Below are 227,574 nucleotides of genomic sequence, written 5' to 3'. Positions count from 1 at the left end.
GGGCTGGCGTCGTGGACCTCGACGTACAAGCCGTCGACTCCGACGGAGGCGCACACCTCCATGGGCGTGCCGCTGTGCACGAGCGCGTTGGTCACCAGCTCGGTGACCAGCAGCTCGGCGGCGTCGCGCAGGTCCTCACGACCGGCGCGCGCCAGCTCCTCGCGCACCAGCCGCCGGGCGCCGGCGGCGCTCGACGGGCGCGCGTCGAAGCCGCGGTGCACCCCCCTGGCGCAACCTTCCATGCACAGAGTTGTACCCCATGCCGCGCCAGGTACGCCTCGGGTGCGCCTCCGGTACGCCTCGCGTCTTTCGCGCCCGTGAGCGTCACCTGCCGTTCACCTGCCGGGGCCACACTGGGCCGATGAGTCCCGAGACGGTCCCGAGCGTCGCCCAGCCGGTCGAGGAGCGCGGCGGCCACGAGACCTTCGACGTGGAGCCGCCGTACTTCCCCGACGACGCCGAGCTGGCCGCGGTCGAGAAGTATGACGACCGGTTCCTGGACCGGGAGCTGTCCTGGCTGCACTTCAACCAGCGGGTCCTCGAGCTGGCCGAGGACCCGGAGCTGCCGCTGCTGGAGCGGGTCCGGTTCCTGGCGATCTTCACCAGCAACCTCGACGAGTTCTTCATGGTCCGGGTGGCCGGCCTGAAGCGCCGGATCGCCGCCGGCGTCGCCGTCCGCGCCGCCTCGGGGCTGCTGCCGCGCGAGGTGCTGGAGCAGATCTGGACGGTCTCTCGGGAGCTGATGAAGCGGCACGCCCACTGCTTCCGCGAGGAGATCGTCCCGGCGCTGCGGGACGCGGGCATCTCGCTGGTGCGCTGGGAGGAGCTGGACCGCGACGAGCAGAAGTACTGCAAGCGGCTGTTCCGCGACCGGGTCTTCCCCGTGCTGACCCCGCTGGCGGTCGACCCTGCGCACCCTTTCCCCTACATCTCGGGGCTCTCGCTGAACCTCGCGGTGCTCGTGCGCAACCCCAAGACCGGCAAGGAGCACTTCGCCCGGGTCAAGGTGCCGCCGATCTTCGCCCGCTTCGTGCCGCTGGGCAACCAGCGGTTCGTGCCGCTGGAGGACGTGATCCGCGAGCATCTGCGGCGGCTTTTCCCGGGCATGGAGGTGCTCGAGGTGCACAGCTTCCGGGTGACCCGCAACGAGGACCTCGAGGTCGAGGAGGACGACGCCGAGAACCTGCTCGCGGCGCTGGAGAAGGAGCTGCTGCGCCGCCGGTTCGGCCCACCGGTGCGGCTGGAGGTGGAGGAGTCGATCTCCCCCGCGGTGCTGGAGCTGCTGGCCTCCGAGCTCGGCATCTCCACCGACGAGGTCTTCCACCTGGCCGGCCCGCTGGACCTGCGCGGGCTGCACGACATCGCCGACCTGCCGCGCGAGGAGCTGAAATTCCCAGCGTTCGTGCCCACCACGCACCCGCGGCTCGCCGAGGTCGAGTCGGCCGCCCCGGTCGACGTGTTCAAGGCGGCCCGGCGCCACGACGTGCTGCTGCACCACCCCTACGACTCCTTCGCCACCTCGGTGCAGCGGTTCATCGAGCAGGCCGCCGCCGACCCGCACGTGCTGGCGATCAAGCAGACGCTCTACCGCACCTCCGGCGACTCCCCGATCATCGACGCCCTGATCGACGCCGCCGAGTCCGGCAAGCAGGTGCTGGTGATCGTCGAGATCAAGGCCCGCTTCGACGAGCAGGCCAACATCGGCTGGGCGCGCAAGCTGGAGCAGGCCGGCTGCCACGTCGTCTACGGCCTGGTCGGCCTCAAGACCCACTGCAAGCTGTGCCTGGTGGTGCGCGACGAGCCCGACGGGATCCGCCGCTACGCCCACATCGGCACCGGCAACTACAACGGCAAGACCGCCCGGATGTACGAGGACCTCGGGCTGATCACCACCGACGCCCGGATCACCGAGGACGTCGCCCACCTGTTCAACAACCTCTCCGGGTGGTCGCGCAACGCGATCTACAGCGGGCTGCTGGTCGCGCCGGACTCGGTGCGCACCGGGCTGGTCGAGCAGATCCACCGGGAGATCCACCACCACCAGGCCGGGCGGCCGGCCCGGATCCGGTTCAAGGCCAACTCGATCGTCGACGAAGCGGTGATCGACGCGCTCTACCTCGCCTCCCAGGCCGGGGTGCCCATCCAGCTGCTGGTGCGGGGCATCTGCGCGTTGCGGCCCGGCGTACCCGGGCTGTCGGAGTCGATCGAGGTGCGCTCGGTGCTCGGCCGGTTCCTCGAGCACAGCCGGGTCTACTGGTTCGAGAACGGCGGGGAGCCGACCGCGCTGATCGGCTCGGCGGACATGATGCACCGCAACCTCGACCGGCGGGTGGAGGTGCTGGTGGAGCTGCCGGGCGAGGAGGAGCGCGACGCCGTGGCGGGCATGCTGGCACTGGCGTTCGACCCCGAGACCGACGCCTGGCAGCTCGGCAGCGATGGCAGCTGGGCCCGCAGCCGGGGTCCGGTGCATCTGCAGGAGGCCCTGATCGAGCGGCAGCGGCGGCGGCGTACCGGCGCTTGACACGGCCCTGACTTGTGGATCTGCGCGACCGACCCCCTAGCATGAGTGCCGTTCTTCTCCTCCTCACCAGGAGTACTCCGTGGGTTTGCGATTCCGCCCTGTCGACAGCACCTTCTACGACCTGTTCACCGAGTCGGCCCAGCACCTCGTGACCGGGGCCGGACTGCTCGCCGAGATGCTCAGCGACACCTCGGACCGTGAGGACGTCGCCCGCCGGATGCGGGAGGCGGAGCACGCCGCGGACGAGACCACGCACGCGATCGTGCGCCGGGTCAACAGCACCTTCGTCACGCCGTTCGACCGCGAGGACATCTACTCGCTCGCCTCGGGGCTCGACGACGTCATGGACATGATGGACGAGGTCGTCGACCAGATCCTGCTCTACGAGGTCAAGGACCTGCCCACGGACCTGTCCGCGCAGGTCGAGGTGATCCAGCGGTGCGCCGAGGTGACCGCCGCGGCGATGCCGCAGCTGCAGTCGATGCAGAGCCTCGAGGAGTACTGGATCGAGATCAACCGGCTCGAGAACGCCGGCGACAAGAACCACCGTCGTACGCTCGCCAACCTGTTCTCCGGCGAGTACAAGGCGATGGAGGTGCTCAAGCTCAAGGACATCGTCGAGTCGCTCGAAGGTGCGATCGACGCCTTCGAGAAGGTCGCCAACACGGTGGAGCAGATCGCGGTCAAGGAGTCCTGAGCGCATGACACTCGCGATCATCATCGCGGTGGTCGTCGTCGCCCTCGTCTTCGACTACACCAACGGCTTCCACGACGCCGCCAACGCCATCGCGACCTCGGTCTCGACGCGCGCGCTGACCCCCCGCATCGCGCTGCTGCTCGCCGCGGTCATGAACTTCGTCGGCGCGTTCCTCGGCCAGGAGGTGGCCAACACCGTCGGCAGCGTGATCAGCCCACCCCCCGGCACCCACGGCCTGATCGTGGTCATGGGCGGCCTGTTCGGCGCCATCGTCTGGAACCTGATCACCTGGTACTTCGGGCTGCCCTCGTCCTCCTCGCACGCCCTGATCGGGGGCCTGATCGGCGCCGCGCTGGTCTCGGGCACCACCGTGAAGTGGTCGGTGATCACCGACAAGGTGATCATCCCGATGGTGGTCTCGCCGATCGTCGGCTTCCTGCTCGCGTTCCTGCTGATGCTGGGCATCTTGTGGGTGTTCCGGAAGCGGAACCCGCACCGCATCGGCCGCGGCTTCCGCGCCGCGCAGACCGTCTCGGCGGCCGGCATGGCGCTCGGCCACGGCCTGCAGGACGCGCAGAAGACGATGGGCGTGATCTTCCTGGCCCTGGTCACCGGCGGCTACGTCTCGGCCGACGACGGCCTGCCCGTCTGGGTCATCTGCTCCGCGGCCGCGGCGATCTCGCTGGGGACCTGGTCGGGCGGCTGGCGGGTGATGCGGACCCTGGGTCGCCGGATCATCCACCTGGACCCCGCGCGCGGCTTCTCCGCCGAGGCGGTCGCCTCCGCGGTGCTCTACACCACCGCCTTCGCCTACCAGGCCCCGATCTCCACCACCCACGTGATCACCTCCTCGGTGATGGGCGCCGGCGCCACCAAGCGCTTCTCCGCGGTCCGGTGGGGCGTCGCCAAGTCGATCGTCATCGCCTGGGTGCTCACCGTCCCGGCGGCCGGCATCGCCGCCGCGATCGTCTACGGCGTGCTGCACCTGCTGATCCCGGCCTGAGTCGCCGGGCTTTCGGGTCGTCCGGGTCGTCCGGGTAGTCCGTGACGTTTTGGCCCTCCTACCGGCCGGTAGGGGGCCCGAGCGTCACGGACTACCCCCTGACCCACCAGCTCAAGCCGCTCGATACCGCAGCAACCGCGCACGCTCCCACTCCGGCAGCGTCCGGCGGGAGTGCACGGTCGAGGTGTCGGTCCACCAGGGCGGGGGCTGCATCCGCCATCGCCGGTCCTCCGGAGGGATCCACTGCGAGCGGGCGTACGCCTCCTGGAGCCGGCGGATGAAGTCGGAGGGGCTGGCGCAATCGCCGGCCAGCATGGTGACGTACTCCAGGCCCAGCCCGCGGAACAGCCCCTCCCGGCGCACGTCACGCGAGCGCTGGGCACCCTCGAGGTGCAGCTTGCCCTCGTACTCCCCGACCACCCCTGCGACCGGATCGATCAGGTCGGGGGTGCCGATGTGTCGCCCGTTCTCGTCGAAGACCGGGCGGTTGCACAGCGGCCGGGGCATGCCGGCGTCGACCGTCCACACGCGCCGCATGAACACCTCCTGGGGCGACCATGCGTTCTCGTCGGCCAACGGGATCGCCTCGCGAAAGCGTGGGATGCCGGTCCAGCCGTTGAGCTTCGCCGCATACTGCGCGCACTCCTCGAGCGAGACGAGATCCGAGTAGGCGGCCATGTCGATGCACTCCACCGCGGCCCCCAACGAGCGCGCGTAGCGGGCCTCGAACGCCACGGCACGGGCAGGGATGGTCACCCGAAGTCCCTGGACCACGACGATCTCGCGCGGGTCCAGGCGCTCGGCCGAGATGGTGATACCCGCCTGGCTGCGCACGTCCTGGCAGCTGGTCACGAGAGTGACAGGTCGGCGGCTCGCGCCACCGGGGTGCAGCCCGTCGAACCACCGCCCTCCGCACCAGGCGAGCGCCGCCCAGCCGGCGACCCCGCCGTACGACGGCAGGACGGCCGCCGCCTCCACGATCCGCTGGCGCAGGTCACTTCCATCGACCTCGGCCGGCACGTAGAGCCCCCGGCTCGTCCTGCGCCAGCCCGGGCCGCGGGCCTGCTTGCGCGTGGGGCCGACCTTGCCCGCGGGGTCGACACGCACCGGCGGGACCAGCCCGGGCCACGGATCGTCGAGGGGAGGGATGAACGGCACCCCTCGATGCTGGCGCCGAACGCGCCGCGGTGCTGCGCGTCATCCACAGGCCCGGTGGGCGACGTCGGGCTGGAGCTCCCGCGGGTAGTCCGTGACGTTCGGGCCCCTCCGGGGGCTCCTCCGGGGCCGGAACGTCACGGACTACCCGAAGCGATCAGCCGAACCGGCCGGAGATGTAGGCCTCGGTGGACTCGTTGTCGGGGTTGGTGAACATCTTCTTGGTGGGGTTGAACTCCACCAGGTGGCCGGGCTCGCCGGTGGCCTTGAGGTTGAAGAAGCCGGTCTCGTCGGAGACCCGGGCGGCCTGCTGCATGTTGTGGGTGACGATCACGATCGTGTAATCGGACTTCAGCTCGTGGATCAGGTCCTCGATCGCGGAGGTGGAGATCGGGTCGAGGGCCGAGCAGGGCTCGTCCATCAGCAGCACCTGCGGCTCGACGGCGATCGCGCGGGCGATGCACAGCCGCTGCTGCTGGCCGCCGGAGAGGCCCATGCCGGGCTTGTTCAGCCGGTCCTTGACCTCGTTCCACAGGTTGGCGTGGCGCAGCGAGCGCTCGACCACGTCGTCGGCCTCGGCCTTCTTCAGCTTCCGGGCGTTGAGCCGGTTGCCGGCCAGGACGTTCTCGTAGACCGACATCGTCGGGAACGGGTTGGGGCGCTGGAAGACCATGCCGATCTGGCGGCGCACCTCGACCGGGTCGATCGCGGGGTCGTAGAGCGACTGCCCGTCCACGGTGATCTTGCCCTCGACCCGGGCCCCGGGGATCACCTCGTGCATCCGGTTCAGCGAGCGCAGCATGGTCGACTTGCCGCACCCCGACGGGCCGATGAACGCGGTGACCGACCGCGCCTTGATGGTCATGTTCACGCCCTGCACGGCGAGGAAGTCGCCGTAGTAGATGTCCAGGTCGGAGACGTCGATGCTCTTGGCCATGGTGGGTTCCTTTGTCTGGTGAAGAAGCGGGCCCGGGGTCGCCGGGGGTCAGCCCTTCTTGGGGGCGAGCAGCCGGCCGATGACCCGCGCGAGCAGGTTCAGCAGCATGACGATCACGATCAGCACCAGCGCGGCGCCCCAGGCGCGCGGGATCCCCGGCGCCACGGTGCTGCCGACCGGCGCGACGCCCGGCTGGGTGAAGGAGTAGTAGATGTAGACCGGCAGCGTGGTCATCCGCTCGTTGAACAGGTTCCAGTTCACCGAGTCGGTCTTGCCGGCGATGACCAGCAGCGGGGCGGTCTCGCCGATCACCCGGGCGATCGCGAGGGTCACCCCCGTGATGATGCCCCCGATCGAGGTCGGGAGCACCACCTTAGAGATCGTGCGCCACTTCGGCACGCCCAGGGCGTACGACGCCTCCCGGAGGTGGCCGGGCACCAGCCGCAGCATCTCCTCGGTCGAGCGCACCACGATCGGGATCATCAGCAGCGACAGCGCGATCGAGCCGCCGAAGCCCATCCGGGTCTCGGGGCCGAGCAGCAGCACGATCAGCGACAGCGCGAACAGGCCGGCCACGATCGAGGGGATGCCGGTCATCACGTCGACCAGGAACGTGATCCAGCGGCCGATGCGCGAGCCGGCGGCGTACTCCACGAGATAGATCGCGGCGAAGATGCCCACCGGCACCGAGATCACCGCGGCGGCCAGCGTGACCAGCAGCGTGCCGATCAGCGCATGGAAGATGCCGCCGCCGGCGCCGGTGATGTTGCGCATCGAGTAGGTGAGGAACTCGCCGTCGACCACCGGCGCGCCCTTGCTGACCACGGTCCAGATCAGCCAGGCCAGCGGGAGCACCGCGAGGCCGAAGGCGGACCAGATCAGCGAGGTCATCAGCCGGTCGACCGCCGCGCGGCGGTTCTCCACCGCCCACGACCACGCCGGCAGCGCGACCAGGAACGCCACCCAGGCCAGCGCCAGCCAGCCGATCAGCGACCAGCCCAGCAGCAGCGCCGGCAGCCCGGCGGCTGCCAGCACGAGTACGCCGGCCAGCGCCGGCGCCCAGCGGGGCAGCCGGGGGCGGGCGAGCCGCATCGGGACGGCCAGGTCCCGCGCGGGCAGGTCCCGGGTGCCGAGGTCGGCGGTCATCGGGCCATCCTCCGTTCGTTCCGGCTGACGACCCACCGGGCCGCGAAGTTCACCAGGAACGTCACCGCGAACAGCACCAGGCCGGTCGCGATCAGCACGTGCAGCTTGGCCGGGGTGGCCTCGGCGAAGCTCGAGGCGATGTTCGAGGCCACGGTGGCGGGGTTGGTGCTGGAGATCAGGTTGAGCGTCACCACCGGCGAGGCGGAGAGCACCATCGCGACCGCCATCGTCTCGCCCAGGGCCCGGCCCAGGCCCAGCATCACGGCCGAGACCATGCCGGAGCGGGCGTAGGGGAACACCGAGAGGCGGATCGCCTCCCAGCGGGTCGCACCCAGCGCCAGCGCGGCCTCCTGGTCCAGTCGCGGGGTCTGGGCGAACACCTCCCGCGAGATCGCGGTGGTGATCGGCAGGATCATCACCGCCAGCACCAGCGCGGCGGTGAAGACCGTGCGGCCGGTCACCGAGGCCGGGCCGGCGAAGAACGGCAGCCAGCCGGCGTGGTGGTCCAGCCACTGCTGCGCCGGCACCAGCCAGACCGCCAGCGCCCGGGCGCCCCACAGGCCGAAGACGACCGAGGGCACCGCGGCGAGCAGGTCGATGACGAAGGCGACCGGAACCGCGAGCCGGCGGGGCGCGTAGTGGGAGATGAACAGTGCGATCCCGAAGGCCAGCGGGACCGCGACCGCCAGGGCCAGCACCGAGGAGAGCACCGTGCCGTAGACGAGCGGCCACACGTACGACAAGAAGTCGTGGTTGGGCGCGTAGGTGTCCCGGGCCGCGCTCAGGCCGGGCCAGCCCTCGATCGCGAGGAAGACGAAGACGCCGGCCAGGGCCAAGAGGATGAACAGGCCGGCCGCGCGGGAGACACCGGCGAAGAGCCGGTCCCCCCTGCTGCGGGGTGGCTTCGCCGCCCTGGTGGTCTCCGGCGCGTCCTGCTCCGGTGAGGTGGTGACGGACACGATGCTCCTTGCTGGGTGCGGCTGCTCGGTTCTGCTCGGGACCTGGTCGGATCTGCTCCGGTCAGCCCCCCGGGCGGCCGGCCCCGAGTGGCCGACGGTGATGCGGGTGGGAACGCCCGTGTGCGGCGGGCCGGTCGGACCGGCCCGCCGCACGCGGTTGACGCTGTTGACGCTGTATGGCTACTTCCCGGAGATCTGGTCGATGATCGAGGAGGCCTCGCTCGCCAGCTTGGGGTCCAGCGGCGCCGAGCCCGCCTGCTCCGCCGCGGCCTTCTGACCGGCGTCGGAGACGATGTAGGACATGAAGCCCTTGACCAGCGCGGCGTCGTTGGCGTTGTCGTAGGTCGGGCAGGCGATGAGGTACGACGTCAGCATGATCGGGTAGGCGCCCGGCTCCGTCGTGGTGCGGTCGACCGCGATCGCCATGTCGTTCTTGCCCCGGCCGGGGACCTTCGGGGAGACCGCGAGCACCTTCGCGGCGCCCTCGGCGCTCGGCTTGTTGTACGACGAGCCGACCTTGATCGCGGCCTGGCCGAGGTCACCGGCCTGGCTCTCGTCGGCGTAGCCGATGGTGCCCTGGCCGGCCTTGACCGCGGCCACCAGGCCGGAGGTGCCCTCGCCGGACTCGCCGCCCTTGATCGGCCACACGCCGTCCTTCTCCCACTTCCAGTGCCCGTTGGACGCCTGGTTGAGGTAGTCGGTGAAGTTCTCGGTGGTGCCGGAGTCGTCCGCGCGGTGCACGGGGGTGATCCGGGTCGAGGGCAGCTGGGCGTCCGGATTGTCCTTGGCGATCGCCGGGTCGTCCCACGTGGTGATCTTGCCGGCGAAGATGTCGGCGAGGGTCTCCGGCGACAGCTGCAGGTTGTCGACACCGTCGAGGTGGTAGATGACCGCGATCGGGCTCACGTAGTCCGGGACCTCGATGACGTCGCCGCCGCAGCGCTGCTTGGCCTTGTCCAGCTCACCGGCGTCGGTGCTCAGCGCGGCGTCGGAGCCGGCGAACATGTAGGCGCCGGAGATGAAGTTCGCCCGGCCGGTGCCCGAGCCGACGGGGTCGTAGTTGACGGTGACGCCGTCACCGTTCTGGCTCTGGAAGCCGGCGCGCCAGGCGCTCATGGCGGACTCCTGGGCCGACGAGCCGCCGCCGTTGAGCGTGCCGCTCAGGCTGCCGCTGGCGCTGCCGGAGTTGCTGGTCTCGTTGCCCGCGGCGCAGGCGGAGACGGAGACCGCCAGGCCCAGGACGGCAATGCCGGGCAGGGCGGCGCGGCGGATGGAAGTGCGCTTCACTTCGGATCTCCTGATGTCTTTCTCGGGGATGACACCAGTGAAGGTAGGGAGCCGAGGTGACGGGTTCCGTGGCCGTCGGTGAACGAGGGGTGAACGTCACCGACCGGTTGGACGACATCGGGCCGGGCCTGGGACGAGCGTCACGTGCACCGGCCTGCCCGCGGGTGGCATTCAGCGGGGCTGCTGCACCTCGGTGGCCACCACCCGCCCCTTGCGGACGTGGGCGACCAGCATCCCGGCGGGGTCGAGCTGCGGGTCCTCGACCCCGAGCGCGTCGAAGACCGCGGGCAGCACCGGGCGGTGGGTGCAGATCACCGCGCCGTCGTCACCCGCGAGCAGGCCGTCGACCACGGCCAGCACCGACCCGGCGGTCGCCCCCTCCTCGGTCAGCCCGTCCTCGGACTCGACCTTCCAGCCGCTCGCGTCGGCGTACGGCGCCACCGTCGCCACGCACCGGGTGCTGCTCGAGGAGACCACCCGGCTCACGTCGTACGCCCCGAGCAGCGGCACCAGCGCGCGGGCCTGCTCCTGACCGGCGTGCACCAGCGGGCGGATCCGGTCGTCGTGCCGCCAGGCCTTGCGCGAGCGGGCGGCGCCGTGGCGCAGCACCACCAGCGCCCGGGTCTTCGTGGGCAGCTCGCGGGCCCGGCGCAGGGTGTCGCGGTCGTGAGGGTAGGTCAGCCGCCGCTCGGCCTCGTCGCGGTCGACCCACTCCACGGCGTCGATCTCGTCGTTGGGGAGGTAGCCGCTCACGTCCTCGCCGTCCACGGCCCGGCCGGTCCAGTAGTAGACGGTCTTCATCCGGTCCCCGCCGTTGCGGTAGCGCAGCGACGGCAGCGGCAGGCCCAGCCGGACCCGCAGGCCGGTCTCCTCGGCGACCTCGCGGACGGCCGCGGTGACCGGGTGCTCGCCCGGGTCGAGCTTGCCCTTGGGGAACGACCAGTCGTCGTACCGCGGCCGGTGCACCAGCAGCACCGTGCGTCCCCGCCCGAAGACCACGGCACCGGCGGCGAGCACGTCCCTGGAGGCCATGGCGTTAGTCTCACACCTGCCCGCCCCCGGACAGGAGACCACGTGCGCAAGCGACCGCTCGCCGTCGTCCTGGCCGCGTTGCTGGTCGTGCTCCTCGCCGTCGCGGGCGGCGGCGCCTGGTGGTGGCACCAGCACGACCGGACCACGCTGCAGCGCGCGGTCGCGCTCGCGCCCCCGGACGCCGAGCGGCTGTCCTGGACCGACTGGGCGGCGGTCCGCCACGAGCTGGGCGCGTCGCTGTCGGCGTCGTCGCCGGTGGGCCGGTTGCGGCACTTCCTCGGCCGGGGGTACGACGCCGACCTGACCTCCAGCTCGGCCCTGGTGCAGTCCGCGCCGGTGCTGCAGACGACGTACGGCTTCTCCCCCGCGACCGCGGACTGGGAGCTGTTCAGCCAGTCCACCCGGGGCGCGGTGGTGATCCTGCACCTGCCCGACGGCACCGACTTCGACCGGATCGGCACCGACCTCGAGGAGGCCGGCTACACCCGCCCCTCGACCGACACCGGCGTGTGGGACGGCGGCGAGGACCTGCTGGGCACGATCGGCCCGGACCTGACCCCCGAGCTGCAGTACGTCGCGCTGGACGCCGCCGACCACCTGGTGCTGACCAGCGACAACGCCTCCTACCTGCGACGGGCCGTGGGGGCCGCCGGCTCCGGCGACGGGCCCTCGGAGCAGCTCACCCACGTCGCCGACGCCAGCGGCTCCCCGCTGAGCGCGGCGATCTATGACGGCGACTACACCTGCTCCGCGCTCGCGATGGGCCACGCCGACGCCGCGGACCAGGCCGCCGGCGCCCAGCTGCTGCGCGCGGCCGGCCAGGTGAACCCGGTCGAGGGGTTCGCGATGTCGGTGCAGCCGGACCGGCACGTGCGGGTCGTGATGTCCTTCGACGGCGCGGACCAGGCCCGGACCAACGCCGACACCCGGGCCGCCCTGGTCCGCGGCCCGGCCCCCGGCCAGGGTGGTGACTTCGGCGACCGGTTCTCGGTGCGCTCGGTCACCGCCGACGGGGACCTGGTGCTGATGGAGCTGGTGCCCCGGCCGGGGGCGTACGTGCTCTCCGACCTCAGCTCCGGGCCGGTGCTGTTCGCGACCTGCTGAGGCCGGCCGTCCCCGGGGGCCGGGGGGCCGGCAACCCCGGGGGTAGTCCGTGACGTTCGGGCCCCGTACCGGCCAGTAGGAGGGCCAGATCGTCACGGACTACCCCGGCAGACTCACCGGAAGCGCCGCAGCCGCAGGCTGTTGGTGACGACGAAGACCGAGGAGAACGCCATGGCGGCGCCGGCGATCATCGGGTTGAGCAGGCCGGCGGCGGCCAGGGGCAGCGCGGCGACGTTGTAGGCGAACGCCCAGAACAGGTTGCCGCGGATCGTGGCGAGGGTACGCCGGGAGAGGCGGACAGCGTCCGCGGCGACCCGGAGGTCCCCGCGCACCAGGGTCAGGTCACTGGCCTCGATGGCGACGTCGGTGCCGGTACCCATCGCGAGCCCGAGGTCGGCCTGGGCCAGCGCGGCGGCGTCGTTGACGCCGTCGCCGACCATGGCCACGACCCGGCCGGAGTCCTGGAGCCGCTTGACGACGTCGACCTTGTCGGCGGGCAGCACGTCGGCGACCACCTCGGTGATGCCGACCTCGGCGGCCACCGCGCGGGCCACCCGCTCGTGGTCGCCGGTGAGCAGCACCGGCGCCAGCCCGAGGTCGCGGAGCCGGGCCACCGCCTCGGCGGAGGTCGGCTTCACGGTGTCGGCCACGACCAGCACGCCGCGGGCGCGGCCGTCCCAGCCGACCGCCACCGCGGTCCGGCCGCGGGCCTGGGCCTCCTCCACGGCCGCGGCCAGCTCCGGCGGGAGCGGCAGGCCGCGCTCGGCGAGCAGCCCCGGCCGCCCCGCGAGTACGACGTGGTCCGCGACGCGGCCCTGGACGCCGAGCCCCTCGAGGTTCGCGAAGTCGGTGACCGGGGGCAGCGCGGGGTCGTCGAGGTACGGCCCGACGATCGCGCGGGCCACCGGGTGCTCCGACCCGGCCTCGAGCGCGGCCGCGGTCCGGCGTACCTGCTCGGTGGCCTCGCCGTCCGCGGCGACCACCGAGACCAGCGCCATCCGGCCGGTGGTGACGGTCCCGGTCTTGTCGAGCACGACCGTGTCGACGCGGCGGGTGGACTCCAGCACCTCCGGGCCGCGGATCAGGATCCCGAGCTGGGCGCCGCGGCCGGTGCCGACCAGCAGCGCGGTCGGGGTGGCCAGGCCCAGCGCGCAGGGGCAGGCGATGATCAGCACCGCGACCGCGGCCGTGAACGCCGCCGAGGCGGCCGCGCCGGCGAGCAGCCAGCCGGCCAGGGTGAGCAGCGACAGGCCGATCACGATCGGCACGAAGACCCCCGAGACCCGGTCGGCGAGGCGCTGGACCGGCGCCTTGCCGGTCTGCGCCTGCTCCACCAGCCGCGCCATCCGGGACAGCTGGGTGTCGGCGCCGACCCGGGTCGCGCGCACCACCAGCCGGCCACCCGCGTTGACGGTGGCGCCGACCACGGCGGCGCCCGGGCCGACCTCGACCGGCACCGACTCCCCGGTGACCATCGAGGCGTCGACCGCGGAGGTGCCGTCCTCGACGACGCCGTCGGTGGCGACCTTCTCGCCCGGGCGGACCACGAACCGGTCGCCCACCGCGAGCGCCTCGACCGGCACCCGCACCTCAACGCCGTCGCGCAGCACCGCCACCTCGTGGGCGCCCAGCGACATCAGCGCGCGCAGCGCGTCGCCGGCGCGGCGCTTGGAGCGCCCCTCGAACCACCGGCCGGCGAGCAGGAACGTCGTGACCACCGCGGCGGCCTCGAGGTAGAGGTCGCCGCCGGTGAACAGCGCGACCAGCGACCACAGCCAGGAGGCGGTGACGCCGAGCGAGACCAGCGTGTCCATCGTGGTGCTGCCGTGACGGGCGTTGATCGCCGCGGCCCGGTGGAACGGCCAGCCGGCCCACCACACCACCGGGGTGGCGAGCGCCAGCGAGATCCAGCCCTCCCCCGGCACCGCCACGCCCGGCACCATGCCGAGCACGAGGACCGGGACGCTGAGCACCACGGCCACCGCCAGGCGCAGGCCGAGCCGGCGCTGGTCGATGTCCCCGAGGTCCCCCGTGTCCCCCGCGTCCCCCGCGCCGGGCTGCGGCGTGCCGGCGGCGCCCGCGGACGGGCGGGGCGCGGGCAGCCGGGCGTGGTAGCCGGCCGCCTCCACGGTGGCCAGCAGGTCGTCGGTGGACACCGCGACCGGGAAGCTCACCCAGGCCTTCTCGGTCGCGTAGTTGACGCTGGCCTCGACGCCCTCGAGCTTGTTCAGCTTCCGCTCGATGCGGTTCGCGCAGGACGCGCAGGTCATCCCGTCGATCAGCAGCTCGACGTCGTGCCCCTCGGTGGTGCTCGTCATGGCGTGCCTCGTCAGACCTGTCAGACCAGCGCGTACCCGGCCTCGGTGACGGCGGCGTCCACGTCGGCCCGCTCCAGCGGGCCGGCGCTGGTCACCGTGACCGTGCCGGAGTCCAGCTCGACCGCGACGTCCTCGACGCCGTCGATCTCCGCGATCTCCTCCGAGACCGAGGCGACGCAGTGGCCGCAGGTCATCCCGGAGACCGTCCAGGTGCTCAGGTTGCTCATGGGGTGCTCCTCACGCATTTGTCGAACCAGGGACAGGGTCGAGGCCGGGTTCAGGGGGGCCGGGCTCAGGACCGGACCAGCCGGGCGATCGCGTCGACGGCCTCGGCGACCTTCTCGCGCGCCTGGTCGTCACCGGCCCGGGCGGCGTCGACCACGCAGTGGTTCATGTGCTCCTCGAGCAGCCCGATCGAGACCGCGTGGAGGGCCTTGGTCATCGCGGAGACCTGGGTGAGGATGTCGATGCAGTACTGCTCCTCCTCGACCATCCGCTGCAGGCCGCGGGCCTGGCCCTCGATCCGCCGCAGCCGCTTGAGGTAGTCGTCCTTGCGGTGGATGTAGCCGTGTTGGTGCTCCGCCATGGCTCGACCATACCCCTGCGGGGTATGGGATCCAAGGGGTGCGCGACGCAGGCCGGCCCGGGGGCAGGGGTACGCCGGCGGCCGGCGTACCCGAGGGGCGCGCACGCCACCCGGCGTGCGGCTCGCGCCGCGTGCGGGCGGCCGCCCTCAGTCGGCGTGCGGGGGGACGCCGAGGATCTGGTCGATCTGCTCGCCCGAGAGATGCTCGTCGGCCTCGGTGGCCGCGATGATCAGGTTGGTGGTCAGCTCCACCTCACCGAGCAGGTCGGCGTCCTCGAGCGTGACGTCGAACTGGTCGTGCTGCACAGGGGCTCCCTAGGTCAGGGCGGGGTCGGGAACGGCCGCGGGGGTTCACAGAAGGCTCAGTCCAATGGTGCCCGAGGGGCCCCGCGGCCAAACCAGGGGTCCGGAATCTGACCTGTTCGGGGGACGGCCCGGAAATGGCACGAGGCCCCACCCGACGGGTGGGGCCTCGCACTGGAAGCGTCGGACAGGTGCTGTCCGGAGCTACTTTGCGCAGATCGGAATCAGATCGCGCGGACGTTCTCCGCCTGGGGGCCCTTGGGGCCCTGGGTGACGTCGAACTCGACCTTCTGGTTCTCGTCGAGGGACTTGTAGCCCTGCGACTGGATCGCCGAGTAGTGCACGAAGACGTCGTCGCCGCCGTCCTCCTGCGCAATGAAGCCGAAACCCTTCTCGGCGTTGAACCACTTCACGGTGCCCTGAGCCATTTGCTCGTTACTCCTTCATCGGGGCGAGAGCCGTCACTTCGACGGCCCGCATCAGATGCGGTGACACGTCGCTCCGACTTGCGTGATTGAGGCACACGAAGAAGAAACGCCGTTGGATCACAAACTCCGCGGGCGTCAGACCTGCTGGAACTTGCACCTGTTGCACCACAGACCCTACCAACGTCCGGCCCTGGGTCCAGCTTTCAGGACCGGGTTTCTGCTCAGCGGGCCGAATCTCGGGTGGCCGAGCGGCTCCCCAGCGCCGGCCGAGGGGCCCTGGGGCGGCCTCCCGAGGGGTCGCACGGACGGGCGGATCCGGGCACTCCGGGGGTTAGCGGGACAGCCGCCACCCGGCTGCCCCACAATGGGGCCCACGGCACGCAGGTACGCCGTACGCCGGACCGTCTCGGGGCCGGACCCGACGTGAGAGGATCGACGCGTGGCGCCCGTACCCGTGGCCAGCACCTCGGCGTGGCTCCCGTCGCGTCGACTCCTGGACGGCCTGTCGGTGGCCGCCGTCGCGGTCGACGCTGCGGGGACGGTCATCTACTGCAACGACGCCTCGGTCAGCCTGTTCGGGTCGAGCGAGTCCGAGCTGCGCGGCGCACCGCTCGCCACCACGCTGTTCGCCGACACCGACCGGGACGCCGCCCAGCAGGTGCTGACGCGGGCGCTCACCGGCGCGGCGTGGAACGGCGACCTGCGGCTCACGGTCGCCGGCGGCCGCGCCCGCGAGATGTCCACATCCTGGTCGCCGGTCAACGACGGGCTGCGCACGACCGGGGTGCTGCTGCTCGCCGAGGACACCCACGCCGGGGAGCCCGACGAAGGCACCTCCCCGACGGCGTACGCCCGGCTGCTCACCCGCCGCCTGAACCGGCTGGCGGCGGTCACCGCCGACCTGCTGGCCGCGACCAGCGTCGAGGGCGTCGCGCGGGTGGTCACCGACCACATGACCGATGCCGCCGGCGCGACCGTCGGCTCGATCTCGCTGCTCGTCGACGACGACACCCTGGCGCTGATCGGCGTCCGGGGCGTCACCGACGCGGTCGCGTCGCGCTGGTCGACGTTCCCGGTCACCGACTCGAACCCCGCCAGCGAGGCGGTCCGCACCGGCAAGCCGGTCATCGTGGAGGGCCGGGCCGAGATGACGGCCCGCTTCCCCGACCTGGCCGGCGGCAGCAGCGAGGTGTCCACCGCCTGTCTGCCGCTGCTGGTGGCCGGCCGGCCGCTCGGCGCGGTCACCCTGGCGTTCCCCGGCCGGCGCCGGGTCGACGGCCCGGAGCTGTTGTTCCTGCGCCTGCTCGCCGACATCTGCGCCCACGCCATCGACCGGATCCGGGCCCAGGAGGAGGCCGCGGACCGCGAGGCCAAGCTGGCGTTCCTCGCCGACGCGAGCGCGCGGCTGGCCAGCGACCTCGACTACGAGAGCACGCTGGTCGCGGTCGCGGAGGCCGCCGTGCCGTGGTTCGCCGACTGGTGCGCGATCGCGCTGGAGGACGACGGCCGGCTGCGCAACCTCTCGGTCGCGCACGCCCAGCCCGACAGCGCGCCGCTGGTCGCCGAGCTGGAGGAGAAGTACCCCGCCGACCCGGAGTCCGGGCAGGGTGGCTACCAGGTGCTGCGCACCGGGCAGAGCCTGCTGGTGCCCGAGGTCACCGACGAGATGCTGGTGCTGGCGGCCCGCGACGAGGCGCACCTGCGCCTGGTGCGCAAGCTCAACCTGCGCAGCGTCCTGTCGTGTCCGCTGAAGGTGCACGACCGGGTCCTCGGTGTGGTGACCTGGGTTGCCGGGGAGAGCGGCCGGCGGTTCAGCGCCGACGACCTGGCGTTCGGCGAGGACCTCGCCCACCGCGCGGCGGTCGCGATCGACAACGCCCAGCTGCACTCCCAGGTGCGCGACGTGGCGCTGCAGCTGCAGCGCGCGGTGCTGCCCGAGCGGCTCCCCGAGACCCCGGGCTGGGGCACCGCGGTCGCCTACCTGCCGGCCGGCCGCACCGACGCCGGTGGCGACTTCTACGACGTGGTGCCGCTCGCCGGCGACCGGCTGGCGCTGTTCGTCGGCGACGTGATGGGGCGGGGGGTGCAGGCGGCCTCGGTGATGGCCCAGATGCGCTCGGCGATCCGCACCCTGGTCGCCATCGACCCCGACCCCGCCACCGTGATGAGCCGCCTGGACGACGTCTTCGAGCGGCTGGACCTCGAGCACCTGGTGACGCTCGCGTACGCCGTCGCCGACCGCGGACGCGGCACCCTCGACGTGATCAACGCCGGCCACCCCGCCCCGCTGCTGCTGCGGCCCGGCTCGGAGGTCGCGATCGTGCGCGCCGACGAGACGATGCTGCTGGGGGCCGGCCGCGGCACCCGCGGCGTGGTCACGCTCCCCTACGCGCCGGGCGACGCGGTGCTGCTCTACACCGACGGGCTGATCGAGCGCCGCGGTGAGGACACCGACACCGGGATGGACCGGCTGATCGCCGCCGCGCGCGGCCTGGGCCGGTCCGAGGACCTAACCGCGGCGCTGGCCGCGGTGGTCGAGGAGGTCCGCGACCCCACCCGGGACGACGACGTCGCGGCCCTCGTCGTACGCCGCGAGGCCTGACCCCGCGCCCCCGTCCGGCGACGCCGCGGGGCCGAAATCCGGGATTCCCCCGTGGGCCCGCCGGGGCGGCCGAGCCGCCCGGCACGTCCTTCCTCGGCACCTCCACCGCGGACAACGGGCCCGGCACGCTTCGGCAGGCGCTGCTCGACGCCGACGGGATCGGCGCCCGGGCCACGATCACCGGCAGCCGCGCCTTCCGGGGACTCGTGATCTCGGGGGTCAGGCGCGCACGGCCTCCGGCTCGGCTCCCGCGCGTGGCAGGATGCGCACCGCGGGGACGGCGTACGTCGCCAGGCAGACCACGAGGTAGAGCACGCCGCTGGCCACCAGGACGGAGCGGTAGCCCAGCCAGTCCCCGAGCGGGCCGTAGAGCAGCTGCCCGACGGGCATCGCGACGAACGAGCCGAGCATGTCGTACGACGAGGCCCGGGACAGCAGCTCCTCGGGGATGTTCTCCTGCATGGCGAGGTTCCACCCCAGCTCGAAGACCTCCGTGCCGGCCCCGGCGATCAGCATCGCCAGCACCAAGGGGGTGGTCTCCGGCGCGAGGCCGAGCACCAGCATCGGGGCGGCCAGCGCGGTGATCCCGAGCATGCCGGCCCGCAGCGGGAACCGGAGCCGGACCCGGAGCAGCACCACGGTCGTCAGCAGCAGGCCGACCGCCTCCGCCGACATCGCCAGCCCCCACCCCGGGACGCCGAAGGTGCGCTTGGCGACGACCGGACCCAGCGTGAGGAGTGCCCCGCTGTGCATGGCGTTGAGCACGCCGAACGCGAGCACGACGACCCAGAGCCAGGTCGTGCTCCGGAACAGCGTCCAGCCCTCGCGGAGCTCTCGCCACATCCCGCCGGCGGGTTCGGCGCCGCGGGCCCGAGACGGGGTCCGCACCGGCACCAGCAGGACCGCGGCCGCCAGCCAGCTCGCCGCGTCCGCCGCGACCGCCCACCCCGGCCCGACCGTCACGACCAGCGCGGCGGCCACGGAGGGTCCGACGACGGTCAGCGCCCCGCGCGACATCGAGAGCAGCACGTTGGCCGGCTGCAGCTGGTCGCGAGGCACCAGCTGGGGCAGCAGGCCCTGCATCGCGGGCATGCTCGCCGCCGAGACGGTGCCGTTGAGCCCCTCCAGGACCACCAGCTGCCAGATCTCGGCGCGGCCGGAGATGACGAGGTAGGCCACGACCGCCTGGGTCACGAACGACAGCAGGTTCGACGCCTGGATCACCAGCACCCGCGGGAGCCGGTCAGCCAGCACGCCACCCACCAGCAGGAAGACCACGAGCGGGATCGTGCGGGCGGCCAGGACCTGGCCGAGCGCGTTGGCCGAGTCGCTCACGTCCAGCACCGCGAACGCGACCGCGACGCTGGCCATCGTGCTGCCGGCGAGGTTGACCAGCCGGGAGAGGAAGAACCAGCGGAACCGGCGGTTGGCCAGGACGCCGGACCCGGCGGGTCCCGGACCGGCCCTCACCGCGGGTCCCCGTCCGGGCCCGGCCGCATCTCGAACGCGAAGGCGGACAGGTTCACGTGGAGCGTGCCGGGGGTCCGCGGCGGCCGGGCGTGGTCGTGCACCAGGTCACCCGCGTCCTTCAACAGCTGCACCACGCGAGCCCACACCTCGGCGTCGAGCCAGACCTCCGCATCGGCGGAGTAGCCGCGAGGTCGCGGCGTCTCCCCCGGCGGGGTGGCGCGCGCCTCCTCGCGGACGGCGAGGCCTCCGCGGCGTACCAGCTCCTCGGCCGCGGCCCGCAGGAACATGGCCTCCTCCCCCACCGAGGGTGGACCGTCCGGGCTGAGGTCCTCCTCGCGCCACGGGTGCCGGTAGCGCTTCGCCACCCCGCCGCGCACCTTCTCCTCGCCCGCGACCACGAGCAGCCCGGCAGCGGCGAGCTGCCGCAGGTGGTAGGAGGCGTTCGCATGGGTGAGGTCGAGCTCGCGGGCGACCTCGGCGGCCGAGAGCTCGGCGCCGGTCAGCAACGAGAGGATCCGTAGTCGGACCGGGTGCGCGGCGGCCCGCAGCCGACTCGTCGGTGTCCGGCCCACCACTGCCTCCCCCGAGACTCGTTCGGCGGTCATTGTGCGCGCAAGGGCAGCAGACTGTCAAACATCTCTTGGGGGGTGCTGTGCCCGCGCCGCGCGCCCCCCACTCAGGAGTCAGCGAAGCGCAGCCACGTGGGCAGGTCGGCACAAAACGCCCGGCCGACGATGCCGTGGGTGCTGGTCCAGTCGACGATCCCGCCGATCTCAGGCTCCTGCTTGCGCCACTCGAACCAGTTCACCATCTTCACCCAGGGCAGGCGCTGGGCATGGTCGGCCGCGAAGACCTGCCGCCACCACGCCTGCTTGATGGCCAACTCGTCGGCCCCCCCGCGTCCGGGTGCGTAGAGCGCACCGGTCTCGGTGACGGCGACGGGGAGGCGCTGACGCTCGCCGTACACGGCGTAGAAGTCCGGCACTGCTCGCTCGTCACCGGCGGCGCCGTCGTAGGTCCCCCGCAGGAGGTCGGTGAACTTGCCGGGTTCGGGGATCTCGTTCTCGCCCCACGGATAGGCGGCACCCCAGTGATAGATCGACATACCCACCCAGTCGACGTAGCGACGACCCGGCCAGTACGGCGCATACGGATCGTCGGACTGGGTGACCCGCCCGTCACCGTCGGTGTCGAGCGCCCGCGCGGCGGCCGAGCCAGGAGTGGCCGCGTACCGACCGCCGGCGAAGGGGTAGCCGCCGCCGTAGTTGGGCGCCCAGACCATGGCCGTCCCGGGGGCCCAGCGGTGCACGGCGTCGGCGACCCGGCGGAAGGCTGACACGTAGGCCTGCGGCTGCTGGCCCCATGGGTACCAGGAGCCGTTCATCTCGTGGGCGAACCGTAAGAAGACCGGCGTGCCCTGGCGGTTGTAGCCGTCGAGGAGGCGGGCCAGGTCCTCCACCACCGGCTGGGTGACCTTCCCGAGTCCCGCTCGGGGCTCCAGGGTCACCAGCAGCATGGTGCCGGCCGCCCGGGCCTGCGTGACCGCCTGGTCGAGCCAGGTGCGGTCCCGCTTCCTCATCGGCAACTGGTAGAAGCCGACCGCGACGGCCGGCGTGCGCCCGAGCCGGTCGGCGTAGGCGGCCAGCGAGTCCCGTGACCAGTCGATCGACGCCCCGAACCACGCCTCGCCCCGAGGCGGCACCAGCTCCGCGGCCGGGCGCAGCACCGAGGCCGGCGCGATCGACGAACCGGCGCCGCGAGCCTCGCGGGCGGTGGGCACGTCACTCCCCGAGCTCGAGCCGGCGTCGCACCCGACCAAGGCCAGCAGCGCACACACCAGCCACGGCACGAGCACCCGAGACGCCATGCCCGCAGTGTAGGGGCGCCGCCGCGGCTTCGTCGCTGAACCGCAGCGGGCCGCGGGGCGTACTCCCATTCGTCAGGGATGTTCCACCGATCCGAGGAGGCGGACATGATCCGTCGATCAGCACTCACAGCCCTGGGGACACCCGTCCTCGCGCTACTCATCGCGACGCCGGCGGCCGGCAGCATGGCGGCCACCGGCTCCGGCCCGGCCATCACCCGAGTCGACCAGGTCTCGAACCACCACGGGGTGGCCCTGCGCACCGACCGCAAGCTGGTCAACGCCTGGGGGCTGGCACGCTCGCCGTCCGGCCCGTTGTGGGTGGCCAACAACGGCACGAGCACCGCCACGATCTACCGCGGCGGGGTCGGCGGTGCCCCGGTGACCAAGGTCCCGCGCACCGTCAGGATCGCGGGCGGCGCGCCGACCGGCCAGGTCTTCAACGACACGCACGGCTTCACCCTGCGCACCACGAGCGGCAGGGTGCCGGCGACCTTCATCTTCGCCAGCGAGAGCGGTGACCTCACGGCCTGGGCCGCCAAGGCCCCCGGCGCCGCGGCCGTGGTGAAGGCGCACGTGCGCGGCGCGGTGTTCAAGGGGCTCGCCCTGTGGCACAGCGGGCGCGGCAACCTCCTGCTCGCAACGGACTTCGCCAACGGGCGGATCCGGGCGTTCGACAGCCACTTCCACCAGGTCAGGCTCCCGGCGGCGGTCCTCCGCGACCCGCGACTGCCGCGCGGGTACGCCCCGTTCAACGTGATGACCCGCGGCGGGACCGTCTACGTGGCGTACGCCAAGCAGGTGCCCGGCTCGGAGGACGAGGCGCACGGCCACGGACTGGGCTTCGTCGACAGGTTCACCAACTCCGGGAGGACCGTCGAGCGGATCGCCAGCCACGGCCCGCTGAACGCGCCGTGGGGCCTGGCGACGGCCCCCCGCGCCTGGGGTCACCTCGCCGGTGACCTGCTCGTCGGCAACTTCGGCAGTGGCCGGATCGACGTGTACCGCCACGGCCACTTCGTCGGCCCGCTCCGGAACGCGGCGCACCACCCGATCACCATCGACGGGCTCTGGGCGCTGCAGCGGGGCACGGCCGGCACCGGCGGCGTCGGCTCGGTCTGGTTCAGCTCGGGGCCCAACGACGAGAAGGACGGTCTGGTCGGTCAGCTCCTCCCGAGGAGCTGACCCCGAGCAGCCGCCCCGAGCAAGCTGACCCGAGCAGCTGACCCCGACGTCGGACCACCGCGCGCGTCGGGGCCAGCTGGTCGAGTCAGGCCAGCGGCGGGAAGTCGTACAGCCGCGCCGGGTTGTCGACCAGGACGCGACGGAGCAAGTCCTCGTCCGGCGCCCACGACGCGAGCAGGTTCCGCAGCCGGCCCGTGTCCGGCATCCCGTGTGGCACGGCCACGTGCGGCCAGTCGCTGCCGTAGACGACGCGGTCCGGTGCCGCCTCGAGGACGGCCTCCGCGAGGGCACGGGCGTCGGGGTAGTCGGGCGCACCCGCGTCGAGCCGGTAGGCCCCCGACAGCTTGACCCAGGCGTCATGGTCCGTGAGGAGCGACAGCAGGGCCCGGAAGCCCTGGCTGTCGGGGCCGCCCGAGGCCGGCAGGTGCCCGAGATGGTCCACCACCACCGGGACCGGCAGGGCGCTGATCCGGGGCAGCAGCCCGGGCAGCTCGCGCACGTCCATCAGCAGCTGGAGGTGCCACCCCAGCCCGGCGATCCTGGCGGCGAGCGTCTCCATGACCTGCCAGCCCACGCCACCGCCGAAGAGCACGTTGATCCGCAGGCCGCGCACGCCCGCCCGGTGCATCTCGAGCAGCGTCTCGTCGTCGACGGAGGGGTCGACCACCGCGACGCCCCGCAGCTTCTCGGGGTGCCGCGCGAGCACCTCCAGCAGGTAGCGGTTGTCGGTGCCGTAGACGCTGATCTGGACGAGGACGCCGCGGCTCATCCCGGTGCCCTCGAGCATCCGGAGGTAGTCCGCTTCCGGGGCGGGCGGCGGGGTGTAGCTCCGGCCCTCGACCAGCGGGTGCCGCGGTTCCCCGCTCACCACATGCGCGTGGCTGTCGCAGGCACCGGCCGGAACCACGAAGGCGGCCGGCTCGTAGCTCGGGTTCGGCGCCGCGCACAACGGCGCGGGTGGCCGCACCCCGTTCGGGGTGCGGCCACCTCGGCCCTCGGCCGGACTGCCGGGCACGGACGTCACGCGACGGCACGCTCCTCGACGCCATCGCGCTTGCGGATGATGACGTCGCGAGTCTCCGGCCCCATGGCGGCCCCGACGCTGATCAGGATCCCTCCGAACACCAGCAGGACCAGCGCCGTGTACTCGGCCGGCATGATGTTGGACAGCCACGCCTGGTAGAAGGCGTAGAAGGACGGGATGATCACGGCGAGGCTGTAGCCGAGGCCGTAGCCGGAGGCGCGCACGCCGGTGTGGAAGGCCTCGTTGATGTACGTCGTGACGACGCCCCAGCACGCGACCACCAGCAGGTTCGCCAGGATGGTGAGCAGCATCACCAGGCCGAAGCTCGCTTCGGTCAGGTTCACGATGAGTGCGTAGACCAGGCTGCCGAAGATGGCGGCCACCGCACCGGCGCCGATGAAGAACGGACGGCGACCCGTGCGCTGGCTGAGGACGCCCGCGGCGACGTAGCCACCGGCGAGGACCAGGTTGGCGACGAGGACGACGAAGGTCTTCTGGCTGGCACTGAGCCCGACGATCGTGGTCAGCTGGCCCGGCAGGACCGCGGAGACCATGTACAGGGTGAACCAGATGCCGGTCATCATCAGGAAGACCTGGCCGAGGACCCGCACGTTCTGCCCGCTGAACAGCTCACGCATCGGCGACTTGGTGCGCGGGCCGCCCTCCCAGACGTCCGACTCGGGGACGTACTTGCGGTAGAAGAGGACGAACGCGAACGCCAGGAGGGCGCCGGCGAAGAACGGGATCCTCCAACCCCACTGGACGTAGGCGCTGTCAAGGCCGGCGGCGGGCGCGATCTGCAGGACGAGCAGGGTCACCAGCGAGATGACGACGTACGCGATCGGGAAGCCGGTCATGATCAGGCCGCCGTAGTAACCCCGCTTGTCGTGCGGGCTGTACTCCATGGCCAGCGGGCTGGCCGCGGTGTACTCGCCACCGAGGAAGATGCCGTCCAGCAGTCGGAGGGCGATCAGCAGGATCACCGCGGTGACCCCGATCTGGTGGTAGCCCGGCAGGCAGGCGATGGCCAGCGTGACGATGCCGAACCCGGACACGGAGACCATGGCGGTCTTGCGGCGCCCGATCTTGTCTCCGAAGTGGCCGAAGATCGCGGCGCCGATCGGGCGCCCGATCAGCGCGGCCACGAAGACCATGGCCGACAGGATCGCCGAGGTGCTCGCGGAGGCGCCGGTGGCCTCGAAGTACGCGGCCGCCGGAGCCAGCGCGATGATCGGGAGGTAGACGTCGAACATGTCGACGAAGAACCCCGCGAACGCGCCGCCGACCGCGCGCCGGGCACGCTTGTCGGACTCCGCGATGGATGTCTGCGCAATGGACGCCATGAGGTTTTTTCCTCTGTGAGGGGTGGGTGTGCCTTGACTCACACCATAATGTCCAACTTTTACATGGGGTGTCAATGGAGGACCTGTCGGCTACGGACAGTTCATCCGGTACTGCCGACGCGTGGTACTACCGACGTGGCCCCGGACGGGTCGGGCGAACGTCACCGCGCCCCGGCGGGGGGCACCGGGGCGCGGCTGCTGTGGGGGGCGCGTGGCTCAGGTGAATCGGGGGTCGCGCCGCTCGAGGAACGCGCTCATGCCCTCCTGGGCGTCCTCGGAGAAGAACGTGAGCATCTCCAGGCCCAGCGACGCCTCGAAGGTGGGCATCGCGAGCCGCAGCCAGTTGTTCAGGGCGTGCTTGGTCCACTGCAGCGCATACTGCGGCCCGCGCGCGAGGCCGTCGGCGACCGCGAGCGCCTCCTCGAGGACGCGCTCGGTGGGCACCGCCTTGCTCACGAGCCCGATCCGCTCGGCCTCGCGGCCGTCCACCCGGTCGGCGGTGAGCAGCAGGTACTTGGCCTTGGCCATGCCGCAGAGCAGCGGCCAGATGATCGCGGCGTGGTCGCCGGCGGCCAGGCCGATGCGCACGTGGCCGTCGGTGAACTTCACGTCCTCGCCGATGATGCTGATGTCGGCGAGCAGGGCGATCGCGAGGCCGGCTCCGGCCGCCGGGCCGTTGATCGCGGAGATCACCGGCTTCTGGCACTCGATCATGTTGACGACCAGTCCCCTGGCCTCCGCCATCACCTTCACGACGGAGGGGAAGTCGTCGAGCTTCTGCCGCTCCTCGTTCAGGTCACCCCCGGCGGAGAACGCCCGGCCGCGACCGGTGATCACGGCCACCCGGGTCTGGTCGTCCTCCTGGATGGCCCGCCACACGGACGTGAACTCGCTCAGCATCCGGGCGTCGGCGGCGTTGTGCTTCTCGGGGCGGTCGATCGTGACGAGCAGGACGCCGTTCTCCCTGCGCTCGAAGGCCAGCCGCTCGTACTTCTCGAAGTTCACGTGGATTCCTCTCTCAGTTGCGCCGGCTCGGTGCGGCGAGGTGGGGCCCGGGGCGGAGCGGCCGGTCGCTGCGCCGGCCGGCTCCTCACCAGGGGTAGAACCCTCGCCCGGTCTTGCGGCCGAGGTCGCCGGCCGCGACCTTCTCGCGCAGGATGGCGGGGGGCTCGAAGCGGTCCCCCAGTTCGCGGGCGAGGTGCTCGGCGATGGCGAGCCGGACGTCCAGCCCGACCACGTCGGTGGTGCGCAGCGGGCCCATGGGGTGCTTGTAGCCCAGGGTCATGGCGGTGTCGATGTCCTCGGCGCCGGCGACCCCCTCCTCCAGCATCCGCATCGCCTCCAGCGCGAGCGCCACGCCCAGCCGGCTGCTGGCGAAGCCCGGGGAGTCGGTCACGGTGACCGCGGTCTTGCCCAGCGCCGACACCCACCGCTGGGCGGCGGTCACGAGCTCCGGAGCGGTGCGCTCGGCGACCACGATCTCGACCAGGTCGCTGGCCGGGACGGGGTTGAAGAAGTGCAGGCCGACCAACCGCTCGGCCGAGGACAGGGTGGCGGCGAGGCCGCCGACCGAGAGGCTGGAGGTGTTGGTGGCCAGCCAGGCCGCCGGGGCGGCGTCCTCGATCGCGGCCAGCACCTGCCGCTTCATCGCCGCGTCCTCGGGCACCGCCTCGACGACGAGCCCGCAGTCGCCCAGGTCGTCGGCCCGGGTCGTGAGCGCGAGCCGGCCGAGCAGCGCCTCCGGGGACTCCACGAGGGTGCCGCGCTGCTGGGCGGTGCGCACGCTCCGCTCCACCCGGGACCGGGCGGCGTCGGCCGTCTCGGCGGTCGACTCCACCACGGTCACCCGGGACCCGGCGACCAGGAACGCGTGCGCGATCCCGGCGCCCATGCGCCCGCCGCCGTAGACGCCGACGTGGGTCGGCAGCGCCGACGCGGGTGGGGCGGCCGCTGCGGGCGCCGGTGCGGACGCCGCTGCGGGGGCCGCGCCGGGCAGGGGGGATCCGTCCATCGTCCTCAGCCCCGCCCGGTGGTGAGGACGGCCTTGCCGCGGACCTTGCCGTCCTTGACGTACTGCAAGGCCTCGGCCGCGTCCTCCAGCGGGAAGGTGGCGTCGACGGCGCCGTGGATCAGGCCCTGCTCGAACAGCGCGAACATCTCGGCCATCGTCGAGCGCATCATCGCCGGCATCCGGTCGCGGTAGTCGCTGCTCTGCAGGCCCAGCACCGCGATGTTCTTGACGAGCAGGTGCCCCGGCTTGATGGGGTTCTGGCCGCCCGAGGCGAAGCCGACGATCACGATCCGGCCCTCCCAGGCGGTGGCCCGGATGATCTGGGTGAGGAAGTCGCCGCCGAGCATCTCCAGGACCACGTCGACCCCCTTGCCGTCGGTGGCGGCGAGCAGGTCGTCGCGCAGCGTCTCGGGCGTGGAGGTCAGCACCACATCGGCGCCCTGGGCGCGGGCCACCTCACCCTTGCGGTCGTCCTGGGCGAGCGCGACCACCCGGGCGCCGAGCGCCTTGGCGAGCTGGACCCCGGCGGAGCCCACGCCGCCGCCGGCGCCGGTGACGAGCACGGTCTCCCCCGGCTGCAGCCGGCCGCGCCGGACCAGGCCGAAGTACGCGGTGGAGGCGACGAGGCCGAACGCGGCCGCCTCCTCGTAGCTCATCGCGTCCGGGAGCTCCATGACCAGGTCCGCGGCGACGCGGAGCTGCTCGGCGTAGCCGCCGTACTCCACCAGCGCGAGCACCCGCTGCCCGACGACCAGGCGCTGCACGCCCTCGCCGACCGCGAGGACCCGGCCGGCGGCCTCCTTGCCGGGGCTGAACGGCCGCGGGGGCAGGTTCTGGTAGCTGCCCTCGACGACGAGGATGTCGGGGAAGTTGATGCTGACCGCCGCCACCTCGATGACGACCTCGCCGGGCCCGGGCTCGAGGTCGGGCACCTCCTCGACCACGAGACTCGAGGGCGGCCCGAACTCCTTGACGAGCGCTGCGCGCATGGGGAACTCCTTTCTCGGGCGCTCAGGCCCACGGGGACGCGTCGCCGAGGTCGGCGAGCGAGGGGTAACGCCGGGTGTCCGGCTCGTGCCGCAGGGCGGCCGAGATCGGGCTGGGCAGGGCCGGGAAGGACCGGTCGCCCGAGGGGGTGGCCACCCGCTCGGGGGCGTCGATGTCGACGAGCCCGGCGGCCACCGCCTCGTCCCAGGTGGCCACGACGACCGTGCAGACGTCCTCGCCGTCGAGGACCGACCGCCAGTGCTCGGCGGTCTCGGCGGCGAACCGGTCCCCGAGCGCGTCGATGACCGCCTGCTCCTGGCCGGCGTCGTCGCGCAGCTCCGGGTCGAGCCCGACCAGCTCCACGAGCCGGTCCCAGAACCTCTGCTCGAGGGCGGCGCAGGCGACGTGGCGGCCGTCGGCGGTCGGGTACACCCGGTAGCGCGGGCTGCCGCCGGTGAGCAGCTCGGCGCCGGGGCGCGGCCAGCCGCCGCCCGCCTGGTGGGTGGCGAAGTACCCGTAGGCGAGCACCTGGAGGTTGCCGGCCATCGACACCTGCAGGTGGGTCCCCTCGCCGGTGTTGTCCCGCAGCCGCAGCGCGAGCAGGATGTTCACGACGGCCGGGTAGGTCCCGCCGGCGATGTCGGCGAGGACCGAGACCGGGAGGCTGGGCGCGCCGGTGCTGTCGGTCACCACTCCCAGCAGGCCGGTCTCGGCGAGGTAGTTCAGGTCGTGCCCGGCCCGCTGCGCGTGCGGGCCGTCCGGGCCGTAGCCGGTGATCGAGCAGTAGATGACGTCCGGGTTGACGGTCCGCACCTGCTGGTAGCCGAGCCCGAGCCGATCGGCCACCCCGGGCCGGAACTGCTCCACCACCACGTCGGCCTCGGCCGCGAGGGCGAGGACGCGGTCGCGCTGCGCGGGGTCCTTGAAGTCCACGGCGTAGGCGCGCTTGCCCCGGTTCAGCACCGCGTAGTTCGCGCTCGCCTCGCCGAACCGCGGTTCGTAGGAGCGCATCTCGTCACCTCGCCCCGGCCGCTCGAGCTTGACCACGTCGGCGCCGGCCTCGGCCAGCATCAGCGTCGCGAGCGGTCCGGGCAGCAGCGTCGAGAGGTCGAGGACCTTGAGCCCGGCCAGCGGCAGCGCGCTCATGCGAGCATCTCCCGGAGCCGGAACTTCTGGATCTTGCCGCTGGGCGTCATGGGCAGCTCCGGGAGGTTGATCACCCGCTCGGGCAGGTAGTGCTTGGACAGCCCCCGGGCCAGCAGGTAGTCGCAGAGGCTCTCCTTGGTGAGCTCGGCGCGACCGGCCTTGCTCACCACCACCGCGCAGATCCGCTCGCCGAGCCGGTCGTCGGGCATCCCGATGACCGCGACGTTCACGACGTCGGGGTGGTCGAAGACCAGCGTCTCCACGTCGGTCACGGGGATGTTCTCGCCGCCGCGGATGATGATGTCCTTGCTGCGCCCGCGCAGCGAGACCCAGCCGTGCTCGTCGACGCTGGCCCGGTCGCCGGTCCGGAACCACCGGTCGGGCAGGAACGCGTCGCGGGTGGCGTCCGGTCGGTCGAAGTAGCCGTAGAAGACGGCCGGCCCGCGGATCAGCAGCTCGCCGATCTCCCCCGGCGTCACGTCGGCGCCGCGCTCGTCGACGATCCGGACCTCGGAGCCGGCGAAGACCGAGCCGTCGGTGCGCTGGATCGCGGGCGGCTGGTCGGGCGTGCAGGACATGATGATGCTGCACTCCGTCATGCCCCATGCCGGGCAGATGTAGGCGCCCAGTGCCGCCTCGGCCTGCTCGGGGAGGTTGCGGGGGACGGGCGCCCCCGCGATCACCAGGCACCTCAGCGGGTTCTCGGACCCGGCGAGGTCGGTCCGCATCATGTCCTGCAGGAAGGTCGGCGCCCCGAAGAAGGTCGTCACGCCCTCCTCGCGGATCACCTCGACGCCCCAGGCCGGGTCCCACCGGTCGACGTGGACGGCGGTGCCGGCCAGCAGCACCGTGAACACGATCCCCCAGACGAAGCCGGTGTGGTGCCCGACCGGGGAGGCGACCAGGTGCACCATCGGGTCACCGAACAGCCGCGGCCCGACGTGCTCCGCCTGGAGTCGTGCCGAGTAGACCAGGCTGTCGTGGCCGTGCATGGCGCCCTTGGGCTCGCCGGTGGTGCCGGAGGTGAACCCGAGGTAGCAGACCTGGGACGGGTCCGGCGCGGGGAGGTCGTGGGGCGGTGCGCCGTCGTGGTCGCGCCACAGGCTCTCGCCCTCGCGCAGCCCGGCGCCGTCCTCATCGAGCACCACGACGTGCTCGAGCGTGGGGATCTCGGCGCGCAGCCGGCGGGACAGCTCCAGGTGCTCGGCGCTGCGCCACCGGCGCGGGATCACCAGGACCTTGGCCTTGCTGCGGCGGAGGATCGCGGCCGCCTCCCGCTCGCCGTAGGCCACCGGGATCGCGGCGTAGATCGCGCCGAGCTCGTTGATGCCGAAGACCAGCTCCGGATACTCGATCCAGTTCGGCAGCATCACCACCACGGCGTCGCCGGCGGCGACACCGAGCGAGGCGAGGACGTTCGCGGCGTGGTGGGCGCCGGCGTCGAACTCGGCGTAGGTGCGACTGACCCGGCCCCCGCCGCTGCGCCGTCCGACGAGCGCGACCCGGTCGGGATGGGCGTGGGCGGCGTCGGTGAGCAGGGAGCGCACCGTCCGCCCCTCCCACCAGCCGGCGGTGCGCCACGCCGCGACGGTCTCGTCGTCGAGCGGGGTGTACTGGCCGTCGAGCAGCGTGGCCAGCGGGGCGTGGTCCCGGGTGGGGCTCATGTGACCTCCTCGGTGAGCACCTCGGCGGGCGCGAGGCCGACCAGGGTGCGGGCGGTGGCGACCGTCGCCCCGGGCAGGGCGGCAGCGGCGCGCAGAGAGACGGCGTCTCGCAGATGACGTTCGGCGGGGTACTCCGCCAGGTAGCCGTAGCCGCCGTGGGACTGCAGCGCGGCCGCGGCGACCTCGAGGGCGCCGTCGCAGGCTTCCCGCACGGTCGCGAGGCTCCGCACCGGGTCTGCGTCCCGGCCGGCGAGCACCGTGTCGAGGATGACCGCGGTGCGCGAGGCCTGGGCGAGCAGCGACTGCCGCACGGTCGGGATGGCGGTCAGGGCGTCACCGAACTGGTGCCGTCCGGCGGCGTAGGCGGCGGCGTCGTCGGCGGCCGCGGCGGCGATGCCCGCGGCGGCCGCGGCGATGCCGACGCGCAGCTCGGCCCGCGCCGCGGGCACGTCCACGCCGGTGAGCACCACGAGCGCGTCGGCGGCGGCATCGGCGTCGACCTCGACTGACCGGGTCAGGGCACCGCCGAGGCCGGTCCGCCGGACCGGGCTGAACCGGCAGGCCGCCGGGTCGACCAGCAGCGCCGTGTCGTCCCCGGCGAGCACCAGGACGTACGGCGCCTCCGCGGCGGCGTCGACGCGGTCGATCGAGCCGCGGAGCCGGTCCGGGGTCCGGTGGAGACGCACGTGCGCGGAGCCCGCGTCCACCACCGCGACCGCGGCGCCGCCGGCGTGCAGTCGCCCGAGCAGCTCGGCACACCGTTCGTCGCCGCCGAGCAGCCCGGCCGCGGCGTGCGCCTGCGCGGCGGCCAGGGCCAGTGCCGGCCAGCAGCGGCCGAGCTGGACGAGCGCCACCGCGGTGGTGGTCCGGTCGGCGCCGCCGCCGCCGTGCTCCTCGGCCACCCCCAGCGTCCAGACCCCGAGCTCGGCGAGCGCGGCCACGAGGCCCCCGACCGTGTCGGGGTCGTCGGCGAGGACGACGTCGTGGTCGGCCGCGAAGCCGCCCAGCATCGCCTGCAGGTCGCGCTGGTCCTCGGTCAGGGCCGGGCCGCGCCAGGTCACGACGGGGCCTCCTCACCGATGCGGAAGCCGTGGCCGCTCTTGGCGCCGAGGCGCCCGGCGGCGACCATCTGGCGCAGCAGCGGCGGCGGGGCGTACCGGTCGTCGAGGGTGGCGGCGTACGCGCTCTCGGTGGCGTGCAGGTGCACGTCGAGACCGATCAGGTCGAGCAGCTCCAGCGGGCCGGTCCGGTACCCCAGCCCCAGCTTGAGCGCGACGTCGATGTCCTCCGCGGTGGCCAGCCCGCTGTCCAGCTCGGAGATGACGTCGTTGAGGTAAGGGAGCAGGAGCGCGTTGACCAGGAACCCGGGCCGGTCCTTGACCACCACCGGGACCTTGCCGTCGAGGGTCTCGACGAGCTCGACGAGCCGGTCGATCAGCCCGGGCTCGGTCTGCAGCGCGCCGACGACCTCGACGGTGCGCATCGCCGGCGCGGGGTTGAAGAAGTGCAGGCCCGCCACCCGGGCCGGGTTGGGCAGCGCCGCGGCGAGCTCGGTCACGGACAGGGCGGAGGTGTTGGTGAGGATCGGCACCTGCCCACCCACCACCGCGGCCACCCGGCCGAGCACGGCCGACTTGACGTCGACGTCCTCGCTGACCGACTCGATCACCAGGTCCACGGCGGCCAGGTCGGTGACGTCGGTCGTGCCGGTGAGGCGGGCGAGCGCGGCCGCCCTGTCGTCCGGCGTCGCCTTGCCGCGGCGGACCGCGCCGTCCAGCGACCCGGCGACCGCGGCCAGGCCGGCGGCGACCCGGCTGTCGTCGGATTCGAGCACGACCACATCGCGGCCGGAGGCCGCGAACACGTGCGCGATGCCGGAGCCCATGGTGCCGCAGCCGAGCAGGCCGATCTTCTGAAAGTCGTTCATCTCTACCTCCGTCAGGACCCGAAGAGCCGGGTGTCCTCGTACTCGTAGAAGCCGCGGCCGGTCTTCCGGCCGAGGTCGCCCGCCGCGACCATCCGCTCGACCATGGGCGGGGGAAAGAACCGCGGGTCGCGCAATTGCTCGTAGAGCCGGGTCGCGACCTGCTGGTGGATGTCGAGCCCGACGATGTCGAGCAACCGGAAGGGGCCCATCGGGTGCCCGAGCGCGCCGAGCACGGCCGCGTCGATCGACTCCCGGGTGCCGAGCCCGGACTCCAGCGCCGCGATGCAGGAGTTCTCCCACGGGATCAGGAAGCGGTTCACGATGAAGCCCGGCCGGTCCTGGGTCACCACGCTGGTCTTGCCGAGCGTGCCGAGGAACTCGACGGTCGCCTTGTGCGCCCAGTCGGCGGTGTGCCGGCCGTCGGCGACCTCGACCAGCTTCATCAGCGGGGCCGGGTTGCAGTAGTGGGTTCCGACGACGCGCTCGGGTCGCCGCGAGCCGGAGGCGATGCCGGTCACCGACAGCGTCGAGGTGTTGGTGTGCAGCAGCGTCGAGTCGGAGACGATCTCGTCGAGGCGGCCGAAGGTGTCCTTCTTCAGCTGCAGGTCCTCGAAGATCGCCTCGACGACGACGTCGCACGAGGCGAGGTCGGCCAGGTCCACGCTGCCGACCAGGGCGGCCTTCGCGGCCTCCCCCGCCTCGGCGTCGAGCTTGCCGATCCGGACGCTCTTGTCGAAGAACCCGTGCACGGTGTCGATGCCGCGCTTGAGGTTCGCCTCGTCGACGTCGAACAAGATGGTGCGGTGCCCGGCGCGGGCCATCACGGTGGCGATGCCCGAGCCCATGGTGCCGGCGCCGAGGACGGCGACGGTCTTGGTCTGGTTGCTCAATGGTTCTCCCTGGTGTGCGAGATCGGGCGGGGGCGTCAGCGAACCGACTGGCCGCCGTCGATGACGATGACCTCGCCGGTCATGAAGTCCGAGGCGCTGCCCGCGAGCAGCAGCAGCCACGGCTCGAGCTCCTCCGGCTGGCCCATGCGGCGGGCCGGGATGGCGCGCACCACCTTGGCCGTGGCCTCGGCGTCCTCCCGGAGCGCGGCGTTGAGCGGGGTGGCGAAGTAGCCGGGCGCGATCGCGTTGACCTGGACGCCGCTGCGGGCCCACTCGATCGCCATCGACCGGGTGAAGGCGATGACGCCGGCCTTGGAGGCGGAGTACGCCGCATGGTTCGCCACCCCCTGCAGGGCGAAGTTCGAGGCGACGTTGATGACCTTGCCCGAGCCCTGGGCCACCAGGTGGCGCCCGGCGGCCCGGGTGGCCAGGTAGGTGCCGCGCAGGTTGGTGCTCACCACCCGGTCCCACTCCGCGGCCGGCTGGTCGAGCAGCGGGGTGCTCGCCACGATCCCGGAGTTGTTGACCAGGATGTCGACGCGGCCGAAGGTCTCCATCGTCGATCGGACCATCTGCTCGACCGCGGCCTCGTCCGTGACGTCGGTCGGGCAGGCCAGCGCCTGCCCTCCGGCGGCGGTGGCCTCGGCGACGAACGTGTCGAGCTCCGCGCCGGTGCGGGCCGCCACGGTCACCGCGGCCCCGGCCCGGACCAACGCCGCAGCCATCGACCGGCCCAGTCCTCGTCCGGCGCCGGTCACGATCGCGACCTTGCCGCTCAGCTCCGTCATGTCAGCTCTCCCATCGCGCGGGTGATCTCGCGGCCGATGAGCAGCCGCTGGATCTCGTTGGTGCCGTCGTAGATCTGGGTGACCTTCGCGTCGCGCAGGCACCGCTCGACGCCGAGCACGGCGAGGTCGCCGTGCGGGCCCAGGATGCGGGTCGCCTCGACGGCGGCGGCGAACCCGAGGTCGGTGCAGGCCTGCTTCATCATCCCGATCTGCCCGCTGGGGATGTCGGTGGAGCCGTCCACCTGGCGGGCGACCGCGTGCAGCAACAGCCGTCCCTGCAGGATCCGGCCACGCAGCTCGGCGAGCGCGAACGTCTGCTCGTCGGGCAGCCGGGTCCCGTGCAACCGGGTCAACGTCGCCAGGGTCCGGGCGTAGGCGGCGCGGGCGAGGCCGACGCCCTGGGCGGCCGCGCTGATGCGGGACTTGACCACCGAGCTCATCACCACCGACCAGCCCCCACGCTCCTCGCCGAGGAGATGGTCGGCGGGGACCTGCACGTCGTCGAAGAACAGCTCCGCGGTGCTGGATCCGTGCATGCCCATCTTGTCGAAGGGCTGCCCGTGGCCCACGCCCGGCCAGCCGCCGTCGACCACGAACGCGGTCACGCCGCGCCGGCCCAGGCTCCTGTCCACGGTGGCGAAGCAGACGATGACGCCGGCCCGGTCGCCGGTGGTGATGAACGTCTTCGACCCGTTGAGGACGTAGCCCTCCCCGGTCGGTCGGGCCGTCGTCTGCAGGCTCGAGACGTCGCTGCCGGCGTTCGGCTCGGTGATCCCGAGCGAGCCGTAGACCGAGCCGTCCAGCAGGCCCGGGATGTAGCGCCGCGCGAGCTCCTCGGAGCCCGCGAGCAGGATCGGGTAGGCGGCGTGCATCTGGGTCATGAAGACCAGCGAGGTGGCCGCGCAGCCGGCCGTGACCTCCTCCATCGCGACCGCGTAGGCGACGTTGGTGTCGCCGCTGCCGCCGAGGTGCTCCGGGAACACCAGTCCCATCAGTCCCGCCCGGGCCAGCGCCTGCACGCTGTCGCCGGCGAAGGTGTGGTCGGCGTCCAGCCGGGCCGCCCGGGGGGCCACCTCGTGGGCGACCACGCGGCGGGCCGTCTCCCGGACCTCGCGCTCCCGGTCGGTGAGCCCGGCGTCGGCCGCCGGCTCGTCGAGCAGGTCGTGCAGCGCCAGGTAGGCCTCGGGATCGGTGTCGAGCTCGAGCGGTTCGACGCTCACTGGGGCTCCTCGCCGGCGGTGTCGGGGTCGGTGAACGCGGGCGCGCGGCGCTCGAGGAAGGCGGCGATGCCCTCGTCGGACTCGGCCCCGGCGACGGCCAGGGCGGCGAGCCCGGTCTCGAGCTGAAGGCCCGCGTCCAGGGTGGCGTCACGTCCGGCCTCGAGGGCGGCCAGGATCGACCGCACCGCGGTCGGTCCCTGGGCGGCGACCCGGTCGGCGAGGGCGGTCGCGGTCGCCGTCAGCTCCTCGGGGGCGACCGGCGGGACCGGGGTGAGCCCGAGCCGGTGGGCGCGCTCGGCGTCCAGGCGGGCGCCGGTGAGCATCAGGTGGGCGGCCACCTGCTGGCCGACCACCCGCGGCAGCCGCTGGGTCCCGCCGTACCCGGGGATCAGGCCGAGGCCCGCCTCCGGGAGACCGAGCGAGGCGCGGGTCGAGAGGACGGGGAAGGTGCACGCGAGCACGAGCTCGAACCCGCCGCCGAGGGCGACCCCGTTGACGGCGGCGATGACCGGGACGCCCGCCCGCTCGATCTCGCGCAGCACCTGCTGCCCGCGGCACATCACCTCGTGCGCCCGGTCCGCGCCCATGCCCTGGAGCTCCTTGAGGTCGGCGCCGGCGCTGAACGCCTTCTCGCCGCAGCCGGTGAGCACCACCACCCGGGTGGACGGGTCCGCGGCGGCGGCCAGCACCTCGCGGTGGAGCGCCCCGAGCACCTCCTGGTCGAGGGCGTTGAAGACCTCCGGCCGGTTGATGGTCAGGGTCGTGACGTGCCGTCGGCGCTCGACGAGCACCACGTCGGCCGTGCTCACCGCGAGACCTCCTCGGCGGCCAGGCCGACCGCGCCGGAAGCCACGAGGGCGTCGATCTGGTACTCCGTGTAGCCGATGCGGGTCAGGATCCGGCGGGTGTCGGCACCCAGGTCCGGGAACCGCTCGTTGCGCGGGGCCGCCTGCGACCCGAGCCGGAAGGGGCTGTGGACGCTCACCAGGTCCCGGGCACCGGGCACCGGGAGCACCGCGGTGCGGGCGACCACCTGCGGGTCCTTGACGACCTCGGACAGCGACTGGACCAGCGCGGCCGGCACCTGGGCCTCGGCGAAGATCCGCAGCCACTCCGTGGCCGGCCTCTCCGCCAGCCGCGCCGCGACCAGCGCGATGACCCGCTCCCGGTCCGCGCGGCGGCCGGCGTTGTCGGCGAGCGCCGGGTCCGCGCCGAGCTCGGGCAGCTCCGCGGCCACGCAGAAGCGCTGCCAGATCACGTCGTTGCCGATCGCCAGCACCAGGGTGCGGTCGGCGGTCTCGAACGGCTGGTAGACCGAGAGCACGGAGTCCGTCCCGCCGCTGGGCGCCGGCTCCGGCTCGCCCGCGCAGTACGCGGCGATCCGGGGAGCCATCAGCGCCAGGTCGGTGTCCAGGAGGGAGACGTCGATGGTCTCGCCCACGCCGGTGCGGGCCTGCCGCACGAGCGCCGCGTTGATCGCGATGGCCGCCGCCATCCCCGTCCCGATGTCGGAGAGCGCGGTCGAGACCCGCTGCGGGGCGCCGCCGCTCTCGCCGGTCACCGACATCAGCCCGGAGCGCGCCTGGGCGACGAGGTCGTAACCGGCCAGCGCGCTGTCGGGCCCGTCGAGCCCGAAGCCCGACATGGCGCAGTAGACGAGGCGCGGGTTGCGGGCCCGCAGGCTCTCGCCGTCGATGCCCATGCGGACGAGCTTGGCGGGGTTCATGTTCTGCAGGAAGACGTCCGCGTCGTCCAGCAGCCGCAGCAGCGCGTCCAGCCCCTCCGGGGTGCGGAGGTTGACCGCGAACGACAGCTTGTTGCGGTTGGCGGACGCGAACCACGCCGAGACGCCGTCCACGAACGGCGGCCCCCAGCTGCGGGCGTCGTCCCCGCGCCCGGGGCGCTCGACCTTGATCACGGTGGCGCCGAGGTCGGCCAGATACATCGACGCGGTGGGCCCGGCGTACGAGGTGGTCATGTCCACCACCCGCACACCGGCCAGGGGTGCCTCCGTCCGAGGCGCTGCCATGGAAGTCACATCTGGATAATGTCCAACATTTGCACGACGGTCAACCGGAGTCCGTCATCGAGCCGGAGCGGGCCCGCCGAGGACATGCATGGGGAAGTACGAACACCCGGGAAACTGCGAGGTAACCTGCTGGGACCGCAACGACGAAGGTCAGACATTTACCATCGTCGACCACTCGCCGCCATTGAGGACGGACATGAAACCGTACGAGTCCAACGGAGCCACCAAGGTGATCGGGCGCACGGTGCTGCGGCCCCGGGAGCAGGTCGAGGAGACCATCCGGGCCGCCATCTTGTCCGGCGAGCTCAAGTCCGGAGAGATGCTGCCCCCCGAGGCCGAGCTCGCGCGCCAGTTCAACGTCAGCCGGACCACGCTGCGCGAGGCCCTGCGCGTGCTCACCTCCCAGCGGCTGATCACGAAGGTGCCCGGGGCGCGCGGCGGCAACTTCGTCCAGTCGGTCGACTACCACTCCCTCGGTGCGGTCATGAGCGAGTCGGTGGAGAACCTGCTGGCCCTCGGCACGATCCACTTCGACGAGGTCGCGGACGTCCGGCAGCTGCTGGAGGTGCCGTCGGTCCGCCTGGCCGCCGTCAACCGCGACGCCGAGGAGCTCGCCCGGCTCGCGGAGATCGTCGGGCAGCAGAAGACCGCCTCGGTCGACGACCCGCACATCCCCGAGCTGGACCGCGAGTTCCACACGCTGATCGCACGGGCCTCCGGCAACCGGGTGCTGGCGAGCTTCGTCGCCGCGCTGCACCACGCGACGGAGCCCGTGCACTACCTCGACCTGTCCCCCGAGGTCGGCCGGGACACCGTCAAGCAGCACCAGCGGATCCTGCGCGCGATCGAGCAGCAGGACGCCGCCGCCGGCGAGGAGGCGATCATCGAGCACCTCACCTACCTGCAGCGCCACATCAGCGCGCACCGCTCGAACTGATCCGGCCGCCGCCCTCTGCCGGCCCCCGTCACGCAGCGGCCCGGCGCCTCACCTAGTGACCCGCAGGCCGGGACGAGCGCGTCTTCGTACCGTCGCCCTCGCGGCTAGTGGCGTAGTTCGATCGCGGGCGAGGGTGTGGCCGGGCGAGCCCACAGATTCAACGTCTCGCGCAGCACATCGAAGTCGACCGGCTTCGAGAGATAGGCGTCCATGCCTGCCGCGTGGCAGCGTTCCTGCTCCGCGACCGTCACGGCTGCGGTCATGGCGATGATGGGAAGGCGATCGTTCGCCGATTCGGCCGCTCGGATCGCCGCTGTCGCGGTGTAGCCGTCCATGAAGGGCATGTGGCAGTCCATGAGGACGGCCACATAGGCGCTGTCAGCCACAGCGCTCAGGGCTTCCAGGCCGTTGCCGGCGACGTCGACCTCGTACCCAAGCTTTACGAGCAGGCCCTCGGCGATCATCTGGTTGATCTCGTCATCTTCGACCACAAGCACCCGACCCAGGTCCGGTGCAGGCGGTGCCGACTCCGGCGGGGTCGTCGCCGGTAGCGAGGATGCAGCGACGAGGGACGACATGCGCTGGAGAAGCTCTGAACCGAGGAGAGGTCTGCGAAGCAGCTCCTGCGGCTCGAGTCCACCGGGGTTCGTGGGGTCGAGGTCCAGCGTTGGTGACAGCATCAGCACGTGGGCGTCTGCCAGGCTCGGGTCCGCAGCGATGTCTTCGGCCATGTGCGACCCGTCGATCCCGGCCACACCCATGTCGAGGAGGGCGAAGCGGTAAGGGTCGTCCTCGGCCACGGCTGCTCGCAACCGGGACATGACGTCCCCGGCATGCTCGAGGCTCTCGGGCCGCATGCCCCAATCCCCGAGGCGCAACTCGAGGAAGTGTCGGCTGCGCTCGTTCTTCTCGACGATCAGGACTCGCTGGTTCACCAACAGTTCGCGGCCCGGCGTCTGGGGCGGGACGCGCTCGGCCACCCCGAGAGGCACTTCGAACCAGAACGTGCTGCCTGCCCCCTCCGTACTGTTCACGCCCATCGACCCGCCCATGGCCTCGCACAGCCCCCGGGCGATGGCCAGGCCGAGGCCGGATCCACCGAACTTCCGTGTCGTGGAGGCGTCGGCCTGGGTGAAGGAGTCGAACAGGGTTCGCTGAGCGTCCTCGGAGATGCCCATGCCGGAGTCGGTCACCTCGAACCGCACGCGGACCTGGTCGGCGTCCACGGCCGAGACGACGTGCGACTTCAGGACGACCTCTCCCTGATCGGTGAACTTCACAGCATTGGAGGCCAGGTTGAGCAGGATCTGCCCCAGCCGTGCCTCGTCACCCTTCAGAAGCGACGGCAGCGCGGGCGCGCAGTAGACGATCAGTTCGACGTGCTTGTGCGCGGCCGGCACCGCCATCAGGCTGGCGGTCCTCTCAAGCAGGAGGCGGGGGTCGAAGTTGGCGACTTCGAGGACCACCTTGCCCGCCTCGAGCTTTGAGAAGTCGAGGGTGTCGTTGATGACGGAGAGCAACGCGGTGCCAGCCTTCCGCAATCCGTCAACGTAGTGCACTTGGGCTCCGACCAGGTCCGTCTCGCCGAGCAGCCTGGCCAAGCCGATCACGCCGTTCATCGGCGTCCGGATCTCATGGCTCATGGCTGCGAGGAATTCCGACTTGGCACGCGTGGCTGCCAGAGCCTCTGCCTCGGCCGCCTCGAGCTCAGCGGCTCGACGCTCCAGTTTCTCCCGCAGCTCGGCGGCACTCTTCAGAGCCGCCTTCAACTCGCTGATGTCGGTGCAGGTCCCGAACCACTTCACGATCTCGCCGGCCGTGTTGCGCAGCGGCATGGCGCGACCCAACATCCAGCGGTAGACCCCGTCGTGGCGCCGCAGCCGGTACTCGATCTCATACGGCTCACCGGTCCGCGTGGCCTCGTCCCACAGCCGGCGGGCAAGGGCGCGCTCGGCGGGGTGGAACGGCGGGTTCCACCCGTCACCCAGGCTTTCCTCGAGCGACAGCCCCGTGAAGTCCATCCACTGCTGGTTGAAGTACACGTGGTAGCCGTCGGGCCGGGTGATCCACACGATGTGGGGGAGCGTCTCGACCACGTCACGCCACTCTGTCCCGCTCGCCCGCATGCCCTCGGGCTCGGCCTGGAGCCGGTCGATCTGGGACGGGTCGCCGGCGTTGACGTTCGCGACCGCCTCCGGGTCGGATGGGTCATCGCGCGTCAGGAGGGGCATACCCGCCTACTCTGCCCTGTGCAAGGCCGACTAGGCGACTTTCAGCAATACCTACCGGGCTGACCCGAGAGGGGTCAGCTGCCGAGGCGGAGCGGCCCGCTCACGCAGCTCGTCGGGTTACTTCCTGGGTGCTGCCACGACTCTCAACCTCCATGGATCGAGAGTCTCCGTCAGATCCGGGGCGATTCGCCGGGCGAAGGTCAGGCTTGACTAGGCTGCTCCCCCGTATGGGTTGCTCCTAGGGTTGTTCTCTTCGCTGTCCCCTTGGTTGGTCCCATACGCCGGGCCCCTAGCTCAATTGGCAGAGCAGGAGACTTTTAATCTCTTGGTTGTGGGTTCGAGTCCCACGGGGCCTACCGATCCCTGCACCCGCTCGACCCCGAAGGAGATCTTGAGCCACGGGGCGACCCGAGATCTCCTCTGACCTCCGAGACCCGTCCGCCGAGCCCTCCTCGCGCTCCGCTGTGGCCCGCTCGACCCGCCGTCGGCGGCGTGGTGCTTGTGGCCCGGGTCACACCCGACGTAGGTTCGCCCCAGACCCACCGGCGCCCCTCGTGCCGGCGGGAGGCCTGCCCGGAGGTGGTGATGGTGCTCGAGCGGCGCCCCGACGACGTACGTCGTCGCGTCCACTGCACCGCCTGGACCCGCGGCCGGGTGGCCCACGGCCACCGACCCTGCTGACCCGCGACGCCGCCAGCCCGGCGCCGCGACCGCCGGCGACCCCGCGACCCGCGGGGCGCCCCACCGCGAGCAGGGAACGGATCCATGGACACACCCACCGCCACCGTCAACGGCACGGACCGGCCGCTGGCCGGGACCCCGGCGTACACCTCCGCGCTGACCTGGCTGCGCGCCCTCGGCCTGACCGGTGCCAAGGAGGGCTGCAACGAGGGTGAGTGCGGCGCCTGCTCGGTGCTGCTCGCCCGTCCCGCCCCGACCGGCGACCTCGCCGGCGACGGCGCCGACCTCGCCGGCGGCGGCGCCGGGACCGAGTGGACCGCGGTCAACGCATGCCTGCTGCCGGCCGCCGCGCTCGCCGGCCAGGAGGTCGTGACCGCCGAGGGGCTGGGCACCAGCCGCGACCTGCACCCGGTGCAGCGCGAGCTCGCGCACCGCGGCGGGTCGCAGTGCGGCTACTGCACGCCGGGGTTCGTGTGCAGCATGGCCGCGGAGTACTACCGCCCCGGCCGGACGGCGAACGGGACCGCCGACCCCGAGCACGGGCCGAACGGCTTCGACCTGCACGCCCTGAGCGGCAACCTGTGCCGCTGCACCGGCTACCGGCCGATCCGCGACGCCGCGTTCGCGCTGGCGGCGCAAGCGCCCGCCGACGACCCGCTGGCCGTCCGACGGGCCGGGCCCGCGCCGCGGCCCTCCCCCGGCCGCAACGATGCCGAGGGCGCCGCGTTCGTCCGGCCGGCGACCCTGGCCGACGCCCTCGCGGTGCTCGCCGAGCACCCGGCCGCGGTCGTGGTCGCCGGCTCCACCGACTGGGGCGTCGAGGTCAACCTGCGCGCCGCCCGCGCGCCGCTGACCGTGGCCGTCGACCGGCTGCCCGAGCTGCGCGGCTTCGCCGTCGACGCGGACCGGATCGAGCTCGGCGCCGCCCTCACGCTGACCGAGGTGGAGCGGGCGCTCGACGGCCGGGTGCCGCTGCTGGCCGCGGCCTTCCCGCTCTTCGCCTCCCGGCTGATCCGCAACGCCGCCACGCTCGGCGGCAACCTCGCCACCGCCTCCCCCATCGGCGACACCCCGCCGGCGCTGCTCGCGCTCGACGCGACGGTCCTGCTCGCGGCGGCCGACGGGGAGCGGGAGGTGCCGCTGGCGGAGTTCTTCACCGGCTACCGGCAGACCGTCCGGCGTCCCGACGAGCTGATCCGGGCGGTGCGGATCCCGCTGCCGCTGGCGCCGCTGACCGGCTTCCACAAGATCGCCAAGCGGCGGTTCGACGACATCTCCAGCGTCGCGGTCGGCTTCGCGCTCGACGTCGCCGACGGCGTCGTACGCCGGGCCCGGATCGGCCTCGGCGGGGTGGCCGCCACCCCGGTCCGCGCGCTGCGCACCGAGGAGGCGCTGACCGGCCGGCCCTGGACCGAGGGGACCGTCCGGGCGGCCGCGGAGGTGATGGCGGCCGAGGGCACCCCGATGGACGACCACCGGGCGAGCGCGGCCTACCGCTCGGCGATGCTCGGGCAGGCCCTGCTGAAGCTGTGGGCGCGCACCGACGAGGCGCAACTGGATCTGGGGGGCCGGGCATGAGCGTCGGAGAGGCGTTGCCGCACGAGAGCGCGGAGCTGCACGTCACCGGTGAGGCGCTCTACACCGAGGACCTCGGCGCCCGGGCCACCGGCCTGCTGCACGCCTGGCCGGTCCAGGCACCGCACGCCCACGCCCGGGTGACGGCGCTGCGACCGGCCCCGGCGTACGACGTGCCGGGGGTGGTCCGGGTGCTCACCGGCGCGGACGTGCCCGGCGTCAACGACTCCGGCGTCAAGGGCGACGAGCCGCTGTTCCCCGACGAGGTGATGTTCCACGGCCAGGCGGTCTGCTGGGTGCTCGGCGAGACCCCCGAGGCGGCGCGCCTGGGCGCGGCCGCGGTCGAGGTCGACTACGAGCCGCTGCCGGCGCTGCTGACCGTCCGCGAGGCGATCGCGGCCGGCAGCTTCCAGGGCGGTCGGCCGACGATGGCGCGCGGCGACGTCGAGGCCGGGCTGGCGGCCTCGGCCCACGTGTTCAGCGGGGAGCTCGACCTCGCCGGGCAGGAGCACTTCTACCTCGAGACCCACAACTCGCTGGCGACCGTCGACGAGTCCGGCCAGGTCTTCGTGCAGGCCAGCACCCAGCACCCCACCGAGACCCAGGAGATCGTCGCCCACGTGCTCGGCCTGGCCAGCCACGACGTGGTGGTGCAGTGCCTGCGGATGGGTGGCGGTTTCGGCGGCAAGGAGATGCAGCCGCACGGGTACGCCGCGGTCGCGGCGCTCGGGTCGGTGCTGACCGGGCGGCCGGTCCGGTTGCGGCTGAACCGCACCCAGGACCTGACCATGTCCGGCAAGCGGCACGGGTTCCACGCCCAGTGGCGGGTCGGGTTCGACGACGACGGCCGGCTGCAGGCGCTCGAGGCGACGCTGACCTCCGACGGCGGCTGGAGCCTGGACCTCTCCGAGCCGGTGCTGGCCCGGGCGCTGTGCCACGTCGAGAACGCCTACTGGATCCCGCACGTGCTGGTGCACGGCCGGGTCGCCCGCACCCACAAGACCTCGCAGACCGCGTTCCGCGGCTTCGGCGGGCCGCAGGGCATGCTCGTGATCGAGGACGTGCTGGGCCGGTGCGCCCCGCTGCTCGGCCTGGACCCGGCCGAGCTGCGCCGCCGCAACTTCTACGCGCCCGGCCAGGCCACGCCGTACGGCCAGGAGGTGCGCCACGCCGACCGGCTTGAGCGGGTCTGGGAACAATTGCTCGCGTTTTCGGGCTTCGAGGACCGCCGGGCGGAGGTGGCCGCGTTCAATTGCTCGCATCCGCACGCCCGGCGGGCCCTGGCGATCACGCCGGTGAAGTTCGGCATCTCGTTCAACTTCACCGCCTTCAACCAGGCCGGCGCGCTCGTGCACGTCTACAAGGACGGCTCGGTGCTGATCAACCACGGCGGCACCGAGATGGGCCAGGGCCTGCACACCAAGATGCGGCAGGTCGCGGCCGCCGAGCTCGGCGTACCCCTCGAGCTGGTGCGGCTCTCGCCCACCCGCACCGACAAGGTGCCGAACACCTCCGCCACCGCGGCCAGCTCCGGCGCCGACCTCAACGGGGCCGCGGTCGCGGACGCCTGCCGGCAGATCCTGGCGCGGCTGCGGCCGGTGGCCGACCGGCTCGACGCGGGGACGCCGTGGGCGGAGGTCGTGCGCACGGCGTACTTCGACCGGGTGCAGCTGTGGGCCGCCGGCTTCTACCGGACCGAGGGCCTGCACTGGGACTCGACCACGATGACCGGGCAGCCGTTCAAGTACTTCGCGTACGGCGCCGCCGCGGCCGAGGTCGAGGTCGACGGGTTCACCGGCGGCTACACGCTGCGCCGCGTCGACATCGTGCACGACGTCGGCGACAGCCTCTCCCCGCTCGTCGACCTCGGCCAGATCGAGGGCGGGTTCGTGCAGGGCGCCGGGTGGCTGACGCTGGAGGACCTGCGCTGGGACGAGTCCGACGGGCCCGGCCGCGGCCGGCTGCTCACCCAGGCCGCCAGCACCTACAAGCTGCCGAGCCTCTCGGAGATGCCGGTCGACTTCAACGTCGCGCTGCTGGAGGACGCCACGGAGGACGGCGTGGTGCACGGCTCGAAGGCCGTGGGCGAGCCGCCGCTGATGCTGGCGTTCTGCGTGCGCGAGGCGCTGCGGCAGGCCGCGGCGGCGTTCGGGCCGCCCGGGACCAGCGTCGACCTGGCCTCGCCGGCGATCCCCGAGGCGGTCTTCTGGGCACTGCAGTCCGCCCGCTGCGGCGGTCGCCCGCCGGCGCGGGACGGGGCCGCGGTCGAGCCCGAGGCCGTGGACGGGCCGCCGCTGCGGCCGGCCTCCGAACGCGCCACCGCCCGGCTCGAGGTGCCCGTCGTGGACGGGGTGTGAGCGGCATGGACTGGCTGGGGGCGCTCGCCCGGCTCCGTGAGACGCGTACGCCGGGGGTGCTGGTCACCGTCGCGGGCGTGCGCGGCCACGCGCCGCGGCAGGCCGGCGCGAAGATGGTCGTCTCCGCGTCGGCGACGTGGGGCTCGGTCGGTGGCGGCAACCTCGAGGCGGTCGCGGTCGAGCGGGCCCGGGCGATGCTCGCGGCGTCCTCCGCGTCGGGGACCTCGGGGACCTCGGGGTCGTCGGGGTCGTCGGGCTCGTCGAGCGGGGCGTCCCCCGAGCTGCTCGAGGTCGGGCTGTCGGACCGGGCGGCCTACCAGCACGGCGTGCAGTGCTGCGGCGGCGAGGTGACGCTGCTGCTCGAGCCGCTCGCGGTGGTGCCCGCGGTGGCCGTCTTCGGGATGGGACACGTGGGCTGGGAGCTGGCCCGGATCCTGGCCCGGCACGAGCTCGACCTGCACCTGGTCGACTCGCGACCCGACCAGCTCTCCCCGGCGCGGCTGTCGGTGCTCGACGACGCGGTGGCCCGCGTGCACGTGCACCCCGTTCCGGTGCTGCCCGAGCTGGTGCTCGGCGGCCTGCCGAGGGGCAGCCACGTGCTGGTGATGACCCACGACCACGCGGAGGACGCCGCGCTCTGCGACGCGGCGCTGCGGCTGGTCGACGGCGATCCCGACCGCCTGGGGACCCTCGGGCTGATCGGGTCGAGCGCGAAGTGGGCGCGGTTCCGGAGCAAGCTGCTCGCCGAGGGACATCCCGCGGCCGCGCTCGACCGGGTCACCACCCCGATCGGGCTGCCGGAGCTGGCCGGCAAGGACCCCGCCACGATCGCGGTCGGCGTGGCCGCGACGCTGCTGCGGTCGTTCGCCCCGTCGGACGAGCCGGTACGGGACGAGCCAGGGCCGGACGAGCCGGGGCCGGACCCGTCGTACGGGTTTGCGCAGGGCCGGGACGCGGCCCGGTGACGCTGTTCCGCGGGACGGTGCTGGACACCCCCGACGACCCGTTCCTCGGCGCGCCGATGCGGGCGGAGGCCGACGTGGCGCTGCTGGTCCGGGCCGGGGTGATCGAGGACCGCGGGCCGTGGGCGGCGTTGCGGGCCCGGCACCCCGACGAGGAGGTGGTGGACCTCTCCGACGGGCTGGTGCTGCCCGGCTTCGTCGACACCCACGTGCACTTCCCGCAGGTGCGGGTGATCGGCGGGTTGGGGATGCCGCTGCTGGACTGGCTCGAGCAGTGCGCGCTGCCCGAGGAGGCCAGGCTGGCGGACCCGTCGTACGCCGGCTCCGTAGCCGAGGACTTCGTCGGCGCGCTCGCCCGGGCCGGCACCACCACCGCGCTGGTCTTCGGCGCCCACTACGCCCCCGCGGTCGACCGGCTCTTCGCCGCGGCCGCGCGTGTGGGGCTGCGGATCACCAGCGGGCTGGTGGTCAGCGACCGGCTGCTGCGCCCCGCCCTGCTGACGACGCCGGCGCGCGGCCACGAGGAGGGGCTGGCGCTGGCCGAGCGGTGGCACGACCGCGGGCGGAACCGGTACGCCGTGATCCCGCGGTTCTCGCTCTCCTGCAGCGACGAGATGCTCGCGGCGTGCCGGGCGCTGCTCGACGACGTGCCGGGGGCCTACTTCACCTCCCACCTCAACGAGAACCTCGAGGAGATCCTGCACGTCGAGCGGCTCTTCGACTGCTCCTACACCCAGAGCTACGACCGGCACGGGCTGCTGGGTCCGCGCAGCGTGCTCGCGCACGACGTCCACCCAGCCGAGGCGGACGTCAAGCTGCTCGCCGCGCGGGAGGCGAGCGTCGCGCACTGCCCCACGAGCAACGCCGCGCTGGCGTCGGGGGCGTTCCCGCTGGCGCGCCACGTCGACGCCGGCGTACGGGTCGCGCTCGGGTCGGACGTCGGTGCCGGCACCGGTTTCTCGATGCTCAAGGAGGGGCTGCAGGCCTACTTCACCCAGCAGCAGCTCGGCGCGGCCGGCTACCCGTTGACCCCGGCGCACCTGCTGCACCTGGCCACGTCGGCCGGCGCTGCCGCGCTCGGCCTGTCCTCGCTGGTAGGCGACCTGTCGGTGGGCAAGCGGTTCGACGCGGTGTGGCTGCGGCCGGCCGGCGGCTCGACCCTCGACGTCGCGCTGCGGCACGCCTCCTCCCCCGAGGCCGCGCTGGCCCGGGCGTTCGCGCTCGGCACCGATGCCGACGTGGCCGGCGTCTGGGTCGACGGCGACCCACTCCCCCGAGTCGGCGCTCGTTGACGGGTTGACGGGCTGAGCTGGGACTCGCCGAGTCGGCGCTCGTTGACGGGCTGGGACTCGCCGAGTCGGCGCTCGTTGACGCGCGCTCCGACGTACGCCGGGCGGCGCGGCCAGGGCGCGCGCCGGTGGCTCAGCCACCCCCGGGGTGCACGGAGACGGTGGCTGACTCACCGCCCGTTCCCGGATCCGCCGCTCGGCGGTGGTTCGCCCGGGCGCGCTGCCGTGTCAACGAGCGCCGACTCGGTGTACCGGGGGTGTCAACGAGCGCCGACTCGGGGGGCTTGCATGCCCCTGCGCAACGGCTTCCCCTAAATGGGCGACGGGCCCCGCGACGCGCCGGGCGGATGTTTGTCGGTCCAGACCGGGGGTACCGCCTCGGGATCAGAGGGAGGACCCACCCCGCGTGTGTTCAGCGCGGCTCACGGAACGAGGGAGCATGTCAGCAACGACGAAGATCGCCGTCGGGGTCGCCGGAGGCTATCTGCTCGGCCGGACGAAGAAGATGAGGCTCGCCATCACCTTGGGCAGCATGCTGGCCGGCCAGCGCATCGCCACCAACCCCCAGGCCCTGATGTCCCAGGGCAGCAAGCTCATCGACTCCAACCCCGAGCTGAAGAAGCTCCAGGACGACGTCCGCGGTCGGCTGCTCGAGGCCGTGAAGGCCGCCGCCCTGACCACCGCGACCTCGCGGCTGGAGTCGATCACCGAGCAGCTGCGCTCCGTCCCGGAGCTCTCGTCCTCGGAGGACGAGGGCGAGGAGTCCGACGAGGAGCCTGAGGACGAGTACGAGGGCGAGGAGTCCGACGAGGAGCCTGAGGACGAGTACGAGGGCGAGGAGTCCGACGAGGAGCCTGAGGACGAGTACGAGGGCGAGGAGTCCGACGAGGAGCCTGAGGACGAGTACGAAGACGGGGGCGAAGGCCAAGAGTCCGAGGAGCAGCCCGAGGACGAGTACGACGAGGGCGAGGAGCCAGAGGACGAGGCCTCCGAGGAGGAGCCCGAGGACGAGACGTCCGAGGAGGAGCCCCAGGACGAGGAGGAGGCCGAAGAGGAGCCCGCCCCGCGTCGGCGCAGCAGCTCCCGCGCGAGCTCGGCCCGCAAGAGCGCGGCGAAGAAGGCCCCCGCCAAGAAGTCCGCCGCCAAGAAGGCTCCGGCCAAGAAGGCGCCCGCGAAGAAGACCGCCGCCAAGAAGGCCCCTGCCAAGAAGGCGCCGGCCCAGAAGACCGCCGCCAAGAAGGCTCCGGCGAAGAAGGCTCCGGCCAAGAAGTCCGGCAGCAGCAGCCGCTCGAGCGCGAAGAAGTCGTCCTCGCGCTCCTCGAGCCGGTCGGGGCGGTGATCTGAGTGGCGAGCAACGAAGCAGCCAGCAAGCTCAAGACCGCCGGGACCGATCTGCTGAAGGCGGCCGGTGAGAAGGCGGTGAAGTCCGCCTCCGACCGGGTCGGCGGGCTGACCGAGCGGTTCGAGGGCATCGCCGACGGCGGTCCGATCAGCAATGCCGTGGTCAAGGGCGGTGAGGCCAAGGCCAAGGGCGAGAGCCCGGTCATGGGCGCGGTCAAGGGCATGGCGTCCGGCGTCAAGGACAAGATCACCGGCGGAGGCGGCAAGGGCGACAAGAGTCCCAAGGCCACGAAGTCGACGAACATCATCGAGTCCATCGACGTGGGTGTGCCGCTCCGCACGGCGTACAACCAGTGGACCGAGTTCGGCGAGTTCCCGAACTTCATGAAGAAGGTCGAGAAGGTCGAGGCCGTCGAGGACAACAAGCTCGCGTTCAAGGCCAAGATCGTCTGGTCCCACCGCACGTGGGAGGCGACGATCCTCGAGCAGGTGCCCGACGAGCGGATCGTGTGGCGCTCCAAGGGCGAGAAGGGCCACGTCGACGGCGCGGTCACCTTCCACGAGGTCGCGCCGAACCTCACCCGGATCCTGCTGGTCCTGGAGTACTACCCGCAGGGTCTCTTCGAGAAGACCGGCAACATCTGGCGCGCCCAGGGCCGTCGGGCGCGAGCGGAGTTCAAGCACTTCCGCCGCCACGTGATGACCCGGACCATCCTCGACCAGGACGAGGTCGAGGGCTGGCGCGGGACGATCGAGGACGGCGAGGTCGTCCAGACCCACGAGGAGGCGCTCGAGGAGGAGCAGCAGTCCTCGGAGGAGGAGTCCGACCAGGAGTCGGGCCAGGACTACGACGAGGGCGAGGAGTCCGAGGAGGAGCCCGAGGACGAGTACGAGGGCGAGGAGTCCGACGAGGACGCCGAGGACGAGTACGAGGGCGAGGAGTCCGAGGAGGGCGAGGACCAGCCCGAGGACGAGTACGAGGACGAGGAGTCCGACGAGGAGTCCGACGAGGACGCCGAGGAGGACGCCGAGGAGGAGCCCGAGGACGAGTCCCAGGAAGACGAGTACGACGAAGAGGACGGGGAAGAAGAGGAGCCTGAGGACGAGTACGACGAGGAGGAGGACGAGCAGGAGGAGCGCCGGCCGCGCCGCCGCGCGAGCTGACCTCAGCCCCTCGCCCACAGTCACCGAGGCACCACTCCACCCCCGCCGGCCCATCCCGGCCGCATCCACCCAGGAGGACGTCCCATGACCGTTCAGCAGGCCCGCCGCGGAGGCGGCGGCTACCTCGACCGCCCCGCCCCGAGCGGGCTCGCCGACGTCGTCGAGGTCATCCTCGACAAGGGCATCGTCATCGACGCCTACATCCGGGTCTCGCTCGTGGGCATCGAGCTGCTCACGATCGACGCCCGCATCGTGATCGCCAGCGTCGACACCTACCTGCGCTTCGCCGAGGCCACCAACCGGCTCGACCTGGTCGAGAACGGCGGCGGCAAGCCGCTCGACGAGTTCATCGGCAGCATGCAGGAGGGCGGTGCGGCCAAGAAGGTCGGCGGGGCGGTGCGGGGCGCCAAGGGCGCCCTCACCGGCGGTGGCGACGACGACGACCGTGGGCGCCGGCCCGCGAAGAAGTCCTCGTCGCGCCGCCGTGAGGAGTCGCGATGACCGCCACGGCGACGTCCGTGGAGCTCCAGCCCGCGCCCGGCCACGGCTGGTTCGTGTACGGCGTGGTCGAGGCCGGCAGCCGGCTGCCCGAGGGGCTGACCGGTGTGGAGGACTCGCCGGTGCACCTCGTGCCGCACGGCCCGCTCGCGGCCGTCGTCGGCGAGATCGACCTGGACCGGACCTCGGGTCGCCGGGGCGACCTGCTCGCCTACACCGAGGTGCTCAACGCGCTGGCCGGGCAGATGCCGGTCGCGCCGGTCCAGTTCGGGTCGGTGCTGCTCGACACCGAGAGCGTCGTCGCGGACCTGCTCGACCCGCGCGAGGAGGAGCTCTCCGGGCTGCTCACCGACCTCGCGGGTCGCGCGCAGTTCACGCTGCGGGCGAGCTTCCACGAGCCCGTCGTGCTGGCCGAGGTGGTTGCCGAGGACCCCGAGGTCCGGCGCCTGCACGAGCACACCCGCGACCTGCCCGAGGACGCGGCGTACCCCGAGCGCGTGCGCCTCGGCGAGCTGGTCGCACGGGCCATGGAGGCCAAGCGCGAGGCCGAGGCCGAGGCGCTGCTCGAAGCGGTGCTGCCGTACGCCGCGGCGTACTCGCAGCGCTCCGGCGGCGGCCTGGACCACGTCGTGGACGTGGCCCTGCTGGTCGACGACGACCGCCGCGCGGACTTCGAGCGCTTCCTGGAGGAGCTCGCGGAGGCCGTCCACGAGCGGGTGCGGCTGCGGCTGGTCGGCCCGGTCGCGGCCTACGACTTCGTCGGGAGCGAGGGATGGGCCTGATCTCCGGGGTGCTCGGCCTGCCGCTGGCGCCGCTGGCCGGCACCATCGCGGTCGCCGACCAGGTGCTCAAGCAGGCCCAGGACGCCTACTACGACCCCGCCGCCATCCGCGCCCAGCTCGAGGACGTCGATCGGCGGCGGCGGTCCGGCGAGCTCGACGAGGAGCAGGCCACGGCATGGGAGGACATGCTGGTCGACCGACTCATGGAGGGCCAGCAGCGACGGCGGGAGGGGCAGCGATGACCCAGGCACCGAGGCGGACCGGGAGCGGATCGGGCAGCACGCCCAACAAGGCCACCGGCAAGACCACCGGCAAGACCACCGGCAAGACCACCAGCAAGACCACCAGCAGGTCGGCCGGCAGGCCCGCCAGCAGGTCGGACGGGGACGAGTCCGGGGCCAGGCGGCCGGCCGCCGCCCGGTCCGAACCGCGCCGGCGGCCGAGCGGCCGGCAGGTCGCGGCGGAGGCCTCCCGTCAGCTCGTCGAGCTGACCGGCAAGGAGCCCGAGGGCATCATCGGCCTCGAGCGCACCGAGGACGGCTGGACCGTCGAGGTCGAGGTCCTCGAGCTGCGCCGGGTGCCCAACACCACCGACGTGCTGGCCAGCTACGCCGTGACGATGGACGAGCACGGAGAGCTCGAGGGCTACCAGCGTCGTGCCCGCTACGTGCGCGGCGCCGCGGGAGAGGACTGAGATGACCGAGCCGACCGAGTCCCGGCCGGCACCCCGGCCGTACTACCAGCCGCCGTCCCAGGGCGGCCGCCCCCAGCCGGCCAACCTCGCCGACATCCTCGAGCGGGTGCTCGACAAGGGCATCGTGATCGCCGGCGACATCCGGGTGAACCTGCTCGACATCGAGCTGCTCACCATCAAGATCCGGCTGCTCGTCGCCTCGGTCGACAAGGCCGCCGAGATGGGCATCGACTGGTGGCGCCACGACCCCATGCTCAACGGGTCCGAGCGCACGCTCGCCGACGAGAACCGCGAGCTGCGGCAGCGCATCGAGGCGCTGGAGTCCGGCCGGGGGGCGGACGGTCGGGAGCCGGAGGAGAGCGATGGCTGACCCGGGACGCTACGTGTACGCCGTGGTTCGCGGCCTCGCCCCGGACGCGCTCGACGGCGCCACCGGGCTCGACGGCGGCCGCCTGGAGCTGGTCTCGCACCGCGGCCTGACCGCGGTCGTGAGCAGCGTCGACCTCGAGGAGTACGGCGAGGCCGGGCTGCGGGCCAACCTCGAGGACCTCGGTTGGCTGGAGCGGGTGGCCCGCGGGCACGACGCGGTGGTCCAGGCGGCCGCCGCGGGCGCGCCCACCGCCCCGCTGCGGCTGGCGACCATCTGCCTCGACGACGCCGGGGTGGTCGAGCGGCTGGACGCCTGGCACGACGAGCTCGAGGAGGTGCTCGACCGGGTCGCCGATCGGGTCGAGTGGAGCGTGAAGGTCTACGCCGCCCGCCGGCCCGACGCGCCCCCGTCGGGCTCGGCGCCCGCCGGCAGCGGGGCGGCGTACCTCCAGCGCAAGCAGGCCGAGGCCCGGGCCGCCCGGGCCGAGGAGACCACCTCGCTGCTGCTGGCCGACGAGGTCCACCAGCGGCTGGTCGGGGTGTCGGTCGCGAGCCGGCGGCTCGCGGCGCAGGACCCACGGCTGACCGGACGCGCCGAGCGGATGCTGCACAACGGCGCCTACCTGGTCGCCGCCGACGACAGCGACCGCTTCGCGGCCGCCATCGACGAGATCGTGGCCGGGAACCCCGACGTGATCGTGGAGCACGAGGGTCCCTGGCCGCCCTACTCCTTCGCGACGCTGGAGCAGTCGTGACCTCGACGCTCGAGCCGACCGGGCCCGCCGGCGGGACTCCCGGCGGCCGGCAGATCGCGCTCGTCGACCTGCTCGACCGGCTGCTGGGCACCGGGGTCGTGCTCGCCGGCGACGTGGTGATCTCGCTGGCGGGTGTCGACCTGGTGCAGGTGCGGCTGCACGCCCTGGTCACCTCGGTGCGGGCCGAGATGGCCGCGAGTGCGGGCGAGGTGGGGGCGCCGTGAGCGAGCTGTACCGGCTCCCCCAGCGTCTCGAGACCGACGCCGAGGGCGTGGAGCGCGACCTGTTCAAGCTGGTGCTGACCATCGTCGAGCTGGTCCGCCAGCTGATGGAGAAGCAGGCGCTGCGCCGGGTCGAGGAGGGCGACCTCACCGACGAGCAGATCGAGGGGCTCGGCACCGGCCTGATGCACCTCGAGCAGGCGATGGAGGACCTCAAGAGCCGCTTCGGGCTCACCTCCGCCGACCTGAACCTCGACCTCGGCCCGCTCGGCACCCTGCTCGGCGAACCCTGACCACCCCCGCGAGCGGGCAATCCCCGGCAGTCTCACGGGCGCGAGAGGGCGATCTCCGGCAGTCTCACGGGCGCGAGAGGGCGATCCCCGGCACTTATCCGGTGGCCGGGCCCGGTCATTGCTGGTCGAATCGCCCCCATGACCGAGCTGGTGACTCCCGACGTCCGCTGGTACGACTCCTGGGAAGCGACGCTGAAGGAGTTCGGCGACGACTTCCCGCACGGGTCCGGCATCGGTCCGGAGGACCGGTTCGTCGGCCGCGATGCGTGCCAGGCGTTCGTCGCCGACCGGCTGCGCTTCGCCGACCCCGCAGCGGAGCTCCCCGCGGACCGGGTGCCCTGCGACTACTTCTGGATCGTCGACGAGGGCGAGATGATCGGCTTTCTCGCGCTGCGGCACCGGCTCAACGACTACCTGCTCGAGGTGGGTGGGCACATCGGCTACTCGGTGCGCCCCTCCCGCCGCCGCCACGGCCACGCGTCCCGCGCGCTCGGCCTGAGCCTGGCGCGGGCCGCCGAGCTCGGCCTGGACCGGGTGCTGGTGACCTGCGACGAGGACAACGTGGCCTCGCGCCGCACGATCGAGGGCGCCGGCGGCCGGCTCGAGGACGTGCGGGCCGGGAAGCGCCGCTACTGGATCACCGTCCAACCGCTGCCCGACCGCCGCGTCGGCGCTCGTTGACGCCCGCGCCCGTCAACATGCGCCGACTCGGCGTACCAAGCACCTCGAGTCGGCGCTCGTTGATCCCCGCACCCGTCAACATGCGCCGACTCGGCGTGCGGAGGGTCAGGAGGCGGAGCGGCCGACCTTGATGCCGCGCTCGTGCTGGTCGGTGAGCCGCGCCTCCTCGGCGGCGATCGCCTCGAGCTCGGCGCGGCGGGTGGTCTCCAGCAGCGACCGGGCCGCGTCGTACGCCCCCGGCTCGGAGACCAGGTCGGCGGCGCCGCCCTTGAGCCGGGCGAGCGCGGTGCGGGCGAAGATCTGCTGCTCGGTGGTGGTCCGCTCGGACCGGCCGCGGCCGAGGAAGGAGACGAACCAGTGCAGCACCGCGGTGATCCGGTTCTTGAACCCGGTGATGTAGAAGAGGTGGACCGCCAGCCACATCAGCCAGGCGATCACGCCGGTCAACCGCAGCTTGCCGACCATCGCGACCGCCCGGAAGCGGCTGATGATCGCCATCGAGCCCTTGTCGAAGTACTTGAACGGGCCCTGCGACGGCTTGCCCTTCAGCCGCCGGTCGATCTCCTCCGCGGCGTACTTCGCGCCCTGGATGGCCACCTGCGCGACGCCAGGCAGGTTGTCCAGCGAGATCATGTCGCCGACCACGAACACCTCGGGGTGCCCGGGCAGCGTGAGATCGGGGTTGACGCTGATCCGGCCGGCCCGGTCCAGCGGCGCGCCGGTCTGCTCCGAGAGCGTCCGACCCAGCGGGCTGGCCTGGACGCCGGCGGCCCAGATCTTGGTGACGGTGTCGATGCGCTCGACCCGGCCGTCCTTGAACTTCATCTCGATGCCGCGCTCGTCGACGTCGGTGACCATCGCGCCGAGGATCACCTCGACGCCGAGCCGCTCCAGCTCGGTCTTGGTCGCGGCGCCGAGCTTCTGGCCGAACGGCGGCAGCACCTGCGGCGCGGCGTCGACCAGCACCACCCGCGCGCTGCGGGTGTTGATCGAGCGGAAGTCGCGCTTGAGCGTGCGGTGGGCGAGCTCGGCGATCTGGCCGGCCATCTCCACCCCGGTGGGGCCGGCACCGACCACGATGAACGTGAGCAGGTGGTCGACGTTGTCGCCGCGCTTGGCGCCGAGCTCGGCGAGCTCGAACGCACCGAAGATCCGGCCGCGCAGCTCCAGCGCGTCGTCGATGCTCTTCATGCCGGGGGCGAACTCGGCGAACTGGTCGTTGCCGAAGTAGGACTGGCCCGCGCCGGCGGCCACGATCAGGGAGTCGTACGACGAGACCGTCTCGCGGCCGAGCACCTGCGAGGTGACCGTGCGCCGCTCCAGGTCGATGGCGCTGACCTCGCCGAGCAGCACCTGGGCGTTGTCCTGCCCGCTGAGCACCTCCCGGGTGGGCGGCGCGATCTCGCCCTCGGAGAGGATGCCGGTGGCCACCTGGTAGAGCAGCGGCTGGAACAGGTGGTGGGTGGTCTTCGCGACCATGGTCACGTCGACGTCGGAGCGCCGCAGCGCCTTGGTGCCGAAGAGGCCCCCGAACCCGGAGCCGATCACCACCACCTGGTGGCGGGTTTCCCCGCTGCGCGAGGTGGCGTGGTCCTGCTCGGTCTGCATGCCTGCCATGCCGGTCCTTTCCTGCGGCGACGTCGGTCGTCGTACCCGACGGCCCTCTGCTCCACTCCACATTGTCCCGCCGTAGGGCAACGCTTGACCAATCGGGTGGCATTCCCGCCGCGCGCCCCGTGGACCACTGCAGAAACTTTGCACCCAGGCATGTTTCGCTACCGATCTTCCGGGGTAGGCGGCAGGACAATGACGTGATCGACCCTCGCAGACGAAAGTCCACACGTGCCTCTCAACAGGCCGGCCCTGTCCCTGGGCTCAGGTCCCCGGGGCGTGCAGAACGCACGCCGCTGGGTGGTTGAGACCTGCCGTGACATCGATCGCCCGGACCTCGTGGAGTGCGCGGAGCTCGGGGTCTCCGAGCTGGTCACCAACGCGCTGCTGCACGCCGTGCCCCCGATCTCGGTCCGGGTCCGGGGCACTCGCGAGCACCCGCGGGTGGAGGTGCGCGACGGCTCGGTGGAGCCGCCCGCGCTGCCCGAGGCACTGCCCACCGACAGCGACGAGCTGCTGCTGACCTTCGGTCGCGGCCTGGGCATCGTGGCCCGCTGCGCCGACGCCTGGGGCGCGGAGATCGAGGACGACGGCAAGGTGGTGTGGTTCGCGCCCAGCGACCACGTCCTCGAGCAGCTGACCGAGGGCCTGATCACCGGGGTCACCGACCGCACCCCGCGCGAGCCGCACGAGGACGACGTCACGGTGGCCATCCTCGGGGTGCCGCTGCGCACCCACCTGCTCTTCCAGCACCACTACCGCGAGCTGCGCCGCGAGGTGCGGCTGCTCGCGCTCGCGCACGAGTCGGACTACCCGCTGGCCAAGAGCCTCTCCGACGTGTTCGGCTCGCTGGACCGCGAGCTGCGCGAGAACATGGGCGCGGAGCAGATCGACGCGGCGCTGCTGACCGGCCGCGAGCACACCGACCTGCACCTGCGCGTACGCCGGGAGACCGCCGGGCAGATCGGCCGGTTCCTGGAGCTGCTCGAGCTCGCCGACGACTTCTGCCGCCAGCAGCGGCTGCTGTCGCTGGCCCGCAGCCCCGAGCAGCAGCAGTTCCAGCGCTGGTTCCTCGGCGAGTTCGTCCGGCAGGGCGCCGATGCCGCGCCCGTGCCCTGGGAGGCCCACTCCGGGGTCGGCTCCTGACGGTCCCGGCTCCGGACGGTCCAGGGCTCCTGCCGACGGGGTCGGCTAGCCGTAGCCGAGCTCGTGCAGCCGGGCGTCGTCGAGGCCGAAGTGGTGGGCGATCTCGTGCACCACGGTGATGCGGACCTCCTCCTCCAACTCCGCCTCGGTGGCGCACAGGTCGAGCAGCGGGCCGCGGAAGACCAGGATGCGGTCGGGGAGCTCCCCCGGCGGGCTGCCCCAGCGCTCGGTCAGCGCGACCCCGTCGTACAACCCGAGCAGGTCGGGGGGCTCTCCCTCCGGCGGCTCGTCCTCGACGAGCACCACGACGTTGTGCACCAGCGCGGCGATCCCGTCGGGGATCTCGTCGAGCGCCCGGTCCACGAGCGCGTCGAAGGCCCCGGGGTCCATGTCGATCGGCACGCGTCCATTGTCGCGCCACGACGACGGCGGCAGTGCGCGGTGTCAGTGCGCGGTGTCAGTGCAAGAGGGAAATGCACGAGCGCTCCGGACCAGGTGGTCCGGAGCGCTCCTCTGCGACCCCGACGGGACTCGAACCCGCGGCCTCCGCCGTGACAGGGCGGCGCGCTAACCAACTGCGCTACGGGGCCAGTGCCTCGATGGCGAGGCGGGTGAAACCATAACCCATCGGTGCGGCTCTCTCCCAATCGAGCCCGCTCCGGCCGGCTCGGGAGCCGCACCACCTCCGGATCGCACCCCCAACCGGATTCGAACCGGCGCTACCGCCGTGAAAGGGCGGGGTCCTGGGCCGCTAGACGATGGGGGCCGGGACTGCTCCGAGCAGCATAGGGGCGGCCCGCGCACCCCTCCAAACGCCCCGGACGGGGGCCCGCGCGGGCCCCCGTCCGGGGTTGCGACGGCGTCCGGCCCGCGGCCGCCGCCCTGCCGGTCACCGGGTGACGAACAGGTCCTTGTAGTCGGGCGCCCCCATCTGGCCGTCGCCGGCGGGGTTGCCGAGCTTGGAGCCGAAGGCGAACAGCTGGTTCTGGAACGCGGTCGGGATGAACGGGAACCACGTGGTCTCGACCTTCTGGTCCAACGCACCCCAGGCGTCGGCCTGCTGGTCCAGCGGCATCCCGGTGATCTCCGACATCCGCTGGTCCACGGACTTCTCCGAGAAGTGCGCGGTGTTGTAGACCGCGCTCGTGTGCAGCAGCGGCGGCATCATCGTCAGCCCCGAGGGCCAGTCGGAGCACCAGTTCACGCCCCGCAGGTTCAGCGACCGGTTGAGCTTGTCGTCGGGGTTGGTCCAGGTGTTGTACGGCGACTCCTGCACCGGGATGCCCTTGACGGTGATGCCGGCCTCGGCCATGCCCTTCACCAGCACCTTCTGGCCGGCCACCGCGAGCGGGTCGGGCTCGTAGTAGACCATCCTCACGGTGAGCTCCCCGGGCTGGTAGCCCGCCTTGGCCAGCAGCTCCTTGGCCTTCTCGGGGTCGTAGGTGAACTGCTCGCCGTCGACGAAGTAGTCGTGCTTGCCCGCCATGCCCGGCGGCATCATCGAGTTCGCCGGGACCCGGGTCACGCCCGGGACCTCCCCGGTCGCCAGCCACATGTCCTGGTAGGGGTAGGCGTAGGCGATCGCCTTGCGGACGTCGACGTCGGTCGAGTCGAAGTCGGGCGCCAGGAACGACGTGCACTGCGAGGACTGCTGGACCAGCCGGTCACCGAGTTGGGCGTTGGCCTTCTCGTAGTTGTTCGAGCCGAGCTGGGTCGCCAGCGCGGTCTGCGACTCGGTGTTGTCGCTGAGCATGATCTGGTCGACCTTGGCCTGGTCCTGGTTGAACTTGAAGACCCACTTGTCGACGTACTGGTGGCGAGCCGGGTCCGAGGCGGGGTCCCACTGGTCGTTGCGGACCAGGGTGAGCTCCTCGTTGGGGCGGAAGGACTCCACCTTGTACGGGCCGTCGGACATGATGTGCTTGCCGTAGTCCGGGGGCTGGCTGGCCTTCCCGAGCGGCACCGCGCCCATCGCCTCGAAGGCGCCCCAGTAGTCCATGTCCGGGAACGGCCGGGCCATGTGCAGCGTGACGTCCTGGCCGTGGACCGTGACGCCGTTCCAGGTGGCCTTCGGGTCGGAGTAGGGCCCCCGGTAGGAGCCCGCACCCTCGAAGTAGGTCTGGGAGTACTCCGTCCCGGGGCCCGCCGGGAACGTGTCGGAGTCCATCGAGCGCTGGATGCCCCAGGCGATCTGCTCCGGGGTGACCGGCGAGCCGTCCTCCCAGGTCACGTCGTCGCGGATCGTGAAGGTCCACTCGGTGAAGTCGTCGTTGTGGTGGCCCAGGTCGGTGGCCAGGTCCGGGACCAGCACCATCTCGCCGGACTCCGGGTCGCGCGCGTACTGGGTCAGCGAGCGGCTGGTCAGCGCCTGCTGGATCGAGTTGCCGGTCACCGACCAGCCGTCGGTCGGGTCCATCGAGGCCGGGCCGGGGTCACCGGGCAGGTAGACCGTGACCGTGCCGCCGGCGGTCGCGCCGGCGACGTCCGGGGCCGGCCCCTGGCGCGCGGCGTCCTTGGTCACGCCGCCCTGCTCGCGGAACGCCTTGTCCGGCTTGTCCGCCGTGCTGCCCTCGTTGCCGCCGCAGGCCGCCAGCGTGACCAGCGCGGCCCCCGTGGCCAGCGCCAGCGCGCCGCGCCGCCGCGACCGCGCCGGTCCCGCCGGTCCCGATCCTGCCGGCCCCGGTCCTGCCTGCCCCGGTCCTGCCTGCCGCGGCACTGCCCACCGCGTCCCTCTCTGCCGTGTCGGCGATCCCTGACTCATCTGCGACCTCTCCTCCGTCGTGATGCCCCGGCGGCGCCCCTCCGGCCGCGAGCCCGGATGGGGACCTGCCCTGGCCGGTCCCCCCTGGTCGGGGGACGCCGCCATGCTGGGCCGGCCCGCTGGGGTGGCGCTGGGGCCGGGCTGGGGCGGGTCCGGTCCCACCCCGTGACCCGCCCCGTGACCCGCCCCGTGACCTGCCCCGTGACCTGGCCCAGACGGAGCCGGGACCGGGTCAGCCGCGGACCGCGGCCTGCCGGGCGCGGTAGGCCCGGGCCTTCATGACGTCGCCGCAGGGGTCGCTGCTGCACCAGCGGCCGGAGCGGTTCTTGGTGCTGTCGTAGTAGACCCACTGGCACTCGGCGCGGTCGCACACCCGCAACCGGGCGATCCGGCCGTCGTCCAGGGCGGCCCGGACGGCGCCGAGCAGGGTGGCCGCGATCGCGGCCTCCGGGCGGTTGCCGGCGGGCACCAGCCGGGCGACCGGCCGGTCGCCCCGGGTCTCGACGGCGAGCCGGACGGGATGCCGGGCGGCGACCCGGCTGAGCCGCTCCGCGGCGCCGGGCTCGCGGCAGACCAGCGCCCGGATCGCGTCTCGCAGCTCGGCGAGCCGGCGCCAGCCCTCCTCGTCGACGCCCGTGACGTCGAAGGCGGGCAGCCACCGCGCCCAGAACAGCGGCCGCCGTTCGGTGTCGTCGAGCGCGTCGAACCCGTAGTAGCGGTTGTCGGTGTTGAGGAAGGTCCGCAGGTCCTCGAGGTCCGGCGGCGCGGACTTGGGGTCGGTCGGCAGACGCGTCGTGTCGGAATCGTGACCTCGCGCCATGGCCCCACCGTAATACGTTACGACCTAAACACGTTAGCAGGTGACGTTGGGTGAGCGTCCCGGGGGGTGTCATGCACGAGGTTCGGGTGGGGATCCTGGGGCCCGCGGTCGTGGTGGAACGCGGCAGGACCAGGGCGCTGGGCGCGACCCGGCACCGGGCCCTGCTCACGGTGCTCGCGCTGCACCGGGGCGCCCGGGTGAGCACCGCCGCCCTGGGCGAGGCGCTGTGGGGCGACGCGCCGCCGGCGGCCGCCGCGACCACGCTACAGGGCTACGTCGCCGACCTGCGCCGGGTGCTCGAGCCGCGGCGGGCCCCGCGGACGCCCGCGACCGTGCTGGTGACCGAGCCCGGCGGCTACGCCCTCCGCCTCGAGGCGGACGCCGTGGACGCCGCGCGGTTCGAGGCCGTCGTACGCCGGGCCGCGCAGGCCCTGCCCGCGCTCCTCCCCGGGCCGTTGCACCTCGCCGACCCGGCCGACCGCCGACCGGTCCTGGCCGACTGGCGCGACGAGCTCGAGGCGGCACTCGGGTTGTGGCGCGGCGACCCGCTCTGCGACCTCTGCAGCGAGCAGGACGTGGGGCCGGGCGTCGGGCCCGGGGCGGGCCGGCGCGTGCACCTGGAGGCCGACCTGGAGCGGGACCGGCTGCACGCGCTGCGGCTCGACGCCGAGGTGCTGCGGCTGACCGCGGCGCTGGCGCTGGGCAGCCACGCGTCGGCCACCGACCTCGCCCGGCTGGCCGGCCAGAACCCCTGGGACGAGCGGATCTGGGCGCTGTGGGCCACCGCGCTGGCGCGGACCGGCCGACAGGCGGAGGCGCTCGCCCGGTTGCGCGAGCTGCGCGCCGCGCTCGCCGACGAGCTGGGCCTCGACCCGGGGCCCGACGTGGGCGTGCTGGAGACCGCGATCGTGCGGCACCAGGTCCTCGCGCCCGCCCCGGACCACCGGCCGGCGGACCATCGGCCGGGGACGCTCCTCGAGACGTCCTCGCCGGACGCGGCCCGGCTCGCCGGCGGGGAGCCGGCCCTGGTCGGCCGCCACGAGGAGCGGGCGCTGCTGCGCCGGCTGGTCGACCGCGCCACGGGCGGACCGGAGCTCTTGCACCTGACCGGCGAGCACGGGCTCGGCAAGTCCCGGCTGGCCCGGGAGGCCGAGCGGTACGCCGGGCTGCGCGGCTTCGCGGTCGTCAGCGTGGGTTGCGCGCGGGCCGCCGTACGCGACGAGCTGTGGGCGTGGCGCCGCCTGGCCAGCGGCCTGCGCGAGGCCGACGACCGGCCGGCCATCGCCGAGCCGCACCGTCCCGTCCCGCCGTCCCCGGTGGCGGCGGCGGAGGAGGTCGTCGACCTGGTCGCGAGCCTCACCGCCCGCCGGCCGCTGCTGCTGGTGCTCGAGGACCTCCAGTGGGCGGACCGGGCCACCCTGGTCGGCCTGGCCCACCTGGTGGAGACCTGCCCGCCGGTGCCCCTGCTGCTGCTCACCTCGCGGCTGGCCCCGGTGGCGGCCTCCGGCGCCATGGCCGGCCTGCTCGGCGCGCTCGGGAGGGCGCAGGCCGTGCACCATTCGCTGGGCGGGCTCGCCCCCGAGGAGGTCGACGAGCTGCTCGCGGCCGTTCACCCCGGGCCGCTGGGGCCGGGCCGGGTCGCGGACGTCGCGCGACGCAGCGAGGGGAACCCGTTCGTGGTGGTCGAGCTCGCCCGCCACGGTCGGCTGCCGGGCGGGCCGCTGCCGGCGACGGTGCGCGCCGTGGTCACCTCCGCGCTGGGCGCGCTCCCGCGCCGCACGCTCGACCTGCTCGCCGGCGCGAGCCTGCTCGACCCGACCTTCGACGCCGCGCTGCTCGCCGAGGCCGCCGGCCTGGAGCCGACCGCGGTCTTCGACGCGCTGGGACCGGCGGTGGCGGCCGGGGTGGTGCGCGAGGAGCCGCGCTACCGCTACTCCTTCGAGGTCGGCGTGGTCCGTGAGGCGCTCGCGGAGTCGCTCACCCCCATCCCGCGCGCCCGATGGCAGGCCGACCTCGCCGCGGGGGCGGCCCGGCGCCGGGAGCGTGCGCAGGACGTGCCCGCGCTGCTGCCCTGCCCGCCACCGGGGGCCACCTCCCCGGGCACCCGATCCCGATATGACCGCCCGCCGGCGCGCATGTATCCTTCCTGAGGTCCGTCACCCCGGTCGGCCCTGTCGCCCGGGACCGGATGGTTGGGCAGGTAGCTCAGTTGGTACGAGCGTCCGCCTGAAAAGTGGAAGGTCGGCGGTTCGACCCCGCCCCTGCCCACCACCGCGAGAGCCGCAGGTCATCGACCTGCGGCTCTCGTCGTTCTCCGGGACCGCGAGCCGGTCTCCCCGTCAGGACGGGCTCGCGGTGGGCGAGGCCGAGGTGGTGCTGCCGCTGGGGGTCGGCGAGGCCGCGGTGCTGCTCGGGGACGGGGACGTCGAGGGGCTGACGCCCGGCGAGGCGCTGGTCGAGCCCGTGGGGTCCGGCACGCCCGACGGCGATCCGCTCGCCGTCGCGCCCGAGGTGGCTGGGACCGTCGCCGTCGGGGAGGCCGAGCCCGAGGGGTCGGCCGAGGACGAGGGGTCCGCCGAGGGGCTGGTCGACGGCGACGCCGACGCGGATGCCGACGGGTCGGTCGCGGTGCCGGGGTCGGTCACCGTCGGCTGGTCCTCCTCGATGATGGCGAGGATCTGCGTCTCGAAGTCGGTCAGCTGGGCGCGGATCTCCGACAGCGGCACGTCCTCGACGTGGTCACCGAACCGGGCGATCTGCTGCCACAGGTCGTCGAGCTTCGCGTTGGCCCCGTCGCTCAGCGGCCCGTCCAGCGTCACGAACAGCTGGACGGCGAGCGCGTAGGACAGGCAGCCCACGCAGCCGTCAGTGGCGGACACCGACAGGTTCTGCGGCACCGCCACGTCGGCCTGCCCGGTGACCAGCACCACCTGGAACGAGACCGCCACCGCGGCGCAGTCACGACAGCTCGCCAGCGCGAAGGCCTCGTTGGTGTTGTCCACCGGCGTGTTCGGGTCGGCCCAGACGAGCGCGAAGGCGGTGTCGTAGACCGTGGTGCCGTCGGTGGTGTTGACCGCCACGGCCTGGGTGTCGCCCTCGCCGGGGGCCGCGGGCGGCTCGATGGGGAAGACCCAGGTGCCCGGAGCCACGGACGACGCACCCGCGTCCGCCGCGCCGGCCCCGTCGGGGAGGCCGGCGGTCTGGCCGGACGCCGGGCCGTCGTGCGGCACCAGCACCACGGCGAGCATCGGGTGCTCCCGGGTCGGCGGCGCCTGTCCCGGGCGCAGGTAGACCGCCGCTCGGCCCTCGGTGCCGGCCCCGAACCCGGTCGCGGGCCGCGCGAGCGCCAGCGCGTCGCCCAGGGTGCCGCCCTCGTAGGCCTGCACCGGCCGGTAGCGCTCGGGCGAGGGCCACCACGACCACACCAGCCCGGCGGCCAGGGCGGCCGCCACCAGCAGCGCCAGGCCCCGTCGTACGGGGTGGCCGGCGGTGCGCGTCCACACCGCCCTGGCGAGCCGGCGTCCCACCCGGAACAGGGCGACCGCCATCGCCAGCGGCGGGAGCAGCACCACCAGGGCGGCCACGGCGTGTGCGGCGACCGCAAGCAGGTCACCGTCCCCGAAGGCCGCCTGCAGCGTGCCCCACTGCAACCGGCTGCTGGCCAGCGCGCTCCCCACGATGCGCGGGAAGGTCGTCACCAGCACCAGCAGCGTCAGCGCCAGCACCGGCACCACGACGAGCACCCAGGCCGACACGACCGCCCGCGCCCAGGGCTTGAGCATCCGCGCCTGTGGGTCGCGCCGACGCCAGGGCAGCAGTCCGCGCAGGGTGGGCCCGATCCGTTGGAACAGGTCCGGGACGCCGGTCACGTCGGCGAGCACGTGGTAGCCGTCGAACCGGACCAGCGGCAGCAACTGGTGGAGCATCTGCAGCACCTGCGTCGCCACCAGCAGGAGGATCGCGTCGTCGCGGCTCACCCACCACACCGCGGCGGTGCCGACCACCACCAGGGCGTTGAAGTAGAGACCCCCCAGGTCGGTCCGGAGCCGGCCCCCGCGGCCCAACCGGTAGGAGTCGGTGACGTCGGTGTAGAACGCCGGCCAGATGAGGTAGAGCCCGACCCCCATCACCCCGGGCGTCGCGCCCCCGCGCCGCGCGGCCGCGGCGTGGCCGAACTCGTGGAAGCCCGCGGAGAGCACGGTGACGGCGAGCACCACCAGCAGCAGGCCGGGGCGAGCGAAGGCGTCGTGGGTGGCGCTGGCGAGGCCGCGGTCGAACAGCACCCACCAACTGATCCACGCGAAGACCGCGAGCACGAGGGCGACCAGCAGCGGGTGGAACAGCCGCGCGAACGGCGCGGTCAGGCGACGGGTCCGCTCCGGGTCGGAGACCACCGCCTTGAACCGCAGCGCCAGCAACGGGTTGCTGCGCCTCAGCTCCGGCGGGCTGCCGTCGGGCGAGGCCGCGAGGCCGAGCGAGCGGAGCTTGGTGGTGAGCTGCGCGACGTTGGCGCCCGACACCCCCCGGCCGGTGGCCTTGGACAGGTGGGCCGCGAGCTCGTCGTGGCCTCGGCGACCGTCGAGCGCGGAGAGCAGCAGGTAGAGCAGCGGCGTGAGCTGGACGACCTGCCCGTCGGCGCGGCGGGCCAGCGCCGGCGGCGTCCGGTAGCCCGAGCCGGGCATCTCGCCCATGAGCTGTACGCCGTCCGCCCGGGCCGGGGGACGCTCCGCGTCGTCCCCCGGTCCGGGCGCAGCGCCGGGTCCGGGCTCGACGAGGTCGCCGCGCCCCCCGGTCGTGGTCACGGCTGGGTGATGTCGGAGGTCTGGTCGGAGCTCGCGGTCGCGGAGCCGTCGATGTCCTGGTTGATGACGGCGTCCTGCTGGGCGACCGAGACGGCGTCGCTGTCGATCGAGCCGACGTTCGCCGCGACCGAGGCGTCGATCGGGGCGGCGACGTTGGCGTTGGCGGCCACCGCGCCGTTGATCGGGGCCGCGATGTTGGCGTCGCCGTCGAGGTTGACGTCGACGTTGAGCAGGTTGCCGTCCGCGAGGCTGCCGGCGGTGGAGCCCGCGCCGCCCACGGCAGCGCCCGGGTCGGCGGTGCTGCCGTCGGTCGGCAGCGAGGTGCCGGCGTCGGCCGTGGTGCCGTCCGTGGTGCCGCCGGCGGTGGTGCCATCGGCGGTGGTGTCGGTGCCGTCGGGGGCGGCCCCCTGCTCCAGGCTGCTGTCCTGGGCCGCGTTGGCGGTGGCGTCGGCGTGGATGCCCTGGTTGATCAGGGCGCCCTGGTCCGACAGCGCCTGGGCCGTGGAGCCGGCGGAGAGGACGTTGGCGCCGACCGAGGCGTCGATCGGCGCGGCGACGTTCGCGTTCGCGGCCACCCCGAGGTCGATCGGCGCCGCCGCGTCGATGGCCAGGTCGAGGTCGGCGTTCAGGTCGAGGATCGACACGACCTCCTTGTCGGGCAGCGCGACGCCCTCCTCGGCCGCGAGCTCGGCCTCCGAGAGGCCCCGGACGTCGTTGTGGTCGGTCATGGCGATCCCCCATGGTTGATGAGACGTTTTGGTGCGGGCCACGTACCCGTGCCCCGCTGCCACCAAACCGGGGTGGGGAGGCCCGAACGACCCCGGACGCACCGGACCGCGCGATCAACCGTCCGGAAGGTACGCCGCGGCTCATCGCCCTGCGGCGCTCGTCGTCTCCGGCCCGACGGCGGGCCCCGGCGCGGGGTCGGCCGGCGGCGAGCCTCCCAGCCGGCTCGGCCAGGCGCTGGCCGGGCCGACCACCGTCAGCATCGCCGGCAGCAGCAGCGAGCGCACCACCAGCACGTCCAGCAGTATCCCGACCAGCATGACGAGGGCGAGCTGCCGGAACGGCACCAGCGGCACCACCGCCAGCAGGCCGAAGCTGGCCGCCAGTGCGAGTCCGGCCACCAGGATCGCCGTGATCGTGCCGGGCATCACCAGGGCGACCGCCTCGGAGAGGGGCCGGGTCCGCGCCACCTCCCACACGTTCCCCACCGCGAAGATGTTGTAGTCCGAGCCGAACGCGAGGAGCAGCACGGCCCCCGCGAACGGCACGTAGAAGGTCAGTCCCGCCCCGGGGTCCAGGTGCCCGAAAACCAGCGTCGTCAGCCCGAGCGCCGCCCCCAGCGAGAGCAGGCTGCCCAGCAGCAGGTAGGCGGCGGCGACCACGGCGCGCAGGAAGATGATCAGCATCAGCAGGTTCGCGGCGAGCGCCGCCAGCGCGATCCGCAACAGGTCCCCGCTGGTCTGGTCTACGATGTACGCCGCCGTCGCCGTGTCGCCGGCGAGCCCGGCGGTGGCGGTGGACAGCCCGCTGTCGCGCAGCAGGGCGGGCAGCCGGCTGTCGAGGTGGTCCACGGTGTTGATCGCGGTGGCCCCGAGCGCCGGGTGGTCGAGGACGACCAGGAGCCGAGCGGCCCGGCCGTCCCGGGTCGTCAGCACACCTCGCTCCAGCCGCCGCGGGAGCGAGCCCGGGTAGAGCACGCCCGCGACCCCCGGCTGCTGCTCCAGCGACTGGCCGAGGCGACGCAGCCGGCCGCGCTGCCGGTCGAGCCGCTTCCCCTCGAGCAGCACCGTGGTGGGTGACAAGATGCCGGGGGCGAAGCCCGCCCGCGCCGCATCGGCCGCCTGCCGGACCCCGTTGTCGGGTGGCAGCGACCCCACGAACGAGACACCCAGGTCCATCCTCAGCAGCGGCAGCGCCGCGACCAGCAGGACCGCGACGCAGCCGGCGACCGTGAGCCCCGCGGCGCGCCGGCTGTGCGTCAGCGCGGCCAGGACCCGCATCCGCAGCGTCTCGGGCCGGGGGGCCGGCCGCCGTGCCCGGGGCCGCACCGGCCAGAACGCCCACCCGCCGAGCACCGACAGCATCGCCGGCACCAGCGTCACCGCCACCAGCAGCCCGAGGAGCACCGTGAACACCAGCGCCGGGCCCAGGGCCCGGAAGAACAGCGACTGCGCGACCAGCAGCGCCCCGGTGCCGGCGGCGACCGCGAGGCCGGCGACGGCGACGATCGGCGTGCACCGGGCGGTGGCCGAGCGTGCGGCCTCCAGCCGGTCCGCGGTGGACTCGAGCTGCTCGCGCAGCGCGGTGAGGTAGAACACGACGTAGTCGGTGACCACCCCGAGCAGCAGCGCGACGATGACCGGCTCCAGCTCGCTGGGCGTGGCGAACCCGAGGATCTGCGCCAGCTCCCCGGAGAGGTGCACGGTGAGCAGGTAGGCCACCCCGGTGGTGACGGCGGCCAGCAGCGGCGCCACCACCGACCGGAACGCCGCCCCGACGATCAGCAGGATCGCCCCCAGCGTGAGCGCCTCCACGAGTGGCAGCGAGTCGTGGATGATGTGCCCCTGCGCGGCGCGGGCCGGCACCGAGCCGGTCACCCCCACGAAGCTGTCCCTCGGTCCGAACGAGACCGCGGCGTAGCGCCGCGCGGCCCTGGTCTGGGCGCTGAAGGAGACCGTGGGGTCGAACAGCAGGTAGGTGAGCGCGGTCGTGCCCTCCTCCCGGGAGCCCGGGAAGGCACCGAGGCCGTTGGTCAGCGGCAGCGCTCCCCGCAGCCGACGCAGGCCGGGACGCTGGTGCTTCTCGACGGCCACGGCGTTGACCACCGTGCGGGCCTGGTCGAAGACCGACAGCCCGTGCGGGTCGCGCTGCACGACGGCGGTGCGCCCGGTGAGCGGGAAGCCGAACAGGTCGACCGAGCGCAGCTCGGTGGTCACGGCCGGGGTGTCCTTCGGCAGCAGCCCGCTGAGGTTGCCGACGCCCTGGGACTCCCCGAGGGTGGGCAGGAACGGGGAGGCGAGTGCGACGACCGCCCAGAACCCGATCACCCACCACCGCAGCCGCACCAGCAGCGCGGCCCACCTGCGCGCCCGCCGCCCCCCCGTGGCGCGGTACGGCGAGCTCATCTCACGACCGCGCCTGCGACCGGGTCAGGCCGAGCCGGGCGAGCTCGGCGTCGGCCAGAGGACGCGTGTTGCCCTCGGCGACGGCCAGGACCGGGTCCTCGTGCAGCCGGTGCGCCTCGGCGTAGGACAGGGAGTGCAGCGCCCGCTCGGCGAGGTACCGCTCCAGGCCGGGGTCGTCACCATGCCGCACGAGGGCCTGCCTCAGCTCGATGGTCTCCCGCCGCCGCGCCAGCCGCAGCGGGAGGTACAGCCCGGCGATCGGCGTGGTCGGGGCCAGCGCGATCGCCAGCCCGAGCAGCAGCGAGAGCTGGCGGAGCTCGGACTTCACCTGTTGTCCGCGGTCGGCGACGTCGGCGCCGGTCGCGACCACCTGCCGACCGAGCTCGCCAGGCCGCTCCCCCACGACCGGCACCTTGCCCACGGCCCGCAGCGCCTGACCCGCGGAGCCGATCGCCTGCCCGGAGCTGGTGACCGTGTCACCGAGGCCGGACAGCTGCCACATGGTGTAGCCCGACCAGGCACCCACGAGGAGCCAGAGCACGAACCAGAACGCCACGAGGCCGTCCATGAGTCGTAGGGTGGCGGGGTCGGCTGTCCGGATCGAGGGGCCCACCGCCTCAATCTAGGCGCTCGAGGCGGCCCATGTGGGGAGCCGGGCGGCGTGGTCGCCGACGGAGAGGAGAACGATGCCCGACGATCAACGGCAGCGCACCACGAGCCGTGCGCTGATCTGGGTCCCGGCCGGCACCTTCCTGCTCGGAGTGTTGCTCGGCGGCCTCGTGACCGGGGTGGCGCTGGACGGCCACGGAGGCACCCGGGCGGAGGGCACGCCGAGCACGTCACCGACCCAGGCCTCGCCGTCACCATCGGGCGGGACCGCGGTGGTGGTCCCGGACGAGTGCGCGGCGGCGGCGCAGACCGTGCGCGACGCCACCGCGCTGATCCGCGACAACGTCGCCGCGATCCGGGACTTCCAGGCCCAGAAGATCGTCGACTTCCTCAACCGGCTCGAGGACCTCGACAAGCGCGCAGGCCAGGAGGCCGCCGCCTGTCAGGACGTCTCGGTCGCGCACACCGGTCCCTCCTCGCCACTGGCGAGTCCGACCGGCTGAGGCCCGGCCCCCGACGGGGCCGCCGACGGGCGGGCCAGGCCGGGGGTGCCCTCACGGGACCGTCACGGGCCTGGAGCCGGCAGCCCGAAGGCGACGACGGCGATGTCGTCGCGGGCCCGCTGGTCCTGGAAGGCGAGCACGTCCGCGACCACGCCCTCCACCACCGGACCGGCCGCGGCCGGCAGCCGCGTCAGCGTGCTGCGCAACCGGTGCTCGCCGAAGAAGGCGCCCTCCCGGTCACGGGCCTCGGTGACCCCGTCGGTGTGCAGCAGGAGCACCTCGCCCGGGCGCAGCGGCACCGCGGTCTCGTCGAACCGGACCTGCTCGAGCACGCCGAGCAGTGCGCCCTCGGCGCCCACGACCTCGGGCGGCCGACCGGCACCGAGCAGCAGCGGGGCGCAGTGACCACCCGTGGCGTGCAGGGCGTGCCACTCCCCGTGCACCTGCCGCACCCGCAGCAGCGCGACCGTGCAGAAGCGGTCGTTCCCATGGCGCAGCAGCACCTCGTTGAGGCCTTCGAGGATGTGCGCCGGGCCGCCGTGGCCCACGGCGAGCGCCCGCACCGTGTGCCTGACCAGCGCCGTGAGCGCCGCCGCCTCCACGCCCTTGCCGCACACGTCACCGATCACGACGATCCAGTCCGCCGGGCCCAGCGGGAACACGTCGTAGAAGTCGCCCCCGACCTCGCTGCCGTCCCCCGCAGGCCGGTACGCCGCCGCCAGCTCGAGCCCCGGGATGGTGGGCGGCACCGGCGGGATCAGCGTCTGCTGCAGCGTGCGCGCGAGCGCCCGCGCAAGCTGCTCCGCGGCCTCGGCCTCCTCCTTGGCCCGCAGCAGCTCCCGCTCGTAGCGGCGACGGTCCGTGGCGTCGAAGACCGCGATCCTGACCACCCGGGGCAGCCCCTCCTCGTCGCGGTCGAGGTTCGCGCTGACCAGCACCGGCAGCCGGCGGCCGTCGCGTCGCAGGAGGTCGAGGGCGATCTCGCGGACGCTGCCGTGCATCCGCAGCGACGGCGCGTAGTGCGTCTCGTGGTAGATCCGGTCCCCCCGGGAGAGGAGGTCGACGAAGGACAGCCTGCCCACGACGTCGGCGGCCTCGAGGCCGAGCCAGGTGAGCAGGGTGGCGTTGCACTTCACGATCAGCCCGTCGGGTGTGGTCGAGAGGTAGCCGCACGGCGCCTGCTCGTAGAGCCGGACCGGGTCGTCGAAGACCAGCGCGTCGAGGAATGCCTCGCGAGCGGCGCGTGTCTGCTCGACGAGCTCGGCCACCTCAGCCCCCGGCGCCGGCGAGCAGCACGAAGTCGTCGATGGCGGCCCGCGTCGCCTCCGGCGCACTCAGGTGCGGGCAGTGACCGGTGGCGTCCAGCATCACCAGCCGGGCGTCGGGCAGGGCGTCGCGCACGTACTCGCCGACCTCCACCGGGGCGATCAGGTCCTCCCGACACTGCAGGACCAGGGTCCGGGTCCTGACCCGCGGCAGCTGCGCGCGCAGGTCGCTGAGGAAGGTGACCCGCGCGAACCGACGGGCCACGCTCGGGTCCATCCGGCAGAAGCTGTCGGTCAGCTCCCGGCCCAGCTCGGGACGCTCCCCGTTGCCCATGATGGCGGGGCCCATGGCCGCCGACCAGCCCAGGTAGTTGCTGGCCAAGGAGTCGAGCATCTCGAGGATGTCCTGCTCCTCGAAGCCGCCGACGTAGTCGACGTCGTCGACGTAGCGCGGCGAGGGTCCCACCATCACCAGCTTGTCGAACCGTTCGGGCTCCGCGACCGCCGCGAGCGCGGCGATCATCGCCGAGACCGAGTGGCCGACCAGCACGACGTCGTGCAGGTCCAGCCCGTGCAGGACGGCCAGCACGTCGTCGGCGTACCCCTGCAGGGTCGCGTGTCGGTCCGGGTCGTAACCCGAGGCGGCGGCACCTCCCGACCCCGGGAAGTCGAACAGCACGACCCGGAACCGGTCGGCGAAGGCCGGGGCCACCAGGCGCCACATGTGCTGGTCGCAGCCGAAGCCGTGGGCGAACACCATCGGCTGGGCGTCGGCGGGGCCGGAGATCGTGACGTTGTAGCGCGACACGACGGCCTCTGCGGACTCCACACTGCGACACTAACCCACCCGGCGGGCGGGCCCGGACGGTCCACCACCGGCCCGGAGCCGGTGCTTGCATTCCGATCCCGGCCCGGCCCCTCTAGACTCGCGACAAGTCGCCACGGAGCCGCCGAGGCACCGGCCGAGGAGAAGCCTGCGTGCGGGACACCTTCCTCCGCAGTGGTGATCTCGGGCGTCACCTGCTCGCGGTCGACTGGGCGGCCACGCCGCTCGGACCGCCGGCGGAGTGGCCGAACAGCCTGCAGACGGCCGTGCGGATCGTGCTGTCCTCGCGCTTCTCGATGTGGATGGCGTGGGGCCCCGAGCTCACGTTCTTCTGCAACGACGCCTACCGCCGCGACACCCTCGGGGCGAAGTACCCGTGGGCGCTCGGCAAGCCGGCCTCCACCGTCTGGTCGGAGATCTGGCACGACATCGGCCCGCGCATCGACCGGGTGATGAGCACCGGCGAGGCGACCTGGGACGAGCAGCTGATGCTCTTCCTCGAGCGCAGCGGCTACACCGAGGAGACCTACCACACCTTCTCCTACAGCCCGCTCGCACGAGACGACGGCTCGGTCGCCGGCATGCTCTGCGTGGTCAGCGAGGACACCCAGGAGGTCATCGCCCGCCGCCGGATGCAGACCCTGCGCGACCTCGGGCTCGGCACCAGCACCAGCACCTCCGTCGCAGAGGCGGTGGCCTCGGCCTGCGCGGAGCTCTCCCAGCGGCCCGCGGACCTGCCGTTCGCGCTGGTCTACCTCTACGACGGCGACGCCAGCGCACGCCTGGCGGGGTCGGTCGGGTTCGACGGCCTGCACCCCGCGGCGCCCGCGGTGCTGGGCCCGGGCGCTGCCGCCACCTGGCCGCGGCCCGACGGTGGCGTGCTGGAGGTCGACCTCCACGGCCGCTTCGAGGACCTCCCGACCGGCAGCTGGTCGCGACCCCCGGCCCGGGCGGCGGTGCTTCCGATCGTCCAGGGCACCCAGGCGCCGTACGGCTTCCTGGTGGCCGGGCTCAACCCGTTCCGCCCGCTCGACGAGGGGTACGCCGACTTCCTCGGGCTGGTCGCTGGGCACCTCGCCTCGGGCATCACCGACGCCCGCGCCTTCGAGTTCGAGCAGCAGCGGGCCGAGACCCTGGCCGAGCTCGACCAGGCCAGGACCGACTTCTTCACCAACGTCAGCCACGAGTTCCGCACGCCGCTCACGCTGCTCCTCGGCCCGGCCGAGGACGCCCTGACCGACACCGTCCACCCGCTGGGGCCCGACCAGCGGCAGCGGGTCGAGGTCATCCACCGGAACGGGCAGCGGCTGCTCAAGCTGGTCAACACCCTGCTGGACTTCTCCCGGCTGGAGTCCGGGCGCGTCGAGGCGTCCTACGAGCCGGTCGAGCTGGGGCGCTACACCCGCGAGCTGGCCAGCATGTTCGAGGGCGCGGCCCACCGGCTCGGGCTCCGCCTCGAGATCGACTGCCCCGACCTGCCCGAGCCGGTGCACGTGGACCGGGACCTGTGGGCGAAGGTCGTGCTGAACCTGCTCTCCAACGCCTTGAAGTTCACCTTCGAGGGCGGGGTGACGGTGCGGCTGGCCGCCGAGGGCGACGGCGCGGTGCTGACCGTCACCGACACCGGCACCGGGATCCCCGCGGAGGAGCAGGCGCATCTCTTCGAGCGCTTCCACCGGGTCGCGGGCGCCCGGTCCCGCACGCACGAGGGCTCGGGGATCGGGCTCGCCCTGGTGGCCGAGATCGCCGCGCTGCACGGCGGCGAGGCCGGCGTCACCAGCACCCCGGGGGCCGGCAGCAGCTTCCGGGTGCGGGTGCCGTTCGGCGTCCGGCACCTCGACCCGGGGCACCTCGCCCGGGCCGCCGGCACCGGCTCGGGGGCCGGCGTCGCCCGCCAGGTCGTCGACGGCTTCCTCGCCGAGGCCGGCCAGCTGCTCGCCCGGGACGCCGCCGGAGACTCCGCCCGCGACCTCGCCGGCGTCGCCCCGGACCCCGCCCAACCGCTGGTGCTCGTCGTCGACGACAACCCCGACATCCGCACCTACGTCACCAGCCTGCTCTCCAGCAGCTACCGCGTGGGCGTGGCGGTGGACGGGCGGGACGCCCTCGAGCAGGCGCTGGCCGAGCCGCCGGACCTCGTTCTCACCGACGTGATGATGCCCCGGCTCGACGGCTTCGAGCTGCTCCGGGAGCTGCGCAGCCACCCCGAGACCACCGCCGTGCCGGTGGTGATGCTCTCGGCCCGGGCCGGCGAGGACGGCACCCTGCAGGGGCTCGAGGCGGGGGCGGACGACTACCTGGTCAAGCCCTTCGCCGCCCGCGAGCTGCTCGCCCGGGTCAAGGCCAACCTCGAGCTGGACCGCGCGCGCCGCAGCCGCGAGCAGATGGCGCGCAGCCAGTCGCTGCTGGACCAGGCGCAGCGGCTGGCGAAGCTGGGCAGCTGGGAGCTGGACCTCGCGACCGGCGGCGTCCGCACCACCGAGGAGTTCCGGCGCATCGTCGGCCTCGACGCCGAGCAGGTGGCCGCGCTGGGGCTGGAGGGCCTGATCGAGACCGTCGTCCACCCCGACGACCGCCGCCGGGTCGCCGAGACCCTGGCCGCCGCGACCCCCGGCGAGGGCGTCCGCTACGACGCTCGCATCCGGCGCCCGGACGGGCAGGAGTTCCTGGTCCGGGTGCACGCCGAGATGGCCGGGACCGACGAGCAGGGCCGCCCCCGGGTGCTGCTCGGCTCGCTGCAGGACATCACCGAGCAACGGGCCGCCGAGGAGGCGCTGGCCCGCGCCGCGGCCGCCGCGGAGGCCGCCAGCCGCGAGCACGCCATCGCCGACGCCCTGCAGCGCAGCCTGCTGCCCGAGACCGACTACGACCTCGAGAACCTCGAGGTCGCGACCTACTACCGCGCCGGCGTCGAAGGCACCCAGGTCGGCGGCGACTGGTACGACGTGATCGAGCTCGGCGGCGGCCGCACCGCGCTGGTGGTCGGCGACGTGATGGGCCGCGGTGTCCAGGCGGCCGCCGTGATGGGCCAGCTGCGCGCCGCGGTGCGCGCCTACGCCCGCCTCGACCTCTCGCCGGCCGACCTGCTGGAGTCGCTCGACGGCATCGTCCGCGACCTGGGCGCCGACCAGATCGTCACCTGCCTCTACGCCGTCTTCGACCCCGCCGACCAGACGCTGCGGTTCGCCAACGCCGGCCACCTGCCGCCGCTGGTGGTCGCCCCCGGCGGCTCGGCCACGGTGGTCCCCGACGCCGCCGACCCGCCGCTGGGTGTGGGCCTCTACAACGTCCGCGAGGGCCGGCTGCCGCTCGCCCCGGGCAGCACCGTGGTGCTCTACACCGACGGCCTGGTCGAGCGGCGCGGCGAGGACCTCGACGACGGGGTCGAGGCGCTGCGCGGCCTGGTGGAGAAGCTGGACGGTCCGCTGCGACGGGCGCCGGCCGCCCTGGTCAGCGGCCGGCTCCCGGACGGGCCCGACGACGACGTGGCGGTGCTGGTCGCGCGCGTCCACCACGGCGGCGCCCCCACCGAGCTCACGCTCGAGTGGGCCGACGCGGAGGTGCCGGTCTCGGCCGCCCGCCGCGCCGTGGCCGAGCACCTGCGCCGGCGGGGCGCGAGCCGGGCCGCGATCGAGGACGCGGTCCTGGTCACCAGCGAGCTGCTGACCAACGCCGCGCTGCACGCCGTACCTCCGCTGCAGCTGCGGGTCCTCGGCGACGACGGCGAGATCCGCATCGAGGTCCACGACCACGCCAGCTACGAGCCGCGCAAGCAACGCCCCGACAGCGACGACGAGCACGGCCGCGGGCTGCAGATCGTCGCCGCGATCGCCGATCGCTGGGGCACCCGCCCGACCGACAGCGGCAAGGCGGTCTGGTGCGTGCTGTCGGCGACCGACTGACCGGTCAGCTCGGCGGCCGGTCCGGCTGCTCCTGCGCCGGCAGCGGGTCCATCCGCGGGAGCGGGATGGTGCCGGTGCCCATCCGGCGCGCCCGCTCGTCGGCCGCGGGGTCGCCGTGGAAGAGACCGCCGTCGCGGCGGTCGTCGACCGGTTCGAACGACGAGGGCGCCGGCGCCTGGACCATCTCCACGCGCTGGCGCGGCAGACCGGCGTCGGCGTGGTCGCGGACCCAGGCGACCATGTGCTCGCGCACGTGGCAGCGCAGGTCGAACAGCGACGGCGCGTCCGCTGCGGTGACCAGCATCCGCACCCGCACCCAGCCGCCGACCGCGTCGGTGACCTGCAGCACCTTCACCCGGCCGTCCCACAGGTCGGTGCGCGCCAGCGCCGCGTCGAGCTCGCGGCGCATCTCCGCGGTGTCCACGCGCCAGTCCAGGTCCAGCTCGACCGAGCCGAGCAGCTCGGAGTGGGTGCGGGTCCAGTTCTGGAACGGGGTGGTGGTGAAGTACGTCGAGGGCAGCACCAGCCGCCGGTCGTCCCACAGCCGGACCACGACGTAGAACAGCGTGACCTCCTCGATCCAGCCCCACTCGTTCTCCACGATCACCGCGTCGTCGAGCCGGATCGCGTCGCTGAACGCCAGCTGGATGCCCGCGAAGACGTTGCCGAGCACCGACTGCGCGGCCAGGCCGGCGACCACGCTGATCACCCCGGCGGAGGCCAGCAGGCTGGCGCCGACCACCTGCACCTGCGGGAAGCTGAACAGCACCGCCCCGGTGGTCACCAGCACGCCCGCGCTGACCGTGAGGCGGCGCAGCACCAGGGTCTGGGTGCGCAGCCGGCGCGCGATCCGGTTGTCGCGGGCCTCGGTGCGGTAGCGCCGCAACCCGCTGTCCTCGACGAACAGCACCACGGTGGTCAGGAACCAGCCGAGGGCCACGATCGCGAGCACCCGGGCGGTGATCGTGGTCCACGCCCACCAGGTGGTGTCGGCCTCGTGGCGGCGCAGCACCGCCACCGCCGGGTTGAGCGCCAGCAGCAGCACCAGGACGCGGAACGGGATCTTGGCGGCCCGGATCAGGTGACGCAGCGAGGGCCAGCGCCGCGCGGCGAGGGCCAGCATCACGCGGGTCAGGACGATCACGGCGGCCGCCCCGAGCAGGGCGGTGCCGACACCGATCCCGAGGCGCTCCCAGTTCACGGCCATCAGGGCCACGGTCGCGTGCATGGACTTCCCATCTCCCCGCTTCGCCCAGCCTGTGCAGCTCCCCGCCTTTGCCCAGCGTTCCCGGGCGGGCCCGCCGCAAACGCCGCGGGCCGCCGGCCGCCGTTCCCCGGGAGTCGGTCTCTCCGTGCGTCAGACCGCGGGCGACACCGCCGCGATGCCGGCGACCGCCTGGCCGCGGGCGGCCAGGCCGGTGGGCAGGCCCGGGGACAGGCGAGGCGTCGGGACCCGGCCCGACCCGCGCGAGCGCCGCTCCTGCGGCCGGGGGGCCTCGGCCAGGAGCGAGGCCAGCTCCTGCCAGTCCTCCACGACCCGCAGCGCGCCGGCGCCGAGCAGGGCGGCACGGCGCGCGGGGCGCTCGGACTCCGGCACGTGGACGAGGTTGCCGATCGTGGTCAGCTCCGCCGCGACCGCGGCGCGCACCCCGCAGCGGGTGCTCTCGACGGCCAGCGTCTCCTCCGGACGCACCCCGAGCCGGAGCACCGCGTGCAGGTGGACGCTCGGGTCGGGCTTGCTGGCGGCCAGGGCCAGCGAGTCCTCGCCGCTGAACCGGCGCTCGGCCGGCAGCAGCTCGTCGAGCCCGGCCGCGGCGAGGCAGGCGTCCATGCGGGCCGACGACGTGGAGCCGACCGCCGCGAGCAGCCGGCGCTCGGCGATCCGGGTCAGCGCCTGCCCGGTGGCCGGGTCGGGCGCGAGACAACCGCGCAGCCGGGCGGTGACGCACCGCTCCTCGCGGTCCACCCAGTCGGCCAGCTCCGCCTCGCCCAGCCGGACTCCCTCCTCCGCCGCGAGGTCGCAGACGATCCGCCGGAAGCTCCGGCCCCGCCAGTGCTCGCGCAGCCGGTCCCCGTCCCAGCGGGTCGCCGCGAGCCGGTGGAGCAGCTGGCGGCGGACGCCTGCGGCCGCGGCGTACGCCTGCTCCTCGGTCGCGACCAGGGTCGAGTCGGCGTCGAGGAGCAGGGTCGACACCGCCGAGAGGTCCGGGGCGGGTGGGGTCGGCACGAGCATCCCTTTCCGGCCGCGCGGGGGAACGGCCACAGGGACTGTGCCCGGGATCACACCGACCTAATCCCCCGGGCTCCCGCCGTTCGAGGCCGCGGCGAACCGTGAGTCGGCTGGGGCGGGCTGGGTCGAGCCGGGCCGGCGCGAGGCTCAGGCGGCGCCGCGGACCCGGCGTACGGCGAGCCAGGTCTCGAACCGGCCGTCGACGGTGCCCAGCCAGTGCCGCAGGCCGTCCTCGAAGGCGTCGCACTCGAGCCGGCGGCCGAGCAGCTCGTACTCCGCCTGGCGGACGGGGTCGCACCGGTGGGGGGAGCCGGTGGCGCGGTCCACCGCGGCTCCGCAGTCGGGGCAGGTCAGGTAGCGCGGGCTGGACATGACTCTCTCACTTCGACGACGGTGCCGGAAGGATTCCCGGGCCGGTCGCGGCGCAAACCCGCCCGCCGCCCACAAGTCCCGCTCGTCCGGGTCGTTGGACCCGTCGCGGCGGACACGGTGCCCGAACAGGTCCCGAACAGTGTGGGTGGGTCCGGGGGCGCGCCACCATGGAGCCATGACGACCATCGGTGCCGAGGAACAGGTCGCCGCGCTGGGGCACGCGGTCATCACCACCGACCCGGACGGCGTGATCCTCGGGTGGAACCCTGCGGCCGAGCGGCTCTACGGCTGGGCGGCGGAGGACGTGCTGGGTCGCAACATCGCCGAGGTCACGGTGCCCGACGTCTCCCGCGAGACCGCCGAGGACATCATGCGGGCGCTGCACAGCGGGGTGCCGTGGTCGGGCGGGTTCCCGGCGCGCCGCAAGGACGGTTCGATCTTCCCCGCGCTGGTCACCGACACCGGCATCTACCGCGATGGCCGGCTCGTGGCGATCATCGGCATCTCGACCAACCTCGGCACCGCGCTGCGCCCGCTGCTGGAGCGCTCGGCCGACGCCGCGCTGCTGCTACGCGCCGACACCACGATCACCTACTCCTCTCCCGCCGTCCGGCTGCTGTTCGGGTGGGCGGAGGAGGAGCTCATCGGCACCTCCTTCCTGGCGCACCTGCACCCCGACGACCGCGCGCGGCTCGGGGTCGTGCTCGCCCGGGTGGTCAACGAGCCGGGGCCGCGCCCGGCGCAGGAGGTGCGGGTGCGCCGCGGCACCGGCTGGGCCTGGGCGGAGGCGGCGTTCACCAACTTCCTCGACGACCCCCTGGTGCGCGGCGTGGTGTGCAACCTGCGGCGCAGCCTCGCCCACGACGCCGAGGAGGAGGCCGAGCAGCGCAACGAGCGGCTCGAGGCCGCCCTGCAGTCGCGGCTGACGCTGGAGCAGGCCCGCGGCTTCCTCGCCGGGCGGGACGGGATCTCGGTGCACGAGGCGCTGGCGCGGATGCGCGGCTACGCGACGGACCACCGGATGTCCCTGGACGAGGTGGCCGACGGGCTGCTCGGGCACGTCCTCGAGGTGGGGCCGCCGGAATGACCCCGGGCTGACGCCGGGCCGCCCGCGGCCCCGGGCCCGCCTGCCTCCCGCCTGCCTCCCGCCTGCGTCCCACCTGCCTCCGGTCGGGGCGTCGGTCGTGGGATACGATCCGCTTCCCCGGGTTGGAAGAACAGCCCGCGCGACCGGGCACCGGAGCCGTCCGTACGGCGGCGCGCCCGCGCCCCTCGCGCACGGGCAGCACCACCCCCGGAGTAGCAACGTGGCCAGTCGGCCGGACCTCGCCGACCTCCTCACCCGAGCCGTGCGGGAGATCAACTCCCACACGGACCTCGAGCCCACCCTCGCCGCGATCGTCGCGTGCCTCCACGCCGGGCTGCCGGCCGGGCACCACGTCGGGCTGTGCCTCCAGCAGCGGGGTGGCGTCGTGTCGACCGCGGCGGTCTCCGACGAGTCCGTGGTCGACCTCGAGGCCGCCCAGCACGAGCTCGACCAGGGCACCTGCCCTCGGGTCATCCGGACCGGGGAGACCACGATCGCCGACCCGGTGGACGACGAGCAGGAGTGGACGGGCTACCTCCCCGCCGCGCTGCGCCGCGGCGTCGACGCACAGCTGTCGGTCCCGCTGGTCGCCGGCGAACGGATCTGGGGGGCGCTCACCGTCTACTCGCTCCACGGTCGGGGCCTCTCCCCCGACACCAGGCGGCTGGCGTCGCTGTACGCCGTCCACGCCGCGGTCGCCGTGGCCCGGTCGCACCGGGAGGACAACCTCGAAGCCGCGCTGGAGAGCCGCAGGATCATCGGCCAGGCGGTGGGCCTGAGCATGGAGCGCTTCGGGCTCGACGAGGAGCTCGCGTTCCGCTACCTGGTCCGGCTGTCCTCCACCGGCAACGTCAAGCTGCGCGAGGTCGCCCGCGAGCTCGTGGACCAGGCCAACCACCGGGCCAACCACCGGGCCGACGGCGGGGCCGACAGTGGGGCCGACCACCGGACCGACCACCGGACCGACCACGGGGCCGACCACGGGGCCAACTGCGGGCCGTGAGCCGCACCGGGCACCGGCCCCGGCACGCACCCCGCCGTACGCCGGGTCCCGCAGCGTGATCCCGCTCGGTCGCCGGCCTCGGCCGGGCCGTAGTCTCCGCACACCTCGTCGGGCATGGATGATGGGGGCACGCACCGACGGGAGGTGACGGGTGGAGGCGGATGCGGAGCTGTTCCGCGCGCTGGTCGAGGCCAGCCCGGACGGCCTGTGCGTCTTCGACGAGCGCGGCACCATCACCTGGGCCAACGCCCGGATGGCGGCGCTGATCGGCCGCGCCCCCGAGGAGATGCCCGGCTTCCGGCTCGAGGCGGCTCTCGACGAGCTCGGCCGGACCCAGTTCCGCGCGCACCTCGCCGAGCTCGCCGGCCTCGGGGAGACCGACGCCGCCGACGGCGCCGACAACCTGGAGTCGCTGTTCCTGCGCCCCGACGGCACCCCGGTCTGGGTCCTGGTCAGCTACCGCCCGATCCGCGACCCGGAGGGGCGCCGCACGGGCTGGTTGCACCGGGTCGCCGAGTACACCGAGCGCAAGTCGCTGCTGGAGACCCTGCAGGAGCGCGAGCAGCAGCTGGCCGCCGCGCAGCGGATCGCCCGGATCGGCAGCTGGGAGTGGGACGTGGTGACCGACACCGTCACCTGGTCCGACCAGCTCTACCGGATCTACGAGGTGGAGGTCGGCGACCGGGCCGCGACGTACGAGGGGTTCCTGTCGCGGATCCATCCCGCCGACCGCGAGCGGGTGGCCGGGGTCATCGAGGCCTGCCTGGCGGAGGGCGACCGGTTCAGCTTCGACGCCCGGGTGCTGCGCAAGAACGGCAGGGTCGGCTGGATCCGCGGCCTGGGCCTGCTGGAGCGCGGCCCGGACGGCAGGCCGCTGCGGATGAGCGGCACCAGCCAGGACATCACCGCGCTCAAGCGCGCCGACCGGGCCGCCGCCGAGGCCACCCGGCGCCTGGAGCTGCTCCAGGAGATGGCGATGGCCGCCAACCAGGCCACCAGCCTGGTGGAGGCGGTCCGCGACACCGCTCTCGGGCTGCCGCGATACACCTCCTGGGTCGCCCTCGGCCTGTACCTGCCCGGGCCCGACGGCGGTCTCGACCGGGTGGCGCTGCCGCCCGGCGGCGAGGGGCTGGCCGAGCCGGACCCGGCGCTGGCCGAGCGCGCCCGCGGGTCCGGACGGGTCGAGGTGGGCCCGACCGGGGCGCCCGACCCGGCCCACCGCCTGGTGGCCGTGCCGGTGCTGCTCGGCGACGAAGCCGCGGCGGTCATCGAGCTGCTCGCCGACGCGGTGGCCCCCGACCAGGAGTCGCTGTCCCTGCTCGGCCAGATCGCCGGCCAGCTGAGCCTGGTCGCCGAGCGGGAGCGGCACGCCCGTGACCTCGCCGAGGCCCGGGACCAGGCGATGGAGGCGTCCCGGCTGAAGTCGCAGTTCCTGGCCACGATGAGCCACGAGATCCGCACCCCCATGAACGGCGTCATCGGCCTGAACGAGCTGCTGCTGCGCACCGACCTCGACGACCACCAGCGTCGGCTGGCCGAGGGCCTCCAGGGCGCCGGGCTGACCCTGCTCGGGATCATCAACGACATCTTGGACCTGTCGAAGATCGAGGCCGGCCGGCTGGACCTCGAGTCCGTGGACTTCGACGTCCGGGCCGTCTTCGACCAGGTCACCGGGGTGCTCGGCGGCGCCGCCCACGCCAAGGGCCTCGAGCTGGTCGCGGCGTGCCACCCCGACGTGCCGGAGGTGCTGCGCGGCGACTCGGTGCGGTTCGGGCAGGTGCTGACCAACCTCGGGTCCAACGCGGTGAAGTTCACCGACCACGGCGAGGTCGTGATCGCCGCACACGTGGAGCAACGGACGCCGGAGCGGGTCGTGCTGCGCGTCGACGTCACCGACACCGGGCCGGGCATCGCCTCGGAGGCCCAGGCCACGCTGTTCGACGCGTTCACCCAGGCCGACCCGTCCACGACCCGCCGGCACGGCGGGACCGGGCTGGGACTGGCGATCTCCAGCCAGCTCGCCGAGGCGCTCGGCGGCACGCTCACGGTCGACAGCAGCCCGGGGCACGGCAGCCGGTTCACGTTCACCGCCTCGTTCGCGACCGCGCTGCGGCCGCCGGCGCCCCGGCCGCGCTCGAGGCCGCGGCTGGACGGCCGGCGCGTGCTCGTGGTCGACGACAACGAGACCAACCGGCTGGTGCTGACCGAGCAGTTGGGCGCCTGGGAGGTCGAGGCGGTCGCCGTACCCTCCGCCGAGGAGGCCCTGACCGCGCTGCGCGCAGCCGCGCGCGAGGGCCGGCCGTTCGAGGCCGTGCTGCTCGACCTGGTCATGCCCGGCACCGACGGGCTGGCGCTGGCGGGGATGATCCGTGCCGACGCCGGGCTGGGACGGCCCCCCATGCTGCTGCTGTCCTCCCATCAGGACGTGGGTCCGGAGAAGGCGCGCGCGGCCGGGTTCCGCGGCGCGCTGGCGAAGCCGGTCCGCCACGACGACCTCTACGAGGCCGTCGCCGGGCTGCTCACCGCGGACCCGGCCGGCGGGCGGGCCCCGGGGGCGCCCGCGCCGACCGGCACACCGCCGCTCGGGGCCCGGGTGCTGGTCGTGGAGGACAACCAGGTCAACCAACTGGTGGCCGCCGGGCTGCTGGAGAGCCTCGGCTGCGAGGTCGAGGTCGCCGGGGACGGGATCGGCGCGGTCGCCCGGCTCGACCGCGACCACGGCTTCGACCTGGTGCTGATGGACTGCCGGATGCCGCGCATGGACGGTTTCGAGGCGACCCGCGTGCTCCGCTCCCGGGAGCCGCAGGGGCGTCGGGTCCCGGTCGTCGCGATGACCGCATCCGCGCTCGAGGGCGAGCGCGAGCGCTGTCTCGAGGCCGGCATGGACGACTTCCTGACCAAGCCGGTCGACGCCGGCGAGCTCGAGGTGCTGGTGCGGCGGTGGGCGCGGGTGGCGGCCCGGGCAGGTGCGCGGGCGGAGCCGGTGGCCGGGGCTGAGAGGGCTTCGGCAGCACCGGGGGCGGTACCGGCCGCGTCCCAGGAGCCCGCGCCCCAGGCCGGCGACGACCTGGACCGGGACCGGATCCGGATGCTGAGCGAGCTGCGCAAGGACGGCGTCAGCTTCTTCGAGCGCACGGCCACCTCGTTCATGTCCCGGGTCGGCGACCAGGTGGTCGCGATCCGCGACGCCGTCGACGACCGGGACGCCACCCGGCTGCAGAGCGCCGCCCACCAGTTGAAGGGGAGCTCCCTCAACCTGGGCCTGCCGCGGGTGGCGGCCACCGCGGCCCGTCTCGAGCGGACCGGCGCCGCCGGCAGCACCGACACCGGTCGGCTCCTCGACGACCTCGCGCTGGACGTCGACCGGGCGGTCGCCGCGCTGCGGGCCGCCATCGCCGGCGGCTGACGCCGCCCGCTGGGAGACTGTCGGCGTGTTGCCGCGCTTCGAGGTCGTCGCCCGCCGCCGCCCCGTCGACCTCGTCTGCCCCGGCTCGGTCGTGCTCGATCAGCCCCTGACCGCCGGCGGCCGGACGCCGACCCCGCACCCGGCGCCGTACGCCGCGGTCGTCGCCGACCTCGACCCCGGGCCGTTCGACGGGCGGTTGGAGCTCGAGCTGGTCTCCGGCGACGTCCGGCTCGCCGGCTGGTACGACGGGTCCGGGGCGCTCGGCCTGACGGTCACGGCCGGGGGGCGGACCAGCATCCACCGCAGCCGACGGCACGGCCGCGTGCCGCACCCCGCGGCCGGCGTGGGCCTGACCCTCACCGGCACCCACCTGACCGTGCTGTCCCGGGACGAGAGCCCGGACCGGAGCCCGGGGCGGGACCCGGACCCGGACCGGGGCCCTGTCGGCTGGACCGTGCGCGGCCGGGTCGACCTGCGCGACCGGGTCGACACCCGGGACGAGGCCTGGCTGGCGGCGCTGACCACCGGTCACCGCTGGGTCGGGTCCGGGGCCCCGCCCGGTGGCCGGCTGCGCGCGGGCGGCTTCGGGCAGCTCGGCCTGCGCGACGTGCGGGTGGTGACGGCGGCCGACGGGTCGCCGTACCGCGACGACGGCCGTCTCCTGCTCACCGCCACCAGCGCCGGGCCGGGCTTCTTCGACACCGCGCACACCTCGGTCTGGGCGCTGGACACCGACAGCCTGGACGTCGAGCACCGGGCCGACCTGTTCTTCCGGCGGCCCGGCCGGCCGGGGGTGTTCGGCGACCACGCGACCCACCTGGTGCGCGACGGTGACCGGTGGCTGGTGGCGACCAGCACCTGGGGCGACTTCGACCCGGGGAGGCCGGACGCGACCGTGGCCGTGACCCTCGCCGTGACCGACGCTGACCTGCTGACCGGCCGGCACGTGCTCGACACCCGGCCCCTGGCCCTGCCCACCGGCGACCTGCGCTCGGTCGGCGTCTGGGACCCCCACCTGGTGCGCGAGCGGGACCGGTGGCTGGTCGGCTTCGTGAGCGCGCGGCGCTTCTTCCGCTTCCACCCCGCGCTCGCCGAGGGCCCCTCGCTCGACGCGCTCGCGCTCCGGGCCGCCGACCCCGGCCGGATCGCCACCGAGGGCACCACGCTGCTCCGCCTCGACGGCGACTGGCGGGTCCTCGCCAGCGACGGCCGCGACGGACGGCGCGGACAGCGCCGCGGCTACCCCGTGCTCGACCTGGACCTGACCCCGGTCGGCGCGCTGGACGCGCCGTACCTCACGAACATCCCGTGGCCGACGCTCGTGCCGGCCGACGACGGCGGCTGGCTGATGGTGACCTTCGACGGCACGCCGTACGGCGGTCCGCTGCCCGGCTACGGCACCCACGGCGACCTGGTGCTGCTGCGCACCTGACCACCCCCGAGTCGGCGCATGTTGACGCCCGCCCCACCCCGAGTCGGCGCATGTTGACGCCCGCCCCACCCCGAGTCGGCGCATGTTGACGCGCAGACCGCACGCCCGGACGTCAACGAGCGCCGACTCGGCGCACCCACCGGCGTCAACGAGCGCCGACTCGACGTACCCGCGAACGTCAACCAGCGCCGACTCGGCGTACCCACGAACGTCAACCAGCGCCGACTCGGCGGCGCCGCAGCACGGGCCTACGATGTGATCACGGACACGCACCACCCCCGCGGGTCCGCGACACCAGCGCCACCCACCCCGTGGCCGACACACAGAAAGTGGTCATCCCCATGTCTGCACTCGACGCCGACGTGTTCGAGCTCGGCTCGGAGCACGAGCAGGTCGTGTTCTGCAACGACCCCGCCTCCGGCCTCAAGGCCATCGTCGCGATCCACTCCACCGCGCTCGGGCCCGCCCTCGGCGGCACCCGCTTCTACCCCTACGCCACGACCGCCGACGCGGTCCACGACGTCCTCAACCTCTCGCGCGGGATGTCCTACAAGGCGGCGCTCGCCGGGCTCGACCTCGGCGGCGGCAAGGCGGTGATCATCGGGGACCCGGCGACCGGCAAGTCCGAGGCGCTGCTGCGGGCGTACGGCCGGTTCGTGCAGTCGCTGGACGGTCGCTACTACACCGCCTGCGACGTCGGGACGAACTCCCTCGACATGGACCACATCGCCCGCGAGTGCGACTACGTCACCGGCCGCACCGTCGCCCACGGGGGCGCGGGCGACAGCTCGGTGCTGACGGCGTACGGCGTCTTCCAGGGCATGCGCGCCGCCGCCGAGCAGGTGTGGGGCACCGACTCGCTCGCCGGCCGCACCGTGGGCGTGGCCGGTGTCGGCAAGGTCGGCCGGCACCTGGTCCGTCACCTCATCGAGGACGGCGCGAGCGTGGTGGTCACCGACGTGCACCAGCCGTCCGTGGACCGGGTCCGCGACGAGTTCCCGCAGGTCACCGCCGTGGAGTCCACCGAGGCGCTGGTCGCCTCGACCCTGGACGTCTACGCACCGTGCGCGCTGGGCGGCGCCCTCACCGACGACGTCGTCGACGTGCTGTCGGCCCAGGTCGTCTGCGGGGCCGCGAACAACCAGCTCGCCCACCCTGGCGTCGAGAAGGCGCTGCAGGAGCGCGGCATCCTGTACGCGCCGGACTACTGCGTGAACGCCGGCGGCCTGATCCAGGTCGCCGACGAGCTCGAGGGCTTCTCCTTCGACCGGGCCCAGCAGCGGGCCACCGGCATCCTCGACACCACGCGACGCGTCTTCGAGCTCGCCCGCTCCGAGGACGTCCCGCCCGCCATCGCGGCGGACCGGCTCGCCGAGCGCCGCATGCACGACGTCGGCCGCCTGCGCGGCCTGTGGCTCAACCCGCGCTGAGGCGCCCTGACGCAGCCGTCATACGCCCCGGTTGGTGGAGCGACCGGGGCGTATGACGTCCGGGGGGACGTCACCCGAGGTGGTCGCCCCGGCAGCCAGGACGTATGACGCGACCCGCGCCCGCACGAGACGGCAGCGCGGGTCTGCGGTCAATCGCGACGGGGCTCCGCGTAGTCCGACCACTCGTCGCCGCCGTCGGGCGACTCGTCCCGGTCGCTGGTGTCACTCTCGCCGCCATGCAGCTCCTGCGCCAGCTTCCCGAAGTCCGTCTCGTGAGTGCGGTACTTCAGGTCGCGGGCGACCTTCGTCTGCTTGGCTTTCGCTCGGCCGCGCCCCATAGGGTCAGCCCCCTCGCACGCTCGGCCGGGGCCCGAAACCTTAGAGCGGTGGGGCGCCCGGACTTCTGAACAATTCTCTCGTGGGCAAAAGGCTACCGGGTGGGCGGCCGATCCTGCACATCGCAGCACCGGATTTCGCCAACGGCGGACAGACCCCTGATCGCCGGGCGCCGACCGGACGCCCATCGGAAGCCCGCCGGGCCCCCGGCGACACCGGGCGACCTCACCAGCCGGGGTGCTGACCCTCCAGCAGGACCTTCCCGCCCTGCCGGTCGTCGGCCCGGACCGCGCCGGCGGCCCAGGCCCGGATCCCGTGGCCGGCCAGCAGCTCCACGGCCGTGTCGACGTCGTCCGGCGCGATCAGCGCGACCATGCCGACGCCGCAGTTCAGCGTCGCCTCGAGGTCGGCCTGGGGCACCTCGCCCACCCGCCGGACCAGGTCGAAGACCGGCTGCGGCCTCCAGGTGGCCCGGTCGATGGTGGCGCTGAGCTCGACCGGCATCACCCGCTCGAGGTTGGCGGCGAGCCCGCCGCCGGTGACGTGCGACATCGCGTGCGTGGCGGTCCGCGACGCCAGCTCGAGGCAGGCCTTGGCGTAGATCCGGGTGGGCTCCAGGAGCTCCTCGCCCAGGGTCCGGCCGAGCTCGGGCACGTCGCGGTCCAGCGCCCAGCCGGCGCGGGTGAGCAGCACGTGGCGGACCAGCGAGTAGCCGTTGGAGTGCAGGCCGCTGGCCTCCATGGCGAGTACGACGTCACCCGGGCGGACCCGGGCCGGTCCGAGCAGCGCGTCGGCCTCGACCACGCCGGTGGTGGCCCCGGCGACGTCGTACTCGTCCGGCGCCAGCAGCCCGGGGTGCTCGGCGGTCTCCCCGCCGATCAGCGCGCAGCCGGCGAGCACGCAGCCCTCCGCGATCCCCTTGACGATCGCGGCGATCCGCTCGGGGACCACCCGGCCGGTCGCGATGTAGTCGGTCATGAACAGCGGCTCGGCGCCACAGACGACCAGGTCGTCGACGACCATTCCGACCAGGTCGAAGCCGATGGTGTCGTGGACGTCCATCATCTGCGCGATCGCCACCTTGGTGCCGACCCCGTCGGTGGAGGTCGCCAGCAGCGGCCGGCGGTAGTGGGTCAGCGCGCTGGCGTCGAAGAGGCCGGCGAAGCCGCCGAGCCCGCCGATCACCTCGGGCCGGCGGGCCTTGTCCACCCAGCCCTTCATCAGCTCGATCGCGGTGTCCGCGGCCTCGATGGAGACGCCGGCCTCGGCGTAGGCGCCCGCACCTCCGGGGCTGGCGGTCGGGGCGGGGCTCGGCTCGACGGGCGGCTGCGTCACGGGATCTCCTGGCTCGCGGGCGGGGGTCAGGGGTTGTTCAGGACGGGCAGCGCCTTGCCGGCCGTCGGGGAGGCCAGCGAGGCCTCGAGCAGGTGCTTGCCGAGCAGGCTCTCGTCGGGGAGCTCGATCGGGTACTCGCCGGTGAAGCAGGCCTGGCAAAGCCGCTCGGACGGCAGCCCGGTCGACTCGACCATCCCGTCGAGGGAGATGTAGCCGAGGCTGTCGGCGCCGACGCTGGCGGCGATCTCGTCGACGTCGAGCCCGTTGGCGATCAGCTCGGCCCGGGTGGCGAAGTCGATGCCGTAGAAGCAGGGCCACTTCACCGGCGGGCTGGAGATCCGCACGTGCACCTCCAGCGCCCCGGCCTCGCGCAGCATCCGCACCTGGGCGCGCTGGGTGTTGCCGCGGACGATCGAGTCGTCGACGACCACGATCCGCTTGCCCCGGATCATGTGCTCGAGCGCGTTGAGCTTGAGCCGGATCCCGAGCTGGCGCAGGGTCTGGCTCGGCTGGATGAACGTGCGGCCGACGTAGGCGTTCTTGACGAAGCCCTGGCCGAAGGGGATGCCGCTCTCCTCGGCGTACCCGGCGGCCGCGGGCGTGCCGGACTCGGGGACCGGCATCACCAGGTCGGCCTCGACCGGGAACTCGCGGGCGAGCCGGCGGCCCATCTCCACGCGGGCCTCGTGCACGCTGCGCCCGGCGATGTTGGCGTCGGGGCGGGCCAGGTAGACGTACTCGAAGACGCAGCCCTTGGGCTGGGCCTCGGCGAAGCGGTGCGAGCGCAGCCCGTTGCCGTCGATGACCAGCATCTCGCCGGGCTCGACCTCCCGGACCACGCTGGCGCCGACGGTGGCCAGCGCCGAGTCCTCGCTGGCGACCACCCAGCCGCGCTCGAGCCGGCCGAGCACCAGCGGGCGGATGCCCTGCGGGTCGCGGGCGGCGTAGAGCGTGTCCTCGTTCATCCACACGAAGCAGTAGGCGCCGCGCAGCTGCGGCAGCACCTCCAGCGCCCGCTGCTCCAGGCTGGTGTCGGGGTGGTGCGCGAGCAGCGCGGTGACCAGCCCGGTGTCGTTGGTGGAGGACTCCAGGTCGCGGCCCTGCAGCTCCGGCTCGTCGGTGGGCCCGGGCAGCGCGGCCACCATCTGGGCCAGCTCGTGGGTGTTGATCAGGTTGCCGTTGTGGCCCAGCGCGATCGAGCCGTGGCCGGTCGGGCGGAACGTCGGCTGCGCGTTCTGCCAGGTGCTCGCGCCGGTCGTGGAGTAGCGAGCGTGCCCGATGGCCAGGTGGCCCTTGAGCGACTCCAGCGTGGACTCGTCGAAGACCTGGGAGACCAGGCCCATGTCCTTGTAGACGAGGATCTGCCGGCCGTTGCTGACCGCGATGCCCGCGGACTCCTGGCCCCGGTGCTGCAGGGCGTAGAGGCCGAAGTACGTCAGCTTGGCGACGTCCTCCCCCGGCGCCCAGACCCCGAAGACGCCGCACGCGTCCTGGGGTCCCTGCTCCAGCGGGTCCAGCGCCGCCGTCAGCCGACCGTCACCGCCCTTGCGCACACTGCTCTGGTAGGGCACGACCCCGAGTCTAGGAGACATCCGGGCCGCGGTCCCACCCGGCGAGCACCCGGACCGGTGAGAACGGGCCCCCGAAGGGCGGTCCGGGACGTAAGGTGGGTCACAGTCAGCGACAGCGAGAGTGAATGACCGGGCATCCCACCGACGTACAACAGCGCCCCGCGCATCCGAGCGAGTGGTACGACGCTTCGCGCGAGGCCCTGCAGACGATCGCCGAGGGCGTGACCCAGCTGGCCGGGTTCGGAGTGGCCGCGATCAGCGTCGCGCGCGACGACGGCCGCCTCGAGGTGATGGCGGTGGCCGGCAACGACGAGGCGCACGAGCAATTGCTCGGCACCCGCACCCCGATCGACCGGCTCGAGAGCGAGATCGCGCACGCCGACGAGTGGGGGCTGCTGCGGTTCGTGCCGCACGAGCGGCTCGACTTCGACCAGGCCGCCCCGTGGGGCTGGGTGCCCGACATCACGCCGATCGAGGACCCGGACGCCTGGCACCCGCTCGACCTGCTGATCGCGCCGTTGTACGACGAGCAGGGCGTGCTGCGCGGCACGCTGGCCATCGACCTGCCGGAGGACGGCCGGCGACCCGGCGCGGCCCGGCGGCAGCTGCTCCAGCGGTACGCCGAGATGGCCGGCCGCGCCGTCGTGACCGCGATCGAGCGGGAGAAGCTCTCCCACCAGGTGCGGCTGGCCGAGACCGCCCGCGAGGTGGTCCGGAACGCCAGCGCCCAGCTGCGCATCGAGAGCATCCTCGGCGACGTGCAGGAGGCACTGGTCCACGGCTTCCAGGCCCGCGGCATGTGGATCCAGACCCTCGACGAGGACGGCCACGGCTCGGGCCTGGTGCACTCCGTCGCCGGGCCCGAGGTCGCGCTGACCGCCGAGCTGCGCACGATCGCCGAGTCCTCCGCGCGCCGGGCCTGGGAGGCCCAGCGCGTCGCCGTCGTGCAGCGGGGTCGCGACTCCGGCGGTGTGCTCTCGGCCGCGGAGGGCGAGGTCATCCTGGCGTTCCTGGACACGATCGGGATCAGCTCGCTGCTGTTCGTGCCGCTGGGCGCCGGCCCGGAGTGCCTCGGCAACCTGGTGCTCACCCGCACCGAGGGCGACGGGGAGTGGAGTTCCTACGAGCAGACCGTCGCGCTGGACATCGGCCACGACCTGGGCCGGGCCATCCTCAACGCCCGCACGTTCGAGCGCGAGCACCAGCTGGTCGAGGAGCTGCAGGCGCTCGACACCTACAAGAGCCAGCTGATCACCACGGTCGCCCACGAGCTGAAGAACCCGCTCACCGCGGTCATGGGCCACCTCGAGATGCTCGAGAGCTCCCCCGACCTGACCGGCACCACGCGCAGCTCGCTGCAGGTCATGGAGCGCGCCGCCCAGCGGCTCGGCAAGGTCATCGACGACCTGCTGCTGCTCTCGAAGGTCGGCGACCCCACCAACCCCGTGATCCCGACCCCGGTGGACCTGCGGGCCGTGGTCGAGGAGGCGGTCGAGCTCAGCTCGGTCGCCGCGGACCGCAAGCACGTGCAGGTCAACGTGCAGGCGCCACCCGGCCCGCTGGTGGCGATGGGGGACCGCGACGAGCTGGACCGGGTCTGCACCAACCTGGTCAGCAACGCAGTGAAGTACACCCCCGAGGGCGGCCACGTCCTCGTCCGCCTCGACGCCTGCGGCGACGAGCTGCTGTTCTCGGTCACCGACGACGGGCTGGGGATCTCGGAGCAGGACCAGGGGCGGCTCTTCGAGGAGTTCTTCCGCAGCACCAACCCCGAGGCCGCCGCCCAGCCCGGCACCGGCCTGGGGCTGGCGATCGTGCAGCGCATCGTCCGGCGGCACGGCGGCCGGATCGACGTGGACTCCGAGCTCGGCAGGGGCAGCACCTTCCGGGTGCTGCTGCCGCTGCGCGACTGACCCGCGCGCACGCCGAGTCGGCGCTGCTTGACGCCCCGCCGTACGCCGAGTCGACGCTGCTTGACGCCTTGTCGTACGCCGAGTCGGCGCTGCTTGACGCCTTAGAACGTCAACGAGCGCCGACTCGGCGTTTCCTGGCCGTCAACGAGCGCCGACTCGGCGTCTCCCCGGCCGTCAACGAGCGCCGACTCGGCGGGGGTCAGAGGCGGCCGAGCTGGTGGAGCAACAGCGCCTCGGCGAGCACGACCCGCTCGAACTCGGCGAGGTGAAGGCCCTCGTTGGCACCGTGGGCGCGGGTGTCGGGGTCCTCGACGCCGGTGACCAGCACGCTGGCCTGCGGGAACGCCTCGAGGAACTCCGCGATGAACGGGATCGAGCCGCCGACCCCCATGTCGACCGGGGAGGTGCCGTCCCAGGCCTCGGTGAACGCGGCGCGGGCGGCGTCGTACGCCGGGCCGGTGGCGTCGATCGCGGTGGCCTCACCGGTGTCGACGACCGTCACGCCGAGCGTGGCGCCCCACGGGACGTGGGACTCCAGGTGGGCCCTCAGGCAGGCCAGGGCGTTCTCGGTGGTGTCGCCGGGGGCGATCCGCATCGAGATCTTGGCGCGGGCCGCGGGCACCAGCGTGTTGCTGGCACCGGCGACCTTGGGCGCGTCGAGGCCGGTGACGCTGATCGAGGGCTTGGTCCACAGCCGCTCGACGACCGGGCCGTCGCCGATCCACTCGACGCCCGGGGCGGCGCCGGACTCGGCGCGCAGCCGCTCCTCGGGGTACTCCACGTCGGCGGCCGGCCCGCTGTGCAGGCCGGCGACCGCCACGTTGCCGCGCTCGTCGTGCAGGCTCGCGATCACCCGCGAGAGAGTGATCAGCGCGTCGGGCACCAGCCCGCCCCACATGCCGGAGTGCACGGCGTGGGTGAGGGTGCGGACCTCGACGTCGACCCGGACCAGGCCACGCAGGCTGGTGGTCAGCGCGGGCACGCCGATGTCCCAGTTGCCGGAGTCGGCGATCACGATCACGTCGGCGGCGAGCCGGTCCTGGTGCGCCTTCAGCAGGTCCGGGAGGGTCTCGGAGCCGACCTCCTCCTCGCCCTCGATGAACATCTTCACGCTCACCGGCAGGTCCTCGCCGTGCACGCGCAGGGCCCCGAGGTGGGCCGCGATACCGGCCTTGTCGTCGGCCGCGCCGCGGGCGTAGAGCCGCCCGTCGCGCTCGGTGGGCTCGAACGGCGCGCTGTCCCAGTCGGCGTGGTCGTTCTCCGGCTGCACGTCGTGGTGGGCGTAGAGCAGCACGGTCGGCGCGCCCTCCGGGCCCCGCTTGTGCGCGATCACCGCGGGCGCGCCGCCGTCGTGGCTGACGATCTCGACGCTGTCGAACCGCTCGGCCCGGAACAGTTCGGCCACCGCCTCGGCGCTGCGCTGGACCTCGCCCCGGCGGGCCGGGTCGGCGCTGACCGACTCGATGCGGACCAGGTCCTCGAGGTCCTTGCGGACCCCCGGCAGGACCTCGGCCACCTTGCCCCTGATCTCCTCCACGCTCGTCATGGCGGTCACCCTAGTGGGGCTGGATCGCGGCAGAGCGGGCGGCGGTGGCGATCAGCCCAGCGGCAGGTACGGCGCGAGGTCGGCCCGCTCGCCCGAGGCCCGGACCCGGGCGGAGTCCCCCGCCTCGGGCCAGGCCAGGGCGCCGGTGGCCAGGGCGATCCAGGTCGCGGCATCCATCTCGACCACCGCGGGCGGGGTGCCGCGGGTGTGCCGGACCCCCTCGACGACCTGGACCGCGGCGTACGGCGGGACCCGCACCTCCACCGACCTGCCGGGGGCGCGGGTCTCCAGCACCGCGAGGTAGTGCTTGGTCAGCAGCCGCAGGTCGGCCTTGTCGGCGGTCCCGGCCTCGACCCGGGCGCGGGCGGCGGCGACGGCGACGGGGTCGGCAGGGCGAAGTCGGGCGGGCACGGGTCGACCCTAGGACTCGTCCCCAGGCTCGTCCTGGCCGACCTGCGGGTAGGGCTGGAGCACCTGCATCACGATGTAGGTACGGCGTCCGTCGTCACCCCGCCCGCGGGTGCGCCCGATCCAGCGCTGCACCGTGGCCTGCAGGACGTCCTGCAGCTCCAGCGCCTCGTCCTTCGTGAGCTTGACGTTCTGGTGGATGACGGTGCGGATGGCGCCCTCGTCGCCGGGACCGTTGATGGCCTGGTCGACGAGGTGGTGGGACCAGTCGGAGGCGCTGCGGCGGAAGACCGCGACGGCGGCCCGGCCCCCGGGCTCCTTCTCGACCTCATTGAGCCGCACCGACAGCTCGGCCTCCTTCGTCAGCCGCCAGACCCGGTCGCGCCGGTCGCGGGCCTCGTCGGGCGCCTCCTCCACCAGGCCGTACTTGGCGAGCTGGCGCAGGTGGAAGCTCGCCTGGTTGGCGGGGATGTCGAGCTCGCGGGCCACGTCGGCCGCACGCGCCGGACCGCCCGCCTCGATCTCGCCGAGGATCCGGGTCCGCACCGGGTGGGCGATCGCCCGCAGCACGCGGGGGTCGTGGAGGTACTCGTCACTGGCCACGGCGGCAGCCTAGCCAATTCCGCACACACCATTGCGCACGTATACTTGCGCACTATATGTTGCGGAACATGGCCGACTACCGCACCCTCGCCCGCAACCACGACTTCACGGTCCTGTGGATCGGGGAGACCGTCTCCGCCCTGGGCAGCAGCATGAGCATGTTCGTGTTCCCGCTGCTGGCCTACGGGCTCACCCGCTCCGCCCTCGCCGCCGCCGTCGTCGAGGCCGCCCACCTCGTCGGCATGGTCGGCTTCCTGCTGCCCGGCGGCGTGTTCGCCGACCGCTACGACCGGCGCCGGATCATGCGTCGGGCGAGCGCCACCGGCGTGCTGCTCTACGGCTCCCTGGCCGCGGCCGGCATCGCCGGGCACCTGACCCTCCCGCACCTGACCGTCGTCGCGTTCCTCACCGGGATCTGCGCCGGCGTCTTCGGCCCGGCGGAGCGCTCCGCCGTCCGCACGGTGGTGCCCACGGAGCACCTCTCGACCGCGCTGAGCCAGAACCAGGCGCGCCAGCACGTGGCCGAGCTGCTGGGCGGCCCGCTGGGGGGCCTGCTGTACGGCTTGGCCCGGTGGCTGCCGTTCGCGGCCGACGCGGTCAGCTTCGGCTTCTCCTGGCTGATGCTCGGCCGGATCCGCGCGGACCTCTCCCCCGCGCCGCACGCGGGGCCCCGTCCCTCGCCCGGCGACGACATCGCCGAGGGCGTCCGGTTCATCGCGGGGCGGCCGTTCTTCCGGATCCTCCTGGCCTGGTCGGCGATGGCGAACCTCACGATCAACGCGGTGTTCTTCGTCGCGATCCTGCGCCTGGTCAAGGCGGGCTTCCACCCCGCCGAGATCGGCTTCGTCTCGACCGCCGCCGGCATCGGGGGCATCCTCGGCGCACTCGCGGCCCCGGCGATCATCGACCGGGTCGCGACCGGACGGCTGACGGTCCTGATCGCGTGGAGCTTCGTGCCGCTGCTGGTGCCGCTGGTGTTCTGGAACAACCCGCTGGTGGTGGGCGCCGCGCTGTTCGCCGGGCTGCTGCTGAACCCGGCCGGCAACGCCGGCATCAGCGCCTACAGCATGGCGCTGACGCCCGAGTCGCTGGTGGGCCGGGTCGGCTCGGCGACCCAGTTCCTCGCGATGTCGGCGATGCCGCTCTCGCCGGTGGTCGGCGGCCTCCTGCTCAGCGGTCTGGGCGGCCCGGCCGCGGTCGCGGCGCTCGCGATCCTCACCGCGGGAGTCGCCCTGATCCCCACGCTCGCCAGCAGCGTCCGGGCGGTGCCGCACCCCCGGATCTGGCAGGCCGAGCTCGCCGGTGAGCCGGTCCGGGCGGCTGTCAGCGCCTGACCGGGCGCGTCGGTGACGGGCGGGTCGCGAACAATTGCTCGCAGATGCAGGGGTTACTCATCAGTAGCAGCCCCATCTCCAAACAATTGAACGCGGTCGGCGTTCCCCCAGAGGACCCCGTCGTACCGTGGGCACACCCACCGGGGAGGCGAGGATGACCGAATGCGTGCTGGTGCTCAACGCGGGGTCCTCGTCGCTGAAGTACCGGGTGGTCGACCCCGCCTCCGGCGCGGCCCCGGTGCGGGGCCTCGTCGAGCGGCTCGGCAGCGGCGACGCCCAGCTGACCCACACCGACGCCGACGGCGAGCACGAGACGGCCCTGGACGGGGACGACCACGCCGCCGCGCTGGCCGCCGTCCACGACGCGCTCGCCGCGTCCGGCGTCGAGGAGGGGTCCCTGGTCGCGGTCGGGCACCGGGTGGTCCACGGCGGCGCCCGGCTGACCCGGCCGCACCTGGTCGACGACGAGGTCCTGGCCGACATCGAGCACGCCGCCCGGCTCGCCCCGCTGCACAACCCGCCCGCGCTCGAGGGGATCCGCAGCGCCCGGGCGACGTACCCCTCGCTGCCACAGGTCGCCTGCTTCGACACCGCGTTCTTCGCCGACCTGCCGGCCGCGGCGGCGACCTACGCGCTGGACCGGGAGCTCGCGGGGCGCGAGGAGATCCGTCGGTACGGCGCGCACGGGATCAGCCACGAGTACGTCGCCGGCGAGGCCGCCCGGCTGCTCGGGCGGCCCGACGCCCGGCTGATCACCCTGCACCTCGGCAACGGCGCGTCGGCCGCGGCGGTCCGGGCCGGCCGGCCGGTCGAGACCTCGATGGGGCTCACCCCGCTCGAGGGGCTGGTGATGGGCACCCGCGGCGGCGACCTCGACCCCGGGATCCTGCTGCACCTGCTGCGGCACGCCCGGCTGGACGCGGACGGGCTCGACGACCTGCTCGAGCACCGCTCGGGGCTGCAGGGGCTGGCCGGCTGCCACGACTTCCGGGACCTGCTCGCCGCGGTCGACGCGGGGTCAGTGGCCGCGCGGACGGCGTACGACGTCTACTGCCACCGGCTGCGCAAGTACGTCGGCGCCTACACCGCCGTGCTCGGCGGCCTCGACGGGCTGGTGTTCACGGCCGGCGTCGGCGAGCACGTCGCCCGGCTGCGGGCCGACGCGCTCGCCGGGCTGCAGGTGCTCGGCCTCGAGGTCGACCCGGCGCGCAACACCGCCCCCGCGGACGGTCCGCGCCCGATCTCCCCCGACGACAGTCCGGTCACGGTCCTCGTCGTACCGACCGACGAGGAGCTGGCGATCGCCCGGGCGACCGTGGCGCTGATCGGCCCAGAACATGTAACGCCCGGTTAGGGGCTCGACCGCGCGGGTCGAACCGCGCGGCCGAGCCCCTAACCGGGCGTTACATGCTGACCGGCAACCTCACAGCACGTCGATCGGGGCCGGGTTGGCGGTGGTGGAGGGCGAGCGGCCGTGGCCGGGGGCGGCGAGCTCGCTCCAGCTCCACTCGCGCACCTCGGGCAGGTCCTCGCCGTGGTCGCGGGTCCACTGTCGGGCGCGGCGGCGGGTGTCGCCCATCTGCTGGCGCAGCAGCGCGGCCCGCGACCCGAGGCCGGGCACCCGGTCGATGACGTCCATGACCAGGTGGTAGCGGTCGACGTCGTTCATCATCACCATGTCGAAGGGGGTGGTGGTGGTGCCCTCCTCCTTGTAGCCGCGCACGTGCAGGTTGTGGTGGTTGGTGCGGCGGTAGGTCAGCCGGTGGATCAGCCACGGGTAGCCGTGGTAGGCGAAGATCACCGGCGCCTCGGCGGTGAAGACCGTGTCGAAGTCGCGGTCGGAGAGGCCGTGGGGGTGCTCGGTGGCGTCCTGCAGCCGCATCAGGTCCACGACGTTGACGAAGCGGATCCGCAGCGACGGCAGGTGCTTGCGCAGGATCGAGACCGCCGCCAGCGCCTCCAGGGTGGGCACGTCGCCGGCACACGCGAGCACCACGTCGGGCTCGCCGTCGTCGTTCGAGGCCCAGTCCCAGATCCCGACGCCGCGGGCGCAGTGCAGGTCGGCCTCCTCGGGGCCGAGCCAGTCGAAGACCGGCTGCTTGCCGGCGACCACGACGTTGACGTAGTGCTGGCTGGCCAGGCAGTGCGCCATGGTCGAGAGCAGCGTGTTGGTGTCCGGCGGCAGGTAGACCCGCACCACCTCGGCCCGTTTGTTGACCACGTGGTCGATGAAGCCCGGGTCCTGGTGGGAGAAGCCGTTGTGGTCCTGGCGCCACACGTGCGAGGTGAGCAGGTAGTTCAGGCTCGAGATCGGCGGCCGCCAGGAGAGCCCGCGGGTGGTCTTGAGCCACTTCGCGTGCTGGTTGAACATCGAGTCGACGAGGTGGATGAACGCCTCGTAGCAGTTGAACAGCCCGTGCCGCCCGGTCAGCAGGTAGCCCTCCAGCCAGCCCTGGCAGGTGTGCTCGGAGAGGATCTCCATCACCCGCCCGGACCGGGCCAGGTGCTCGTCGATGTCGCGGATCTCGCCCTCGAAGACCTTGTCGGTGACCTCGTAGACCGCGTCGAGCCGGTTCGAGGCGGTCTCGTCGGGCCCGAAGAGCCGGAAGTTGGCGGGGTTCTCGCGCACCACGTCGACCAGGTAGCCCCCCAGCACCCGGGTCGGCTCGTGGATCGACGCGCCCGGCTCGGGCACCGCCACCGCGTGGCTGCGGAAGTCCGGCAGCCGCAGCGGCGTGCGCAGCAGGCCGCCGTTGGCGTGCGGGTTGGCGCTCATCCGCCGCGGCCCGTCCGGCGCCAGCGCCCGTACGCCGGGGACCGGGGTGCCGGTCGGCTCGAAGAGCTCCTCGGGCCGGTAGGACCGCAGCCACTGCTCGAGGATCGCCCGGTGCGCGGGGTTCTGGCGGGTCTCGGCGATCGGGACCTGGTGCGCGCGCCAGGTGCCCTCAACCGGGCGCCCGTCGACCTCGACCGGACCGGTCCACCCCTTGGGGGTCACCAGCAGCACCATCGGCCAGGGCCGCCGGTCGAGGGCGCCGCGCTCGCGGGCGGCCCGCTGGATGTCCCGGATCGTGTCGTGGGCCCGTTCGAGCGCGGCGGCGAGCTGCCGGTGCACGTCGGCGGGCTCCCGGCCCTCGACGGTGAGCACCTCGTGCCCGTAGCCGCGCAGCAGGCTGAGCAGCTCCTCGCGCCCGATCCGCGCGGGCACGGTCGGGTTGGCGATCTTCCAGCCGTTGAGGTGCAGCACCGGCAGCACCGCCCCGTCGTGCACCGGGTCGAGGAACTTGTTGGCGTGCCAGGAGGCCGCGAGCGGGCCGGTCTCGAACTCGCCGTCGCCGACCACCGCGGCCACCAGCAGGTCGGGGTTGTCCAGGGCCGCGCCGTACGCGTGGGAGAGGACGTAGCCGAGCTCGCCGCCCTCGTGGATCGACCCGGGCGTCTCCGGGGCGACGTGGCTGGGGATCCCGCCGGGGAAGGAGAACTGGCGGAACAGCTCGCGCATCCCGTCCCGGTCCCAGGACACGTGCGGGTAGACCTCGCTGTAGGTGCCCTCCAGCCAGGCGTTGGCGACCGCGGCCGGGCCGCCGTGCCCGGGGCCGGCCAGGAAGATCGCGTCGACGTCGCGCTCGCGGATCAGCCGGTTGAGGTGGGTGTAGACGAGGTTCAGCCCGGGCGTGGTGCCCCAGTGCCCGAGCAGCCGGGGCTTGATGTCCTCGGCCACCAGCCCGCGGTCCAGCAGCGGGTTGTCCAGCAGGTAGATCTGCCCCACGGCGAGGTAGTTCGCGGCCCGCCACCACCGGTCGAGGGCGGCCACCTCGGCGTCGTCGATGGGGGCGCCGGCCGGTACGCCGGTCCGCGGTGCAGTCGTCATCGGTCCTCCTGGCCTCGTCGGCGCCGGCCCGGACACGCTCGCACGGGCCGCCGTCGCGGGCACGGGTCGAAGGTCCGTAGCCGGCCCGGAGGTTCGGGCGGCGGGCCCACCCGGCCCCGTACCCGCCGGAACGACCGCGGACCGGCCGGCGGAACGACCGCGGGCCGGCCCGGGCGCGAATGCACCCGGACCGGCCCGCCGCCGTCGTGGGAGTCGGCTACTGCACCATCACCGGGGCGAACGCGTGTCCCTTGACGACGCCGTCGACCGGGCCGAGGACCTCGCCCGTGCGCAGCTGCACCGCGTGCCGGCCGAGGTACACGACGTGCCCCCCACCCCGGCCGACGCCGGTCAGCGAGACCTCGACCTCGTCGTTGCGGACCAGTCCGTCCAGCCAGGCGCCCATCTTGGCCACCGAGCGCGGCGGCCGGCTGTGGCCCAGGCTGTTGCCGCCGAGCACCGCCAGGAAGGCGACCTTGCCGGAGAGCCGGTCCGGGACCTGCAGCCGGAACGGGACCATCCGCTCCTGGCCGCCCGAGGCGAGCACCAGCCGCCCGGCCAGCGTCCCGCCGGCGCGGGTGAGCAGCGGGCTGCGCCGGCCGACCGGCACCCACACGCCGTGCTGGCGGGCCTGCAGGCCCTTCACGTGATAGGTCGGCACCGCGTCGGCGAGGTCGCTGGTGAGGGCGATCGAGTCGATCGAGATCCCGGGCACGTGCGCGAGCCGGTAGACCAAGTCGCCGACCTCGTAGCCGACCCGCCAGGTCAGGTCGTGCTCGGAGGAGAACAGGTTCGAGGAGGAGAGCTCGAACGGCGCCCCGTCGGCGTCGGTGCCGGAGATCGTCCAGCTCTGCTCGTCCGAGCCGGTGACCGGCCCGTCGACGACGGCCTGCAGGTCGGCGGCCAGCCCGTAGAACGTGGTGCTGGCCAGCGCGTCGGGGGTGCGCAGCGCGACGTGCGAGACCCCGGTGCGGCTCTGGCCGTCGCGGTTGATCGTGACCGAGACCTCGGTCGTCGTGGGGAGGCTGCCCAGGGTGCCGGCGATGCCGGTGCCGCGGTCCTCGGTGATGGTGCCGACCGGCTCGCCGAGGTTCGCGACCTTGAAGCCGGCGACCAGGTCGTCCTGGATGTAGATCGCGTCGGCGGGGCTCAGGCCGAGCGTGGTCGCGCCCCGCCACTCCACCGGGTGGCCGAAGCCCAGCACCCGGTCGCCGCACACCGAGGTGGCGGTCCCGACGGCGGCCATCGTGACGTCGCCGTAGGACAGCGAGGCGGCCAGGTTGCCGCCCGCGACGATGCCGTCGGCGGTCGCGGCGCCGGGCGACGCGAGGCCCACGGCGTACGTCGACCGCGGCAGCCAGCGGTGGCCGGCGGCGTGCCGCTCCGCGGCCGCGAGGCGGGCCGCGCCGACGCCGGCGACGCCGACCGGCATCGCGAGCTGCTCGAAGCCGCCGCTGGCCGCGGCGACGCCCACGTCGGTGCGGCGCGCGATCGTGCGGGCAGCGGCCCGGTCGACGGGGACCGTGCCGGGCGCCTCGGAGAGGTGCTCCTGCATCGCGGAGTACGGCGTGACGCCGGCGACCGTGGAGCCGCCCATGGCCAGCCCGTAGGCGACCGCGCCGATCAGCCGGCCGTCCGCGGCGTAGACCGGCGAGCCCGACATGCCCTCCCAGATGCCGACCCGGTCGATCTCGGGGGAGCTGAGCCGGACCATCACCATGTCGGTGCCGGGACCGATGCCGTCGTTCAGCACCCCCAGCACCTCCCCGGTGAAGCCCTCCGGCGTGGTGCCGTGGGTCACGGTCAGGCCGGTCACGGCGTCGCCGGCGGCGAGCTGGTCGACGGGGAAGGCGGTCGCGCAGTCCCCGGCGGGGGCGGCGGACAGCGCCGGGGTGGTGACCACGGTGGCCCCGGCCAGGCCGACGGCGGTCAGGGCGACGAGAGACGCCAACGCGCGGGCGCGCGGGCGGGGCAGAGGACGCATCATGGTGCAGCCGCTTCTACGAGGAGGTGCCGAGCGAGACTCGCGCGGCGGGGCGAGGAGGGGCCCCGGCCGAAACGTAGATGGTCTGGACCGGTCGTGGGGGCGAACCCGCACGCCGTTACCGTTCCGAGACCTGAGCGACCGCGACCGGCCGGATCAGAGTCCCTCGAGCACCCCCGCCAGCCGGCGTAGCTCCTCGAGGTGCACCTCGGTCAGCGCGCCGAGCACCCGGTGTCCCCGGTCGGTGAGCAGCAGCCGGACACGGCGGTGGTCGTCGGGGTCGCGCACCCGCTCGAGCAGCCCGAGCGCCTGGGTGCGGTCCACCAGCTCGCTGGCGGTGTGGTGCTTGACCAGCAACGACGCGGCGGCGTCCCCGATCGTCGGGGCCACCGGACCGGCGTGGCCCCGGATCGCCAGCAGCAGCTGGTGCTGGGCGTGGGTCAGCCCGTGCTCGGCGGCGGCGTCCTTGCTCCAGCTCTCGAACCGGCGCAGGCGGGTCCGGAAGGCGAGCAGGAGCTCGTACTGATTATCCGTTGGCACGTTCCCCATCGTAATATGTCGTAACCCGACCATTTTTCCTCAGGAAGGCCCATGCCCGCTCCCGTGCGCGACGTCCGACACCTCGGCGACTTCTCCGCGACCCCGCGGATGATCCTCATCACCGCCCTCGCCCTGCCTATCGGCGCCGTCGCCGCCGGCGTCGCCTGGTGCCTGCTGCGGCTGATCGGCCTGGTCACCAACGCGGTCTTCTACCAGCGCGTCGGCACCGGGCTGGTGGCGCCGGGGGCGACCGACCACCCGTGGTGGCTGGTGCTGCTCGCGCCGGTCGTCGGCGGCCTGGTCATCGGGCTGATGGCGAGGTACGGCTCGGAGAAGATCCGCGGCCACGGGATGCCCGAAACGATCGAGGCGATCCTGATGAACGGCAGCCGGATCCAGCCCCGGGTCGCGGTCCTCAAGCCGCTCTCGGCGGCCGTCGCGATCGGCACCGGAGGCCCGTTCGGCGCCGAGGGCCCGATCATCGCCACCGGCGGCTCGATCGGCTCGCTGTTCGCCCAGTTCCTGCACCTGACCGCCGACGAGCGCAAGACCCTGCTGGTCGCCGGCGCCACCGCGGGCATGGCGGCGACGTTCAACGCGCCGCTGGCGTCGCTGGCGCTCGCGGTCGAGCTGCTGCTCTTCGAGTGGCGCCCGCGCAGCCTGGTGCCGGTGGCTGCCGCGGTCTCGATCGCCACCGTGCTGCGCCACCCGCTGCTCGGATCCGGGGCCCTGTTCCCCACCGTCGGGGACCTGCACGTCACGACCTCGACGTACCTGCTCTGCGTGGTCTCCGGCGTCGTCTCCGCGCTGCTCGCGGTGGTCGCGACCGGCCTCGTCTACGCCTCCGAGGACGCCTTCCACAAGCTGCCGATCCACTGGATGTGGTGGCCCGCGATCGGCGGCCTGGTGATCGGGATCGGCGGCCTGTTCGTGCCGCAGGCGCTCGGCGTCGGCTACAACGTGATCGGCGCCGAGCTCGACGGGTCGATCGGACTCGGGCTGGTGGCCGGCATCCTGATCGTGAAGACGCTGATCTGGGCCCTCTCGCTGGGCTCGGGGACCTCCGGCGGCGTGCTGGCGCCGGTGTTCATGATCGGCGGCGCGCTCGGCACGCTCGAGGCGCACGTGTTCCCGACGGTGGGCCCGGGCTTCTGGGCGCTGGTCGGCCTGGCCGGCGTGCTCGGCGGCGTGATGCGCTCGCCGTTCACCGGCGTCATCTTCGCCCTCGAGCTCACCCAGCGGTTCGACGCGCTGCTGCCGCTGCTGATCGGCTGCACTACGGCGTTCGCGCTCTCGGTGCTGCTGCTCAAGCGCTCGGTGCTGACCGAGAAGATCGCCCGCCGCGGCTACCACCTCACCCGGGAGTACGACGTGGATCCGCTCGAGGTGCTGTTCGTCTCCGAGGTGATGAGCGAGGAGGTGCTGGAGCTGCGCGCCGACCTCGACGTCGCGGCGGCGTACGAAGCGCTCGGCGACCCGGCCGACGCGGCCTCCGACTGGCGCCAGCAGCTCTACCCGGTGGTCACCGACGACGGCGAGCTGCTCGGCCTGGTCGCCCGCGCCGACCTGCTCGAGGCCGGCTCCGCGGGCCGGGGCAGCACCCCGGTCAAGGACCTGCTCACCGTCGACCGGGTGCAGACCCACGGCGACCAGACACTGCGGCACGCCGCCGAGACGATGGCGGTGCACGGCGTCACCACGCTGCCGGTGGTCGACCGGGACGACCCCGCCCGGGTCATCGGCCTGATCTCGCTGCCGCAGCTGCTCGCCGCGCGCCGTCGCGACCAGCAGGAGGCCCGGGACCGCGAGCGGGTGCTGCGGATCCGGCGGGTCGCTCCCGCCGGCCGCTGAGCGTCGCCGGCTGCTGTCCAGGGCTGGCCAGTGCTGATCAGGGAGCGGTGAAGCTGCCCGAGAGGTCCCGCGGGAGGCAGAGCGCGGCCCGCAGGCCGGACGGGTGCCGGGCCGAGAGCGTGAGCTGGCCGCCGTGCGCGGTCGCGACGGTCTTGGCGACCGCCAGCCCCAGGCCGCGGCCGGCGACGTCCTGGCGCGGGTGCCGGCCGCGCTCGAAGGGCTGCAGCAGCCGGTCCCGGTCCTGGGGGGCGATGCCCTCGCCCTCGTCGGCCACCACCACCTGCACCCAGTCGGGGCCGGCCTCGACCGCGATGTGCACCCGGGAGCCGGACGGGGCGTAGGTCACCGCGTTGTCCAGCAGCGCCTCGACGGCCCGGCGGGCGCGGGCGCCGTCGATGACCACCTCGGGGCCGGCCGTCGGGCAGCCGACGAAGGCCAGGCCGCGCCCGCGGGCCCCCTCCTGCCAGCGGTCCACCTCCTCGCAGACCAGCCGGCCCAGGTCGCAGGGGCCGCGGGTCAGCCGCGACTGCAGGTCGAGGTCGACCAGCTCGGTCACGGTCTGCAGCAGGGCGGCCACCCGGGCCCCGGCCTCGGTGACGGCCGCGAGCGAGCGGCGCAGGTCCTCCGGCACCTCCTCCGCGCGGTCCGCCAGCAGCTCGGTGTGGCCCACCAGCGAGGTCAGCGGGGTGCGCAGCTGGTGGTTGATCGTGGAGACCAGCCGGTCGCGCAGCTCGTGCTGCTGGCGCACCGCGGCCCACTCGGCGCTGACGTTCTCCACCAGGACGATGGCCCCGCTCAGCTCGCCGCTGTCGTCGTGCACCGGCGCGGCGTGGCAGCGCAGGTGCACCAGGCCGCCCCGGGAGTCCCGGGCGCAGATCACCGCGTCACGCACGGTCTCCCCGTGGCGCGCCCGCATCAGCGGGATCTCCTCGGGGGCCAGCCGGCGCTCCCCGGCGACGTCGTACAGGTCGAACCGGTCGACGAGCTGGTCCTCGGCGAACGGCCGGAACTCGATGCCGAGCAGCCGCTCCAGCCCCGGGCTCAGCATCGTCAGCCGGCCGTCGCGGTTGCAGGCGGCGATGCCCACGTCGGTCTGGGTGATGAGCGTGCGCAGCTGGATGCCCTCCAGCGAGTGCATGGTTCACCTCGCTTCGTGCCGGGCATCGTCCTCCCGATCGGCAACGCCCGGTGCCAGCGCACGTTACCGGCCGGGTCCGGGGAGTGGGGGCGGACCACCAAATCCGGTGACCCGGGGCGCGTGCCGGACCCGGGCGGCCGGCCGGGACCTACCCTCGACCGGGTGGACGCGAGCAACGACCGATCGGCCCCCACCCGGGTGGGCGTGGTCGGCGCGGGCATCGTCGGGCTCGCGGTGGCCCGCCGGCTGCTGCAGCTGCGGCCGGGCTCCGAGGTGACCGTCTACGAGAAGGAGTCCTCGGTCGGCGTCCACCAGACCGGCCACAACAGCGGCGTGGTGCACGCCGGGCTGTACTACCCGCGCGACTCGCTGAAGGCGACGCTGTGCCGCCGCGGCGTGGGCCTGCTGCGGGACTACTGCCACGACCGCGCGATCCCCTACGTCGAGTGCGGCAAGACCGTCGTCGCGGTCACCGCCGAGGAGGTGCCCCGACTGCGCGACATCGAGGACCGCGCCCGCCACAACGGCGTGCCCGGCCTGCGCCGGCTGGACCCCTCGGAGATCCGCGAGCTCGAGCCGCACGTGACCGGCGTTGCGGGACTGCACTCGCCGACCACCGCGATCGTGGACTTCGTCGCGGTCGCCCGGGCGTACGCCGAGGACGTGGTCGCCGCCGGCGGCACCCTGCGGCTCGGCACCGCGGTCGAGCGGATCGACCGGTCCGGCGACCTCGTGCACGTGCACGCCGACGGTGGGCGGGCCACCTTCGACCGCCTGGTGATCTGCGCCGGGCTGCAGTCGGACCGGGTGGCCATGCTCGCCGGGGACGACGCCGAACCGGCGATCGTGCCGTTCCGCGGGGAGTACCTCACCGTGCGGCCCGAGCGCACCCACCTCGTGCGCGGCCTGGTCTACCCGGTGCCCGACCCGCGCTACCCGTTCCTCGGCGTGCACTTCACCCGCCGCGTCGACGGCGGGCTCGACGTCGGACCGAACGCGGTGCTCGCCGGCGCCCGCGAGGGCTACCGACGCTCCTCGCTGCGGCCGCGCGAGCTCGCCGAGACCCTCGCGTGGCCGGGCTTCCGGCACCTCGCCCGGCAGCACTGGCGGATGGGCGCCACCGAGATGCGCGGCTCGCTGTCACGCCGGGCCTTCGTCGCCGCCGCGCGGCGCTACGTGCCGGAGCTCGCCGTCGCCGACATCGACGGCCGGCACGCCGGCGTCCGCGCCCAAGCGCTGGACCGCGACGGCAGCCTGGTCGACGACTTCCGGATCAGCCGGCTCGGCCCGGTCACCGCGGTCCGCAACGCCCCCTCCCCCGGCGCCACCTCCTCGCTGGCGATCGCCGAGCACCTGTGCGAGGGCATCCTCTGAGCCGAGTCGGCGCACGTTGACACCCCAGGCCACGCCGAGTCGGCGCACGTTGACGCCGTACGCCGGACAGCAGCGTCAAACAGCGCCGACTCGACGCACTCCCGCTCGTCAACCAGCGCCGACTCGGCGGGATCCGGGTCAGGCGATGGTGTCGAGGATCGCGACGGTCCGCGCCCAGGCCGGGGAGGCGGTGTCGACGACGACGAAGTGGTCGCCGTCCACGGCCACCAGCTCGGCCCGGGCACCCGCGGCGGTCGCGGCGGCGACGTACCCCTCCGACTGCGAGATCGGTACGACGTCGTCCGCGCGGCCGTGCACGCACCACAGCGGCACGTCGAGCGGCAGCTGCCGCGCGGGGTCGACCGGGTCGTCGGCCGGGCCGGGCGGGTGCCCGAGGAACGCCTCGACCGCGCCGCTGCCGAGGCCCTGGTCGTGGGCGGCCGCCAGGTCGAGCACGCCGGCCTGCGAGACCACGTGGGTGACCGGTACGCCGGCGGCCCACCGCTCGAACCGGCCGCGCGAGGCCGACCAGGCCGCCAGATGGCCGCCGGCGGAGTGGCCGAGCGCGACCACCGTGGACAGGTCGAGGCCGAGCAGCGCCAGCCGGTCGATGCCCGCGGCCACGTCGTCGAGGGTGGCCGGGGCCCCGCCGCCGCCGCCGGGCCCGCCGCCCGGGTCGCCGACGACCCGGCGGTACTCCAGATTCCAGGTGGCCCAGCCGCGCGCGGCCAGGTCCGCGGCCAGCGGCCGACCCAGGTCGAGGTCGTAGGCGGCGCGCCAGAAGCCGCCGTGCACCACCACGACGACCCCGCGCGGGGTGCCGTCGGGCAGCGTGAGCTCGCCGTACTGGCTGGGGTCCTCGCCGTAGGCGACCTGCTGCGGCTCGGTCACGACCGCCCCCGCGCGATGCGCCGGGCGGGCCGGCGGGCCGGCCGGCTCACGCGAGCGCGGCGGGCAGGGTCGCGGTCCAGGCCTGGCGCAGCTCGGCCAGCGGCAGCTCGAACTGTCCCTCCACGACCAGCGCGTCACCGCCGGTGGCGCCGAGCCGGGTGAGCGGTACGCCGTGCCGGGCGGCGAGGTCGGCGAGCGCCGGCTCGTCGGCGGCGGGCACCGTGACCAGCACCCGGCCGGCCGACTCGGCGAACAGGTCGAGGAACGCGTCGCCGGGCAGCGAGACCGTGGCGCCGACGTCGTGGCGCAGCGCCGACTCGACCAGCGCCTGGCCCAGGCCGCCCTCGGAGAGGTCGTGGGCGCTGGTGAGCAGCCCGACCCCGGCGTGCAGCAGCTCGCCGAGGGCCCGCTCCCGGGCGAGGTCGACCTTCGGCGGCAGGCCGCCCAGGTGGCCGTGCACCACATGGGCCCACTCCGACCCGGAGAGCTCCTCGCGGGTCTCGCCGAGCAGGAACACCGCGTCGCCGGCCGTCGACCAGGCCGAGGGGGTGCGCCGGGTGACGTCCTCGATCACGCCGAGTACCGCGACCACCGGCGTCGGCAGGATCGGGTGCTCGCCGGTCTGGTTGTAGAGGCTGACGTTGCCCCCGGTGACCGGGGTCCCCAGCTCGAGACAGCCGTCCTTCAGCCCGCGGCACGCCTCGGCGAGCTGCCACATCACCGCCGGGTCCTCGGGCGAGCCGAAGTTCAGGCAGTCGGAGATCGCCAGCGGGGTGGCGCCGCCGGTGGCCACGTTGCGGTAGGACTCGGCCAGGGCCAGCTGCGCCCCGGCGTACGGGTCGAGCTTCGCGAACCGGCCGTTGCAGTCGGTCGAGACCGCGACCCCGAGGTTGGTCTCCTCGTCGACGCGCACCATGCCGCTGTCGGAGGGCTGGGCCAGCACGGTGTTGCCGCGCACGTAGCGGTCGTACTGGTCGGTGATCCACGACTTGTCGCACAGGTTCGGGCTCGCGACCAGGCGCAGCAGCGTCTCGCGCAGCTCGGCGCCGTCGGCCGGGCGAGGCAGCCGCTCGGCGCCGTCGGCCTGCAGGTCGTCCTGCCAGTCCGGGCGGGCGAAGGGGCGCTGGTACGTCGGGCCCTCGTGCGCGACCGTCCGCGGCGGCACGTCGACGACCCGCTCGCCGTGCCAGTCGATGTGCAGCCGGCCGGTGTCGGTGACCTCGCCGACCACGACCGCCTCGACGTCCCACTTGGCGCAGATCGCGAGGAACGCCTCGACGTCGCCGGGCTCGACGACCGCCATCATCCGCTCCTGGGACTCGCTCATGAGGATCTCCTCCGGCGCGAGCGTGGAGTCGCGCAGCGGGACCCGGTCGAGCTCGACGTGCATGCCGCCGTCGCCGGCGCTGGCCAGCTCGGAGGTGGCGCAGGACAGGCCGGCGCCGCCGAGGTCCTGGATCCCGGCGACCAGCCCGGCGGCGAAGAGCTCCAGCGTGCACTCGATGAGCAGCTTCTCCATGAACGGGTCGCCGACCTGGACGCTGGGCCGCTTCGCCGGGCCGCTCTGCCCGTCGACGCCGGCGTCGAACGTCTCCGACGCCAGCACCGAGACGCCGCCGATCCCGTCGCCGCCGGTCCGGGCGCCGTAGAGGATCACCTGGTTGCCGACCCCGCTGGCCTTGGCCAGGTGCAGGTCCTCGTGCCGGAGCACCCCGACGCACAGCGCGTTGACCAGGGGGTTGCCGAGGTAGCTCTGGTCGAAGACCACCTCGCCGCCGATGTTCGGCAGCCCCAGGCAGTTGCCGTAGCCGCCGACGCCGGCCACGATCCCGGGCAGCACCCGGTGGGTGTCGTCGGCCTCCAGCGGCCCGAAGCGCAGCGGGTCCATGACCGCCACCGGGCGGGCGCCCATCGCGAGGATGTCGCGGACGATGCCGCCGACGCCGGTCGCGGCGCCCTGGTAGGGCTCGACGTACGACGGGTGGTTGTGGCTCTCGACCTTGAAGGTCACCGCGTAGCCCTGGCCGACGTCGATGACGCCGGCGTTCTCGCCGATGCCGGCCAGCATCTTGCCGGACCGGCCCTCGGCCGCGAGCTGGTCGGCCAGCTCACCGAACTGCTTGAGGTGGACCTTGCTGCTCTTGTAGGAGCAGTGCTCGCTCCACATCACCGAGTACATCGCCAGCTCGCTGCTGGTGGGCCGGCGGCCGAGGATCTCGCGGATCCGCTGGTACTCATCGGCCTTCAGGCCCAGATCGGCCCACGGCTGTTCGCGGTGCGGGTCGTCCTTGGCGACGGTGACGGTGTCCAGGGCGGTGCGAGTCGTCTCGGGCACGAGGTCAATCTACCGGCGTCCGCCGCGGACGCCGCACTCGCCTCCGTCCAGCCGCCCGCCCGCCCGCCGAGTCGGCGCAGCTTGACACCCCCAGTACGCCGAGTCGGCGCAGCTTGACGCTCGCCAGTACGCCGAGTCGGCGCAGCTTGACGCTCTCGGGCGTCAACGAGCGCCGACTCGACGTGTCCCGGGCGTCAACGAGCGCCGACTCGGCGTGACTCGGCGTGCCTCGGCGTGTCCTGGGCGGGGCGCTGGGCTCAGCGCAGCAGGCCGTCGGCGACGACCTCGAGCAGCGGGCGGACCGTGCTGAGCGGCTGGTCGGCGTTGTCCGCCACGGTCGCCACGCCGCCGACGAGCTTGCACACCCCCACGGCGTCCACGCCCGGGCGCAGCGCGCCGGCGGCGTCGAGCCGGTCCATCACCCGCTGGCTGGCCTGGGCCAGCACCTGGCACTTGCCGATGATCGGGGAGTCGGGGTCGCCCATCGCCGAGGTGATCTTCGCCGGGCCACCCTTGTGCAGCGAGATCAGGCCGGCGTACGTCTCGAGCCAGCCCACCAGCAGGTCGCGGTCGGAGCCCTCGAAGGCGAGCGTCTTCTCGGTCGCCTCGTTCACCCGGTCCACCCAGCTCTGCATGATCGCGTCGAGCAGCGCGTCCCGGGTCGGGAAGTGGCGGTAGAGCGTGCCCGCCCCGACCCCGGCCCGGCGGGCGACCTCGTCGAGCGGGGCGTCGTACCCCTTCTCCCGGAAGACCTCACGAGCGACGTCGACGATCCGGTCGCGGTTGCGCTTGGCGTCAGCGCGCACAGAAACACCCCTTGATAACCGGAGACACTCTCCGGTACTGTCGATCCAGAACCGGAGTCATTCTCCGCTAATTCTACGTCGGTCGGCAAGACCAGAAACAGGACTGACCCACCATGCCATTCTCCTCGCTCCGCCCTGCCCGCACACGGGCCCACGACCTCCCGACCGAGCTCCACACCGAGCTCCCCACCGAGCTCCCGGCGGACGCCGGCCGCGCCGCGACCGGCATCGCCGTCGTGCTGCTCGCCCAGCTGATGCTCGTGCTCGACGCCACCGTCGTGAACGTCGCGCTCCCCCGCATCGACGCGGACCTCGGGTTCGGCCCGGCCTCCCTGTCCTGGGTGCTCAACGGCTACACGCTGGCGTTCGGCGGCCTGCTGCTGCTCGGCGGCCGGCTGGGCGACGTGCGCGGCCGGCTGCGGATGTTCCAGATCGGGCTCACCGTGTTCACGCTGTTCTCGTTCCTCGGCGGCCTGGCCCAGACGCCCACCCAGCTGGTGCTGGCCCGCGCCCTCCAGGGAGCCGGGGCCGCGATGGCCGCGCCGAGCGTGCTCGCGCTGCTGACCACCAGCGCGCCCGACCAGGCCGCCCGCAACCGGGCGCTGGCGCTCTTCGGGGCCGTCTCGTCGGCCGGCGCCTCCCTCGGCCTGCTGCTCGGCGGCGTGGTCACCGACCTCGGCTCGTGGCGCTGGACGCTGTTCATCAACGTGCCGATCGGCCTGGCCGTGCTGGTCCTCGTACCGCGGTTCGTCGCCGAGACCCCGCGCCGCCCGGGCCGCTTCGACCTCGTCGGCGCCCTGACCGCCACGCTCGGCGCGGTGGCGATCGTCTGGTCGCTCATCGGCACGCCGGAGCACGGCTGGCTCTCCGGGCGCACCGTCGCCGGCTTCGCCGCCGGTCTGGTGCTGCTCGCCGTGCTCGCCCGCACCGAGGTCCGGCACCCGCACCCGCTGGTCCAGCCGCACCTGCTGCGCGACCGGGAGCGGGTGGTCGCCCTGGCCGCGATGGCGCTGGTGATCGGCGCCAACCTGTCGATGTTCTTCCTCGTCGTGCAGTACGACGAGCTGGTCCTCGGCTTCGGCCCCTTCGCGACCGGGCTGGCGTTCCTGCCCTTCAGCCTGGGCGTGTTCGCGATGTCGCGGGTGACCCCGTGGCTGATCACCCGGATGGGTCCGCGGCGGATGGTCCTGACCGGCACCGCCGCCCTGGTCGTCGGGTACGTCTGGCTCAGCGGCCTGACCGGCACCGACGACTACCTCGGCTCGGTCTTCGGCCCGGTGCTGATCGCCGGCCTGTCCACCGGGTTCGTGTTCATGCCGATCACCGCGACCGTGCTCTCCGACGTCGAGCCCGAGCACGCCGGCTCCGCCTCCGGGCTGCTGCAGACCACCCAGCAGCTCGGCGCCGCGGTCGGCGTCGCCGCGATCGTGTCGGTGTACGCCGCCGGCGCGGTGCCCGGCCAGTTCCTGCCCGGGCTGCGGGCGGCGTTCCTCACCTCGGCCGGGTTCTCGCTCGTCGCGTTCCTCGTCACCGCGATCGCGCTGCGGCCGCGGCGGGCCCCGGCCACGGTCACCGCGCTCGAGCCGGACCGGGCGCCGGTCGCCGACGCGGCCTGACCCCGGTCGGCCGGGTCGGGCCTCCCCGGGCGGGGAGGCCCCACCCGCCCGGAGTCGAATTACAGCGGGGTACTTATCTGCAACTGCTGTTACTGCTGAGATTCCTGAGGTTATGGTGAACCGCCCTCCGCCCCTGCACCTCGGGAGTCACCCATGTTCCGACCGGCCCGCCGGACCGGCCGCCCCACGGTCCTGAGCCTCGCCACCGGCCTGCTGGCCACGCTCGCGACCGCCGCCCTCATCACGACCTCGGCCCCGGGCGCCAGCGCCCGCGCGGCGAACCCGGTCACGCCGGGCGACTTCACCGGCTACGGCTTCGACCAGTGCCAGGCCCCCTCGCAGCAGACGATGAACCGGTGGCGGCGGCACTCGCCGTTCTGGGCGGTCGGCATCTACATCTCCGGCGACTCCCGGGCCTGCCGCGACCAGACCAACCTGAGCCCGGCCTGGGTCGGCACCCAGCTCGCGCGGGGCTGGCGGCTGCTGCCGATCACGCTGGGCCCGCAGGCCTCGTGCCAGCCCCGGTTCCCGCGCTACGGCGACGACGAGACGATCGACCCGCGGCTCGGGAGGCACAAGAACTACCTGCCCGCCCGGCGGCAGGGCAAGGCCGAGGCCACCAAGACCGTGGCGGCGGCCCAGGCGCTCGGGATCGTCCCCGGCAGCACGATGTACTACGACCTCGAGGGCTTCGACCTCGGCAACACCGCCTGCCGCGAGTCCGCGCTGGCGTTCCTCACCGCGTGGACCAACCAGATCCACGCCCTCGACTACGTCTCCGGCGTCTACTCCAGCGCCGGCTCGGGCATCAAGATGCTCGACGACGCCCGGGTGCAGCGCCCCGGCCAGTTCGCGCTCCCCGACCAGATCTGGATCGCCCGCTGGGACGGCCGCGCGGACACCTCCACGTCCTACATCCGCGCCGACGGCTGGATGCCGCACGCGCGGGTCAAGCAGTACCAGGGCGGCCACGACGAGACCTGGGGCCGTGCCCGGGTGAACATCGACCGCGACTTCCTCGACGTGGGCCGCGGCTCGGTGGCCCCCCGGGAGTCGCACTGCCCGAAGACGGTCGTCAACCACCGTGACTACCCGAAGCTGCACCCGGCCAACGACCACTACACCCCCGCCCCGATGCTGGTGAAGACCCTGCAGTGCCTGTTGCAGGAGCACGACGCCTACACCGGCAAGGTCACCGGCCGGTACGACGCCGACACGGTCGCGGCCGCCCACGCCTGGCAGAGCGCCCACGGCCTGGCCGCCGGACGGGCGTGGAACCGGCGCAGCTGGATGACGCTGCTGGCCGACGGGGGCCGCCCGCTGCTGAAGTTCGGCTCCGCGAGCTCCGACGTACGCCGCCTGCAGCGGACCCTGGACGCGGCGAGCCGCGGGACCCAGCTGAGGGTCAGCGGCGTGTTCGACGCGGCCACCCAGTCCGCGCTGCGCGTCTACCAGGACGGGGTCGGGCTGCCGATCGACGGCATCGCCGCCGGTCCCACCTGGTCGGCGCTGCAGGCCGCGAGGCGCTGAGCGGGCCGGGTCAGCCCGCGGGCGGCCCGGCCACCAGCGCCACGCCGGTGAGCACCGCCACCGCCACCAGGCCCGCGACGGCGCCCCGGGCCGGGTTGCGCAGCAGCCAGGCGGCGGCGCGCTCGGCCAGCGAGGCGGGCTGCGAGACGGGCTGCGAGACGGGCTGCGAGGCGGGCGCGGCCGAGCGCAGCCGCCAGCGCTCATCGAGGGCGCCGCGCGACTCGGCGTACCGGTCGAACAACACCGTCGCGAACGGCGGGATCGAGCAGGCCAGCCCCAGCAGCACCCGGCCGCGGGACCAGCGCTGGTCGACGCCGACGAGCAGCGTCACCAGGCAGTAGGCGATGAAGACGATCCCGTGCAGCATCCCGAAGACACGGACGCCCAGGTCGGTCGTGCCGGTGCCGTACTTCAGGACCATGCCGAAGAGCAGCAGCGCCCAGGTGATCGCCTCCGCGACCGCGACCCGGCGGAACAGGCTGCGCGGGCCGAGGCGGCCGGCGCTCACGCGAGGACCGCGGCGGCGAGCGAGGTGAAGAAGCCCAGCCCGTCGGTGCCCGAACCGGTCAGCTCCTCGACCGAGTGCTCGGGGTGCGGCATCAGGCCGACGACGTTGCCGCGCTCGTTGGTGATGCCGGCGATGTCGCGCAGCGAGCCGTTGGGGTTGCCCTCGAGGTAGCGGGCGACCACCCGGCCCTCCCCCTCGAGCCGGTCCAGGGTCTCGGCGTCCGCGACGAAGCCGCCCTCGCCGTTCTTGAGCACGATGGTGACCTCGGCGCCCTCGTCGTAGGACGAGGTCCACGCGGTGCGGTTGCTCTCGATCCGCAGCCGCTGGTCGCGGCAGACGAACCTGCGGTGGTCGTTGCGGATCAGCGCGCCCGGCAGCAGGTGGGACTCGCAAAGGATCTGGAAGCCGTTGCAGATGCCGAGCACCGGCATGCCGCGCCGGGCCGCCTCGACCACCTCGGTCATCACCGGGGAGAAGCGGGAGATCGCGCCGCAGCGCAGGTAGTCGCCGTAGGAGAAGCCGCCCGGCAGGATCACCGCGTCCACGCCGCGCAGGTCGTGCTCGCCGTGCCACAGCGCAACGCCCTCGTGGCCGCCGAGCCGGACGGCGCGCCGGGCGTCGACGTCGTCGAGGGAGCCCGGGAAGGTGACGACGCCGACCTTCACGCGCCCGCCCCCGGGACCGGGGCGACCGGGGTCTCGACCGAGACCGTGAAGTCCTCGATCACCGGGTTCGACAGCAGCGTCTCGGCCATCTGCCGGACCTCGCCGAGCACCTGCTCGGTCAGCTCGCCCTCGATCTCCAGCTCGAACCGCTTGCCCTGGCGGACGTCGGCGACGCCGGAGAACCCCAGCCGGGGCAGCGCGCCGAGGACGGCCTTCCCCTGGGGGTCGAGGATCTCGGGCTTGGGCATGACGTCGACGACGACTCGGGGCACGGAGAGCTCCTGGGGCACCAGAGGGGGGAACGCTTCGGCACCGGAGTCTAACGGGACCTTCGCCCCGCGGTCCGGCCTGGTCCGTTCCGGCAGACTGGAGGCCATGAGCATGCCCTCGGCCTTCCCGCGCCAGCAACCGATGAAGCTGCAGTTCCCCCAGTCACTGGCGGTGTACGACGACTACGAGGCCGCCCAGCGCGCTGTCGACTTCCTCTCCGACAACAAGTTCCCGGTCGAGCAGTGCATGATCGTCGGCACCGACCTCAAGCGGATCGAGCGGATCACCGGCCGGCTCACCACCGGCCGGGTGGCCGTCGGCGGGCTGCTGTCCGGGGTGTGGCTGGGGCTGTTCGTCGGGCTGATCTTCGCGCTCTTCGACACCGGCACCAGCGCCGTCGCCGTGGTGCTGTCCACGATGCTCTTCGGCGCGCTGTTCGGGCTGATCTGGGCGCTGGCCGGCTACGCCGCGACCCGCGGCCACCGCGACTTCTCCTCGGTCACCTCGGTGGTCGCCACCAAGTACGAGGTGCTCGTCGAGCACAAGGTCGCCCAGCAGGCCCGCGACCTGCTCGCCCAGCTGCCCGGCGCGATGCCGAACCCCTTCGCCTGAGCACGCGCCGCTGAGATAGTCCGTGACGATTGGGCCCCTTACCGGTCAGTAGGAGGGCCGGAACGTCACGGACTACCCGAGCCGCCTCAGCTCAGCTCGCGCTTGAGGATCTTCCCGGTGGCGGTCATGGGCAGCGAGTCGACGACCTCGACCAGGCGCGGGTACTTGTAGTTGGCCATCTGCTCCTTGCCCCACGCGACGAGCTCCTCGGCGGTGGTGGTGGCACCGGGCTCGAGGATCACGAACGCCTTGATCTCCTCGCCGTGGCTCTCGTGCGGGACGCCGATGACGGCGGCGAGCGAGACGGCGGGGTGGGTCATCAGGACCTCCTCGATCTCGCGCGGGTAGACGTTGAAGCCGCCGCGGATGATCATGTCCTTGGACCGGTCGACGATGTAGTACCAACCGTCGGCGTCGCGGCGGCCGAGGTCGCCGGAGCGGAACCAGCCGTCGCGCATCACCTCGGCGGTGGCCTCGGGCCGGTCGTAGTAGCCCTTCATGATGTTGTGGCCCTTGATCGCGATCTCCCCGACCGCGGTCTTGCCGTCCGCCTCGAGGTCGCCGGGCACCTCGTCCCAGGTGCCGGGCTGGAGCAGCGTCATCTCCACGCCGGGGATCGGCCGGCCGATCGAGCCGACCCGGACCTCCTCGCCGCGCGGGGAGAAGCTGGCCACCGGGGAGGTCTCCGAGAGCCCGTAGCCCTCGAGGATCGTCACGCCGAACTTGCGCTGGAACTCCTTGTGCACCTCCACGGGCAGCGCGGCACCACCGGCCGCGGCCACCCGGAGGTTGCGGGCGAGCTCCTCGACGTCGACGCCGCCGGCCGCGCGCACCTCCTCCAGCGCGCCGAGCAGGCCCCAGTACATCGTCGGGACACCCGCGAAGTAGGTGACCTTCTCCTTGCCCATCAGCTGCAGCGCGGCCCGGGCCTCGAAGCGGGGCAGCATCACGACCGTGCCACCGAAGGCGAACGCGCCGTTCTGGATGCAGGTCTGCCCGAAGGAGTGGAACAGCGGCAGCACGCACAGGAACGTGTCGGGGTTCTCCGCGTCCGCCCCGAACAGATCCCGCCCGACCTGCGCGTTGTCGCGCATGTTGCGGTGCCGCAGCTCGGCGCCCTTGGGCTGGCCGGTGGTCCCGGAGGTGTAGAGGATGACCGCGGTGTCGTCCTCGTCGGTCGCCACGGTCTCGAACGTCGGGGGCTGGGCGGCCATCGCCGCACCCAGGGTCTCGGTCCCGTCGATCGGGGAGGCCGCGGCCGGGTCGGCGGTGATCACGAAGAAGTGCTCGCAGCCCGGTGCGTCGGAGAACCCGGCGTACCCCTCCTTGGCCATCGGCAGGTCAGGGGTGCCCTCGAAGCACAGGTAGGCCTTCGCGTCGGAGTCCCCGAGGTGGTAGGCGATCTCGCGGCCCTTGAGCAGCACGTTCAACGGCACCACGGTCGCCCCGGCCTTGAGGATGCCGAAGTAGGCGATCGTGAAGTGCGGCAGGTTCGGGCAGCTGAGCGCGACCTTGTCGCCGTGCCCGATGCCGCGCGAGGCCAGCAGGTTGGCGACCTGGCTGGCGGCCGCGTCGACCTGGGTGTAGCTCAGCCGGGTGTCCCCGAGGACGACCGCCTCGCGGTCGGGGAACCGCCGGGCGCTGTCCTCGAGCAGGGTCGACAGGTTGTACGACAACGTGGCCTCCATCACGAGATCTGTGGTGGGGCCAACCTACTCATCGCCTGATGAGCGCCGCGAGAGGTTCGCCGCCGCGCGGCGCAGGTCGGCCCGCACCGCAGGTACGGCGAGCCGCGTGAGCACCGCGGCCACGGGCGCGAGCGGACCCTGCCCCTCCACCCGGAAGTCGAACGCGACCTCGCAGCCCTGCCCGGCCGGCTCCAGCACGAGCGTCAGCCCAGCCGAGAACCCGCGCCAGGTGCCCCGCTCGGACCAGCGGCGCGGCCGGTCCAGCTCGGTGGTCTCCATCGCCGGGCGCAGGCCGGGTCGGGTGACGTCGGTCCAGCGCTGCCCCGGCCGCGGCTCGCCGTCGACGTCCTCGACCCCGGCCAGGCTGGACTGCCAGGCGGGCCGGTTGCGCGGGTCGACGAGGTAGTCGAACGCGACCTCGGCCGGCACCGGGAACCGCACGCGGCCGGCGCCGGTCACCGCAGCGGCCCGCTCACCAGGACTCGCCGGTGAGCAGCTCGTAGGCCTCGACGTAGCGGGCCCGGGTCCGCTCGACGACCTCGGGCGGCAGCGCGGGCGGCGGCCCGCCGGCGGCCCGGTCCCAGCCGGACTCGGGCGAGAGCAGCCAGTTGCGCACGATCTGCTTGTCGTACGACGGCTGCGCGCGGCCGGGCTGCCACCGGTCGGCCGGCCAGAACCGCGAGGAGTCCGGGGTGAGCACCTCGTCGGCCAGCACGATCGTGCCGTCCGGGCGCCGACCGAACTCCAGCTTGGTGTCGGCCAGGATGATCCCGCGCTCGCGGGCGACCTGCTCGCCGCGGGCGTAGACGGCCAGGGTCAGCTCCCGCAGCCGCCGGGCCGTGTCCGCGCCGACCTGGCGCTCGACGGCGTCGTAGGACACGTTCTCGTCGTGGTCGCCGAGCTCGGCCTTCGTGGCCGGGGTGAAGACCGGCTCCGGCAGCCGGCTGCCGTCCTCCAGGCCGTCCGGCAGCGCGATCCCGCACACCTCGCCGGTGGCGCGGTAGTCCAGCAGCCCCGACCCGGTGAGGTAGCCGCGGGCGACGCACTCGACCGGGAACATCTCCAGTCGCTCGCAGACCACGCCCCGGCCCCGGACGGCGGCCGGCACGTCGAGCGAGACCAGGTGGTTGGGGACCAGGTCGGCCAGCTGCGCGAACCACCACAGCGACATCCGGGTGAGGATCTCGCCCTTGTCGGGGATGGGCGTGTCCAGCACGAAGTCGAAGGCGGAGATCCGGTCGCTCGCGACCATCAGCAGGCAGCCCTCGTGCTCGCCGCCGGTGACCTCGTAGAGGTCGCGCACCTTCCCGCTGTGCAGGTGACGGGTGCCGTCGAGGGCAGGGGCGGTGGGGATGTTCAGGTCGGCCACGGCTGCCAGCCTAGGGCGTGGCGTTGTCGGCCCCGGCGGGGCGGGCGGTGGGCCGGGCGGCGGGCGGGCGGCGGGCGGCGGGGCGTCCCCAGGATGGTCGGGCCGGTTTGACGCGCCGCCGGTTCGTCGGCATAGGTTGACCGACCATGAGCACGCCGCCCCGCCCGCACCGCCGGCTCCTCACCACGCTGGGCTCGGTCACCGCCGCGGCCGCCCTCGCGCTGGGAGTCAGCACGATGACCCCGGCCGACGCCCACCACGCCCAGCCCCCGGGCCCGGTGCACGCGGGCAGCGAGTACGGCTGGGGCAAGCCGCAGGCCAACTACAAGTTCGTCGGCCACCTGCCCAGGAGCCAGTGGCGGGTCAAGGGTCCCGGCGCCGTGCGCAACCAGCACGGGATGCTCACGCTCAACACCGCCGACCACGGCACCGTCAGCGCCCGGCAGGTGACCGGCGGCCACGAGGTCGGTCGCTGGGAGATCCGGCTCCGCTCGCGCCAGTACGGGTCGGGCCACCACGCCTATCGGGTGATGACCGAGCTGGTGCCGGCCGGCGACCGCAAGCAGTACTGCGGCGCGAAGAACGTGGCGCTGGAGACCTACGCCCCGCACCACCACTCCGTCACCCACTACATCCGCAGCCGCCCCGACCACCGCTACCGCATGCACCAGCGGATCGGGCTGCACGACGACCAGTGGCACACGTTCGCGGTCGAGGTCACCCACAGGCGGATCTCCTGGTTCGTCGACGCACACGTGGTCAGCACCGAGAAGCGCAAGGACGCCCTGACCGGCACCAGGTTCGCGGTGAAGTTCACGATGCAGGGCGTGCACCACGCACGGATGAACAAGTCGCGGATGCAGATGGACTGGCTTCGCTACTGGAACCTGAGCCGCAAGGACTCCAAGTCCACCCGGGCCCCCAGCCCGCAGCCCGGCACCTACCGCGACGCCTGCTGACGCCTGAGCGGCCGGGCGGCTCCGGTCACCGGACCATCGTCACCAGGTCGTGGGCGCCGTCCGGCCGGGCCGCCTCGACGTAGAACCGGGTCCGGCCGTCGGGCAGCGGCACCGCGGTGGCGTAGCGCAGCGCCCCGTCGGAGTACGGCGAGCGCAGCGGGCCGGCGCCGGGCACGGGCACCAGGCGGCCGTCCTGCCAGCGGGCCGGCCCGGTGGTCTCGTGCCAGTTCGACGCGGCGTCCGGGCGGCCGTCGTAGAGCACTGTGAGCGGGCCGGCGTCCAGCCCCGTGCCCGTCCCGTCGCCCAGCACGGTCGTCACCCGGGCCCCGCGGGCGTCCCACTCCCCGGGGCGGCCCGCCAGCACCTCGCCCCGGTCGGTCCAGGCGAGCCCGTCGTCGCTGGTCAGCCGGCGGGTGGTCATCCGGTCCTCCTCGCCGGGCAGGTCGAGCGGGTGGCAGCACAGCCACATCTCCCAGCCGTCGTCGCCCCGGTGCACCACTGGGTCCTTGACCCCGGTGAGCTCGTCGCCGGGGTGCACGACCGCCCGCTCGCCGTCCGGCAGCCCGGCCGGGTCGGGGGCGGTGAGGCTGTCGACCCACCAGTGCTTGCTGCCCGGCGTGGCGCAGGAGAGGTAGAGCCGCCACCGGCCGTCGGGCAACGGCACCAGGACAGGCTTCTCGAAGGACTCCGCCCCGAACGCGTCGCGGTGCACCTCGGCCACGGTCTCGAACGCGAGCCCGTCCTCGGAGCGGGCCACCACCACGGTGACGCCGCGGCTGTCGGCCAGCGGCTGGTCCTGCGGGTTGTCCAGGGGGCGCCGGACCCGGTAGGTCAGCCAGAAGGTGCCCTCGTGGAGCAGCGCGCTGGCGGCGCCGGCCCAGTTGCCGGGGCCCGCACCGGGGGCGGGCACGACGACGGCCACGTCGTCGCCCCAGGTGGGCAGCGGGATCGGCCCGGGAGTCGAGCGGGTTTCGGGGGACATCCGGCCACGGTAGCTGCGGCCGACGGGTGGGCGAGCGGCCGCCCGGGACGGATGGCACAGTGTCTCCATGCCGGAGTCCGCAGCCGAGATCCACGCCCGCATCGCCTCCGTCGCCGGGGAAGGGGGCCGGCTCCCGACGCCGCCCCTGGCCGGTTGGGACATCTTCCCGTGGGAGGTCGTCGACGGCGCCCTGGTGCCCAAGGTGCTGCCGCCGCCCGGCGCGGAGGCGGCCCGCGCCGGCGAGGTCGCCGAGTCGGACTGCCCGACCTGCACCCGCGACCGCGGCGCCGACATCTGGGAGAACGACCGCTGGGTGGTCACCCGCCCGGCGGCGCCGAGCGGGCTGCCGGTGGTGCTCTTCCTGCAGACCAAGGAGCACCTCGATTTCACCGACCTCGACGACGAGATGGCCGCGGAGTACGGCCGGCTCTCGATCTGGCTGACCCGGATCATCGCCCACCTGCCCGAGATCGGCCGGGTGCACGTGAGCCGGTGGGGCGACGGATCGGCCCACCTGCACGTGTGGTTCATGGCGCGTACCCGTGGCCTGAGCGGCGTGCTCGGCTCGTTCGCCGCCGAGTGGAAGGACATCCTGCCGCCGGTGCCCGAGGACGTGTGGCGCGCCGACCTCGCCACGATCGCGCAGAAGCTGGCCAACCACGACGGCAAGGCCATGGTCTGACCCTGCGCGCCTCGGGTGGGGTCAGGGCCGCACGCCGAACGACGAGTCTCCCCCGCGCGTCGCCTCGCGGACGTCGACGCCCTCCACCCGGGCCCACCGGGGGCCGGTGCGGCACCAGTCGACGAGGGTGTCGACCGCGACCGGGTCGCCCTCGAAGTGTCCGGCCACCGACCCGTCCGGCTCGTTGCGGATCCAGCCGGCCACGCCCAGCCGGCGGGCCTGCTCCTCGGCGTACGCCCGGAACGACACGCCCTGGACCCGGCCCCTGACCGTCACGTCCACCGCCCGACACCCTCGAGTGCTGCGCATGGCCCCATTGTGCCCGCGACTGGGCCCGCGACTGGGCCGGCCCTGGCGGCGCCGCTTGGCGGCGTTGGCAAGAGTGGGGAGGTGAGCGACCAGCAGGCCACCACGTCCCGGACCGGGGACGACGCGCCCGGGCCCGATCCCCGCCGGTGGCGGATCCTCGGCGTCACGCTCGTCATCGGGTTCATGGCGCTGCTGGACGTCACGATCGTCAACGTCGCGATCCCCTCGATGCGGGTCGGGCTGCACACCTCGACCTCGACGGTGCAGTGGGTGGTCTCGGGCTACGCGCTGACCTTCGGCCTGACGCTGGTGACCGGCGGCCGGCTCGGCGACGCCTACGGCCGGCGCCGGATGATGCTGATCGGGCTGGTCGGGTTCGTGGTCACCAGCGCGGCCGTCGGCCTGGCTCCCGGCGCGGCGTGGGTGATCGCCGCGCGACTGCTGCAGGGGGCGGCGGCCGGCCTGCTCACCCCGCAGAACACCGGACTGATCCAGCAGCTCTTCCGCGGGCCCGAGCGCGGCCGGGCGTTCGGCCTCTTCGGCCTGACCGTCTCGATCTCCTCGGGCCTCGGCCCGGTCATCGGCGGATTGATCATCAGCACGGCCGGTGAGGCGAACGGCTGGCGCTACCTCTTCCTCGTCAACGTGCCGATCGGCCTGGTCGCGATGGTGTTCGTGGCACGGCTCGTGCCCGGCCGGTCCCACGAGGAGGGGGAGCAGGAGGGAGCCCCGGCCACCGGCCGGACCCAGCTCGACCTGGCGGGCGCGCTGCTGCTCGGCGGTGGCGTGCTGTGCCTGCTGTTCCCGCTGGTCAGCATCGAGAGCGGGGCCCGCTGGCCGCTGGTGTTGCTGATCGGGGCGCCGTTGTTCCTGTGGGGCTTCGTCCGGTGGGAGCGCCGGGTCCGGCGCCGCGGTCAGCCGCCGTTGCTCGACGTCTCGCTGCTGCGGCAGACCGCCGGCTACGCCAACGGCCTGGCCGTCGGTGCGCTGTACTTCCTCGGCTTCACCGGGATCTTCCTGGTGCTCTCGGTCTACTTCCAGGACGGGCTCGGGCTCTCCCCGCTGCGCGCCGGGCTGCTGCTCACCCCGTTCGCGGTCGGCTCGGCGTTCACCGCGCCGCTCGCCGGCCGCCTGGTCTCCCGGATCCACCGGCTGATCACGGTGCTGGCGCTGAGCGTGATGATGACCGGCGTGCTGCTGGCCGCCCTGCTCGTGCCCGGCCACGCCGGCCCCGGCCTGTGGGTCGTGGCGGTGCCGACCCTGCTGCTGGCCGGGCTCGGCGGCGGCGGCGTGGTCTCCCCCAACATCACCCTGACCCTGGCCGAGGTCCCGAACCGGATGGCGGGGGCAGCGGGCGGGGCGCTGCAGACCGGTCAGCGGATCGGCTCGTCGATCGGCGCCGCGCTGCTGATGACCGTCTACGGAGTGGTGTCCTCCGCCGGCCCCGAGACGGCGCTGCGCGCGGCACTGTTCACCTCGCTGGGCGTGCTGGGCCTGGCCATGGCGATGGCCGTGCGGTCGCTGGTGCGCGAGGGCCGGCCGGACCCAGGACGGGACTAGGACCGGGACCAGGGCCGGGAGCAGACGCCGGGGCTGGAGGTCGGACTAGAGGATGGCGCCCGGAACGTACGCCGCGGCGTCGGGGTGGCGGGCGGCCACGTCCTCGATCCGCCGCACCACGGCCTGCACCTGGTCCACCGCCGCGCCGGTGAACGTGATCGGCTCGGCGACCAGGCCGGCGAGCTGCTCGGCGGTCAGCCCGAGCCCGGGGTCGGCGGCGAGTCGGGCGAAGACGTCGTTCTCGGCCTGGCCGCGGCGCATGTCGAGCGCGGTGCCGACCGCCGCCTCCTTGATCGCCTCGTGGGCGCTCTCCCGGCCGACGCCGTTGCGGACCGCGGCCATCAGCACCTTCGTGGTGGCCAGGAACGGCAGGTAGCGGTCGAGCTCGCGCTGGATCACCGCCGGGAACGCGCCGAACTCGTCGAGCACGGTCAGGAACGTCTGGAACAACCCGTCGGCGGCGAAGAACGCGTCCGGCAGCGCGACCCGGCGTACGACGGAGTCCGAGACGTCGCCCTCGTTCCACTGGTCGCCGGCGAGCTCACCGATCATCGACAGGTGGCCGCGCAGCACGACCGCGAGGCCGTTGACCCGCTCGCAGGACCGGCTGTTCATCTTGTGCGGCATCGCCGAGGAGCCGACCTGTCCCTCCTTGAACCCCTCGGTGACCAGCTCGTTGCCGGCCATCAGCCGGATCGTGGTCGCGAGGTTGGACGGCCCGGCCACGAGCTGGACCAGCGAGGAGACCACGTCGAAGTCGAGCGAGCGCGGGTAGACCTGGCCGACCGAGGTCAGCACCCGGTCGAAACCGAGGTGCGCGGCGACCCGCTGCTCGAGCTCGGCGAGCCTGCCGGCGTCGCCATCGAGCAGGTCGAGCATGTCCTGGGCGGTGCCCATCGGGCCCTTGATGCCGCGCAGCGGGTAGCGCGCGAGCAGGTCCTCCACCCGCTCGAGCCCGATCAGCATCTCGTCGGCGACCGTCGCGAACCGCTTGCCGAGCGTGGTCGCCTGGGCGGCGACGTTGTGGGAGCGGCCGGCCATCACGGTGGTCTCGTGCTCCGCGGCCAGCCGGGCGAGCCGGGCGAGGGCCGCGACCGCGCGGTCCCGCAGCAGCGCCAGGGACTGGCGCACCTGCAGCTGCTCGACGTTCTCGGTCAGGTCACGCGAGGTCATGCCCTTGTGGATGTGCTCGTGCCCGGCGAGCGCGCAAAACTCCTCGATCCGCGCCTTCACGTCGTGGCGGGTGACCCGCTCCCGCGCGGCGATGGAGTCGAGGTCGACCTTCTCGACGACCGCCCGGTAGGCCTCCACGACCCCGTCGGGCACCGCGATGCCGAGGTCGCGCTGTGCCTCGAGCACCGCGATCCACAGCTGTCGCTCGAGCACGATCTTGTGCTCCGGCGACCAGATGCGGGCCAGGTCTGCGCCGGCGTAGCGGGTGGCCAGGACGTTGGGGACGGTCACGCGTTCTCCTCAGGCGTCGGGTGGTCCTCCCGGATTCTCCCACGCTGGGCCGGACGCCCCGACCGGGGCGGCGAGGGCGGACGCCTCACCAGCCGCGGAAGACGAAGTCCCGTCCCGGCCCGCACAGCAGCCGCCGGCCACGGAACGCGGCGAACCACTCGCCCGCGTCTCCCAGCTCCATCCGGTACGTCCGGCCACCGACCTCGCCCCGGAGCCGCTGGATCTGCGCGCCGAGCACCACGAAGCCGCAGACCGTGGCGACCAGGGGGATGCTGCCCTGGACGTAGAGGAAGGCCTGCAGCAAGTTGTTCGTGCCCCGCACACCCAAGTCCCAGCCTGGTGCCAGCGCCGCCAGCTGTTCCTCACGGCCGGCCCCGGCGTCGAGCAGGCGACGGGCCACGAAGAGCGGGCCCGGACAGGCGTGGTCGACGTCGCTCTCGCTGAGTGGAGGCCGGGACGCGAGCTCGATGACCGCCTCCTCGCGGTAGAGGCGGGCACCTCTCGTCACCACCGGCTCCCCGGCCAGGCGCGCCGCCAGCGCAGCCCTGGCCTGCCGTCTGGTCACGCCGGCGCCGGCGAGCACCTCGACGGCCTGTCGTCCGCTGATGAGCATGCGCCAACGCTAGGTCTGATCCGCCAGCGTCGTGGGGCTCGATGCCCTGGCCTGTGGAGGACCACTCGGCCGCGGTAGCACTGCTTGTCCTGGTGGGCTCGTCCGTCCCGTCCTAAGGAGAGGGGCACACCCGCGCCCTTCTCCTTAGGACACCCGACACCACCCGGGCGACCACGCCGACCACCCCAACCGGCCGCGACAGCAGCAACCCCCACCAACGACGGAAACCAGCCCCGACGCGCTAAGGAGAGGGGCACACCCGCGCCCCTCTCCTTAGGACACCGACACCACCACGCCGACCACGGGCGACCATCCCAACCCGCCGCGACAACAGCAACCCCCACCGACCACCGACACCAGCCCCCGCGCGCTAAGGAGAGGGGCACACCCGCACCCCTCTCCTTAGGACACCCGACACCACCACGGCCAACCGCGGGCGACCACCCAACACGCCGCGACAGCAGCAACCCCACCGACGACGGACTTGAGCCCGCGGTGGGACTAGACCGAGGCCGCGATGTCGGTGCGGTGCTGGGCGCCGTCGAAGGAGATCGCCTCGACCCCGCGGTACGCCGCGGTGCGGGCTGCGGCCACGTCGGCGCCCGTGCCGACGACGGCGAGCACCCGGCCACCGGCGGTCACCAGGTCGTGCCCCTCGAGCGCGGTGCCCGCCTGGATCACGTGCACCCTGTCGAGCGCCTCGGCCGTCTGGACCCCGCTGATCACGTCCCCCTTAGAGGACGACTCCGGGTAGCCACGGCTGGCCATCACGACGGCGACGGCGGCTCCGGGCTTCCAGGCCGGCGGCTCGACGTTCGCGAGCGTGCCGGTGGCCGCCCCGTAGAGCAGCGCGCACAGCGGCGAGTCGAGCAGGGCGAGGAGCGGCTGGGTCTCGGGGTCGCCGAAGCGGGCGTTGAACTCCACGACGCGGACCCCGTGGGAGGTGAGGGCGAGCCCGGCGTACAGCAGCCCGGCGAACGGCGTGCCGCGCTCGGCCATCTCGTCGACGGTCGGCTGCAGCACGGTGGCCAGCACCTCGTCGACCAGGTCGGCCGGCGCCCAGGGCAGGGGGGTGTAGGCGCCCATGCCACCGGTGTTCGGCCCCTGGTCGCCGTCGAGGATCCGCTTGAAGTCCTGGGCGGGCTGGAGCGGGTAGACGGTCGCGCCGTCGGTGATCGCGAACAGCGAGACCTCGGGTCCGTCGAGGAACTCCTCGACGACCACCCGCGAGCAGCCGGCTGCGTGGTCGAGCGCGGCCTGCCGGTCCGAGGTCACGACAACGCCCTTGCCGGCGGCCAGGCCGTCGTCCTTCACCACGTGCGGCGCGCCGAACTCGTCGAGCGCAGCGGCCACCTCGGCCGGCGTCGTGCACACGCGGGCCGCGGCCGTCGGCACGCCGGCCGCCTCCATCACCTGCTTGGCGAACGCCTTGGAGCCCTCCAGCCGGGCCGCCTCGCGCGACGGGCCGAAGCAGGCGATGTCGCGCTCGCGCACGGCGTCGGCCACCCCTGCCACCAGGGGCGCCTCGGGACCGACCACGACCAGCCCGACGCCGAGGTCGACCGCGAGGTCGGCGACCACCTCGCCGTCCAGCGGATCGACGTCGTGCAGGCTCGCGACCGCGGCGATGCCGGGGTTGCCGGGGGCCGCGTGGACGGCCTCCACCGCCGGGTCGTTCGCGAGCGCCCGGGCCAGCGCGTGCTCGCGACCGCCGTTGCCGACGACCAGCACCCTCACGCGTGCACCTCGACGGTCTGCTCCCGGCCCGGGCCGACGCCGACCCCCCAGATCCGCGTGCCGGACATCTCCTCCAGCGCCTGCACGTAGGCCTGCGCGTTCTTCGGCAGGTCCTGGAAGCTGCGGCAGCCGGAGATGTCGCTCTGCCAGCCGTCGAAGAACTCATAGATCGGCTTGGCGTGGTGGAACTCGGTCTGGGTCATCGGCATCTCGTCGTGCCGGACGCCGTCGATCTCGTAGGCCACGCACACCGGGATGCGCTCCCAGCTGTCGAGGACGTCGAGCTTGGTGAGGAAGAATTCGGTGAGCCCGTTGACCCGGCTGGCGTAGCGGGCCACGACCGCGTCGTACCAGCCGCAGCGCCGGGTTCGCCCGGTCGAGACGCCGAACTCCCCACCGATCCGCTGCAGGTTCTCGCCGTCCTGGTCGAAGAGCTCGGTGGGGAACGGCCCGGAGCCGACCCGGGTGGTGTAGGCCTTGATCACGCCGATCACCCGGTCGATCCGGGTCGGGCCGATGCCGGCGCCGGTGCAGACACCGCCGGCGATCGGGTTGCTGCTCGTGACGAACGGATAGGTGCCGTGGTCGACGTCGAGCATCGTGGCCTGGGCGCCCTCGAAGAGCACCGTCCGGCCCTCGTCCAGCGCCCGGTTCAGCAGCAGGGAGGTGTCCTGGACCATCGGCCGCAGCCGGTCGACGTAGGACAGCAGCTCCTCGACGACCGCGTCCACCTCGATCGCGCGGCGGTTGTAGACCTTCGCCAGCAGGTGGTTCTTGAGGTCGAGGGAGGCCTCGACCTTCTTGCGCAGGATGCCCTCGTCGAAGAGGTCGGCGACCCGGATGCCGATGCGGTTGATCTTGTCGGCGTACGCCGGGCCGATGCCGCGACCGGTGGTGCCGAGCTTGTTCTTGCCGAGGAAGCGCTCCGCGACCTTGTCGATCGTCGAGTGGTAGGACGCGATGACGTGCGCGTTGGCGCTGACCACCAGGTCGGCGACCTCCACCCCGCGCTCGAGCAGCGCGTCGAGCTCGCTGAACAGCGCCTCGGGCGAGACCACGACCCCGTTCGCGATCACCGAGGTCGCGCCCGGCGTGAGGATGCCGCTGGGCAGCAGGTGGGTGGCGAACTTCTCGCCGTTCACCACGATCGTGTGGCCGGCGTTGTGGCCGCCACTGGTGCGGACCACGTAGTCGATGGTCTCGGTCGTGGCGAGCTGGTCGGTCGCCTTGCCCTTGCCCTCGTCGCCCCACTGGGCGCCGAGGATGACGATGGCGGGCATCGCTGCCTCCTCCGGGCGGCTGCCGGCGCCGCCCGTGCTTCGTTCGGTGGTCGAGCCTGTCGAGACCACGAGTCGATCGTGGAAACACAAGAAGCCCCGGCAACAGCGCACCGGGGCTCTTGCGGCCCCACGATACCGCAGGGGGTCCGGAGCCCCTGCTGAGCCGACCGGTCCTCGGATAGGGTCCGCCGGGTGGACCCGCTTCTCGTGATCACCAACAGCGACGCCGGCACCGCCGACGAGGAGTCGCTCGAGCGCGCCCTGGCCGTCCTGCGCGAGCGGGCCTCGGTCGAGGTGCAGGCCACCGGTGACCCCGGGGAGCTGGACGGCGTCCTGCACCGGGCCGCGTCCCGGCGCATCGTCGTGGCCGGCGGGGACGGCAGCCTGCACGCCGTCATCGCCGCCCTGCACCGGCGCCACGAGCTCGAGGGCGCGGTCATCGGCCTGCTGCCGCTCGGCACCGGCAACGACTTCGCCCGCGGCGTCGACATCCCCCTCGACATCGAGGAGGCGGCCCGCGTGGTGGTCACGGGCGAGCCGACGCCGATGGACCTCGTGGTCGACGAGGTCGGCGAGGTGGTCGTCAACAGCGTCCACGTGGGCGCCGGTGCGAACGCCAGCCGGCGCGGAGCCCGCTGGAAGGAGCGCCTCGGCTCGATCGGGGTGGGCAAGGTCAACCTCGGCAAGCTCGGCTACCCGATCGGCGCCGCGATGACCGCGTGGAATCCGCCTGTGCTGCGACTGCGGGTCGAGGTCGACGGTGAGATCGTCAACGACTTCGACCAGCCGGTCCTCATGGTGGCGGTCGGCAACGGGTCGTCGGTCGGCGGCGGCACCCGGCTCACGCCCCTGGCCGACCCCGAGGACGGCAAGGTCGACGTGATGATCTCCCGGTCGGTCAGCCCTCGGCAGCGGTTGAAGTACGCCGCAACCCTGGGCCGGGGCACGCATCACCTCCAGGAGGAGGTCGACTACCTGCGCGGCGGGTCCGTCTCGATCTCCGGCGAGTCGTTCTGGTGCAGCGCCGACGGCGAGATCTATGGCCCGGAGCGGCAGCGCGCCTGGCACGTGGAGGCCGGCGCCTACAGCCTGGTCCTCCCGACCCCGGTCGCTGACTGAGCAGCCGGCGTCAGCGCGCGGCTCGAAGCCCCTCGGCGTCGCCCGCTACAACCATCCCCGCCGGGCCGCCTCCACCCCGGCCTGGAACCGGGTGTCCGCGCCGACCTCGGTCAGCACGTCGGCGATCCGGCGGCGCACCGTCCGCAGGCTGATCCCGAGGGTGCGCGCCACCTGCTCGTCCTGCGCGCCCGAGGCCAGCTGCTGGAGCAGGAACCGCCGCATGTCCGGGCGCGCCTCGCCGCGGTCGAGCGAGGGCACCGGGGCCGCGCGCTCCCACATCAGCTCGAACCAGAGGGTCAGCGCCTCGACCAGGCCCTGCTGGCGCACCAGCGTCCGGGGCTCGTCGGTGAAGCCGAGCGGCTCGGGAAGCACCGCGTGGGTGCTGCCGATGATGAACATCCGGGTGGGGAGCTCGGGCAGCACCCGGATCTGCTCGCCCACCTCGGCCCGTGCCCGCAGCGTCTCCGGCGCGTCCTGCAGCGCCCGCACCGGGTAGATGGCCCGGGACCGGCGTCCCGAGGCGATCAGCTCCCGGATCACCTCGATCATCGCGTCCTCCCGCGGGATCCGCCACTGGTCGGGGCGCAACCACCGCAGGTCCCCCTTGCTCTGCGCGATCAGGGCCGCGATCAGCTCCACCGGCTGCCCGCCGGTGCTGATCTCGCCGTCGATCGACTCGACGCCGTGCACCTCCCCCGGCTCTGGCTTGACCGACCCCGCGGTGAGGAACGGGATCGCCGCCGAGAGCGCGTCGAGCCGACGGCGGGCCCGGGCCGCCTCCTCCGCCTGCGCGGTCACCAGCCGGGCGACCGCGGCCGCCGGGCCCTCGACGAAGACCCGGGAGTCCTCCAGCCGGACCACCTCGGCGTCCATCAGCGGGGCGAGCTCGGCCACCAGCTCGTCGGGGGTGCGCAGCAGCGCCTGCGCGACCGACACCAGCTCCCGGCCGGACTGCTTGCGCACCCGCTCGTAGAGCCGGTCCACCGCCGGGGGGAAGCCCAGGGCGGTCATGACGCTGGACGGCTGACGACGCGGCATGCTGGCAGGTTAGTGCCATCGACAGCCGATGACCACATGGCAGGGAAGTGTCAGTGCGAAGATGCTCGGACGCGTCAGCACGCACGCATCTCCTCTCGGGGAGAAGCCGTGCAGCGGCACGACCCACATCGGGGGATGCGGTCGAGCAGCGACGCAGGAAGGGGCGCCGGAAACGCCGCAGGGGACGGGTCCGGCGCCCTTCCACCACTCCGGGCCCCGAGCCCGCCTCATCGCCTTCGATCGCGCCCACCCGCTCCGGTAGCGTTCGCCGCACGGCACGAACCCACCGAGCAGGAGCGAGCAGCGCATGGCACGCGGCGCAACCGGCCAGCCCACCGACCAGCCCACCGACTGGGTGACCCGCGCGGCGGACGACGCGATCCGTCACGCCCGGCAGGCCGACGAGAAGGCCGGCACCGACGAGGGCCGGCTGATCACCTGCGCGTCCGGGGCCAGCCCGTCGGGACCGGTCCACCTGGGCAACCTGCGCGAGTTCCTCACCGTGCACTTCGTCGCCGAGGAGATCAAGCGCCGCGGCATCCGCTGCCGGCACCTGCACAGCTGGGACGACTACGACCGGTTCCGCAAGGTGCCGGCGGGCGTCGACCCGTCGTGGAGCGAGCACATCGGCCGGCCGCTGTCCGCGGTGCCGGACCCCTGGGACTGCCACGACTCCTGGGCCGAGCACTTCAAGGCCCCGCTGCGCGCCTCCCTCGCCGAGCTCGGCGTGGAGATGGAGGAGGTCTCCCAGACCGAGCAGTACCGCGCCGGCGCCTACGTCGAGCAGGTCCTCACCGCCGTACGCCGCCGCGACGACATCGAGCGGGTGCTCGCGGCCTACCGCACGAAGAAGACCGCGCCCGTCGCCGAGAGCGAGCAGGAGGCGCAGGCGCTCGAGGACTCCGTCGCCGACGAGGACGGCGAGGAGGCGACCGCCGGCGACCTGTCCCGGTTCCCCTACAAGCCCTACTGCCGCCGGTGCGGCCGCGACACGACCACGGTCACGTCGTACGACGACGACTCGACCGACCTGGGCTACACCTGCACCGCCTGCGGGTTCGAGGGCGTCACCAACCTCGCGACCCAGCACGAGGGCAAGCTGGTCTGGAAGGTCGACTGGCCGATGCGCTGGGCCGTCGAGGGCGTGGACTTCGAGCCGGGCGGCGTCGACCACGCCACCCCCGGCTCGTCCTACACCGTGGGCAAGGAAGTGGTGAAGGAGATCTACGGGGGCCGGGCGCCGTCGTTCGTCGGCTACTCGTTCGTGGGGGCCGGCGGCCAGGTGAAGATGTCCTCCTCCCGCGGCCGGGTGCCGACCGCGGCCGACGCGCTGCGGATCCTCGAGGCGCCGATCCTGCGCTGGCTCTACGTCCGGCGCCAGCCCAAGCAGGCCTTCAACGTCGACTTCGGCCCCGAGGTGGTCCGGCTCTACGACGAGTGGGACGCGCTGGGCCGCAAGGCCGCGGACCCGGAGAAGCGGGACGCCCAGGTGCTGGCGTTCGAGCGCGCCTCGACCACGAGCAGCGCCGGGACCCTGCCGACGCCGCAGGTCGTGGTGCCGTTCCGGGTGCTCTCCTCGGTCGCCGACGTGACCGCCGGCAGCGCGGACCTGATCAGCCGCACCATCGCTCACGTGGGTTACGCGCACGACGACGTCGCCCTGCTCGAGCCGCGACTGACCCGGGCGATGGCGTGGATGGGCGACTTCGTGCCCGCCGACCAGCGCACCACCGTGCGCGAGAAGCCCGACCTGGAGCGGCTCGGCGCGCTCGGCGAGCAGGAGCGCCGGTGGCTCGGGCTGCTGCTGGACGGGCTGCCGGCCGAGCTCGACATCGCGCCGGTGACCACGCTGGTCTACGGCGTGCCGAAGCTCGCCCACGGGCTGCCGCTGGACGCCGACCCGACCGAGGAGGTCAAGGCCGACCAGAAGGCGTTCTTCAAGCTGCTCTACAACCTGCTCGTCGACGCCGACCGCGGCCCGCGGCTGCCCACGCTGATCGTGGCGCTGGGCGCCGACAAGGTGCGCTCCCTGCTCGCTCCCTAACCGTCCGCCGGCCGGGGCGCAAGGAGCGCCGGCCCCGAGGCTCGGGGCCCCGGGCCGGCGGCGACCTCAGGCGACCTCAGGCGACCTCAGGCGAGCAGCGCGTCGTACGCCTCCGGGCTGGAGTCGCGAAGGAACTCCGAGCACCGCTCCCACTCCTGGGTCTCGCCGATGGCGCGGGCCGAGAGCGCGAGCAGCGCCAGGCTGCGCAGGAACCCGCGGTTGGGCTCGTGCGACCACGGCACCGGGCCGTGGCCCTTCCAGCCGTTGCGCCGCAGCAGGTCCAGGCTGCGGTGGTAGCCGACCCGGGAGTAGGCGTAGACGCTCACGTCGTCGGCGCCCTGGTCGCGGGCCTGCGCGGCCATCGCGGCCCAGGCGTACGGCGAGGCCGGGTGCCGGCGTACGACGGAGGCCGGGGCCTCGCCGGCGGCCAGCTCGGCCGCGGCCGGGTCCTCGGGCAGGTGGGTGGGCGGGGGTCCGGCCATCAGGTCGACGTGGGGCATGCCTGCATTGTCCACGCTGCGGTGTTGACTACGACCATGACCCACGCCGCCGCCCCGGCTACCGCCACGCACGAGAAGGATCCGTGGCCGGCCCTGTTCGCTCTCTGCCTCGGCTTCTTCATGATCCTGGTCGACTCCACGATCGTGTCGGTGGCGACCCCGGCCATCATCGAGAACCTGCACGCCGACGTGAACGCCGTCGTCTGGGTCACCAGCGCCTACCTGCTCGCCTACGCCGTGCCGGTGCTGATCACCGGACGGCTCGGCGACCGGTTCGGGCCCAAGCGGCTCTACCTCGTCGGGCTGACCGTCTTCACGCTCGCCTCGCTGTGGTGCGGCCTGACCACGACGGTGGTGGCGCTGGTCGTCGCGCGGGTGGTGCAGGGCCTGGGCGCGTCGATGATGACCCCGCAGACGATGGCGATCATCACCCGCATCTTCCCCGCCCAGCGGCGCGGCTCGGCGATGGCGCTGTGGGGCGCCACGGCCGGCGTCGCCACGCTGGTCGGCCCGATCCTCGGCGGCGTGCTGGTCGACGGGCTGGGCTGGGAGTGGATCTTCTTCATCAACGTCCCGGTCGGGCTGATCGGCTTCGTGCTGGCCTGGCGGCTGGTGCCGACCCTGGAGACCCACAGCCACCGCTTCGACTGGCTGGGGGTGGCGCTCAGCGGCGTCGGGATGTTCCTGCTGGTCTTCGGCATCCAGGAGGGCCACCAGTACCACTGGAGCGCCACGATCTGGACCCTGATCGTCGCCGGGCTGGCCCTGCTCGCGGCGTTCGTGTGGTGGCAGGCCCACAACCGCGCGGAGCCGCTGGTGCCGCTGCAGCTGTTCGGGGACCGCAACTTCTCGCTCGCCAACGTCGCGATCAGCGCGATGGGCTTCGCGATCACCGCGATGGCGATCCCGATCATGATCTGGGCCCAGGTGGTGCGCGGGCTCAGCCCGACCCGCTCGGCGCTGCTGCTGGTGCCGATGGCGGTGATGACGATCCTGCTGGCCCGTCCGGTGGGCCGGCTGACCGACCGGGTGCATCCGCGCAACCTCACCGGGCTCGGCTTCGGCTGCATCATCGTCTCGCTGCTGTGGCTGTCCTGGGCGATGCAGCCCGACCTCACCATCTGGGCGCTGGTGCCGCCGATGGTGCTGCTCGGCATCGGGAACGCCGCGGTCTGGGCGCCGACCAGCGCCACCGCCACCCGCAACCTGCCGATGCAGCTCGCCGGGGCCGGCGCGGGCATCTACAACGCCACCCGCCAGGTCGGCGCGGTGCTGGGCTCGGCGGCGATCGCGGTGCTGATGGACTCGCGGCTGGCCGCCGAGGGCCTCCCCTCGTTCAGTGGCGAGGGCGCCGGCGGCGGCGCGCTGCCGCCCGCGGTCGTCGGCCCGTTCAACGACGCGATGGCCGCCTCGATGCTGCTGCCGCCGCTGGCGCTGCTGGTCGGCCTGGTCGCGGTGCTGTTCTTCGAGCGGCCCAAGCACGCGGGCTTCGGCGTGGCCACCGAGCGGGCCTCGGCCCAGCCGGTCCCCGAGGCCGGCTGAACCGCGGGCAGCTGACCCGCGGGCAGCTCCCCCGAGACGCCGTACGGCCCGGTCGCCGCAGCGACCGGGCCGAAGGACGGTACTGGGACGACCTGCCGGGACCGATCAGGCCGAGAGGGACTTGCCCGCCGAGCGCAGGTTCTCGCAGGCCTCGACCACGCGGGCGGCCATGCCGGCCTCCCCGGCCTTGCCCCACGAGCGGGGGTCGTAGACCTTCTTGTTGCCGACCTCGCCGTCGACCTTCAGCACACCGTCGTAGTTGGTGAACATGTGCGCGGCCACCGGGCGGGTGAAGGCGTACTGGGTGTCGGTGTCGACGTTCATCTTCACCACGCCGAAGTCGACCGCCGCGCCGATCTCCTCGGCCGTGGAGCCGGAGCCGCCGTGGAAGACCAGGTCGAAGGGGCGCGACCCCTCGGCCAGCCCGAGCTCGCGGGCGACCGCCTCCTGGGCGTGCTGGAGGATCTCGGGGCGGAGCTTGACGTTGCCGGGCTTGTAGACGCCGTGCACGTTGCCGAAGGTCAGCGCGGTCAGGTAGCGGCCGTTCTCGCCGGCGCCCAGCGCCTTGATCGTGGCGATCGCGTCACCGGGGGTGGAGTAGAGCTTCTCGTCGATCTTGCCGACGACGCCGTCCTCCTCGCCGCCGACGACGCCGACCTCGATCTCGAGGATGATCCGGGCCTTGGCGGCCTTCTCGAGCAGCTCCTGGGCGATCTGCAGGTTCTCCTCCAGCGGCACCGCCGACCCGTCCCACATGTGGGACTGGAACAGCGGCAGCTCGCCGCGGGCCACCCGGTCGGCGGAGATGTCGAGCAGCGGCCGCACGAAGCCGTCGAGCTTGCCCTGGGGGCAGTGGTCGGTGTGCAGCGCGACGTTGACCGGGTAGTTCTTGGCGACCTCGGCGGCGAACGCGGCGAAGGCGACCGAGCCGGTCACCATGTTCTTCACCGACGGGCCGGAGAAGTACTCCGCGCCGCCGGTGGACACCTGGATGATCCCGTCGGAGCCGGCGTCCGCGAAGCCCTTCAGGGCGGCGTTCAGCGTCTGCGACGACGACACGTTGATGGCCGGGAACGCGAAGGCGTTCTCCTTGGCCGCGTCGAGCATCTGGGCGTAGATCTCGGGGGTGGCGATGGGCATCTGGGAACTCCTGCGGCCGACGGCTGGGCGCTTCCCACCCTAGTGGCTCGCCGAGCCGCCGCCGAGGGGCGTTCGTCCGTCGTCGCTCCCGTGCCCGCCGGCCGAGCGGCCGGCCGACCTGCCGGGCGGGGGGCGCCCCTGGAGCCGGCCCCGTGACAACCTCGGGGCGCTGCGGTCCGTATCCAGGGTGAGACCGTGCGGAGGGACCACGCGATGGACATCAGGGACGAGATCGACCGCAGCTTCGGCAGCGGGCCGAACGACGGCGCCACGGACGCCGAGATCGAGCGGCTGCTCGCCGCCGGGCACCGGGCGCTGCGCCGCCGGCGGCTCGCCGTGGCCGGCGCGGCGCTGACCACGGCGGCCGTGGTCGGGGGCACCGCGTGGGCCGCGGCCGGCGCCGGCAGCGACCGCGCGGACGACGCCCCCGTGGCCAGCAGCTCCGGCGCGACGCGGGCGGCGGACCCCAGCACCGCCGCCACGCCCTCCACCGGACCCACCAGCTCGCCCACCGGGGGGCCGGGCGCCGAGCGGACGCCGAGCAACGCCGAGCTCGACCACGTGCTCCACGAGCTGAGCCTGGTGGCGTACGACGACGCCGGCAACGTGGTGGTCGACGACCGGGCCACCGTGGTGCAGCGGCTCGCCAACCCGTTCCACCTCGACCCGCCGCAGAAGTCGGTGGGGGTCGCCGTGCGCTTCCACGGCGTCACCTACTGGTACGCGCTGAACTACGCCGGCGACGGCAGCTCGAGCGGGACGCTGGCCTGGGCCGGCGGCCAGCAGGGATCGTTCCTCTCCTGGGTGCAGGGCGCGAGCGGCACGGTCTCGGGCCCGGAGTCGGTCGGCGACCCGGTGCTGGACGGCATCGCCTCCGTCGACCTGGTCCGCTTCGTCGGCGACACCGAGCAGCTCGAGCCGGTCCGGGGCGCCACCATCCTCGAGCAGCGTGCTCACGTGCGGGTCGGTGACTCCTTCGCCGGGCCCGGCGACCACACCGCGGCCGCGGAGGTCGCGGGCGGCGACGGCGAGCGCTACTACGTGCTGGCCCGCAGCTTCGACGGGAAGCCCGGCCAGTACATCGCGATCCCCGTGAAGCGGGGCGGGGCGAGCCTCGACGACTTCCTGGCGCTGGCCCGGCAGCGCTATGCCGGCGGTGGGGCCGAGGGCGGCGGTGGCCTGAAGTGAGGCCCGGCTCGGGGACCGGATCGAGGACGGCGGACCGCGACGCGGCGTTCTCGGAGTTCGTGCACGCCCGTCGCGCGCACCTGCGCCGGGTCGCCTACGCGATCTGCGGCGACTGGCACCGCGCCGACGACCTCGTGCAGACCGCGCTGGCCAAGCTCTATGTCGCGTGGCCGCGGGTGCGGCGCGAGGGCGGCGAGGAGGCCTACGTGCGCACGATCATCGTGCGCGCCAACATCGACGAGTCCCGCCGGCCGTGGCGCCGCGAGCGGTCGACGGCGGAGACCCCCGAGGGCGCGGCCCCGGCGACGCTGGGGGTCGAGGAGCGTTCGGCGCTGTTCGAGGCGTTGCAGGCGCTCCCGCTGATGCAGCGCAAGACCGTGCTGCTGCGGCACTGGCTGGGCCTCTCGGTCACCGAGACCGCGCACGAGCTCGGCATCACCGAGGGCACGGTCAAGAGCCACACCTCCCGCGGCCTGCAGGCGCTGCGCGGCGTGCTCGCCGCCGACCAGGCCTGAGCAACCCCGCCGCCCAGCCCCGCACTCAGCCCCGCCAGGTGGCGTCGCCGGTCAGGTCGGCGTGCTCGCGGATCCAGGTGTGCATCGCGATCGCGGCGGCCGCCGAGGCGTTGATCGAGCGGGTCGAGCCGAACTGGGCGATCGAGAAGGTCCCGTCCACGACCTCGCGGGCCCCCGCGGACAGCCCGGGTCCCTCCTGGCCGAAGAGGAAGCACACCCGGCGCGGCACGCTCATCGTCTCCAGGTGCCGCGACCCGGGCAGGTTGTCGATGCCCAGTAGGGTCACCGGCCCGCCGGGCAGCCCGTGCAGGTGCGCCGCGAGGTCGGCGACGGTCGGGTGGTGCCGCACGTGCTGGTAGCGGTCGGTCACCATCGCACCGCGCCGGTTCCAGCGCCGGTTGCCGACGATGTGCACCTCGGCGGCGAGGAAGGCGTTGGCGGACCGGACGATCGTGCCGATGTTGAAGTCGTGCTGCCAGTTCTCGATCGCCACGTGGAAGTCGTGGCGCCGGGTGTCGAGGTCGGCGACGATCGCCTCGAGGCTCCAGTAGCGGTAGCGGTCGACGACGTTGCGCCGGTCTCCGTGTGCGAGCAGCTGCGGGTCGTACTGCTCCCCCGCCGGCCACGGCCCCGGCCAGGGCCCCACGCCCACCTCGGCGGGGCCGTGCGGCATCGGGTCGTACGGCGCCCTGCGCTGCTCGTGACCGGTGGTGTCGGCCGCCGCGTCCCGCTGCTCCACAGCCGGAACCGTACCCTCGCCTGCCGGACATTCAGGCGCAGCCCGGTAGCGTGAGTCCGTGACCGCCCTGCTCGATCTCCACCCGATGCTGCTCGGCATCCCGTGGATGGATCCCAACTGGCTGCTCGACCACTTCCACGCGGAGTTCGTCTGGATCAGCCTGGCCATCGTCTTCATCGAGTGCGGGCTGCTGTTCCCGTTCCTGCCCGGGGACACGCTGCTGGTCGCGGTCGGCCTGTTCATCGCCGGCGGGCAGCTGAACCTCAACATCTTCGTGGCGCTGGCCGCGTTCGCGGCCGCGGCCTTCCTCGGCAACGTCACCGGCTACGGCCTCGGCCGGGGCATCGGTCAGCGGCTGGGCGACCACGACGGCCGGCTGATCAAGAAGAAACACCTCGAGCAGACCCACGAGTTCTTCGACCGGCACGGCAGCAAGGCGCTGGTGATCGGCCGGTTCGTGCCGTTCGTGCGCACCTACATCACGCTGGTCGCCGGCATCACCGACATGGGCCGCCGCAAGTTCCTGGTGTGGAGCGCGGTCGGCGCGGTGCTGTGGGTCCTGGTGATCACGCTGGTGGGCTACTTCCTGGGCCAGGCCGTGCCGTGGCTGGCCAGCAAGATCGACCTGGTGATCCTCGGCCTGCTGGTGCTCTCGGTGGTGCCGCTGGTCATCGAGTGGTGGCGCCACCGCAGCCACCAGGACGCCGACGAGGCCGCCTGAGCCTCGGGCCGCCCCGCGGCGACCGGCCGGCCAGGCGGCGCGCTCACGACCGTCCCCGGCGCCCCCGGCCGACGCTGGCGACCCGGTCGAGCCGGGCCTGGGACGCCAGCCGGACCGGGGCGTCGCCGGCGCCGTACCCGTCGTAGCCGGCGGCCCGCTGGACGACCTCGAAGAACACCCGGCCCACGCGGCGGGTGTAGAAGTGCAGGAACTCCCCCTCCGGACCCCGGTCCAGCAGCAGCTGGTGCGAGCGCAGCCGGTCGAGCAGCGCGGCGTCCAGGCCGAGGCGGGCGGCGAGGTCGTCGTAGTAGTTGTCCGGGACGGGCAGGAACTCCATCCCCCGGGCCCGCGCCCGCGCGGCCACCGACCAGATGTCGGAGCAGGCCAGCGCGACGTGCTCGGGGTACTCGGGGCTGACCTGGGGGGCGACGTTCAGCGGGAGTCGGACGCCCCCGTCGGCGGTCCTCATGACCCGGCTGCGGACCAGCCCCTGCGGGCTGGCGACCTCGGTCGCCGGCGGCGCGTCGAGCCCCAGCACGCTGGTCCAGAACAGGACGGCCTCGTCGTGCTCCTGCCAGGTGTGGACGAGGTTGACGTGGTCCACGGCGAGGTAGCAGCCGGGGTCCTCGGGGGCCAGCCCGTGCTCGAACTCGTGGGTCCAGGCGGGCTGCACCCCGGGCGCGGGACGCTCGGCCAGGAACACCTCCAGGCCGTTGGGGGCCGCGAAGCCGGCGAGCCGCTGTTCGTCGGCCTGGGTGCGCCGCGGCACCGGCGCCACGGCGAGCTGGCCGGCCCTGGCCTCGGCCGCGACCGCGTCCTCGACCTGCAGGCCGATCCCCGCCACCTCGGGCTCGAGGTCACGGGCGTGCTGCTCGTTGAGCACGATCCGCACCTCGCCGGCCGACCACAGCCGCACCGGCTTGGTCCGGTGCTGGCCGCGGAAGGTGAGCCCGAGCTGGTCGAGCATCGTCTCCACCGCACTGGTGTCCTCGGCCTTGACCTCGACGAAGTCCACCGCCGCCGGAGGCGCGACCCGGCTGATCGTGGCCAGCCCGCCGGCCCGGTCATCGGCCCGGTCATCGGCCCGGTCATCGGCCCGGCGGGCGGCCTGGTCCTGCAGCCACACCAGCGAGCGCAGCGCGTGGGCCGCGGTCCGGTGGGTGTCGGTCTGGCGGAACGTGTCGTTGAAGACCTCCAGCGAGAGCGGCCCCGCGTAGCCGGTGCCGGCCACGGTCGCCACGAAGCCGCCGAGGTCGAAGTCGCCCTCGCCGGGGAACAGGCGGTGGTGACGGCTCCACGACAACACGTCCATCGTCAGCCGGGGGGCGTCGGCGAGCTGGACGAAGAAGATCTTCTCGCCGGGGATCCACGCGATGTCCGCCGGGTCGTGGCCGCGGGAGAGGATGTGGAAGCTGTCCAGGCAGGTCCCGACCGCGGGGTGGTCGGCCCGCTCGACGATCCGCCAGGCCCGGCGGTAGTCGTCGACGTAGCGACCCCAGGCCAGCGCCTCGTAGGCCACCCGCACGCCGTACGACGCCGCGAGATCGCCGAGCCGGCGCAGCTGCTCGGCCGCGACCTCGTCGGACTCGACCGTGGCGGTGGCGACGTTGGAGCAGACCAGCACCGTGTCGATGCCCAGTCGGTTCATCACGACGAACCGGGCCTCCGCCCGCCGCAGGTTGTCGGTGAGCGTCGCCTCGTCCACCCCCTCGAAGTCGCGGAGCGGCTGGTAGAGGTCCAGGGACAGTCCCAGCCGGGTCGCGCGGGCCCGGATCTCCTCGGGGCTCAGGTCGCTGCCCACCAGGTCGGGCTCGAAGACCTCGATGCCGTCGAACCCCGCCTCGGCGCAGGCCGCCATCTTCTCCTCGAGGCTGCCGCTGAGGCAGACGGTGGCGATCGAGGTGCGCATCACGCCTCCGCCGGGTCGTCGACGAAGGAGCGGATGGCCAGCTCGTAGCCGCGCGTGCCGAGCCCCACCACGACGCCGCGCGCCACCGGCGAGACGTAGGAGTGGTGCCGGAACTCCTCGCGGGCGTGCACGTTGGTCAGGTGCAGCTCCACGACGGGGACCTCGGCCCCGGCGATCGCGTCGCGGATCGCGACCGAGGTGTGGGTGTAGGCGCCCGGGTTCAGCACCGCGCCGACGCAGTCACCGGTGCGGACGGCGGCGCCGATCTCCTGCAGCCAGTCGACCAGGCGGCCCTCGTGGTTCGACTGCCGGAAGACCAGGTCGAGGCCGAGCCGGGCGCAGAGGAGCGCGCAGCGCGCCTCGACGTCGGCGAGCGTCTCGGTGCCGTAGAGCCCCGGCTCGCGAGTGCCGAGCAGGTTGAGGTTGGGCCCGTTGAGGACATGGATGGTCGTCATGGTGGCTCCTGTTCGGTGGTCAGCTGACCAGCTGGCGGAAGTGGTCGTTCATCCGCTCGACGTCGGGCTCCCGGCCGGTGATCAGCCGGAGGCTGTCCACGGCCTGGCCCACCGCCATGGCCCCGCCGTCGAGGGTGTCCAGCCCGTGCGCCCGGGCGCGGCGGAGCAGCTCGGTCTCCAGCGGTCGGTAGACCACCTCGGCGACCCAGGCGTCAGGGCGGAGCCGCTCGGGCTCCAAGGCGACGCCCGGATGCTGGGCCATGCCCATCGGGGTCACGTGCACCACGCCGTCGACCTTCTCCTGCCAGGGCTCGAGCGAGCCGTCCGTGGCGGCGAGGGACGCCCCGGTGGCGCCGGCGAACCGGTCCACGAGGCGGTCCGCCGCGTCCGTGGACCGGTCGTGCACGACCAGCTCCTCGAAGCCCATCCCGATCAGGGAGTAGGCCGTGGCCAGGCCGGCGCCGCCGGCGCCGACCTGCAGCACCCGGCCCCGCGGCCGGTCGCCGAGGAAGCTCTCGAGGCCGTGCCGGAAGCCGGTGCAGTCGGTGTTGTGCGCCGTGCGCCGGCCGCGGCCGAGCAGCACCAGATTCGCCGAGCCGATCCGCTCGACCACCTCCCCGAGCTCGTCGACGTGCCCGAGCACCTGCTGCTTGAACGGGTGCGTGACGTTGACCGCGGCGAAGCCCTCGTCCTCGAGCCGCCCCAGCTGCTCGCCCAGGTCGACGTCCGGCACGTCGATCAGGTCGACGGTGACGTACTCGTAGGAGAGGCCCAGGTGCTGCGCCTCCCGCTCGTGCAGCGCCGGGGAGAGCGAGGGGCCGATGCCGTGGCCCAGGAGCGCCACGCGGTACTCCGGGCTCATGCGGTGCCCCCGGCCGGGGTGAGCAACCGTCGGGCGTTCGCGATCATCATCTGGTCGATGTCCTCGGATCGAGCCCCGCGCTCGCGCAGCTGTGGCACGACGTGGCGGGGCAGGTGGTCGTGGCGCCAGTGCGGGGTGTGCACGCGGCGCCACGAGGGCGGGGTGACGCGGCTGAAGAAGGCCGCGTCGTGGGAGAGCACGATCCGGTCGGCGTAGCCCTCCTTCAGCAGCGCCAGCACGGTGCGCACGCTGGTCTCGTCGTCCACGACGTGGGCCATGCCGAAGCGGTCCACGCCGATCGTGGCGCCTGCGTCCATCAACCGACGCAGGTAGTCCAGGTCGTCGCTGTCGCCGCTGTGGCCGATCACCAGGTGGCGCGGGTCGACCCCGCGCTCGGTGAGGAAGGCCAGCTGGTCGAGCCCGTTGCGGAGCCGGGCGTTGCTGTGGGTGGTGATCGGCACGCCCGTGGCCAGGTGGGCCTCGGCCGCGGACTCCAGCACCCGGCGTACGTCGGGGGTCAGGCCCGGCGCATCGGTCACCACCTTGAGCATCCCGGCGCGCACGCCGCTGCCGGCGATGCCCTCGCGGATGTCTCGCAGGAACATCTCGGTGAGCGGCTCGGGACCGCCGACCAGCCGGCCCGGGCCGTGGGTCCGGAAGTAGGGCGGCAGGACATCGTCGGTGTACCACCCCGTGCTGGCCACGAGGTTCACGCGCACCCGCGCCGCCACCCGGCCGACAAGGGCGACGTCACGCCCCAGACCGGGGACGGTGAGATCGACCACCGTGCGGACGCCCAGCTCCCACAGCTCCTCGAGCCCGGCGACCGCCGTGTCGACCGCCCGGTCCGCGTCCCACTCCGGGTGCGGGTGGTCACGGTCGAGCTCGGGGCTCAACACGAACACGTGCTCGTGGGTCAGCGTCCAGCCCAGATCCTCCGGGACCACCGGCCCGCGGTAGGTGGCGACGGGACGCGCGGCCTCGTCGCCCGAGACGGCGGGGTGCGCGGCCGCCGTCACTTCGCGGAGCTCTTGATGGCCTCGTAGACCTCCAGCGACTTGCCCTCGAGGTGGTCGCGGAAGTAGGCGTCGGCCTGCTCGCTGAAGGCGGCGACGTCCACGTCGTCGACGATCTTGATGGAGCCGTCCTGCTTCCAGCCGCTGATGATCTCGTCCTCGGCGTCGGCGACGCAGCCGGGCATCTTGTCGACGGCGGTGTCGACGGCGTCCTGGAGCACCTGCTGCTGCTGCTCGGACAGGTCGTCCCAGACCTTCCCGACGATGACGAGGTTCGAGTTCTGCTGGTGGTCGGTCATGCTGAGGTAGTCCTGCACCTCGGGCAGGTTCAGCGCGGCGATGTTCGTGATCGGGTTCTCCTGACCGTCCACGACGCCCTGCTGGAGCGCGAGGTAGAGCTCCTCGTAGGCCACCTCGGTGGCGTGCGCGCCGAGGGCCTTGGCGTTCTCGAGGAACTGCGGCGAGCCCGGGAACCGCATCCGCAGCCCATCGAGGTCCGCCGGCTCGCGGATCGGCTGGTTCGCGGTGAACTCGCGGGCGCCGGCGGAGTAGGCGCCGAGGATGCTCACGCCACCCGAGGCATCGTGGAAGGCCTGCTTGAGCTGCTCGGACTCCTTGCCGCGGAAGAAGTCGGCGACCTGCTGGCCGCTGTCGAAGGCGTACGCCGCGTCGACGACACCGATCGGCTCGTAGACCGAGGCCAGCGCCGAGGCGCCCTGCAGGTCGAGGTCGATGTCGCCGGACTGCACCGAGGCGATCCGGTCGGCGTCGCCGCCGAGCTGGCTGTTGGGGTAGATCTCCACGGACATGCCGGCGTCCGCGGCCTCGACCTCGTCCTTGATGACCTCGGCGCCGCAGGTGTGCTGGGGCTGGTCCTCGGTGTAGCTGTGAGCCAGGGTCAGCGTGATGCCACCTGCCGCGGTGGCGTCGTCGCCGCCGCCACAGGCGGAGAGCATGCCCAGCGGCAGCAGCGCGGCCACGGCGAGGAGCGTCGTACGAGTGCGGTTCATCGGTGTCTCTTCCTTCGGGTGGGGGCGCACCGGACGGCGCGCCGGGAGGGGGTGCGTGCAGCGGTGGGGCTAGAGCCCGAGATGGGTGGGGAGCCAGGTCACGACGCCGGGGACGAAGATGACCAGCAGGCAGACGACCAGCAGCGGCACCAGGAACGGCAGGGTGCCTGCGAAGACCTGCCCGACCGGCACCCGCTGGGTGGAGCTGAGCACGTAGAGGACGGTGCCGACCGGCGGCGTGAGCAGCCCGATCATCAAGGAGATGATCATCAGCACGCCGAGGTTGATCGGGTCCACGCCGAGGTGCAGGCCGATCGGCATGAGGATCGGCACGGTGAGCACGAGGATCGCGGTGGCGTCCACGACCGTGCCCAGGATGAGCATCAGCACGGCGACCAGCAGCAGGAAGACGGTGCCGTCCGAGGTGAGGCTGAGCACCAGCTCGGAGAGGTCCTGCGGCACCCGCTCCCGGGCCAGGACATAGCCGAGCAGGGCGGCCGAGGAGACGATCAGCATGATGGCCGCGGTGGTCGTCACGGTCTCCGACAGCACGCGGGGCAGGTCGCGCAGGCGCAGCGTGCCGTAGGCGAAGCCGAGCAGCAGCATGTAGAGGGCCCCGACCGCGGCCGCCTCGGTCGGGGTGAACAGCCCGTAGAGGATGCCGCCGAGGATGATCACCGGCGCCCCCAGGGGGCCGATCACCCGGGCGCCGGTGCGGCGTACCCGCTCCCACGCGAAGCCGGTGTGCACGATGTCGGGCTGGCGGCGCACCAGCACGAACACGACGACGCACAGGCCGAGCGCCATCAAGATCGCGGGGACGACCGAGGCGGCGAACAGCGCTCCCGTCGAGACCGCGGCGAGGCCGGCGTAGATCACCGCGGGGATGCTCGGCGGCATCACCGGAGCGATCAGCGCCGAGGAGCCGACCACGCCGAGGCCGAAGCGCATCGAGTAGCCGTTGCGCAGCATCGCCGGGATCTCGACCTTGCTCAGGGCGGCCGCGTCGGCCACGGCGGACCCGCTCATCCAGGAGAAGCCGAGGCTGACGCCGATGCTGACGAAGCCGAGGCCCCCGCGCACCCGGCCCATCAGCGCGAGCGCGAAGTCGAAGAGGCGGTCGGCGATGCCGGCGTGGTTGGCCAGGGAGCCGAGCAGGATGAACAGGGGGACCGCCAGCAGCGGGAAGCTGGCCGTGGAGTTGGTGACCAGTCGCATCGCGAGGCCCACCGACTGGCCGGTGAGGACCAGGTAGGCCAGGCCGGGGCCCAGGAAGGCGAAGGCGACCGGCACGCGCAGCAGGAGCAGCACGAAGATCGCGACCAGCAGCAGGGTGACGGTCATGCGCGGGCCTCCTCGCCGGCCGTGAGGGTCAGGCTCTCGGCGCCGGCGGCGTCGCCGTGCTTCTCGGGAACGCCGTCCTTCGCGACGAGCACGGCGGCCACCAGCGCGCGGACCGCGGTGCTGAGGAATCCGAGCATCGGGAGCAGGTAGACCCACTGCATCGGCATCCCCATCGAGGGGGAGTCGAGGTGCCCGGACTCACCGATCAGGCTCCAGCACGCCCAGGCGAAGCCGGCCCCGGTGGCGGCGACGAGGAGGTCGGCGAGGACGTGGATCCCGCGCACGATCATCGGCGAGGGGATCGAGTCGACGACCTGCAGGGCGATGTGGCCGTCGCGGGTCACCAGGACGCCGGCGAGCACGAAGGTCATCCACACCAGGCTGTAGCGGGCGAGCTCGCCGGTCCAGGTCCAGCCCTCGATCGGCAGGTAGCGCTGCCCGGCCTGGACGAGCACCAGCAGGAAGATCAGCGTCACGGCGATCGCCGCGAGCCCGACCTCGACGGCGGTGACCACGCGCAGCACGCGCTGGGCCGGCGATACGCCGGTCGGTCCGGCCGGTGGCCCGGAGGGCCGGGGGCTCGGCTCTGCCAGGGGGACGGCATCCACGAGGACCTCCTTCGGTTCCCACCACAGGGCTGTGGCGGCACTCACAACGGGCCCGACCCTAGAAACAAAGTGGAAACTGTTGCAATACGTTGCCAAAAGTTGCCATCGTGGTGTTCCATCGCCTCGTGAAGGTGACGATCTACGACGTGGCCCGGCACGCGGGCGTCGCGCCCTCGACGGTCTCGCGGGCGTTCGCGATGCCGGGCCGGGTCAACCCCGCCACCCGGGACCGGGTGCTCGCCGCGGCCGAGGAGCTGGGCTACCGGCCGGGCAACAAGGGTCCGGGGCGGACGACGGACGGCCACCGCACGATCGCGATGCTGGTCTCCGACATCACCAACCCGCACTACTTCGAGCTGATCCGGGGCGCCGAGCTGCGAGCGCGGGCCGCCGGATCGACCCTGGTGCTGGTCAACTGCGAGGAGTCACCGCAGATCGAGCTCGAGCAGATCCGGGGGCTGGCGGGCTCGGTCGGCGGGTTCGTGCTGGCCGCGAGCCGGCTCCCGGACCAGGACCTGCGCGACATCGCCGCCGAGCACCCCGTCGTACTGCTGAGCCGCGAGCTTCCGGGCATCCTCAGCGTCACCCTGGACATGGGTTCGGGCTGCCGACAGATCCTGGAGCACCTCTCCTCGTTGGGGCACCGGTCCCTGGCCTACTGTGCGGGCCCGCCGAGCTCCTGGATGGGCGCGGTGCGCTGGGCCGCGCTCTCCGCGGGGGCCGCGGAGTACGACCTCGAGGTCCACCGGGCGGGCCCGTACACCCCGACGGTGGCCAACGGCAGCAGCGCCGCCGACGCAGCCGTGCGCACCGGCGCGACCGCGATCGTGGCGCACAACGACCTGCTGGCGATCGGCATCATGCGCCGGCTCGCGGACCGAGGCGTGAGGGTGCCCGACGAAGTCAGCGTCGTCGGCTTCGACAACACCTTCGCCGCCTCCTTGGTCCAGCCGGCGCTGACCACGCTGGGCGGCGCCGTCAGCGACGCCGGGCGTCGGGCGGTGGACCTCCTGGTCAGCATGCTCGGACACTCCGGTCCGGGCCGTCCCGACGCCCACGAGCGGGTCACGCTGCCGACCGAGCTGATCGTCCGGGCCTCCTCCGGCCCGGCACCCAGCCGACCCGAGACGACCGGGTGAGGGAGCCGCACCGCCGGCTCCGATCGAGGGCGTGGGCGGCGGTCAGCTCCGGGCCTGCACCGCGTCCAGCTCGGCCTTGGTGAGCACCGGGCGCACCTCGAGGGCGACGTCGGCCAGCGGGTTCTCGCCCGCGGGGCTGCGGTCGATCGCGCAGACGACCACCTCGACGACGGCGCCGGCGTCGCGCAGGGCCCGGGTCGCGTCGCGGACCGCGCCCCCGGTGGTGATCACGTCCTCGATGATCGTGATCCGCCGGCCGGCGACCTCCGGGCCCTCGGCGAGCTTGCAGGTGCCGTACTCCTTGGCCTTCTTGCGCACGAACAGCGCCGGCAGCCCGGTCAGGCCACTGAGCGCGGTGGCGATCGGGATCCCGCCGAGCTCGAGGCCGCCGAGCAGCTCGGTGTCGGCCGGCAGCAGGTCGCGCATCTGCTGGGCGACCCGGTGCAGCAGCCGGGGGTCGGACTCGAAGAGGTACTTGTCGAAGTACTCCGAGGACACCTGGCCCGAGCGCAGGGTGAACTCCCCGGTCAGGCGGCAGCGGGCGTCGATGTCACGGGCGAGTTCGAGATCAGCGTTGGTCACGCCCGCAGGGTATCCGCGTTAGGTTCGGACCCATGCTCGCCTCCCGCCTGCAGGGCATCCCTGCGACCATCTTCTCCGAGATGTCCGCGCTGGCCGCGCGGACCGGGTCGGTCAACCTCGGCCAGGGCTTCCCGGACGTCGACGGCCCGCCGTCGGTGATCGCCCGCGCGGTCGAGGCGCTCGAGCACGGCCAGAACCAGTACGCGCCAGGCCCCGGCGTCCCCGCCCTGCGGCAGGCGATCGCGCGCCACCAGCGGCGCAACTACGGGCTGGAGCTCGACCCCGACACCGAGGTGGTGGTGACCACCGGCTGCACCGAGGGGATCGCGGCCGCGCTGCTCGGGCTGGTCGACCCCGGCGACGAGGTGGTGGTGCTCGAGCCCTACTACGACTCCTACGTCGCGATGATCCAGATGGCCGGCGGCGTACGCCGTCCGGTGACGCTGCGCGCCCCCGACTTCCGCCTGGACGCCGACGAACTGCGCGCGGCGGTGAGCGAGCGGACCCGGCTGATCCTGCTGAACAGCCCGCACAACCCCACCGGCACCGTGCTCACCCCCGAGGAGCTGGCCGTCGTCGCGGACGTCGCGACCGAGCACGACCTGGTCGTGGTGACCGACGAGGTCTACGAGCACCTGACCTTCACCGGCCACCGGCACGTGCCGCTGGCCACGCTGCCCGGGATGGCCGAGCGGACGCTGACGCTGTCCAGCGCCGGCAAGTCGTACTCCTTCACCGGCTGGAAGGTCGGCTGGGCCACCGGGCCCGCCCACCTGGTCGGCGCGGTGCTGGCAGCCAAGCAGTGGCTGACGTTCACCTCCGGCTCCCCCCTGCAGCCGGCGGTGGCGCTGGCCCTCGACGAGGAGCCGGACTGGCCGCGGCAGCTGGCCGCCGGACTCGAGGAGCGCCGCGACCTGCTGTGCGCCGGGCTGGCCGAGGCCGGGCTCGGCGTCCGGGTCCCGGAGGGCACCTACTTCGTCAACACCGACGTCTCGGCGCTGGGCTGGGAGGACGGCCGCGCGTTCTGCACCGCGCTGCCCGAGCGCGCCGGGGTCGTGGCCATCCCCACCCAGGTCTTCTACGACGACCCGTCCGCACCCGGCGCCGGCCGGCACCTCGTGCGCTGGGCGTTCTGCAAGGAGCCGGCGATGATCGAGGAGGGCCTGCGCCGGCTCAAGGGCGCCGACCTGCACGCCTGACCCGTTGAGTTGGGCCCCCCGCCGCGTTGAGTTGGGCCCCCCGCCGGGTTGAGTCGGGCCTCGCGCCGGGTTGAGTCGGGCCTCGCGCCGGGTTGAGTTGGGCCCCCCGCCGGCCCAGCTCAGCGTCGGTCGAACCAGGCCTTCACGTCGGGCCGGACCAGCAGCGCGACCGCGACCACGCTGGCCGCCAGCGGCACCAGCATCAGGAACTGGCCCACGCTCGCGAGCAGGCAGCAGCCCGCCGAGGCGAGCGCCGAGACCAGCAGGGCGATCCGCGCCCAGCGCACCCGGCGGAACGCCAGCACCGCGACCACCACCGCCACCACGGACCAGACCACCAGCACGCCGCCGAGCACGAACGTGGCGGTGCGCAGCACGTCGTCACCCAGCCCGGCCTCGGCCAGCTGGGGGTCCTGCCGGTGCAGCTCCGCGAACACCGCGTCCGGGCTGGTCGCGAGCAGCGCGATGCTCGCCGTCATCAGCACCGCGGTCAGGCCGGCGAACAGCCAGGCCAGCCCGCACGCCCAGGCCAGCGCCGGCGGGCGTACGCCGGGTTCGGTGGCCAGCCGGGGCAGGTGCTCGGTCCGCTCCCACGGCTGCGGGGGCCAGGCCACGTGCGCCGGCGTACCCGTGCTCCCCGGAGCCTCCCCCGGCGTCGCGCCGGCCCCGGGCCGGGTGCGGGCCCCGGAGGCCGCGGGCGCCGCGGCCGTGGGGATGCCGCGGAACCAGTCCCGCGACGGCTGCAGCCACAGCATCACCGACGCGGCGGCGACCACCGAGGACAGGAAGCCGCCGGTGACCAGCCCGCTGAGGAACAGCGGCGCCGCCAGCACCGTCAGCACCACCCTGGCCGCGCGGTTGCGACGCAGCACCTCGAAGCCGAGGATCGCCGCGGCGGTCGCACACCCCGCGGCCACCAGGCACACGACCCGCAGCGCGTCGAGCACGCCGGCGGCGCTGATCCCGAGGTCGGAGCCGGGAGGGCCGCCGACGAAGTCCCGGACCGCCTGCTGGGTCTCCAGGCTGTGCAGCCCGTTCATCCGCTCGAACGCGGTGAGCACCAGCAGCACCGACCCGCCCATGATCAGGGTGGCCGCCAGGGTGACCTGGCGGGGACGGGCCGGTGCCGCGGGTGGCCGGGAGGGGCTGCTCATGCCGCCCATTCCACCAAACGGCCGGTCACACCGACAGCGCCAGCCCGTCCTCGCCGCGATCCACGGTGACCCGGTCGCCGTCGGTGACCTCGCCGGCGATCAGCATCCGCGCCAGCGGGTCGCCGATCGCGGTCTGGATCAGCCGGCGCAGCGGGCGGGCGCCGTACGCCGGGTCGTAGCCGGACTCGGCGAGCCAGGTGCGGGCCGCGTCGGTGACCACGATCGAGATCCGCCGGGCCGCCAGCCGGCGCTCGAGCAGCGCCAGCTGCAGGTCGACGATGTGGGTCAGCTCCGCGGGGGTCAGGGCGTCGAAGACCACCACCTCGTCGAGCCGGTTGAGGAACTCCGGCTTGAACGAGGAGCGCACCACGGCCAGGACCGAGTCGCGCTTCTTCTCCGGGTCCAGGGTCGGGTCGACGAGGAACTGCGAGCCGAGGTTGCTGGTCAGCACCAGCAGCGTGTTGCGGAAGTCCACGGTGCGGCCCTGGCCGTCGGTCAGGCGCCCGTCGTCGAGGACCTGCAGGAGGATGTCGAAGACCTCGGGGTGGGCCTTCTCGACCTCGTCGAGCAGCACCACGGAGTACGGCCGGCGGCGGACCGCCTCGGTGAGCTGGCCGCCCTCCTCGTAGCCGACGTAGCCGGGCGGCGCACCGACCAGCCGCGCGACCGCGTGCTTCTCGGAGTACTCGCTCATGTCGATCCGGACGATCGCCCGCTCGTCGTCGAAGAGGAAGTCCGCCAGCGACTTGGCCAGCTCGGTCTTGCCGGTGCCGGTGGGGCCGAGGAACAGGAACGACCCGGTTGGCCGGTTCGGGTCGGCGATGCCGGCGCGGGAGCGTCGTACGGCGTCGCTCACCGCCTGCACCGCGGCCCGCTGGCCGATCAGCCGCTCGCCGATGACCTCCTCCATCTGCAGCAGCTTGGCGGTCTCGCCCTCGAGCATCCTGCCGGTGGGGATGCCGGTCCAGGCCTCGACCACCTCGGCGACCTGCTCGGCGCCGACCTCCTCGGAGACCAGCGGCTCCAGGTCGGGCTTCTCGGTCTCGACGACCGCGCTGATCTTCTTCTCCAGCGCCGGGATCGACTCGTAGTTGATCCGGCTGGCCGCCTCCAGGTTGCCCTCGCGCAGCAGCCGCTCGGCCTCGATCCGCAGCTGGTCGAGCTGGCGGCGCAGCTCGCCCTCGCCCTCGAGGGACTGCTTCTCCTGCTCCCAGCGGGCCTCGAGCGCCCGCAGCTCCTCCTCGCGGTCGGCGAGGTCGGCCTTGAGCTTCGCCAGCCGCTCCACGGAGGCCTCGTCGGACTCCTTCTCCAGCGCGAACTGCTCCATCTTCATCCGGTCCACCTGGCGGCGCAGCTGGTCGACCTCCTCCGGGGAGGACTCGATCTCCATCCGCAGTCGCGAGGCGGCCTCGTCGACGAGGTCGATGGCCTTGTCGGGCAGCTGCCGGCCGGGGATGTACCGGTCGGAGAGGGTGGCCGCGGCGACCAGGGCGGCGTCGGTGATGCGGACGCCGTGGTGCGCCTCGTACTTCTCCTGGATGCCGCGCAGGATCTGGATGGTGTCCTCGACGCTGGGCTCGCCGACGAAGACCTGCTGGAAGCGGCGCTCGAGGGCGGGGTCCTTCTCGATCCGCTCGCGGTACTCGTCGAGCGTGGTCGCGCCGATCATGTGCAGCTCGCCGCGGGCCAGCATCGGCTTGAGCATGTTGCCGGCGTCCATCGCGGAGTCGCCGCCCGCCCCGGCCCCGACGACGGTGTGCAGCTCGTCGATGAACGTGATGATCTGACCGCCCGCGTCCTTGATCTCCTCGAGCACGGCCTTGAGCCGCTCCTCGAACTCGCCGCGGTACTTCGCGCCGGCCACCATCGCGGCCAGGTCGAGGCTGAGCACCCGGCGGCCCTTGAGCGAGTCGGGCACGTCGCCGGCCACGACCCGCTGGGCCAGTCCCTCGACGACCGCGGTCTTGCCGACGCCGGGCTCGCCGATCAGCACCGGGTTGTTCTTGGTGCGCCGCGACAGCACCTGCACGACCCGGCGGATCTCGCTGTCCCGGCCGATGACCGGGTCGAGCCGGCCGTCCTCGGCGGCCCGGGTCAGGTCCACGGAGTACTTCTCCAGCGCCTCGTACGTCGACTCCGCGTCCTCACTCGTCACGCGGCGGTTCCCGCGGACGGCGGTCACGCTCTCGCGCAGCCCCTGCTCGCTCAGCCCGGCCTCGGTCAGCACCTTCTGGGCGGCGCTGTCGGTGCCGGCGATCGCGATCAGCAGGTGCTCGGTGGCGACGTAGTCGTCCTTCATGCCGGCGGCCAGGTCCAGCGCCCCGGCCAGCACCCGGGTCAGCGCGGGCGACGCCGCGGGCTGCTGGACCGTCGTACCGCTGGCGCGGGGCAGCGCGGTCATCGCCGCCTCCGCCTGCTGGGTCAGCCGGGCTGCGTCCACCCCGGCCTTGGCGACCAGGTTGCGGGCGGTGCCCTCCTCCTGGCGCAGCAGCGCGACCAGCAGGTGGATCGGCTCGGTGGCGGTGTTGCCCGCGGTGGTCGCGGACAGCTGGGCGGCCTCGATCGCCTCGCGGCTGCGGGTGGTGAACTTCTCGGCGCCGAACTGGCTCATCTGCGTGTCTTCTCCTGCCAACAGGTCCCCACGGACGGCACCCAGTGTGCTCGTCACTTCTGCCAACGCACCAGAAGTTGAGTCTGTTCCGCTCAACTTTGATGATTTTTCCAAATCAGGTGGCCGAGGGTGTGCCCCCGCCTCGGCCGGCCGCGCGGCCACGGCGGGTGCGAGGATCGGCGGGTGCCGACCCCCTCGCCCACCCCCGGCCGGGACCTCGAGCTGGTGGCCGACTGCTCGCGGTGCTTCGCGCTGTGCTGCGTGCTGCTGCCCTACCGGCGCGACGCCGGGTTCGGGGCGGACAAGCCCGGCGGGGTGCCCTGCGGCCACCTCCGCGACGACGACCGCTGCGGCATCCACGCCGACCTGCGCGAGCGGGGCTGGCCGGGCTGTGCGGTCTTCGACTGCTTCGGGGCCGGCCAGCACGTCTCCCAGGTGACCTACGCCGGGACGTCCTGGCGCGACCACGACGACCTCGGCGAGATGGCGGCGGTGCTCTCGGTCGTGCGCCGGCTGCACGAGATGCTCGCCCACCTCGAGGAGGTGCGCCGGCGTACGCCGGACCGCGCCGCCGCGGACCTGGCCGAGCGGCTGCTGGCGCTGCGCGACCGCACGCCCGTGGAGCTGCTCACGGCCGATCTCGACCAGCTGCACGAGGAGTGCGGCGCGCTGCTCGCCGCCGCCGCCCGCCGGCTCCGGGACCCCGCCGCGCCGGACCTCACCCGGGCCGACCTGGCCGGCCGCGACCTGCGTCGCCGGCGGCTGCACGACGCCGGCCTGCGCGGCGCGCTGCTGATCGGTGCCGACCTACGCGGCGTCGACCTGGGCCGCGCCGACCTGCTCGGCGCCGACCTGCGGGGGGCCGACCTGCGGGGTGCGCTCCTGCGCGAGGCGCTGTTCCTCAGCGGTCCGCAGCTCGAGGCGGCCCGGGGCGACGCCGCGACCACGATCCCGGAGGGGCTGCGCCGGCCGTCGGTGTGGGGCCGCGACTGAGACGGCCTTCGGGCCGGAAGTCGGTGTGACCAAGGACTCCCGGCCCTTGCCTTGGCCGCCAGGGGTGCTCTTGCCACAGTGGAGGACGTCCCCGCCGGCCTGCGACCACGCACCGGCCCGGGGACGTCCTGACCGCCGGGCACGGGGTGCGGCGGGGCCCGAGGAGCTCGTCCGGGTCCCCGGCGCCCGGGCCCGAGCCCGTCGCGGGGGAGCAACCGGCCGTGCGCGGCCGCCGGCGGGTGCCGTTCCCCTCCGAGGAAGACCTCCATGCCTGCTGTCCCCCCGCCGCTCAGACGCGCCCGCACGGTGGTGCCGCTGCTGTACGCCGTCCTGACGCTCCTCCAGTTCCTCGTCCCCGCCCTCGGCCCCGCCGCCCCCGCCGAGGCGACCGGTCCCTCGGCGGCGGCCGTCCACCCCGGGGCCGGTCCCGGGTCGAACCCCCCACAGACCGACCGCCCGCGCGGCCGGGCGCGCTCGACCGGGGAGCCGCCGCAGGTCGAGGCGGCCCGGCGGGCCGGCTGCACGATGGCGGGCACGGCCCGGCGGGCCGCGCGCGCGGCGGACATCCCCCTGTACGTCGGCTGCGCGTTCCTGCAGCAGGAGACCGGAGGGGGTCGCAACGTCTTCGGGCACGACCCCACGGTCTTCGCGGGGGCCGGCGAGGTGACCCGGTCGAAGTACCGCGCCTACAAGCGGGCGCGGCACCGCACCGGCGAGGTGCAGGGGGTGGGTCCGATGCAGCTGACCTGGCCCACGTTCCAGGACCGGGCCGACCGGCTGGGCGGCGCGTGGCGGCCCTACCCGAACATGCTGGTCGGGTTCCGCCACCTCGCGCAGCTGCACGCCGCGGCCGGCAGCTGGACCGGCGCGGCGCACGACTACAACGGCAGCGGTCCGATGGCCCGGGCGTACGCCGCGCAGATGGCCGGGCGCCTGGACCGGATGCGCAGCGCGCTCGGCTGAGCCGGTGCCCCACGCCGAGTCGGCGCTCGTTGACGGCCGGGGAGACGCCGAGTCGGCGCTCGTTGACGGCCAGGGCCACGCCGAGTCGGCGCTCGTTGACGGCCGGGGACGCCGAGTCGGCGCTCGTTGACGGCGGGGAGACGTCGAGTCGGCGCTCGTTGACGGCGGGGAGACGCCGAGTCGGCGATCGTTGACGGTCTACGGCGTCAAGCAGCGCCGACTCGGCGTACGGCGCCGGGCCGGGCTAGCGACCGTTGCGGCGCCAGACCACCAGCGACTGGCCGGGGCCGGGCTGGCGCAGCACGGGCAGCTTGTTGACCGCGACGGCGGCCACCTCGGACCGGCCATTGCCGCGGCGGACCAGGCTCGCCTGGCGCAGCGCCTCGCGGGTCGCGTCGAGCTCGGCGACCAGCTCCTCGTTGCGCTGGGCCAGGGCGGCGACGCGGTCCTGCAGCTCGAGGATCCGGCGCACGCCCTCGAGGCCGATACCAGCGGCACTGAGCTCGGCGATCTCCCGCAGCAGCTCGATGTCGCGGTGGGAGTAGCGGCGGCCACCGCCCCCGGTGCGCCCGGGCGTGATCAGGCCGAGCCGCTCGTAGGTGCGCAGGGTCTGCGGGTGGAGGCCGGTCAGCTCGGCGGCCACGCTGATCACGTAGACCGCCACGTCCGGTGTAGGCGCCCGGAACTCCCGCCGGGTGGGCATCACGCGTCCTTGAACAGGTTGGCGCGCAGCGGCCGGCTCGAGGTGGCGGCCCGGTAGGCCTCGACGGCCTCCCGCGCCTCGGTGTCGAGCACGGCCGGGACCTGGACCTCGACGGTGGCCAGCAGGTCGCCGCGGGTGCCGTCGGACCGGGCCGCGCCCCTGCCGCGGACCCGGAAGGTCCGGCCGTTGGGCGTGCCGGCGGGGACCTTCAGCGTGACCGGGGCGCCGCCCAGCGTGGGGATCTTGATCTCGGCGCCGAGGGCGAGCTCGTCGAAGGACACCGGCACCTCGAGGGTGAGGTTGTCGTCCTTGCGGCCGAAGAGCCGGTGCGGGGAGACCTTGACGGTGACGAACAGGTCGCCCGCCGGGCCGCCGCTCTCGCCGGCCGCGCCCTTGCCGCGCAGCCGGATCCGCTGCCCGTCCTTGACCCCGGCCGGGATGCGCGCCTGGATGGTCCGGGCCGACAGGCCGCGGCCGCTGCCGTGGCAGGTCGGGCACGGCTCGTCGTAGACCAGCTGGCGGCCGCCGCAGGCGGGGCAGGTCTCGTTCATCGAGAACGCACCGCCGACGGAGGCGACCACGAACCCCGCGCCCTCGCACTCCGGGCACACGTGCGGCTTGGTGCCGGGCTTGCCCCCGGTGCCGTTGCAGTCCGGGCAGGGCGCGTCGGAGGTCAGCCGCAGCGAGATCGTGACGCCCTCGAGCGCGTCGGTGAAGCTGATCGTGGCCCCGGACTCCACGTCCGCGCCCTTGCGCGGGCGACGCTGCTGCGGGCGCTGCCGGCCACCGCCGAACAGGTCGCCGAACATGTCGCCGAAGCCGCCGCCCGCGCCCCCGGCGGCCCGGTCGCGCAGCAGGTCGTTGAGGTCGAACCCCCCGGCGCCAGCACCGCCGGCACCGCCGCCGAAGCCCCCGGGGAAGCCGCCCCGGAACCCGCCGCCGGCGTAGAGCTCGCGCATCTCGTCGTACTTCTTGCGCTTCTCCGGGTCACCGACGACGTCGTAGGCCTCGGCGACCTTCTTGAACTTCTCGTGCTTGGCCCGGGCCTCGGCCGACTCGCCGGGGTGGGAGTCGGGGTGGTTGGCGCGCGCCAGCTTGCGGTAGGCCTTCTTGATCTCGACGGCCGTCGCGTCCTTCTTCACGCCGAGCTCGGCGTAGAAGTCCTTCTGGGCCCAGTCGGCCCGCATCCCGTCGGTGGCACTCATCCGCGCACCCCCTCTCCGTCGTCGTCGATCGTTACTGCTGCTCGTCGGCCGGGTCGACCACGAGCACCTGGGCGGCCCGCACCACGCGGTCGCCGATCCGGTAGCCGGCCTTCGCGATCAGCTTGCACGTGGTGACCGAAACCTCGGGATCCTGCCCGACGTGCGAGAGCGCCTCGTGCAGGCTCGGGTCGAACGGGTCGCCCGGCTCGCCGAACCGGGCCAGGCCCTGCTTGGCCACCACCCGCTCGAGCTGGTCGGCGACGGTCTGGAAGCCGGGGTCGAGGTCGCCGTGCTCACGGGCCCGGTCGATGGTGTCGAGCACCTCGACGATCGGCACCAGCGCGGCGTACGTCGCGTTCTCGCGCACCAGCTCCCGGTCCCGTTCGACGCGGCGCTTGTAGTTGAGGTACTCCGCCTGCAGCCGCTGCAGGTCCGAGGTGAGGCCGGCCAGGTCGCGCTTGGCGCGCGTGAGGTCGTCCTCGAGCTCCTCGTCGCCCGCTCCGGCGTCCTCGCCGGTCTCCGCGGGCCCCTCGGCCTCGGGCACGGACAGGTCGGGCGCGGACTGGTCGGGCGCGGACCCCTCGGGGGGAGCCGCGGCGTCGCGCCGCGGCTCCCCCTCCGGGGCGACGTCCGACTCGGGTCGGAAGTCGGTCACTTGCTGTCACCCTCCGCGGTGTGGGTCGTGTCCTCGTCGACGATCTCGGCGTCCACGACGTCCTCGTCGGCCTCGCCCGTGGCGCCGGTGGCGCCGCCGGCGGCGGCCGACTCCGCCTCGGCCGCGGCGTACATCGCCGCGCCCATCTTCTGGCTGGACTCACCGAGCTTGGTCACGCCGGCCTGGATCTCCTCGGCCGAGGAGTCGGCGTTCTCCAGCGTCGCCTTGAGCGCGTCGACGTCGGTGCGGACCTCGGTCTTCACGTCGTCGGGGAGCTTCTCGCCGTTCTCGTCGAGGAACTTCTCGGTCGTGTAGACCAGCGACTCGGCCTGGTTGCGGACCTCGACGGCCTCGCGACGCTTGGCGTCCTCCTCGGCGTACTGCTCGGCCTCGCGGACCATCCGGTCGATCTCGTCCTTGCCGAGCGCCGAGCCGCCGGAGATCGTCATGGACTGCTCCTTGCCGGAGGCCTGGTCCTTGGCGGTGACGTGCACGATGCCGTTGGCGTCGATGTCGAAGGTGACCTCGATCTTCGGCACGCCACGCGGCGCCGGCGGCAGGCCGGTCAGCTCGAAGTTGCCCAGCGGCTGGTTCTGCGCCCACATCTGGCGCTCGCCCTGGGCGACCTTGATCTCGACCGACGGCTGGTTGTCGTCGGCGGTGGTGAAGATCTCCGAGCGCTTGGTCGGGATCGTGGTGTTGCGCTCGATCAGCGTGGTCATCACGCCGCCCTTGGTCTCGATGCCCAGCGAGAGCGGGGTGACGTCGAGCAGCAGCACGTCCTTGACCTCGCCCTTGAGGACGCCGGCCTGCAGCGCGGCACCGACGGCCACGACCTCGTCGGGGTTGACGCCCTTGTTGGGCTCCTTGCCGCCGAGCAGCTCCTTGACGACCTCGGTCACCGCGGGCATCCGGGTCGAGCCGCCGACGAGCACGACGTGGTCGATGTCCTTGACCGCGACGCCCCCGTCCTTGAGCACGCTCTGGAACGGGCCCTTGGTGCGGTCGAGCAGGTCGGAGGTGAGCCGCTGGAACTCGCTGCGGGTCAGCTTCTCCTCGAAGTGCAGCGGGCCGGACTCGCCGTGGGTGATGTAGGGCAGGTGGATCGTGGTCTCGCTGGAGGAGGACAGCTCGATCTTCGCCTTCTCCGCGGCCTCCTGGAGGCGCTGCTTGGCGATCTTGTCGGCACCGAGGTCGACGCCGTTGTTGTCCTTGAACCGCTTGATCATCCAGTCGACGACCCGGGAGTCCCAGTCGTCACCACCGAGGTGGTTGTCGCCCGAGGTGGCCTTGACCTCGACCACGCCCTCGCCGATCTCCAGCAGGGACACGTCGAAGGTGCCGCCGCCGAGGTCGAAGACCAGGATGGTCTGGTCGTCGCCCTTGTCGAGGCCGTAGGCCAGCGCGGCCGCGGTCGGCTCGTTGACGATGCGCGAGACGTTGAGGCCGGCGATCTCGCCCGCCTCCTTGGTGGCCTGGCGCTGGGCGTCGGAGAAGTACGCCGGGACCGTGATCACCGCGTCGGTGACGGGCTCACCGAGGTAGGCCTCGGCGTCCCGCTTGAGCTTCTGCAGCACGAACGCGCTGATCTGCTGCGGGGTGAAGCTCTTGTCGTCGATCTGCTGGGTCCAGTCGGTGCCCATGTGACGCTTCACCGAGCGGATGGTGCGCTCGACGTTGGTCACGGCCTGGCGCTTGGCGACCTCGCCGACCAGCACCTCCCCGGACTTGGCGAACGCCACCACCGAGGGGGTGGTACGAGCGCCCTCTGCATTCGCGATGACGGTGGGTTCGCCACCCTCGAGGACGGCGACGACGCTGTTCGTCGTGCCGAGGTCGATGCCGACCGCACGTGCCATGGGTTGTTACCTCCGCTTGTCGAAACCCCGGACGGGTCCGGGGCCTGGTTCAGGTCTGTGTGACGCCATCCTGCGCCGGGTGCGGTGAGTCTGGCAAACAAGTTGAGCCGATTCAACTCAACTTTGCTCACTGAACTTTGCTCAGTGGGTCCAACGGTGAGTACGGCGGCCTTGTTCCCGCCGCGGCGGCCGACTTCCGGCCGAGGGCTCAGTCGGTGGCGCCGGGGTAGATCCGGAAGCCGCTCATCGGCTTGTGGGCGAAGCCGGCGTAGAACCCCTCGGCGGCGTCGGTGATCAGGTCCATCCGCTTGGTCCGCGTGGGTCCGTCAGCGACGGCCACTGGACGGTCGTGGACAGCCGGGCGAGGTCGGCGGCGCTGGCGGCGTCGCGCGGGGCCGGGCATCGTGAACTCAGCGAGCTCCACGTGCGAAGGTTCACAGTTTGGGCGGGGCCGCCGCAAACACCCTCGCGAGCCGGAATATCCGCCGCCGCCTGCTTGTCATGCCAACCATGACCGTTTCCACGATCACCCTGAACAACGGCACGTCCATCCCGCAGCTCGGCTTCGGCGTCTTCCAGGTCCCGCCGGAGGAGACCGCCGAGACCGTGAGCAAGGCGTTCGAGGTGGGCTACCGCCACATCGACACCGCGGAGATGTACCAGAACGAGGCGGGCGTCGGGGAGGCCATCAGGTCCTCCGGTCTCGGCCGCGACGAGCTGTACATCACCAGCAAGCTCAACAACGGGTTCCACGAGCCGGACGCCGCGCGCCGGGCCTTCGACGAGACGCTCACCAAGCTCGGCCTGGACCGCATCGACCTGTTCCTGATCCACTGGCCGCTCCCGACGCTGTACGACGGCGACTTCGTCTCCACCTGGAAGACCCTGGCCGAGTTCGTCGAGGACGGCCGCGCCACCTCGATCGGCGTCTCGAACTTCCAGCCGGCCCACCTCGACCGGATCGTCTCCGAGAGCGGAGTGGTCCCCGCGGTGAACCAGATCGAGGTGCACCCCTACTTCACCAACGAGGCGGCCCGCGCCGCCTCGATCCGCCACGGCGTCGAGGTCGAGGCGTGGTCCCCGATCGCGCAGGGCAAGGTCCTCGACGACGAGCTCATCAACAAGATCGGCGCCGAGTACGGCAAGTCCGCCGCGCAGGTCACGCTGCGCTGGCACGTCGAGCGCGGCGACATCGTCTTCCCGAAGTCGATGAGCCAGGACCGGATGCGGGAGAACTTCGAGATCTTCGACTTCTCCCTCACCCACGACCAGGTCGAGCAGATCAGCGCCCTCGACCGTGGCGAGGACGGCCGCACCGGCCCGAACCCGGACACTTTCGACTACGTCCCGAGCTGAGGTCTCGACACGCTCGCCGGCGTTCGCTGCTCGACCACCGAGAACCATCGGCTCTCGGTGGTCGAGCAGCCGCCGCGAGGAACCAGCGGCGGGGTGACGAGACCTCCTAGGCGTCGACCGAGCGCCCCCACACCTCCAGCAGGTGGGCGAGCTGGGTCCGCTGCCGCTCGCTGAGGCCCGCGACCAGCCGGTGCTCGTTGGCCATGTGCGCCTCGAAGGCCCGGTCGATGAGCTCGCGCCCGGCGTCGGTCAGCGCGACCACCCTCCCCCGGGCGTCCCGGTCGCTGTGCCGCCGGGTCACCCAGCCCTGCTGCAGGCAGCGGTCCACCCGCTTGGTGACGGCGCCGGAGGAGACCATCGTCGAGGCGGCCAGCGCCGAGGGCGTCAGCTCGTACGGCGCGCCGGCGCGGCGCAGCGTGGCGAGCACGTCGAACTCCCCCTCGCCCAGGCCGTAGCGGGCGTAGACCACCGCCAGCTCCTCGGTGAGCCGCATCGCGAGCCGGTGCAACCGGCCGATCACCCCCTGCGGCGAGACGTCGAGGTCGGGACGCGCCTCGCGCCACTGCGCCATCACCCTGCCGACGTGATCGAGATCGCTCGTCATAGCCGGAATATACCTTCCGCAGAAACTATTATGTCTTCCATGGAAACAAATCAGGCACGCCTGGCGCTCGTCACGGTCGTCGCCCCCATCGCCTGGGGCTCGACGTACTACGTGACCGAGGCGTACCTGCCGCCCGACCGCCCGCTGTTCGCCGCCGCGGTCCGGGCGCTGCCGATCGGCCTGGTGATCCTGGCGACCCGCCGGCGGCTCCCACGCGGCAGCTGGTGGTGGAAGGCGCTGGTCCTGGGCGTGCTCAACATCGGGATGTTCTTCCCGCTGATCTTCCTCGCCGCCTACCACCTGCCCGGCGGCCTGGCGGCCACCCTGCAGGCGACCGCCCCACTGGTCACGATGGGCCTGGCCTGGCCCGGCCTCGGGGAGCGACCCGGCTGGGCCCGGGTCGGCGCGGCCCTGGTCGGCGCGCTCGGCGTCGGGCTGCTGGTGCTGCGCTCACCCGGCCACATCGACGCGATCGGGCTGGCCGGCGCCTTCGGATCGGTGCTGGTCTCCGCGCTCGGCTACGTGCTGGTCAAGCGCTGGCCGGTGCCCGTGGACAGCCTGACCCTGGTCTCCTGGCAGCTGGTGGTCGGCGGGCTGCTGCTGGTCCCCGTCGCCCTGCTGGTCGAGGGCGCGCCGCCGGCGCTGGACCTCCCGGCGATCGGCGGGTTCGTGTGGCTCTCGGTCATCGGGACCGGCCTGGCCTACTACTGCTGGTTCACCGGCCTGCGCGGCATGCCCGCCGGGGTGGTCTCGCTGATCGGCCTGGTCAACCCGGTCGTCGGCACGCTGCTCGGCGTGGTGCTCGCCGGCGAGCTGTTCGGCTGGGCCCAGGCGCTGGGCATGGTGCTGGTGCTCGGCGGCGTGCTGGCCGGCCAGCCGGCCGTGCACGCGATGCTGCGCCGCCGCGCCACCCCCGCGGTCGGACAGGTCGAGGCCGAGGACCGCGAGCCGGTGCGCAGCGCAGCCTGAGCGGCCCGGCGCAGCGCTGCGCGGCGCGATCAGCCGATCTGGACCCGCACCGGGTTGGACGCCCGGCCGCTGTCGGTGTCGACGACGCGGAACCGGTTCTGGCCGGTCTGGCTGGTCTGGACGTAGGTCGAGAACGTCTGGTTGCTGACCGAGACCGTCACCGGGAAGTCCTGCCAGGCGCCGTTGGTGAACCGCTGGACCTGCAGGATCGCGCCCTCGCCGCCCGGGTAGACGCCGGTCAGGTCGATCTGCTGCATCGGCGCCACCGAGGTGGCCCCGGCCGACAGCGAGATCTCCGGCTTCGACTTCCGGGTACGGGACGGCTTCTCCGAGGGGGCGGCCGAGGCCGAGGACGAGGACGAGGACGGCGCCTGGGTCTCGCCGGGCGCGAGCGTGATCAACGGCCCCGACGGCGCGGCGGTCTTCGACGGCGAGGGCAGGTACATCGAGTGCTCGGGGGTGCTCTGGGCGTCGACCGCGCCGCCGATCCCGACGATCCGGGCGCCGGCCACCGCGACGAGCCCGAGGACCAGCCCGACCGCCAGCGCGACGCCCACGAGCGCGAGCAGACCGGTCAGGACCGGACGGCCGTCTCCGTCATCCACGTGGCTGTGCCCCCTCGTTGCGCCGGACGCTTGTCCCACCATTGTCAGGGACGGCGTCAACGGTTCCCACCCGGGGCGGGTGGGTCGTCCTCCCGGATGATCCGTATCCACCGTGAGGGGGATATCCGGGCGATTCGGTGGCGAAGCCCGCCGCGGTGCTGCTCGACTCCCCCGGGGCCCACTCGGCCCCGGACAACGGAGGGAACCCACCATGAGAGCCAGCTTCAGATCACGCGGCACGGCGGTGCTCGCCGCTGCCACCCTCGCCACCTCGCTCGCGGCCACCACCTTCGGCACCGCCAGCGCGAGCGGGTCGACGGCCCACCGGGCCGCCGCGGCCCACACGACCGCCCGGCGGCTGCCGCCCGTGGTGGTCAACGTCCGGGTCACCAAGGACGGACTGACCCGGTCCCGGAGCAACTTCCGACCCGGCAACACGATCGTCAACATCCGCAGCGCCGGCGGGGGCGGCACCGTCGAGGTCATGCGCCTGCACCACGGCTACACGGTGGCCGAGCTGCGCAAGGACTTCAGCACGCTCTTCAACGGCGACGTCCAGGCGGTGCGCAGCATCGACAAGCACGTCGAGTTCTACGGCGGGTCGCAGGTCTACAAGCACCGCACCGCGTCGTTCGCGACCTACCTGCACCGCGGCCACTACCTGATCGCGAACCTCGACAAGGGCACCCTGACCCGGATGCGGGTCGCCGGGGACCGGCAGCTGCGCTCGCTGCCGCACGCCACCGGCCGGGTGAACCTCGTGCGCGAGGACCGGTTCGGCAACCCGGGGGTGCGCCGGCACACGGGTTGGATGCGCACCACGAACCGCACCGACGAACCGCACTTCGTCGACCTCGGCCGGGTCAAGGCCTCGACGACCCGCCACATGGTCAAGAAGTACTTCGACGAGGGTGCCCAGGGCCAGCCGGACTGGGCGTTGAAGGCCATGGCGGGCACGCTCGTGGTCGGCCCGGGACACACGGTGCTGTGGCGCTACCACCTGCCGCGCGGCAAGTACCTCGAGATGTGCTGGTGGCCCAGCGACGAGGACGGCATGCCGCACGCCCTGATGGGCATGTGGGCGCTCACCCACCTGCGCTGAGGGTCTGCGACCTGACCCGCCGACCCCGTCGGCGGGTCAGGTCGCAGGTTCGGTGCCCTCGCCCGCGCGCTGCCGGGCGGCCCGCTCGGCCACCGCGTGCACGTCGGTGCGGGCGTCGTAGGACCAGAAGTCGCGCAGCGCGAGCGCCGTCAGGCCCACCCCGGCCACGCAGGCCAGGCCGCCGCTGGCGATCGAGCCGCGGACCGTCCACAGGTCGGCGGTCGCGCCGGCGCGGACCTGCCCGCCCAGCGGGCCCAGCGAGTAGGACAGCATCTCGATGCCGGCCAGCCGGCCCCGCATCCCCTCGGGGATGGTCTGGTTCCACACGGTCCCGCGGAAGACCCCCGAGACCATGTCGGCCGCGCCCGAGAGCATGAGGAACGCCGCGACCAGCCACAGGCCCGGCATCACGCCCGCGGCCGCGACGCAGGCGCCGTACGCCGCCGCGGCGAGCACGATCGCCCGGCCGTGGTGGTGCACCCGGGAGGTCCACCCGCTCAGCGCCGTGGCCAGCAGCGCACCCACGGTCTCGGCGGAGTAGAGCAGGCCGAGCAGCTGGGGCCGCCCGAAGACCTCCTGGGCCAGGGCGGGGAACAGCACCACCGGCAGCGCCAGCAGCATCGCGGCGATGTCGACCAGGTAGGTGCCGAGCAGGTCGCGGCGGGAGAACGCGTAGCGCAGCCCCTGGCCGATCCCGGCCAGGCTCGGCGGCGTGGTCTCCTCCCGGTGCGGGTAGGGCCGCATCGCGACGTAGAGCAGGCTCGCGACCACCAGCCCGCCGATGTCGGCCACGAAGCACCAGCCGGTGCCGACGTACGCGACCAGCAGGCCGCCGACCGCCGGCCCGACCAGCACCCCGACCTGCATGCCGAGGCTGGTCAGCGCGTTGGCCGCGGCGATCTGGTCGTGCCGCACGGTCCGGGGCATCAGCGCCTCGCGGGAGGGCCGCTGCAGCGAGGAGGACGAGGCCAGCAGCGCCGAGACCAGGAAGATCAACGGCACACTCGGGTGGTCGAGGAACGCGTTGACCGCCAGCACCGCGGTGAACGCGGCCTGGGCGACGCCGGTCCAGATCAGCAGCCGGCGCCGGTCGACGTGGTCGGCCAGCGCCCCGCCGTACAGCCCGAAGACCACCAGCGGCACCAGCTCGACCAGGCCGATCGCGCCGACCGCGAAGTTGGACCCCGTCAGCGTGTAGACCTGGTAGGGGATGGCGACGTAGGTCATCATCCCGCCGAGGTAGAACACCGTGCCGGCGGCGAAGAGCAGCCGGAAGTCACGCGACCCGCGCAGCGGGGTCACGTCCATGCGCACGGCGCGCAGCCGTTCGCGCCAGGTCATGCGCCGTTCACGAGGAGCAATCGTCGCAGCGGCCGAACCGGAGCGCATCCCGATTTCCCGGACTGATTCCCGGGCTGTTCCCGGGCGGGCAGCCCGGTCAGGCCCGCCAGTCCTGCCGCCGGTTGGTCCAGGGGAACGGCTCGTCGGGGACCGGGAGGTCCAGGGCGTCGCAGAGCGGCTCCCAGCCCGCGCCGGTCGGCCACTCCACCAGCCGTCCCGCGGGAGCGGTGGCCCGCACCTCGGCCATCCAGCGGTCGTACGCCGCGCCCAGCACCGCCCGGTCGTCCCAGTCCACCGTGCCGGCGAACCGCCGCATCATCAGCTGCAGGTCGTGGCCGCCCACCCGCTCCGGCGCGACGCCGGCGCGGGCCGCCGGGACCACGGTGGTGAACAGGCTCTCGAGCCACTCCTCGGTCGAGTCCCGCCCGGAGAGCACGACGAGCGCGTCGGGCCAGTGCCCGGCGAGCTCGCGCCAGAACAGTCCGACCGGCCAGTCCACGCCCGCGACGTACCCCTCGAGCAGCGCGTCCCAGTCCGGGGTCCCGCCCTCGAGGGCGAGCCGCCAGCCGGGGCCACAGTCGAACGGGTGCCCGGGGAGGGTGCGCATGTGCGCGCACCGGCCACCGAGGAGCCGCTCCAGCGCGAACCGCAGCGACTCCGTGCCGGTCCGGGGCAACCCGGCCCCGATCACGCGCAGCGCCATGGGATCAGCGTGACACGCGGATCCGGGCGCCGTGCCGGGGCACGCTGGTGATGTTGCGGACCCGGGGGTGGTCCTCGCCGACCGCGGCGACGTCGTAGGCGGCGAGCACCTCGCGCAGCACCGCGACGCCCTCCATGAGCGAGAAGCCCGCGCCGAGGCAGCGGCGCACCCCGCCGCCGAACGGGATCCAGCTGTTCGCCGGCGGGTTCTGGCCGAGGAACCGCTCCGGACGGAACGCCTCGGGGTCGGGGTGGTTGTCGGCGCGGGCGTGGCCGACGATGATCGACGGCCCGACCGTGGTCCCGGCGGGCAGGTGCCAGCCCCCGATCGTGGCCGGCCGCCGCAGCGTGCGCACCACCATCGGGATCACCGGGTGCAGCCGCAGCGACTCCTTGACCACGGCCTCCAGCCAGGCGAGGCCGGCGGGGTCGCCGCTGCGGGCCGCCTCCCGGGAACGGGCCAGCAGGGCCGGGTCCCGGCCCAGCTCGTGGAGCGACCAGGCGAGCGCGGTCGCGGTGGTCTCGTGCCCGGCGAGCAGCAGCGTGACCAGCTGGTCGCGCAGCTCGGTGTCGTCGAGCGAGTCCGAGCCGTCCTCGCCGTCGCGGACCAGGATGAGCCGCGAGAGCACGTCGGTGCGCTCGGCCAGGTCCGGGGCCCGGCGGCGCTCCCGGATCTCGGCGTGGATGAGCCGGTCCAGCTCGTGCTGGTTGTCCACGGTGCGCCGCCACGGCCCGAACCGCTGCAGCCAGGGGTAGCCCCAGCCGAGCAGCACCGCGGGGCTGATCTCGACGGTCGCGTTCACGCGGGGTCGCAGCCGGGCGAGGCGCCGCTCGTCGGTGACGCCGAAGACCACCCGCAGGATCACCTCGAGCGTGAGCGCGTTCATCCGGTCCAGCGCGCGGAACGTGGCGCCGGGGGTCCACCGGCCGACCTCCTCGCGGGCGAGCTCGGTCACCAGCGACTCGTAGCCGCGCAGCGCGTGTCCGTTGAAGGCCGGCATCAGCAGCCGGCGGGCGCGCTTGTGCTCGTCGCCGTCCTGCAGCAGCAGGGAGTGCTCCCCCATGATCGGCCCGAGGATCGCGTTGCCCTTGCCGGCGAGGAAGGTCTCGGGGTCGCCGGCGAAGATCTCGCGGGCGTGCTCGGGCCGGGTGAAGAGCACCAGCGGCCGGCCGCCGGGGACCAGCCGCACGGTGAAGACGTCGCCGTACCGACGGTGCAGCCAGGGGTGGAACCGGTGCCGGAAGCGCAGCATGCCGGCGCTCTGCAGCAGCACCGGCCAGCGCGGGCCGGGCGGCAGCCCGGCGGTGTCGACCGGGGGCAGCCCGTCGTCACCGGTGAAGCTCATCCGGCGGAAGCGCTGCTCGGTCAGGGCGTCCACGTCCTGCTCCAGGCTGGCCATCCGTGCATACTACGGGTATGTCAAGCCGGCGGGCGCTCCGCGCCCGGGACAGCTGCGTACGCCGCGCTCCGGTCCCGGACGGCGCGCTCCCGCGGCTAGGATCGGTGCCAGCCGCCGACCGGGAAAGGCCCACCATGAGCGTGCCGACCAACCTGGTCGTCGATGACCACGACGGTGGGCAGGCGTCCCTGGCCCCAGGCCCGACCTCCCGCCCCACGGGGCCGCGTTGAACGCCTCGGTCGTCGCGCTGGGGGCCGCCAGCGGGTTCGCGGTGTCCACCTCGCTGCAGCACCGCGCCGCCAGTGGCGTGCCGGCCGCGACCGGCGCGGTCGGTCTCGTGCTGCGGCTGCTGAGGACGCCGCTGTGGCTCGCCGCGTCCACGCTGGGCCTGGTGTCGTTCGGGCTGCACGCGCTCGCGCTGCACCTGGGATCACTGGCGCTGGTGCAGCCGCTGATGCTCGTGGGCGTGGTGCTCGCCGTGCCGGTGCGCGCGGCGATGAGCCGCCGCCTGCCGCCGCGCGCGGAGCTCCTCGCGGTGCTGCTCACCGTGGCCAGCCTGGGCTGCTTCCTGGCCGCCACCCAGCTCTCCCCGGGCGTCGTCGACCCGTCGACGAGCCGGGCGCTGCTCAGCGTCGTGACGGCCGCGCTGGTGTTCGCCGCGCTGATGCTGCTGGCCTCCCGGCAGGGCCACCCCGTCCGGCGCTCCGGCCTGCTCGGGGCCGGCGCCGGCGTGGTCTTCGGTCTGATGGCGGGCCTGATCAAGCTGCTCGCGCATGAGCTGACCACGGCCGGGCTGTGGTCGACCCTGGCCAGCTGGCTCCCCTGGGTGCTGCTGGTCGCGGGGTTCACCGCCGTGACCACCAACCAACGCGCGTTCCACGCCTCCCACCTCGCGGCCTCGATGCCGGTGCTCAACGTGGTCAACGTGCTCGTGGCGATGGTGATCGGCTGGTTCGTCTTCGGGGAGGCGCCGGTCCAGGGACCGCAGGCCCTCGCCGTGCAGATCGCCTCCGCCACCGGCATGGTCGCCGGGCTGGTGTGGATCGCCAGGCTCGATCCGCACCCGCACGAGGAGCAGCCCGCACCCGGTCCGGAGCGCTCCCCGCGCGGCGAGTCCACGCAACGCCGCAGCACCGCCTAGGCTCGGGGTGTCAGGAGAACCAGCTTTCCGGGGGAGGCACAGGCAGATGGGGCGCGTCACGAGCACCCTGGCCGGGCACGCCCGGCGGCGGTTGCTGGCGCTGTCCGGACGTCGTGCCGTCGACCTGAGCAGCCTGGACCGGGTCCCGGCCCGGCTCGCCTGGCCGCTGCAGCGCACCGGCGTGGACCCCCTGCCCCGGCTCGAGGAGCTGCGCGACCGCGAGCCCGTGCACCTGCTCGCCTCGTTCCTGGGGCTCAAGGTCTGGCTGGTCACCGGGCCGGCCGAGGCGCGGGCGGTGCTCGCCGACGCCACCGAGTTCAGCAACGACATCCGGCCGTTCGTGGGCGGCTCCGGCTCCGACGACCAGCAGATCGGGGGCCTCGGCTTCACCGACCCGCCGGACCACACGCGGCTCCGCCGGCTGCTGACGCCGCAGTTCACGATGCGCAAGCTCGAGCGGCTGCGGCCCTTCATCGAGCAGGTGGTGGCACGCCAGCTCGACGTCCTCGAGGAGCGCGGCGCCGGGGCCGACGTGGTGCGCGACCTCGCGTTCCCGGTCCCGTTCGCGGTCATCTGCGAGCTGCTCGGGCTGCCCGACGACGACCGGGAGACGTTCCGGACGCTCAGCGCCAAGCGGTTCGACGTCAGCGGCGGCGGCACCAACGTCTTCGGCGCCGTCTCGGAGTCGCGCCGGTTCCTGATGGAGGTCACCCGGCGGCAGCGGGACCGCCCGGGGGACGGCCTGATCGGCGACATCATCCGCGACCAGGGCGACGCGATCAGCGACCTCGACCTCGCCGGGCTCGCGGACGGGGTCTTCACCGGCGGGCTGGAGACCAGCGCCAGCATGCTGTCGCTGGGCACGCTGGTGCTGCTCGAGCACCCCGACGACTACCGGGCCCTGGCGACCTCGCCGGAGGCGGCGGACCGCACCGTCGAGGAGCTGCTTCGGGTGCTCTCCCCCGTGCAGATCGCCTTCCCCCGGTTCGTCCGCCGGGGCACCGAGGTCGGCGGCCGACGGCTGGCGGCCGGCGACGTCGTCATCTGCCACCTGGCCGCCGCCAACCGGGCCACGGCCGACGGCGGCGGCTACGACCCGCACCGTGCGCCCGCCTCGCACCTGGCCTTCGGCCACGGGTTCCACCGCTGCGTGGGGGCCGAGCTCGCCCGGCTCGAGCTGCGCATCGCCTTCCCCGCGCTGGCCCGCCGGTTCCCCGACCTCGCGCTCGGCGTGCCGACCGACGAGGTGGCCCACCGGCCGCTCTCGATCGTCTTCGGCGTGGACTCGCTGCCGGTCCGGCTGCGCGGCTGATCGACCGGACCCGCCGTTCGTCTCACCGGGCGCCGCCCCCGGGCCACCCCCGGGCCACCCCGGGTCACCTCCCGGGCCGGGCTCAGCCGAGGAGCCCTCGTCGCCGGGCGATCGCCGCGGCCTCGGTGCGCCCCGCGGCGCCGAGCTTGCCGAGGATGTTGGACACGTGCACGGACACGGTCTTGGCGCTGATGAACAGCTGCCGGCCGATCTCGCCGTTCGAGCGGCCCTCGGCGACCAGCGCCAGGATCTCCCGCTCGCGGGCGGTCAGCGCGGCGGGCGCCGCGTCGCCGCGCACCGGGGTGCTGCCCAGCGCGAGCAGCTGGTCGAGGATCGGCCGGGCCCCGAGCCGGTGCGCGGTCTCGCGGGCCAGGTCGGCGGCGACCCGGGCGCCGGCCGGGTCGCCGCAGGCCCGCAGCACGGCGGCCAGCGCGACCCGGACCCGGGCGAGCTCGTGCACGTCGCCGAAGTCGACGAACAGCCGCTCGGCCTCCCGCCAGGCCGCGACCAGGTCGTCCGGCGGCACCTCGACCCCGCCGACCCACCGGGCGCGCAGCCGCTCGGCGTCCAGGCGCTGGACCCACGCGCGGCCCTCGGGGCCCCAGACCCCCGAGGGGTCGTGGTAGCGCTCGAGCACCACCTGGCCGTCGGCGTGCAGCCGATCCACGCGGGCCAGGTAGGCCGCCCGCTCGGCCGCCGGCACCCGGGGCAGGCTGTCGGCGACGACCCCGGTCGCGACGGCCGCGAGCCGGATCCGGGCGCTGAACCACTCCTGCCAGATCTGGCCCAGCACGCCGACCACGTCGTCGTACACCTTCAGCGCCGCCGCCGGATCGTCGCGCCGCCCCGCCTGGAGCATCTCGACGACGCTGGAGTGGATGGCGATCCCGCCCTCCTTGCGCCAGAACCGGCGCAGCGCGTGCGCCTCGGCCGCCACGTCCTCGCCGCGACCGGTCGCCGCGACCAGGCGCACGCTGTCCAGCATCGCCCGCGGGATCGAGGGTGGGTTCACCCCGGTGAGGTCGCAGAGGTCCGCGAGCTGGTCCCAGTCCCCGCGGGTGAGGTGGATCCACGCCAGCTGCCAGCGGGACTCGAAGCCGTACGGCGCCCACGGCACCCCGGCCTCGGTGGCCCGGGCCACCGAGCTGGCGAACCAGCTCGCGGCCCGGTCGAACTCCGCCCAGTCCTCGTAGTTGCGGCCGAGCAGGAAGCGGCCACGCAGCTCGGCGTGCAACGCGCCCGAGCCGACCGCGCGGGTGACGGCGTCCTCGAGCGCGGCACGCAACGCCTCCTTGGGCCCGGCCTTCTTCAGCCCGCTCAGGGTGGTGATCGCCTCGGACGCGAGCTCGGGCAGGTCGAGCCGCTCGGCGAGGCCGAGTGCCTCCAGGCCATAGGCCTGCGCCTCCTCGAACCGGCCGCGCGCCGAGAGGATCCGCGCATGCATCGCCAGCACCTTGGCCCGCAGGCCGCTGGCACCCTCGGGGGCGAGGTCGACGGCCTCCTGCGAGATCGCCACCGGGTCCTCGTCGGTCTCGGTGAGGACCAGCGCGGTCGCGCGCGCGGAGAGCATCCGCGCGCGCTGCGGCGCCGGTACGTCCTCGGGCAGCCGGGCGAGCTGCTCGGCGACCAGCGCCGCCGCCCGGATCGGCTGACCGCTGGCCAGCAGCGCGTCCGCGGCACGGGCGACCAGCTTGGACAGGTCCTCCTCGAGCTCGAGGCCGTGTCGCGGGTCGGCGAGCAACTCCAGGGCCTGCTCGTAGTGCTGGGCGGCCTCGTCCGGACCGCCGACGGCGCCGGCCTCGTCACCGGCGCGCACCGAGGCGTTGAGCGCGGTCCGCAGGTCGTGGGCGAGCCGGGCGTGCCGGGCCAGCTCGGCCGCGGTGCCGCGTGCCGTGCCCTCGCAGAGGGCGGTCACGTACGCCGCGTGCAGGCGGACCCGCTCGCCGGGCAGCAGGTCGTCGTACACCGCCTCGCCGAGCAGCGCGTGCCGGAAGGCGTAGTGGCCCTGCCCGGCGACCAGGACGTTCGTCTCGACCGCACGACGCAGGCCCTCGTCGAGCTCGGCCGCGGACAGGCTCGAGGTGGCGGCCAGCATGTCGTGGGGGACCTTCCGGCCGGCGACGCTGGCCACCCGCACCACCTGGCGCGCGGTGTCGTCGAGCCGGTCGAGCCGGACCAGCAGCACGTCGGCGAGGTCGTCGGGCAGCCAGCTGCCCGGGCCGCAGGCGGCCCCGACCAGCTCCTCGACGAAGAAGGCGTTGCCCTCGGCGCGGTCGACGATGTCGGCGATCTCGTCCTCGCCCATCGCGGCACCCGTCCCGTCGTCGGGCCGGAGCTCGGCGATCAGCGTGCGCACCGCGGGCGCCGGCAGCGGCCCGAGCTGGACCCGCTCCACGCCGCGGATCCGGGCCCACTCGGCCACCTGCCGGCGCAGCGGGTGGCGGCGGTGCAGGTCGTCGGAGCGGTACGACGCGACCAGACCGACCGGACCGGTGAACGGGCGGGAGAAGAGGAAGCTGAGCAGGTCGCGGGTGGACTGGTCGGCCCAGTGGGTGTCCTCGACGACGACCAGGACCGGCGCGACGGCGGCGGTGGCCTCCAGCAGCGCGTGCACGGCCTCGAACAGGTCGGCCCGGTCCAGGGCCGAGGAGCCCGTGCCGGTGACGCTGCCGGTGATGCTGCCGGTGATGCTGCCGGTGACCCTGCCGGTGACGCTGTCGGGGGCGCCGAGGACCCGGCGGCCCGGCTGCAGCCGGGTCAGCGAGGGGTGCGCGGCGGCGACCTGCGCGACGACGTCCGGCAGGTCGGTGACCAGCCGGCCGAGGATCTCGGAGAAGGGCAGGTAGGGCAGTGCGCTGTCACCGAAGTCGAGGCAGTGGCCGGCGACGACCTGCCAGCCCTCGGTGAACGCCAGGTCACGGAGCTCGGTGAGCAGCCGGGTCTTGCCGACGCCGGCGTCGCCGCTCAGCAGCACGGCGGTGCGCTCCCGGTCCGGACCGTGGCCGGCTACCTGGCCGGCAACCGGACGGACGCCGAGCAGCGAAGCGATCTCCGCGAGCTCGGCGTCTCGTCCGACCAGGATCCGGCTGGTGTGCGTCGCCACGCCGTCCATGATCTCGTGGGTGTCCACCTGATTCATCACCGTTTCGTCAATTCCGGTTCGTCGGTCTCGGCGTCGCGGCGGGGGTCAGCGCTCGGTCCCGTCCTGTCCCCGGCGTCCGCGCGTGAGGCGGCCGCGGCGGCGGCGCACCACCCGCCCGGAGCGGAGCCGGTCGGTGCGGTAGGCGAGCTCGGACTTCAGGAAGGGGGTCGTGTAGTCGTACATGGTGTGGGCTCCTCAGCTCCTCGTCGATGTCACCGAGGTTCGCTGACTGAGGTGGGCCCGCACATCGGGCAACTGCCTTATCTCCGCCTGCGGGGTGCCTTAGGGGGGCGTCCCCTTCCGGCGGAGCCTGCTGGTCGGGTGTCGCCGGCGCCGGGAGCGCCTCGGACTGCCTACCCCCAAGCGGCGGTGACGACCGGGCGGCCGGCCACCCAGACGCCGCGGACCAGCGGAACCCCGGGCCGGTAGGCGAGGTGCACGTGGGAGGGGGCGTCGAGCACCTGCAGGTCCGCCCGGCGGCCCGGCACCAGCGCGCCGACGTCGTGCCGGTCCAACGCGGCCGCACCGACGTACGTCGCCGCGTGCACCGCCTCCGCCGGGGTCATGCCCATCTCGCGCACGGCCATCGCGAGGCAGAACGGCAGCGAGCTGGTGAAGCACGAGCCCGGGTTGCAGTCGCTGGCCAGCGCGACCCGCACGCCGGCGTCGAGCAGCCGCCGCGCGTCCGGGTAGGGCTGCCGGGTCGAGAACTCCACGCCCGGCAGCAGCGTGGCGATCGTGCCGGCGTCGCGCAGCGCGTCGACGTCGGCGTCGTCGAGGTAGGTGCAGTGGTCGACCGCGGTCAGGCCGAGCTCCGCCGCGAGGCGGACGCCGGGGCCGGGGCCGAGCTGATTGGCGTGCAGCCGACCGCGGAGCCCCAGGGCGGCGCCCGCCGCGAGCACCGCGCGGGCCTGGTCGGCGTTGAACGCGCCGCGCTCGCAGAACGCGTCGATCCAGCGGGCGTACGGCGCGGCCGCCTCCAGCATCGGTCCGGTGACGAGCTCGACGTACGCCTGCGGGTCGGTCTCCGCGGGCACGACGTGGGCGCCCAGGAACGTCGTCTCCTCGGTGAACTGCCGAGCGACCGCGAGGCTGCGCGCCTCGTCGCGGACGGTGAGGCCGTAGCCGCTCTTGATCTCGACGGTGGTGGTGCCCTGGCCCAGCATCTCCTCCACCAGCCGGCCGACGTGGGCGGTCAGCTGCTCGTCGGTCGCGGCCCGGGTCGCGGCGACAGTCGTACGGATCCCGCCCGCGGCGTAGGACTCGCCGGCCATCCGCGCGGCGAACTCCGCGGACCGGTCGCCGGCGAAGACCAGGTGGCTGTGGCTGTCGACGAAGCCGGGCAGCACGGTGCGGCCGCCGACGTCGACGACGGTGTCCGCGGCCGGCGCGTCCGCGGCACGGCCGACCCAGGCCACGTCGCGGCCCTCGACGACCAGCGCGGCGTCCTCGAGCGCGCCGAGCAGGTCCTCGGCGTGGGGGTCGTTGGTGACGAGCTCCCCGATGTTCGTGATCAGCGTGCTCACGCCAGCTCCTTCCAGACCGCCGCGATCGCGGCGTCGAGCTCGCGACCGATCTCCTGCCGGTCGCCCGCCCGGGCCACGACCCGCCCGTCGGCGACGACGTGCACGACGTCCTCGGCGGTGGCGGCGAAGACGGCCGTGCCCTCGTCGGCGCCGGTGCCGGCGGTGCGCGGCGAGCGGGTGTCGAGGGTGACCAGGTCGGCACGGGCGCCGACGGCGATCCGGCCGGCGGTCGGGAACCCGAGGCTGGCGTGGCCGGTCGCGGTCGCGGCCTCCAGGAGCTCGGCGGCCGCCCAGTGGCCGCGGCGCCGGGTGGCCAGCCGCTCGTCGAGCTCGACCGCGCGCATCTCCTCGAACAGGTCGACCACCGCGTGGCTGTCGCTGCCGAGCGTGAGCGGGCTGCCGGCCTCGTGGAGGGCCCGGCTCGGCCCGATGCCGTCGCCGAGGTCGCGCTCGGTGGTCGGGCAGAAGCAGGCGCGGGTGCCGCTGTCCCCCAGCAGCCGGATGTCGTCGTCCTCGAGGTGGGTGGCGTGCACGGCCGAGGTCAGCGGGCCCAGCGCGCCGGCGTCGGCGAGCAGCCGGGTGGGGGTGACGCCGTGCGCGGCCCGGCAGGCGTCGTTCTCGGCGACCTGCTCGGAGAGGTGCACGTGCAGCGGCGCCCCGCGCTCGCGCGCCCACGCGGCGACCCGCGCCATCGCGGCCGGTGGCACGGCGCGCACCGAGTGGATCGCGGCCCCGACCACCACGTCACCGGCCACCACGTCGCCGAGGTCGCCGAGGTCGCCGGCCGTCGCGTGCCGGTCGGCCAGCAGGTCCACGCGCTCGGCCCAGGCCTCGACGGAGCCGTCGTCGTAGCGCACCTGCGCGCCCTCCGGCGGCGCGCCGAAGCCCGAGCTGAGGTAGCAGGTGTCGAGCAGCGCGATCCGGAGCCCCGCCTCCCGCGCGGCCGCGACCAGCGCGTCGCCCATCGCGTTCGGGTCGGCGTACGCCGAGCCGTCCGGCCGGTGGTGCAGGTAGTGGAACTCCCCCACGGAGGTGACCCCCGCCGCGGCCATCTCCCGGAACGTGGCCCGCGCCAGCGCGAAGTACCGGTCCGGGTCCAGGCTCCCCGCCACGGCGTACATCTGCTCCCGCCAGGTCCAGAACGTCCCCCGCTCCCGCTGGGTCCGCCCCCGCAGCGCCCGGTGGAAGGCGTGGCTGTGGCAGTTGGCCAGGCCGGGGAGGGTGAGGCCGGGGAGGTGGGTGCTGGAATCCCCGGCCAGCCGGGGATTCCCTCGGTTGTCAGCCGTTGCAACGCCCGTCAACCGAGAGGAAGGGCTGACAACCCCCGACTCCACCGAGGTGAAGACCCCGTCCTCGATCCTCACCAGCACGTCCTCGCGGACCGCGCCGTCGACCCAGGCGCGGTCGAGGAGGTACGACGAGGCACGGGTCACCGCGCGAGCCTCTCGAGGACGTCGGCGAGGGCCGAGACGCCGACCAGGCAGTCGGGCGTCGAGGCGTGCTCGTCGGGCGAGTGGGAGACGCCGGTCGGGTTGCGCACGAACAGCATCGCGGTCGGCACCCCGGCGACCGAGAGGATGCCGGCGTCGTGCCCGGCCGCGGTCGGGATGACCGGCCAGTCGCCCTCCTCGTGGTCCGCAGCCAGCGCGGCGGCCAGCGCCGGGTCGAAGCCGACCGCGGGCGAGACCGACTCGGCGGTGACCGCCAGCGCGGTGCCGTCCCGCCCGGCCCGCTCGGTCGCCATCCGGGTGACCTCCTCGACCAGCGACGACAGCGCGGCCTCCGAGTCGCAGCGGGCGTCCAGCCAGGCCGAGACCCGCGACGGGATCGCGTTGGTGCCGTTGGGCGCCACGTCGATCCGTCCGAAGGTCGCCCGGCCGCCGCCGAGCCGCGCCTGCTTGTTCGCGGCCAGCGCGGTCATCGCATAGGTCAGCATCGGGTCCGCGCGGTCCTCCATCCGCGTGGTTCCGGCGTGGTCGGCGACGCCGGTGAAGTCGAACCGGTAGCGCCCGTGCGGCCAGATCCCGCTGCCCACCCCCACCGCCGCACCGCGGTCCACGAGGTCGCGGCCCTGCTCGACGTGCAGCTCCACGAAGCAGGAGATCGTCGAGGCCAGGTCCCACGGCTCGTACGACGGGCCGCCGAGCCCGGACCGGTCCAGCGCCGACTCCAGCGAGACCCCGTCCCGGTCGGCCAGCGCGAGCGCGTCGGACCACGCCAGCGCACCCGAGGCGAGCCGGGAGCCGAGGCAGGCCAGCCCGAACCGGGAGCCCTCCTCCTCGACGAACACCGACACCCCGAGCGGCCGGGACGGCACGAAGCCGCGCGCGCGCAGCACGTCGACCGCGGCCAGCGCGGAGACCACGCCGAGCGGACCGTCGTACGCCCCGCCGTCCAGCACGGAGTCCAGGTGCGACCCGGTCAGCACGCCCGGCCCGGAGACGCCGGCCGGGCGCCACCACGCGGCCATGTTGCCGACCGGGTCGGTGGTCAGGGTCAGGTCGCGGGCGGCCGCCTGCTCGGCGAACCACGCCCGCAGCTCGACCTCGGCGCTCAGGAACGGCTGGCGGAAGTAGCCGCCGGAGGCGGAGGAGCGACCCACCGGGGCCAGGTCCGCCCACATCCGCTCGAAGTCGTCAGGCATGCTCGCTCCCATGGATTTCCAGGACGTGGTGGACAGGCGCCGGATGGTGCGCAGCTATGAGGAGCGCCCGGTCGACCCCACGATCGTGGACCGGGCGCTGAGGAACGGCGTACGCGCCCCCAACGCGGGGTTCAGCCAGGGCTGGGCGTTCCTGGTGCTCGACACCCCGGCGGACGTCGCCCGCTGGTGGCGCGCCACCGCCGACGACGTCGAGCACCCCGACACCTGGCTGGCCGGCATGATGCGCGCGCCGGTGGTGGTCGTGCCGTGCTCCAGCAAGGCCGCCTACCTGGGCCGCTACGCCGAGCCCGACAAGGGCTGGACCGACCGCGACGAGGCCCGCTGGCCGATGCCGTTCTGGCACATGGACGCCGCGATGGCCAGCCTGCTGATCATGCAGACCGTGGTCGAAGAGGGCCTCGGCTCGTGCTTCTTCGGCATCCCGCCGGAGCGCGACGCGGTGGTACGCCGGGAGTTCGACATCCCCGACGACTACGACCCGGTCGGCGTGATGACCATCGGCCACCCGGCCGCCGGCGGCGCCAAGGGCTCCCCCGCCCGCCGGGCGCGCCGGCCGATGGACGAGGTCGTCCATCGGGGTCGGTGGGGGCACCCCACCAGTCCACCGGCCTGACCATCGGCGGTCAACGACCGGCACCGGCCAACGGTCTCGCATCCGAGACTGTTGCCTTCGGCTCGCGCTCGCTGCGGCCCCGCCGGCACGGCACCGCCGACACCCCGGGTGCGGAGCCGGCGGCTATCCTCGGGCACCTGGGGGTGAGGACGTGCCCGACAGCGAGGACCAGCCGCGGGACCGACCGCGTGACGAGCCGCGCGACCAGCCGCGGGACCAGCCGGAGCGTGCGACCGAGCTCGACGCCCGGACCGGCCGGGGCGCCGCCGCGGCGCGCATCCAGCACCAGGCGAGCTGGGTGGACCAGCAGATCCGGGTCGCGATGGCCAAGGGCGAGTTCGACGACCTGCCCGGCGCCGGCAAGCCGATCAAGGATCTCGGCAGCCAGCACGACCCCGACTGGTGGCTGAAGAAGCTCGTCGAGCGCGAGCAGATCACCGGCGTGCTGCCGCCCTCGGTCCAGCTGCGCAAGGAGGACGCCGAGCTCGACGGCCGCCTCGACACGCTGAACACCGAGGCCGCGGTGCGCCGCGAGGTCGAGGAGTTCAACGGCCGGGTGATCGCCGCCCGCTACCGGCTGCCCGAGGGCCCACCGCTGGTCACGATGCCGCGCGACGTGGAGCACGAGGTCGCGGCCTGGCGCGACCGGCGTACCGCCCTGCTCGAGCGCCGGCGGGCCGAGGCCGCCCGGCGCGCCGACGCCGCGGCCCGGGAGGCGCGGGAGGCGCCGGCCCGGCGCCGTCGCTGGTGGCGTCGCTGACCCCTGTCCCCCAGCCGCCTGCCCGTCGAGCCGGCACCGCCGCCAGCACCGGCCGGCGGGCTGTTGCCTCGGTCATACCGAGGGGTGACCGCCCGCTGCTACGTTCCGCGCATGCCCACCTCTTCGCGCAGCGCCAAGGACTTCTTCCGCCCCCTCGCGGTCGGGGCGCCGGAGCCCCTCCGGGAGGTTCCGGCCCGGCCGAGCCGCGCCATCCACTTCTTCGATCCCAGCAACGAGAAGATGGCCGCCAAGATCCCGCAGATGGTGGGCACGGTCGACGTCCTGCTCGGCAACCTCGAGGACGCGGTCAAGGCCGACAGCAAGGAGGCCGCCCGGACCGGCCTGGTCCGGATCGCCCAGGACACCGAGGGCCTCGGCGGTCCCGAGGCGAAGACCCAGCTGTGGACGCGGATCAACGCGCTCGACAGCCCGTGGGTGCTCGAGGACCTGACCACGCTCATCCCCGCGATCGGCCACCAGCTCGACGTGGTGATGGTGCCCAAGGTGCAGGGGGCCGAGGACATCCACTACGTCGACCGGATCCTCGCCCAGCTCGAGGCCCGGGCCGGGCTGGACCGGCCGATCCTGGTGCACGCGATCCTCGAGACGGCGCGCGGCATGGCCAACGTCGAGGAGATCTGCGGCGCCAGCCCGCGCATGCAGGGGCTCTCGCTCGGCCCGGCCGACCTGGCGGCGGACCGCCGGATGAAGACCACCCGGGTCGGCGGCGGCCACCCGGGCTACCTGGTCCGGCAGGACCCGCCCCGCGACGACCTCGGGGTGACCCACGTCGACGCCGAGCGCCGCACCTTCCAGCAGGACCTGTGGCACTACACGATCGCCCGGATGGTCGACGCGTGCGCGATGCACGGCATCTACCCCTACTACGGGCCGTTCGGCGACATCGCCGACACCGTCGCCTGCGAGGACCAGTTCCGCAACGCCTTCCTGCTCGGCTGCGTCGGCACCTGGTCGCTGCACCCCAAGCAGATCGCGATCGCCAACCGGGTGTTCAGCCCCAGCGTCGAGGACATCGCCCACGCCCGCCGGGTGGTCGCCGCGATGGGCGACGGGACCGGCGCGGTGATGCTCGACGGCAAGATGGAGGACGACGCGTCCCTCAAGCAGTGCCTGGTGATGGTCGAGCTCGCCGAGCAGCTCGCCGCGATCGACCCCGAGCTCGCGCGGGCGTACGCCGCGATCGAGGAGGCCTGAGATGTCCGCGTCGGCCACGCCGTTCACGCCGCTGCGCTCGGTGCTCTACATGCCGAGCTCCAACGGGCGGGCGCTGGAGAAGGCGAAGTCGATCGCCTGCGACGGGCTGATCCTCGACCTCGAGGACGCCGTCGCCCCCGACGCCAAGACCGCCGCGCGGGACGCGGCCGCGGCCGCGGTCGCCTCGGGTGCCTACGGTCGGCGCACCGTCACGATCCGGGTCAACGGCCTCGGTACGCCGTGGCACGACGCCGACCTCGAGGCCGCCGCCCAGGCCGGTCCGGCCGGGATCGTGGTGCCCAAGGTCAACAGCGCCGACGAGGTCCGCGGCCTGGTCGCGGCGATCGAGCGGGCCGGCGCCCCGGACCACACCCGCCTGTGGGCGATGGTCGAGACGCCCCAGGCGATCTTCGACGCCCGGGAGATCGCGGCCGCCTCCGACCGGCTGGCCGTGCTGGTGATGGGCACCAACGACCTGGTCAAGGAGCTGTACGCCGAGCACGTGCCCGGCCGCGGCCCGCTGCTCACCGCGCTGCAGACCGCGGTGCTCGCCGCGCGCGCGGCCGGGGTCGAGATCCTCGACGGGGTCTACAACGACGTCCAGGACACCGACGGCTTCCTCGCCGAGTGCCGGCAGGGCCGCGAGCTGGGCTTCGACGGCAAGACGCTGATCCACCCGGGTCAGGTCCCGGGCGCCAACGAGGCCTTCGCCCCCGGCGAGCAGGCCGTCGAGGACGCCCGCGGGATCCTCGCGGCCTGGGAGGCCGGCCAGGGGGCCGGCGTCGTCACCTACCAGGGCCGGATGGTGGAGAACCTGCACGTCGAGTCCGCCCGGCGCACGCTCGCGATCCACGAGTCGATCCTGGCCCTGCAGGCCTGAGGGCCGGCGTACCCCGCGCGCGGAGGGGTTTGCGAACCGCGCCGAAGTGGTACAACGCTGTCAACCTGACCTTGGGAGGAGGTTGGCATGGTCATCCTGGGCTTGATTCTTCTCATCATCGGTCTGTTCACCGTTCAGGCACTCGTCTGGATCGGTCTGATTCTCATCATCGTCGGACTGGTCCTGAACTTCGTCCCGATCGGCGGCACCCGCCGGCGCTTCTACTAGCGCCACCGAATCCCACCTGACAGACGACGGCCCCGGCTCCCCTCAGGGAACCGGGGCCGTCGGCGTCGGTGGCCGGCCGGGTCAGGCGACCAGCTCCCGGGCCTCCTCCTCGTCGTGCGCGGCGGGGGCCGAGCCCCACATCCGCTCGCCGTTGGGCTCCTTGAGGAAGAGCAGCGCGGCGGCGCCGATCACGCCCGCCCCGACGAGGTAGTAGGCGGGCCAGTTCAGGTCGCCGGTGGCCCCCACCAGCGCGCCCACGACCACCGAGGTGGTGCCCGCGAACAGCGAGACCGCGACGTTGAACGACACCGAGAGACCGGCGCCGCGCACCTGCGTCGGGAACAGCGACGGCAACGTCGAGGGCATCGTGGCGCTGAACGTGATCAGCACCAGGCCCATGAGCAGCAGCCCGACGAAGACCGACCAGAGGCTCTGCGCGCGGATCAGCCAGATCATCGGGAACGACAGCAGGATCAGCCCGGCGACGCCGGTCCACGCGAGCGGCTTGCGGCCGATGCGGTCGGAGAGCATGCCGAGGAACGGGATCGTGAACAGCGCGACGACCATGACCGCGATCTGGATCCACTGCGAGGCCGTGGCCGAGACCCCGCCGCCGGTGGCGTTCGGCACGGTCTCGGTGACGTAGGTCGGCATGTAGGAGGTCAGCATGTAGTTGGTGACGTTCCAGACGATCACCAGGCCCATGCACACGGCCACGAACGGCCAGAGCGCGGTCAGCCGTCGGGCCTCGTGTCCTGACTTGCCCGACTTGCTTGCCTTCTCCCGCTCGGCGGAACGCTCCTCGAGGGCGATGTACGCCGGGGTGTCGGCCAGCCGGGTGCGCAGGTAGACACCGACGATGCCCAGCGGCAGCGCCACGAAGAACGGGATCCGCCATCCCCAGCCCAGCAGCTGGTCGTGGCTCAGCGTGGCGCCGGCGACCGTCACGATGATCGCGCCCATCAGGTAGCCGACGAAGGTCCCGAACTCCAGCCAGCTGCCGAGGAAGCCGCGGCGGCGGTCGGGGGCGTACTCGGCGATGAACGTCATCGCGTTGCCGTACTCACCGCCGGTGGAGAAGCCCTGCACCAGCCGCGCGAGCAACAGCAGCATCGGCGCCCACAGGCCGATGTGCGACTGGCTGGGGATGCAGCCGATCGAGAAGGTGCCCAACGCCATCAGGATCATGGTCGTGGCCAGCACCTTGTTGCGGCCGATCCGGTCGGCCAGCGGCCCGAAGAACATGCCGCCGAACGGGCGGACCAGGAACGCGACGGCGAACAGGCCGAACGTCGCGATCGTGCCGGCGGTCTGGCCCAGGCCGCTGAAGAAGACCTCGCGGATGGTGGGCTCGAAGTAGGCGTAGACGCCGAAGTCGTACCACTCGGTGATGTTGCCGATCGCGGCGGCGCCGATGGCCCGGCGGATCACCCCGGACTCGGTCACCACCACGTCGTCGACCCCGTAGTCGGGCACCGGATCCTCCACCGGCTCCAGCACGTTGACCACTACGGTCCTCCTCCAGCTCGGGGCGCACCCCGAGGAGGCACGCGTTTTCGGGCAGATCCCCCGGAAAGGGGGAACCTGCCCGGCCCGCGCCGAGGTCATGCACGAATCAGCCGGCGGACGCCGTGGCGCCGCTCACGCCGGCGCCGCCCGGCCGACCGCCCCGGTTCAGCCCTCGGACATCGGGACGCGTACGCCGCGCTCCGCGGCCACCTCGGCGGCCCGCTCGTAGCCCGCGTCCACGTGCCGGATCACGCCCATGCCCGGGTCGTTGGTGAGCACCCGCTCGATCTTCTGCGCGGCCAGCTCGGTGCCGTCGGCGACGCAGACCTGCCCGGCGTGGATGGAGCGGCCCATGCCGACGCCACCGCCGTGGTGGATCGACACCCAGCTGGCGCCCGAGGCGGTGTTGACCAGCGCGTTGAGCAGCGCCCAGTCCGCGATCGCGTCGGAGCCGTCGAGCATGGCCTCGGTCTCGCGGTAGGGCGAGGCGACCGAGCCGCAGTCCAGGTGGTCGCGGCCGATCACGATCGGCGCCTTCAGCTCCCCGGAGGCCACCATCTCGTTGAACTTCAGCCCGGCGCGGTGGCGCTCGCCGTAGCCGAGCCAGCAGATCCGCGCCGGCAGCCCCTGGAAGTGCACCCGCTCGCCGGCCATCGCGATCCACTTGTGCAGCCGGGCGTACTCCGGCTTCTCCTCGGCGGGGAACAGCTCGAGGATCGCGCGGTCGGTGGCGGCGATGTCGGCGGGGTCGCCGGACAGCGCGGCCCACCGGAACGGGCCCTTGCCCTCGCAGAACAGCGGCCGGATGTAGGCGGGCACGAAGCCGGGGAACTCGAAGGCCCGGTCGTAGCCGCCCTTGCGGGCCTCGTCGCGGATCGAGTTGCCGTAGTCGAAGACCTCCGCGCCCCGGTCCTGGAACTCCACCATCGCCCGCACGTGCGCGGCCATCGACTCCCGCGCCCGCTTGGTGAAGCCGGCCGGGTCCTCGGTGCGCTCGCGCTCCCAGTCCTCGAAGGCGGTCCCGATCGGCAGGTAGAACAGCGGGTCGTGCGCGGAGGTCTGGTCGGTCACGATGTCGATCGGGGCGCCGGTCTCGAGCAGCGCCGGCACCATCTCCGCGGCATTGCCGAGCACGCCGATCGACAGCGGTCGGCGCTCGTCGCGAGCCGCCACCGCCATCCGCACGGCCTCGTCCAGCGAGGGCGCCTGCACGTCGAGGTAGCGGTGGTCGATCCGGCGCTGGATCCGGGACTGGTCGCACTCGATGCAGATCACGACGCCGTCGTTCATCGTGACCGCGAGCGGCTGCGCGCCACCCATGCCCCCGAGGCCGGCGGTGAGCGTGATGGTGCCGGCCAGCGTGCCGCCCTTCTTGTCCGCGACCGCCGCGAACGTCTCGAAGGTGCCCTGCAGGATGCCCTGGGTGCCGATGTAGATCCACGACCCGGCGGTCATCTGGCCGTACATCGTCAGCCCGAGCTCCTCGAGCCGCCGGAACTCCTCCCAGTTGGCCCAGTCGCCGACCAGGTTGGAGTTCGCGATCAGCACCCGCGGCGCCCACTCGTGGGTCCGCATCACGCCGACCGGCTTGCCGGACTGCACGAGCATGGTCTCGTCGTCGCCCAGCGTGCGCAGCGTGCGCACGAGCGCGTCGTACGCCTCCCAGTTGCGGGCCGCCTTGCCGGTGCCGCCGTAGACGACGAGGTCCTCGGGGCGCTCGGCGACCTCGGGATCGAGGTTGTTCATCAGCATCCGCAGCGGCGCCTCGGTCTGCCACGAGCGCGCGGACAGCTCGGTGCCGGTGGCGGCGTGGATGGGGAGTCGCGGGTTGCTCACTGGAGTTCTCCGATCACTTCTTCGACGGCGGCGAGGACGGCGCCCGAGCGGACCAGCTCCACGCTGGCCTCGATCTCGGGCGAGAGGTGGCGGTCGGGTCCGGGGCCCTCGATCCCGGACTCGCGCAGCAGGCGTACGACGGCGCCGGTGGCCGGCGAGGGCGAGACCCCGGTGGTCGAGCCTGTCGAGACCCGCAGGTCCAGGGCCCGGGCCGCGGTCAGCACCTCGATCGCGACCACCCGGGTGAGCCCGTCGACCGAGCGGCGCAGCTTGCGCGCGGCCGACCAGCCCATCGACACGTGGTCCTCCTGCATGGCGCTGGAGGGGATGGAGTCCACCGAGGCCGGCACCGCGAGCCGCTTGAGCTCGGAGACGATCGCGGCCTGGGTGTACTGGGCGATCATGTGCCCGCTGTCCACGCCGGGGTCGTCGGCGAGGAACGGCGGCAGCCCGTGGTTGCGGGCCTTGTCGAGGAACCGGTCGGTGCGCCGCTCGCTGATCGAGGCGACGTCGGCGGCGACGATCGCGAGGAAGTCCAGCACGTAGGCGACCGGGGCGCCGTGGAAGTTCCCGTTGCTCTCGAGCCGGGACTCCTCGGGCAGCACCACGGGGTTGTCGACCGCCGAGGCGAGCTCGCGGCCGGCGACGGTCGCGGCGTGCTCGACGGTGTCGCGGGCGGCGCCGTGGACCTGCGGCGAGCAGCGCAGCGAGTAGGCGTCCTGGACCCGGTTGCAGTCCGGGCCGCGGTGCGAGGCGACCACGCCGGAGTCCCGCAGGCAGGCGGCCAGGTTCGCCGCCGAGAGCGCCTGCCCGGGGTGCGGGCGCAGCGCCTGGAGCTCGGGGGCGAAGACCCGGTCGGTGCCGAGCTGGGCCTCGACGGACATGGCGGCGGCGACGTCGGCGGTGCGCAGCAGGCGCCGCAGGTCGGCGATCGCCAGCACCAGCATCCCGAGCATCCCGTCGGTGCCGTTGATGAGCGCGAGCCCCTCCTTGGCGGCGAGCTCGACCGGCGCCAGGCCGGCCGCGGCGAGCGCCGTCGCGGCGGGCATCAGCACCCCGTCGGCGTCCCGCACCTCGCCCTCGCCCATCAGCGCCAGCGCGCAGTGGGACAGCGGCGCCAGGTCGCCCGAGCAGCCCAGCGAGCCGTACTCCCGCACCACCGGGGTGATCCCCCGGCCGAGCAGGTCCGCGAGCAGCTGGGCGGTCTCGAGCCGGATCCCGGTGTGCCCGGTCGCCAGCGTCGAGAGGCGCAGCAGCATCAGCGCCCGCACCACCTCGCGCTCGACCTCGGGGCCGGAGCCGGCGGCGTGCGAGCGGACCAGCGAGCGCTGCAGCTGCGCGCGCAGGTCGCTGGGGATGTGCCGGGTGGCGAGGGCGCCGAAGCCGGTCGAGACGCCGTACGTCGGGGTCTCGGAGGCACCGAGCTCGTCCACGACCCGCCGGGCACGGCCGATCGCGGCGACCGCCTCGGCGGTGAGCTCGACGGGCGCGGCGTCGCGCGCGACCGCGAGCACGTCCTCGGGTGACAGGGGGCCGGTGCCGACGGCGACGGGCTGGTGGGACATGCCCCCATCCTTCGCCCGGACCCCCGCCGCCGACCAGTGCCGGGGCCGCCGACGCGTCTCGGATCCGAGATCTGACGACCTGTGAGGGCCGCCACAGGCACGGGCCCGTCACCTTCTTGTTACTCGCGCGTATAGCAAGTATCAGATGTGGGTATCTGGCCGAAGAGCTCGGGGGGACGCATGGGGTGCGCCGGGCCACGTCAGTGCACGGATCGATGCCCGGAGCGCAGCGTTGCCGGGTCCCGAGAAGCAAGGAAGTGAGCTCATGCGGAAACTGATCGCCAGCTCGATGATGCTGGCCCTGACCGCGGGCGGCACGCTCGTGGCGACGCCCGCCGGTTCGGCGACGGCGGCCACGGCCAGCCCGAAGAAGGTGCCGACGCCGTTCGCCCTGCGCACCAACGGCTTCGGCAGCCGGGTCCGCGGCGGCCAGGTGCCGGCCGGGTCCTCCAGCACCGCCTGGCAGAACATCGGATGCACCAACAACGCCGGCGTGGTCCGCGAGAACCACGAGGCGCAGGAGAACCTCCCCGGGATCGGCACCGCCTCCGAGATCGCCACCAAGGTGTGGACGATCCACAAGCACGGCAAGGTGATGTCCCGCTCGCGCAGCACGATCGCCCGGATCACCCTGGCCGACTCCCCGCTGGGCTCGCTGCAGATCAACGGCATCAAGTCGGTCTCCAAGACCTGGCACGACGCCCGGGGGTTCCACGCCGCCAACCACAGCCGGATCGGCTCGATCACGCTCACCCCGGCCGGCGGCCAGCCGCAGGACCAGGGCCTCCCGACGCCGAACCAGCCGATCGACATCCCCGGCCTGGTGACCATCTACCTCGGCTCGCCGACCAGGAGCGCCTCCGCGCACTCCGCCCGCGCCGCGAACGACGCGCTCCGCATCGTCTCCGCCGCGACCGGCACCCGGGCCCGGGTTGCCCACAGTTTCGCCCAGATCAACGACGGCATCGTGCACGGCATCTTCGCCGGCTACGCCTCCGGCAGCCGGATCAACGCCGCCGACGGCACCGTCACCAGCGGCCGCACGCCGTACGCCCCGATGCCCTGCCAGGGCACGGCGGCCAAGGTGCGGACCAAGCACCTGGCGGGCAGCAACCTCGGCGGGCAGGTGGTCGTCGGCGCCGAGAACACCGCGCAGATGGCCAAGCAGAACGACAGGCGCGCGGTCGGCTACGAGCAGGGTAGCGTCGCCAGTGTCGACATCGGCGGCGGGCAGCTGCACGTCGACGGCATCGTCGGCCGGGTCCACGTGCTCCGCAAGGGCAGCCGCTTCAACAAGGTGGTGGCGAACATCAAGGGCACCACGATCGGCTCGATCACCGCGAACGGCCAGGAGCAGTCCTTCGACCCCGGCCAGAAGACGCTCGAGATTCCCGGGATCGCCAAGCTCGAGCGCAAGGTCAAGCACAAGGTCCGCGGCGGCCTCGAGGTCACCGCGCTGCGGATCACCCTCCTGGACGCCAACGGCCAGGTGAAGTCGGTCATCAACCTCGGCCAGGCCAAGATGGCCATCCACAAGAGCGGCCTCTGACCCGCACACCCGCCACACCACCGACGCCGGGCCGCCCACGGGGCGCCCGGCGTCGGTGCGTCCGGCTGCAGGAATCCCCGGCTGCAGGAATCCCCGGCTGGCCGGTGATCCCCTCGGTTGATGGGCGTTGCAACGCCCCCCAACCGAGAGAACAGCCCCTCAACCCCTGGCCACCAGCCCTGGTCGACGCCGGCCCGGCCGCCCCAGGCGCCTCAGGCGCCTCAGGCGTACGACGGGCCGCGTGCGGCGGATCTCACGGATCGCCAGGCAAGATCCGGCGGCGGGGACCGGGCGGGCGGCGTTGACTGTGCCGGTGACCCCGCAACCGAGCGCCCCGGCCGTGCGCGGGCGGTCCCCCAGCACCGCCCGCCGGTGGGCGATGCTCGCGGCCAGCACCCTGGCCCAGGCCGCGGCGGCGATCATGGTGCACGGACCGGCGTTCCTGATCCCGAGCCTGCACGAGCGCGAGGGGCTCGACCTGGCGCAGGCCGGCCTGGTGGCGGCCGCGCCGACCGTCGGCGTGATGTTGGCGCTGGTCGCCTGGGGAGCCGCCGCCGACCGGTGGGGCGAGCGCCGCGCGCTCACCACCGGGCTGGCCGCCACCACCGTGCTCGGCGCCGTGGCCGCCTCCACCCACGGCACCTGGGTGCTCGCGGGGAGCCTGGTGCTGGCCGGCGCCGCCGCGGCCAGCTGCAACGTGGCCAGCGGCCGGGTGGTCGTCGGCTGGTTCCCGCCCGAGCGGCGGGGCCTCGCGATGGGCATCCGGCAGATGGCGCAGCCGGTCGGCGTGGGCGTCGCCGCCGTGACCATCGCCGTGGTCGCCCAACGCGCGGGGGTGAGCTCGGCGCTGTGGGTGCCCACGGCCGCCTGCGCGCTGGCGCTGCTGCTGGTCCTCGTCGTGGTCGTCGACCCGCCCCGGCCCGACCGGCGCGGCGGCGGGAAGGCGGCCAACCCCTACCGTCACGACCGGTTCCTCGCCCGGGTGCACGGCGTCTCGGTGCTGCTGGTGGTCCCCCAGTTCGTCGTGTGGACGTTCGCGCTGGTCTGGCTGGTGCAGGACCGCTCCTGGGCGCCCGCGGCCGCCGGAGCCGTGGTCGCGCTGGCCCAGCTGGCCGGGGCGTTCGGGCGGCTCGCGGTCGGGCACCTCTCCGACCTGGTCGCCAGCCGGATGCAGCCGCTGCGGTGGGTCGCGGTCGCGGCCGCCGTGGTGATGGCCGGCCTGGGACTGGCCGCCGGGCTCGGCTGGGCGGTGGCGGTCGTGCTGATGGTGGTGGCGACCGTGTTGACCGTGGCCGACAACGGCCTGGCCTTCACCTCGGTCGCGGAGCGGGCCGGGCCGCACTGGGCCGGGCGCGCGCTGGGGGTGCAGAACACCGCCCAGTTCCTCGCCGCCTCGGCGGTGCCGCCCGTGGCCGGGCTGGCCATCACCCACCTGGGGTACGCCGCAGCGTTCGCGCTGGCGGCGGTGTTCCCGGTGCTGGCCGCGCCGCTGGTGCCCGTGCACAGCGAGCGCGAGCTGAGCTGACCTGAGCTGAGCCGCCCGGGAGGCGTGGACCGGCCGGCCGGCGGGTACCGGACCTGCAGGACCCGGGCACACCCCGGGCACACACCCCCCGGAGGGACCATGTCAACCATCGGCTGGATCATCATCCTGGTCGTCGTCCTGGTGGCGCTCGTCGTCCTCGCGGCGACGATGATGCGCAAGCGCCGACTCGAGGAGCGCCGGGCCCAGGCCGGCCAGCTGCGGCAGGAGGCCGCCGGTCGTTCCGACGAGATCGCCCGCTCCGAGCAGGAGGCCCGAGCGGCCGAGGCCCGCGCCGAGGCCGCCCGCGCGCAGGCCCAGGAGGCGGAGCAGCGGGCCACCGAGACCCGCCGCCAGGTGGAGATGGACCAGGCCCACCAGGAGGACCGGATCCGCGAGGCGAACCGGATCGACCCCGACGACAAGCGGTTCTGACCGGTCCCCGGCGGGTCGCGGCCGCCGACTAGTCTCGCGGCCATGAGCCAGGTCCCCGCGGCGACGCGTGCGCTGCGGGTGCTGCGCTTCCTGGCCAGCCAGCCCGACCCGGTCCCGCTCGACCGGATCATGCGGGCCTGCGACCTGCCGCGGAGCACGGCCTACCACCTGCTCGGCGCGATGGTCGACGAGGGCTTCGTCGTGCACCTCGCCGAGGAGCACCGCTTCGGGCTCGGCGTCGCGGCGTTCGAGGTCGGCAGCGGCTACTCCCGGCAGGAGCCGCTGCAGCGGCTCGCGCGCCGGGCGCTGGCGACGCTCGTGGACCGGGTGGGCCAGAGCGCCCACCTCGCGGTGCTGCACGGCCGCGACGTGCTCTACGTGGTCGAGGAGCGTGCGCCCGGCCGGCCGCCGCTGGTCACCGACGTGGGCGTGCGGCTGCCCGCGCACCTGACCGCCAGCGGCCGGGCGCTGCTGGCGCTGCTGCCTCCGGCGCAGGTCCGCGCGCTCTACCCCGGCCCCGCGGCGTTCGTCGACCGGCACGGCACCGGCCCGCGCAGCCTGAGCACGCTGCGCGCGGTGCTGTCGGAGACCCGGGCGCGCGGGTACGCCGTGGAGCGGGGCGAGGTCACCCCCGGCCTGGCCAGCGTCGCCGCGGCCGTCCTGGACCACAACGGCCATCCGGTCGCCGCGGTCGCGGTCACGTTCCCCGATCCCGAGCCGGCGGCGCCCGACCCGACGCCCGACCTGGACCGCACCGACCCCGCGGCCCTGGCCGCCGACGTCCGGCGCACCGCCGACGTCCTGACCCGACGCATCGGCGGCACGCCGAACCGCTGAGCCGCGGCTCCACCGGATCCGCGAGTGACCCCGGGGCCCCGCGGTCGTTGGACGACACGAGCACCCCCCGGGGGAAGGAGCGCACGTGTCGCCACGCAATCGAGGTCCCGTCGTCCGGCTGGTCGGCTCGGCCGCCCTCGCGGCCACGCTGGTCGTCGGCGCACTCGCGCTGGCCGACGGCCCGTCGTGGGGCCGGCGCGAGGGCAACCTGCTCAAGCGGTACGACGCCAGCCAGGCCGCCCGGCTCGAGGCGCGACCGCACGTCGACCCCCCGGGCTCCGCGCCGCACAACCACTTCGACCCGGCCACCAAGAACGCGCTCTCCCGCTCCGGGGACACCAGGGCCGCCGACCCCACCACCGAGGCGCAGAAGGCCGCCGGCGCGTCCTACGTCGCCGGCGAGCGGACCCTGCCGGACCCGACCCTCCGGACCGTCCGGGTCATGCAGCCCCGCCGGCGGCACCCGCAGGACCGCTACGCGCTGGCGAACGGCTGCTACCGGCTGACGCGGGGCGGCCGGCCGCTGTTCTTCAAGCCGACCGACCTGGGGCAGTACCTCCTCTACACCGCCGACCGCCGGTTCGTGTCCCCGCGCGGCCTGCCGGACCAGCCGGCCGACGACACGGTGTGGACCGCGCGGCGGTCCGGGCGGCGCCTCACCTTCCGCAGCGGAGGCAGCACGCTGCGCGACCATGGGCAGACGGCGTTCCGGCCCACCCGCACGCACGGCTGCACCGCCTACCCCGAGGCCCAGATCGACGTCTCCGGACGCCCCCACGCCGGGACCACGGCGTACCAGGAGGTCCGCGGGTTCGTCGACGCCCACACCCACGGCATGGCCTTCGAGTTCCTCGGCGGCTCGGCGCACTGCGGCCGGCCCTGGCACCGCTTCGGCGCGCCGTACGCGCTCGTGGACTGCCCCGACCACACCGCGACCGGCGGGTTCGGCGGCGTGCTGGAGGACTTCCTGTCCGGCTCGCCGCACCACGACCCGGTCGGCTGGCCGACGTTCAAGGACTGGCCGGCCCCGGAGTCGCTGACCCACGAGGGCACCTACTACCGCTGGCTGGAGCGGTCCTGGCGCGGCGGGCAGCGGATCTTCGTGAACCTGCTGGTCGAGAACAACCAGCTGTGCGAGGCCTACCCGCTGCACAAGAACGCGAAGTACGCCGAGTGCAAGGACATGCCCTCGCTGCACCGCCAGGCGCGCGACATGTACCAGATGCAGGACTACATCGACGCCCAGTTCGGCGGCCCCGGCCAGGGCTTCTACCGGATCGTGAAGAACCCCTTCCAGGCCCGCCGGGTGATCAACGCCGGGAAGATGGCCGTGATCATGGGCATCGAGACCAGCGTGCCCTTCGGGTGCACGTTCAAGGCCGGCCCGGCCGGCGACCGGCCCGCCGGGGTCTGCACCCAGCGACACATCGACCGCGAGCTCGACCGGGTGCACGGCTGGGGCGTGCGGCAGATGGAGCTGGTCAACAAGTTCGACAACGCGCTGGCCGGGGTCGCCGGCGACAACGGCGAGACCGGCGCGATCGTCAACAACGCCAACTTCAAGGAGACCGGCTCCTACTGGGACATGCGGCACTGCGAGCCCGCCGACGGCCAGTCCCACGACAAGGACCAGTACGCCGCCCCGGAGATCTCCCCCGAGCAGCAGGACGCGCTCTTCGGCGCGATCGGGGAGCTGACCGACCTCTCGCACGTCGCCACGCCGGCCTACCCGCCGCCGGACCACTGCAACGCCCGCGGCCTGACCACGCTCGGCCAGGACACGATCACCGGGCTGGCGAAGCGGCACATGATCTTCGACCCCGACCACATGAGTGTGGAGGCCCGCAACGCCTCGCTCGACCAACTCGAGGCGATGCACTACTCCGGCGTGATCTCCAGCCACTCCTGGGCCACCCCGGACGCCTACCCACGGATCTACCGGCTGGGCGGGTTCATCACGCCGTACGCCGGGGACTCGACCGGCTTCGTCGACAAGTGGCGCGCGCACCTCGGCTGGGCCGACCGCCGCTACTACTGGGGCCTCGGCTACGGCGCGGACATGAACGGGCTGGGCGCCCAGGGCGACCCGCGCGGCACCGACGTGCCGAACCCGGTCACCTACCCGTTCACCGGGCTGGGCGGCGTCACGGTCCACCGGCAGCACGCCGGCCGGCGGGTCTACGACATCAACGCCGACGGCGTCGCGCAGTACGGCCTCTACCCCGACTGGATCCAGGACCTGCGGAGGGTCGCCGACGCCCAGCACCCCGGCGACGGCGACGCGATCTTCGACGACATGTCCCGCGGCGCCGAGGCCTACCTGCAGATGTGGGAGCGGGCCGAGGGCATCGCGCCGGACTCCTGCCGCAACCCCGAGCGGCGGCTGCCGGTCGCCCGGGTCCGCGACCTGCTGCACCCGGGCATGTCCACGCGCGCGGTGATGGAGGCCGTCGGCCAGCCCTACGAGCGGCTCGGCGACAGCTACACGTTCTGCGCGCGCACCGGCACCGAGCCGGAGGTGCGGATGCAGGTCGGCTTCGACCGGGCCGGCCGGGTCACCGGCGTACGACGGGCCGGCTGACCGGGTCGACGCCGCCGGGTGGACGCACGAAAGTTACCGGACGGTAGGATCCATGTCACCCCACCGGGGGACTGACGCGCGCGCGGCGCCGGCCCTAGGCTCGCGACGCCGTCAGCACTCACGACGAGCACCACCTCGACGAGGAGCCTCACCGGATGCAGATCTTCGCCATCGTTGTCTCGCTGGCCATCACCGCGGTCGGCATCGCCCTGTTCGTCAGGGCGATCCGCGGGATGCTCGGGGTGATCCGGATCGGACAGCCGGCCGGGCGTACCGACCAGCCGGGCGCCCGGACGGCCACGATGCTCAAGGAGACGCTGGGGCACACCCGGATGCTCCAGTGGACGCTCGTCGGGGCGGCGCACTGGTTCGTCTTCATCGGCTTCGGGCTGCTCTTCTTCACGCTGCTGACGGCGTTCGGGCAGCTCTTCGACCCGCACTTCGCGCTGCCGCTGATCGGGCGGTTCTTCCTCTTCGAGTGGGTCTCGGAACTGTTCACCGCGGTGATGCTGGTGGCGATCATCGGCTTCATCGCCTACCGCGCCACCCGCCCCAGCGAGCGGGTCCGCGGCACCCGCGGGCGGTTCTTCGGCTCGACGATGTGGTGGGGCTACTTCGTCGAGGGCGTGATCCTCGGCGTCGGCATCTGCATCGTGCTGCTGCGCGGCCTGGAGTACGCCCTGGCGGCCCGCGGCGCGAACCCCGACGAGGCCTCGGCGTTCCACTTCCCGCTGACCGGGTGGCTCGGCGAGGCCTTCTCCGGGATGTCGACCGGCACCCTGGAGAACCTCGTCTACCTGGTCGCGATGCTCAAGATCGTCATCTCGTTCGCGTGGATGATCACGATCTCGCTGAACCTGAACATGGGCACCGCCTGGCACCGGTTCACGGCGTTCTTCAACATCTGGTTCAAGCGGGACCCCGCCCGCACCGCGCTCGGCGCGGTCAAGCCGCTCACCTCGGCCGGTAGGCCGATCACGCTCGACGACATCGACGACCTCGACGAGGACGCGAAGCTCGGCGTCGGCTCGATCGAGGACTTCAGCTGGAAGGGCCTCCTCGACTTCACGACCTGCACCGAGTGCGGCCGCTGCCAGTCCCAGTGCCCGGCGTGGAACACCGACAAGCCGCTGTCGCCCAAGCTGCTGATCACCGCGCTGCGCGACCACGCCTACGCCAAGGCGCCGTACCTCCAGGCGCCCGAGGGCGAGCGCGCCGCGCTGCTCGAGGGCAGCGACACGTTGACGAAGGAGGCCGAGCGCCCGCTGGTCGGCGAGACCGGCGACGACTGGTTCTACATGCCCGACTCCGGCGCGGCGGTGATCGACCCCGACGTGCTGTGGTCGTGCACCTCCTGCGGCGCCTGCGTCCAGCAGTGCCCCGTCGACATCGAGCACGTCGACCACATCGTCGACATGCGCCGCTACCAGGTGCTGGTGGAGTCGAACTTCCCCGCCGAGCTGAACGGGCTCTTCAAGGGCCTGGAGAACAAGGGCAACCCGTGGAACATGTCGCCGAAGGCGCGCATGGACTGGGCCAAGGGGCTGGACTTCGAGGTCAAGGTCGTCGGCGAGAGCATCGAGTCCCTCGACGAGGTCGAGTGGCTGTTCTGGGTCGGCTGCGCGGGCGCCTACGAGGACCGGGCGAAGAAGACCACCCGGGCGGTGGCCGAGCTGCTGCACATGGCCGACGTCAGCTTCGGGGTGCTCGGCAACGGGGAGACCTGCACGGGCGACCCGGCCCGCCGCGCCGGCAACGAGTTCGTGTTCCAGGGCCTGGCCCAGCAGAACGTGGAGACGCTGAAGCAGGCGAAGGTCAAGAAGGTGGTCTCCACCTGCGCCCACTGCTTCAACACGCTCAAGAACGAGTACCAGGAGTTCGGCATCGAGCTGGAGGTCGTGCACCACACCCAGCTGCTGAACCGGCTGGTGCGCGAGGGCCGGCTGACGCCGGTCCAGGACGGCGCCGGCGCGCACAGGCGCTCGATCACCTACCACGACCCCTGCTACATCGGCCGCCACAACGGCGTCTACAGCCCGCCGCGCGAGCTGCTGCAGGTGCTGCCCGGCGCGGAGTACCGCGAGATGGAGCGCAACTCCGAGCGGTCCTTCTGCTGCGGCGCCGGCGGCGCCCGGATGTGGATGGAGGAGAACCTCGGTGAGCGGATCAACGTCAACCGGACCGTGGAGGCGGTCGGAACCGGTGCCGACCAGATCGCGGTGGGCTGCCCGTTCTGCCGGGTGATGCTGTCCGACGGCCTGACCGCCCAGCAGGCCAAGGGCGAGGCTCGCGAGGAGGTCGAGGTCCTCGACGTCGCGCAGATGCTGCTCGCCTCGGTGAAGGGCGAGTCCGCCACCAAGCTGCAGCCGGGCGCCGGCGCCGCGGCCGCGGCTTCTCCTGCCGCGGCTTCTCCTGCCGCGGCTTCCCCTGCCCCCGCGGGGGCCGGGGCCGACCCCGCGACCAAGGCCGAGCCGGAGGCCGGCGACGAGACCCTGACCGAGGACACCGTCACCGCCACCGAGGACGCCGGGCCGGCGGCCAAGGCGTCCGGCGGGTCGTCGCTGTTCGACGAGCCGGAGGCGAAGGAGGAGCCGGCCGCCACCGCCGCGCCCTCCGCGTCGGTCCAGGAGGAGGCCAGGGCCGCCGAGCCCGCGTCGTCGGGCGGCTCGCTCTTCGACCTCGGGGGCGACGAGCCGGAGGCCGAGCAGCACGCCGAGACGCCCGCTCCGGCCGTGCCGGAGGCGGAGACGACCGCCGAGCCCGCCGCGCCGGACACCGAGCTCGGGACCGGCGGGTCGCTCTTCGACCTCGGCGGGGACGAGCCGGTGGCCGAGCAGCCGGCGGCGGCTCCCGCCCCGGCCGAGCCCGCCGAGGACGTCGCCGACCAGGCCGCGCAGGCGGCCGAGCCCGAGCTCGAGCCCGCCGCGCCGAGCACCGAGCTCGGAACCGGCGGGTCGCTCTTCGACCTCGAGGCGCCGGAGCCGGAGGCCGCGACGGAGCCGGAGCCCGCGGCCGAGCCGGAGCCCGCGGCCGAGCCGGAGGACCGGGCCGAGCCGGAGGACCGGGCCGAGCCGGAGTCCAGCACGAAGCCGGAGCCCGAGGCGTCGACGCAGCCGGAGGTCCCGGCCGCGGAGATCCCCGCGGAGGGCTCCCTGTTCGACATCGTCGCTCCCGAGCCGGTCGAGACCACCGCTCCCGAGCCGGCAAGGGACAGCGGTGCCGCCGAGCCCGAGCCGACCGAGGCCGGCGAGACCGAGCCGGTCCAGTCCGCGAAGCCCGAGACCGAGTCGACCGACGGGGTGCCGACCGACGAGGCCGAACCGGCCACGACCGGTCCGGCCGCCGGTGCGCCGGCTCCGTCCAGCGGCATCCCGGAGGGCGGCTCGCTCTTCGACATCGCCGCGCCCGAGGCGGTCGCTCCCTCGGCCGCGCCGGAACCGCAGCCCGAGGCCGCTTCCGCCCCCGAGCCCGCCCCCGAGGCGGCCGACAGGGCGGCCGACGCCGACCGCGCCCACCCGGACGCCGGTTCGGATGGCGGGTCTGATGACGGTGCGGTCGGCGGGGCAGCGCTCAGCGCGGCCGCCACGGCTGCGGCCGGCAGCGCCTCGGAGCACCGCGCCGACGCCCAGGCCGAGACCGGGGCGGAGACCGAGGCCGACACCGGGGCGGAGGCCGAGGCCGACACCGGGGCCGAGACCGAGCACCCGGCCGAGTCGACGGAGTCCGCCGAGCCCGAGGAGGAGCCCAAGCCGGCCCCGCGGTCCAACGGCCAGGCCCATCAGCCGAAGACCGACGTGGACATCAACGAGTCAGGGTCGCTGTTCGACCTCTGACCGGGGTCATCTGACCGGTCAGCTGACCCGGTCCGCAGACAACGCGGTGGCCTCGACGCACCTGGTGCGTCGCGGCCACCGCGTTCTTCGTCTCGTCCAGGTCGGCGATGAGCCGGCGGAGACCCCGAAATGCATTCGTGGCGGATCCGTCGCACCACGTAGGACAGATCCGCCACGAACCGTGGCGCGTCGGCCGGCGTCCGGGCGGGCCCGGGCGCCGGCAGCGGTCAGCGGGCGTCCATGTGCGCGGGCGCCTCGCCCGGCTCGGCAGAGGCGGCGGCGTCCTCGGGCACCTCGACCGGACGCAGCTTCGCCCAGGCGATGAAGATCGCCGAGACGACGAGGAGCGCGATCCCGGCCCACAGGTTGGCGTTGACGCCGCCGGTCTTGCCCTCCTGGGGGTCGGCGAAGATGCCCATGAGCACCAGGATCACACCGTAGATCCCGAGCAGGCCGCCGATGATGTTGCGGATGTCCAGGAGCCCGGCGGTGTGCTGGCGCGGGCTGCCGGTCGAGTTGCTGGTGGGGTTGCTGGTCGACATGTCGTCCTCCTCAGAAGGCAGCGTTCAGGGCGATGACCATGACCAGTGCCACGCCGGCCAGGGGCAGGGTCCGGCGGTACCACGGGTAGCCCGCCTCGTGCTCGTCCACCAGGTCCTTCTTGGGGGTCTCGGAGTAGACGAGCCCGCGCAGCTCCGAGACCGGCTTCGGCTCGGTCACCAGCGACACCGCGACGCTCAGCAGCACGTCCACGACGAACGCGACACCGGCCGCGAGGAACGCCGCGCCCTGACCCCCGACCGGGATCACGCCGATGCTCAGGGAGCCGAAGGCGTTCTCGCTGAGGAACGCGACGACGATCGCCGACAGCGTGCCGGACACCAGGCCGACCCAGCCGGCGGTCGGCGACATCCGCTTCCAGAACATGCCGAGGATGAAGGTGGCGAAGAGCGGGGCGTTGAAGAAGCCGAACAGCGTCTGCAGGTAGTTCATGATGTTGCTGAAGTTGCTGGCCAGGCCCGCGGTGAAGACCGCGATGATCGTGGCGCCCACCGTCGCCCAGCGGCCGACCCGCAGGTAGTAGGCGTCGTCGCGGCCCTTGACCAGGTAGTCGCCCCACAGGTCGTAGCTGAGGACCGTGTTGAACGCCGAGATGTTGGCGGCCATGCCGGCCATGAACGCGGCCAGCAGGCCGGCGATGGCCAGCCCCAGCAGGCCGTTCGGCAGCAGGTCGCGCATCAGCAGCAGCAACGAGTCGTTGTAGGTAACCCCGTGGCCCGAGGACCCGCCCGGGACCGTGCCCCCGGCCTTGATCTTGGCGATCTCGTGGACGAGGACCGCGGCCAGCATGCCGGGCAGGATCGTGATGAACGGGATGAACATCTTCGGGAAGGCGCCGATGATCGGCGTCTTGCGCGCCGCGGAGATCGAGTTCGACGCCATCGCCCGCTGGACCTCGACGAAGTTGGTGGTCCAGTAGCCGAAGGACAGCACGAAGCCCAGACCGAAGACGATGCCGATGACCGAGAGCACCGAGGAGTCGAAGCCGGACAGCGCCGAGCCGGGCCAGGAGTTGAGCTGTTCGGCCGCGGACGGCGCGCCGCCCTTGCCGGCCGCCTCGGTGATCTGCTGCTTCAGGCCGCTCCAGCCACCCACCTTGTGCAGCCCGAGCAGGGTGAGCGGCAGCAGCGCGGCCACGATCACGAAGAACTGCAGCACCTCGTTGTAGATCGCGGCCTTCAGGCCGCCCAGGGTGATGTACGACAACACGACGGCGGCCGCCACGATCAGCGCCAGCCACAGCGGCCAACCGAGGAGCGCGTGCACGATGCTGCCGAGCAGGTAGAGGTTGATGCCCGCGATCAGCAGCTGGGCCACCGCGAACGAGATCGAGTTGACCAGGTGCGCGCCGGGACCGAAGCGGCGGGCCATGAACTCCGGCACCGAGCGCACCTTCGACCCGTAGTAGAACGGCATCATCACGACGCCGAGGAACAGCATCGCGGGGATCGCGCCGATCCAGAAGTAGTGGACGGTCGGCATGCCGAACTGGGCACCCGAGGCGGACATGCCCATGATCTCGACCGCACCGAGGTTGGCGGAGATGAACGCCAGGCCCGTGACCCAGGCGGGCATCGCCCGGCCCGACAGGAAGAAGTCCAGCGACTCCGAGACCTGGCGGCCGGCCATCAGGCCGATGCCGACGACGAAGCCGAAGTAGATGATCAGCATGAGGTAGTCCACGGCACTCGCCTGGATGAGCGTGCCGCTCGCGAGGACCGTGATGCCCGAGTCAGCCATGAGCTGCCTTCCGTCTCGAGGGGGCCGCCGTCACCGAGGACCCACCGCGGGACCCGGTGGCAGCCTTCGGAGCGCCTACCCGCGCGCCCATGACACCAAACCTGACGTCACTATGCCTTGACATGACGTCATCGTGATGTCATCGTGGTGCGCATGGACATCACGCCGTACGTCGACAGCCTCCGTCGCGACCTGGTCGCCGCCGCGGACGCCGCCGGCCCGGAGACCCGGGCCGCCGCCGAGCGGCTCACGTTCGCCCTCGAGCCGGCCGCCCGGCTGGCCCTGATGGAGGCGGCCTCGCAGGCGGCCGCCGAGATCACCGCCGAGATGCCCTCCGGCGGGGTCGACGTCCGGCTCGACGGCCGCGACCTGGCCTTCGTGGTGCACGTCGCGCCCCCCGGCGCCGACTCGGCGGCCGCGCCGTCGGCGGCCCCCGGCCCCGAGGAGGGCGAGGAGGAGGGCACCACCGCCCGGGTCACGCTGCGCATCCCGGAGTCGGTCAAGGCCCGCGCCGAGGAGCTCGCCGCCCGGTCCGGCCACTCGCTCAATACCTGGCTGGTCAACATCGTGCGGGCCGCCACCCGCGAGAACGCCATCAACGTCGACCTCGACCTCTCCAGCATTCCCTTCCTGGGCGGCGACCCGTTCGGGAAGGGCACCACCCGGGGCAACCGGCGGATGACCGGCTGGCTCTAGGCGCCGACAGCCGCGCCGGCCCGCGGCGCGCACGCACCGGCAACACAGACACCGGCTACGCCGACACAGGCAACGCCGACACAGGCAACGCCGGCCACACCGTCAAGCACTCCCGACGGGACCCGCAGCAGGCCGGTCCCGCGGACGAACACACCGTCACACCATCCAGAGCAGGGGAACCAGTCATGTCCGAGCACCGCTTCGAGAGCCCCCGCCCCGTCGAGCTGTACGTCGAGCTCGGCCGGGGCAGCGTCACCGTCCACGCCACCGACACCGCCGAGACCCACGTCGAGGTCACCGGCCGCGACGCCGACGAGGTGCACGTGACCCAGGACGGCGCCCAGGTCAGCGTGGTCGCCCCCAAGCAGCGCGGCGGCCTGTTCGGGAGCGACTCGCGCCTCGACGTCGTCGTCACGCTGCCCACCGACAGCGACCTGGCGGTGAAGACCGGCAGCGCCGACGTCACCGTCGACGGCCAGGCGGCGGCGTGCCAGGTCAGGACCGGCTCGGGCGACGTCGGGCTCGAGCTGCTCACCGGGGCGGGGACGGTCACCACCGGCTCCGGCGGCATCCGGATCCGCGAGGCGCGCGGCGAGCTCCGGCTCAAGAGCGGCTCCGGCGACGTCACGCTCGGCGAGGCCCTGGCCGGCGCCGCCGTGTCCACCGGGTCCGGCGACGTCGAGATGGGCCGGGTCGCGGGCCCGGTCGTCGTGAAGACCGGCTCGGGCGACCTGACCGTCGCCGCCGCCAGCGACGACCTGTCGTTCATGACCGGCAGCGGCGACCTGCAGGTGCGCCGTACGCACCGCGGCCGGGTGACCGTGAAGGGCGCCTCCAGCGACGTCCAGCTCGGCATCCCGGCCGGCGTCCCCGTCTGGACCGACATCTCCACCGTGAGCGGCGAGATCCGCTCCGACCTCACCGGCGCCGGCCAGCCCCAGGAGGGCACCGACCACGTCGAGGTCCGCGCCAAGACCGTCAGCGGCGACATCGTGCTGACCGAGGTCTGAGCCCCACCCCGCACCCCCTCAGCCCCGACAGGGAGACCACCATGCACGACAGCTTCGACCCCATCGAGACCCAGGCCCGCCAGCAGATCCGCGAGCGCGTCGCCCGCGCCTCGGGCCCGCAGCTCCCCGCGGAGCCGCACCGGCACCGCCTCGCCCGGCGGTTGCGGCGGCTCGCCGACCGGATCGACAACTGACCCCGGCGCGCGGCCCGTCCCCCGGCCTCGGAGCCGGGGAGAGCCGGTCAGATCCGGGTGCGGTGGAAGTTCGCGTACGACCTCGACGGCGTGGGTCCGCGCTGACCCTGGTAGCGCGAGCCGTACCGCTCCGAGCCGTACGGGTGCTCCGACGGCGAGGTCAGCCGGAAGAAGCAGAACTGGCCGATCTTCATGCCCGGGTAGAGCTTGATCGGGAGCGTGGCGACGTTCGCGAGCTCGAGCGTGACGTGGCCGGAGAAGCCCGGGTCGACGAACCCCGCGGTCGCGTGGGTCAGCAGCCCCAGCCGGCCGAGCGAGGACTTCCCCTCCACTCGGGCGGCGACGTCGTCGGGCAGCGTGACCACCTCGTACGTCGAGCCGAGCACGAACTCCCCCGGGTGCAGGATGAACGGGTCGTCGCCCTCGGGCTGGACCACCCGGGTCAGCTCGGACTGGTCCTCGGCCGGGTCGATGTGCGGGTACTTGTGGTTCTCGAAGACCCGGAAGAACCGGTCGAGCCGCACGTCGATCGAGGACGGCTGCAGCATCCCGGCGTCGAACGGCTCGAGGCGGATGCGCTCGGCTTCGATCTGACGGAGGATGTCGCGGTCTGACAGCAGCACGAGGGCACCCTACCCGCGCGCGCGGCCGGACCCCCTCGCCGCCCGCGCTTGTCGGGCCCCCGAGGATGGAGCCATGTCGAGTGCCGGACCGTTCCACCGCTACGTCGCCCTCGGCGACTCCTTCACCGAAGGGGTCGGCGACCCCGACCCCGGACGCCCCAACGGCCTGCGCGGCTGGGCCGACCGGGTGGCCGAGGTGCTGGCGTGGCGGGCCGAGCAGGACGGCACCGGGGAGTTCGGCTACGCCAACCTCGCGATCCGCGGGCGCAAGCTGCACGCGATCATCCGCGAGCAGCTGGCGCCGGCGGTGGCGCTGGAACCCGACCTGGTGACGATCTACGCGGGAGCCAACGACATCCTGCGCCCCAGGGTCGACCTGGACGCGCTGGTCGCCGACTACGACCGGGCGCTGGGCACGCTGGCCGCCACCGGGGCCCGGGTGCTCGTGTGGACGGCGTTCGACCCCGGCGGGTCGGCGATCTACCGCCCGGTCCGGGCCCGGTTCGCCCTCTACAACGAGCTGGTCCGCGAGAGCGCCGACCGGCACGGCGCCACCGTGGTCGACTTCTGGCGGCTGCGGGAGTACCGCGACTGGCGCTACTGGGACGAGGACCGGATGCACATGGGGTCCGCCGGGCACCAGCGGATGGCCATCGAGGTCCTCGACACCCTGGGGCTCGCGCACGACCTGGCACCACTGCCCCTGGCCGACCAGCCCATCCCGTCCCGGCGCGAGCAGCTGCGCGAGAACCTCGCCTGGACCCGCGAGGCCGCCCTGCCCTGGGTGCACCGCCGGGTCACCGGACGATCCTCGGGCGACACCGTCACCCCGCGCTACCCGACGCTGGCGCGACTCGCCGTACCGCTCGCGGCCCGACCCGTGTCACCCGGCGGCGACTGATGAACTAGCATGTGCGCGACCCCCTGGCGGGGTCACTGCGGATGTAGCTCAGTTGGTAGAGCGCGACCTTCCCAAGGTCGATGTCGCGAGTTCGAGTCTCGTCATCCGCTCCAGATCAGGCCGCGCCCACGAGCGCGACCTGCGCCGGCTATGCCGGCTGCGGCTGGCCAGACATCTGCACGAACCCGAGCTGCTGGAACATGCCCAGCTGATCCACCACCACCCAGTGCTCCGCGATCTGCCCGTCGCGGAACCGGACCAGGTGCATCGCGTCCCACGTCGCCTGCTTCCCGGTGGGCGGCATCCCTGCCAGCTCGCCCAGCATCGTGCCCCTGGTCGTCACGTGCTGAGCCACCAGATCGCCCTCCGCGACCACGTGGTTGACCGTGTTCTCGAGGTCTGGGAACGCCCGGCGGATCGCGCCGACCATCGCCTTGAGACCTTCGCGGTCGTTGGAGATGCCTTCCCAGGGCGTGCCGTGGTCGACGAAGTCCGGATGGACCACCTCGTCGATCACCTCCAACCTGCCCTGGTTGAACACCTCCGTCGGCATCCGAGCGGCTGCTGCCTTGAGTTCCTCGGACATGACACTCTCCATTTCTCCCCGTCCTCGCCCACGCTAGGCCGCACCGTCCGGCCGCCACATAGCCCGAACGGCGCATGTCCGCGCGAGCCCCGCCCTGCCATTCGCCGGGGCCCTGCGGCCCGCACCGACCGCCACACTCGCCCCACGGCGCGGGCGCTCCGCCGACCCTGTGGCGCATGTGACGACCGGGTAGGTTGACGACTCCTGTGACCAGAGGTGACAGTGGTACGTCCCATCCCCGTCGCGCCTCGAGGTCGTCGATGTCTCGCCCCCGCCCCCGCACCCTTGCCGTCGGCGCGCTCGCGCTGCTGCTCGCCGCCGCTCCCTTCGTCCCGCACGGCGGGGACGACGAGGGCCGGATCGCCGCGTCGAGCGACCGGACCACTCGCGCGCTGGCCACCGCCGACACCGCGCCGCGCGGCCGGCTCACCCCCGAGCTGAAGGCGGAGATCGACCGGGTCCTCGCCCAGGGCCGGGCCCAGGCCCCCGGCCGGGTGCCGGTGAACGCCGGGCCGAGCCGCCTGGCCGCGGCCCTGGTGCGGTGCGCCGACTTCGACGGCCAGCGCTACTGCCTGCACACCGGCTGGACCGAGAGCACCCAGGCGCAGGTCCAGGCCCGGGCGGCCACCGCGGCCCGAGCCATCGCCGCCCGCCCGGCCGCGACCGAGAGCACCGGCGACCTCGACGAGCTCGCCACCTTGCGCCGCTTCGGTCGGATGAGCCCCGCGGCCCGCGCCGACGCCGAGCGCGCCGAGCTCACCGCCGCGGCCCGCTCGGTGGGCAAGGTGTGGCTGCTGCGCCACGCCATCGACGGCGTCACGATCCCGAGCTCGGTGCTGGCCGCGCACCCCGAGATGCTCGCCGCCGACGGCACCGCGGCCGCCCGCAGCCGCACGACCCGGCAGCAGCGCAAGACCCGCGGCGACTACCCGCAGAAGGCCCACGTCCTCAACGGTCACGACGTCTCCGAGCAGCACCAGACCTACTGGTGCGGCCCGACCACGATGCAGATGGTCGCCTGGGGCTGGACCGGCCACGCGCGCAGCCAGCAGCACTGGGCGAACAAGCTCGGCACCACCAGCAGCGGCACCGCGATCACCGACATGGTCCGGGTGACCAACGCGGCCACCGGCTGGGACGACAAGGACCACGCCGGGGCCTACATCACCCTCGACGTCGGCGACTACGGCTTCGGCAAGTGGCAGCTGCTGCTGTTCCGCCACATCGTCGACTACAAGGCGCCGGTGATCCTGCACCCGATCCTGCTGAAGAAGTACTACCCCTACCTCGACGACGACGCCTCGGGCCACTTCCAGGTCGGCCGGGGCTACGACAAGCGCGGCGACAAGCCCAACCAGATCGGCTACTTCGAGCCGTGGGACCAGCAGCGCTTCGACCCCTCCGAGCCCTACATCGACAGGGTCCAGTGGCGTCAGGCCTACAAGAGCTACCGGGCCAACGAGGCGCACTTCCAGCACAACATCGGCGTCTGATGGCCGGTCGCCACCGGCGGTACGCCGCGGCCGCCGCGCTGCTGCTCGCGTCGCTGGCGCTCTCGGCCTGCGACGACGGTGGCTCCACACCGCCGTCGTCGCGGTCCGCAGCCCCGACCCCGTCCACCGGGAGCACGTCCTCCGGCAGCCCGTCCGGCAGTCCGACCGGCAATCCCTCGGCCGCCGGGTCCTCGCCCGCCCGGTCGGGCGGGTCCTCGTCCCACCCGGCCACGGTCCCGGCCGGCACGCAGCTGCTGGACTGGCAACCGGTGCCCGGCCCGGTGGACACCACCGTGACCCGGGACGGCCGGACCAGCCTCGCGGTCGACCAAGCCGGCACCACCGCCAGGATCACCGCGCCGGGCGCGGGCACGACGACGGTCTCCGCCGACCCGAGCCAGCGGATCTCCGACGCGCTGCTGGACGGGGACTGGGCCGTCGTGGTGCTCCAGGACCGCCAGGAGGCACACCCCAGCGTCGCGCAGGTCGTCAACGTCGCCGACGACCAGCAGAGCTTCACCCTCGACGGCGGCTCCGACGTCCCCACCGTGAACGGCGGCGCCTGGGCCCTCGGCGACGGGCACCTGCTGCACGCCACGATCCACCAGGGCCACTACTGCGTGGCCACGGTCGACCTCGGCACCGCCACCTCGACGTTGGGCTGGTGCGCCCCGCCTCGCCACGGGTTCAACAACGCCCGGATCACGCCGTACGGCGACGCGGTGCTGGCCTTCGACGACAGCCGCCCCTCGTGCCGGACCATCGGCCGCGTGGACGGGATCCGGTTCGACCCGTTCCCCGGCGTGCCGGACTGCCACGGCTGGGAGGGCCTGCTGACGCGCGACGGCGCGGTGTGGAGCGTGATCCCGCACGAGCGGCGGGTCGAGGAGTCCCACGTCTACGCCCGCGGCGGCGATGGGTACGCCGACCTCGGCCCGGCGGTGTCCGGGTCGCTGACGTGGTGCGCCGGCGCCGCCTGGTTCGCCCGGGACCCGCAGACCGACAACGGACCGGCGACGCTGCTGCGCTGGACCCCGGGTGACGGCCTCGACGTGGTCTACCGGACCAGCGGCGGCCACGCGTTCCTCGAGGCGCCGCGCTGCGGGGGCTCCACGGTCACGATCACCGCACGCGCCCAGTCCGGCGACCGCCAGCTCAGCGCCGACCTCGGCTGACGAGCCCGGCGCAGGCCCGCCGCGGAAGCTCAGGCGGCCAGCCCGTAGCCCACCGGGGCGGGGGCCGGGAAGCGTCGCGCGAGGGGCGAGGCCAGCCGCGCGACCGGGGTCCCGAGCCGTCCCTCGGCCAGGGACTGCAGCGAGCGACGGGGCGGCACCCGGACCGCGACGATGGCCGACTGCATGACCAGGCCCAGCGCCGAGCAGATCAGCACGCCGAGGTCGCCGACCGCGGCGCCGTACGACGCCCACAGGACCATCCCGACCCAGCCCAGCACGAGGCTCCAGGGGTCCAGGCCGCTCATCGGCCTCCGCGCGAGCGCGAGGCGGGTCTGCGGCAGCATCCGGACCGAGCTGATGGCGGTGGCGGCCAGGGCCAGCACGAAGGAGTTCAGCACGTCCACCACCACGACGGCGACGGCGGCGCTGAGGAGGATCGCCCCGACGGCAGCCCACGAGCTCCGGCCCCCGGTGCGGGCCACCACGACGGCCAGCGCGATCAGCAGCACGAACGCGAGCACGTTGTTGACGATCTGCACCCGGTCGGCCACCGCGAACGCGTAGACGACCCAGAGCGTGAAGGTGGCCAGCGACAGCACGACCGAGACGTAGGAGACGCCCTCCACGGAGCGGGTGCGTGCGGCGCGCAGCACCTGCGGCACGGTGGCGGACAGGGAGAACAGCGACGCGGCAGCGCCGAGCAGCAGGATCACGGGGCTCGTCCAGGGGAGGCAGGGGGTGGGCGGGATGGTGCGACTTCGGTCCGCCGTCTTGCGCGTCTGCCAGGGACACGTGACCTGATCTGCGACGAGATCATACGACTCCGGGAGCGCCCAGATCCTCGGAACGGGCCAGCTCGCCGACGAGTCCTCGATCACCTCTCCCGGGGCCTCGGCTCTCCGCTCGGGTGACGACGAGCGGACGCACCCTAGGCTCGAGACATGGATGGGTTCACCGGGATTCCCGTGGCTGCGCTGGACTTCTACGACGACCTGGAGATGGACAACACCCGGTCGTTCTGGGAGAAGCACCGGGACGTCTACGAGCAGTCCGTGCGCGCGCCGATGGTGGCGCTGACCGCGGCGCTGGCCCCCGAGTTCGCGCCCGACGAGAAGACCGTCAAGGTGTTCCGCCCCTACCGCGACGTGCGGTTCAGCAAGGACAAGACGCCGTACAAGACCCACCAGGGCGCCTACGTCGCCGCCGGGCCGAGCACCGGCTGGTACGTCCAGGTCTCGGCGCAGGGCGTGCGCACCGGCGCCGGCTTCTACGACGCCTCGCCGCCCCGGCTCGCGGCGTTCCGGGAGGCGGTGGACGACGAGCGGCGCGGTGCCGAGCTCGAACAGCTCCTCGCGCGCCTGACCACGGTGGGCTTCGAGATCGGCGGGGACCGACTGAAGACCTCACCGCGCGGCTACACCGTGGACCATCCGCGGATCGAGCTGCTGCGCCACCGGACGCTGACCGCCGGCCGTTCGCACGGGTTCGAGCCGCACATCCACACCCCCGGGCTGCTCGACGCGGTGCGCGAGGACTGGCGGGCGCTGCGGCCGCTGGTGCAGTGGGTCCAGGGACTCAGGGGCGAGTAACGACCCCGCTCCGCCGGCTCGGGCTCAGTGCGGCTGCCAGGCGTCCTCGTCGGCGGTGCGCGCGGTCACCGCGTCCGGGAGGTCGCCGTCGGCGAGCTGCTGGATCGAGACCTGCTCGAAGACATCGCGCAGCGAGCGCCGGGCCGCGATCCAGACGTGCTGGAGCACCTCGGCGGAGCCGCTGTAGCTGACCGCCTCGGGTCGCAGCCCGTAGACGGAGACCAGCGGACCGTCCACCGCCCGGATCACATCGGCCACCGAGACCTCGCCGGCGGCACGGGCCATCCGCCAGCCCCCGGACTGCCCGCGCTGCGACAGCACGATGTCGGCCTTGCGCAGGTCGGCCAGGATCGCCTGGAGGAAGCCGTGCGGGATGTCCTGCAGCCGGCCCAGCTCCTCGGCGCTGACCGCGCGGCCGTCCTCGCGCACCGCCATCTCGATCAGCGCGCGCAGGGCGTAGTCGGACTTCGCAGAGACGCGCATGGCCTCGATTCTGTCAGATAGTCGATCCACACACTCGACCATCGCGACCGACCCCGCAGCGCCGCCCGCACCGGCCCCGGACCCACCCCCGGGCCCACCCCCGCACCCACCCCTGGATCGGGGCCTGCATCGGGGTGGCCGGGAGATGCCGGTCACCCCGCCTTGCACGGGCTTCGACCATCCTCCTATCATTTTGTTACCGGTCAGTAGGACCTGCGTGCTGGCCCTCCCGCAACGACATCGAGAAGGTGGATCAGTGAGCCACTACAAGAGCAACCTGCGCGACATCGAGTTCAACCTGTTCGAGGTGCTCGGCCGCGACGAGGTCCTCGGCGCCGGCCCGTTCGCCGAGGTGGACGGCGAGACCGCGCGCGAGGTGCTGGCCGAGGTCGACCGCCTGGCTCGCGAGGACCTGGCCGCGTCGTACGAGGACAGCGACCGCAACCCGCCGGTCTTCGACCCGCAGACCCACGAGGCCCCCGTCCCCGAGTCGTTCAAGAAGAGCTACCGCGCCTGGATGGACGCGGAGTTCTGGCGTCTGCAGATCCCCGAGCAGCTCGGCGGCACCCCGGCGCCGTCGACCCTGAACTGGGCGATCGCCGAGATGGTGCTCGGCTCGAACGCCCCCGTGTGGATGTACGGCTGCGGCCCGGCGTTCGCCGGCGTCATCGACCGCAACGGCAACGACCGCGACAAGCGGATCGCCCAGATCATCGTCGAGCGGGAGTGGGGCACCACGATGGTGCTCACCGAGCCCGACGCCGGGTCCGACGTGGGCGCCGGCCGGACCAAGGCCACCGCGAACGACGACGGCTCGTGGAACATCGAGGGCGTCAAGCGCTTCATCACCTCGGGCGAGCACGACATGAGCGAGAACATCATGCACCTCGTGCTGGCCCGCCCGGTCGGGGTCGAGGGCGCCGGCGGCCCCGGCACCAAGGGCCTCTCGCTGTTCCTGGTGCCGAAGTTCCACTTCGACCACGAGACCGGCGAGCTGACCGGCGAGCGCAACGGCGTCTACGTCACCAACGTCGAGCACAAGATGGGGATCAAGGTCTCCAACACCTGCGAGGTGACCTTCGGCGACCCCGCCAACGGGGGCGGCGAGCCCGCCCGCGGCTGGCTGCTCGGCGAGGTGCACAACGGCATCGCGCAGATGTTCCAGGTCATCGAGAACGCCCGGATGATGGTCGGCACCAAGGCCATCGCGACGCTGAGCACCGGCTACCTCAACGCGCTCGACTACGCCAAGAACCGGGTCCAGGGCGCCGACCTGAGCCGGGCCGCGGACAAGACCGCGCCGCGCGTGACCATCACCCACCACCCCGACGTGCGCCGCTCGCTGATGGTGCAGAAGTCGTTCGCCGAGGCGATGCGCGCGCTGGTGCTCTACACCGCCTCCTGGCAGGACCGGGTGATGCTCGCCGACCACGCCGGCGAGCGCGACGAGCTCGCGGAGAAGATCAACGACCTGCTGCTGCCGATCGTCAAGGGCTACGGCTCCGAGCGCTCGTGGGTGCTGCTGGGCACGGAGTCGCTGCAGACCTTCGGCGGCTCGGGCTTCCTGCAGGAGTACCCGCTCGAGCAGTACGTCCGCGACGCCAAGATCGACACGCTCTACGAGGGCACCACCGCGATCCAGGGCCAGGACTTCTTCTTCCGCAAGATCGTCAAGGACCAGGGCAAGGCGCTGGGCCACCTGGCGAACGAGATCCAGGCCTTCGTCGACAGCGGGGCGGGCAACGGCCGGCTCAAGGTCGAGCGCGAGCTGCTCGCCACCGCGCTCGAGGACGCCAACGCGATCGTCGGCGCGATGATCAACGACCTGATGTCGGCCGACCCGAGCGGCGACGGCGGCGACCTGCGCAACATCTACAAGGTCGGCCTGAACACCACCCGGCTGCTGATGGTGCTCGGCGACGTCGTCTGCGCCTGGCTGCTGCTGCGCCAGGCCGAGGTCGCGCTGGAGAAGCTCGGCGGGAACCCCGGGAAGGACCAGGCCTTCTACGAGGGCAAGGTCGCGGCCGCGCAGTTCTTCGCGCGCACCAACCTGCCGCGGCTGACCGCGGAGCGGGCCATCGCCGAGGCCACCGACCTGTCGGTCATGGACCTCGACGAGGCAGCGTTCTGAGCTGGCGCCCTGCCCCGACGGCCCGTCCGCTCCTCCGGGAGCGGGCGGGCCGTCGCCGTTCTCGGCGACACCATGAGAAAGAGGGCTTCCGGCCGCCTTGAACAAACGTTTGTTCAAACCGGACCACGTCCTTCCTCAGGTCGCAGCGCGTCTGTCGGGGACGCCTCGGATCACGGGTCGGCCACCTCGACGTGGCTCACGACGTACTCGATCTCGTCGTCGGCTCCGTTGTCCGACCGGTCGACGAGGACCCGCGTCGGGTACGGCTGTCCGTCCGGCCAGTCGACGTCGACCCGGTCGGCGGTCCTGTCCTCGGCCGCGTCGATCACGTCGTTGATGGTCAGGCGCTGGAAGGACTCGGGCTCGCCTGCCAAGGTGCCGCCGCGACGAGCCTCCACCCACTCGGCGGAGCCGACCCGCCCGTCGACGACGCGGACGAGGACCGCGGCCCCACCGTGGAGGCAGAAGCATCTGACAATGAGCTGGTAGCTGTAGTCGTCCGGCTGGAAATGCGGACGGTCCGCCCTCTCGCCGGTCGAACAGCCCGAGACCGCGAGCATCGTGGCCGCGGCCGCGGCCAGCGTGACTGCCGGCGCCGTGGACCAAAGACCGCTACCTCGTGGCATCGCAGGACTCCCCGTCACATCCGGCCGCACGCCGGGGCACCCCAGCCTGCCATGCAGACTCGGCAGCCGTCCGGGAGTCGGCCCTCTCAGCCCTCGACCGGCGCCGTACGACGGCGCACGCTCCAGCGCCACACCTCGTCGACGCCCCACACCAGGAACGGCATCGGGACCAGCAGCGCGACCTGCCACCACTGCGGTGCCGTGGTCCCGAACACCGGCTGCAGCGGCGGCAGCAGCACCACGAACCCGGCGAAGACCAGCTCGGAGGCGATCCCCCACAGCAGCAGGGGGTTGGTGAGCAGCCCGGTCTGCGCCAGCGAGGCGCGCTCGGTGCGCGAGGCGACCGCGGTGCCGATCTGGCAGGCGACGATCGCCAGGAAGGACATCGTCGTGGCCTGCACCCACACGTGGTGCAGCGGTCCGCTGGAGACGCTGTCGCCCCAGCCCCAGCCGCCCTGGACCAGGGTCGCCAGGAACAGCGCGATCACCAGCAGCGCGGTCGTGCCGCCCATCAGCCCCCAGGCGCGGCCGAGCATGGCGGCGTCGATCACGTTCTGGCCCCGACGTCTCGGCGGTCGCTCCATGATCCCCTGCTCCGCCGGCTCGCGGCCCAGCGCGAGCGCGGGCAGGGTCTCGGTCCCGAGGTCGATCGCGAGGATCTGCATGACGGTCAGCGGCAACGGGATGTGCCCGCCGGCAAGCGCGTAGAGCAGGAACGGCACCACCTCGGGCGTGGCGTGGGCGAAGATGTAGACGATGAACTTGCGAACGTTGTCGTAGACGCGGCGCCCGGCCTGCACGGCACTGACGATCGTGGCGAAGTTGTCGTCGGTCAGCACCATCGTCGCGGCCTCGCGGGCCACATCGGTGCCGGAGCGGCCCATGGCGACCCCGATGCTGGCCTTGCGCAGCGCCGGCGCGTCGTTGACGCCGTCTCCGGTCATCGCCACCACATGCCCCTGGGACTGCAGGGCGTCGCCGATCCGCAGCTTCGCCTCCGGGGAGCTCCGGGCGAAGATCAGCTCCTCGTTCTCGGCCAGCAACGCGTCGAGGTCGGCCTCGGGCATCCGTTCCAGCTCCGCGCCGGTCACGACCCGGGTGCGGTCGGTGCCGATGCCGACCTGGCGGGCGATGGCGCGCGCGGTCAGGCCGTGGTCGCCGGTGACGACCAGCAGCCGGATGCCCGCGGTGTGACACCTCGTGACCGCGTCCCGCACCTCGGGTCGCGGCGGGTCGACCATCGCGACCAGGCCGAGCAGGGTCAGCCCCGACTCCGCGGCCTCGCGGCCCAGCCCGTCCAGCTCCCCCGGCGCGACGGCCCGCTCAGCCAGGGCGAGCACCCGCAGGCCCTGCCGGGCCCAGCGGTCGATCAGGGCGGCCACGTCGAGGTGCAGCTCCTCGGTGAACGGCACGGCGCCCTCGCCGTTCGCGACCAGGCTGCAGCGCGGCAGCACCTCCTCCGGAGCACCCTTGCAGCGCAGCAGCAGCCGGTCGTCCACCTCGTCGACCGTGGACATCCGGCGCAGCGCCGGGTCGAAGTGGAACTGCGCCCGCCGGGTCGGGTGCCCGGAGTCGACCGGCACCCCGACGGCGTCGGCCAGGTAGAGCAGCGCGAGCTCGGTCGGGTCGCCGCCCCGACGGTCGGGGTCGGCCGGGTCCCACCGGGCGTTGTTGCAGGCGGTGCCGGCGGCCGCGAGGCGTCGTACGAGGTCGGACGGGGCGGCGGGCGGGGCGGCGGGCGGGGCCGTGAGGTCGTGCTCGCCGTCCCCGCTCCAGGCGCGGACCACGCGCATGGAGTTGAGCGTCAGCGTGCCGGTCTTGTCGGTGCAGATCACGCTCGTGGAGCCGAGGGTCTCCACCGCGGAGATGCGCTTGACCAGGGCGCCCTGGCGGGCCAGCAGGCGGACGCCGACGGCCAGGGCCAGGGTGATCGTCGGCAGCAGTCCCTCGGGGACGTTGGCGACGAGCAGCCCGATCGCGAAGTTCACGGTGTCGGCGAGGGTGAGCCCACCGAGCAGGGTCCCCAGCGGGATGAACCCGACGCCCATCGTCACCGCGACGGCGGCGATCAGCCACGCCACCCGCTTGACCTGGGTCTCCAGTGGGCTCTCGGTGTACTCGCTGCGCTGGCTGAGCGCCGCGATCCGCCCGAGCTCGGTGTTCATGCCGGTCGCGAAGACCACGGCGGTGGCCTCGCCCTCGGTGCAGCCGGTGCCGCTGAAGACGATGTCGCGCGCCTCCAGCAGCGGGCCGTGGTGGTAGCCGGGCAGCGGCGTGCGCAGCACCGGCAACGACTCGCCGGTCAGCGTGGAGATGTCCAGCTCCACGCTCCCCTCGAGCAGCCGCGCATCTGCGGAGACCCGGTCGCCCTCGGCCACCACGATCACGTCGCCGGGCACCAGCTCGCGCGCGTCGACGCTGCGCACCTCCCCGTCCCGGCGCACGGTCGCCCGGGGCGGGAGGTACTCGGTCAGCGCCTCGACCGCGCGCTCGGCATGCCGCTCCTGGACGAACGCGAAGCCCGCGTTGAGCAGCACCACGCCGACGATCGCGACCGACAGCGGCGGGGTGCCCCCGACCCAGGCCAGCGCCGCGGCCGCCCAGAGCAGCAGCGCCAGCGGGTGCACCAGCTGGCGCCCGAGCTGGCCCGGCCAGGTGCGGCGCGCCCGGCGTACCAGCTCGTTGCGCCCGCTCACCTCGAGCCGGCGGGCGGCCTCGCGGTCGGTGAGCCCCTCCGGGCGGCTGCGCAGGTCCCGCAGCAGCCGGTCCAGCGCCTCCTCGGGGTCGACGAGGCGTCCCTGCTCGGCCACCTGGTCCCCTCTCGCCGCGGGCGCTGCTCCAGCCCTACGCGACCGGCCCGGCGTGGGGCAGGGCCGAAGGTCGCCCCCGGGGCGTACCGTCGGGCCATGGGTCTGGGAGTCGGAGTCGTCCTGCTCGTGATCGGGCTGGTCCTCCTCACCGGCGCGGTCGACCTGCCCTCGGCGGTCACCGACGTCGTCGACACCGGCGTGGTGGGCTGGATCTGCGTCGTGGTCGGGGTGCTGGGCCTGGCGCTGTTCCTCACCACCGGGCGCCGGCGCTCGCACGTCGAGCAGCGACACGACGGCTGAGCCGGACCGTAGCGTTCGCCAGGTGCTCGACGCCTCCCTCGCCGGCCTGCTGACCGGCCTGTCCCTCATCGTCGCCATCGGCGCCCAGAACGCCTACGTGCTGCGGCAGGGGCTCGCGCGCGAGCACGTCGGCGCGGTGGTGACGATCTGCACCGCCTCCGACGTGGTGCTGATCCTCGCCGGGGTCGCCGGCATCGGCTCGGTCGTCGAGGCCGCGCCGGCGGCGCTGACGGTGGTGCGCTGGCTCGGCGCCGCCTTCCTCGGGTGGTACGGCGTCGGGTCGCTGCTGCGGGCCCGGCGGACCGAGTCGCTGCGGGCCTCCTCCGGCGGCGTCACCTCACTGCGCGCGGCCACCGGCCGGACCGTGGCGCTCACCTGGCTGAACCCGCACGTCTACCTCGACACGGTGCTCCTGCTCGGCACCGTCGCCAACCACGAGGGCGATGCCGGCCGGTGGTGGTTCGCCCTCGGGGCGTGCGTGGCGAGCACGGCGTGGTTCACCGGCCTCGGGTACGGCGCCCGGCTGCTCGCGCCGCTGCTCGCCCGGCCCGGCGCCTGGCGGGTGCTCGACACGCTCATCGGGGTCGTGATGCTGGTGATCGCCGTCCGGCTGGCGCTGGGGTGACCCCTCGCCGGGCCTCGGCAGACGGCCGGGGACGCAGGCGCCCGGGCCCACTGAGGGGCCTTGACAACCGCGGGACCACCCGCGAGTGTTGGCCGTCACAATCGTGAAAACGTTTCCACACTTTTTGCATAGGTGGTTCACATGACATCGTCCGACGCCCTGACCGGGACGACGAGCCGGCAATCGGTGGCCCCGGGGACCGGGAACCGCCGCCTGGTCATCGCGTTCGGCCTGCTGCTGATCATCACGCTGGGCTACATCGACCGGGTGAACATGTCGGTGGCCGCGCCGCACATCATCGACGCGTTCGGGCTCTCCAACGGCCAGTTCGGGATCGCCTCCTCGGCGTTCAGCTGGACCTACGCCCTGTGCCTGGTCCCCGTGGGCGTCCTCGCGGACCGGGTCGGGACCAGGGTGATGCTGCCGCTGGCGATCGTGCTCTGGTCGCTCGGCGCGGGCGGCACCGGGCTGGTGGTCGGCTTCGGATCCCTGATCGTGGCGCGCCTGGTGATGGGCGTCGGCGAGTCGCCGGTCTTCCCGGCCGGCAACCTGGTGATCCGGGAGTGGGCCCCGGCCACCGAGCGCGGGCGGTTCAGCGGATTGCTCAACGCCGGCCAGCTCGCGGGGCCTGCGGTCGGCGCGGTCGTGGCCGCCTACCTCGTCAGCACCGCGGGCTGGCGCACCTCGTTCTTCATCCTGGGCGGGTTCGGCGTGCTGGTCGGGCTGGTCTGGTTCGCGATCTACAGCAAGCCGGAGGCGAGCCGGTGGCTCGCCGGCGACGAGCGGGACCACATCCTCGCCACCCGCGACACCGCCGAGGCCGCCCGCGCGATCCCCATGGGGCTGGGATCCCTGCTGCGCACCAGGACGATGTGGGGCCTGATGGTGACCCAGGGGTGCGCGGTCTACACCAACTACCTGTTCCTGTCCTTCCTGCCGCTCTACCTGGTGGACACCCGCGGCTTCGCGGACCTCGGCGCCGGCTGGGTGACCGGCGTGACCTACGGGGTCGCGGCCGTGGGCAGCCTGATCGCGGCGGCGGTGAGCGACCGTTCGCTGCGCGGCAAGGACGTCAGCGGCGGCGCCCGGCGGACCTCCCTGATCGTGATGATGCTGCTCGGCCTCCCGCTGCTCGCGCTGCCGTGGGTCACGAGCACCGTCCTGGTCGTCGTGCTGATCTCGTGGGTGCTCGTCGCCGCCATCTCCTCGATCTCGCTGAACTACGCGCTCGGCGGGGACCTGACCGTGGACCGCGCCTCGGCGGGTCGCGTGTTCGGGCTGATGACGCTGGGCGGCAACGCGTTCGGCCTGCTCGCCCCGATCGTGACCGGCTACCTGGTCGACTGGACCGGCAGCTACACCTGGCCGTTCATCGTCGCCGCGGTGCTGCTGTTCGTCGGCAGCGGGGTCACCACCGTGTTGTCGCGGCGGCCGCTGCAGCCGGCGGGGGCGGTGACCGCGTGAGCGAGTCCCCGACCGCGCCGGTCCGCTACTCGGCGCACCGGCTGGCGACCGGCTTCCCCGGCCGGTCGACGACCCACGTCGGCATGGGGTGGAGCTCGGTCTACCTGGTGCAGGCCGCGGGTGCCACGGTCCTGGTGGACACCGGCCCGCCGGCGTACGTCAGCCTGCTCAAGGCCGGGCTCGCCGAGCTCGGCCTTCGGCCCGGCGACGTCACCCATGTCCTGGTGACCCACCTGCACTGGGACCACGTCTGCAACTTCACCATGTTCGACAGCGCCCAGGTGGTGGTGGCCGAGGCCGAGCTCGACTGGGCCTCCCGGCAGCCCGCCGGCACCCTCCACGTGCCCGACGTGCACGTGGAGAAGCTGCAGCGGGTGCGCGACCAGCTGCTGCTGGTGCGCGACGGCGAGCAGCCGCTCCCGGGGATCAGCGTGCTCGCGACTCCCGGCCACACGCCCGGCCACGTCGCCTACCAGGTCCCCACCACCCACGGCGACCTGCTGTTCGCCGGCGACGCCGTGAAGAACCGCCGGGAGCTCGCGACCGGCGAGGCGGAGTCCACGCTGGACCCGGACGCCAGCCGCGCGTCGATCCTCGGGCTGCGGGACCGGCTCGCCGGCGACCCGGGCAGCGCGCTGGTGCCGGGCCACGACGTACGCCTGGGCTGGCGGGACGGGGACGTGACGATCCTGGAGCCCCTGGACTGTGATGTCGTGGCCTATGTGGGCGAGCATGGTGCGCCGGTGCGCCGGTCGCTGGCGTGAGGAGGGGGACGGTTCGATGGCCACGCTGAAGGCGGTCGCCGCACACGCCGGGGTCTCGATCGCCACGGCGTCGCGGGCCCTCTCCGGCCACCCGCGCGTGGACCCGCACACCCGCGAGCGCGTCCAGCAGGCCGCGGTCGCGGTCGGGTACCGGCCCAACGCCACGGCCCGCGCGCTGAAGAGCAACCGGTCCTCGCTGGTCGGGCTGGTGCTGCCCAACGTCGACAGCCACTTCTATGCCGGCATCTCCACCCGCATCCAGAAGACCCTCGGCGAGGAGGGCTACCAGGTCATCATGTGCCTGCACGGGGAGGACCCCGCCGTCGAGCGCGAGCACCTCCTGCGCCTGCAGAGCCTGCCGGTCGCCGCGATCGTGCACGCCCCCACCAGCGGGCGCAGCGCCCAGGAGGTGTACGCCGAGGCCGGGGTCGAGGGGCCCTACGTCGTCGAGGTGAACCGCCACTCGGCCGACGAGCGCACCGACGCGGTGTGCTGCAACGACTTCGAGGGCATCCACCAGCTGGCCGGCACCCTGCTCGGGCACGGCCACACGCGGATCGCCATGATCACCGCCCAGCCGCGGGAGTCCACCGCGACGGAGCGGCTGGCCGGACTGCGGGCGGCGTTCGAGGACGCGGGGGTACGGTTCGACGCCGACCTCGTCTACGCCAAGGAGTACTCCGAGGCCTGGGGCCGCGACGCGCTGCGCCAGATCATGGCGCTGCCGGAACCGCCGTCGGCGGTCATCGTGCCCGCGAACGTGCTGGTGCTGGGTGCGCTGGAGGCGGTCGCCGACCTGCGGCTCTCGATCCCGGAGGACCTGTCCCTGGTCACCTTCACCGACTTCCCGTGGCACCGGCTCTACAACCCCCCGCTGACCAGCTTCGAACGCCCCCACGACGCCATGGCCTACGAGGTCTGCCGCCTCCTGGTCCGCCACCTGAACGAGGCCGGGCAGGCGCCGCCCGACCACCCCACCGTCGTGCGGGTCCCCGGACAGCTGAAGATCCGCGCCTCGATCAAGACCCTGGCGTCGACCGCGACGCCGACCTCGAAGAACCCCCAGGAGCCAGTCGCATGAGCCACCCCGAGTCCCAGCCCGCCACGGAGACGGCCGGGAGCCGGCCCGGTGGGGGCGAGCCGTCGGCGCCCCGCCGGCGCGCGGTCACGTCGTACGGCGATGAGGGCTTCAGCGGGTTCCTCCGCGGCGCCTTCCTGGCCGGCTCCGGTCGCGACCGCGAGGATCTCGCCCGGCCGGTCGTCGGCGTCGTCGACACCAGCTCCGACTTCAACCCCTGCCACCGGCAGATGCCGCAGATCGTGGACAGCGTCAAGCAGGGCGTGCTCGAGGCCGGCGGCCTGCCGATGGTCTTCCCGACCATCAGCCTCGGCGAGATCCTGTTGTCGCCGACCTCGATGCTGTTCCGGAACCTGATGGCCATGGAGACCGAGGAGATGGTGGCCGCGCAGCCGATGGACGCGGTCGTGCTCATCGGCGGGTGCGACAAGACCGTGCCCGCCCAGCTCATGGCGGCCGCCTCCGGCGACGTGCCGGCCATCGTCGAGGTGACCGGGCCGATGATCACGAGCACCTGGCGCGGTGAGCGGCTCGGGGCCTGCACCGACTGCCGGCGGATGTGGGCCAAGCACCGGGCCGGCGAGCTGGACGAGCAGGAGACCGAGGAGGTGCAGGGCGCGCTGGCGACCACCCCCGGCACCTGCATGGTCATGGGCACCGCCTCCACGATGGCCGCCATGGCCGAGACGCTCGGCATGATGCTGCCCGGCGGCGCCACCCCGCCGTCCGCCACCGGTGAGCGGCTGCGGCACGCGACCGCCACCGGTCGTCGCGCCGTGGAGCTCGCGCGCACCGGCACCGTGGCGCGGGACATCCTCACCCGGGAGGCGTTCGAGAACGCGCTGACCGTGCTGGCGGCGATCGGTGGGTCCACCAACGCCGTCGTGCACCTGCTCGCGATCGCGCGCCGGGCCGGCGTCGACCTGACCCTGGACGACTTCGACGAGGTGGCCCGACGCATCCCGCTGCTGCTGGACCTCAAGCCGTCCGGCCGCGGCTACATGGAGGACTTCCACCGCGCCGGGGGCGTCCCGGTCCTGCTGACGGCGCTGCGCGACCACCTCCACCTCGACACCGTCGGCGTCCTCGGGGTGCCGCTGCGGGAGCTGCTGGCGGGCGTCGAGCCGCCGGCGACCTGGCAGGACACCATCCGCACCCCGGCCGACCCGCTCGGAGACGCCGGCGCGCTGGCGGTGCTGCGCGGGTCGCTCGCGCCGGACGGAGCGGTGCTGAAGGTCTCCGCGGCCTCGCCCGAGCTGCTCGAGCACACCGGCCCGGCCGCGGTGTTCGACTCCCCCGCCGACGCCGTCGCCCGGCTCGACGACCCCGACTCCGGGATCACCGCCGAGCACGTGCTGGTCCTCCGCAACGCCGGCCCGGTCGGCGCCGGGATGCCGGAGGCCGGGTCGCTGCCGATCCCGAAGCACCTGGCAGCCCAGGGCGTCACCGACATGGTCCGCGTCTCCGACGCCCGGATGAGCGGCACCTCCTACGGCACCGTGGTGCTGCACTGCGCGCCCGAGGCCGCGGTCGGCGGCCCGCTCGCGCTGGTCCGGGACGGCGACCTGATCCGCCTGGACGCCCCGCAGCGCCGCATCGAGCTGCTCGTGCCGGAGCAGGAGCTCGAGGCCCGGCGCGCGGAGCTGCGGCCTCCACAGCCGCCGGCCCGGGGCTGGCGCCGGTTGTACGCCGAGACCGTGCAGCAGGCCCACCTCGGCGCCGACCTGGACTTCATGGGGCCGGCCGGTGAGTGACTTCTCCGCACCCCGGCTGGACGCGCCGCGCCTCTCCGACCTCCTCGGTCGCCGGGCCCCGAACCTGACCCTGCACCGGCTGCGGCGACGGTCGCCCCGGACAGCGCCGGCGGGCGACCCCGCGGAGCGCGCGTACGCCGCGCTGCGGCCGCACCTGGGCGCGGTGCGCCCCGGCGACTCGGTCGCGATCGGCGTCGGCAGCCGCGGCATCAACGACATCGGCGGCGTGGTGACGGGCATGGTCCGGGCGCTGCGCGAGATCGGCGCCGAGCCGTTCGTCGTCCCGGCCATGGGGTCCCACGGCGGCGCCGACGCCGACGGGCAGCGCCAGACCCTGGCCTCGCTGGGGGTCACCGAGGAAGCGGTCGGCGCGCCGGTGCGGGCCACGATGGAGACCGTCTCGCTGGGACGGGTCGAGGACATCGACGTGGCCATCGACGCCTACGCCGCCGTGGCCGACCACATCGTGCTCACCAACCGGCTCAAGAGCCACACCTCGTTCAGCGGGCAGGTGGAGTCCGGGCTGGCCAAGATGCTGGCGATCGGGTTCGGCAAGCAGCACGGCGCCGAGGAGCTCCACCGGCTCGGGCCCACCCAGATCGAGCGCCGGATCCGCGCCGCGGCCCGGCACATCTGCGCGGTCCGTCCGGTGCTCGGCGGGGTGGCGCTGGTGGAGACCGAGACCAAGGAGCTGGCGGTCGTCGAGTTCGTGGACGCCGACGGGATCGGCGGAGCGCGCGAGGCCGAGCTGCTGGTGCAGGCCAAGCAGCACGAGCCCCGGCTGCCGTTCGACCAGCTCGACGTGCTGATCGTGGACGCGATGGGCAAGAACTTCTCGGGCACCGGCATGGACACCAACGTGATCGGCCGCCGGATGGTGCGCGGCATGCCGGAGATCCCCACGCCGAGGGTCACCAACATCGTCTGCCTCGAGGTCACCGCGCAGTCGCACGGCAACGCCGTGGGCCTCGGGCTCGCGGACTTCATCCCGGCCCGGGCGCTGGCCGGCGTGGACCCGGTCGCGACCTACGCGAACACGCTGACCGCCGGGTCCCAGGGGGTGCAGCGCGCCCAGATCCCGATCACCCTGGCCGACGACGCCGACGCGGTCGCCGCGGCCATCCTCACCTGCGACGTGGCCGACCCGAGCCGGCTCCGGGTGGCCCGGATCAGGAACACCCTGCACCTCGACGACCTGCTGGTCACCGAGCCGCTGCTGGAGGAGGCGCGGCAGGCCTACGACGACCGGGCCGAGCGCACCGCCCTGTTCGGAGCCGAGGGGGAGCTCGGGGCCTGGTGAGGCCCCGGCCGCCGGCGGCGCGACCTCAGCCGGCGCGGCCTCAGCCGGCGCCGCCCAGGGGCAGCACCAGGGACGCCTCACCGTCGGCGCCGACCCGGACCGGAACGCCCCAGTCCTGCTGGTGCATCCGGCAGGCGGCGCCCTCGCCGCCGTCCTCGTCGCAGGAGGCGGCCCGGGCCGCGACGTGCAGCACGCCCTCCCCCACGGTCGGGTCGAGGGTGAGCCGGCGGACCAGGTCGCTGCCCCGGCCGCCGCCGTCACGGATCAGTGCGGGCGGGGTCGCCTCGACGATCAGCTGCGACGACGGCCCGAACCGGTCGTCGACCTTCTGGCCGGGCGGCGGCTGGAAGGTCACGACCAGCTCCAGTGCCCCGGTCACCTCGGTGACCGGTCGCTGCGTGGAATGGGCGAATCCCTCGGTCCGCGTGGCGGCGGTGCCGAGCGGGAGCCGGGTCAACCGGTGCGCGCCGGACTCCACCACCACGAGCAGGTCGCCGTCGACGAACGACCCGCTGGGCTCGGCCAGGCCGGTCGCCAGCGTCGACATCTCGCCGGAGGCCGGGTCGTAGCGGCGGACCGCCCCGTTGTAGGTGTCGCAGGCCGCGACGCTGCCGTCGGGCAGGACCGTGACGCCGAGGGGGTGCTGCAGCAGCGCCTGCTCGGCCGCGCCGTCGCGGAAGCCGAAGTCGAAGAGGCCCGAGCCGACCGCGGTGTGGACGCCGGCCGGGTCGATCCACCGCAGCGAGGAGGTCTCGCTGTCGGCCAGCCACAGCCGGTCGCCGGCCGGGGCCAGCCCGCTGGTCTGGGCGAACCACGCCTCGGGCGCCGGCCCGTCCAGCAGCCCCTCGTTGGTGGTGCCGGCCGCCACCTCGACCGCGCCGGTGCGGGGGTCGAAGGTCCACACCTGGTGGATGCCGGCCATCGCGATCCAGACCCGGTCCTGCCACCAGGCCACGTCCCACGGGCTCGACAGCCGGCCGGTGCCGTCGCCCTGCATCCATTGGGTGCCGTCTCCGGCGAGCACCCGGACCTCGCCCGAGGCCAGCTCGATGCCCCGCAGCTGGTGGTGGACGGTGTCGGCGACGACGACGTCGTACCCGACCCCGGCGGCGACGTCGGCCGGCAGCAGGCACAGGCCGTTGGGCTCCTTGAAGCCGCCGAGGCGCCGCAGCACGCGGTCCTCGGCGTCGAGCTCGACCACCTCGTCGTGGCCGGCGTCCGCGACCAGCACCCGGCCGTCGTCGAGGCGCACCGCCTTGGCCGGGAAGCGCAGGTCGGTGGGCTCCACGACCGGCGGGACGTACGGCGAGTCGCCGGACCGGAGCGTGCCCTTCGCGCGGTGCTCCTCGACCAGCTCGGCCAGCAGCGCGTCGATCGCGTGGGCGTGGCCCTCGCCGGCGTACTGCGCCACGACGTACCCCTCGGGGTCGACCAGCACCAGCGTCGGCCAGGCGCGGGCGGTGTAGGCCTGCCAGGTGACCAGCTCGGGGTCGTCGAGCACCGGGTGGTGCACGCCGTAGCGCTCGACCGCCTGGGCCAGCGCGACCGGGTCGGCCTCGTGCACGAACTTCGGCGAGTGCACGCCGACGACGACGAGCTCCTCGGCGTACTTCTCCTCCACCGGGCGCAGCTCGTCGAGGACGTGCAGGCAGTTCACACAGCAGAAGGTCCAGAAGTCGAGGAGGACGTGGCGACCGCGGAAGTCCGCGATCGAGTAGTCCTTGCCGCCGGTGTTCAGCCAGCCGCGGCCACGGAGCTCAGGGGCACGTACACGCACCCCGCCATTCTCCGGGGTGACCATCGGCCCTGTGTCGGCAGGGGCCGGCGACGCAGCGTGAAGACCAGCAGAGGTGGGACGAGGGGGCAGGCGAGAGGAGCCGCGATGACCATGCCGCTCGAGCAGGCGACCGGGCCCCTGCACGGTCCCGAGCGCCAGCCCTACGGCTACGCCGGCGGACAGGGGCGCGTGGTGGTCGCGGGCCGGGTCGTCGAGCTGCCGGTGTTCTACCACCGGGTGGACTGCTTCTTCTCGGTCCACCTCGCGTCGTACGACGCGGTGCGCGAGGCGCTGCCGAGCCGGGAGATCGTGCCGGTGCGCTGGTTCGACGGCCGCGCGGCGATCGAGGTGGCCGCGCTGCGCTACCTCGACGTGACGGCGGCGGCGGACGGTGGCGCGGTGCGGCTCGCGCCCTACGCCGAGCTGCTGATCTCCCCGCTGGTGTCGCGGCACGTGCTGCCGCCGGGGGTCGCGATGCTCGCCTCGGAGCAGCTGAAGGTCGGCAGCTTCGTCGCGGACGCGGCCGTGACGACCATCGAGGGCCGCGACCTGGCGCGGGAGGGGTTCGGCTTCCCGGCGTTCATGGCCGACCTGGCGTTCCTGGACGCACCGAAGGAGCAGGCGGTGGTCGTCTCCGAGGGCGAGCAGTCGATCCTGAGCCTGCGGGTGCGTCCCGGCGGCCGGATGGCCCGGGTGCACCAGCCGTGGGTGCTCTACTCCTCGCTGGGTGGCGCCCTGCTGGAGACGCGCTCGCCCGCGACCGGGTGGCGGCTGGGGCGCACCGGCCGCCGTTCCGCCTCGCTCACGCTCGGCGACCACCCGGTGGTGGAGCGGCTGCGCGAGCTGGGCCTGGACACCGAGGCGCTCGCCTCGGCGACGTACCTGGGCCTGCGCCGGATCCTGCCCGCCGGTCACGTGGTGGCCGACGCGCGGGCCTGGCCGGGGCACGCCGGCGAGGAGCGGGAGGAGGGCCGGTACGTCGTGGACCACGGCGGCACCGCGCACGCGCCTATGCTGCGCGGGTGACCCAGCCCCTGCGCACCGCCGTCAGCCTGCCCACGTTCGGCGACCTCGACGCGCGCACGATCGGTGAGCTCGCGGCGACCGCGGAGCAGGCCGGGTGGGACGGGGTCTTCTGCTGGGACCACATGCTCTACGACCCGGTCGGCCGCGGCGTCGCGGACACGACCGTCGCGCTGACCGCGATCGCGCTGGCCACGAGCCGGGTCCGGTTCGGGCCGCTGGTCATGCCGCTGGCCCGGCGCCGACCGTGGAAGGTGGCGCGCGAGATCGCCTCGCTCGACCTCCTCTCCGGCGGCCGGTTCGTGCTGGGCGTCGGCAACGGCGACGACCTCGACTTCGCGCCGGTCGGCGACCCCGCGCCCGCCCGCGACCGGGCGGCGGTGCTCGACGAGTCGCTGGGGCTGCTGCAACGGCTGCTGACCGAGGACGCCCCCGTCACCCACCACGGCGCCGCGTTCGACGTGCGTGAGGTCCAGCTCCACGCCGCCCCCGCGCAGGAGCGCGTCCCGGTCTGGGTGGCGGGCAGGTGGCCGCACCGCCGGCCGCTGCAGCGCGCCGCCCGGTGGGACGGCGTGGTGCCGCTGTGGCCCGGCTTCGCCGTCCCCTCCCCCGAGGAGTTCGCCGCCTGCCTCAACGTCGTCCGCGACGCCCGCGCCGGGACCGACCGCGAGGACGCGGAGTACGACGGGGTGCTGTGGCTCCAGCCCGACGAGGAGCCGAAGCACCCGCCCGCGGCGTACGCCGAGGTGGGCGTGACCTGGTGGGTCCGGTCGTTCGACCCGGCCGCCGACCTGTCCAGCGTGCGCCGGCGGGTGGAGGCGGGACCGCCCACGACGGACTGAGCGGCGCCCCCGACCGGGTGCCGCCCGACCTGGCGGCCGGAGGCACCTTCTAGGCTGCCCCGCATGACCGATCGCGGACGGCTTGCCGGCTATGTCGACACCTGGTGGCAGGCGGTCAACGACCTCCTCGACCTGCTCGAGCAGGTGCCGGCCGACCGGTGGCGGACGCCGACCGACCTGCCGGGCTGGGACGTGCACGCGGTGGCCGCCCACCTCGCCCACCTCGAGGCGGTCCTCGCCGGCGCGCCCGAGGAGCAGGTCGAGATCGGCGAGGCCGCCCACGTGCGCGGCCCGATGGGCGTCTACCTCGAGCAGGGCGTGGTCGCCCGCCGCGACCGCACGCCCGACGAGCTGCTCAACGAGATCCGGGAGGCCGCCACCGCCCGGCACACCGCGCTGCTGGCCGACCCGCCAACCGACGGGTCCGCGCGGCCCGCGCGCATCTTCGGTGAGGTGCCGTGGGACTGGGAGCGGCTGCTGCGCAACCGTCCGCTGGACGTGTGGATGCACGAGCAGGACATCCGCCGGGCTGTGGACCTGCCCGGCGGGATGGACTCGGCCGGGGCCCGACACACCGCGGCCTACCTCGCGGAGAGCCTCGGCTTCGTGCTCGCCAAGCGAGCGGGTGCCCCGGCGGGCACGACCGCAGTGCTTGACGTCGGCGGCCAGCCCCCGGTGGCGTACGTCGTCGGCGCGGACGGCCGCGGCGAGCCGCTGGCCGAGATGCCGACCGAGCCCACCGTGTGCCTGCGGCTGGAGCGCGAGGCGTTCATCGTGCTCGCCGGCGGTCGCCGCGAGCCCGACCCGGGGTGTGTGGAGGTCAGCGGCGACCAGGATCTCGGCCGCCGGATCCTCGCGTCGTTCGCGGTGACGCCCTGATGCCGGCGCCGCAGACCGGCCCGGTCGACGCCTGGCAGCTCGCGGACATCCCGGACCAGGCCGGGCGGACGGTCCTGGTCACCGGCACCACCGTCGGCGGCCTCGGACACCACACGGCCCTGGAGCTGGCCCGTCGGGGTGCGCGGGTGGTGCTCGCGGGCCGGCGGCCCGAGCGGCTCGCCGCGACCGCCCGCACCATCACCGGAGAGGTCCCCGAGGCCGAGCTGGAACAGCTGGTCGTCGACCTCGCCGACCTCTCGTCGGTGCGACGGGCCGCGGCCGAGGCCGCCGGCCTGGGCCCGATCGACGTGCTGGTCAACAACGCCGGCGTGATGGCCCCGTCCTACCACCGCACGGCCGACGGGCTCGAGTCGCAGATGGCCACCAACCACTTCGGCCCGTTCCTGCTGACCGGCCTGCTGCTGCCGCAGCTGACCGCGAGCGCGGCGGCCACCGTGGTCACGGTCAGCTCGCTGATGCACCGGGTCGCCCGGTCGGCGCCCCTCGGCGACCCGCTCCAGCAGCGCGGCCGCTACTCCCGGTGGCCGGTCTACGGGCAGTCCAAGCTGGCCAACCTGCTCTTCACCCACGAGCTCGACCGGCGCTGCCGGCGCGCCGAGCTGCCGGTCCGGGCGCTCGCCGCGCACCCCGGCTTCGCCGGCACCCACCTGGTGGTCAACGGATGGTTCGGCCGCAACAGCGGCGGCCTCGCCTCGATCCTCGACGCCGGGGTGAGGGCGGTCTCCCAGCCGGCCACTGCGGGCGCCTGGCCGCTGCTGATGGCCGCCACCGCGGACCTGCCCGGCGGCACCTACTGCGGGCCGGGGGGCCCCGGCGAGGTGCGGGGTGCGCCCCGGGTGGTCGGCAGCTCCCGGCTGTCGCACGACGAGGTCGCGCAGCGCCGGCTGTGGGAGCTCAGCGAGGAGACGACGGGGCTCCGCTACCCCTGAGCCGCCCTGAACCGGCCTGAATCGTGCGGGGTGCCGCGGACCTGACGGCGCGGGCCGTCACGTGCGGCGGACGGTGAGGACGTCGCCCGGCTGGCAGTCGAGCGCGTCACAGATGGCGGCCAGCGTCGAGAAGCGGACGGCCTTGGCGCGCCCGTTCTTCAGCACCGAGAGGTTGACGACGGTGATGCCGACGCGGTCGGCGAGCTCGGTGAGCGTCATCCCGCGCTCGGCGAGGAGCCGGTCGAGGTGCACGACGACCTGGCCGTCGGGGCCGGCCTGCTTCGCGGGCGTCATACGGTCGCGTCGACCTCCTCCTGCAGCGGCACGGCCAGTCGCAGGATCCGCGCGAAGGTCAGGATCCCAACGCCGACCACGACCAGCACGAGCGAGATGTGCGGATGGGTGAGCTCCCGGACCCACGACTGGTGGCGGACCGCCGCGGAGATCACCACCCCGCGGCCTGCGGCGGCGAGGAACGGCCAAGTCAGGCTCCAGGCGAGGACGAACCAGCCGAGCCGGCGGGTCCGGCGTGCGGTCTCCGGCGTGAACATCCCGGCGGTGCGCGCCACCCAGATCGTCCTGCGGATGAGCAGCAGCGAGACCACGACGAACGCCAGCTGGCCGACCGGTTCGACCCGCGCCGCGCTCCATTGCCACCAGGTCGCGTCGCTCAGGCAGATCCGCCACGTGTCGCTGCTCGCCGAGGCTTCCGAGTGGCGCAGACCGTAGACGCCCTCGCTCGGCCGGTAGCCCGGGCCGGAGCGGTAGACGATCGGCACCGAGGAGCCGCCGGCAGCCACGACGCAGCTGTCGTCGTCGCCGATCGTCGCGTAGGACACGGACACCGAGTGTCCTGTCGCCACCTGGAGCGCGGCGACCGCCAAGCACGCGAGGAACCCGCCCACGACGAGCCACAACAGCCAGTTGACGACCACCTCGACGGGACCGAAGGGGTCGCGCTGCGGACGCTGTCCCATGAGCACTCCATATCGTTCGTCGTTACAACGAGAAACGATATGCAGGCCGGTGGCGCCGCGTGTGCGAAACCGTCGGATCAGCGGTCGGACGACGCAGAACCAGCCCTGCGGAGCGCGGGGCCGTGAGAGGGTCGCGGCCGTGAGAGGGTCGCGGCCGTGAGCAGTGAGGCGAGGACCGGCAGCATGGACGTGCGGTGGATCCATGGATCACGGTCGCGCCGGCACCGGACCGATCCGCCCCTCCAGGCGCACCGGTATCGCGACGACACCGTGATCCTGCGCCAGAGCAAGGACGCGACCTTCGAGGCGCCGTTCGTCTTCCTCCTGCTCGGCACCGAACGGGCGCTGTTGCTCGACACCGGCGCGGTGGAGGACTCCACGCTGCGGCAGGCCGTCGACCGGCTGGTCGACGACTGGCTGACCGAGCACCCCCGCCCCGGCTACCAGCTCGTGGTGGCCCACACCCACGGTCACGGCGACCACGTGGCCGGTGACGCGTCCTTCGCGGACCGTCCGGACACCGTGGTCGTCGGCAGGTCGGCGGAGGACGTGCAGGCGTTCTTCGGCTTCACCCGGTGGCCCGACCAGGTCGTCGAACTCGACCTCGGGCAGCGACGCCTCGAGCTGACCGGCATACCCGGCCACCACGCCGCCTCCCTCGCGCTCCACGACGAGCGGACCGGCCTGCTGTTCACCGGCGACTCGGTCTA

General features: G+C 73.5%; 199 protein-coding genes and 5 tRNA genes (2 of these 204 only partly in view). 91 read left to right on the top strand and 113 right to left on the bottom strand.

What is annotated here, in order from left to right; genetic code table 11:
• Positions 1–242, bottom strand: the start of a protein-coding gene (locus tag BJZ21_RS02610) for an ATP-binding protein (RefSeq protein WP_179662331.1). It extends 1,051 nt beyond the left edge of the window; the window shows 242 of its 1,293 coding nt (coding positions 1–242); it begins with the start codon at positions 240–242; the stop codon falls past the left edge of the window.
• Positions 243–361: 119 nt separating this feature from the next.
• Here BJZ21_RS02610 and BJZ21_RS02605 point away from each other — a divergent pair, with 119 nt between their 5' ends.
• The 3 genes from BJZ21_RS02605 (at position 362) to BJZ21_RS02595 (ending at position 4,221) form a co-directional block, all read left to right on the top strand.
• Complete coding sequence (locus tag BJZ21_RS02605; RefSeq protein ID WP_179662330.1) at positions 362–2,521, top strand: RNA degradosome polyphosphate kinase; 2,160 nt, start codon at positions 362–364, stop codon at positions 2,519–2,521.
• 79 nt (positions 2,522–2,600) lie between these two features.
• On the top strand, positions 2,601–3,218 hold the full coding sequence (locus BJZ21_RS02600; RefSeq protein WP_343051917.1) for a DUF47 domain-containing protein: 618 nt from the start codon (positions 2,601–2,603) through the stop codon (positions 3,216–3,218).
• Positions 3,219–3,222: 4 nt separating this feature from the next.
• Positions 3,223–4,221, top strand: a complete 999-nt coding sequence (locus tag BJZ21_RS02595) for an inorganic phosphate transporter (RefSeq protein ID WP_179662329.1) — start codon at positions 3,223–3,225, stop codon at positions 4,219–4,221.
• A 111-nt stretch (positions 4,222–4,332) separates the two neighbouring features.
• Here the strand turns inward: BJZ21_RS02595 and BJZ21_RS02590 are convergent, their stop codons facing one another.
• The 6 genes from BJZ21_RS02590 to BJZ21_RS02565 form a co-directional block, all read right to left on the bottom strand.
• Positions 4,333–5,379: a hypothetical protein gene (locus tag BJZ21_RS02590; protein ID WP_343051916.1), complete on the bottom strand. Its 1,047-nt coding sequence runs from the start codon at positions 5,377–5,379 to the stop codon at positions 4,333–4,335.
• A gap of 154 nt (positions 5,380–5,533) precedes the next feature.
• A complete protein-coding gene (pstB, locus tag BJZ21_RS02585; RefSeq protein WP_179662328.1) occupies positions 5,534–6,313 on the bottom strand; it encodes a phosphate ABC transporter ATP-binding protein PstB in 780 nt (259 codons plus the stop codon).
• Positions 6,314–6,361: 48 nt separating this feature from the next.
• Positions 6,362–7,459 carry a phosphate ABC transporter permease PstA gene (pstA, locus tag BJZ21_RS02580; protein ID WP_179662327.1) on the bottom strand — a complete coding sequence of 366 codons (1,098 nt, stop codon included), beginning with the start codon at positions 7,457–7,459 and terminating at the stop codon, positions 6,362–6,364.
• On the bottom strand, positions 7,456–8,418 hold the full coding sequence (gene pstC, locus BJZ21_RS02575; protein WP_179662326.1) for a phosphate ABC transporter permease subunit PstC: 963 nt from the start codon (positions 8,416–8,418) through the stop codon (positions 7,456–7,458). The genes pstA and pstC overlap by 4 nt, the downstream gene beginning before the upstream one ends.
• Positions 8,419–8,598: 180 nt before the next feature.
• Complete coding sequence (pstS, locus tag BJZ21_RS02570; RefSeq protein ID WP_179662325.1) at positions 8,599–9,705, bottom strand: phosphate ABC transporter substrate-binding protein PstS; 1,107 nt, start codon at positions 9,703–9,705, stop codon at positions 8,599–8,601.
• 171 nt (positions 9,706–9,876) lie between these two features.
• Positions 9,877–10,737 (bottom strand): NUDIX hydrolase, encoded by an 861-nt coding sequence (locus BJZ21_RS02565; RefSeq protein ID WP_179662324.1) that lies wholly within the window; start codon positions 10,735–10,737, stop codon positions 9,877–9,879.
• A gap of 42 nt (positions 10,738–10,779) precedes the next feature.
• Here BJZ21_RS02565 and BJZ21_RS02560 point away from each other — a divergent pair, with 42 nt between their 5' ends.
• Positions 10,780–11,841 carry a hypothetical protein gene (locus BJZ21_RS02560; RefSeq protein WP_179662323.1) on the top strand — a complete coding sequence of 354 codons (1,062 nt, stop codon included), beginning with the start codon at positions 10,780–10,782 and terminating at the stop codon, positions 11,839–11,841.
• 113 nt (positions 11,842–11,954) lie between these two features.
• Here the strand turns inward: BJZ21_RS02560 and BJZ21_RS02555 are convergent, their stop codons facing one another.
• The 5 genes from BJZ21_RS02555 to cspE form a co-directional block, all read right to left on the bottom strand.
• Positions 11,955–14,159: a heavy metal translocating P-type ATPase gene (locus BJZ21_RS02555; protein ID WP_179662322.1), complete on the bottom strand. Its 2,205-nt coding sequence runs from the start codon at positions 14,157–14,159 to the stop codon at positions 11,955–11,957.
• Positions 14,160–14,179: 20 nt separating this feature from the next.
• Entirely contained in the window at positions 14,180–14,386 is a 207-nt protein-coding gene (locus tag BJZ21_RS02550) for a heavy-metal-associated domain-containing protein (protein ID WP_179662321.1), read from the bottom strand.
• 65 nt (positions 14,387–14,451) lie between these two features.
• A complete protein-coding gene (locus tag BJZ21_RS02545) occupies positions 14,452–14,745 on the bottom strand; it encodes a metal-sensitive transcriptional regulator (RefSeq protein ID WP_179662320.1) in 294 nt (97 codons plus the stop codon).
• A 147-nt stretch (positions 14,746–14,892) separates the two neighbouring features.
• Entirely contained in the window at positions 14,893–15,051 is a 159-nt protein-coding gene (locus tag BJZ21_RS02540) for a hypothetical protein (protein WP_179662319.1), read from the bottom strand.
• Between the two features lie 221 nt (positions 15,052–15,272).
• The gene (cspE, locus tag BJZ21_RS02535) at positions 15,273–15,476 is read right to left on the bottom strand and encodes a transcription antiterminator/RNA stability regulator CspE (RefSeq protein WP_028636594.1); all 204 of its coding nucleotides are present in this window, start codon (positions 15,474–15,476) and stop codon (positions 15,273–15,275) included.
• A gap of 439 nt (positions 15,477–15,915) precedes the next feature.
• Here cspE and BJZ21_RS02530 point away from each other — a divergent pair, with 439 nt between their 5' ends.
• Positions 15,916–18,078 (top strand): SpoIIE family protein phosphatase, encoded by a 2,163-nt coding sequence (locus BJZ21_RS02530; RefSeq protein WP_179662318.1) that lies wholly within the window; start codon positions 15,916–15,918, stop codon positions 18,076–18,078.
• 219 nt (positions 18,079–18,297) lie between these two features.
• On the opposite strand, the gene BJZ21_RS02525 is transcribed toward BJZ21_RS02530, so the two are convergent.
• From BJZ21_RS02525 to BJZ21_RS02515, 3 genes are all read right to left on the bottom strand, one after another.
• Positions 18,298–19,548 carry an MFS transporter gene (locus BJZ21_RS02525; protein WP_343051915.1) on the bottom strand — a complete coding sequence of 417 codons (1,251 nt, stop codon included), beginning with the start codon at positions 19,546–19,548 and terminating at the stop codon, positions 18,298–18,300.
• Entirely contained in the window at positions 19,545–20,153 is a 609-nt protein-coding gene (locus BJZ21_RS02520) for an ArsR/SmtB family transcription factor (protein WP_179662317.1), read from the bottom strand. Before BJZ21_RS02520 ends, BJZ21_RS02525 begins: the two co-directional genes overlap by 4 nt.
• A gap of 71 nt (positions 20,154–20,224) precedes the next feature.
• Complete coding sequence (locus BJZ21_RS02515) at positions 20,225–21,415, bottom strand: glycoside hydrolase family 26 protein (protein ID WP_179662316.1); 1,191 nt, start codon at positions 21,413–21,415, stop codon at positions 20,225–20,227.
• 105 nt (positions 21,416–21,520) lie between these two features.
• Between BJZ21_RS02515 and BJZ21_RS02510 the strand changes: the two genes are divergently transcribed.
• Positions 21,521–22,597, top strand: a complete 1,077-nt coding sequence (locus BJZ21_RS02510) for a TIGR03118 family protein (RefSeq protein ID WP_179662315.1) — start codon at positions 21,521–21,523, stop codon at positions 22,595–22,597.
• Positions 22,598–22,682: 85 nt separating this feature from the next.
• Here the strand turns inward: BJZ21_RS02510 and BJZ21_RS02505 are convergent, their stop codons facing one another.
• From BJZ21_RS02505 to BJZ21_RS02440, 14 genes are all read right to left on the bottom strand, one after another.
• The gene (locus BJZ21_RS02505) at positions 22,683–23,621 is read right to left on the bottom strand and encodes an amidohydrolase family protein (protein ID WP_218851247.1); all 939 of its coding nucleotides are present in this window, start codon (positions 23,619–23,621) and stop codon (positions 22,683–22,685) included.
• Complete coding sequence (locus BJZ21_RS02500) at positions 23,618–24,964, bottom strand: MFS transporter (RefSeq protein WP_179662314.1); 1,347 nt, start codon at positions 24,962–24,964, stop codon at positions 23,618–23,620. Before BJZ21_RS02500 ends, BJZ21_RS02505 begins: the two co-directional genes overlap by 4 nt.
• 216 nt (positions 24,965–25,180) lie before the next feature.
• The gene (locus BJZ21_RS02495) at positions 25,181–25,969 is read right to left on the bottom strand and encodes an enoyl-CoA hydratase/isomerase family protein (protein WP_179662313.1); all 789 of its coding nucleotides are present in this window, start codon (positions 25,967–25,969) and stop codon (positions 25,181–25,183) included.
• Positions 25,970–26,054: 85 nt separating this feature from the next.
• On the bottom strand, positions 26,055–26,975 hold the full coding sequence (locus BJZ21_RS02490) for a 3-hydroxyacyl-CoA dehydrogenase family protein (protein WP_179662312.1): 921 nt from the start codon (positions 26,973–26,975) through the stop codon (positions 26,055–26,057).
• Between the two features lie 5 nt (positions 26,976–26,980).
• Positions 26,981–27,964, bottom strand: coding sequence for an NADPH:quinone oxidoreductase family protein (locus BJZ21_RS02485; RefSeq protein WP_179662311.1), 984 nt, complete (start codon positions 27,962–27,964; stop codon positions 26,981–26,983).
• A 22-nt stretch (positions 27,965–27,986) separates the two neighbouring features.
• Entirely contained in the window at positions 27,987–29,108 is a 1,122-nt protein-coding gene (locus BJZ21_RS02480; RefSeq protein WP_179662310.1) for a CaiB/BaiF CoA transferase family protein, read from the bottom strand.
• Entirely contained in the window at positions 29,105–30,772 is a 1,668-nt protein-coding gene (locus BJZ21_RS02475) for an AMP-binding protein (protein ID WP_179662309.1), read from the bottom strand. The genes BJZ21_RS02480 and BJZ21_RS02475 overlap by 4 nt, the downstream gene beginning before the upstream one ends.
• Positions 30,769–31,833: an acyl-CoA dehydrogenase family protein gene (locus tag BJZ21_RS02470; RefSeq protein WP_179662308.1), complete on the bottom strand. Its 1,065-nt coding sequence runs from the start codon at positions 31,831–31,833 to the stop codon at positions 30,769–30,771. Before BJZ21_RS02470 ends, BJZ21_RS02475 begins: the two co-directional genes overlap by 4 nt.
• Complete coding sequence (locus BJZ21_RS02465; protein ID WP_179662307.1) at positions 31,830–32,699, bottom strand: 3-hydroxyacyl-CoA dehydrogenase family protein; 870 nt, start codon at positions 32,697–32,699, stop codon at positions 31,830–31,832. The genes BJZ21_RS02470 and BJZ21_RS02465 overlap by 4 nt, the downstream gene beginning before the upstream one ends.
• Positions 32,700–32,710: 11 nt before the next feature.
• Positions 32,711–33,589 carry a 3-hydroxyacyl-CoA dehydrogenase family protein gene (locus BJZ21_RS02460; RefSeq protein WP_179662306.1) on the bottom strand — a complete coding sequence of 293 codons (879 nt, stop codon included), beginning with the start codon at positions 33,587–33,589 and terminating at the stop codon, positions 32,711–32,713.
• 35 nt (positions 33,590–33,624) lie between these two features.
• Entirely contained in the window at positions 33,625–34,377 is a 753-nt protein-coding gene (locus tag BJZ21_RS02455; RefSeq protein ID WP_179662305.1) for an SDR family NAD(P)-dependent oxidoreductase, read from the bottom strand.
• Positions 34,374–35,597 (bottom strand): acyl-CoA dehydrogenase family protein, encoded by a 1,224-nt coding sequence (locus BJZ21_RS02450; protein WP_179662304.1) that lies wholly within the window; start codon positions 35,595–35,597, stop codon positions 34,374–34,376. Before BJZ21_RS02450 ends, BJZ21_RS02455 begins: the two co-directional genes overlap by 4 nt.
• Complete coding sequence (locus BJZ21_RS02445) at positions 35,594–36,406, bottom strand: enoyl-CoA hydratase-related protein (protein WP_179662303.1); 813 nt, start codon at positions 36,404–36,406, stop codon at positions 35,594–35,596. Before BJZ21_RS02445 ends, BJZ21_RS02450 begins: the two co-directional genes overlap by 4 nt.
• Positions 36,403–37,626, bottom strand: a complete 1,224-nt coding sequence (locus BJZ21_RS02440; protein WP_179662302.1) for a CaiB/BaiF CoA transferase family protein — start codon at positions 37,624–37,626, stop codon at positions 36,403–36,405. Before BJZ21_RS02440 ends, BJZ21_RS02445 begins: the two co-directional genes overlap by 4 nt.
• A 196-nt stretch (positions 37,627–37,822) precedes the next feature.
• Here BJZ21_RS02440 and BJZ21_RS02435 point away from each other — a divergent pair, with 196 nt between their 5' ends.
• Positions 37,823–38,563 carry a FadR/GntR family transcriptional regulator gene (locus BJZ21_RS02435; protein WP_179662301.1) on the top strand — a complete coding sequence of 247 codons (741 nt, stop codon included), beginning with the start codon at positions 37,823–37,825 and terminating at the stop codon, positions 38,561–38,563.
• Positions 38,564–38,667: 104 nt separating this feature from the next.
• Here BJZ21_RS02435 and BJZ21_RS02430 read toward each other — a convergent pair whose 3' ends face one another.
• On the bottom strand, positions 38,668–40,794 hold the full coding sequence (locus tag BJZ21_RS02430; protein WP_179662300.1) for a PAS domain-containing hybrid sensor histidine kinase/response regulator: 2,127 nt from the start codon (positions 40,792–40,794) through the stop codon (positions 38,668–38,670).
• A gap of 283 nt (positions 40,795–41,077) precedes the next feature.
• Between BJZ21_RS02430 and BJZ21_RS02425 the strand changes: the two genes are divergently transcribed.
• From BJZ21_RS02425 to BJZ21_RS02350, 16 genes are all read left to right on the top strand, one after another.
• A tRNA-Lys gene (locus BJZ21_RS02425) sits at positions 41,078–41,150 on the top strand.
• 409 nt (positions 41,151–41,559) lie between these two features.
• Positions 41,560–43,053: a xanthine dehydrogenase small subunit gene (locus BJZ21_RS02420; protein ID WP_179662299.1), complete on the top strand. Its 1,494-nt coding sequence runs from the start codon at positions 41,560–41,562 to the stop codon at positions 43,051–43,053.
• Positions 43,050–45,407, top strand: coding sequence for a xanthine dehydrogenase molybdopterin binding subunit (gene xdhB / locus BJZ21_RS02415; RefSeq protein WP_179662298.1), 2,358 nt, complete (start codon positions 43,050–43,052; stop codon positions 45,405–45,407). Before BJZ21_RS02420 ends, xdhB begins: the two co-directional genes overlap by 4 nt.
• Positions 45,408–45,412: 5 nt before the next feature.
• On the top strand, positions 45,413–46,372 hold the full coding sequence (gene xdhC / locus BJZ21_RS02410; protein ID WP_179665460.1) for a xanthine dehydrogenase accessory protein XdhC: 960 nt from the start codon (positions 45,413–45,415) through the stop codon (positions 46,370–46,372).
• Positions 46,369–47,661, top strand: a complete 1,293-nt coding sequence (locus tag BJZ21_RS02405) for a guanine deaminase (RefSeq protein ID WP_179662297.1) — start codon at positions 46,369–46,371, stop codon at positions 47,659–47,661. The genes xdhC and BJZ21_RS02405 overlap by 4 nt, the downstream gene beginning before the upstream one ends.
• Positions 47,662–48,097: 436 nt before the next feature.
• Positions 48,098–48,997: a histone H1-like repetitive region-containing protein gene (locus BJZ21_RS02400; RefSeq protein ID WP_179662296.1), complete on the top strand. Its 900-nt coding sequence runs from the start codon at positions 48,098–48,100 to the stop codon at positions 48,995–48,997.
• A 5-nt stretch (positions 48,998–49,002) separates the two neighbouring features.
• On the top strand, positions 49,003–50,163 hold the full coding sequence (locus BJZ21_RS02395; RefSeq protein ID WP_179662295.1) for an SRPBCC family protein: 1,161 nt from the start codon (positions 49,003–49,005) through the stop codon (positions 50,161–50,163).
• 84 nt (positions 50,164–50,247) lie between these two features.
• On the top strand, positions 50,248–50,664 hold the full coding sequence (gene gvpJ / locus BJZ21_RS21905) for a gas vesicle protein GvpJ (RefSeq protein ID WP_179662294.1): 417 nt from the start codon (positions 50,248–50,250) through the stop codon (positions 50,662–50,664).
• Positions 50,661–51,443: a GvpL/GvpF family gas vesicle protein gene (locus BJZ21_RS02385; RefSeq protein ID WP_179662293.1), complete on the top strand. Its 783-nt coding sequence runs from the start codon at positions 50,661–50,663 to the stop codon at positions 51,441–51,443. The genes gvpJ and BJZ21_RS02385 overlap by 4 nt, the downstream gene beginning before the upstream one ends.
• Positions 51,434–51,685, top strand: a complete 252-nt coding sequence (locus tag BJZ21_RS02380; RefSeq protein ID WP_179662292.1) for a gas vesicle protein GvpG — start codon at positions 51,434–51,436, stop codon at positions 51,683–51,685. The genes BJZ21_RS02385 and BJZ21_RS02380 overlap by 10 nt, the downstream gene beginning before the upstream one ends.
• Positions 51,682–52,137: a gas vesicle protein GvpO gene (locus BJZ21_RS02375; protein WP_179662291.1), complete on the top strand. Its 456-nt coding sequence runs from the start codon at positions 51,682–51,684 to the stop codon at positions 52,135–52,137. The genes BJZ21_RS02380 and BJZ21_RS02375 overlap by 4 nt, the downstream gene beginning before the upstream one ends.
• Before the next feature lies 1 nt (position 52,138).
• A complete protein-coding gene (locus tag BJZ21_RS02370) occupies positions 52,139–52,507 on the top strand; it encodes a gas vesicle protein (protein ID WP_179662290.1) in 369 nt (122 codons plus the stop codon).
• Positions 52,500–53,261 (top strand): GvpL/GvpF family gas vesicle protein, encoded by a 762-nt coding sequence (locus BJZ21_RS02365; protein ID WP_179662289.1) that lies wholly within the window; start codon positions 52,500–52,502, stop codon positions 53,259–53,261. The genes BJZ21_RS02370 and BJZ21_RS02365 overlap by 8 nt, the downstream gene beginning before the upstream one ends.
• Entirely contained in the window at positions 53,258–53,485 is a 228-nt protein-coding gene (locus BJZ21_RS02360) for a gas vesicle protein (RefSeq protein WP_218851243.1), read from the top strand. Before BJZ21_RS02365 ends, BJZ21_RS02360 begins: the two co-directional genes overlap by 4 nt.
• On the top strand, positions 53,482–53,775 hold the full coding sequence (locus BJZ21_RS02355; RefSeq protein ID WP_179662288.1) for a gas vesicle protein GvpK: 294 nt from the start codon (positions 53,482–53,484) through the stop codon (positions 53,773–53,775). Before BJZ21_RS02360 ends, BJZ21_RS02355 begins: the two co-directional genes overlap by 4 nt.
• A gap of 138 nt (positions 53,776–53,913) precedes the next feature.
• Positions 53,914–54,456, top strand: coding sequence for a GNAT family N-acetyltransferase (locus BJZ21_RS02350; protein WP_179662287.1), 543 nt, complete (start codon positions 53,914–53,916; stop codon positions 54,454–54,456).
• Between the two features lie 105 nt (positions 54,457–54,561).
• Here the strand turns inward: BJZ21_RS02350 and BJZ21_RS02345 are convergent, their stop codons facing one another.
• Complete coding sequence (locus BJZ21_RS02345) at positions 54,562–56,073, bottom strand: NAD(P)/FAD-dependent oxidoreductase (RefSeq protein ID WP_246298438.1); 1,512 nt, start codon at positions 56,071–56,073, stop codon at positions 54,562–54,564.
• A 273-nt stretch (positions 56,074–56,346) separates the two neighbouring features.
• Between BJZ21_RS02345 and BJZ21_RS02340 the strand changes: the two genes are divergently transcribed.
• Positions 56,347–57,213, top strand: coding sequence for an ATP-binding protein (locus BJZ21_RS02340; protein ID WP_343051913.1), 867 nt, complete (start codon positions 56,347–56,349; stop codon positions 57,211–57,213).
• Positions 57,214–57,258: 45 nt separating this feature from the next.
• On the opposite strand, the gene BJZ21_RS02335 is transcribed toward BJZ21_RS02340, so the two are convergent.
• The 5 genes from BJZ21_RS02335 to BJZ21_RS02315 form a co-directional block, all read right to left on the bottom strand.
• Entirely contained in the window at positions 57,259–57,615 is a 357-nt protein-coding gene (locus tag BJZ21_RS02335; RefSeq protein ID WP_343051912.1) for a metallopeptidase family protein, read from the bottom strand.
• A 114-nt stretch (positions 57,616–57,729) separates the two neighbouring features.
• A tRNA-Asp gene (locus BJZ21_RS02330) sits at positions 57,730–57,803 on the bottom strand.
• A 103-nt stretch (positions 57,804–57,906) separates the two neighbouring features.
• Positions 57,907–57,979, bottom strand: a tRNA-Glu gene (locus tag BJZ21_RS02325).
• A gap of 123 nt (positions 57,980–58,102) precedes the next feature.
• On the bottom strand, positions 58,103–59,929 hold the full coding sequence (locus tag BJZ21_RS02320; protein ID WP_179662285.1) for an ABC transporter substrate-binding protein: 1,827 nt from the start codon (positions 59,927–59,929) through the stop codon (positions 58,103–58,105).
• A gap of 277 nt (positions 59,930–60,206) precedes the next feature.
• Positions 60,207–60,794, bottom strand: coding sequence for a CGNR zinc finger domain-containing protein (locus BJZ21_RS02315; RefSeq protein WP_179662284.1), 588 nt, complete (start codon positions 60,792–60,794; stop codon positions 60,207–60,209).
• A gap of 86 nt (positions 60,795–60,880) precedes the next feature.
• On the opposite strand from BJZ21_RS02315, the gene BJZ21_RS02310 reads away from it, so the two are divergent.
• Positions 60,881–62,944, top strand: coding sequence for a BTAD domain-containing putative transcriptional regulator (locus tag BJZ21_RS02310; protein ID WP_179662283.1), 2,064 nt, complete (start codon positions 60,881–60,883; stop codon positions 62,942–62,944).
• Between the two features lie 44 nt (positions 62,945–62,988).
• Positions 62,989–63,065: transfer RNA gene (locus BJZ21_RS02305), tRNA-Phe, on the top strand.
• 68 nt (positions 63,066–63,133) lie between these two features.
• On the opposite strand, the gene BJZ21_RS02300 is transcribed toward BJZ21_RS02305, so the two are convergent.
• From BJZ21_RS02300 to BJZ21_RS02285, 4 genes are all read right to left on the bottom strand, one after another.
• A complete protein-coding gene (locus BJZ21_RS02300; RefSeq protein WP_218851242.1) occupies positions 63,134–65,596 on the bottom strand; it encodes a hypothetical protein in 2,463 nt (820 codons plus the stop codon).
• Positions 65,593–66,324 carry a peptidoglycan-binding protein gene (locus BJZ21_RS02295; RefSeq protein ID WP_179662282.1) on the bottom strand — a complete coding sequence of 244 codons (732 nt, stop codon included), beginning with the start codon at positions 66,322–66,324 and terminating at the stop codon, positions 65,593–65,595. The genes BJZ21_RS02300 and BJZ21_RS02295 overlap by 4 nt, the downstream gene beginning before the upstream one ends.
• Before the next feature lie 141 nt (positions 66,325–66,465).
• Entirely contained in the window at positions 66,466–68,727 is a 2,262-nt protein-coding gene (locus tag BJZ21_RS02290) for an MMPL family transporter (RefSeq protein WP_179662281.1), read from the bottom strand.
• A gap of 1 nt (position 68,728) precedes the next feature.
• A complete protein-coding gene (locus BJZ21_RS02285; RefSeq protein ID WP_179662280.1) occupies positions 68,729–69,295 on the bottom strand; it encodes a hypothetical protein in 567 nt (188 codons plus the stop codon).
• A 118-nt stretch (positions 69,296–69,413) separates the two neighbouring features.
• Here BJZ21_RS02285 and BJZ21_RS02280 point away from each other — a divergent pair, with 118 nt between their 5' ends.
• The gene (locus BJZ21_RS02280; protein ID WP_179662279.1) at positions 69,414–69,839 is read left to right on the top strand and encodes a hypothetical protein; all 426 of its coding nucleotides are present in this window, start codon (positions 69,414–69,416) and stop codon (positions 69,837–69,839) included.
• A gap of 62 nt (positions 69,840–69,901) precedes the next feature.
• Here the strand turns inward: BJZ21_RS02280 and BJZ21_RS02275 are convergent, their stop codons facing one another.
• Together BJZ21_RS02275 and BJZ21_RS02270 are read right to left on the bottom strand one after the other, a co-directional pair.
• Positions 69,902–71,107 (bottom strand): SpoIIE family protein phosphatase, encoded by a 1,206-nt coding sequence (locus BJZ21_RS02275; RefSeq protein ID WP_179662278.1) that lies wholly within the window; start codon positions 71,105–71,107, stop codon positions 69,902–69,904.
• Between the two features lies 1 nt (position 71,108).
• Positions 71,109–71,933 carry an alpha/beta fold hydrolase gene (locus BJZ21_RS02270; protein ID WP_343051910.1) on the bottom strand — a complete coding sequence of 275 codons (825 nt, stop codon included), beginning with the start codon at positions 71,931–71,933 and terminating at the stop codon, positions 71,109–71,111.
• A 149-nt stretch (positions 71,934–72,082) separates the two neighbouring features.
• Here BJZ21_RS02270 and BJZ21_RS02265 point away from each other — a divergent pair, with 149 nt between their 5' ends.
• Positions 72,083–75,832: a SpoIIE family protein phosphatase gene (locus BJZ21_RS02265; RefSeq protein ID WP_179662277.1), complete on the top strand. Its 3,750-nt coding sequence runs from the start codon at positions 72,083–72,085 to the stop codon at positions 75,830–75,832.
• 4 nt (positions 75,833–75,836) lie between these two features.
• Here BJZ21_RS02265 and BJZ21_RS02260 read toward each other — a convergent pair whose 3' ends face one another.
• The 3 genes from BJZ21_RS02260 to BJZ21_RS02250 all read right to left on the bottom strand — a co-directional run bounded on the left by BJZ21_RS02260 (position 75,837) and on the right by BJZ21_RS02250 (position 78,434).
• Positions 75,837–77,060: a mechanosensitive ion channel family protein gene (locus tag BJZ21_RS02260; protein ID WP_218851240.1), complete on the bottom strand. Its 1,224-nt coding sequence runs from the start codon at positions 77,058–77,060 to the stop codon at positions 75,837–75,839.
• Positions 77,061–77,189: 129 nt separating this feature from the next.
• A complete protein-coding gene (locus BJZ21_RS02255; protein ID WP_179662276.1) occupies positions 77,190–78,059 on the bottom strand; it encodes an HAD family hydrolase in 870 nt (289 codons plus the stop codon).
• A gap of 150 nt (positions 78,060–78,209) precedes the next feature.
• Positions 78,210–78,434, bottom strand: a complete 225-nt coding sequence (locus tag BJZ21_RS02250; RefSeq protein WP_179662275.1) for a hypothetical protein — start codon at positions 78,432–78,434, stop codon at positions 78,210–78,212.
• A 175-nt stretch (positions 78,435–78,609) separates the two neighbouring features.
• On the opposite strand from BJZ21_RS02250, the gene BJZ21_RS02245 reads away from it, so the two are divergent.
• The 5 genes from BJZ21_RS02245 (at position 78,610) to BJZ21_RS02225 (ending at position 86,792) form a co-directional block, all read left to right on the top strand.
• A complete protein-coding gene (locus tag BJZ21_RS02245) occupies positions 78,610–79,521 on the top strand; it encodes a PAS domain S-box protein (protein ID WP_179662274.1) in 912 nt (303 codons plus the stop codon).
• Positions 79,522–79,741: 220 nt separating this feature from the next.
• A complete protein-coding gene (locus BJZ21_RS02240; RefSeq protein ID WP_179662273.1) occupies positions 79,742–80,524 on the top strand; it encodes an ANTAR domain-containing protein in 783 nt (260 codons plus the stop codon).
• A 151-nt stretch (positions 80,525–80,675) separates the two neighbouring features.
• Positions 80,676–83,930 (top strand): response regulator, encoded by a 3,255-nt coding sequence (locus tag BJZ21_RS02235; protein WP_179662272.1) that lies wholly within the window; start codon positions 80,676–80,678, stop codon positions 83,928–83,930.
• Positions 83,931–83,955: 25 nt separating this feature from the next.
• Positions 83,956–85,362: a hypothetical protein gene (locus BJZ21_RS02230; RefSeq protein WP_179662271.1), complete on the top strand. Its 1,407-nt coding sequence runs from the start codon at positions 83,956–83,958 to the stop codon at positions 85,360–85,362.
• Between the two features lie 341 nt (positions 85,363–85,703).
• A complete protein-coding gene (locus BJZ21_RS02225; RefSeq protein WP_179662270.1) occupies positions 85,704–86,792 on the top strand; it encodes a Glu/Leu/Phe/Val family dehydrogenase in 1,089 nt (362 codons plus the stop codon).
• A 149-nt stretch (positions 86,793–86,941) separates the two neighbouring features.
• On the opposite strand, the gene BJZ21_RS02220 is transcribed toward BJZ21_RS02225, so the two are convergent.
• The 3 genes from BJZ21_RS02220 to purF all read right to left on the bottom strand — a co-directional run bounded on the left by BJZ21_RS02220 (position 86,942) and on the right by purF (position 90,055).
• Positions 86,942–87,130 (bottom strand): DUF3073 domain-containing protein, encoded by a 189-nt coding sequence (locus tag BJZ21_RS02220; RefSeq protein WP_179662269.1) that lies wholly within the window; start codon positions 87,128–87,130, stop codon positions 86,942–86,944.
• Between the two features lie 223 nt (positions 87,131–87,353).
• A complete protein-coding gene (gene purM, locus BJZ21_RS02215) occupies positions 87,354–88,463 on the bottom strand; it encodes a phosphoribosylformylglycinamidine cyclo-ligase (protein ID WP_179662268.1) in 1,110 nt (369 codons plus the stop codon).
• Between the two features lie 26 nt (positions 88,464–88,489).
• Positions 88,490–90,055, bottom strand: a complete 1,566-nt coding sequence (gene purF / locus BJZ21_RS02210; protein WP_179662267.1) for an amidophosphoribosyltransferase — start codon at positions 90,053–90,055, stop codon at positions 88,490–88,492.
• Between the two features lie 104 nt (positions 90,056–90,159).
• On the opposite strand from purF, the gene BJZ21_RS02205 reads away from it, so the two are divergent.
• Entirely contained in the window at positions 90,160–91,947 is a 1,788-nt protein-coding gene (locus tag BJZ21_RS02205) for a sensor histidine kinase (protein ID WP_179662266.1), read from the top strand.
• Positions 91,948–92,146: 199 nt separating this feature from the next.
• Here BJZ21_RS02205 and BJZ21_RS02200 read toward each other — a convergent pair whose 3' ends face one another.
• From BJZ21_RS02200 to BJZ21_RS02190, 3 genes are read right to left on the bottom strand one after another with little or no spacing between them, the layout of a single operon-like run.
• On the bottom strand, positions 92,147–93,493 hold the full coding sequence (locus BJZ21_RS02200) for a dipeptidase (protein WP_179662265.1): 1,347 nt from the start codon (positions 93,491–93,493) through the stop codon (positions 92,147–92,149).
• A gap of 51 nt (positions 93,494–93,544) precedes the next feature.
• A complete protein-coding gene (locus BJZ21_RS02195; RefSeq protein WP_179662264.1) occupies positions 93,545–93,904 on the bottom strand; it encodes a sterol carrier family protein in 360 nt (119 codons plus the stop codon).
• 9 nt (positions 93,905–93,913) lie between these two features.
• Entirely contained in the window at positions 93,914–94,504 is a 591-nt protein-coding gene (locus BJZ21_RS02190) for a helix-turn-helix domain-containing protein (RefSeq protein ID WP_179662263.1), read from the bottom strand.
• A gap of 56 nt (positions 94,505–94,560) precedes the next feature.
• Here BJZ21_RS02190 and BJZ21_RS02185 point away from each other — a divergent pair, with 56 nt between their 5' ends.
• Positions 94,561–95,838, top strand: a complete 1,278-nt coding sequence (locus tag BJZ21_RS02185) for an MFS transporter (RefSeq protein WP_246298437.1) — start codon at positions 94,561–94,563, stop codon at positions 95,836–95,838.
• A gap of 154 nt (positions 95,839–95,992) precedes the next feature.
• The gene (locus tag BJZ21_RS02180; protein WP_179662262.1) at positions 95,993–97,192 is read left to right on the top strand and encodes an acetate/propionate family kinase; all 1,200 of its coding nucleotides are present in this window, start codon (positions 95,993–95,995) and stop codon (positions 97,190–97,192) included.
• A 69-nt stretch (positions 97,193–97,261) separates the two neighbouring features.
• Here the strand turns inward: BJZ21_RS02180 and BJZ21_RS02175 are convergent, their stop codons facing one another.
• From BJZ21_RS02175 to BJZ21_RS02165, 3 genes are all read right to left on the bottom strand, one after another.
• The gene (locus BJZ21_RS02175; RefSeq protein ID WP_179662261.1) at positions 97,262–99,709 is read right to left on the bottom strand and encodes a phosphoketolase family protein; all 2,448 of its coding nucleotides are present in this window, start codon (positions 99,707–99,709) and stop codon (positions 97,262–97,264) included.
• A gap of 217 nt (positions 99,710–99,926) precedes the next feature.
• Entirely contained in the window at positions 99,927–101,696 is a 1,770-nt protein-coding gene (locus BJZ21_RS02170; RefSeq protein WP_179662260.1) for a hypothetical protein, read from the bottom strand.
• Positions 101,697–101,849: 153 nt separating this feature from the next.
• Positions 101,850–102,233 (bottom strand): MarR family transcriptional regulator, encoded by a 384-nt coding sequence (locus BJZ21_RS02165; protein ID WP_218851239.1) that lies wholly within the window; start codon positions 102,231–102,233, stop codon positions 101,850–101,852.
• A gap of 51 nt (positions 102,234–102,284) precedes the next feature.
• On the opposite strand from BJZ21_RS02165, the gene BJZ21_RS02160 reads away from it, so the two are divergent.
• Positions 102,285–104,084, top strand: a complete 1,800-nt coding sequence (locus BJZ21_RS02160; protein ID WP_218851237.1) for a chloride channel protein — start codon at positions 102,285–102,287, stop codon at positions 104,082–104,084.
• Positions 104,085–104,121: 37 nt separating this feature from the next.
• Here BJZ21_RS02160 and BJZ21_RS02155 read toward each other — a convergent pair whose 3' ends face one another.
• The gene (locus BJZ21_RS02155; protein WP_179662258.1) at positions 104,122–105,222 is read right to left on the bottom strand and encodes a sensor histidine kinase; all 1,101 of its coding nucleotides are present in this window, start codon (positions 105,220–105,222) and stop codon (positions 104,122–104,124) included.
• A gap of 162 nt (positions 105,223–105,384) precedes the next feature.
• Between BJZ21_RS02155 and lhgO the strand changes: the two genes are divergently transcribed.
• A complete protein-coding gene (gene lhgO / locus BJZ21_RS02150; RefSeq protein ID WP_179662257.1) occupies positions 105,385–106,596 on the top strand; it encodes an L-2-hydroxyglutarate oxidase in 1,212 nt (403 codons plus the stop codon).
• Between the two features lie 138 nt (positions 106,597–106,734).
• Here lhgO and BJZ21_RS02145 read toward each other — a convergent pair whose 3' ends face one another.
• From BJZ21_RS02145 to BJZ21_RS02135, 3 genes are all read right to left on the bottom strand, one after another.
• The gene (locus BJZ21_RS02145) at positions 106,735–107,487 is read right to left on the bottom strand and encodes a prolyl oligopeptidase family serine peptidase (RefSeq protein ID WP_179662256.1); all 753 of its coding nucleotides are present in this window, start codon (positions 107,485–107,487) and stop codon (positions 106,735–106,737) included.
• Between the two features lie 46 nt (positions 107,488–107,533).
• Positions 107,534–109,822: a phosphoribosylformylglycinamidine synthase subunit PurL gene (purL, locus tag BJZ21_RS02140; protein ID WP_425490499.1), complete on the bottom strand. Its 2,289-nt coding sequence runs from the start codon at positions 109,820–109,822 to the stop codon at positions 107,534–107,536.
• 257 nt (positions 109,823–110,079) lie between these two features.
• Complete coding sequence (locus BJZ21_RS02135; RefSeq protein WP_179662255.1) at positions 110,080–110,628, bottom strand: TetR family transcriptional regulator; 549 nt, start codon at positions 110,626–110,628, stop codon at positions 110,080–110,082.
• 113 nt (positions 110,629–110,741) lie between these two features.
• On the opposite strand from BJZ21_RS02135, the gene BJZ21_RS02130 reads away from it, so the two are divergent.
• Positions 110,742–112,244, top strand: a complete 1,503-nt coding sequence (locus BJZ21_RS02130; RefSeq protein WP_179662254.1) for an MFS transporter — start codon at positions 110,742–110,744, stop codon at positions 112,242–112,244.
• Between the two features lie 153 nt (positions 112,245–112,397).
• Positions 112,398–113,774 carry a glycoside hydrolase domain-containing protein gene (locus BJZ21_RS02125; protein WP_179662253.1) on the top strand — a complete coding sequence of 459 codons (1,377 nt, stop codon included), beginning with the start codon at positions 112,398–112,400 and terminating at the stop codon, positions 113,772–113,774.
• A gap of 10 nt (positions 113,775–113,784) precedes the next feature.
• On the opposite strand, the gene BJZ21_RS02120 is transcribed toward BJZ21_RS02125, so the two are convergent.
• Genes BJZ21_RS02120 through purS form a run of 3 tightly spaced genes read right to left on the bottom strand, consistent with a single transcriptional unit; the run spans position 113,785 to position 115,219 of the window.
• Entirely contained in the window at positions 113,785–114,282 is a 498-nt protein-coding gene (locus BJZ21_RS02120) for a DUF3817 domain-containing protein (protein ID WP_179662252.1), read from the bottom strand.
• Positions 114,279–114,947: a phosphoribosylformylglycinamidine synthase subunit PurQ gene (purQ, locus tag BJZ21_RS02115; protein ID WP_179662251.1), complete on the bottom strand. Its 669-nt coding sequence runs from the start codon at positions 114,945–114,947 to the stop codon at positions 114,279–114,281. Before purQ ends, BJZ21_RS02120 begins: the two co-directional genes overlap by 4 nt.
• The gene (purS, locus tag BJZ21_RS02110; RefSeq protein ID WP_179662250.1) at positions 114,944–115,219 is read right to left on the bottom strand and encodes a phosphoribosylformylglycinamidine synthase subunit PurS; all 276 of its coding nucleotides are present in this window, start codon (positions 115,217–115,219) and stop codon (positions 114,944–114,946) included. Before purS ends, purQ begins: the two co-directional genes overlap by 4 nt.
• 103 nt (positions 115,220–115,322) lie before the next feature.
• Here purS and BJZ21_RS02105 point away from each other — a divergent pair, with 103 nt between their 5' ends.
• A complete protein-coding gene (locus tag BJZ21_RS02105) occupies positions 115,323–115,829 on the top strand; it encodes a general stress protein (RefSeq protein ID WP_179662249.1) in 507 nt (168 codons plus the stop codon).
• Positions 115,830–115,915: 86 nt separating this feature from the next.
• Here BJZ21_RS02105 and BJZ21_RS02100 read toward each other — a convergent pair whose 3' ends face one another.
• Genes BJZ21_RS02100 through BJZ21_RS02090 form a run of 3 tightly spaced genes read right to left on the bottom strand, consistent with a single transcriptional unit; the run spans position 115,916 to position 118,886 of the window.
• Positions 115,916–117,517, bottom strand: a complete 1,602-nt coding sequence (locus BJZ21_RS02100) for a long-chain-fatty-acid--CoA ligase (RefSeq protein ID WP_179662248.1) — start codon at positions 117,515–117,517, stop codon at positions 115,916–115,918.
• Positions 117,518–117,541: 24 nt separating this feature from the next.
• The gene (locus tag BJZ21_RS02095) at positions 117,542–117,976 is read right to left on the bottom strand and encodes an SRPBCC family protein (RefSeq protein ID WP_179662247.1); all 435 of its coding nucleotides are present in this window, start codon (positions 117,974–117,976) and stop codon (positions 117,542–117,544) included.
• Between the two features lie 13 nt (positions 117,977–117,989).
• Positions 117,990–118,886 carry a phosphoribosylaminoimidazolesuccinocarboxamide synthase gene (locus BJZ21_RS02090; protein ID WP_179662246.1) on the bottom strand — a complete coding sequence of 299 codons (897 nt, stop codon included), beginning with the start codon at positions 118,884–118,886 and terminating at the stop codon, positions 117,990–117,992.
• A gap of 146 nt (positions 118,887–119,032) precedes the next feature.
• On the opposite strand from BJZ21_RS02090, the gene BJZ21_RS02085 reads away from it, so the two are divergent.
• The gene (locus BJZ21_RS02085; protein ID WP_179662245.1) at positions 119,033–119,845 is read left to right on the top strand and encodes a family 16 glycosylhydrolase; all 813 of its coding nucleotides are present in this window, start codon (positions 119,033–119,035) and stop codon (positions 119,843–119,845) included.
• A 25-nt stretch (positions 119,846–119,870) separates the two neighbouring features.
• On the opposite strand, the gene BJZ21_RS02080 is transcribed toward BJZ21_RS02085, so the two are convergent.
• On the bottom strand, positions 119,871–120,827 hold the full coding sequence (locus BJZ21_RS02080) for a glycoside hydrolase family protein (protein ID WP_179662244.1): 957 nt from the start codon (positions 120,825–120,827) through the stop codon (positions 119,871–119,873).
• A 67-nt stretch (positions 120,828–120,894) separates the two neighbouring features.
• On the opposite strand from BJZ21_RS02080, the gene BJZ21_RS02075 reads away from it, so the two are divergent.
• Positions 120,895–121,509 (top strand): hypothetical protein, encoded by a 615-nt coding sequence (locus BJZ21_RS02075; RefSeq protein ID WP_179662243.1) that lies wholly within the window; start codon positions 120,895–120,897, stop codon positions 121,507–121,509.
• Positions 121,510–121,530: 21 nt separating this feature from the next.
• Here the strand turns inward: BJZ21_RS02075 and BJZ21_RS02070 are convergent, their stop codons facing one another.
• Positions 121,531–121,818, bottom strand: coding sequence for an acylphosphatase (locus BJZ21_RS02070; protein WP_179662242.1), 288 nt, complete (start codon positions 121,816–121,818; stop codon positions 121,531–121,533).
• Positions 121,819–121,899: 81 nt separating this feature from the next.
• On the opposite strand from BJZ21_RS02070, the gene BJZ21_RS02065 reads away from it, so the two are divergent.
• A complete protein-coding gene (locus BJZ21_RS02065) occupies positions 121,900–123,378 on the top strand; it encodes an MFS transporter (protein WP_343051908.1) in 1,479 nt (492 codons plus the stop codon).
• A 45-nt stretch (positions 123,379–123,423) separates the two neighbouring features.
• On the opposite strand, the gene purB is transcribed toward BJZ21_RS02065, so the two are convergent.
• From purB to BJZ21_RS02045, 4 genes are all read right to left on the bottom strand, one after another.
• Positions 123,424–124,842 carry an adenylosuccinate lyase gene (gene purB / locus BJZ21_RS02060; RefSeq protein ID WP_179662241.1) on the bottom strand — a complete coding sequence of 473 codons (1,419 nt, stop codon included), beginning with the start codon at positions 124,840–124,842 and terminating at the stop codon, positions 123,424–123,426.
• A gap of 85 nt (positions 124,843–124,927) precedes the next feature.
• A complete protein-coding gene (locus BJZ21_RS02055) occupies positions 124,928–125,455 on the bottom strand; it encodes a hypothetical protein (protein ID WP_179662240.1) in 528 nt (175 codons plus the stop codon).
• Between the two features lie 501 nt (positions 125,456–125,956).
• Positions 125,957–127,192 carry a phosphoribosylamine--glycine ligase gene (gene purD, locus BJZ21_RS02050; RefSeq protein ID WP_179662239.1) on the bottom strand — a complete coding sequence of 412 codons (1,236 nt, stop codon included), beginning with the start codon at positions 127,190–127,192 and terminating at the stop codon, positions 125,957–125,959.
• Positions 127,189–128,472, bottom strand: a complete 1,284-nt coding sequence (locus tag BJZ21_RS02045) for an adenylosuccinate synthase (protein ID WP_179662238.1) — start codon at positions 128,470–128,472, stop codon at positions 127,189–127,191. Before BJZ21_RS02045 ends, purD begins: the two co-directional genes overlap by 4 nt.
• Positions 128,473–128,664: 192 nt before the next feature.
• On the opposite strand from BJZ21_RS02045, the gene BJZ21_RS21630 reads away from it, so the two are divergent.
• Positions 128,665–129,591 (top strand): diacylglycerol/lipid kinase family protein, encoded by a 927-nt coding sequence (locus BJZ21_RS21630; RefSeq protein WP_343051907.1) that lies wholly within the window; start codon positions 128,665–128,667, stop codon positions 129,589–129,591.
• A 45-nt stretch (positions 129,592–129,636) separates the two neighbouring features.
• Here BJZ21_RS21630 and BJZ21_RS02035 read toward each other — a convergent pair whose 3' ends face one another.
• On the bottom strand, positions 129,637–130,629 hold the full coding sequence (locus BJZ21_RS02035) for a helix-turn-helix transcriptional regulator (RefSeq protein ID WP_179662237.1): 993 nt from the start codon (positions 130,627–130,629) through the stop codon (positions 129,637–129,639).
• A 307-nt stretch (positions 130,630–130,936) separates the two neighbouring features.
• Between BJZ21_RS02035 and lysS the strand changes: the two genes are divergently transcribed.
• A complete protein-coding gene (lysS, locus tag BJZ21_RS02030; RefSeq protein WP_179662236.1) occupies positions 130,937–132,673 on the top strand; it encodes a lysine--tRNA ligase in 1,737 nt (578 codons plus the stop codon).
• Positions 132,674–132,759: 86 nt separating this feature from the next.
• On the opposite strand, the gene BJZ21_RS02025 is transcribed toward lysS, so the two are convergent.
• The gene (locus BJZ21_RS02025) at positions 132,760–133,173 is read right to left on the bottom strand and encodes a DUF3151 domain-containing protein (protein WP_179662235.1); all 414 of its coding nucleotides are present in this window, start codon (positions 133,171–133,173) and stop codon (positions 132,760–132,762) included.
• A 36-nt stretch (positions 133,174–133,209) separates the two neighbouring features.
• Between BJZ21_RS02025 and BJZ21_RS02020 the strand changes: the two genes are divergently transcribed.
• Positions 133,210–134,715 carry a DHA2 family efflux MFS transporter permease subunit gene (locus BJZ21_RS02020; protein WP_179662234.1) on the top strand — a complete coding sequence of 502 codons (1,506 nt, stop codon included), beginning with the start codon at positions 133,210–133,212 and terminating at the stop codon, positions 134,713–134,715.
• Between the two features lie 105 nt (positions 134,716–134,820).
• Here the strand turns inward: BJZ21_RS02020 and fbaA are convergent, their stop codons facing one another.
• On the bottom strand, positions 134,821–135,855 hold the full coding sequence (gene fbaA / locus BJZ21_RS02015; RefSeq protein ID WP_179662233.1) for a class II fructose-bisphosphate aldolase: 1,035 nt from the start codon (positions 135,853–135,855) through the stop codon (positions 134,821–134,823).
• A 213-nt stretch (positions 135,856–136,068) separates the two neighbouring features.
• On the opposite strand from fbaA, the gene BJZ21_RS02010 reads away from it, so the two are divergent.
• Both BJZ21_RS02010 and BJZ21_RS02005 read left to right on the top strand, forming a co-directional pair.
• Positions 136,069–137,043: a hypothetical protein gene (locus BJZ21_RS02010; RefSeq protein ID WP_179662232.1), complete on the top strand. Its 975-nt coding sequence runs from the start codon at positions 136,069–136,071 to the stop codon at positions 137,041–137,043.
• Positions 137,040–137,558 (top strand): SigE family RNA polymerase sigma factor, encoded by a 519-nt coding sequence (locus BJZ21_RS02005; RefSeq protein ID WP_179662231.1) that lies wholly within the window; start codon positions 137,040–137,042, stop codon positions 137,556–137,558. Before BJZ21_RS02010 ends, BJZ21_RS02005 begins: the two co-directional genes overlap by 4 nt.
• Before the next feature lie 25 nt (positions 137,559–137,583).
• Here BJZ21_RS02005 and BJZ21_RS02000 read toward each other — a convergent pair whose 3' ends face one another.
• Complete coding sequence (locus tag BJZ21_RS02000; protein WP_179665448.1) at positions 137,584–138,231, bottom strand: TrmH family RNA methyltransferase; 648 nt, start codon at positions 138,229–138,231, stop codon at positions 137,584–137,586.
• 124 nt (positions 138,232–138,355) lie between these two features.
• Between BJZ21_RS02000 and BJZ21_RS01995 the strand changes: the two genes are divergently transcribed.
• The gene (locus tag BJZ21_RS01995) at positions 138,356–139,018 is read left to right on the top strand and encodes a DedA family protein (protein ID WP_343051906.1); all 663 of its coding nucleotides are present in this window, start codon (positions 138,356–138,358) and stop codon (positions 139,016–139,018) included.
• Positions 139,019–139,061: 43 nt separating this feature from the next.
• Here BJZ21_RS01995 and BJZ21_RS01990 read toward each other — a convergent pair whose 3' ends face one another.
• The 7 genes from BJZ21_RS01990 to BJZ21_RS01960 all read right to left on the bottom strand — a co-directional run bounded on the left by BJZ21_RS01990 (position 139,062) and on the right by BJZ21_RS01960 (position 146,222).
• Complete coding sequence (locus BJZ21_RS01990; RefSeq protein ID WP_179662230.1) at positions 139,062–140,927, bottom strand: bifunctional sugar phosphate isomerase/epimerase/4-hydroxyphenylpyruvate dioxygenase family protein; 1,866 nt, start codon at positions 140,925–140,927, stop codon at positions 139,062–139,064.
• The gene (gene aroQ / locus BJZ21_RS01985; protein WP_179662229.1) at positions 140,927–141,382 is read right to left on the bottom strand and encodes a type II 3-dehydroquinate dehydratase; all 456 of its coding nucleotides are present in this window, start codon (positions 141,380–141,382) and stop codon (positions 140,927–140,929) included. The genes BJZ21_RS01990 and aroQ overlap by 1 nt, the downstream gene beginning before the upstream one ends.
• A 19-nt stretch (positions 141,383–141,401) precedes the next feature.
• Positions 141,402–142,244 (bottom strand): shikimate dehydrogenase, encoded by an 843-nt coding sequence (locus tag BJZ21_RS01980; protein WP_179662228.1) that lies wholly within the window; start codon positions 142,242–142,244, stop codon positions 141,402–141,404.
• Positions 142,241–143,263, bottom strand: a complete 1,023-nt coding sequence (locus BJZ21_RS01975) for a phosphotriesterase family protein (protein ID WP_179662227.1) — start codon at positions 143,261–143,263, stop codon at positions 142,241–142,243. Before BJZ21_RS01975 ends, BJZ21_RS01980 begins: the two co-directional genes overlap by 4 nt.
• Positions 143,260–144,270: a DctP family TRAP transporter solute-binding subunit gene (locus BJZ21_RS01970; protein WP_179662226.1), complete on the bottom strand. Its 1,011-nt coding sequence runs from the start codon at positions 144,268–144,270 to the stop codon at positions 143,260–143,262. The genes BJZ21_RS01975 and BJZ21_RS01970 overlap by 4 nt, the downstream gene beginning before the upstream one ends.
• Before the next feature lie 69 nt (positions 144,271–144,339).
• Positions 144,340–145,614 (bottom strand): TRAP transporter large permease, encoded by a 1,275-nt coding sequence (locus BJZ21_RS01965; RefSeq protein ID WP_179662225.1) that lies wholly within the window; start codon positions 145,612–145,614, stop codon positions 144,340–144,342.
• Positions 145,611–146,222 (bottom strand): TRAP transporter small permease subunit, encoded by a 612-nt coding sequence (locus tag BJZ21_RS01960; protein ID WP_179662224.1) that lies wholly within the window; start codon positions 146,220–146,222, stop codon positions 145,611–145,613. Before BJZ21_RS01960 ends, BJZ21_RS01965 begins: the two co-directional genes overlap by 4 nt.
• A 125-nt stretch (positions 146,223–146,347) precedes the next feature.
• On the opposite strand from BJZ21_RS01960, the gene BJZ21_RS01955 reads away from it, so the two are divergent.
• The gene (locus tag BJZ21_RS01955) at positions 146,348–147,361 is read left to right on the top strand and encodes a substrate-binding domain-containing protein (protein WP_179662223.1); all 1,014 of its coding nucleotides are present in this window, start codon (positions 146,348–146,350) and stop codon (positions 147,359–147,361) included.
• A 42-nt stretch (positions 147,362–147,403) separates the two neighbouring features.
• Here the strand turns inward: BJZ21_RS01955 and pyrE are convergent, their stop codons facing one another.
• Positions 147,404–147,943: an orotate phosphoribosyltransferase gene (gene pyrE / locus BJZ21_RS01950; RefSeq protein ID WP_343051905.1), complete on the bottom strand. Its 540-nt coding sequence runs from the start codon at positions 147,941–147,943 to the stop codon at positions 147,404–147,406.
• Between the two features lie 32 nt (positions 147,944–147,975).
• On the opposite strand from pyrE, the gene BJZ21_RS01945 reads away from it, so the two are divergent.
• Positions 147,976–149,142, top strand: a complete 1,167-nt coding sequence (locus BJZ21_RS01945; protein WP_179662222.1) for a pyridoxal phosphate-dependent aminotransferase — start codon at positions 147,976–147,978, stop codon at positions 149,140–149,142.
• A gap of 119 nt (positions 149,143–149,261) precedes the next feature.
• Here the strand turns inward: BJZ21_RS01945 and BJZ21_RS01940 are convergent, their stop codons facing one another.
• Both BJZ21_RS01940 and clpB read right to left on the bottom strand, forming a co-directional pair.
• Positions 149,262–150,296 (bottom strand): hypothetical protein, encoded by a 1,035-nt coding sequence (locus BJZ21_RS01940; protein ID WP_179662221.1) that lies wholly within the window; start codon positions 150,294–150,296, stop codon positions 149,262–149,264.
• 25 nt (positions 150,297–150,321) lie between these two features.
• Entirely contained in the window at positions 150,322–152,907 is a 2,586-nt protein-coding gene (clpB, locus tag BJZ21_RS01935) for an ATP-dependent chaperone ClpB (RefSeq protein ID WP_179662220.1), read from the bottom strand.
• A gap of 183 nt (positions 152,908–153,090) precedes the next feature.
• Between clpB and BJZ21_RS01930 the strand changes: the two genes are divergently transcribed.
• Together BJZ21_RS01930 and BJZ21_RS01925 are read left to right on the top strand one after the other, a co-directional pair.
• Complete coding sequence (locus BJZ21_RS01930) at positions 153,091–153,900, top strand: pentapeptide repeat-containing protein (protein ID WP_343051904.1); 810 nt, start codon at positions 153,091–153,093, stop codon at positions 153,898–153,900.
• A 267-nt stretch (positions 153,901–154,167) separates the two neighbouring features.
• Positions 154,168–154,863: a hypothetical protein gene (locus tag BJZ21_RS01925; RefSeq protein WP_179662218.1), complete on the top strand. Its 696-nt coding sequence runs from the start codon at positions 154,168–154,170 to the stop codon at positions 154,861–154,863.
• 244 nt (positions 154,864–155,107) lie between these two features.
• Here the strand turns inward: BJZ21_RS01925 and BJZ21_RS01920 are convergent, their stop codons facing one another.
• The 5 genes from BJZ21_RS01920 to BJZ21_RS21315 form a co-directional block, all read right to left on the bottom strand.
• On the bottom strand, positions 155,108–155,566 hold the full coding sequence (locus BJZ21_RS01920) for a heat shock protein transcriptional repressor HspR (protein WP_179662217.1): 459 nt from the start codon (positions 155,564–155,566) through the stop codon (positions 155,108–155,110).
• The gene (locus tag BJZ21_RS01915; protein WP_179662216.1) at positions 155,566–156,771 is read right to left on the bottom strand and encodes a DnaJ C-terminal domain-containing protein; all 1,206 of its coding nucleotides are present in this window, start codon (positions 156,769–156,771) and stop codon (positions 155,566–155,568) included. Before BJZ21_RS01915 ends, BJZ21_RS01920 begins: the two co-directional genes overlap by 1 nt.
• A gap of 31 nt (positions 156,772–156,802) precedes the next feature.
• Positions 156,803–157,426, bottom strand: coding sequence for a nucleotide exchange factor GrpE (gene grpE, locus BJZ21_RS01910; RefSeq protein ID WP_179662215.1), 624 nt, complete (start codon positions 157,424–157,426; stop codon positions 156,803–156,805).
• Positions 157,423–159,285 carry a molecular chaperone DnaK gene (dnaK, locus tag BJZ21_RS01905; protein ID WP_179662214.1) on the bottom strand — a complete coding sequence of 621 codons (1,863 nt, stop codon included), beginning with the start codon at positions 159,283–159,285 and terminating at the stop codon, positions 157,423–157,425. Before dnaK ends, grpE begins: the two co-directional genes overlap by 4 nt.
• Before the next feature lie 208 nt (positions 159,286–159,493).
• Positions 159,494–159,625 carry a hypothetical protein gene (locus BJZ21_RS21315; protein WP_281380811.1) on the bottom strand — a complete coding sequence of 44 codons (132 nt, stop codon included), beginning with the start codon at positions 159,623–159,625 and terminating at the stop codon, positions 159,494–159,496.
• Positions 159,626–159,795: 170 nt separating this feature from the next.
• Between BJZ21_RS21315 and BJZ21_RS01900 the strand changes: the two genes are divergently transcribed.
• Complete coding sequence (locus tag BJZ21_RS01900) at positions 159,796–160,641, top strand: aldo/keto reductase (protein WP_179662213.1); 846 nt, start codon at positions 159,796–159,798, stop codon at positions 160,639–160,641.
• A gap of 106 nt (positions 160,642–160,747) precedes the next feature.
• On the opposite strand, the gene BJZ21_RS01895 is transcribed toward BJZ21_RS01900, so the two are convergent.
• The gene (locus BJZ21_RS01895; RefSeq protein ID WP_179662212.1) at positions 160,748–161,245 is read right to left on the bottom strand and encodes a MarR family winged helix-turn-helix transcriptional regulator; all 498 of its coding nucleotides are present in this window, start codon (positions 161,243–161,245) and stop codon (positions 160,748–160,750) included.
• A 39-nt stretch (positions 161,246–161,284) separates the two neighbouring features.
• On the opposite strand from BJZ21_RS01895, the gene BJZ21_RS01890 reads away from it, so the two are divergent.
• A complete protein-coding gene (locus BJZ21_RS01890; RefSeq protein ID WP_179662211.1) occupies positions 161,285–162,214 on the top strand; it encodes an EamA family transporter in 930 nt (309 codons plus the stop codon).
• 29 nt (positions 162,215–162,243) lie between these two features.
• Here the strand turns inward: BJZ21_RS01890 and BJZ21_RS01885 are convergent, their stop codons facing one another.
• Entirely contained in the window at positions 162,244–162,819 is a 576-nt protein-coding gene (locus BJZ21_RS01885) for a hypothetical protein (RefSeq protein WP_179662210.1), read from the bottom strand.
• 211 nt (positions 162,820–163,030) lie between these two features.
• Between BJZ21_RS01885 and BJZ21_RS01880 the strand changes: the two genes are divergently transcribed.
• A complete protein-coding gene (locus BJZ21_RS01880) occupies positions 163,031–163,921 on the top strand; it encodes a hypothetical protein (RefSeq protein ID WP_179662209.1) in 891 nt (296 codons plus the stop codon).
• Positions 163,922–163,957: 36 nt separating this feature from the next.
• On the opposite strand, the gene BJZ21_RS01875 is transcribed toward BJZ21_RS01880, so the two are convergent.
• From BJZ21_RS01875 to BJZ21_RS01865, 3 genes are all read right to left on the bottom strand, one after another.
• Positions 163,958–165,262 carry an MFS transporter gene (locus BJZ21_RS01875; RefSeq protein WP_179662208.1) on the bottom strand — a complete coding sequence of 435 codons (1,305 nt, stop codon included), beginning with the start codon at positions 165,260–165,262 and terminating at the stop codon, positions 163,958–163,960.
• A gap of 97 nt (positions 165,263–165,359) precedes the next feature.
• A complete protein-coding gene (locus BJZ21_RS01870; RefSeq protein WP_179662207.1) occupies positions 165,360–165,965 on the bottom strand; it encodes a sulfotransferase family protein in 606 nt (201 codons plus the stop codon).
• Positions 165,966–165,969: 4 nt separating this feature from the next.
• Complete coding sequence (locus tag BJZ21_RS01865; protein ID WP_179662206.1) at positions 165,970–167,364, bottom strand: cytochrome P450; 1,395 nt, start codon at positions 167,362–167,364, stop codon at positions 165,970–165,972.
• 226 nt (positions 167,365–167,590) lie between these two features.
• Between BJZ21_RS01865 and BJZ21_RS01860 the strand changes: the two genes are divergently transcribed.
• Together BJZ21_RS01860 and BJZ21_RS01855 are read left to right on the top strand one after the other, a co-directional pair.
• Positions 167,591–168,505 carry a DMT family transporter gene (locus BJZ21_RS01860; protein WP_179662205.1) on the top strand — a complete coding sequence of 305 codons (915 nt, stop codon included), beginning with the start codon at positions 167,591–167,593 and terminating at the stop codon, positions 168,503–168,505.
• Between the two features lie 46 nt (positions 168,506–168,551).
• Positions 168,552–169,817, top strand: coding sequence for a cytochrome P450 (locus BJZ21_RS01855; RefSeq protein WP_179662204.1), 1,266 nt, complete (start codon positions 168,552–168,554; stop codon positions 169,815–169,817).
• 82 nt (positions 169,818–169,899) lie between these two features.
• Here BJZ21_RS01855 and BJZ21_RS21310 read toward each other — a convergent pair whose 3' ends face one another.
• From BJZ21_RS21310 to BJZ21_RS01830, 5 genes are all read right to left on the bottom strand, one after another.
• The gene (locus BJZ21_RS21310) at positions 169,900–172,956 is read right to left on the bottom strand and encodes a helix-turn-helix transcriptional regulator (protein ID WP_179662203.1); all 3,057 of its coding nucleotides are present in this window, start codon (positions 172,954–172,956) and stop codon (positions 169,900–169,902) included.
• 48 nt (positions 172,957–173,004) lie between these two features.
• Positions 173,005–173,142 carry a hypothetical protein gene (locus tag BJZ21_RS01845; protein ID WP_179662202.1) on the bottom strand — a complete coding sequence of 46 codons (138 nt, stop codon included), beginning with the start codon at positions 173,140–173,142 and terminating at the stop codon, positions 173,005–173,007.
• Positions 173,143–173,312: 170 nt separating this feature from the next.
• Positions 173,313–174,485 carry an imidazolonepropionase gene (hutI, locus tag BJZ21_RS01840; RefSeq protein WP_179662201.1) on the bottom strand — a complete coding sequence of 391 codons (1,173 nt, stop codon included), beginning with the start codon at positions 174,483–174,485 and terminating at the stop codon, positions 173,313–173,315.
• A complete protein-coding gene (locus BJZ21_RS01835; protein WP_179662200.1) occupies positions 174,482–175,918 on the bottom strand; it encodes a formimidoylglutamate deiminase in 1,437 nt (478 codons plus the stop codon). Before BJZ21_RS01835 ends, hutI begins: the two co-directional genes overlap by 4 nt.
• Complete coding sequence (locus BJZ21_RS01830; protein ID WP_179662199.1) at positions 175,915–177,129, bottom strand: allantoate amidohydrolase; 1,215 nt, start codon at positions 177,127–177,129, stop codon at positions 175,915–175,917. The genes BJZ21_RS01835 and BJZ21_RS01830 overlap by 4 nt, the downstream gene beginning before the upstream one ends.
• Positions 177,130–177,139: 10 nt before the next feature.
• Between BJZ21_RS01830 and BJZ21_RS01825 the strand changes: the two genes are divergently transcribed.
• The 5 genes from BJZ21_RS01825 (at position 177,140) to BJZ21_RS01805 (ending at position 180,846) form a co-directional block, all read left to right on the top strand.
• On the top strand, positions 177,140–177,763 hold the full coding sequence (locus tag BJZ21_RS01825; RefSeq protein WP_179662198.1) for a nitroreductase family protein: 624 nt from the start codon (positions 177,140–177,142) through the stop codon (positions 177,761–177,763).
• A gap of 151 nt (positions 177,764–177,914) precedes the next feature.
• Positions 177,915–178,523 (top strand): DnaJ family domain-containing protein, encoded by a 609-nt coding sequence (locus BJZ21_RS01820; protein ID WP_343051902.1) that lies wholly within the window; start codon positions 177,915–177,917, stop codon positions 178,521–178,523.
• A gap of 111 nt (positions 178,524–178,634) precedes the next feature.
• Positions 178,635–179,738, top strand: coding sequence for an HpcH/HpaI aldolase/citrate lyase family protein (locus BJZ21_RS01815; RefSeq protein ID WP_179662197.1), 1,104 nt, complete (start codon positions 178,635–178,637; stop codon positions 179,736–179,738).
• Between the two features lies 1 nt (position 179,739).
• Positions 179,740–180,618 carry an HpcH/HpaI aldolase/citrate lyase family protein gene (locus BJZ21_RS01810; RefSeq protein WP_179662196.1) on the top strand — a complete coding sequence of 293 codons (879 nt, stop codon included), beginning with the start codon at positions 179,740–179,742 and terminating at the stop codon, positions 180,616–180,618.
• Positions 180,619–180,705: 87 nt separating this feature from the next.
• The gene (locus BJZ21_RS01805) at positions 180,706–180,846 is read left to right on the top strand and encodes a hypothetical protein (protein WP_179662195.1); all 141 of its coding nucleotides are present in this window, start codon (positions 180,706–180,708) and stop codon (positions 180,844–180,846) included.
• An 81-nt stretch (positions 180,847–180,927) separates the two neighbouring features.
• Here BJZ21_RS01805 and BJZ21_RS01800 read toward each other — a convergent pair whose 3' ends face one another.
• The 3 genes from BJZ21_RS01800 to hutH all read right to left on the bottom strand — a co-directional run bounded on the left by BJZ21_RS01800 (position 180,928) and on the right by hutH (position 185,756).
• The gene (locus BJZ21_RS01800) at positions 180,928–182,355 is read right to left on the bottom strand and encodes an MFS transporter (RefSeq protein WP_218851232.1); all 1,428 of its coding nucleotides are present in this window, start codon (positions 182,353–182,355) and stop codon (positions 180,928–180,930) included.
• Between the two features lie 165 nt (positions 182,356–182,520).
• Entirely contained in the window at positions 182,521–184,191 is a 1,671-nt protein-coding gene (gene hutU, locus BJZ21_RS01795) for a urocanate hydratase (RefSeq protein WP_179662193.1), read from the bottom strand.
• Positions 184,188–185,756, bottom strand: a complete 1,569-nt coding sequence (hutH, locus tag BJZ21_RS01790; RefSeq protein WP_179662192.1) for a histidine ammonia-lyase — start codon at positions 185,754–185,756, stop codon at positions 184,188–184,190. Before hutH ends, hutU begins: the two co-directional genes overlap by 4 nt.
• Before the next feature lie 265 nt (positions 185,757–186,021).
• Here hutH and BJZ21_RS01785 point away from each other — a divergent pair, with 265 nt between their 5' ends.
• The 6 genes from BJZ21_RS01785 (at position 186,022) to BJZ21_RS01760 (ending at position 196,513) form a co-directional block, all read left to right on the top strand.
• On the top strand, positions 186,022–187,305 hold the full coding sequence (locus BJZ21_RS01785) for a choice-of-anchor P family protein (protein WP_179662191.1): 1,284 nt from the start codon (positions 186,022–186,024) through the stop codon (positions 187,303–187,305).
• A gap of 313 nt (positions 187,306–187,618) precedes the next feature.
• On the top strand, positions 187,619–188,830 hold the full coding sequence (locus tag BJZ21_RS01780; RefSeq protein ID WP_343051901.1) for an MFS transporter: 1,212 nt from the start codon (positions 187,619–187,621) through the stop codon (positions 188,828–188,830).
• A gap of 99 nt (positions 188,831–188,929) precedes the next feature.
• Positions 188,930–189,262 carry a hypothetical protein gene (locus BJZ21_RS01775; RefSeq protein WP_179662190.1) on the top strand — a complete coding sequence of 111 codons (333 nt, stop codon included), beginning with the start codon at positions 188,930–188,932 and terminating at the stop codon, positions 189,260–189,262.
• A 42-nt stretch (positions 189,263–189,304) separates the two neighbouring features.
• Positions 189,305–190,099 (top strand): IclR family transcriptional regulator, encoded by a 795-nt coding sequence (locus BJZ21_RS01770; protein WP_179662189.1) that lies wholly within the window; start codon positions 189,305–189,307, stop codon positions 190,097–190,099.
• Between the two features lie 85 nt (positions 190,100–190,184).
• Positions 190,185–192,680 carry a hypothetical protein gene (locus BJZ21_RS01765; RefSeq protein WP_179662188.1) on the top strand — a complete coding sequence of 832 codons (2,496 nt, stop codon included), beginning with the start codon at positions 190,185–190,187 and terminating at the stop codon, positions 192,678–192,680.
• 155 nt (positions 192,681–192,835) lie between these two features.
• On the top strand, positions 192,836–196,513 hold the full coding sequence (locus BJZ21_RS01760; RefSeq protein WP_179662187.1) for a (Fe-S)-binding protein: 3,678 nt from the start codon (positions 192,836–192,838) through the stop codon (positions 196,511–196,513).
• Between the two features lie 227 nt (positions 196,514–196,740).
• On the opposite strand, the gene BJZ21_RS01755 is transcribed toward BJZ21_RS01760, so the two are convergent.
• Positions 196,741–197,055, bottom strand: a complete 315-nt coding sequence (locus tag BJZ21_RS01755; RefSeq protein ID WP_179662186.1) for a hypothetical protein — start codon at positions 197,053–197,055, stop codon at positions 196,741–196,743.
• Positions 197,056–197,065: 10 nt separating this feature from the next.
• Complete coding sequence (locus BJZ21_RS01750; protein ID WP_179662185.1) at positions 197,066–198,814, bottom strand: sodium:solute symporter family protein; 1,749 nt, start codon at positions 198,812–198,814, stop codon at positions 197,066–197,068.
• A 153-nt stretch (positions 198,815–198,967) separates the two neighbouring features.
• Here BJZ21_RS01750 and BJZ21_RS01745 point away from each other — a divergent pair, with 153 nt between their 5' ends.
• From BJZ21_RS01745 to BJZ21_RS01735, 3 genes are all read left to right on the top strand, one after another.
• Positions 198,968–199,510 (top strand): pilus assembly protein HicB, encoded by a 543-nt coding sequence (locus tag BJZ21_RS01745; protein WP_179662184.1) that lies wholly within the window; start codon positions 198,968–198,970, stop codon positions 199,508–199,510.
• 185 nt (positions 199,511–199,695) lie between these two features.
• The gene (locus BJZ21_RS01740; protein WP_179662183.1) at positions 199,696–200,520 is read left to right on the top strand and encodes a DUF4097 family beta strand repeat-containing protein; all 825 of its coding nucleotides are present in this window, start codon (positions 199,696–199,698) and stop codon (positions 200,518–200,520) included.
• A gap of 41 nt (positions 200,521–200,561) precedes the next feature.
• On the top strand, positions 200,562–200,714 hold the full coding sequence (locus BJZ21_RS01735) for a hypothetical protein (protein ID WP_179662182.1): 153 nt from the start codon (positions 200,562–200,564) through the stop codon (positions 200,712–200,714).
• Positions 200,715–200,761: 47 nt separating this feature from the next.
• Here the strand turns inward: BJZ21_RS01735 and dcd are convergent, their stop codons facing one another.
• On the bottom strand, positions 200,762–201,337 hold the full coding sequence (gene dcd, locus BJZ21_RS01730) for a dCTP deaminase (RefSeq protein ID WP_179662181.1): 576 nt from the start codon (positions 201,335–201,337) through the stop codon (positions 200,762–200,764).
• Positions 201,338–201,410: 73 nt separating this feature from the next.
• Here dcd and BJZ21_RS01725 point away from each other — a divergent pair, with 73 nt between their 5' ends.
• Positions 201,411–202,238: an SGNH/GDSL hydrolase family protein gene (locus tag BJZ21_RS01725; RefSeq protein ID WP_179662180.1), complete on the top strand. Its 828-nt coding sequence runs from the start codon at positions 201,411–201,413 to the stop codon at positions 202,236–202,238.
• Between the two features lie 37 nt (positions 202,239–202,275).
• Positions 202,276–202,351, top strand: a tRNA-Gly gene (locus BJZ21_RS01720).
• 35 nt (positions 202,352–202,386) lie between these two features.
• Here the strand turns inward: BJZ21_RS01720 and BJZ21_RS01715 are convergent.
• Positions 202,387–202,824 (bottom strand): ester cyclase, encoded by a 438-nt coding sequence (locus BJZ21_RS01715; protein WP_179662179.1) that lies wholly within the window; start codon positions 202,822–202,824, stop codon positions 202,387–202,389.
• Between the two features lie 260 nt (positions 202,825–203,084).
• Here BJZ21_RS01715 and BJZ21_RS01710 point away from each other — a divergent pair, with 260 nt between their 5' ends.
• Positions 203,085–204,317 (top strand): C39 family peptidase, encoded by a 1,233-nt coding sequence (locus BJZ21_RS01710; protein WP_179662178.1) that lies wholly within the window; start codon positions 203,085–203,087, stop codon positions 204,315–204,317.
• Entirely contained in the window at positions 204,317–205,492 is a 1,176-nt protein-coding gene (locus BJZ21_RS01705) for a hypothetical protein (protein WP_179662177.1), read from the top strand. Before BJZ21_RS01710 ends, BJZ21_RS01705 begins: the two co-directional genes overlap by 1 nt.
• A gap of 29 nt (positions 205,493–205,521) precedes the next feature.
• Here the strand turns inward: BJZ21_RS01705 and BJZ21_RS01700 are convergent, their stop codons facing one another.
• A complete protein-coding gene (locus BJZ21_RS01700; RefSeq protein ID WP_179662176.1) occupies positions 205,522–206,205 on the bottom strand; it encodes a SemiSWEET family transporter in 684 nt (227 codons plus the stop codon).
• 228 nt (positions 206,206–206,433) lie between these two features.
• On the opposite strand from BJZ21_RS01700, the gene BJZ21_RS01695 reads away from it, so the two are divergent.
• Positions 206,434–207,081 carry a DUF2461 domain-containing protein gene (locus BJZ21_RS01695; protein WP_179662175.1) on the top strand — a complete coding sequence of 216 codons (648 nt, stop codon included), beginning with the start codon at positions 206,434–206,436 and terminating at the stop codon, positions 207,079–207,081.
• Between the two features lie 24 nt (positions 207,082–207,105).
• Here BJZ21_RS01695 and BJZ21_RS01690 read toward each other — a convergent pair whose 3' ends face one another.
• Positions 207,106–207,564 (bottom strand): RrF2 family transcriptional regulator, encoded by a 459-nt coding sequence (locus tag BJZ21_RS01690; RefSeq protein ID WP_179662174.1) that lies wholly within the window; start codon positions 207,562–207,564, stop codon positions 207,106–207,108.
• 256 nt (positions 207,565–207,820) lie between these two features.
• Between BJZ21_RS01690 and BJZ21_RS01685 the strand changes: the two genes are divergently transcribed.
• On the top strand, positions 207,821–209,695 hold the full coding sequence (locus BJZ21_RS01685; RefSeq protein ID WP_179662173.1) for an acyl-CoA dehydrogenase C-terminal domain-containing protein: 1,875 nt from the start codon (positions 207,821–207,823) through the stop codon (positions 209,693–209,695).
• Between the two features lie 170 nt (positions 209,696–209,865).
• Here the strand turns inward: BJZ21_RS01685 and BJZ21_RS01680 are convergent, their stop codons facing one another.
• On the bottom strand, positions 209,866–210,321 hold the full coding sequence (locus BJZ21_RS01680) for a DUF6174 domain-containing protein (protein WP_179662172.1): 456 nt from the start codon (positions 210,319–210,321) through the stop codon (positions 209,866–209,868).
• An 86-nt stretch (positions 210,322–210,407) separates the two neighbouring features.
• Positions 210,408–213,131: a cation-translocating P-type ATPase gene (locus tag BJZ21_RS01675; RefSeq protein WP_218851228.1), complete on the bottom strand. Its 2,724-nt coding sequence runs from the start codon at positions 213,129–213,131 to the stop codon at positions 210,408–210,410.
• Between the two features lie 96 nt (positions 213,132–213,227).
• On the opposite strand from BJZ21_RS01675, the gene BJZ21_RS20550 reads away from it, so the two are divergent.
• From BJZ21_RS20550 to BJZ21_RS01645, 7 genes are all read left to right on the top strand, one after another.
• Entirely contained in the window at positions 213,228–213,431 is a 204-nt protein-coding gene (locus BJZ21_RS20550) for a DUF6458 family protein (RefSeq protein ID WP_218851227.1), read from the top strand.
• A gap of 22 nt (positions 213,432–213,453) precedes the next feature.
• Entirely contained in the window at positions 213,454–214,056 is a 603-nt protein-coding gene (locus BJZ21_RS01670; RefSeq protein WP_179662170.1) for a LysE family transporter, read from the top strand.
• A 141-nt stretch (positions 214,057–214,197) separates the two neighbouring features.
• The gene (locus BJZ21_RS01665; RefSeq protein WP_179662169.1) at positions 214,198–215,520 is read left to right on the top strand and encodes an MFS transporter; all 1,323 of its coding nucleotides are present in this window, start codon (positions 214,198–214,200) and stop codon (positions 215,518–215,520) included.
• A complete protein-coding gene (locus BJZ21_RS01660; RefSeq protein ID WP_179662168.1) occupies positions 215,517–216,284 on the top strand; it encodes an MBL fold metallo-hydrolase in 768 nt (255 codons plus the stop codon). Before BJZ21_RS01665 ends, BJZ21_RS01660 begins: the two co-directional genes overlap by 4 nt.
• Before the next feature lie 16 nt (positions 216,285–216,300).
• Positions 216,301–217,365, top strand: a complete 1,065-nt coding sequence (locus tag BJZ21_RS01655) for a LacI family DNA-binding transcriptional regulator (protein WP_179662167.1) — start codon at positions 216,301–216,303, stop codon at positions 217,363–217,365.
• A complete protein-coding gene (locus tag BJZ21_RS01650) occupies positions 217,362–219,116 on the top strand; it encodes a dihydroxy-acid dehydratase (protein ID WP_179662166.1) in 1,755 nt (584 codons plus the stop codon). The genes BJZ21_RS01655 and BJZ21_RS01650 overlap by 4 nt, the downstream gene beginning before the upstream one ends.
• On the top strand, positions 219,109–220,416 hold the full coding sequence (locus tag BJZ21_RS01645) for a nickel pincer cofactor-dependent isomerase, group 22 (protein ID WP_179662165.1): 1,308 nt from the start codon (positions 219,109–219,111) through the stop codon (positions 220,414–220,416). The genes BJZ21_RS01650 and BJZ21_RS01645 overlap by 8 nt, the downstream gene beginning before the upstream one ends.
• Positions 220,417–220,456: 40 nt before the next feature.
• On the opposite strand, the gene BJZ21_RS01640 is transcribed toward BJZ21_RS01645, so the two are convergent.
• The gene (locus tag BJZ21_RS01640) at positions 220,457–222,193 is read right to left on the bottom strand and encodes an NHL domain-containing thioredoxin family protein (RefSeq protein ID WP_343051900.1); all 1,737 of its coding nucleotides are present in this window, start codon (positions 222,191–222,193) and stop codon (positions 220,457–220,459) included.
• Positions 222,194–222,298: 105 nt separating this feature from the next.
• On the opposite strand from BJZ21_RS01640, the gene BJZ21_RS01635 reads away from it, so the two are divergent.
• The 4 genes from BJZ21_RS01635 to BJZ21_RS01620 all read left to right on the top strand — a co-directional run bounded on the left by BJZ21_RS01635 (position 222,299) and on the right by BJZ21_RS01620 (position 225,887).
• Positions 222,299–223,219, top strand: a complete 921-nt coding sequence (locus BJZ21_RS01635) for a hypothetical protein (RefSeq protein WP_179662163.1) — start codon at positions 222,299–222,301, stop codon at positions 223,217–223,219.
• On the top strand, positions 223,216–224,058 hold the full coding sequence (locus tag BJZ21_RS01630) for an LLM class flavin-dependent oxidoreductase (RefSeq protein WP_179662162.1): 843 nt from the start codon (positions 223,216–223,218) through the stop codon (positions 224,056–224,058). Before BJZ21_RS01635 ends, BJZ21_RS01630 begins: the two co-directional genes overlap by 4 nt.
• Positions 224,059–224,121: 63 nt before the next feature.
• Entirely contained in the window at positions 224,122–224,937 is an 816-nt protein-coding gene (locus BJZ21_RS01625) for a maleylpyruvate isomerase family mycothiol-dependent enzyme (protein WP_179662161.1), read from the top strand.
• A complete protein-coding gene (locus BJZ21_RS01620) occupies positions 224,937–225,887 on the top strand; it encodes an oxidoreductase (protein ID WP_179662160.1) in 951 nt (316 codons plus the stop codon). The genes BJZ21_RS01625 and BJZ21_RS01620 overlap by 1 nt, the downstream gene beginning before the upstream one ends.
• A gap of 57 nt (positions 225,888–225,944) precedes the next feature.
• On the opposite strand, the gene BJZ21_RS01615 is transcribed toward BJZ21_RS01620, so the two are convergent.
• Both BJZ21_RS01615 and BJZ21_RS01610 read right to left on the bottom strand, forming a co-directional pair.
• The gene (locus tag BJZ21_RS01615; protein ID WP_179662159.1) at positions 225,945–226,181 is read right to left on the bottom strand and encodes a helix-turn-helix domain-containing protein; all 237 of its coding nucleotides are present in this window, start codon (positions 226,179–226,181) and stop codon (positions 225,945–225,947) included.
• Complete coding sequence (locus BJZ21_RS01610; protein ID WP_179662158.1) at positions 226,178–226,864, bottom strand: DUF2975 domain-containing protein; 687 nt, start codon at positions 226,862–226,864, stop codon at positions 226,178–226,180. Before BJZ21_RS01610 ends, BJZ21_RS01615 begins: the two co-directional genes overlap by 4 nt.
• Positions 226,865–227,020: 156 nt before the next feature.
• Between BJZ21_RS01610 and BJZ21_RS01605 the strand changes: the two genes are divergently transcribed.
• Positions 227,021–227,574 carry the 5' portion of an MBL fold metallo-hydrolase gene (locus tag BJZ21_RS01605; RefSeq protein ID WP_218851225.1) on the top strand. 358 nt of this gene lie beyond the right edge of the window, so only the first 554 of its 912 coding nucleotides appear in the window; the start codon lies at positions 227,021–227,023; its stop codon lies off the right edge, out of view.

It is taken from the genome of Nocardioides panaciterrulae, from assembly GCF_013409645.1.
GTDB classification, from domain to species: domain Bacteria; phylum Actinomycetota; class Actinomycetes; order Propionibacteriales; family Nocardioidaceae; genus Nocardioides; species Nocardioides panaciterrulae.
The sequence above is the reverse complement of the archived record's forward strand: the minus strand, read 5'-3'. Positions and strand labels throughout refer to the sequence as shown.

Excerpts from the sequence above, each read along its gene's own strand:
- BJZ21_RS02555 (WP_179662322.1), bottom strand. The coding sequence starts at position 14,159 with ATGACGAGCACCACCGAGGGGCACGACGTCGAGCTGCTGATCGACGGG.
- BJZ21_RS02365 (WP_179662289.1), top strand. The coding sequence starts at position 52,500 with ATGGCTGACCCGGGACGCTACGTGTACGCCGTGGTTCGCGGCCTCGCC.
- pstB (WP_179662328.1), bottom strand. The coding sequence starts at position 6,313 with ATGGCCAAGAGCATCGACGTCTCCGACCTGGACATCTACTACGGCGAC.
- BJZ21_RS02370 (WP_179662290.1), top strand. The coding sequence starts at position 52,139 with ATGACCGAGCCGACCGAGTCCCGGCCGGCACCCCGGCCGTACTACCAG.
- BJZ21_RS02225 (WP_179662270.1), top strand. The coding sequence starts at position 85,704 with ATGTCTGCACTCGACGCCGACGTGTTCGAGCTCGGCTCGGAGCACGAG.
- BJZ21_RS02385 (WP_179662293.1), top strand. The coding sequence starts at position 50,661 with ATGACCGCCACGGCGACGTCCGTGGAGCTCCAGCCCGCGCCCGGCCAC.
- dnaK (WP_179662214.1), bottom strand. The coding sequence starts at position 159,285 with ATGGCACGTGCGGTCGGCATCGACCTCGGCACGACGAACAGCGTCGTC.
- BJZ21_RS01750 (WP_179662185.1), bottom strand. The coding sequence starts at position 198,814 with ATGGCTGACTCGGGCATCACGGTCCTCGCGAGCGGCACGCTCATCCAG.
- BJZ21_RS02520 (WP_179662317.1), bottom strand. The coding sequence starts at position 20,153 with ATGACCGCCGAACGAGTCTCGGGGGAGGCAGTGGTGGGCCGGACACCG.
- BJZ21_RS02075 (WP_179662243.1), top strand. The coding sequence starts at position 120,895 with ATGCCGGAGTCCGCAGCCGAGATCCACGCCCGCATCGCCTCCGTCGCC.
- hutH (WP_179662192.1), bottom strand. The coding sequence starts at position 185,756 with ATGTCCCACCAGCCCGTCGCCGTCGGCACCGGCCCCCTGTCACCCGAG.
- aroQ (WP_179662229.1), bottom strand. The coding sequence starts at position 141,382 with ATGACGACCATCCATGTCCTCAACGGGCCCAACCTCAACCTGCTCGGC.
- BJZ21_RS01805 (WP_179662195.1), top strand. The coding sequence starts at position 180,706 with ATGGTCATCCTGGGCTTGATTCTTCTCATCATCGGTCTGTTCACCGTT.
- BJZ21_RS01775 (WP_179662190.1), top strand. The coding sequence starts at position 188,930 with ATGTCAACCATCGGCTGGATCATCATCCTGGTCGTCGTCCTGGTGGCG.
- BJZ21_RS01665 (WP_179662169.1), top strand. The coding sequence starts at position 214,198 with ATGACATCGTCCGACGCCCTGACCGGGACGACGAGCCGGCAATCGGTG.
- BJZ21_RS01735 (WP_179662182.1), top strand. The coding sequence starts at position 200,562 with ATGCACGACAGCTTCGACCCCATCGAGACCCAGGCCCGCCAGCAGATC.
- BJZ21_RS02185 (WP_246298437.1), top strand. The coding sequence starts at position 94,561 with ATGTTGCGGAACATGGCCGACTACCGCACCCTCGCCCGCAACCACGAC.
- BJZ21_RS01680 (WP_179662172.1), bottom strand. The coding sequence starts at position 210,321 with ATGCCACGAGGTAGCGGTCTTTGGTCCACGGCGCCGGCAGTCACGCTG.
- BJZ21_RS01970 (WP_179662226.1), bottom strand. The coding sequence starts at position 144,270 with ATGAACCGCACTCGTACGACGCTCCTCGCCGTGGCCGCGCTGCTGCCG.
- BJZ21_RS02260 (WP_218851240.1), bottom strand. The coding sequence starts at position 77,060 with ATGCACGCGACCGTGGCCCTGATGGCCGTGAACTGGGAGCGCCTCGGG.
- BJZ21_RS01740 (WP_179662183.1), top strand. The coding sequence starts at position 199,696 with ATGTCCGAGCACCGCTTCGAGAGCCCCCGCCCCGTCGAGCTGTACGTC.
- BJZ21_RS01615 (WP_179662159.1), bottom strand. The coding sequence starts at position 226,181 with ATGACGCCCGCGAAGCAGGCCGGCCCCGACGGCCAGGTCGTCGTGCAC.
- BJZ21_RS02100 (WP_179662248.1), bottom strand. The coding sequence starts at position 117,517 with ATGGAGGCCACGTTGTCGTACAACCTGTCGACCCTGCTCGAGGACAGC.
- BJZ21_RS01925 (WP_179662218.1), top strand. The coding sequence starts at position 154,168 with ATGCCTGCTGTCCCCCCGCCGCTCAGACGCGCCCGCACGGTGGTGCCG.
- BJZ21_RS01900 (WP_179662213.1), top strand. The coding sequence starts at position 159,796 with ATGACCGTTTCCACGATCACCCTGAACAACGGCACGTCCATCCCGCAG.
- BJZ21_RS02440 (WP_179662302.1), bottom strand. The coding sequence starts at position 37,626 with ATGGCAGCGCCTCGGACGGAGGCACCCCTGGCCGGTGTGCGGGTGGTG.
- BJZ21_RS02160 (WP_218851237.1), top strand. The coding sequence starts at position 102,285 with ATGCCCGCTCCCGTGCGCGACGTCCGACACCTCGGCGACTTCTCCGCG.
- BJZ21_RS01815 (WP_179662197.1), top strand. The coding sequence starts at position 178,635 with ATGCCCACCTCTTCGCGCAGCGCCAAGGACTTCTTCCGCCCCCTCGCG.
- BJZ21_RS01865 (WP_179662206.1), bottom strand. The coding sequence starts at position 167,364 with ATGGCCAGCCTGGAGCAGGACGTGGACGCCCTGACCGAGCAGCGCTTC.
- BJZ21_RS02350 (WP_179662287.1), top strand. The coding sequence starts at position 53,914 with ATGACCGAGCTGGTGACTCCCGACGTCCGCTGGTACGACTCCTGGGAA.
- BJZ21_RS01895 (WP_179662212.1), bottom strand. The coding sequence starts at position 161,245 with ATGACGAGCGATCTCGATCACGTCGGCAGGGTGATGGCGCAGTGGCGC.
- BJZ21_RS02010 (WP_179662232.1), top strand. The coding sequence starts at position 136,069 with ATGGACATCAGGGACGAGATCGACCGCAGCTTCGGCAGCGGGCCGAAC.
- BJZ21_RS02220 (WP_179662269.1), bottom strand. The coding sequence starts at position 87,130 with ATGGGGCGCGGCCGAGCGAAAGCCAAGCAGACGAAGGTCGCCCGCGAC.
- BJZ21_RS20550 (WP_218851227.1), top strand. The coding sequence starts at position 213,228 with ATGGGTCTGGGAGTCGGAGTCGTCCTGCTCGTGATCGGGCTGGTCCTC.
- BJZ21_RS02080 (WP_179662244.1), bottom strand. The coding sequence starts at position 120,827 with ATGTCCCCCGAAACCCGCTCGACTCCCGGGCCGATCCCGCTGCCCACC.
- BJZ21_RS01695 (WP_179662175.1), top strand. The coding sequence starts at position 206,434 with ATGGATGGGTTCACCGGGATTCCCGTGGCTGCGCTGGACTTCTACGAC.
- xdhB (WP_179662298.1), top strand. The coding sequence starts at position 43,050 with ATGAGCGTCGGAGAGGCGTTGCCGCACGAGAGCGCGGAGCTGCACGTC.
- BJZ21_RS01760 (WP_179662187.1), top strand. The coding sequence starts at position 192,836 with ATGCAGATCTTCGCCATCGTTGTCTCGCTGGCCATCACCGCGGTCGGC.
- BJZ21_RS01710 (WP_179662178.1), top strand. The coding sequence starts at position 203,085 with ATGTCTCGCCCCCGCCCCCGCACCCTTGCCGTCGGCGCGCTCGCGCTG.
- BJZ21_RS01690 (WP_179662174.1), bottom strand. The coding sequence starts at position 207,564 with ATGCGCGTCTCTGCGAAGTCCGACTACGCCCTGCGCGCGCTGATCGAG.
- BJZ21_RS01875 (WP_179662208.1), bottom strand. The coding sequence starts at position 165,262 with ATGACCTGGCGCGAACGGCTGCGCGCCGTGCGCATGGACGTGACCCCG.
- BJZ21_RS02285 (WP_179662280.1), bottom strand. The coding sequence starts at position 69,295 with ATGGACGGCCTCGTGGCGTTCTGGTTCGTGCTCTGGCTCCTCGTGGGT.
- BJZ21_RS01855 (WP_179662204.1), top strand. The coding sequence starts at position 168,552 with ATGGGGCGCGTCACGAGCACCCTGGCCGGGCACGCCCGGCGGCGGTTG.
- BJZ21_RS02400 (WP_179662296.1), top strand. The coding sequence starts at position 48,098 with ATGTCAGCAACGACGAAGATCGCCGTCGGGGTCGCCGGAGGCTATCTG.
- BJZ21_RS01915 (WP_179662216.1), bottom strand. The coding sequence starts at position 156,771 with ATGAGTGCCACCGACGGGATGCGGGCCGACTGGGCCCAGAAGGACTTC.
- gvpJ (WP_179662294.1), top strand. The coding sequence starts at position 50,248 with ATGACCGTTCAGCAGGCCCGCCGCGGAGGCGGCGGCTACCTCGACCGC.
- BJZ21_RS01830 (WP_179662199.1), bottom strand. The coding sequence starts at position 177,129 with ATGCCTGACGACTTCGAGCGGATGTGGGCGGACCTGGCCCCGGTGGGT.
- BJZ21_RS02490 (WP_179662312.1), bottom strand. The coding sequence starts at position 26,975 with ATGGACGGATCCCCCCTGCCCGGCGCGGCCCCCGCAGCGGCGTCCGCA.
- BJZ21_RS02485 (WP_179662311.1), bottom strand. The coding sequence starts at position 27,964 with ATGCGCGCAGCGCTCGTCAAGGAGTTCGGGCCGCCCTCGAGTCTCGTG.
- BJZ21_RS02465 (WP_179662307.1), bottom strand. The coding sequence starts at position 32,699 with ATGAACGACTTTCAGAAGATCGGCCTGCTCGGCTGCGGCACCATGGGC.
- BJZ21_RS01920 (WP_179662217.1), bottom strand. The coding sequence starts at position 155,566 with ATGCCCACCCGGCGGGAGTTCCGGGCGCCTACACCGGACGTGGCGGTC.
- BJZ21_RS01945 (WP_179662222.1), top strand. The coding sequence starts at position 147,976 with ATGCTCGCCTCCCGCCTGCAGGGCATCCCTGCGACCATCTTCTCCGAG.
- BJZ21_RS02125 (WP_179662253.1), top strand. The coding sequence starts at position 112,398 with ATGTTCCGACCGGCCCGCCGGACCGGCCGCCCCACGGTCCTGAGCCTC.
- BJZ21_RS01785 (WP_179662191.1), top strand. The coding sequence starts at position 186,022 with ATGCGGAAACTGATCGCCAGCTCGATGATGCTGGCCCTGACCGCGGGC.
- BJZ21_RS01625 (WP_179662161.1), top strand. The coding sequence starts at position 224,122 with ATGACCGATCGCGGACGGCTTGCCGGCTATGTCGACACCTGGTGGCAG.
- BJZ21_RS21310 (WP_179662203.1), bottom strand. The coding sequence starts at position 172,956 with ATGAATCAGGTGGACACCCACGAGATCATGGACGGCGTGGCGACGCAC.
- BJZ21_RS01825 (WP_179662198.1), top strand. The coding sequence starts at position 177,140 with ATGGATTTCCAGGACGTGGTGGACAGGCGCCGGATGGTGCGCAGCTAT.
- BJZ21_RS02025 (WP_179662235.1), bottom strand. The coding sequence starts at position 133,173 with ATGCCCCACGTCGACCTGATGGCCGGACCCCCGCCCACCCACCTGCCC.
- BJZ21_RS02375 (WP_179662291.1), top strand. The coding sequence starts at position 51,682 with ATGACCCAGGCACCGAGGCGGACCGGGAGCGGATCGGGCAGCACGCCC.
- clpB (WP_179662220.1), bottom strand. The coding sequence starts at position 152,907 with ATGAGCCAGTTCGGCGCCGAGAAGTTCACCACCCGCAGCCGCGAGGCG.
- cspE (WP_028636594.1), bottom strand. The coding sequence starts at position 15,476 with ATGGCTCAGGGCACCGTGAAGTGGTTCAACGCCGAGAAGGGTTTCGGC.
- BJZ21_RS02475 (WP_179662309.1), bottom strand. The coding sequence starts at position 30,772 with ATGAGCCCCACCCGGGACCACGCCCCGCTGGCCACGCTGCTCGACGGC.
- BJZ21_RS01870 (WP_179662207.1), bottom strand. The coding sequence starts at position 165,965 with ATGGCGCTGCGCGTGATCGGGGCCGGGTTGCCCCGGACCGGCACGGAG.
- BJZ21_RS02545 (WP_179662320.1), bottom strand. The coding sequence starts at position 14,745 with ATGGCGGAGCACCAACACGGCTACATCCACCGCAAGGACGACTACCTC.
- xdhC (WP_179665460.1), top strand. The coding sequence starts at position 45,413 with ATGGACTGGCTGGGGGCGCTCGCCCGGCTCCGTGAGACGCGTACGCCG.
- BJZ21_RS01990 (WP_179662230.1), bottom strand. The coding sequence starts at position 140,927 with ATGCGCACCTCGATCGCCACCGTCTGCCTCAGCGGCAGCCTCGAGGAG.
- BJZ21_RS02315 (WP_179662284.1), bottom strand. The coding sequence starts at position 60,794 with ATGGCGCGAGGTCACGATTCCGACACGACGCGTCTGCCGACCGACCCC.
- BJZ21_RS02205 (WP_179662266.1), top strand. The coding sequence starts at position 90,160 with ATGACCGGGCATCCCACCGACGTACAACAGCGCCCCGCGCATCCGAGC.
- lysS (WP_179662236.1), top strand. The coding sequence starts at position 130,937 with ATGGCACGCGGCGCAACCGGCCAGCCCACCGACCAGCCCACCGACTGG.
- BJZ21_RS02430 (WP_179662300.1), bottom strand. The coding sequence starts at position 40,794 with ATGCCCCTCCTGACGCGCGATGACCCATCCGACCCGGAGGCGGTCGCG.
- BJZ21_RS01745 (WP_179662184.1), top strand. The coding sequence starts at position 198,968 with ATGGACATCACGCCGTACGTCGACAGCCTCCGTCGCGACCTGGTCGCC.
- BJZ21_RS02200 (WP_179662265.1), bottom strand. The coding sequence starts at position 93,493 with ATGACGAGCGTGGAGGAGATCAGGGGCAAGGTGGCCGAGGTCCTGCCG.
- BJZ21_RS02155 (WP_179662258.1), bottom strand. The coding sequence starts at position 105,222 with ATGCACTCGCTGGAGGGCATCCAGCTGCGCACGCTCATCACCCAGACC.
- BJZ21_RS02035 (WP_179662237.1), bottom strand. The coding sequence starts at position 130,629 with ATGCCGCGTCGTCAGCCGTCCAGCGTCATGACCGCCCTGGGCTTCCCC.
- BJZ21_RS02170 (WP_179662260.1), bottom strand. The coding sequence starts at position 101,696 with ATGATGCGTCCTCTGCCCCGCCCGCGCGCCCGCGCGTTGGCGTCTCTC.
- BJZ21_RS01810 (WP_179662196.1), top strand. The coding sequence starts at position 179,740 with ATGTCCGCGTCGGCCACGCCGTTCACGCCGCTGCGCTCGGTGCTCTAC.
- BJZ21_RS02595 (WP_179662329.1), top strand. The coding sequence starts at position 3,223 with ATGACACTCGCGATCATCATCGCGGTGGTCGTCGTCGCCCTCGTCTTC.
- BJZ21_RS01725 (WP_179662180.1), top strand. The coding sequence starts at position 201,411 with ATGTCGAGTGCCGGACCGTTCCACCGCTACGTCGCCCTCGGCGACTCC.
- BJZ21_RS02480 (WP_179662310.1), bottom strand. The coding sequence starts at position 29,108 with ATGAGCGCGCTGCCGCTGGCCGGGCTCAAGGTCCTCGACCTCTCGACG.
- BJZ21_RS01770 (WP_179662189.1), top strand. The coding sequence starts at position 189,305 with ATGAGCCAGGTCCCCGCGGCGACGCGTGCGCTGCGGGTGCTGCGCTTC.
- BJZ21_RS02245 (WP_179662274.1), top strand. The coding sequence starts at position 78,610 with ATGACGACCATCGGTGCCGAGGAACAGGTCGCCGCGCTGGGGCACGCG.
- fbaA (WP_179662233.1), bottom strand. The coding sequence starts at position 135,855 with ATGCCCATCGCCACCCCCGAGATCTACGCCCAGATGCTCGACGCGGCC.
- BJZ21_RS02000 (WP_179665448.1), bottom strand. The coding sequence starts at position 138,231 with ATGCCGCACGGCCCCGCCGAGGTGGGCGTGGGGCCCTGGCCGGGGCCG.
- BJZ21_RS02070 (WP_179662242.1), bottom strand. The coding sequence starts at position 121,818 with ATGCGCAGCACTCGAGGGTGTCGGGCGGTGGACGTGACGGTCAGGGGC.
- BJZ21_RS02565 (WP_179662324.1), bottom strand. The coding sequence starts at position 10,737 with ATGGCCTCCAGGGACGTGCTCGCCGCCGGTGCCGTGGTCTTCGGGCGG.
- BJZ21_RS02515 (WP_179662316.1), bottom strand. The coding sequence starts at position 21,415 with ATGGCGTCTCGGGTGCTCGTGCCGTGGCTGGTGTGTGCGCTGCTGGCC.
- BJZ21_RS01980 (WP_179662228.1), bottom strand. The coding sequence starts at position 142,244 with ATGAGCCCGGAGTACCGCGTGGCGCTCCTGGGCCACGGCATCGGCCCC.
- BJZ21_RS02055 (WP_179662240.1), bottom strand. The coding sequence starts at position 125,455 with ATGCTCATCAGCGGACGACAGGCCGTCGAGGTGCTCGCCGGCGCCGGC.
- BJZ21_RS02105 (WP_179662249.1), top strand. The coding sequence starts at position 115,323 with ATGAGCATGCCCTCGGCCTTCCCGCGCCAGCAACCGATGAAGCTGCAG.
- BJZ21_RS02280 (WP_179662279.1), top strand. The coding sequence starts at position 69,414 with ATGCCCGACGATCAACGGCAGCGCACCACGAGCCGTGCGCTGATCTGG.
- BJZ21_RS01965 (WP_179662225.1), bottom strand. The coding sequence starts at position 145,614 with ATGACCGTCACCCTGCTGCTGGTCGCGATCTTCGTGCTGCTCCTGCTG.
- BJZ21_RS01610 (WP_179662158.1), bottom strand. The coding sequence starts at position 226,864 with ATGGGACAGCGTCCGCAGCGCGACCCCTTCGGTCCCGTCGAGGTGGTC.
- BJZ21_RS02550 (WP_179662321.1), bottom strand. The coding sequence starts at position 14,386 with ATGAGCAACCTGAGCACCTGGACGGTCTCCGGGATGACCTGCGGCCAC.
- BJZ21_RS01715 (WP_179662179.1), bottom strand. The coding sequence starts at position 202,824 with ATGTCCGAGGAACTCAAGGCAGCAGCCGCTCGGATGCCGACGGAGGTG.
- BJZ21_RS02510 (WP_179662315.1), top strand. The coding sequence starts at position 21,521 with ATGATCCGTCGATCAGCACTCACAGCCCTGGGGACACCCGTCCTCGCG.
- BJZ21_RS02435 (WP_179662301.1), top strand. The coding sequence starts at position 37,823 with ATGAAACCGTACGAGTCCAACGGAGCCACCAAGGTGATCGGGCGCACG.
- purF (WP_179662267.1), bottom strand. The coding sequence starts at position 90,055 with ATGTCTCCTAGACTCGGGGTCGTGCCCTACCAGAGCAGTGTGCGCAAG.
- pstA (WP_179662327.1), bottom strand. The coding sequence starts at position 7,459 with ATGACCGCCGACCTCGGCACCCGGGACCTGCCCGCGCGGGACCTGGCC.
- BJZ21_RS02345 (WP_246298438.1), bottom strand. The coding sequence starts at position 56,073 with ATGGCAGGCATGCAGACCGAGCAGGACCACGCCACCTCGCGCAGCGGG.
- BJZ21_RS02380 (WP_179662292.1), top strand. The coding sequence starts at position 51,434 with ATGGGCCTGATCTCCGGGGTGCTCGGCCTGCCGCTGGCGCCGCTGGCC.
- BJZ21_RS01705 (WP_179662177.1), top strand. The coding sequence starts at position 204,317 with ATGGCCGGTCGCCACCGGCGGTACGCCGCGGCCGCCGCGCTGCTGCTC.
- BJZ21_RS02175 (WP_179662261.1), bottom strand. The coding sequence starts at position 99,709 with ATGACGACTGCACCGCGGACCGGCGTACCGGCCGGCGCCCCCATCGAC.
- BJZ21_RS02045 (WP_179662238.1), bottom strand. The coding sequence starts at position 128,472 with ATGCCCGCCATCGTCATCCTCGGCGCCCAGTGGGGCGACGAGGGCAAG.
- BJZ21_RS02605 (WP_179662330.1), top strand. The coding sequence starts at position 362 with ATGAGTCCCGAGACGGTCCCGAGCGTCGCCCAGCCGGTCGAGGAGCGC.
- BJZ21_RS01650 (WP_179662166.1), top strand. The coding sequence starts at position 217,362 with ATGAGCCACCCCGAGTCCCAGCCCGCCACGGAGACGGCCGGGAGCCGG.
- BJZ21_RS01890 (WP_179662211.1), top strand. The coding sequence starts at position 161,285 with ATGGAAACAAATCAGGCACGCCTGGCGCTCGTCACGGTCGTCGCCCCC.
- BJZ21_RS01755 (WP_179662186.1), bottom strand. The coding sequence starts at position 197,055 with ATGTCGACCAGCAACCCCACCAGCAACTCGACCGGCAGCCCGCGCCAG.
- BJZ21_RS02500 (WP_179662314.1), bottom strand. The coding sequence starts at position 24,964 with ATGGCGTCCATTGCGCAGACATCCATCGCGGAGTCCGACAAGCGTGCC.
- BJZ21_RS01655 (WP_179662167.1), top strand. The coding sequence starts at position 216,301 with ATGGCCACGCTGAAGGCGGTCGCCGCACACGCCGGGGTCTCGATCGCC.
- BJZ21_RS01635 (WP_179662163.1), top strand. The coding sequence starts at position 222,299 with ATGACCATGCCGCTCGAGCAGGCGACCGGGCCCCTGCACGGTCCCGAG.
- BJZ21_RS01620 (WP_179662160.1), top strand. The coding sequence starts at position 224,937 with ATGCCGGCGCCGCAGACCGGCCCGGTCGACGCCTGGCAGCTCGCGGAC.
- BJZ21_RS01880 (WP_179662209.1), top strand. The coding sequence starts at position 163,031 with ATGAGAGCCAGCTTCAGATCACGCGGCACGGCGGTGCTCGCCGCTGCC.
- BJZ21_RS02250 (WP_179662275.1), bottom strand. The coding sequence starts at position 78,434 with ATGTCCAGCCCGCGCTACCTGACCTGCCCCGACTGCGGAGCCGCGGTG.
- BJZ21_RS02420 (WP_179662299.1), top strand. The coding sequence starts at position 41,560 with ATGGACACACCCACCGCCACCGTCAACGGCACGGACCGGCCGCTGGCC.
- BJZ21_RS02085 (WP_179662245.1), top strand. The coding sequence starts at position 119,033 with ATGAGCACGCCGCCCCGCCCGCACCGCCGGCTCCTCACCACGCTGGGC.
- BJZ21_RS02290 (WP_179662281.1), bottom strand. The coding sequence starts at position 68,727 with ATGAGCTCGCCGTACCGCGCCACGGGGGGGCGGCGGGCGCGCAGGTGG.
- BJZ21_RS02455 (WP_179662305.1), bottom strand. The coding sequence starts at position 34,377 with ATGACGGAGCTGAGCGGCAAGGTCGCGATCGTGACCGGCGCCGGACGA.
- BJZ21_RS01940 (WP_179662221.1), bottom strand. The coding sequence starts at position 150,296 with ATGAGCAGCCCCTCCCGGCCACCCGCGGCACCGGCCCGTCCCCGCCAG.
- BJZ21_RS02020 (WP_179662234.1), top strand. The coding sequence starts at position 133,210 with ATGACCCACGCCGCCGCCCCGGCTACCGCCACGCACGAGAAGGATCCG.
- BJZ21_RS02180 (WP_179662262.1), top strand. The coding sequence starts at position 95,993 with ATGACCGAATGCGTGCTGGTGCTCAACGCGGGGTCCTCGTCGCTGAAG.
- BJZ21_RS02130 (WP_179662254.1), top strand. The coding sequence starts at position 110,742 with ATGCCATTCTCCTCGCTCCGCCCTGCCCGCACACGGGCCCACGACCTC.
- BJZ21_RS01845 (WP_179662202.1), bottom strand. The coding sequence starts at position 173,142 with ATGTACGACTACACGACCCCCTTCCTGAAGTCCGAGCTCGCCTACCGC.
- BJZ21_RS02295 (WP_179662282.1), bottom strand. The coding sequence starts at position 66,324 with ATGACCGACCACAACGACGTCCGGGGCCTCTCGGAGGCCGAGCTCGCG.